Genomic DNA, 230686 nt, shown 5'->3' on the forward strand with positions numbered 1-230686 from the left:
CACGGCTGGCCTGGCCGCGGCGGCGCCGGCTTCCGCCCGGCTTCATTACTCGATCCCCGATGTCTTCTTCCTCGCTGATCCTGATCGCGCTGGCCGTGATCCTGCTGCTGACCCTGCTGACGCTCGTCGTGCTGCTGATGCGCGGGCGCGACGGCAGCGCCGGGCAGCTGCATGCCGAACTGCTGCAGCGCCTGGCCGACTGGCGCGAACGCGGCGAGCGCGACAGCGAAAGGCTCGAACGCAGCCTGCGCGGCGAGGTCGCCGAGGCCGCGCGCCTGGGGCGCGACGAAACCAGCGAGCAGATGATGCGCTTCCAGCAGACGCTGTCGGCGCAGATGACGCATATCGCCACGCTGCAGAACAACCAGATCGACATGTTCGCGCAGCAGCTGGCCAAGCTGACCGAATCGAACGAGCGGCGCCTGGGCGAGGTGCGCACCACGCTGGAGCAGAAGCTCAAGGACATCGAGGCCAACAACGCCGCCAAGCTCGACGAGATGCGCCGCACCGTCGACGAGAAGCTGCACGCGACGCTGGAGCAGCGGCTGGGCGAATCGTTCCGCATGGTGTCGGACCGGCTCGAGCAGGTGCATCGCGGCCTCGGCGAGATGCAGATGCTGGCGCAGGGCGTCGGTGACCTGAAGCGAGTGCTGACCAATGTGAAGACGCGCGGCACCTGGGGCGAGGTCCAGCTGGAGATGCTGCTGCAGCAGATCCTGACGCCCGAGCAGTACGCGCGCAACGTCGAGACCGTGCCGAACTCGGGCGCGCGCGTCGAATTTGCGATCCGCCTGCCGGGCAAGGAAGTGGGTGTCGGCAACGGCGGAGGGACCGGCACCGGCAACGGCACGGTCTGGCTGCCGATCGACGCCAAGTTCCCCAAGGAGCAGTACGAACGGCTGACCGACGCGCAGGAACGCGGCGATGTCGATGGCGTGGCCGCCGCCGGGCGCGAGCTCGAAGTCGCCATCAAGCGCGAGGCCCAGACCATCGCCGAGAAATACCTGTCGCCCCCGGCCACGACCGACTTCGCCATCCTGTTCCTGCCGACCGAGGGACTCTATGCCGAGGTGCTGCGCCGGCCCGGATTGACCGACCTGCTGCAGCGCAATCACCGCGTCACGGTGGCGGGTCCGACCACGCTGACTGCCGTGCTGAACAGCCTGCAGATGGGCTTTCGCACGCTGGCGCTGGAAAAGCGCTCGAGCGAGGTGTGGGAGGTGCTGGGCGCGGTCAAGACCGAGTTCGGCAAGTTCGGCGACGTGCTGGCGCGCACGCGCGACACGCTCGAGCGCGCGGCCCGCAATATCGAACAGGCGGAGGTGCGCAGCCGCCAGATGGCGCGCAAGCTGCGCAAGGTCGAGGCGCTGCCGTCGGAAGCCGCCGAGCAGCTGCTGGGCCTGCCGGAGGAGGACGACGGCGAGGCCGGGCCGAAGGATGCCGGCCCGGCGGCCTGAGCGGCGCCGGCAGGGATTCGGGCCCGCCGGCCTGGGGGCTGCCGGCAGCAGCGTCCGAGCAATAAAAAAGCGCATCCGTCGGGATGCGCTTTTTTGTCGGGGGGAGGGCCCGGCTGCCGGAGCTTATTGCCCCTCGTGCGGCAGATTGCGGATCGTCACCTCGATGCCGCCGAAGCGGGCCGCCACCCAGTTGTAGGCCTTGCAGGCCAGCCACAGCAGGCCGAAACCGACCAGCGCGTTCAGGATCAGCGCGGTGAACACCGTGATGCCGGGTAGATCGCCGTAGCGGACAAAGGCCACGAACAACCCCATCGACACGATCGGCACCGAGAAGCACAGGTAGACCAGAACGAGCGCGCGTGCGGTCTTGACGGGGTGGAGGTAAGCGATCTCCTGATTCATGACAGCGTGGCAGTGGGACAGAGTTGGGGTGCGGCAAGTGTAGCGAATGGGTGGCGTGGCGCATAGCCTCGCCCCGCCGGGGCGGCCAAAAGCGGCCGCCGGCACGGTTTCGGTAAGCAAAAAAACGACAGTGGCGAGGGGCAAAACCGCCCGACCCGCAGGTGGATGCGCGATGGGTGAACGACGGGTCGAGCCAGGGCCCAACGACGGGTCGACCGATCGGCGGGCGAGGGCAAGCGGCGGGGGCCCCGGGGCCTTACAGCAGGCCCTCGAACAGCATCACCTCGACCGGATCGCCGGCCGCGACGCCGCCTTGCTCGTGCCCCAGCACGATGAAGCAATTGGCCTCGCTCATCGAGCGCAGCACGCCGGAGCCCTGCTGGCCGGTAATGCGCACCTCCCACTGGCCGTCGGCGCCGCGCGCGAGGATGCCGCGCTGGTATTCGGTGCGGCCGGGCTTCTTGCGGATCGCCTGCGCGCTGCGCACGCGCATCAAAGGCGGCGGCGCGATGTCGGCGCCCATCATCCGATGCAGCGCCGCGCGGACGAAATGGTAGAAGGTCACCATCACCGCAACCGGATTGCCCGGCAGGCCGAACAGCAGCGCCTGATGGCCGTTCGACGCGATGCGGCCGAAGGCCATCGGCCGGCCGGGGCGCATCGCGATCTTCCAGAAGGTCACGTCGCCGAGCTCGGCCATGATTTGCTTGGTGTAGTCGGCCTCGCCGACCGACACGCCGCCCGAGGTGATCACCGCGTCCGCGTTCTCGCACGCGCTGCGCAGCGCGGCCTCGAGCGCGGCCGGGTCGTCGCGCACCACGCCCATGTCGATCAGCTCGACATGCAGGCGGCGCAGCATGCCGTGCAGCGTGTAGCGGTTCGAGTCGTAGACGCAGCCGGCGTCGAGCGGCTCGCCGATCGAGCGCAGTTCGTCGCCGGTCGAGAAGAAGGCCACGCGCAGGCGGCGCCGTACCTTGACCTCGGCGATGCCCAGCGAGGCCAGCAGGCCGAGGTCGGCCGGCTGCAGCACGCGCCCCTGGTTCAGCGCGGGTTTGCCGCGGGCCAGGTCCTCGCCGCGCAGGCGGCGGTTGTCGCCGGCCCGGACCGCGTCGGCGGCAAAGCGTACCGCCTCGTCTGCCGCTGCGTCTGCCGCTTCCCCCGGCCGCCCTCGGCACGGGCTGCGTGAATTCCCGCGGGATCACGGTATCGCAGCCGGCCGGCATCACGGCGCCGGTCATGATGCGTACCGCCTCGCCGGCGGCCGGGGTCAGCCCGTGCGCCTCGCCGGCCAGCGCGGTGCCGATGACGCGCAACGTCACCTCGCCGCCGTTCGCCGCCGCCAGCGCGGCGCTGGAGAAGGCATAGCCGTCCATCGCGGAGTTGTCGTGCGCCGGCACGTCGATCGGCGACACCACGTCCTCGGCCAGCACGCGGTCCAGCGCCGAGCGGATCGCGACCTGCTCGATGCCGCTGACCGGTTCGATCACCTCGGCGATGATCCGGTTGGCCTGCTCCACCGGCAGCGCGCTGGGATCGTAGTCGGACAGGCAGGAGATCACGGATTGCAGGGACGGCATGGCAGGGTTCGCGTTGTGGTTCGGTTCGGTTCGGGTTCTGTTCGGGGCTCAGGCTGGCGAGGGGTCGTGCGCCGGTCGGGCAGCAGGGCGGCGAGGGCGGTGGAGCAGCTCAGGGCCGCGCCTCGGCCCCCCGCTCAGCGCGCCTCGAAGGTGCGCAGTTCGTCCAGCGTGTTGATGTTGGCGAAGGGCGCCGCGTCGTCGAACGGCACTTCGGCAAGCCGGTGCTGCGAGGCCCAGGCCTCGATCTTGCGGCCGCCGCCGTTCAGGAAGACCACCAGGCTGTCCAGCGCGGTATGCGGCATCAGCAGGAACACGGGCTGGGTCTGGCGGCGGCCCTGTTCGTCGACGGTGACCGGCATCGCCATCTCGGCGCCTTCGCACTCGATCGCCTGCGCCAGCCGCGCGACCAGGTCGATCGGCAGGAACGGCGAATCGCACGGGGCGGTGACCATCCAGCGGGTCTGGCACTGTTCCAGTCCCGCCAGCATGCCGGCCAGCGGGCCGGCGAAGTCGGGTACCGAGTCGGTGACCACGGGCACGCCGAACGACTCGTAGGCGGCCAGATTGCGGTTGGCGTTGATCAGCAGCGCGCCGGTCTGCGGCGCCAGCCGCATCATCGTGTGCATCGCCATCGGGGCGCCGCGCAGCGACTGCAGGCCCTTGTCGGTGCCGCCCATGCGGCTGCCGCGTCCGCCGGCCAGGATCAGGCCGGTAATGTCTTCGCGTTCGATCATCGCGGGTGTCGGGGGAAAGCGGTGAAGCGTTGAACGGGATCGGGGGGCGAGGCGAACGCCTAGCCGCCGATATAGGACATCTCGATCTTGCGGGCCGCGCGTGCCGCGCGAACCTGCGCGTCGCCGCGCTGCTCCGAGTAGTTGTCGGTGCGCTCGCGCCAGACGCCGGCGATCGCGTTGGCGATCTCGAGGTCGCTGTGCCCGCCGCGCAGCGGCGCGCGCAGGTCGTAGCCCTCGGTGGCGAACAGGCACAGGTAGAGCCGGCCCTCGGTCGACAGCCGGATGCGGCTGCAATCGCCGCAGAAGGCGTGCGTGACGCTGGAAATCACGCCGATCTCGCCGGCGCCGTCGCGGTAGCGCCAGCGCTGCGCGGTCTCGCCGCTGTAGTTGGCCGCGATCGGCTCGAGCGGAAATTCCGCGTCGATGCGCGCGACCACTTCGTCCGACGGCAGCACCTCGTCCATGCGCCAATGGTTGCTGGCGCCGACGTCCATGAATTCGATATAGCGCACGATGATGCCGCTGCCGCGGAAATGCCGCGCCATCGGCACGATCTCGGCGTCGTTGGTGCCGCGCTTGACCACCATATTGACCTTGATCGGCGCCAGCCCGACCGCCTGCGCGGTCTCGATGCCCTTGAGCACGTCCGCCACGGCGAAGTCGACGTCGTTCATGCGGCGGAAGGTGGCGTCGTCGATCGCATCGAGGCTGACCGAGACCCGCGTCAGCCCGGCGTCGCGCAGTGCGCGCGCCTTGCGGGCCAGCAGCGAGGCATTGGTGGTCAGCGTCAGGTCCAGCGGCTTGCCGGCCGGCGTCTCGATGCGCGCCAGCATCTCGACCAGCTTCTCGATGTTCTTGCGCAGCAGCGGCTCGCCGCCGGTCAGCCGGATCTTCTCGACGCCGTGGGCGACGAACAGCCGCGCGACGCGCTCGATCTCCTCGAAGCTGAGCAGCTCCGAATGCGGCAGGAAGGTGTAGTCCTTGTCGAACACCTCCTTCGGCATGCAGTAGACGCAGCGGAAATTGCAGCGGTCGGTGACCGAGATGCGCAGGTCGTGCAGCGGCCGGCCGCGGCGGTCGGCCAACAGCCCGGTCGGCGATTCCAGTTGCGCGGGAATCGCGGGCTGCATCGAGTGATAGCGATGCTCGCGCAGGTCGAAGATGGGGATGACGGATTCGGTCATGTCGTGATAGGTCGCCGCCAGCCCGGCGCCGTTCTGTCGCCATTCTAGCCGAGCTTGCGTTGAGGGATCGCCGAAGCGCCCCCGCGGCACGCGCGGCCATGAAAAGGGGACGGCGGTGCCGTCCCCTTGGGTCGCGTCGTTCCCGCGTGTGCGGGAAGCTGGCGTCCTTGACAGACCCGTCGTCCCCCGCTTGCTGGGGGGACGACGAGGCTGCTGTGGCGCTTACTGCTGCGCGGCGGACTGCTGCGAGTCCATGGTGACCTCGCGGCCGCCGGTTTCGACCAGCACCATCGGGCCCTGCGGCAGCGGCGGCAGCGGCTTGCGCTCGCGCGGCACCCGCGGCGCCGGCACGATGCGGGCAGCGGCTTCCTGCGCGGCACGGTACTTGGCGCTGTCGGTGTGCACCCACTGCAGGCCGGCGGCGTTCAGCATCGGCTCGAGCGCGTCGGCCGACAGCGGTGCGGCTGCTGCGGCGGGGGCTTGGGCCATGGCCGGGGCAGGAGCAGCCTGGGGCTGCAGCGCTGCCGGGGCGCTGACCGCCTCGACGGCCGGCTGGGCGATCGGCTGGGCGATCGGCTTGGCCACCGTTTCCTCGGCCGGTTGCTGCACGGCCTCGGCGGCCGGTGCCGGCGTGGCTTGCTTGGCGACTTCGGCCGTCACTTCGGTCGTCGCTTCGGTGGTCGATTCCGTGGCCGCTTCGGTGACCGCATGCGCGGGCACGGCCTCGGCGGCCGCCGTGGCAGGCGCCTGCGGCGCCGGGGCGGTCGGGGCGACGGCTTCGGCAGGCGACACCTGGGTGGCGGCCGAGCTGCCCGGCGCCAATTCGGCGGCGATCACCGGAGCGGGAGCCGGTTCGGCCGGCACGGCCTGGGTCGGCATCGCGGCGGTCGGTGCGACGCCAGCGGTTTCGGCTTCGGCAGCCGCGACCGCGGCAACCGGGACCGGCGTCACGTCGGCAGGCTCGCTGGCCTCGGCCAAGGTCTGGCCCGTGGCCGGCATGGCGGCCAGGGCGCCTTCGGCCTGGACTTCCGCGCCTTCGGCGTCGGCGGCCTCGGACGTTTCCGTGGTGGCGCCTTCCTCGCGCTCGCGGCGATAGCGGTTGCGGCCACGGCGATTGCGGCGGCGGCGCTCCTCGCCTTCGCCGTTTTCGGCGGTGTCGGCGGCCTCCGGCAGGTCGGCGCGGACCGCACCGGCCTCGTCGGTCAGCGCGGCAACGGGCACCGGCTGGGTCGGCACGCCGGCTTCCAGGTCGGCCAGGTCGGCGTCGGCGGCACGCGCCTCGCTGCGCTCACGTTGCCGGTCGCGCTGGCGCTCGCGGCGTTCCTGGTTGCGTTCGCGACGGTTTTCGCTGCGCTCGGTGCGCTCGCCACGTTCGCCTTGCACGGCGTCCGGCTGGCGGGCTTCGGCCTGCGCCGGCTGTGCGTCGGCCTGGCGCGGCTGGCGCTGCTGACGTTCGGCGCGATCGCCACGCTCGGCGCGCTCGCCGCGTTCGGCGCGGTCACCGCGCTCGGCACGTTCGCCGCGCTCGGCGCCACGCTCGCCGCGTTCCGCGCGCTGGCCACGGGCTGCCTGGCGCTCGCCGCGTTCGGCACGATCACCACGTTCGGCGCGCTCGGTGCGATCGCCACGCTCGCCGCGTTCACCGCGCTGGCCACGTTCGCCACGCTGGCCGCGCTCGCGACGGCCGCCTTCGCCATTGCCGCCGGTCCGGGCTTCCGCCGCGGCGGGCTTGGCCGGCTGCACGGGTGCGGGTGCCGGACGGGCGCCGAACAGGCCCTTGAGCCAGGCGATGAAGCCGCCGCTGCCGATCGGCTGCGTTGCCGCGGCCGGAGCGGCCGGCTTGGCCGCCGGGGCTTCCTGGCGCGGAGCGCGCTCGGGGCGCGGCACCGAAACCGGCGCCGGCTGCTCGGGGGTGATGCCCTTGACCGCGGCTTCCTGGCGCGGCTTGGCGTCTTCCTTCTTGCGGCTGCTGTAGCTGGTGTCCGCCTCCAGTTCCTTGGCGGCGGCCTCGGCCATGCGGTAGCTGGCCGTGCTCTCTTCCAGGCGCGGATCGTCGTGGCGCAGGCGCTCGAGCTTGTAGTGCGGCGTTTCCAGATGCTTGTTCGGGATCAGCAGCACGTTGACCTTGAAGCGCAGCTCGATCAGGTTGATGTCCTGGCGCTTTTCGTTCAGCAGGAAGGCGGCGACCTCGACCGGCACCTGGCAGTGGATCGCGGCGGTGTTTTCCTTCATCGCCTCTTCCTGGATGATGCGCAGCACCTGCAGGGCGGACGATTCGGTATCGCGGATATGGCCGGTGCCGTTGCAGCGCGGGCAGGTGATATGCGAGCCCTCGGACAGCGACGGACGCAGGCGCTGGCGCGACAGCTCCATCAGGCCGAAGCGGCTGATCTTGCCCATCTGCACGCGCGCGCGGTCATGGCGCAGCGCATCTTTCAGGCGCGTCTCGACGTCCTTCTGCGCCTTGTTCGACTCCATGTCGATGAAGTCGATGACGATCAGGCCGCCCAGGTCGCGCAGGCGCAGCTGGCGGGCGATCTCGTCGGCCGCTTCCAGGTTGGTGCGCAGCGCGGTTTCCTCGATGTCGGCGCCCTTGGTGGCGCGCGCCGAGTTGACGTCGACCGAGACCAGTGCCTCGGTGTGGTCGATCACGATGGCGCCGCCGGAGGGCAGCATCACCATGCGGGAATACGCGGATTCGATCTGGTGTTCGATCTGGAAACGCGAGAAGAGGGGCACGTCGTCCCGGTACTTCTTCACGCGGTTCATGTTGTCGGGCATCACCACGCTCATGAAGGCGCGGGCCTGCTCGTAGATGTCGTCGGTGTCGATCAGGATCTCGCCGATGTCGGGCTGGAAGTAATCGCGGATCGCGCGGATCACCAGGCTCGATTCGAGATAGATCAGCAGCGGCGCCTTGTTGTCCAGCGCGGCGCCGTCGATGGCCTTCCACAGCTGCAGCAGGTAGTTCAGGTCCCACTGCAGTTCCTCGGCCGAGCGGCCGATGCCGGCGGTGCGGGCGATGATGCTCATGCCGTCGGGGACGGTCAGCTGGCCCATCGTCTCGCGCAGTTCCTGGCGGTCCTCGCCCTCGATGCGGCGCGACACGCCGCCGCCGCGCGGGTTGTTCGGCATCAGCACCAGATAGCGGCCGGCCAGCGAGATGAAGGTGGTCAGCGCCGCGCCCTTGTTGCCGCGCTCTTCCTTCTCGACCTGGACGATCAGTTCCTGGCCTTCGTGCAGCGCGTCCTGGATGCGCGCGTTGCGCACGTCGACGCCTTCCTTGAAGTAGGCCCGGGCCACTTCCTTGAACGGCAGGAAGCCGTGGCGCTCTTCGCCGTAGTTGACGAAACACGCTTCGAGCGACGGCTCGATGCGGGTGATCACGCCCTTGTAGATATTGCCCTTGCGCTGCTCGCGCCCGGCGGTCTCGATGTCGATGTCGATCAGTTTCTGACCGTCGACGATGGCGACGCGCAATTCCTCCTGCTGCGTCGCATTGAACAGCATGCGTTTCATCGCAAACCCTCGTTCCAATGCCGCGGCCGGCACGGTAGTGCCGCGCGGCGTTTCGAAAGCACGCGAGGAAGCGAGAGGTGGCGTGAGAATTGCCGAAGGTGCCGGGGCGAATGCAAGCCGCCGGCTGGGCACGGGTGAAAGAGAGAGACGTCGGCGCGCTGCGCGGGGTTCGGACCGCCATGCCCGCCATGCGCGAGCTGCGCGCAGGGTCAGGCGGCGATATCGGACGGAGGCCGGGGTGCGGGGGAGGGCAGCGACGACAGGATGCCGCTTGCGCTTCGGCTCGCACCGGGGCCGGCCACGAACGGCCAGGACGCGTCAAAGAGCAAGGTTGTCGGACGCGGCGGCATGCCACCACGACCTGAGCGACCGACAAGGCAGGCGCACCTGCTGCTTGTTGGAGTTCTGCGACCGGGCGCCGCTATTGTCACCATGTCGTCGATCAGGCGAGGGGCCAGGCAACCGGCCGGCACCGATTTCCGGTGCGGCGGGACTTTCTCTCACCGAAGCGAATGCCGTATCGGCATCCGCCTTCAAATTCTGTTCTACCTGAACACTCTGCTCCCACGTGACCGCGTCCGCGCCGAACCCGCCTTTGGGCGGTTTTCCTGCGCACAGCCGGTACCGTGCGTGCTGCTTGTTACTTTATTTACTGCTGTAGGCTGCCAGCGGAGCTGTCGGCCTGTACCGCCATTTGCCCGTCCGGCGCCTGCGGATTACGCGATGGCGGGGGACCGGGCCGGGCCAGCGGTGACCCGAAGTGTAAAATGCGACAATTCGCTTACACCGCTTGCGCTGCCGGCTATGGCCGGGGTAGCGCGGAAATTATATTTGAAAATGAATGAGTTACGCCATCGAATTGAAAAAGAGGTGCGATCCGGCACGGATGCGCCCCAGGTGGCGTATGTGACCATCGGGGAAGACGCCGACGGTCAGCGCATCGACAACTACCTGCTGCGGGTCGCCAAGGGCGTGCCCAAGAGCCATGTCTACCGGATCCTGCGCTCCGGCGAAGTCCGCGTTAACAAAGGCCGCGTCGATGCGACCTACCGCCTGCAGCTTGGCGATATTGTGCGCATTCCGCCGCTTCGCGTGGCGGCGACGGCGGCTGCCGATACCTACGTGCCGGCGGCCTCGTTCCCGGTGCTGTTCGAGGACGCCCATCTGCTGGTGATCGACAAGCCGGCCGGGGTGGCCGTGCATGGCGGATCCGGCGTGGCCTTCGGCGTGATCGAACAGCTGCGTCAGGCGCGCCCCGAGGCCCGCTTCCTGGAACTGGTGCACCGGCTCGACCGCGAAACCTCCGGCATCCTGCTGCTGGCCAAGAAGCGCGCCGCGCTGGTGCACCTGCACCAGCAGATCCGCGACAACGCGATGGACAAGCGCTATTTCGCCTGCGTCGCCGGCGAATTCGGCCACAACCGCCAGCACGCCCGCTTTCCGCTGTTCAAGTACACCACGCCGGACGGCGAGCGCCGCGTGCGCGTGCAGGCCGATGGCCAGCCGTCGCATACGGTGTTCAACCGTGTCGCGTCCTTCCCCGGCTACACGCTGCTGGAGGCCGAGCTCAAGACCGGCCGCACCCATCAGATTCGCGTGCATCTGGCGCAATTGGGCTTCCCCATCGTCGGCGACGACAAGTACGGCGACTTCGCGCTCAACAAGGCACTGGCCCGCGCCGGCGCCAAGCCGGGCCTGAAGCGGATGTTCCTGCACGCGCACCGGTTGACCTTCGTGCATCCGGGCACCGGCCAGCCATTGACGCTGAGCGCGCCGCTGCCGGACGAGTGCGAGACCTTCCTGCGCCAACTGAAGCAGATCGGGCAGGCCGGCCACGCGTCCGCCTCCCACGCCCCGTAGCCGGATAACGTCATCGTCACATCGGCAGCCCAATTTTTTGATCGAGATCCCCATGGCCCGGCAACGCTTCGACCTGATCGTCTTCGACTGGGATGGAACCCTGATGGATTCCACCCCGACCATCGCCAAATGCATCCAGCTGGCCAGCCGCGACCTGGGCCTGCCCGTGCCCGACGAGGACGCCGCCCGCCACGTGATCGGACTCGGGCTGAAAGACGCGCTCCAATATGCGATTCCGACGCTGGACCCGGTCGACTATCCGAAGCTGGCCGAGCGCTACCGGTATCACTTTCTGACCCGCGACGCCGAGCTGGTGCTGTTCGACGGCGTGCTGGAGATGCTGCAGGCGCTGCGGGCCCAGCACTATTTCCTCGGCGTGGCCACCGGCAAGACCCGCGTCGGACTGCAGCGGGCACTGGCCGCCACCGGCCTGACGGCGCTGTTCGATGCCACGCGCTGCGCCGACGAGACGTTCTCCAAGCCGCATCCGGCGATGCTGCACGAGTTGACGCGCGAACTGGGCCAGGAGATGGGGCGCACCGTGATGATCGGCGACACCACGCACGACCTGCAGATGGCGGTCAACGCCGGCGCCCACGGCATCGGCGTCTGCTATGGCGCCCACCCGGCCGATTCGCTGCGGGCGATGACGCCGCTGCACTGCGCCAGCTCGATCGCCGACCTGCACGACTGGCTGCATACCCATGGCTGATGCCGGTTCCGGACCCGATCGACCCGGCTCGGCGGCGGGCACGCCGGCTGTGCCCGGCGACGCGCGCCGCCTGTGCGCGGCGGACGAGCTGGCCGAAGGCGGCGTCGGCGTGCGCTTCACGGTCGCGATCGGCGGCCGCGAGATCGGCGCCTTCGCGGTGCGCTACGAGGGCGCGGTGCATGGCTATCTGAACCAGTGCGCCCATGTGCCGATGGAGCTCGACTGGCAGGAAGGCCACTTTTTCGAATCGTCAGGCCTATACTTGATGTGCGCCACACATGGCGCGATCTATGCGCCCGACAGCGGGCTGTGCGTCGGCGGACCGTGCCGTGGCGCCTCGCTCGCCAAGCTGCGGGTCGAGGAGCGCGACGGCGCTGTCTACTGGATACCGGAGTCGCCGTACGACGATCCGCCCGCGCCGTCGTCATCGCCTTCGCCACCGCCGGTGCCGTAAGCGGAGAACGCCGCGGCGGCGCATCGGAACCCTGAGAAGCGCAATTTGACCGGGAAACCCTCGGGGCCGCCCGCGCAACGTTGTTTGCCCGGCGGCGCCCGTTCGAGAGTATTTGCATGACAGACCAGAACAAACCGCCGGTGAACCCGAACGAGCCGGATGCCGGGCCGGGCCGAGACGACGATGGCCAGCGCCGGTCCGAGGACAGGCACGAGGGCCGGCGCGAGGGTGGAAGGGAGCCCGCCGAGCGGCTCGAAACCGCGCGCCACGCCGACTATCCGCTGGAGGCCGAGGTCCGCGACGCCGAGGCCGCCGCGCGCCGCGAGTCGGTCGAGCGCAAGGCGCGGCTCAAGGGCGAGTCGGCCGGGCCGGTCAAGACCGGTGCCGGCTGGGAGCGCGACGTGCTCGAACGCGTGCTGATGGCGACCCTGCGCGAGCAGCGGGCGGCGCGCCGCTGGAAGATCTTCTTCCGCCTCGCCGGCTTTGCGCTGATCGCGCTGGTGTTGTTCTCGCTGTTCGACTTCAAGACGGACGGCGCCATTACCAGCGGCCGGCATACCGCGATGGTCACGCTGGAGGGCGAGATCGCCGCCGGCACGCCGGCCAGCGCCGAATCGATCAATGCCTCGCTGCAGGCGGCCTTCGCCGACGCCAACGCCGCCGGCGTGATCCTGAAGATCAACTCGCCCGGCGGCTCGCCGGTGCAGGCCGGCATCATCAACGACGAGATCCAGCGGCTGCGTTCGCTGCATCCGTCCAAGCCGCTCTATGTGGTGGTCGAGGAGATCTGCGCCTCGGGCGGCTACTACGTGGCGGCCGCTGCCGACAAGATCTACGTCGACAAGGCCAGCATCGTCGGCTCGATCGGCGTGCTGATGGACGGCTTCGGCTTCACCGGGCTGATGGACAAGCTGGGCGTCGAGCGCCGGCTGTACACCTCGGGCGCCAACAAGGGCATGCTCGACCCGTTCTCGCCGGAATCGCCGCAGCAGAAGGCCTTTGCCGAGCAGATGCTGCGCCAGATCCACGAGCAATTCATCGCGGTGGTCAAGGAAGGGCGCGGCAATCGGCTGAAGGACGATCCGACGCTGTTCTCCGGCCTGTTCTGGTCGGGCGAGCGCAGCATCGAGCTGGGCCTGGCCGACGGCCTGGGCAGCGCCGAATCGGTGGCGCGCGACGTGCTGAAGGCCGAGGACATCGTCGACTACACGGTCAAGGAGAACATCGCCGAGCGCGTGGCCAAGCGCTTCGGCGCCGCGGTCGGCACCGCGGCGGCCAAGACGCTGATGTGGAGCTCGCGGGTGCAGTCGCTGTATTGATTCGATCGCCGGGGCCGCTCGCGTACCGCGCGCGGCGCGGCTTGCTCGCCGGCTCCCTCGTGGGCCTGCGTGCCTCTGGGCCTGCTCGGCTGGGCCCCGGCCGCCCGCTCCTCGGCTCCTCGGCTCCTCGGCTCCTCGGCCCGCCCGGCCCGGCCCCAAGGGCCTGCCGGCCGGCCCGGCCAGCCGCTCAAGCCGCCAGGATTGAAAAGATCGCCGGCCGCTTGTGCAGTTCAAGCCGGCCCGGCTGCCAGGCCGACAGCGGCTGCGTGACGATGGTCTCGCTCGGCAGCGTCAGGTCCACCGCGATCGACAGCAGCGTCGTGCCGGCGCAGCCGGCCTTCAGCGCCGCCAGCAGCGCATCGTTGCGATATGGCGTCTCGATCCAGACCTGGGTTTGCCGGTGCTTGCGCGACCATTGCTCCAGTTCGCGCAGGCGCTGCATGCGCTCGGCCGGATCGACCGGCAGATAGCCGTTGAACGCAAAGCTCTGGCCATTCAGCCCCGAGCCCATCACCGCCAGCAGGATCGAACTCGGCCCGACCAGCGGCCGTACGCGCACCCCGCGCGCATGGGCCAGCCGCACCAGGTTGGCGCCGGGGTCGGCCACCGCCGGCACGCCGGCCTCGGACAGCAGGCCGGCGTCGCGGCCCGCCAGCACCGGCGCCAGCAGTTCCGCCAGGGCCGCCTCGGGCGTATTGACGTTCAGCTCGCGGATCTCGATCTGCTGGATCGGCCGCGCCAGCGGGCAGGTCTGCCCGAGCTTCTTCAGGTAGGCGCGCGCGGTCTTGGCGTTTTCGGCCACCAGGTAGTCCAGGCTAGCGGCGATCTGCTGCACGTCGGCCGGGATCACGGCCGTCAGCGGATCGGCTTCGTCGCGTTTGCCCAGCGTGTTGGGAATCAGGTATAGCGTGCCGCTCATGGGCGGATGTCCTCGACAGCGAAGAGGGAAGGCCCGCGGAATCAGGCCGTGAAGAAGGGATAGCCCGCGTGGCGCAGCATGCTGGTCAGCGCGATCAGCGGCAGGCCGACGAGCGCGGTCGGATCGTCGGACTCGACGCGCGACAGCAGCGCAATGCCGAGTCCCTCCGATTTGGCGCTGCCGGCCACGTCATAGGGCCGCTCCAGCCGCAGATAGGCCTCCAGTTCGCTGTCGTCCAGCTCGCGGAAGGTCGCCTCGGTGCGCACGTCCTCCAGCTGGACCTCGCCGCTGCGGCCGTCCAGCAGGCACAGGGCCGAATGGAACGTCACGGTGCGACCGCGCATCCAGCGCAATTGCGCGAGGGCCTGTTCGTGCGAGCCGGGTTTGCCGACCTGCCTGCCGTCGAGCGTGGCGACCTGGTCGGAGCCGATCACCAGCGCACCGGGGTGGCGGGCCGCGATCGCCTCGGCCTTGCGGCGCGACAGGCGCAGCGCGGTCGCCTCGGGTGCCTCGCCCGGCAGCGGCGTCTCGTCGATGTCGGGCACGTCGATCTCGAACGGAATGCGCAGGCGCTCCAGCAGTTCGCGGCGATAGCGCGAGCTGGAGCCGAGAATCAGCCTGGGAGCCGCGGCGGGCGCCGCATGGGGGAGCCACTTCGGGGGGCCGCACCGGGCGCCGCATCGGGTGTCACAGCGGAAGACATATAAGTGTTTGAAGCGAAAGAGGAATGCGCAACGGGCAAAGCGCGTTCGGTTTTGACCGTGGCGGAGATTTCGACGTATAATCACGCGTTTTACCGCGCAGGCATCCGCCGCGTGGTGTCCTGCAGGTGCCAAAGTCCTCTCGATTTGGACTTTGTGCGGCGGCCTCGTCACTCGACGGTTGCGGCGGCGACAGGACCAGCGTTCAGCAGCATTGCCAGCGCCAGCTCGGTACAAGGTAGAGAGGCGCACTCAGCGACATGACTCAGCCCATCGACTTGCAAGCGTTCGATCTCTTCGAGTTCTGCCGGTCCTCGGGCTCGGCGGCCGGCGAGATCGCGGCGCGTGAATTGCCGCGCATCATAGCCGAGACCTCCGCCGAAGCGCCAGCCTCGGCCCCGGACGACCTGTTCCGCTACACCATGAGCGGTTCGGCTCAGGACGAAGCCGCCGAGCCCGGCAAGCCGGCGCGCCGGCGCCTGTTCCTCGATCTGGCGGTGCAGGGCGGCATGTGGCTGAACTGCCAGCGTTGCCTGGCGGTCTACGCCGAGCCGATCTCGACCGCGACGCGGTTCGAGGTGGTGGCCAGCGAAGCCGAGGCCGACGCCGCGCCGATGGACGACGACGAGATCGATGTCATCGCGGGCTCGCGCCGGTTCGATCTGCTGGCGCTGATCGAGGACGAGATCCTGCTGTCGCTGCCGGTGGCGCCGAAGCACGAGGTCTGTCCGGCGGTGCACGAGAGCCTGGTGACCGGAACCGACGGCAGCGTCGAGCCGGAACCCGAGGACGAACAGGAAGAAAAGCGGCCATCGCCCTTCGCGGCGCTGGCCAGTCTGAAGACGAAGCACTGACGCCCGGACATGGTCCTGGCGGCGCGCTTCGGCAGTAAAAACGTCGTACCCGTAATCAGCATCCGGCCGGGCCCGGCTACGCCTCGTGCGGGATGCGTGTGTTAATATCCGCAAATTCTCCAAGGAGTCATCATGGCTGTTCAACAGAACAAGAAGTCGCCGTCCAAGCGCGGCATGCATCGTTCGCACGATCACCTGTCCGTCGCGCCGCTGGCAGTCGAGCCGACCACGGGTGAGACGCACCTGCGCCACCACGTGAGCCCGAACGGCTACTACCGTGGCCGCAAGGTCGTCAAGACCAAGAACGACTGAAGCATTCGCTCGGCGTGACGCTGCGTCCCGCACGCGCTTGCAGGTAGAAGACATACAAAGAAGCGGCAAACTCCTTGCCGCTTTTTTGTTGGGCGCGGCAAGCGTGGACGCTGGCGCCGCTTTCCCTGCGAGGCCACCGCAGCGCGGATTCGGCGCCTCGCGCATCAGCAAACAATGACGATCAAACTCGCTATCGACTGCATGGGCGGCGATCACGGCGTGTCCGTGACGGTGCCGGCGGCGATCAGTTTTCTTGCCGCCCACGAGGATGCCGAGATGGTGCTCGTGGGGCGGCCGGATGCCATCGAGCCGCAGCTCAGGAAGCTGCACGCGCAGAACCATCCGCGCGTGACCGTGGTGGCCGCCACCGAAGTGATCACGATGGACGACCCGGTCGAGGTCGCGCTGCGCAAGAAGAAGGATTCGTCGATGCGCGTCGCGGTGACCCAGGTCAAGGAAGGCCGCGCCGACGCCTGCATCTCCGCGGGCAATACCGGCGCGCTGATGGCGGTCTCGCGCTATGTGCTCAAGACCCTCGAAGGCATCGAGCGCCCGGCCATCGCGACCACGATCCCCAACGAGCAGGGCTGGGGCACCACGGTGCTGGACCTCGGCGCCAATGCCGACTGCGAACCCGAACATCTGCTGCAATTCGCCCGCATGGCCGAGGCCATGGTGGCAGTGGTCGACCACAAGGAGCACCCGACGGTCGGCCTGCTGAACATCGGCGAGGAAGTGATCAAGGGCAACGAGGTGGTCAAGCGCGCCGGCGAACTGCTGCGCGCCTCGGAGCTTAACTTCTACGGCAACGTCGAGGGCAACGACATCTTCAAGGGCACCACCGACATCGTGGTGTGCGACGGCTTCGTCGGCAACGTGGCGCTCAAGAGCACCGAAGGCCTGGCCAAGATGATCGGCAGCATGATCAAGGAGGAATTCACCCGCTCCTGGTTCACCAAGCTGCTGGCCGGCATCGCGATGCCGGTGCTGACACGGCTGGCGCGGCGGCTCGATCCCGCCCGCTACAACGGCGCCTCGCTGCTCGGCCTGCGCGGCCTGGTGATCAAGAGCCACGGTTCCGCCGATGCCCACTCTTTTGAGTGGGCTATCAAACGCGGGTATGATGCGGCCAGGAATGGCGTCATCGCCCGTATTTCGCAGGCGTTCGCCAACAAGACGAGCACCGCGGGCACCGCATCCGCGGGCCAGGAGACGGACCCGCCGGACGCGGGTCGCAGCGCACACGCCGCATGATCCTGCCCTGCATCACCCAGGCAGCGGCGACGCCGGTGCCCCTGGTCCCACGCCCCGCGCGCCAGCACCGGCCAGGCCGGCATGCCGCCGCGCCGGGGTCGCGCTGAGTCCGGCAATACGATCCGACACCACATGACAAGCTACGCAAAAATCATCGGCACGGGGAGCTACCTGCCTCCGCGGCGCGTCACCAATCACGAGCTCGCGGCGCAGCTGGCCGAGAAGGGCATCGAGACCAGCGACGAGTGGATCGTCTCGCGCAGCGGTATCTCGGCGCGCCACTGGGCCGAGCCCGATGTCACCAGCAGCGACCTGGCGGTCAAGGCCGCCGAGCGCGCGCTGGAAGCGGCCGGCATCGATCGCCAGTCGATCGACCTGATCATCGTCGCCACCTCGACGCCGGACTACGTGTTCCCGAGCACCGCCTGCCTGGTGCAGCAGAAGCTCGGCATCACCAATCATTGCGCGGCGTTCGACCTGCAGGCGGTGTGCTCGGGCTTCGCCTATGCGCTCGCCACCGCCGACAAGTTCATCCGCAGCGGCTCGCATCGCAACGTGCTGCTGATCGGCGCGGAAGTGTTCTCGCGCATTCTCGACTTCAACGATCGCACCACCTGCGTGCTGTTCGGCGATGGCGCCGGCGCGGTGGTGCTGACGGCGTCGGACGAGCCCGGCGTGTTGTCCTCGGCGATGCACGCCGACGGCAGCCATGTCGACATCCTGTGCGTGCCGGGCAATGTGGCGGCCGGCAATATCACCGGCAATGCCTTCCTGCACATGGATGGCCAGGCGGTGTTCAAGCTCGCCGTCAGCGTGCTCGACAAGGTCGCGCGCGAAACGCTGGCCGCGGCCGATTTCCCGGCCGAGAAGCTGGACTGGCTGATTCCCCACCAGGCCAATATTCGCATCATGCAGGGCACCGCGAAGAAGCTCGGCCTGCCGCTCGAGCGCATGATCGCGACCGTGCACGAGCACGGCAACACCTCGGCCGCGTCGATTCCGCTGGCGCTGGACGTCGCGGTGCGCGACGGGCGCATCCGCCCCGGCCACCACGTGCTGATGGAAGGCGTGGGCGGCGGTTTCACCTGGGGCGCGGTGCTGCTGCGCATGTAATTCGCAGGCCGGTGCCAGGCATCGGCGCGCGGCGCGAGCCGCGCGACCGGATGCGTGATGGCGCACCGGCGATTCCATTTTCAAACCGATCGGAAACCGATGAAATTCTCATTCGTCTTCCCCCGGCCAAGGCTCGCAGTCGGTCGGAATGCTCAATGCCTTCGCCGACAACCCGGTGGTGCGCGCGACGCTGCAGGAAGCGTCCGACGCGCTCGGCCAGGACCTGGCGCGCCTGATCGCCGAAGGCCCGGCCGAAGAGCTGAACCTGACCACCAACACCCAGCCGGTGATGCTGACCGCCGCGGTGGCGATCTACCGCGCCTGGCGCGAGGCCGGCGGCCCGGCCCCGGCGCTGGTGGCCGGCCATAGCCTGGGCGAGTATTCGGCGCTGGTCGCCGCCGGCGTGATTCCGTTCGCCGACGCCGTGCCGCTGGTGCGCTTCCGCGCCCAGGCGATGCAGGAAGCGGTGCCGGTGGGCGAGGGCGGCATGGCCGCGATCCTCGGCCTGTCCGACGACGACGTGCGCGCCGCCTGCGCCGAGGCCTCGGCCGCCGGCGTGGTCGAAGCCGTCAACTTCAACGCCCCGGCGCAGGTGGTGATCGCCGGCGCCAAGGCGGGGGTCGAGAAGGCCTGCGAAATCGCCAAGGCCAAGGGCGCCAAGCGCGCGCTGCCGCTGCCCGTTTCGGCGCCGTTCCATTCCTCGCTGCTCAAGCCCGCTTCGGACCGCCTGCGCGAACGCATGGCCGGCCTGACGTTCTCGGCGCCGTCCATTCCGCTGATCAACAATGTCGACGTGGCGATCGTCAGCGATCCCGAGGCGATCAAGGACGCGCTGGTGCGCCAGGCCGCGGCGCCGGTGCGCTGGGTCGAGTCGGTGCAGAAGATGGCCGCCGATGGCATCACGCACGTGATCGAATGCGGTCCGGGCAAGGTGCTGGCCGGCCTGACCAAGCGCATCGACGGCAATCTGGTCGGCGGCGCGATCGTCGATCCGGCCTCGCTGCAGGACACGCTGGCGCTGGTGCGCGGCTGATTCCGGCGCACCGCAAACGGATACGGCAAGGCCAAGCGAACAAGGAGAAACAACGGGATGAGCAAGACCCTCGACAATCAGGTCGCGCTGGTGACGGGCGCCTCGCGCGGCATCGGCCGCGCGATCGCGCTGGAACTGGCCCGGCAGGGCGCGCTGGTGATCGGCACGGCCACCAGCGAGAAGGGTGCCGCCGCGATCGGCGAATACCTGGCCGCCGAGCAGCTCAAGGGCGCCGGCGCGGTGCTGGACGTCAACGACGCGGCGCGCTGCGAGGCGCTGATCGACGAGATCGTCAAGAATCACGGCGGCATCCATATCCTCGTCAACAATGCCGGCATCACGCAGGACCAGCTGGCGATGCGGATGAAGGACGACGACTGGAGCGCGGTGATCGACACCAACCTGACGGCGGTATTCCGCCTGTCGCGCGGTGTGCTGCGGCCGATGATGAAGGCCCGCGGCGGACGCATCATCAACATCACCTCGGTGGTCGGCTCGACCGGCAACCCGGGCCAGATGAACTATGCTGCGGCCAAGGCGGGCGTGGAAGGCATGACGCGGGCGCTGGCCCGCGAGATCGGCAGCCGCAACATCACCGTCAATTGCGTCGCACCGGGGTTTATCGATACCGATATGACCAAGGTGCTGTCGGAAGAGCAGCATGCCGCGCTCAAGACCCAGATTCCGCTCGGCAGGCTCGGTCAGCCGGAGGACATCGCCAACGCGGTGGCTTTCCTGGCCGGTCCGCAGGCGGCTTATGTGACCGGCACCACGCTGCATGTCAACGGTGGCATGTATATGAACTGAGGGGGGCGCGACGCCTTGGCGTCACCCCTTTTTTTAGAAGAACGGGCGCATTTCTTGCGAAAGACTGCGGACGGCATTTTCACGGGCCAAACCTGCTAAAATGCGCCCACTTTTTTGTCGAACTTCCCTGGAGGGCTAAATGGACAATATCGAACAACGCGTCAAGAAGATCGTGGCAGAGCAACTCGGCGTCGCCGAAGCCGACATCAAGAACGAATCCTCGTTCGTGAACGACCTCGGCGCCGACTCGCTGGACACGGTTGAACTCGTGATGGCGTTGGAAGATGAATTCGGCATGGAAATTCCCGATGAGGAAGCCGAAAAGATCACGACCGTGCAGCAGGCAATCGACTACGCCCCGGCGCACGTCAAGGCGTAAGCCTGTCGTATCCGGATTCCGGGCCACAGAAAACGGGCGAAGGGGTCGTCAGATCCCGTTGTGCCGTTTTCTGTGGCTTTCGTTTGTTCGAGCAAGCGGAGTTGCGGTGGAGCTGAACCTGGCTCCATCATCGGCCATCGCGCCGCCGAGCTGCCGGCCCGAGGTTGGGGCCGCCGGTCTGGCCGGCGGGTTGGCCGATGCGCCGGTCTGCCGGCGCGGCGGAATCGCCATGGCGCCCTCGCGGTGCCGCGGGCTGCCGCCCGTTCCGCCTTGCCTCATCCACCCGTAGGAAATCATAGTGAGCCGTCGTCGCGTCGTCGTCACCGGGCTCGGCCTTGTGTCTCCGGTCGGAAACACGGTTGCCGAAGGCTGGGCCAATCTGGTTGCCGGCAAGTCCGGCATTGCCACCATCACCAAATTCGATCACTCCGCGCTGGCCGTGCATTTCGCCGGCGAGGTGAAGGGCTTCAATGTCGAGGACTACATCCCGGCCAAGGAAGCCCGCCATATGGATACCTTCATCCACTATGGCATCGCGGCCGGCACCCAGGCCCTGCGCGACAGCGGCCTGGAAGTGACAGAGGCCAACGCCGATCGCATCGGCGTGCTGGTCGGCTCGGGCATCGGCGGCCTCCCCATGATCGAGGATACGCACGCGGAACTGACCAATCGCGGTCCGCGCCGGATTTCGCCCTTCTTCGTGCCGGGCTCGATCATCAACATGATCTCCGGCCACCTGTCGATCAACCATAACCTCAAGGGCCCGAACCTGGCCGCCGTGACCGCCTGCACCACCGGGCTGCACAGCATCGGCCTGGCCGCGCGCCTGATCGAGGCGGGCGACGCCGACGCGATGCTTGCCGGCGGTGCGGAATCGACCGTGTCGCCGCTGGGTATCGGCGGTTTCGCCGCGGCGCGGGCGCTATCGACCCGCAACGACGATCCGGCAGCCGCCTCGCGGCCGTGGGATGTCGACCGCGACGGCTTCGTGCTCGGCGAAGGCGCCGGCGTGATGATGCTCGAGGAATACGAGTCGGCCAAGGCGCGCGGCGCGAAGATCTACGCCGAGCTATCCGGCTTCGGCATGAGCGGCGACGCGTTCCACATGACGGCGCCGAGCACCGACGGTCCGCGCCGCTGCATGGTCAACGCGCTGAAGAACGCGGGCGTCAACCCGGACGAAGTGCACTACCTGAACGCGCACGGCACCTCGACGCCGCTGGGCGACAAGAACGAGTCCGACGCGATCAAGCTGGCCTTCGGCGAGCACGCCTACAAGATCGCGGTGAACTCGACCAAGTCGATGACCGGCCATCTGTTGGGCGGCGCCGGCGGCCTGGAGTCGGTCTTCACGGTGCTGGCCCTGCATCACCAGGTCGCGCCGCCGACGATCAACATCTTCAATCAGGACCCCGAGTGCGATCTCGATTACGTGCCGAACACCGCGCGTGAGATGAAGATCGACGTGGCCGTCAAGAACAACTTCGGCTTCGGCGGTACCAACGGCACGCTCGTCTTCCGTCGTGCCTGAAGCCGGCGCCCGCCGGCCGCTCCCCTTGCTTCCTGTCCCCGGGACGTCATCCGCAGCGTTGGCTGCTGGCGGCGTTCCTGGGCTGCGAGCTTGCCGCGCTGCTGTGGTTGCTGTGGCGGGCGGGGCAGGGTTGGGCCGTGGGCGAGACGGCGCCATTGTGGTGGGCGGTGCTGGCGGTGGCGGCCGTGCTGTCGGGCGGCCGCGTCTGGCGCGGAGCATGGCGGGCGGCGGCATGCCGCTTTGCCGGCATCGCGCCGGGCGGCTCGGCGGTGCAGATCGTCGTCGCACTGCCCGAAGGCGGCCAGGTGAAGGCCCATGTGGTGGCGTGCTGGCAGTTGGGCGGTGCCGCCGCCGCGCTTCGGCTGGCGCCTGTGCAGTCCGGTCAGGCTGCCGTGCCGCGCGTGCTGCTGATCGGAAGCCTGATGGGCAGCCTGGTTGGCAGCCCGATGGGCAGCGGGGGGCGTTCCGGAGGACCGGGACAGCGCCGCGGGTGCCCCGCGGCGAGCGATGCTGCGTGCGTTGCATGCGTCCTCGGGGCCGCTTTGACAACGATCGGCGGCCCAAGCGGTGCCGCTTAATGCATACTGACGCCCGGTGGCATTCGCCCCGGCTGTCAATACGCTTTTCGCTCCGCAGCGGTTTCGCGGGGTGCGGCGTAGGTAAAATACAACGTTTGTTTTGACAGCGATACCAAGAGATACACTGCAGGTGAACTATTCGTGAGCGAACGCGAAGCCGACCAGCTCCTTGTTGAACGCGTCCAGCAGGGCGACAAGCGGGCCTTTGAACTGCTGGTGGCCAAATACCACCGCAAGATCATCCGGTTGATCTCGCGTCTGGTCAGGGACCCCGCTGAAGTGGAGGATGTGGCGCAGGATGCCTTTATCAAGGCATATCGCGCCTTGCCCCAATTCCGCGGGGAATCGGCGTTCTACACCTGGCTGTATCGGATCGCTGTCAACACGGCGAAAAACTACCTGGCCACGCAGGGCAGGCGGCCCGAGGCGTCCAGCGACATCGATGCCGAAGAGGCTGAAACTTTTGCGGATGGTGAGCAACTAAGGGATATCAATACGCCGGAGTCGATGCTCCATACGCGCCAGGTGGCAGACACCGTCAACCGCGCGATGGAGGCCCTGCCGGAGGAATTGCGAACCGCCATCACGCTGCGCGAGATCGAAGGCCTCAGCTACGAGGAAATCGCCGAAGCGATGGGGTGTCCGATCGGTACGGTCAGATCGCGCATTTTCCGGGCACGCGAAGCGATTGCGGAAAAATTACGCCCGCTGCTGGGAACGGCAGAAGGCAAGCGGTGGTAGAAGTCAAAGACATGTCGTGCGGCCAGCGTTGCAGCCTGCTCCTGCATCGAGAAGCGACAGTATTGTGACGGGATTGTTCGGTGTTCGATGGTTATCGAGGGGTTGGAAATGGGTCAGGCTCACAGGCAATCGGTTCATGCGCCCGAGGCAGCGGAGCAGATTTCCGCATTGATCGACGGCGAACTGGCGCCGCATGAATTCGAGGCCGTACTGGCGCTCGCGAAAAGCGAGCCGGGCCAGGAGCAATGGTCGGTGTTCCAGTTGATCGGCGACACGCTGCGTTCCGAGGAACTGGCCCATGCCGGCTCGACCGCGGCCTTCGTGTCCCGCTTCGCCAGCCGTCTCGAGGACGAGCCGCATCTGCTGGCGCCGGCCGCGCTGGCCGATGCGCCGGTACGCCGCCACCGTCTGCTGCTGCGCCCGTCGTGGGTGCGCCGCGTGATGCCGGGCACCGCGATCGCGGCCGCCGTCGCGGCCGTCAGCTGGGTCGTGGTGCCGCAAATGCGCGATGCCGATCCGGCCGCGCCCGGCGCCATCGTCGCCAGCACCAGTGAAGGCGTCCCCGCGGCGCCCAAGGCCACCGGCGTGCTGACCGTCGCCGCCGATGCCGGCCAGATGATTCGCGATCCGCGCCTGGACGAGTACCTGCGGGCTCACCGGGTGTCCGTGACGACCAACGCCATGGTGCCGACCATGCGCAACGTCGCCAATAGTGCAAGCTTCTCTCAGGACAACACGCAGGAATAATGCCGGACATGCAAAAAGGATGGGCGCCCGCCCATGCAGCGGGCGCACAAGGAATAAGGGCCCTGAGGAGGTCCTTTTTTCTCGCCTTGTGCCTGACGGCCGCGGTGGCGACGGCGCAAACGCCCGAACCCACGCTGGCGCGCCGCGATGCCGCGGCCTGGCTTGGCAAGATCCACCGCGCCGCGCAGCGCGAAAACTACGTCGGTACTCTGATCTACCAGCGTGGCAGCGTCATGCATGCCTCGCGCATCCAGCATTTCAGCGACCTGGTGCACAACGAGTACGAGCGGCTCGAGACGCTCGACGGCAAGCCGCGCGAGGTCCTGCGCCAGAACGACATCGTCCATAGCCTGATCCCGGAAGCCAAGCTCGTGGTGGTCGAGCGCCAGGACGCCAAGGACCGTTTCCCGGCACTGCTGGCCACCAACAAGAGCGATGTGCTGGATCTCTACGAGATGCGCAGGCTGTCGCCCGAACGCGTGGCCGGCATGGAGTGCGAAGTCTTCTCGCTGGTGCCGCACGACGGCGCCCGCTATGCGGTCCGCCTCTGGGCCGAGAAGCATTCCGGCCTGCTGATGCGTGCGCAGACGATCGGCGAGGGCGGCAAGGTGCTCGAGCAGGTCGCGTTCTCGCAGATCGAGATCGGCGTGCCGTCCGAAAAGCAGAAGATCCTCGGCGCGATCAAGAGCGCCGGCAACTGGCAGCGCTACGAGATCAACTATCAGCCGGCCAATATCGCCGAAGAGGGCTGGCTGATCACGGTGCCGGTCAAGGGCTTCCAGAAGATCCGCGAGGTGCGTCGCCCGCTGGGCGATCTGCGCAGCGCGCAAGGCAGCGGCCGCGAACAGGTGTTCGAGGTGCTGCAGGTCGTCTACAGCGATGGCCTGACCGGGCTGTCGGTATTCATCGAGCCGGTATCGGATCAGCGGGTGCGCCGCGAGGGCGTTGCCTCGCTGGGCGCGACCCAGGTGGTGGTGCGCAAGGTCGCCGATTTCTGGATCACCGTCGTCGGCGAGGTGCCGGCGGCCACGGTCAAGCAGTTCGCGGCCGCGGTGGAATACCGCGCGCCCAAGCCACGCTGAGCCGGGATGCGGCGCGCGCCGGCGCGCCCGCCTGCACACGCCGGGCATTCTCCGGATGTTTTCCGGACGGTTCCGTGGACACCCTCCGGGCTGGCCCTGACTGGACCGGACGCCCCGGCTTGCTTACCCTGTTACGCTGAACTCGCGGGAGTCGACCATGTCGTCAAACTATTACGCCGTGGCCAGGACCATGGCATTGGCCGCCGTGCTGGCGGCGGGTCCCATACTGGCCACGCCGGTCCATGCGCAGGCCACCGCCTCAAACTACAGCCTGCCCGACTTCACGGATCTGGTGGAGCGCGTCAGTCCCGCCGTGGTCAACATCCGCACCACCGAGCGCGTGCGTTCGCGCGGCATGACGCCCGAGGACGAGGAGATGGCCGAGTTCTTCCGGCGCTTCTTCGGCATCCCGATGCCGGGCGCGCCCACGCCGCCGGGGACGCCGCGGCGCGGCCAGCCGCCGCAGGGCGAGGAGCAGAGCCGCGGAGTCGGCTCGGGCTTCATCATCAGCGCGGACGGCTACGTGATGACCAACGCCCACGTGGTCGCCGATGCCGAAACCATCTACGTCACGCTGCCCGACAAGCGCGAGTTCAAGGCCAGGCTGATCGGCACCGACCGGCGCACCGACGTCGCGCTGCTGAAGGTCGATGCCAACGGCCTGCCGCGCCTGCAGATGGGCGATTCGAACAAGATCCGCGTCGGCGAATGGGTGCTGGCGATCGGCTCGCCGTTCGGCCTGGACAACAGCGTGACCGCCGGCATCGTCTCGGCCAAGGGCCGCGACACCGGCGACTATCTGCCCTTCATCCAGACCGACGTGGCGGTCAACCCCGGCAACTCGGGCGGACCGCTGATCAATCTGCGCGGCGAGGTGATCGGCATCAATTCGCAGATCTACAGCCGCAGCGGCGGCTACATGGGCATCTCGTTCGCGATTCCGATCGACGAGGCGCTGCGCGTCAGCGAGCAGCTGAAGTCGACCGGCAAGGTCACGCGGGGCCGTATCGCGGTGGCGATCGGCGATGTCACCAAGGAAGTCGCCGATTCGCTGGGCCTGGGCCGCGCGCGCGGTGCGCTGGTCGGCAGCGTCGAGCCGGGCGGGCCGGCGGAGAAGGCCGGCATCGAGGCGGGCGACATCATCCTGAAGTTCAACGGCCGCGATATCGAACGCGCCTCCGACCTGCCGCGGCTGGTCGGCGAGACCAAGCCGGGCACGCGCGTACCGATGCAGCTGTGGCGCAAGGGCGGGACCCGCGAGGTCACCATCACGGTGGCGGAGCTGGAGCCGGATGCCAAGCCGCGCCCGCGCGCCGGCACCACGCCGGGCGATGACGGCGCGGCGGGCGCCAAGCCCAATGCGCTGGGCCTGGTGGTCGGCGATCTGTCCGAGGCCCGGTTGCGCGAACTGAAGATCAAGTCGGGCGTCGAGGTGCAGGCGGCCGAAGGGGTCGCGGCGCGCGCCGGCATTCGTCCGGGCGACGTGATCCTGCGCCTGGGCGACACCGATGTGACCAGCGCCCGCCAGTTCAACGAACTGGTGCGCGGCCTGGACAAGAGCCGGATGGCGGCGGTCTTCGTGCGCCGCGGCGACGCCACCCAGGTGCTGACGTTGCGCCCGAACGGCGGCGCACGCTGAGGCAGGCCGAGTCGGGTTGAAGGGAGCCGGGTCGGACCGAGGCCGACTGGCGCGAAAAAACGCCCCAGATATGCGCTCCGGCCGTCCCCGCGAAAGCGGGGCGCCGGCGCCTTTCCGGGCGGACTTCGCGGTCGGTCCAGGGCGCTTTTCTGCGCCCGGACGACCGCGATATCGATGTCGCCGTCGTCGCAACGGCATTTTCCCGCTTCGCTCCGCGATTGAGCACCGGGACCCCCTTGAAAATCCGGTAAAATCGCCGTCTGGCGCGAAAGCCGCCGACCCTGTGAAACGGTCGGACCCAAGCGCGCCACCAACCTGCGGCCGGGCCCAGGCGCGCCCGGCGGGCCGCCCGTCCCTCCGCCCATGACATGCTGTGCCGCGGCCGGATGCGCGTACGTCGCCATCGCCCGTTGCCAATGCGCTGCCGCGGCGCTCCCCTGACCAACCGATGGACCATATCCGTAACTTTTCGATCATTGCCCATATCGACCACGGGAAATCGACCCTGGCCGATCGCATCATCCAGCTGTGCGGAGGCCTTTCCGACCGCGAAATGGAGGCCCAGGTCCTGGATTCGATGGATATCGAAAAGGAGCGGGGCATCACGATCAAGGCCCAGACCGCGGCGCTGAGCTACAAGGCGCGCGACGGCAAGGTCTACAACCTGAACCTGATCGACACGCCGGGACACGTCGACTTCAGCTACGAAGTCAGCCGCTCGCTGTCCGCCTGCGAAGGCGCGCTGCTGGTGGTCGACGCCTCGCAGGGCGTCGAGGCCCAGACCGTGGCCAACTGCTATACCGCGATCGAGCTCGGCGTCGAGGTCGTCCCGGTGCTCAACAAGATCGATCTGCCGCAGGCCGATCCCGACAACGCGATCCAGGAAATCGAGGACGTGATCGGCATCGACGCGCACGACGCGACCCCGTGCTCGGCCAAGACCGGCCAGGGCGTCGAGGACGTGATCGAGGCGCTGATCGCCAAGGTGCCGCCGCCCAAGGGCGACCCCGACGCGCCGCTGCAGGCGCTGATCATCGATTCGTGGTTCGACAACTACGTCGGCGTGGTGATGCTGGTGCGCGTGGTCAACGGCACGCTACGTCCCAAGGACAAGGTGCTGCTGATGGCCAACGGCTCGCAGCATCTGGTCGAGCAGGTCGGCATCTTCTCGCCCAAGTCGATTCCGCGCGAGGCGCTGTCGGCCGGGCAGGTGGGCTTCGTGATCGCCGGCATCAAGGAACTGAAGGCGGCCAAGGTCGGCGACACCATTACCACGGTGACGCGCAAGGCCGAGGCGCCGCTGCCGGGCTTCAAGGAAGTCAAGCCGCAGGTGTTCGCCGGCCTCTATCCGGTCGAGGCCAACCAGTACGAGGCGCTGCGCGAATCGCTGGAAAAGCTGCGCCTGAACGATGCCTCGCTGCAGTTCGAGCCCGAGGTCTCGCAGGCGCTGGGCTTCGGCTTCCGCTGCGGTTTCCTCGGCCTGCTGCATATGGAGATCGTGCAGGAACGGCTCGAGCGCGAGTTCGACATGGACTTGATCACCACCGCGCCGACGGTGGTCTACCAGGTGCAGATGCGCGACGGCACCATGGCGCAGGTCGAGAACCCGGCCAAGATGCCCGACCCCAGCAAGATCGACGCGATCCTCGAGCCGATCGTCACGGTCAACCTGTACATGCCGCAGGATTACGTCGGCTCGGTGATCACGCTGTGCACGCAGAAGCGGGGCACGCAGGTCAACATGAGCTACCACGGCAAGCAGGTGCAGCTGACCTACGAGATTCCGATGGCCGAGATCGTGCTCGATTTCTTCGACCGGCTCAAATCGGTATCGCGCGGCTATGCGTCGATGGATTACGAGTTCAAGGAGTACCGCGTTTCCGATGTGGTCAAGGTCGATATCCTGATCAACGGCGACAAGGTCGATGCGCTCTCGATCATCGTGCACCGCTCCAATTCGCAATACCGGGGCCGCGAAGTTGCCGCGAAGATGCGCGAAATCATTCCGCGCCAGATGTACGACGTCGCCATCCAGGCGGCGATCGGCTCGAACATCATCGCGCGGGAAAACGTCAAGGCGCTGCGCAAGAACGTGCTGGCCAAATGCTATGGGGGGCGATATCTCGCGCAAGAAGAAACTGCTGGAAAAGCAGAAGGCCGGCAAGAAGCGCATGAAGCAGGTCGGCACGGTGGAAATTCCGCAGGAAGCGTTCCTGGCCATCCTGCAGGTGGAAGAGAAATGACGCGCCGGACGGCAAGCGTGGCGAATCGGCGCAGCGCCGGTCCAGCCCACACGCCCTCCGGTTCGTACCAATAAGATTTCGCCAACGATCTAGCCGTCATGAATTTTGCACTGATCCTTTTTTGTGCTGGTGGTCATCACCGGTATTGCCTGGGTAGCCGACAAGCTGGTGTTTCAGAAGCAGCGCCGCGTGTCTGCGCAGGCCGCGCTGGCCGAGTTCGATGCGCGCCGCGCCGCGATGCCGGGCCATGGCTCGGGCACCGACTTCGAATCGTCGCGCAGCCGGCTGGCCGAGGAAAAGCTGCGCCAGCCCTGGTGGCTCGAATATTCGGCCAGCTTCTTCCCGGTGATCCTGGCCGTCTTCGTGCTGCGCTCGTTCGTGGTCGAGCCGTTCAAGATCCCGTCCGGCTCGATGATCCCGACGCTGCTGATCGGCGACTTCATCCTGGTCAACAAGTACGAATACGGCCTGCGCCTGCCGGTGATCAACAAGAAGATCGTCGCGCTGGGCGAGCCGCAGCGCGGCGACGTGATGGTGTTCCGCTATCCGAAGGATCCGTCGCTCGATTACATCAAGCGCGTGGTCGGCGTGCCCGGCGATGTGGTCACCTATGAAAACAAGCGGCTGACCGTCAATGGCAAGCCGGCGCAATACGACGCGCTGCCCGATTATCTGGACGAGGAGCGGCTGTCGTATTCCAAGCATTACAAGGAAACCCTGCCGGGCGGCGCGCCCCATGGCATCCTGAACGACGCCGACCGGCCGGCCTTCGTGGCCGGGGCCGATCCCGATTTTCCCTTCCGCGAAAACTGCACTTACAATCAGCGGGGTGTGACCTGCAAGGTACCGTCGGGTCACTATTTCGTCATGGGGGATAACCGGGACAACAGCCTGGATTCGCGCTATTGGGGCTTCGTGCCGGACGAGAATATCGTCGGCAAGGCATTCCTGATCTGGATGAATCTCGGCAACCTGGGCCGGGTGGGGTCGTTCCAATAAACGGCGGCCGCCGGCCGGAGCGCGCCATTCGATTACCTCTTCGGGAACGCAGTACTGACATGAACCTCGACGCCTTGCAGCAACGACTCGGCTACCGTTTCAGCAAGCCCGAATTGCTGCAGCAGGCGCTGACGCACCGCAGCCATAGCGCGCACCACAACGAGCGGCTGGAATTCCTCGGCGACTCGGTGCTGAACTGCGCCGTCGCGGACATGCTGTACGGCATGTTCGGCAAGCTCGACGAGGGCGACCTGTCGCGGGTGCGAGCCAATCTGGTCAAGCAGCAGGCGCTGTACGAGATCGCGCAGATGCTGCAGCTGTCCGAGTCGCTGCGGCTGGGCGAGGGCGAGCTGAAAAGTGGCGGTTTCCGCCGCCCCTCGATCCTCGCGGACGCCCTCGAAGCCATCGTCGGCGCGGTCTTTCTCGACGCCGGTTTCGAGGCCGCCCGCAGCCTGATTCGCAAGCTCTATATCCCGATCCTCGAGCAGGTCGATCCCCCGCACGCTCGGCAAGGACGCCAAGACGCTGCTGCAGGAATACCTGCAGGGCCACAAGATCGCGCTGCCCCAGTACAACGTGATCGCGACCCACGGCGCCGCCCATAACCAGCAGTTTGAAGTCGAATGCATCGTGCCTAAACTGGAGGTGCAGGTATTCGGCACCGGGGCCTCGCGCCGCGCCGCCGAACAGGCGGCCGCCAAGCTGGCGCTGGAAGAGGTGCAGCGGCTGGTGCCCCAGCTGCTCAAGCGCAGCCGCGCCGAACGCACCGGCAAGACCCGCAAGCAGCCCGTTCCCCCGGATCCGCAGTTGTCTCTCAGGTTGAAGGAATGACCGAATCGAATCGCCCGCAGCCGGAGTCCACGGACTCCGCGGCGGCAAACCCGCCCGCGGCATTCCGCTGCGGCACCGTGGCCATCGTCGGACGGCCCAACGTCGGCAAGTCGACCCTGGTCAATGCGCTGGTCGGCCAGAAGATCAGCATCACGTCCCGCAAGGCGCAGACCACGCGCCATCGGCTGGTCGGCATCCAGACCACCGACGACACGCAATACGTGTTCGTCGACACGCCGGGCTTCCAGACCCGGCATGCCAGCGCCCTGAATCGCTCGCTCAATCGCGCCGTGACCTCGACGCTGTCGTCGGTCGACCTGGTGCTGTTCGTGGTCGAGGCCGGCCAGTACGGGCCCGACGACGAGAAGGTGCTGACGCTGCTGCCGCGCAATACGCCGGTGCTGCTGGTGGTCAACAAGATCGACCGGCTGCCCGGCGACCGGCGTTCGGAGATCATGTTCCCCTTCCTCGAGAAGATGGGACACCAGTTTCCGTTCCGCGAGGTGGTGCCGATGTCGGCCAAGACGCGCGACCATATCGAGCGCCTGCTCGGCATCATCCGGCCCTATCTGCCGGAAGGCGAGCCGATGTACGACACCGACGCGCTGACCGACCGCAGCGAGCGCTTCCTCGCCTCGGAGATCATCCGCGAAAAGGTGTTCCGCTGGACCGGCGACGAGCTGCCGTACACCAGCACCGTCGTGATCGACAAGTTCGAGACCGAGGGCCGGCTGCGGCGCGTGTTCGCCACCATCCTGGTCGAGCGCGATGCGCACAAGGCGATGGTGATCGGCAGCAAGGGCGCCAAGCTCAAGCAGATCTCCACCGAGGCGCGCCTGGACATGGAGAAGCTGTTCGACGGCAAGGTCTACCTGGAGCTGTGGATCAAGGTCAAGAGCGGCTGGGCCGACAACGAAGCCGGATTGCGTGCCTACGGATATGAGTGACCGCCCGGCGGTCCCGGCGCCTGCGCGGCGCGGGACCGCCTCCGCGCGGCGCGCGGACCCGGTGGCAGAGGAAGCCGCCGAAGTGCTCGACAGCGTCGGCGCCGAGCTGGCCGGCGCACGCGCGATGATGGATCGCGCGATGCGGATCGTACCGGCGCGCACCGAGCTGCGCGTGGTCAATCAGCCGGGCTTCGTGCTGCATGCCTGGCCGTATCGCGAAACCAGCCTGATCGTCGATGTCTTCACGCGCGACCATGGCCGCATGGCGCTGGTCGCCAAGGGCGCCAAGCGCCCGCATTCTGCGCTGCGCGCGGTGCTGCAGCATTTCCTGCCGATCTCGCTGTCGTGGAGCGGGCGCGGCGAGGTCAAGACACTGACCAAGGCGGAATGGATCGGCGGCATGCCGCCGCTGGCCGGCGAGGCGCTGCTGTCCGGCTTCTATCTGAACGAACTGCTGCTGCGCTTCTGCCCGCGCGAGGACGCGCACGAAGCGCTGTTTCGCCACTACATGGCGACGCTGACGCGGCTGGGGCAGGGCGAGCCGGCCGGACTGGTGCTGCGCGGGTTCGAGCGCGTGCTGCTGCAGGAGACCGGCTTCGCGGTCGCCTTCGACCGCTGTGCCTCGACCGGCGAGGCGGTGCAGCCCGGGCTCGACTACGTCTACCAGCCGGAGCGCGGCGTGCGGCGCGCGCATGCCAGCGATCCGTCGTCGTGGCCGGTGGTATCGGGGCAGACGCTGCTCGACATGTCGCGCGACGACTACGGCCGGCCGCAGACCGTCACGCAGAGCCGCGCGCTGATGCGCTTTCTTCTGCATTATCATCTGCAAGGCGTGCCACTGAAGACGCGCCAGATCCTGATCGACCTGCAAGCCCTGTGATCCCCCCTATGATTTTCCACGCTCATCCCGGCGTCATTGCGCTCGGCGTCAACATCGACCACGTGGCGACGCTGCGCAACGCGCGCGGCACCGTCTATCCGGATCCGATCCAGGCCGCGCTGCAGGCCGAGGAAGCCGGCGCGGACCTGATCACGCTGCATCTGCGCGAGGATCGCCGCCATATCCGCGATGCCGATGTGCGCGCGCTGCGGCCGCAGCTGGCCACGCGGATGAACCTCGAATGTGCGTTGACCCAGGAGATGCTGGACATCGCCTGCGAGATCCGGCCGCAGGACGTCTGCCTGGTGCCCGAGCGCCGCGAGGAAGTGACCACCGAAGGCGGACTCGACGTGGCCGGCCGTTTCGAGCAGGTCAAGGCGGCGTGCCGCCAGCTGGCCGACGCGGGCATCCGCGTGTCGCTGTTCATCGATGCGCAGGCCGAGCAGATCGAGGCCGCCGCCGCCAGCGGCGCGCCCGTGATCGAGCTGCATACCGGCCGCTATGCCGATGCCGAGACGCCCGACGCGCAGGCGCTGGAATTCCGCCGCATCGCCGACGGCGTCGAGACCGGCCTGAATCATGGCCTGGTGGTCAACGCCGGCCACGGCCTGCACTACACCAATGTGCAGCCGATCGCCGCGCTGCCGGGCATCGCCGAACTCAATATCGGCCACGCCATCGTCGCCCACGCGGTGTTCGCCGGCTGGCAGAACGCGGTGCGCGAGATGAAGGCGATCATGGTCGCCGCCCGGCTCGGCACGCGCTATCCCGCGCCGAAGGCTCCGGCGTGATCTACGGCGTCGGCACCGACATCATCCAGATCGAGCGCGTGCGCAGCGTGATGGCCCGCACCGGCGGCCGCTTCGCCGAGAAGGTGCTGGGGCCGCAGGAGCTTGCCGTCTATCATCGGCGCCGGGCGCGCGTCGAAAAGCGCGGGCTGGCCTTCCTGGCCACGCGTTTCGCCGCCAAGGAAGCCTTCTCCAAGGCGATCGGCCTGGGCATGCACTGGCCGATGACCTGGCGCGCGATGGAACTGCTGAACATGCCGTCCGGCGAGCCCTATGCGCGCTGCCACGGCGAGCTGGCGCAATGGCTGGACGAACGCGGCCTGACGGTGCGCGTCAGCGTCAGCGACGAACACGACTATGCGGTCGCCTTCGCGATCGCGGAACGGACCGGGCCGGCCGAGACCTCGGGCGTGTCCCTACCCAGATAACTCCCTCTCTTTCACCGATGACCAAGAAGAACGCAGGCAAGCGACCGGGCCCGGTCGTGCTGGATGTCAAGGGCAAGCAGCTGGATGCCGACGATGCGCGCCGCATCTCGCATCCGCTGACCGGCGGCGTGATCCTGTTCGCGCGCAACTTCGAGTCGCGCGCGCAACTGGTGTCGCTGACGCGCGAGATTCGCGCGCTGCGCGACGACGTGCTGATCTGCATCGACCATGAAGGCGGCCGCGTGCAGCGTTGCAAGACGGACGGCTTCACCCATCTGCCGGCGATGGCCAGGCTCGGCGAGCTGTGGGATCGCGACGTGCTGGCCGCGACCCGCGCCGCGGTGGCGTGCGGCTATGTGCTGGCGGCCGAGCTGCGTGCCTGCGATATCGACCTGTCGTTCACGCCGGTGCTCGATCTGGACTATGGCCGCAGCGGCGTGATCGGCGATCGCGCCTTCCACGCGGATCCGCGCGTGGTGGCGATGCTGGCCAACCATCTGACCCATGGCCTGCTGCTGGCCGGCATGGCCAACTGCGGCAAGCATTTTCCGGGACACGGCCACGTCGAGGCCGATTCGCACGTCGCGGTGCCGGTCGACGAACGGACGCTGGACGAGATCCTCGAGCAGGACGTGCGGCCGTATCAGTGGATGGGCATGACGCTGGCCTCGGTGATGCCGGCCCACGTGATCTACCCGAAGGTCGACGCCAATCCCGCCGGCTTCTCGCGCTACTGGCTGCAGGACATCCTGCGCGGCCAGCTCGGCTTCGAGGGCGTGATCTTCAGCGACGACCTCAGCATGGAAGGCGCCAGCGTCGCCGGCACCGTCACGCAGGGCGCGCGCGCCGCGCTGGATGCCGGCTGCGACATGGTGCTGATCTGCAATCATCCCGAGCGCGCCGACCAGCTGCTGGCCGAGCTCGACGTGTCGATCGACAAGGCCTCGCAACGGCGCGTGCGCCGGCTGTTTGCGCGCGGCAAGGCGATGGACTGGAACAAGCTGGAGCAGGACGCGGGCTATCGCAGCGCGCTGCGGCAACTGCGCGACGAGGCGCTGATCGGCTGAGGCCGCAGCGCTCGCGGCAATCATCGCGACGCAATGAAAAAGGGCAGCCGGTCGGGCTGCCCTTTTTTCGTCTCGGCACGGACCGCGAGGGCCCGTCCGGCATCGCCGGAATCCGTCCGCCTCGCCTTAGTTGGCGCGGCTGCGGTATTCGCCGGTGCGGGTGTCGATTTCGATCTTGTCGCCGATATTGCAGAACAGCGGCACCTGCAGTTCGAAGCCGGTATTGATCTTGGCGTTCTTCAGCACCTTGCCCGACGAGGTATCGCCCTTGACGGCGGGTTCGGTGTAGACGATCTCGCGCACCAGCGTGGTCGGCATTTCGACCGAGATGGCCTTGTCGTTGTAGAACACCACTTCGACGTTCATGCCGTCTTCGAGGTAGTGCAGGGCATCGCCCATGTTGTCGCTTTCGACTTCGTACTGGTTGTAGTCGGCGTCCATGAACACGTACATCGGGTCGGCGAAGTACGAGTAGGTGCATTCCTTGCGATCCAGCACGACCACTTCGAACTTGTCGTCGGCCTTGAACACGGCCTCGCCCGGTGCGTCGGTCAGCAGGTTCTTGTACTTCATCTTGACGACCGCGGCGTTGCGGCCCGACTTGTTGTACTCGGCCTTCTGCACGACCATCGGATCGGCACCGATCATGAACACGTTACCGACGCGGAGTTCCTGTGCGGTTTTCATCTGAACTAATCTTCCTGAATTAAAAATGTCTGGGAGTTCGGCGTGGCGAGGGCGCGCCGGGGCGGCGCGTTCGCGATCCGTGCTCAGTTCCGCGCGGGGCCCGCAGGCTCGGACGCCGCCAGGCGCCGTGCGGGCAACCCAGGATTTCCAGCCCGGTCGCCATCAAATCAACCCGCTATTTTACCCGACTTTCGCAAAACGCTACGAGGTTCGCTGCGAGATCGCCCAGCGCGGCCAGGCTGTGCTGCCAGCGCTGCGCCGTGCGGGCTAGTCCGGGCAACGCGTCGCGCAGGCCGTCCCATGCGGCCGCCACGTCCTCGGGCGCCGCGGCGCCGTTCCAGACATGCCAGAAGCGCGTCATCGCCTCGGCGTGGGCTGGCTCGCCGATCTGCTGGCGATACAGCGCCAGGAAGGCATCCAGCTTGACGCGATGGGCGTCGTCGGCCTGCGGATAGATGTGCCAGACAAAGGGGCGCGCCGCCCATTGGGCGCGCACGAACGAGTCCTCGCCGCGAACGAAGTTGACATCGCAGGCCCACAGCAATTCGTCGAACTGCTCCTGGGGCAGGAAGGGCACCTGCTGCAGATGCAGCCGGCCCAAGGTGCAGGCCGCCCCGGGCGACGCTGCCGCGGTGGCATCCGTGCCCGCCCCGGCGAACGCCTGCTGCGCCGCCGGGCCGGACGGCATCAGGCACTGCACCGGCTCGTCGCCGTCGCGCCAGTGGGCCAGCAGCGCCGGCAGCGCCGGGTTTGGATAAGCGAACAGGCTGACCCGGCGCGCGCCCTCGATCGGCCTGACGCCGAGCCGATGCCACAGCCGCGCCTGTGCCGCCGGCGAGTCCGTGAAGCTGCGCCGCTGCATGGCGAGCAGCGATTCGCGCAGCACGCCGCCGGTGCCCGGCTCGAAGCCGGGGGAAGAAGAAGTACTTGACCAGCGGCAGGCGCGGATGCGGCGACGCCATGCCGTGATGCTCGCGCACCCAGGGCTCGGCGCTCAGGTATTCGAGATTGACCCACACCGGCTTGCGCTGCGCCTGGGCCATGCGGGCGACGAAGGCCGGCGGCAGCTCGCAGGCAAAGGCCTCGATCACGGCGTCGTGCGGCGCGATGTGCGCCATCGGGTCAGCCGCTGACGCGCGTGCTGACTTGCCTCCCGATTCGCCTGCCGATCCGCCTGCCGATCCGCCTGCCGATTTGCCCGCTGACTCGCCTGCCGACTCGGCCCTGGGCTCACCCGCCGGCCCGCCCAGCCCCTCGTCGCTGCCCGCGACCCAGCGGCGCACCTCGACGCCGGCCAGGCGCTGGCGGTCGGCAGCGGGATCGATGGCCGGCGCCAGGCGCGCAAAGCTCGCCAGATCGTCGACCCACAACCGCACGGCGTGGCCATGCTCCTGCGCGAGTTGGCGGGCCAGCCGCCAGCAGACACCGATGTCGCCGAAGTTGTCGATCACGGTGCAGAAGATGTCCCAGGAGCGGATGGTCATAGGGAAGTCGGCCGTTTCCGGCACGGGCCGGGCCCGGTGAGGCGAAGGCGGGGCCGCCGGTTTGGCAGGAGGCGGGCGGAATTGCTCTAAACTTGCGATTTTAGAGCCCCGCGAGCCTTCGCGCGTGCAGCGCGTCACGTTTGCGGCGGCCCCTCGCATGTCCCTGCCGCCTTCCCCCGATGTCACGTCCGGATCCGCAACCCACTGGCACGCCCGCCGAGGTCGAGCCGCGCACCGACACGCCTGCCGAGGCCGAGCCGCACCTCGACACGCCCGAGCCGGCGCTGCCCGAAGCCGGGCCGGCGCCCGCCGACGCGTCGGCTGCGCCCGCCGAGGCCGGCGCACCGCAGCAGGAGCAGGAGCAGGAGCGGGAGCAGGAGGAAAGCACCTTCGACCCTCGCCCCGTGATCGCCGCGCTGCCGGGCCTGCCCGGCGTCTACCGCTATTACGACGCGGCCGGCGGCGTGCTCTATGTCGGCAAGGCGCGCGACCTGAAGAAGCGCGTCTCGAGCTATTTCAACAAGACCCAGCTGTCGCCGCGCATCGCGATGATGGTGTCGCGCATCGCCCGCATCGACACCACGGTGGTCCGCAGCGAGGCCGAGGCGCTGCTGCTCGAGAACAACCTGATCAAGGCGCTGACGCCGCGCTACAACATCCTGTTCCGCGACGACAAGTCGTACCCGCTGCTGAAGCTGTCGGCGCATCGCTATCCGCGCATGGCGTACTACCGCGGCGCGACCGATCGCCGCCACCAGTATTTCGGCCCGTTCCCGAGCGCGCATGCGGTGCGCGAGAGCATGCAGATCCTGCAGAAGGTGTTCCAGCTGCGGACCTGCGAGGACACCGTCTTCAACAACCGCACGCGGCCCTGCCTGCTGCACCAGATCCACCGCTGCACGGCGCCCTGCGTCGGCGCGATCAGCGAGGACGATTACGCGCGCGACGTGGGCAACGCCGCGCGCTTCCTGCAGGGACGGCAGAAGGAGGTGCTCGAGGGCCTGCAGCAGAAGATGGAGCAGCACGCCGAGCGGCTCGAGTTCGAGCAGGCCGCCGCCGTGCGCGACCAGATCGGCGCACTGTCGACGGTGCTCAAGCGCCAGGCCGTCGAGGAAGTGGGGCAGAGCAGCGATATCGATATCCTCGCCGTCGCGGTGCAGGGCGGCCGTGCCTGCGTCAACCTGGCGATGGTGCGCGGCGGCCGCCATCTGGGCGACAAGGCGTACTTCCCCCGCGCATGTCGAGGAGGCCGCGATGATCGTCGACGAGGAGGCCGAGGACGTCGTTGCGACGGCCGAGGGCGGCGCACCGGCCGGTGCGACTGACCCGGCTGACCCGGCTGACCCGGCTGACCCGGCTGACCCGGCTGACCCGGCTGACCCGGCTGACCCGGCTGACCCGGCCGCACGGGCCGAGGTGGCCGCGCCCGCGGACTCCGGCGCGGCGGCGACGGCCGAACGCATCGCCGCCAACGTGCTGGCCGCCTTCATGGCGCAGCACTACCTCGATCAGCCGGTGCCGCCGATCCTGGTGGTCAGCCACGCGCCGGCCGACGGCGCGCTGATGGAAGCGCTGACGATGCAGGCCGGCCGCCGCATCACGCTGGTGCGCCAGCCGCAGGGCCAGCGGCGCGCGTGGCTGGAGATGGCGCAGCAGGGCGCGGCGCTGGCGCTGGCCCGGCGTCTGGCCGAGCAGGGCAGCCAGGAGGCCCGCACGCGGGCGTTGGCGGAGACCATCGGCATCGAACTCGACGATTTGGGCGCGCTGCGGGTCGAATGCTTCGACATCAGCCATACCGCCGGCGAGGCGACGCAGGCCTCATGCGTGGTGTTCCATCACCATGCGATGCAGAACAGCGAATACCGCCGCTACAACATCGACGGCATCACGCCGGGCGACGACTATGCGGCGATGCGCCAGGTGCTGACGCGCCGCTATCAGAAGCTGGTCGAGCGCAGCCAGGAGGACAGCGCCGCGATGCCGCATATCGTGCTGATCGACGGCGGCAAGGGCCAGGTCGAGGTCGCACGCCAGGTCTTCGAGGAGCTCGGCCTCGATATCGGGCTGCTGGTCGGCGTCGCCAAGGGCGAAGGCCGCAAGGTCGGCCTCGAGACGCTGGTGTTCGCCGACGGCCGGCCCGCGCTGGAGCTGGGGCAGGGCAGCGCGGCGCTGATGCTGGTGGCGCAGATCCGCGACGAGGCGCACCGTTTCGCCATCACCGGCATGGCGCGCGCCGCGCGAAGACGCGCACCACCTCGCGGCTGGAGGAGATCGAAGGGATCGGCGCGCGCCGGCGCCAGAAGTTGCTGACCCGCTTCGGCGGTATCCGCGGCGTGATGGCGGCCAGCGTCGACGAGCTCGCCAGCGTCGATGGCATTTCCCGCGCGCTGGCCGAGGAAATCTACCGGCAGCTGCACTGACGCGGCGCCCGGTTGCGGCGTCCGGTTGCGGTGACCGGTCGCGGCATCCGGTTGTGAGACCCGGTGGCCGCACTCCGGTCGTGGCCCCCGGTCGCAGGTCCGCCATGGGTTCGGCCGCCGATATCGGCCACCGCCGGCGCGGAACGTGATCGGTCGTCCCCGCTTCGAGAAATGCTCAATTGATGTCGGAATCGGCGACAATCGCGTGATTGTCCCGTCTTCGACCCTGCCGATCCGCCTATGCCGCTGAATATTCCGATCCTGCTGACCTGGCTGCGCGTGGCCATGATCCCGCTCGTGGTCGGCGTCTTCTATCTGCCCGATGCCTGGCTGTCGATGCCCGCCAAGAACCTGACGGCGGCCGTGTTCTTCATCGTGGCGGCGGCCACGGACTGGCTCGACGGATTCCTGGCGCGGCGCTGGAACCAGACCTCGTCGTTCGGCGCCTTCCTCGACCCGGTCGCCGACAAGCTGATGGTCGCGGCCGCGCTGCTGTCGCTGCTGGCGCTGGACCGGGTCAGCGATCTGATCGCGCTGGTGATCATCGGGCGCGAGATCACCATTTCCGCGCTGCGGGAGTGGATGGCGCAGATCGGTGCCTCCAAGAGCGTCGCCGTCAATTTCCTGGGCAAGCTCAAGACCACGTTCCAGATGATCGCGATTCCGCTGCTGCTGTTCGATGCGCCGCTGTTCGGCATCGACGCCGGCATGCTGGGCGGCTGGCTGATCTATGTGGCGGCGGTGCTCACCCTTTGGTCGATGTTCTATTACATGAAGCTCGCCTGGCCGCAGATCCGGGAACGCAGCGCCGCGGCCGCGCGGGCCGCGGCGCAAAAGTGAGGATCAGTGCAAAAATATGCTTGACTTCATTGTCGGATGTTTGCATAATTTCGTTCTCGCTTCTGACGAAACAAAACGAACGAAGCGAGATGCAGCAAGAAGCGGTCTATATGCAGTGATTTAGCACCGTGTTGTTGCAAGTGCAGTACGCAGGACACTGCGGGAGTAGCTCAGTTGGTAGAGCGCAACCTTGCCAAGGTTGAGGTCGCGAGTTCGAGACTCGTCTCCCGCTCCAGAATTTTCTGGTCGATCCGGTAGCGATTTCCGGGTTTGCCGCAGCAGGTGTCATGCGGGAGTAGCTCAGTTGGTAGAGCGCAACCTTGCCAAGGTTGAGGTCGCGAGTTCGAGACTCGTCTCCCGCTCCAGTCCGAAAGGGAAGCAGCGCTTCCCTTTTTGTTTGCGATGCTGCCGCATCGGCCTCCGGCGCCCGGAAGCCACAGCGGCTACAATCCAGCATCCAGGTCACCCGGCGGGGTGGCAGAGTGGTTATGCAGCGGCCTGCAAAGCCGTGTACGCCGGTTCGATTCCGACCCCCCGCCTCCATCGATCTTCCCCAGCTGTCCGGCTCGATCCGCGGTTTTCGCCGCCGATCTTGTACCCATCCCGGCATTCCCTGCGTCTTCCACGGCTTTTCACGGTCTATCGCCGCCTTTTTTGCGCCCTGTTCGCGGCTTTGTCGCGTGGCGCGCGTGATACATTACGTCTATCGCACCAGTTGTCGCCGTTGCTGGACCATGCCGGCACGGTGCCCAGGCCTCGCGCCCCGGGCGCCGCTGCCGGTGGCGACGACTCCCATTCGGTTTCATTTCCGCAGACTGTCCGCCCGGGCGGCGCCGGCACCAGGCCCCGTCGATGGCGGCGTGTCCGCGTCGATCGGAGCCGGATCGCCGTTCGACTTCCCGGCGCCACGCCGGCCATCAGAAGGAAACCACCACGCATGCATCACGCTACTCCGCTCATCAGCACCATCGTCGGCGGCATTGTCCTGGCCTTTGTCCTCGGTGCGTTGGCGGGGCGTTTACGGTTGCCGCCGTTGATCGGCTACCTGTGCGCGGGCGTGGTGGTCGGACCGCATACGCCGGGCTACACCGCCGACCAGGCGCTGGCACCGGAGTTGGCCGAGCTGGGCGTGATCCTGCTGATGTTCGGCGTAGGCCTGCATTTCTCGATCCGCGATCTGATGGCGGTGCGCAAGATCGCGATCCCCGGCGCGGTGGCGCAGATTGGCATCGCGACGCTGCTCGGCATGGGTGTCGCCTGGGGCTTCGGCTGGAGCTGGGGCCAGGGTCTGGTCTACGGGCTGGCCTTGTCGGTCGCCAGTACCGTGGTGCTGCTGAAGGCGTTGCAGGATCGCGATCTGGTCGACAGCGAGCAGGGCCGCATCGCGGTCGGCTGGCTGGTGGTCGAGGATCTGGCGATGGTGCTGGCGCTGGTGCTGCTGCCGGCGCTGTCGGGCCTGCTGGTGCCGGCCGGCGCCGGCGCCGGCGGGGATGCGCCGGCGGCGAGCGTCACCGACATCCTGCTGACGGTATCGCTGACGCTCGGCAAGGTCGCGGCCTTCGTCGCCGTGATGCTGGTGATCGGCCGCCGCTTCATTCCCTGGATGCTCGAGCGCATCGTCTGGACCGGCAGCCGCGAGCTGTTCCGCCTGGGCGTGCTGGCGACCGCGTTGGGCGTGGCCTTCGGCGCCTATTCGCTGTTCGGCGTGTCGTTCGCGCTGGGTGCGTTCTTTGCCGGCATGGTGCTGGCCGAGTCCGAATTCAGCCATCGCGCGGCCGAGGAATCGCTGCCGCTGCGCGACGCCTTCGCGGTGCTGTTCTTCGTTTCGGTCGGCATGCTGTTCGACCCGATGGTGCTGGTGCGCGATCCGTGGGGCGTGCTGGCGACCGTATCGATCATCGTGGTCGGCAAGTCGGTGGCGGCGCTCGGCATCGTGCGGATGTTCGGCTATTCGAACCGGACCGGCATGACGATCGCCGCCAGCCTGGCGCAGATCGGCGAGTTCTCCTTCATTCTGGCCAGCCTCGGCGTGTTCCTGCAGATCCTGCCGGAGCGCGCGCAAAGCCTGATCCTGGCGGGCGCCCTGCTGTCGATCGTGCTCAATCCGCTGCTGTTCCGCTGGCTGGACCGCTATGTGGCGCGCCAGAGCGAGGCGGGCGAGGCGCAGGCGGCCTGACGATCCGGCGGGGGGCCGCGTCCGGACCTCCTGATGGCCCCCGATTGGCCCCCCGAATGGCCTGCCGCTTGGCACGCCGATCGGTTCGCCGCGTGGATCGCCGAGCGGCTCGCCGCGTGGTTTGCCGATCGGCTCGCTCATCCTTCCCGCTTTTCCAGTTCTTCCAGTTCCAGTTGCGGCGCGGTCCGGCGCAGGTATTCGGTAAAGGCCAGCAGGCCCTGGGTCGGATACTTGTCCTGATGGACGACCAGATGCCAGGGCCGCACCAGCCGCGGCAGGCCGCGGCGCAGCGCCACCAGCGTGCCGCGCTCCAGCTCGTCGCGCACCACATGCAGCGACAGGCAGCTGACGCCGAACCCGCTCATCACCGCGCGCTTGATCGCTTCGGCATTGCCGAGTTCGAGCGCGAAGCGCAGCGGCCCGAGCAACGGGGCGAGCCGCTGCTCGACGATCTCGCGCGTCCCCGAGCCGCGCTCCCGCACCAGCCAGTCCGCCTCGCGCAGCGCGCGCAGGTCGCCATCGGCCCGCGCCAGCGGATGCCCGGCGCCGACGACCACCACCATCTCGTCGTCGCACCAATGCACGCTGGTCAGCTCGCGCTCGTGGCAGGTGCCCTCGATCAGGCCGATATCGGCTTCCAGCCGCAACAGCTCCTGCAGTACGTCATGGGTGTTGCCGATGCGCAGGTCCAGCGCGCAGGGCTGTTGCTGGGCCTGACGGAAGCCGGTCAGCAGGGCGGGCAGCAGATAGCTGCCGATGGTGTTGCTGGCGGCGATGCGCAACTGCACGCCGGCGTCGGCGGCGAAGCGTTCCAGCTCGTGCGCCTGGTCCAGCAGCGACAGCGCGCGGGGGAAGAACTGGCGTCCGGTCTCGTTGATGGTCAGGCGTTTGGCGACGCGGTCGAACAGGCGCCGGTCCAGCGCGCGTTCCAGATCGGCCAGCGCGGCGCTGACGGCGGACTGCGACATCGCCACCGCATCGGCGGCGGCGGTCGTGCTGCCGTGCTGGACCACGGCGACGAAAACGGCAAGCTGACGCAGCGTCAGCCGCAAGGGGCGATGTTGCATATCTATAAACCTGGTAAGAAATAACGATATTACCTGTTTTACAGATGAAAGGTCGGTTGTTACGCTGGCGTCATTCCTACACGCCCGTGTCGTCCCTGCGCCATGCCGACCACCTCGATTCCTGCCGCTGCCCCCGCCGCCTCCCCGGCCCCATCCGTTCCGTGGCGCTATCGCCTGCTGACGCTTGCCCCGCTGGGCGCAATTGCGTGGCTCGCGCTGATCCTGTCCGGGCTGCCTGCGCTGTCGCAATTGGGCGTCAGCCCGCTGATGCTCGCCATGTGCGCCGGCATGGTCGCCTGCAATACCTTGCCGCGCCACTGGCTGGCGCCGCTGGCGCCCGGCATGCAGCTGGCCCGGCAGACGCTGCTGCGGCTGGGCGTGGCGCTGTACGGCCTGCGGCTGACCTTCGGCTCGATCGAGGCGCTCGGTGTCGGCGGCGTGGTGGCGCCGTTGCTGATGCTGGCGGCGACGCTGTGCGTCGGGGTCTGGGTCGGCACCCGCTGGCTGGGCCTGACCCGCCGGGAGGCGGTGGTGGTCAGCGCGGGCAGTGCGGTGTGCGGCGCGGCTGCCGCGATCGCGGTGGCCTCGATCGCGCGCACCGACGACCGGCAGACCGCGGTCGCGGTCGCCACCGTGGTGCTGTTCGGCACCGTCGGCATGCTGCTGTATCCCTATCTGTATGAACTGGTGACCAACGTCTTGCACTGGCAGGTCGGCGAACGCGCCTTCGGCATCTATACCGGCGCCACGCTGCACGAGGTCGCGCAGGTGATCGTCGCCGGCAAGGCGGTCGGCGAGTCGGCGGGCGATGCCGCCGTGCTGGCCAAGATGGTCCGTGTGCTGGCGCTCGGCCCGCTGCTGCTGGTGCTGGCACTGTGGCCGCGTGCCGAAGACCGGGCGCAGGGTGCAACGGCCGGCGGTCGTGGCATCGACTGGGCGCGGATCCGCGCCGCGATCCCCTGGTTCGCGCTCGGTTTCGTCGCCGTGCTGGCGATCAATTCCTTCGGCCTGGTGCCGGCCGAATGGAAGCCGGGCCTGGTTGCCTTCGATAACTGGCTGCTGGCCTGCGCGATGCTGGCGATCGGTCTGCACACGCGAATCGGCGACCTGCTGCGCGCGGGCCGCAAGCCGATGCTGCTGGCGGCGCTGCTGTTCGTGTTCCTGGTCGGCGCCGGCGCGCTGCTGTGCGCGGTGCTTCTCTGACCCCGATCGAATCAGTCGGCGGCAGGGATTGAGGATTGAGGGATTGAGGGATTGAAGGTCGGCGGGCGGGGCTGCAATGGCCCCGCATCGGCTTGGTGCCGCCGGGGCGCACGGTAAGGTAGTGCTGCCGGGGTGTGAGGCAAGGCGCTACCGGAGCGCGACGTAAGGTGCTGCCGGGTGCGAGGAAGGTGCTACCGGCGGTGCAAGGCAAGGTGGTACCGGCGGCGCAAGGCAAGGTGCCGCTGGGCGCAGGGTACGGTGCCACCTTGGCGCGGGTCGTACCGTATAAGTACGGGCGGGGGGCTTGCGGCGTGGTTGGTGCGGCCGACGGGACTCGAACCCGTAAGCCCGGAAAGGCGGCAGATTTTAAGTCTGCTGAGTCTACCAATTTCTCCACGGCCGCACGGCAAGCCCGGTATTGTGGGCGGTCGCCGCCCGGGACGCAAGCGCCGCATGATTGCTCCGATACCCTTGCCCGCAAGGATGTTACTGGCGGTAACAATGTAGAACTCGCCGTTGCACCTGTGATTGGGCGTAGGCCTAGAATACGGGTATCAAGATCAACCTTGCGAGGAGCAAGATCATGAAACGTTGGTTGCTCGCAGGGCTTGGCGTGCTGGCTGCGATGGCCTCAGGCGCCGCGATGGCCCGTGTCGACGTCGGCGTGGTGATCGGCGTGCCGGGCGTCGTGGTCGGCGGTCCTGCCTACTATCCCCCGCCGGCCTATGTCGCGCCCCCGCCCGTGGTGGTGGCGCCGGCGCCGGTCTACTACGGTCCCCCGCCGGTGGTGGTGCGGCCGCCGGGTTACGGCTACTACGGTCCTCCGCACTATGGCCCGCCGCGCTACTACGGGCCGCCGCGCTATTACGGTCATCCTGGCCGGCACTATCACGGCGGACGGCACGGTCACTGGCATGGCGGCCACGGCCATCGCCACTACCGCGATTGATCCGGCGAAGCGAACGATCTGAAGCAAAGGGCCCCTGCGGGGCCCTTTGCTTTTTTGGCATGGCTGTTTTGCCCGACAAAGGTGCCCGGCGTCGTGGTCACCGAAGTGGTGCCGGCGCTATACTGCCGGCTCATTGTTTATCGATTCAGGAGAGTGGTATGCAGCAAAAGTCCGTGCTGACTGCGGAAGACGTGAAGAAGGTGATGGCCGCAGCCGAAGCCGAGGCCAAGGCCCATCACTGGGCCGTCTCGATCGCCATCGTCGATGACGGCGGCCATCTGCTGGCCCTGCAGCGGCTCGACGGCGCGGCGCCGATCTCCGCCTATATCGCGACCGAAAAGCCCGCACCTCGGCGCTGGGCCGCCGCGAATCGAAGATCTACGAAGACATGATCAACAACGGCCGCAATTCGTTCATGACCGCGCCGGTGCTGCAAGGCATGCTGGAAGGCGGTGTGCCCATCATCGCGGGCGACCAGGTGGTCGGCGCGGTGGGCGTGTCGGGCGTCAAGTCGAGCGAGGATGCGCAAATCGGCCGTGCCGGCATTGCCGCGCTGGGCGTCTGATCGGGCCGCAGCGGCCTGATCGTTCCTCATCGGCCGCCGGCGGTTGCGGCGGCCGGGCCCGCTCCGTCCTGGAGCGGGTTGCCCGATGCCGGGATGCCGCGCAATGCGGCATGCCACGGCGGGCGGCTTACTTCGTCAGAATCAGTTTTCCGTAGCGCGTCTTGCGCAGCGTGTAGACCTCGCCGTTATGCAGGATCGGCAGCGTGGTCGCGCCCCGCATCAGCGCTTCCAGCGGCACCGCCTCGGCGGTCTGCGCGGGGACCGCATGGGCAGCCGCATTGGCGCTGCGGTTGTCGCGCACCAGCGCTTCGAGGCGGGCCACCGCCGACTTGACCGTCGCCATCGCCGACGGCGCCGCAGTCTCGCGGCGCGCGTTCGGCGCCGGATTCTCGTTCACCACCACGCGGCGCAGCGACAGGCGGCGGCGGGTGACTTCGCGCGGTTGCGTCAGCGGCAAGGCTAGGGTGCTCATCGATGGGGCTCCTGTTCGGGGATGGTCGGTGTCACGGCGCCGGGAATGGAAAAGGTGGCTGCCGTCGTTCCGTTCATATTAAATGAGAATCGTTATCATTACAACGACTCTGTGCATGATATCGGGCAGGCGAGGGCGGCGCTGCCAAAAAACGCATTTGGTTTCATTCGAAACACAAAGAAAAAGCCCCACCGCAGGGTGGGGCTTGGGGAAAGCGGCGCGGCACTGCGCGCCGCTGGGGGTCTTACTGCTTCGGCTCCGTGATGAAGCCGATCTTGCCGAGACCGCCGTGCTGCGCGGCGGCCATCACCTCGGCCACGCGCTCGTAGCGCACGTCGCGGTCGGCACGCAGATGCAGCTCGGGCTGCGGCTGTTGCTGGGCCGCCTGCGCGATATTGTTCTGCAGCGTCGCGTCGTCGATCTCCTGCTGGTTCCAGAACACCTTGCCGGCCGAGTCGATCGACAGGTTGATGCTCTGCGGCTTGGGATCGTTGGGCTGATTGGTCGCACGCGGCAGGTCGATCTTGACCGCGTGATTGATCACCGGGATGGTGATGATGAAGATGATCAGCAGCACGAGCATGACGTCGACCAGCGGCGTCATGTTGATCTCGCTCATGACTGCGTCATCGTCATCGTCGAGAGTACCGAATGCCATGATGACTTCCTTTCGAGCGGAGAGCGGTCCGCGTCAGTTCAATTCTTGACCGCGAGGCGCACCGCGTTGTCGTCGGCGGCGCGGGTGCCGGTCGGGCGCACGCGGGCGCCGGTGACGAAGTACGCGTGCAGGTCGTGGGCGAAGCGGTTCAGCTTCGAGATCACGGCCTTGTTGCCGCGCGTCAGCGCGTTGTAGCCGAGCACCGCCGGGATCGCCACGGCCAGGCCGAAGGCGGTCATGATCAGCGCTTCGCCGACCGGGCCGGCGACCTTGTCGATGGTCGGCACGCCCGAGGCCCCGATACCGATCAGCGCGTGGTAGATGCCCCAGACCGTGCCGAACAGGCCGACGAACGGCGCGGTCGAGCCCACCGAGGCCAGGATCGCCAGGCCCGACTGCATGCGCGAGACGGCATCGTCGATCGCGCTCTTGAGCGAGCGGGTCAGCCAGTCGGAGATATCCATCACGTCATGCAGCTGCGGCTGGCTGGCGCGATGGTGCTGGGCCGCTTCCTTGCCGGTCAGCGCCAGCGTGCGGAAGGGGTTCGATTCGCTGCTGCCGAGCGTTTCGAGCGCATGGTCGAAATCGTCCGAATGCCAGAAGCGCTTTTCCGCGCCTTGCGCCATTTTCTTCAGGCGGACCAGATCCCACGCCTTGGTGAGAATCACGATCCATGACGCCAGCGACATGACGAGCAGAATGATGGCGGTCGCACGCATGACGAAATCGCCTTGCGCCCACAGATGGCTGAGTCCGAGGTCCTGCATGATGGTTCCTGGTAAGTCGTAAATCGTATGGAGGGTTCAGTTCAAATCAGTTCAGCTCGAAAGCGATCGGCTGCTGCGCGGTGACCGCGATCGCACGACCGTTCTCAACATAAGGCTTGCAGCGCATCCGCTGGACCGCGTCGATCGCGGCCTGGTCCAGGCGCGACGAGCCGCTGGAGCTGACCACGGCGGTCTTGACGACCTTGCCGGTATCGTCGGTGGTCAGCCGCACCACGGTCTTGCCGGTCTCGCCCATGCGCCGGGATTGCGACGGGTAGGTCGGCTGCGGCGGCGTGCACTGGATCTCGCCGATCCCGACTGCGCGCGGACCGGTGGCGACCGGTGCCGGCTCGGGCGGCGGCGGAGGCGCGGGCGGTGCCGGCGGTGCGGGCGGGGCCTCCACCGCGGTCGGGGTTGGCGGCAGCGCCGGCGTCGGCTCGATGCGCGGCTCCGGCTTCGGTTGCGGCTTGGGTTGCGGCGTCGGCTTGGTGACCTTGACCTGCTTGGGCGGGGTCTCCGGCTTCGGCGTCGGCTTGGGCGGCTCCGGTGCCGGCTGCTGCGGCGGTTCCAGCGGAATGATACGGGCGATGATTTCGGGCGCGATCACCGCTTCGGTCATCTTGCGCGCGAGCCCACTCTGGATCAGATACAGCAGGCCGGCGTGGAAAAGCAGAACGGCAAGCGTGATCTTCAGGAAACGTTGATCGAACATGTGAGACAACAAATTTCGGCTAACCGGCGTTGCAGGCGCGGCCTCCCGCCCGAAGGCGGCGATGGTGTGTCGGGCGCGAGCGGCGCGGCGATTCGGCTGGTCTGCAGCCGTTCCAGCAATCTATTTACGGCGAAACAGCACCAGCGAAATACCGCAACCAACCAGCAGGCTAATCAGCAGTTCCATGATAAACGCTCCTTCAAAGTCAAAGCCCGGGGGAGCGCCACTCTCTGGCAGCGTGTCAGCGCGTGAGTATAAACGATAATGATTCCTATTTGTCGGCCTTCTCGCCACATAACCCTGTTGGTGGGCGGGTCTGCCCGGCGGCGCCCGTGCGGGGTCGCCCCGACTAACTGCGCCCGGCAAAGCGAGCTAGCATACGAAAAAGGGGCCGGTGAACCGGCAGGCGGCCCGCACGACAAAGGGTAAAAGCAGGCGGAACAGCAGGCGATCGAGGTCGGTAAAAGAGCACGCGGCAGGAACAGCGGCAAAGCAGGCCGAGAACCAAGCGAAAAAAACGGCGAAGGAAGCGGCGGCGACGGTCCTCCGTCGCTCGTCCGGGACGAGGAGCCTTGCCCATGGATTTCACCCGCAGCATCGACGAGGACCGGCCGGCGCTGTTGCGCGCGGCCCCGGGGGCGGGCGCCACCACGGCGCTCGACTGGATGTGCGCCCAGTTCGCGCTGCGCGTGGTTTGCGCGCTCGGGCCGCGTTTCAATCTGCGCAGCAATATCAACGACGTGCTGACGGTCAGCGCGCAGGAACTGGTCTGGCCCTATGGCGTCGTGATGCGCGTGCAGCGGTTCCTCGCCGCGCGCTGCGCCGACATGCCGGCCTGGCGCGGCGCGGGCCGGCTGACTCCCGAGGAATTTCTCGAGCGGCACGGCCAGTGGAACAGCGCCTTCGACGAGGGGGGCGCTGTTCTATTACCTGGACGAGTACGTCAAGCACCATGCCAAGGACATGTTCACCGTGTTCGAGGTATCGGCGGCCGCGCTGGCGGCGCGGCTCGACGGCGAGCGCGTGCTGCTGGTCCGCAATATCGACATGCTCAGCCATGTGCTGGACCTGCCCGACCACGAGCGCAAGCTGCTGCTGTTCGCCGCGCTGGCCAAGTACAAGCGCGACCTGCGCGCGGTGATGGTCGACTGCAAGGTCGCGCACAGCCAGGAAGCCTTCCAGATCCTGGCCGGGCTGACCGGTGCCGCGCCGGCCCAGGTGGCGGCGTCGCTGCGGCCGGGCTCGCGGCTCGAGACGCTGAACCTGATCGAGCAGCCGCTCCCCGAGAACAGCGTGACCGACCTGGGCGACCTGATGCGGCTGTCGGACCGGCTGCTGCACGTGCTGCTCGGCAACTACGCCGACGAGGCCGAGATGATGGCGGTGTTCACGCGGCCGGCCGCGCCACCGACGCTGTCGAGCACGGACTATCCCCATGTCGAGAGCGACGCCCGCTATCTGACCGCGCTGCTGGCCAACGCCACGCGCCAGCATGCCGAGGGCGTCAACGTGCTGATCTACGGGCCGCCGGGCACCGGCAAGACCGAGTTTGCGCGGCTGCTGGCGCGCGAGGCTGGCTGCGAACTCTACGAGGTCGACTGCCTGGACCGCGACGGCAACAGCCTATCGGGCAAGGACCGCTATCGCTCGCTGCAGGTCTCGCAGGCCTTCCTGCGTGGTCGCGCCAATACCGCGCTGCTGTTCGACGAGGTCGAGGACGTGTTCCCCGGCTCGGCGCGCGAGCTGATGAGCCTGTTCGGGCAGGAGGACACGCGCGCCTCGGTCAACGGCAAGGCCTGGGTCAACCAGACGCTGGAGCGCAATCCGGTGCCGGTGATCTGGATCTCCAACTCGATCCGGCAGATCGATCCCGCCTATCTGCGCCGCTTCCAGTTCCATCTGGAGCTGCGCATTCCGCCGCCGCAGGTGCGCGAGAACATCATCCGCAAGCACCTTGGCGGACTGGCGGTCGACGATGCCTTTATCGCGTCGCTGGCGGCGCGCCGCACGCTGACGCCGGCACAGGTGCAATCGGCCGCGCGCTTCGTGCAGCTGGCCCAGCCCGGCATCGGCGAACCGGTCGAGACGCTGATCCTGCGCCAGCTCGAACACGCCGACCGCGCGATGGGCCTGCGGCCCGAAGCGGAGACGCGGCCCGTGGTCACGCATTACCGGCTCGATCGGCTCAACCTGGAAACGCGCTACCGGGTAGAGCGCATCATCGAGGCGCTGCAGGCGCGGCGCCGCGGCACGCTCTGTTTCTACGGCCCCCGGGTACCGGCAAGACCGCGCTGGCCGAACATATCGCCGCAGCGCTGGAGCTGCCGCTGATGATCCGGCGCGCCTCGGACCTGATGAGCAAGTACGTCGGCGAGACCGAGCAGCAGATCGCGGCGATGTTCGCGCGCGCCGAGGAAGACGGCGCGGTGCTGCTGCTCGACGAGGCCGACAGCTTCATGCAGAGGCCGCCAGCAGGCGGTGCGCAATTACGAGGTGTCCGAGGTCAACGAGATGCTGCAGGGGATGGAGCGGTTCAACGGCATCTTCGTCTGCACCACCAATCTGTTCGACCGGCTCGACGAGGCCGCCTTGCGCCGCTTCTCGTTCAAGATCCGCTTCATGCCGCTGCTGCCGGCGCAGCGCGAATCGATGTTCGTCGACGAGGCGCTCGACGGCGATGCCTCCGCGCTGGACGATGCGATGCGGCGCGAACTGGCCGCGCTCGACGGCCTGACGCCGGGCGACTTCGCCACCGTCAAGCGGCAATGCGCGTTGCTGGGCGAAGCGCTGACGCCCGACGAATTCCTCGCGCAGTTGCGCCAGGAGCATGCGGTCAAGCCGGAGGTGCGGGAGCGTCGTCCGCTGGGCTTCGTACGTTGATGTTGGGCAGGGGGGCGGGCAACGAGGCCCGCAACATGGCTGGCAACGAAGCAGGCAATGAAGCTGGCAACGAGGCTCGCAAAGAAGCAGCAGCGAGGCTCGCAACGAAGCAGGCACCAGCAGGGCAAGCAGCGCCCCGCCGTACCATCACAGCGAGATCGGCGCCGGTTCGATAACTACGGTTTCGGCCGCGGCATCGACATGCAGCAGCGCGCGCGCCATCCGGCGCAGATGCTCGGCGTCGCTGGTGGTGCAATAACGCGCCACCGCGATCGGATTTGCGCCACGTTCGACGCCTGTTTTCACGCCCGTATTCACACTCATTTCCGCGTCCGCCGCGAGGCCATGCTCGGCCAACTTGCGCTGCAATTGCCGCGCGACCGCGACGCCGGTATCGATCAGCGTCATCCGCTCGCCGATCAGCTCGCGCACGGTCTCGCTCAGGAAGGGATAGTGCGTGCAGCCGAGCACCAGCGTATCGGCACCGGCCTCGAGCATCGGCGCCAGGCAGGTCTGCAGCCGTTCGCGCACCTGCGGCCCGTCGACATCGCCTCGCTCGATGCGTGCCACCAGCCCGCCGCCGGGCTGGCAGACGAAGCGGCACTGGTCCTCGAGCGAATGCAGCAGCCGCGCGAACTTGTCGCTGGCCAGCGTATTGGCGGTGGCCAGCACGCCGACCACCTTGCTGCGGCTGGCCGCGACCGCCGGCTTCAATCCGGGCTCGACACCGACGATGGGCAAGGGCAGTCGCTCGCGCAGCGCCTGGATGCCGTGCGCGGTGGCCGTATTGCAGGCCACCACCAGCGCCTTGCAACCCTGCGCCGCCAGCCATTCGCAGGCCTGCAGCGTGCGCGCCTGCACGAAGGCCTGCGGCTTGTCGCCATAGGGCGCATAGCGCGAGTCGGCTAGATAGAGCAGGGTTTCGTGCGGCAGCAGCGCGCGGACCTCGCGCAGCACGGACAGGCCGCCGAGGCCGGAATCGAAGATGCCGATGGGGGGACGGGGACACGGGAGGGCGGTGTGTGCTCCCTCTCCCGTGCGGGAGAGGGCTGGGGGAGAGGGCTGGGAGGAGAACAGGCGGTGAATCGTACCGGGCGACCGCGTTCCGCTATCGCCCGGCAGCCACCGGCCTTAGACCGCCGCGACCGGAATCTTGCCGATCTTGGCCTGCCATTCCGCGGGGCCGGTCTTGTGCACCGAGGTGCCGCTGCTGTCGACCGCCACCGTGACCGGCATGTCCTTGACGTCGAACTCGTAGATCGCTTCCATGCCGAGGTCTTCGAAGGCCAGCACCTTGGCGCCGCGGATCGCCTTCGAGACCAGGTAGGCTGCGCCGCCGACCGCCATCAGGTACGCCGACTTGTGCTTCTGGATCGATTCGATCGCCACCGGGCCGCGCTCGGCCTTGCCGATCATTGCGATCAGGCCCGTCTGCGACAGCATGGTCTCGGTGAACTTGTCCATCCGCGTGGCGGTGGTGGGGCCGGCCGGGCCGACCACTTCGTCGCGCACCGGATCGACCGGGCCGACGTAGTAGATCACCCGGTTGGTGAAGTCGATCGGCAGCTTCTCGCCCTTGGCCAGCATGTCGGCGATGCGCTTGTGCGCGGCGTCGCGGCCGGTCAGCATCTTGCCGTTCAGCAGCAGCGTCTGGCCCGGCTTCCACGAGGCGACTTCCTCGGGCGTCAGCGTGTTCAGGTCGACGCGCTTGGACGTCTCGGTGTTCGGCGCCCACTCGACCTGCGGCCACTGCGACAGGTCCGGCGCTTCCAGCTTGGCCGGGCCGCTGCCGTCCAGCGTGAAATGCACGTGGCGGGTCGCCGCGCAGTTCGGGATCATCGCCACCGGCTTGGACGCGGCGTGCGTCGGCGCGGCCATGATCTTGACGTCCAGCACCGTGGCCAGGCCGCCCAGGCCCTGCGCCCCGATACCCAGCGCATTGACCTTCTCGTACAGCTCGACGCGCAGTTCCTCGATCCAGTCCTTCGGACCGCGGGCGATGATGTCCTGGATGTCGATCGATTCCATCAACGATTCCTTGGCCATCACCATCGCCTTCTCGGCGGTGCCGCCGATGCCGATGCCCAGCATGCCGGGCGGGCACCAGCCCGCGCCCATGGTCGGCACGGTCTTCAGCACCCAGTCGACGATCGAGTCGGACGGGTTCAGCATCACGAACTTGGACTTGTTCTCCGAGCCGCCGCCCTTGGCCGCGACCTGGATGTCGACCTTGTCGCCCGGCACGATCTCGTAGTGGATCACCGCGGGCGTGTTGTCCTTGGTGTTCTTGCGGCCGCCTTCGGGCGGATTGACGATCGAGGCGCGCAGCACGTTGTCGGGGTGGGTGTAGCCCCGGCGCACGCCTTCATTGATCATGTCGGTCAGGCTCATGGTGGCGCCGTCCCAGCGCACGTCCATGCCGACCTTGACGAAGACGGTCACGATGCCGGTGTCCTGGCAGATCGGGCGCTTGCCTTCGGCGCACATGCGGCTGTTGGTCAGAATCTGCGCGATCGCATCCTTGGCCGCGGGACTTTGCTCCAGCTCGTAGGCGCGGCCCAGGCTGGTGATGTAGTCCATCGGGTGGTAGTAGCTGATGTACTGCAGGGAGTCGGCGACGCTCTGGATCAGGTCTTCTTGCTTGATGACGGTCATGTCTTGTGGGGGAGGGCAGTCGGACAAAAGCTGACGAAAATTCCGCCCGGAATCATACACCCCCCTCGCAGGACCCGTCCCGGAGCCCGGCCGTCCGTCTGGCCTGGAATGTGGCGTAAATTCCATATCATGCGCGAATATCGGCCAAGAGCCGCGACATGCTGCGACATGCCCCGACATGGCGGCGCATAAAAAAACCGCGGCCGGAGCCGCGGTTTCAGGGCTGAAGCGATGCCGGCGTTGCCGACGGGCATGGGGCCGTCGGAGCCGCGGCACCGCCGGGGCGGGTCAGAGCCCCCGATCCTGCAGCGCCGGATGCGAGTGCGTGATCATCTTGTCGACCCACGCCATCGCGATCGCCGAGAACAGGAAGGCGACGTGGATCACCACCTGCCACATGATCGTATGGGTGTCGCGCTGCCCCGCGTCGATGAAGGTCTTGAGCAGGTGGATCGACGAGATGCCGATCAGCGCCATCGACAGCTTGACCTTCAGCACGCCGGCATTGACGTGGTCCAGCCATTCCGGCTCGTCCGGATGGTTGTCGATGCCCAGCCGCGACACGAAGGTCTCGTAGCCGCCGACGATCACCATGATCAGCAGGTTCGAGATCATCACCACGTCGATCAGGCCCAGCACCACCAGCATGATCTTGTTCTCGTCGTACTCGGTGACGTGGGCAAGCAGATGCCAGACCTCCATCAGGAAGTGATAGACGTAGACGCCTTGCGCGACGATCAGGCCCAGGTACAGCGGCAGCTGCAGCCAGCGCGAGGCGAAGATCAGACGGGGAATCGGCCGCATCCGTTGCGGCTCCGGCGATAAGTTCGATGCCATGGTGCTTGCGTAAGGGGGTTGCCTGGGGGTGTCCAGGGGTTGCGTAAGAGGTTACGAAAGAGCTTGCGCAACAGGTTCGTAAGAGCCTGCGCAGGAACGTTGCGCTGCCCGGTATGGCCGCACGACGTGCCGGCCGGCGCCCGATCGGACGACGCGGGGCGACGCCGGGCGACGCAAAGGCGGCGCGCCGGTCAGCGGCCGCGGGATTGTACCGTGGCGCCGTGTCCGGACTCGATGCCGGCGGCCTTGTCGCTGCTCTCGCCGCTGTCCCTGCTGTCGCCGCGTTGTGCGGCCGCCGCCCGCGCCAGCCTGCCCGGCCAGCTCGCCAGCGCGATGCCCGCCAGCACGCAGACCAGTGCGACGCCGTGTGCCCAGCCCGGCGTCTCGCCGAGGAACACGATGCCGTAGAGCGCCGCCGCGATCGGCAGCACCGAGGTGAACACGCCGGCCAGCTGCGCCGGCACATGGCGGATGCCCTTCATCCACAGCCAGAACGAGAACACGCTCGCCGACAGCGCGTACCACAGCACCATGGCCCACACATGCAACGGCACGGTCGTCGCATGGAAGTCGAGCAGCGGCACCAGCCCGAGCGGCAGCATCAGCAGGCCGCCGATCAGGTGCGTATAGGCGCAGATCTCGATCGCGGCCAGCGTCTGCGCCAGCCGCTTGGACAGGATCACGTAGATCGATTCGCAGACCACCGCGCCCATCACCATCAGGTTGCCGAGCAGCGCATCGTTGCCGCCGCCCCCTTGGTGGGCGCCCCGCGCGATATTGAGCACCGCGATGCCCGCCACCGCCAGCAGCACCGACAGCACGGTGCGGCGCGACAGCCGTTCGCGCAGCACCAGCCAGGACAGGATCGCCACGGTCGCGGGAATGGTGCTGGTGATGACGCCGGCGGACATCGCGCTGGTCAGCCGCACGCCGCCCAGCATCAGCAGCGTGAACAGGAAGGTCCCGAAGAAGGCCTGCAGGAACAGGTAGAACCACTCGCTTCGGGACACGCGGCGCATGCGCGCGGGGCGATACCACGGGGACAGGCAGACGATGGCGGCCACGAAGCGCAGCAGCGCGAACAGCAGGATCGGCACATGGGCCACGATCGCCTTGCCGAGGCCGACATTGCTGCCGACCAGCGCCATCGAGGCGGCCAGCAGCATGGCATTCAAAGGAATGGAAGGGGGCACGGTCGGATGGTCGGTGACACTTCGCGCGGTCGACGGCAGAAGGGCGGCAGAAGGGCGGCAGAAGGACGTCAGCGCGCGCCGCCGCACGCGCCGGGCGATTATAGCTGTGCTAGCCTTAAGGCTTAGGCTTCACATGCGGACGCCATGCGCGCAACGCCAAGCCGGCACCCATTGCTGCATCGCAATGCGCCTTCGGCCTGCACGACCGGAAAGGACGGGAACGGACGGCAAGGGAACAGCGTCAGGTTGCAGTAAGCCGCGCAGCGTAGCGTTGCGGCAAAAGTATCGAAGCCATTCCGGCCTTTCAGGAGACGAGCTATGTCCGCCATCGAATCGGTGATGCAAGAGCATCGCGTATTCCCCCCACCCGAATCGTTCGCCAAGAGCGCAGCCATTTCCGGCATGGACGCCTACCGCGCGCTGTGCGAAGAGGCCGAGCGCGACTACGAAGGCTTCTGGGCGCGCCATGCCCGCGAGCAGCTGGTCTGGGCCAAGCCCTTCACCAAGGTGCTGGACGAGAGCAACGCGCCGTTCTACAAGTGGTTCGAGGACGGCCAGCTGAACGCCTCGTACAACTGCCTGGAGCGCAATCTCGAGAACGGCAACGCCGACAAGGTCGCGATCGTGTTCGAGGCCGACGACGGCACGGTCACCCGGGTTACCTATCGCGAGCTGCATGCGCGCGTGTGCCAGCTGGCCAATGGCCTGAAGGCGCTGGGCATCGGCAAGGGCGACCGCGTCGTGATCTACATGCCGATGTCGATCGAGGGCGTCTGCGCGATGCAGGCCTGCGCCCGCATCGGCGCCACCCATTCGGTCGTGTTCGGCGGCTTCTCCGCCAAGTCGCTGCAGGAGCGGCTGGTCGACGTCGGCGCGGTCGCGCTGCTGACCGCCGACGAGCAGATGCGCGGCGGCAAGGCGCTGCCGCTGAAGGCGATCGCCGACGAGGCGCTGGCGCTCGGCGGCTGCGAGGCGGTCAGGCACGTGGTGGTCTATCGCCGCACCGGCGGCAAGGTCAACTGGGTCGAGGGCCGCGACCGCTGGCTCGACGAAGTCTGCGCGGGCCAGCCCGAGACCTGCGAGGCCGAGCCGGTCGATGCCGAGCATCCGCTGTTCGTGCTCTACACCTCGGGCTCGACCGGCAAGCCGAAGGGCGTGCAGCACAGCACCGGCGGCTATCTGCTGTGGGCCTTGATGACGATGAATTGGACCTTCGACATCAAGCCCGACGACCTGTACTGGTGTACCGCCGACATCGGCTGGGTCACCGGCCACACCTATATCGCCTACGGCCCGCTCGCCGCGGGGGGCGACCCAGCTGATGTTCGAGGGCATCCCGACCTATCCGAACGCCGGCCGCTTCTGGGACATGATCGCGCGCCACAAGGTCAGCGTGTTCTACACCGCGCCGACGGCGATCCGTTCGCTGATCAAGGCCGCCGAGGCCGACCAGGCCGTGCATCCGAAGCAGTACGACCTGTCGAGCCTGCGCCTGCTGGGCACCGTCGGCGAGCCGATCAATCCCGAAGCGTGGATGTGGTACCACGAGAATATCGGCCGCGGCCGCTGCCCGATCGTCGATACCTTCTGGCAGACCGAGACCGGCGGCCACATGATCACGCCGCTGCCGGGCGCGACGCCGCTGGTGCCGGGCTCGTGCACGCTGCCGCTGCCGGGCATCATGGCCGCGGTGGTCGACGAGACCGGCCAGGACGTGCCCAACGGCAGCGGCGGCATCCTGGTCGTCAAGCGTCCGTGGCCGGCGATGATCCGCACCATCTGGGGCGATCCCGAACGCTTCAAGAAGAGCTACTTCCCGCCCGAGCTCGGCGGCAAACTTTATCTCGCCGGCGACGGCGCGGTGCGCGACAAGGAGACCGGCTACTTCACCATCATGGGCCGCATCGACGACGTGCTGAACGTGTCGGGCCACCGCATGGGCACGATGGAGATCGAGTCGGCGCTGGTGGCCAACCCGATCGTCGCCGAGGCCGCCGTGGTGGGCCGTCCCGATGACACCACCGGCGAGGCCATCTGCGCCTTCGTGGTGCTCAAGCGCGCGCGTCCGAACGACGAGGAGGCCGTGCAGATCGCCAACGAACTGCGCAACTGGGTCGCCAAGGAGATCGGGCCGATCGCCAAGCCGAAGGACATCCGCTTCGGCGACAACCTGCCGAAGACGCGCTCGGGCAAGATCATGCGCCGCCTGCTGCGGTCGCTGGCCAAGAACGAGGAGATCACGCAGGACACCTCCACGCTGGAGAACCCGGCCATCCTCGAACAGCTGCGGCAGGCCAAGTAAGACCCGCCGCGCGAAGCGGGCGCCGTTGCCGCGGCGCCCGCTTCGCGTTTGATCGCCGCCTTCCTCGCTCCCGATTCCGCTCCCGCCCATGGCCCAAGCCCAGTCGCGCTTTCGCCGCCGGCTGCTGCTGTACTACGGCCTGTTCACGCTCGGACTGTTCGGCTTCATCGGCATGATGGGGCTGCTCGAGCAGTCCAACGCCGACGCGCTCTGGCTCGGCTACGTCTTCCTCTTCATCACCATCGCGATCTATGCCTGCATCGGGCTGATCTGCCGCACCGCCGACCTGCACGAATACTATGTCGCGGGCCGGCGCGTGCCCGCGATGTTCAACGGCATGGCGATCGCCGCCGACTGGATGAGCGCCGCGTCCTTCATCGGCCTGGCCGGCATCCTGTTCGCCTCGGGCTATGAGGGGCTGGCCTATGTGATGGGGTGGACCGGCGGCTACTGCCTGGTGGCCTTCCTGCTTGCGCCGTATCTGCGCAAGTACGGCGGCTACACGATTCCCGATTTCCTCGCCGCGCGCTACGGCAACGGCAAGCCGGGCGGCAACCTGCCGGTGCGCGGCATCGCGGTGCTGGCGGCCTCGCTGTGTTCCTTCGTCTATCTGGTCGCGCAGATCCAGGGCGTCGGGCTGGTGGTCACGCGCTTCATCGGCGTCGACTTCGCCGTCGGCGTGTTCTTCGGCCTCGCCGGCATCCTGGTCTGTTCGTTTCTCGGCGGCATGCGCGCGGTGACCTGGACGCAGGTCGCGCAGTACATCGTGATGATCGTCGCCTTCCTGACCACGGTGTCGATGATCGCCTGGAAGCATCATGGCGAGGCGGTGCCGCAGCTGGGCTACGGCACGGTGCTGACCGATGTCGCGCAGCGCGAGCGCGAGCTGCTGCGCGATCCGGGCGAGCTCGCCGTGCGCGAACACTACCGGCAGCAGGCGATCGAGCTGCAGGAGCGCATCGCGCGGCTGCCGCAGTCCTTCGACGAGGTGCGCGACGGGCTCAATGCGCGGCTGCTGGAGCTGCGCGCCCGCAATGCGCCGCTGCGCGAGATCAAGGCGGTCGAGCGCGAGCGCGCCGACTATCCGGCGGACCCGGCGGCGGCCCTGCAGCAATGGACGCAGCAGCGCGAAGACGCGCTGGCGCGCAGCCAGCCGCCGGTGCCCGCCACCGAGCCCTATCCGTCGCCATCCGAGGCGGAGCGCAAGACCGAGCGGCTGAACTTCGTGCTGCTGACCTTCTGCCTGATGCTCGGTACCGCGAGCCTGCCGCATATCCTGACGCGGCTCTACACCACGCCGTCGGTCAAGGAAAGCCGAAATTCGGTGGCCTGGGCGGTGTTCTTCATCGCGCTGCTGTACGTCAGCGCGCCCACGCTGGCGGCGCTGGTCAAGTACCAGTTCCTGCATCATCTGGTGGGCACGCCCTATGCCGATCTGCCGGCGTGGGTCATGCAATGGCGGCGCATCGACCCGCCGGTGTTCGGCATCCGCGATGTCAATGGCGACGGCATCGTGCAGTGGGCCGAGGTGATGATCCAGCCCGACATGATCGTGCTGGCCGCGCCGGAAATCGCCGGACTGCCTTACGTGATTTCCGGGCTGGTCGCCGCCGGCGCGCTGGCCGCGGCGCTGTCGACCGCCGACGGGCTGCTGCTGACGATCGCCAACGCGCTGTCGCACGACGTCTTCTATCACATGGTCGATCGCGGCGCGAGCCAGCAGCGGCGCGTGACCACCGCCAAGATCCTGCTGCTGGGCGTGGCCCTGTTCGCGGCCTACGTGACCTCGCTGCGGCCCGGCAACATCCTGTTCCTGGTCGGCGCGGCGTTCTCGCTGGCGGCGTCCAGCTTCTTCCCGGTGCTGGTGCTGGCGATCTTCTGGAAGCGCACCACCGCGGCCGGCGCCTTCGCCGGCATGCTGGCGGGGCTGTCGGTGTCGATCTACTACATCTTCGTCAACTACCCGTTCTTCACGCGGATGACCGGCATCTTCGGCGACCGCTGGTTCGGCGTCGATCCGATCGCCTCGGGCGCCTTCGGCGTGCCGGCCGGGTTTGCGGTCGCCATCGTGGTCAGCCTGCTGACGCGGCGCAATGCGCCGGTGATCGACCGGCTGGTGACCTATCTGCGCAAGGGCTAGCGCTCGCGCAGCGCCTCCGCGGCGCGGTTCAGCGGTTTGACCAGGTAGTCCATCACGGTGCGGCGGCCGGTGCGGATCTCCGCGGTCGCCACCATGCCCGGCAGGATCGGATGGCGCTTGCCGTCCTTGGTCTCCAGGAACGCATGCTGGGTCAGCACGTAGACGCGGTAGTAGTAGATGCGCCGGTCGACCTGGTCCTCGATGGTGTCGGGCGAGATGCGGTCCACCCTGGCCGGCAGCGTGCCGTAGATCGACGGCTCGAACGCGGTGATCTTGACCGTGGCCTCCTGGTTCGGATGGATGAAGGCGATGTCGCGCGGCGACAGCCGCGCCTCGATCAGCAGCTGGTCGCCCAGCGGCACGATCTCCATCAGCACACCGCCCGGCGTGATCACGCCGCCGATGGTCGAGACGCGGATGTCCTTGACGATGCCGCGCGCCGGCGAGGTGATCGCCGTGCGACGCAGCTGGTCGGCGCGTCCCTCGCGCACCTTCAGCAGCGGGCCCAGGTCCGCCATCGTCTTGGCGTAGTCGGCTTTCAGCGCGACGTAGTACTCGCTCTGCGTCGAGTCCAGCTTGGTGGCGAACTCGGCCACCTTCTGCCGCAGCCGCAGGATCTCCACCTCGTTGGTGGCGCCGGTGCGCAGCAGCGGCAGCGCGATCTGCAGCTCCTGCTCGGCCAGGCGCAGCTGCTGGCGCAGGTTGGCGAGGTTCTCGCGGAAGGCGCGGCGGTTGGCGACGAACAGCTGCCGCTCGCGCTCGACCACGGCGGTATCGCGCGCCAGCTCGGCGGGGAAGGCCACGGCGTCGGCGTCGTTCATTTCCGCATGCAGCCGCGCGGCCCGCGCCTGCAGCGCGGCGATGCGCTCCAGCGTCTCCTCCATCGACGAGCGCGCCTGCACCGGGTCCAGCGTGGCCAGCTGCTGGCCGGCCTCGACCACGTCGCCTTCGCGCACCGCCAGTTCGGCCAGGATGCCGCCCTCCAGGCTCTGGATGATCTGGCCCTTGGAGGCGGGGGTGACCTTGCCTTCGCCGACCGCCACTTCGTCCAGGCTGGCGAAGGCCGACCACAGCAGGAAGGCGGCGATCGCGCCGATGCCCAGCCACAGCAGCAGGCGCGCGCCGCCGGCGCCGTCTTCGAATCGTGCACGCATCGAGATCTTGTCCATGGGGCTACTCCGCGGCCGGGGCCGCCTGGGCGGGGGCCGGTGACGATGGTTGCGCGGATGCTTGCGTCGAGGGTTGCGCGGAGGGTTGCATCGGCGGTTGTGCCGAAGCCTGTGCGGACGCTTGTGCGGACGGTTGTGCCGGTGCCGGCGACGCCGCCGGCCGTGGCGACGCCGTGCGCTTGAGCGCGGCCAGCACCTCGTCCTTCGGCCCGTCGCGCACGATGCGCCCGCGGTCGACCACGATGATGCGGTCGACCAGCGACAGCACCGGATAGCGATGCGTCGCCACGATCAGCGTGCGCCGGCCCATCCATTGCCGCATCCGCTCGATCACCGCGAGCTCGGTGCCCTCGTCGAGCGACGCGGTGGGTTCATCCAGCAGCAGCACCTGCGGGTCGCGCAGGAAGGTGCGGGCGAGGACCAGCACCTGCTTCTGGCCGCCGGACAGGCCAAGCCCGTTCTCCCGGATGCGCAGGTCCAGCCCATGCGGCTGGTTCAGCAGCAGCTGGTCGGCGCAGGCGATCCGCAGCGCGCGCAGCAGCTGCTCGTCGGTGGCGAGCGGATTGGCGATCAAGAGGTTGTCGCGCAGCGTGCCGTAGAAGGGGCTCGATTCCTGCAGCACGCTGCCGATGTCGCGGCGGATGTCGGCGACATCGATCAGCTCCATCGGCGTGTCGTCGAGCACGATGCGGCCCTGCGTCGGCGAGGCCAGCCCGCCCGCGAGCCGCAGCAGCGTCGACTTGCCGGCGCCGACGCGCCCCAGGATCGCGATGCGCTCGCCCGGCGCGATGCGCAGCTGCGGAATCGTCAGCACCGGCCTTTCCTGCGGGTCGAAGCTGAAGGCCACGTTCTCGAAGCGATAGCCGCCACGCAGCACGGGCTTGTGATAGGCGTCCTTGTCCGGATCGTGGTCCACTGGCAGCCGCAGCAGCTCGTCCAGCGCCTTCTTGCCGACGCGCGCATTCTGGATGCGGCCCAGTACCGCCGGAATCTGCGCCAGCGGCGCGATGGTCCGGCTGGTCAGGATCGAGCAGGCCAGCACCGCGCCAAAGGAAAGCGTGCCGTCGAGGATGCCGTAGACGCCGGCGATCACCACGCCGACATAGGCGACCTGCTGCACCGTCTGCGACACGTTGACCAGCAGCCCGGCGATCCAGCGCTGCTTCAGGCCGATCTCGCCGTTGACGTGGTTGGCCTGGTCCCACAGTCCCCGAAAACGCGGCTCGGCCTGCAGCGACTTGATGTCCTCGGCGCGGTAGATCGATTCCATCAGGATCGCATTGCGCAGCGCGGCCTCGGCCATCCCTTCGCGCGACAGCCGGGCCAGCGGTATCTGCGCCAGCAGCCCCGGCAGGATCAGCAGCGGAATCGCGGCCAGCGGAATCACCACCAGCCAGCCGCCCAGCACCCAGATGATGAACAGGAAGGCGGCGACGAAGGGCAGGTCGATCAGCACCCCCAGCGTGCTTGAGGTCAGCAGCTCGCGCAGCTGTTCCAGGTCGCGCAGCTGCGCGATCAGCGTGCCGGGCGAGCGCGGCCGCGCATCGTTGCGGATATCGAGCACGCGGGCGAAGAACATCGCCGACAGCTTCATGTCGACGCGCTTGCCGAAATGGTCGGTGATGGAGACGCGCGCGGTGCGGATCAGCAGCTCCAGCGCCAGCGCGAGCGCCACGCCCGAGGCCAGCACCCATAGCGTATGCAGCGAGCGCGCCGGCACCACGCGGTCCCACACCTGCATCGCGAACAGCGAGGTGCCGACCGCCAGCAGGTTGCCGAACAGCGACCCCAGGCCGAGGTCGAGCATGGTGCGCCAGTGCGCGGTGAAGATGCCGGTCAGCCACGAGTCCGGCGCCGCGCGCAGATAGGCATCGAGCCGGTCGCCGCGGCGGGCGGCGCGCGCCTGCACCAGCAGCAGCTGACCGCTCGCCTCGCGCGCCAGCGCGTCCAGCGTCAGGCTGCGCTCGACCGGCTTGCCGTCGAGCGGCAGCAGCAGCGTGGCCACGCCGTTGACCACGGCGATCACCATGCCGACCTGCCGGCCCAGCGGCACCAGCACCGGCAGCATCACCGGCGACAGCGAGGCGGGCGGCACCTCGACGAATTGCGCGGACAGGCCGGCCGAGGCGGCCAGCTCGACGATGGCGGTCTCGCGCTGCGCCTCGCCGCTCCCGCTCCACGCCGCGGCATTGCGCAGCTGCTCGGGCGAGGCCTGCACGTTGAGCCGCCGCGCGGCCAGCAGCATCGCATCGATCCATGGCTGCAGCGTGGCATCGGCCCCTGGCGCGGCATGCTGCGAAGGCGCTGGCGGTGGCGTCTGCGGTGGCGCTGGAGGCGGCGTCTGCGGGGACTGCCCGGCGGCCTGCGCCAGCGCGCTCACTGGAGTGGGGTCATTCATCGCGTGCGCCTTCCTGCTGCCGCAGCAGCTCCACGAACTTGCCGACCGCGGCATACGCCTTGATGCGGGCGCGGATGCCGTCGGCCATGGCGTTGATCCATTCTTCCTCGGCGAGGAAGATCTCGCGGTCGCGCGTGATCACCTCGGTCAGCGAGCGCTTGTTCAGCATGTATTCCTGCCAGTACAGATTGCGCGACGAGCGCGACAGCTCGATCACGTTGCGGTAGCTGGCGAGCCGCGCGGCCGCGCCTTCCGCTTCGGTCTGCGCCGCGTACAGCGCGGTGCGCGTGCGCAGCCGCTGGTTCTCCAGCGCATCGGCGGCGGCGCGCCCCTGCGCCTGCGCGGCGGCGATGCGGTGCTGGGCCAGCCGGCCCAGCGAGAAGTCGCCGCGGATCGACAGGCCGACCCAGGTGTCGTCGTTGGCATTGGCGCGTCCGGTCGACAGCGAGCGGCTGACGCCGACGCTGACCGAGGGATAGCGCTCGGCCTTGGCCAGGTCGACATTGGCCGCGGCGGCATCGACGGCGGCGCGCGCCGCCAGCACCGACGGCGTGTCGTCGATCTGGTCGTCCCGTCCGCCGCCGCCGTCGCGCGTGATCCGCTCGATCACGCCGCCGGTGTTGGCCAGGTCCGCCACCTGCTGCGGACGCGCGCCGATCAGCTCGGCCAGCTTGGTGGCGGCGACATCGAAGCGGTTGCGGGCCTTCAGCACCTCGGCGCTGGCGCGTAGCGTGGCCACCTCCGCGAGGTCCCGGTCGGACGACACCGACAGTCCCGCCCGCACGCGCTCGCCGATGCGGGCGCGCGTCTCGTTCATCGATTCCACCTGCCGTTGCGCGGCGGCGATCACCGCCTGGCTGGCGGCCAGTTCGACGAAGGTGTCGGCGGTATTGGCCGCCACCGTCTCGACGGTATCGGCCAGCTGATGCTGGCTCTTGCCGAGATTGGCGTCGGCCGCCGAGACCTTGCTGCGGGTGCGGCCGAAGTCGTAGAGCAGCTGGCTGGCGCCGACCGAGGCGCGCGAGCCGAGATCGTTGCCGCCGCTGCCGAAGCTGCCGCCATAGCCGGGCTGCACGCCGTATTCGATCTTCGGATACCAGGCGGCCTTGGCGACCGAGATCTCGGAGAGGTTCTGCGTGACCACCGCGTTGGCGCGGCTGATGTCGGGATGGCGCGCTATCGCGATGCCGACCGCGTTGCGCAGCGTCAGGCCGTCGAGGGCGATGCGTTGCGGCGTCGAGGGGACTGGCATGCGGTCAGCGCTCGCCAGGGGCGTGGCAGTCGAAGCGGTATAGGGCGCGGCCGATGCCGGCCCGGAGCAGGGCAGGACCACCAGCATGGCGAGCGCGGCAACAACGGACAGCGTCGCCGATGGAGGCGGGGTTCGCAGCGTGTCCCCGACGGAAGGCCGGGAAAGGAGCGGGCGCTGCCGGGTCCGCGCTCCGTGGAAAAAAGGGCCACGATGGATCTCAACAATGTCGGTTTCACGAAATCACCACGGTCCGCGGTGAAGGCTTTGACATGTGGCCACGCATCGGTCGCGAGGCAGCGTCGCGGCCGACGGGGTGTTGCGGGGTGGTTCGATGCGGTGGGGCGGGTCTCCCGGTTGTGCTCAAGAGGTGGTGAGAGCGTGGTCAGAGCGTGTTCGGAACGCGGTGAGAACGCGGTGAGAAAGCGTCTGGCGAAGCGGGCGGCGGAACGGGGGAACCGCCGCCCGCTTCGCTCAGACGAGAACCTGGCGATTGGCCAGCAGCGTCTCCAGATCGGTGTTGACGTTGGTCAGCGTGACCAGCGTCTCCGAGCCGAAGGCCGCGCCGGTACCGTCGCGGTCGATGTGGATGACCGTATTGGTGCCGTCGTTGGTGACGCTGAGGTAGTCGCCGATGTTGTCGCCGTCGTCGATCGTGGCCACGCCGTCGACGTAGTGCGCCGGGCCATCGCCGTCGCCGGTGTAGCCGACCAGCAGGCTCGACAGGTCGATCACGTCGGATCCCGCCTGCCCCGGTGCGGTCCCCACCGTGAAGTCGGTGATGACGTCGCTGCCGTTGCCACCGGTACCGTCGTTGGCGGTGACCTCGTACAGGAACACGTCGCCGCCCGCGCCGCCGCTCATCGTGTCGTTGCCGGCGCCGCCGATCAGCAGGTCGTTGCCGTTGCCGCCATTGAGCGTGTCGTTGCCCGCGCCGCCGCGCAGCAGGTCGTTGCCGTCGCCGCCGTTCAGCGTGTCGTCGCCGGCGTAGCCGTACAGGCGATCGCTGTTGCCGGTGCCATCGACCGTGTCGGCGGACGAGGTGCCTTCGACGATCGCGGTGGACTGGCTCGAGCCGAGCAGGCCGGCGAGTACCTCGGCGCTGGCGAGCTGGGTGGCGTTGGCGGTATCGGTCAAGCCGGTGGTGTCGGTCGCGGTGATCGTGAAGTTCGACAGCAGGTCCAGGCTGACGCCCAGCAGCCCGCCTTCGATCGTCACCGAGCCGAGCAGCTCGTTGAGCCGCAGCGTATCGATCGGCCCGCCGTCGACCGACGTGATCGTCAGCGTCGACACTGCCGCGATCACGCCCAGGATGCCCGGGTCGTGCAGCGGAACCACGTTGATGCCCAGCTCCGCGGCAAGCTCGGCGTTGTATCCCAGCCGCTGCAGCGGCAAGCCGATCAGGCCGCCGTAGCGCAGCACCACTTGCTGGATGTTGTTGTTGTAGTCGCTTGCGCCGAACACCTGCTGCGAGCTCAGGTCGATCAGGCCCAGCACATTGGCGTCGACGATGCCCAGCAGGCCGCCCGATTCCTGCGCCGACACCTCCGGTGCGACGTTGGTCGAGATCGTGAACGTCTGCGTGTCGCCGCTGGCGCCGATATTGCCGGCGGCATCGATCAGCCGCACCGTCACCGAGTGGTTGCCGTCGGCGAACTGGTGGTTCGCCGCCGACCACGACCAGCTGGTGCCGTTGACGGTGGCCTGCGTCCAGGTGGTGCCGCCGTCGTAGCTGACCTCGACCCGGTCGCCGTCGGCCAGCGGAGCGCTGAGCGTGCCGGAGAAGGTCGGCGCGGTATCGCCGGTGGTCCAGTCGCCCGCGGTACCCGTGTCGTCGGTCATGCCGGTGATGGACAGCGTCGCCGCCGGTGCCGCGGTATCGATGATCAGATCGAACGCCGTGCTGCTGCCGCTGGCATTGCCCGCCGCGTCGGTGGCGACCGCCGTCAGCGAATAGCTGCCGTCGGCCAGCGCCGTGGTCGGCGTGAAGGACCAGTTGCCGGTGCCATCGGCGGTCGCCGTGCCGACCAGCGTGGTGCCGTTGAAGATGCGCACGGTGCTGTTGGCCTCGGCCGTGCCGGCGATCGTCGGCGTGCCGTCGTTGGTGCTGTCCCCCGAGGTCAAGGCGCCGCTGGCCGGGTCGACATCGTCGGTCACGCTGACGATGACCGGCACGGCCGGCACCACGGCGTCGACCGTCGCGCTGCCCGGGGCGCTGGTGTTGCCGGCGGCGTCGGTGGCGGTGGCGTTGACGACGGTGCCGTCGGCCAGCGGGGTGGTGGGCGTATAGGTCCAGTTGCCGCTGCCGTCGGCGGTGACGGTGGCGTCGGGCGTGCCGTCGCCATTGGTGTCGATCGCGATCGTGCTGTTGGCCTCGGCGGTGCCTTCGATCACCGTGCCGTTGGTCGGCGCGATGACCGGCGCGGCCGGCGGCACGGCATCCACGGTCGTGGTGGCCGGCGCGCTGGTGTTGCCGACGGCATCGCGTGCCGTGACGCTGACGACGGTGCCGTCGGGCAGCGGGGTCGGCGGCGTATAGGTCCAGTTGCCGCCGCCGTCGGCCGTGACCGTGGCCTCGGGCGTGCCGTCGCCATTGGTGTCGATGTCGACGGTGCTGTTCGCTTCGGCGGTGCCCTCGAGCAGCGTGCCATCGGTCGGTGCGATGGTCGGCACGCCCGGCGGCAGCGCATCGACCGTGGTGGTCGCCGGGGCGCTGACGTTGCCGGCGGCATCGCTGGCCGTGACGTTGACCACGGTGCCGTCGGCCAGCGGAGTGGTGGGCGTGTAGGTCCAGTTGCCGCTGCCGTCGGCCGTCACCGTGGCGTCGGCGGTGCCGTCGCCGTCGGTGTCGATATTGACGGTGCTGTTCGCATCCGCCGTGCCCTGCAGCAGCGTGCCGTCGGTCGGCTGGATCGTCGGCGTGCCCGGCGCCACCGCATCGACGGTGGCGCTGGCCGGCGCGCTGGTGTTGCCGGCGGCGTCGGTGGCCGTCGCGCTGACGACGGTGCCGTCGGCCAGCGGGGTGGTGGGCGTGTAGGTCCAGTTGCCGCTGCCATCGGCGGTGACCGTGGCGTCGGGCGTGCCGTCGCCATTGGTGTCGATCGCGATCGTGCTGTTGGCCTCGGCGGTGCCTTCGATCACCGTGCCGTTGGTCGGCGCGATGACCGGCGCGGCCGGTGCGACCGAATCGATGGCGATGGTGGCCGGTGCGCTGGCGTTGCCGGCGGCATCGGTCGCCGTCACGCTGATGGTCGTGCCATCGGCGATCGGCGTCGTCGGCGCATAGCTCCAGTTGCCGCTGCCATCGGCCGTCACGGTGGCATCCGGCGTGCCGTCGCCATCGGTGTCGATGGCGATGCTGCTATTGGCTTCGGCGGTGCCGGCGATCGTGCCGCCATTGGCCGTGGTGATGACCGGGGCGGCCGGCGCAGCGGTGTCGACCGTGAAGTCGAACGCGGCGCTGGCCGGGCTGATGTTGCCCGCCGCGTCGGTGGCGACTGCCGTCAGCGAGTAGCTGCCGTCGGCCAGCGGCGTGGTCGGCGAGAAGGTCCAGTTGCCGGTGCCGTCGGCGGTCGCCGTGCCGATCAGCGTGGTGCCGTTGAAGACCTGGATCGTGCTGTTGGCTTCCGCGGTGCCGGAGATCGTCGGCGTGGCGTCGTTGGTGCTGTCGCCGGAGGTCAGCGGCGCCGAGACCGGATCGACATCGTCGACGACCGTGGTGATGGCCGGCGCGGCGGGGGCCGCGGCATCGACCGTTGCGGTGGCCGGGGCGCTGGTGTTGCCGGCCGCGTCGGTGGCCGTGACCGCGACGACGGTGCCATCGGGCAGCGGCGTGGTCGGCGTGTAGGTCCAGTTGCCGGCGCCGTCGGCGGTGACCGTGGCGTCGGGCGTGCCGTCGCCATTGGTGTCGATGTTGACGGTGCTGTTGGCCTCCGCGGTGCCTTCGATCACCGAGCCGTTGGTCGGCTCGATCGTCGGCACGGCCGGGGCGGCGGCATCGACGGTGGCAGTGGCCGGTGCGCTGGTATTGCCCGCGGCATCGGTCGCCGTGACGCTGACGACGGTGCCGTCGGCCAGCGGCGTGGTCGGCGTGTAGGTCCAGTTGCCGGCGCCGTCGGCGGTGACCGTGGCGTCGGGCGTGCCGTCGCCATTGGTATCGATACGGACGGTGCTGTTGGCCTCGGCGGTGCCCTCGAGCAGCGTGCCGTTGGTCGGCGCGATGGTCGGCACGCCCGGGGGCAGGGCATCGACCGTCGCGGTGGCAGGAGTGCTTGCGTTGCCGGCGGCATCGGTGGCGGTCACGCTGACCGTCGTGCCGTCGGCAAGCGGCAGGCCCGGCGAGAAGCTCCAGTTGCCGCTGCCATCGGCGGTCACGGTGCCGTCCGGCGTGCCGTCGCCATTGGTGTCGATCGCGATGCTGCTGAAGGGGTCGGCCGTGCCCGTGATGGTGTCGGCGCTGGCCAGCAGGATCACCGGAGCGGCGGGCGCGGCGGTATCGACGGTGAAGTCGAAGGCGGCGCTGGCCGGGCCGGTGTTGCCCGCCGCGTCGGTGGCGACTGCCGTCAGCGAGTAGCTGCCGTCGGCCAGCGGCGTGGTCGGCGAGAAGGTCCAGTTGCCGGTGCCGTCGGCGGTCGCCGTGCCGATCAGCGTGGTGCCGTTGAAGATCTGCACGGTGCTGTTCGCTTCCGCGGTACCGGCGATCGTCGGCGTGGCGTCGTTGGTGCTGTCGCCGGAGGTCAGCGGCGCGGAGACCGGATCGACATCGTCGACGACCGTGGCGATGGCCGGCGCGGCCGGCGCGGCCGCGTCGACGGTGGCGCTGGCCGGCGCGCTGGTGTTGCCGGCGGCATCGGTCGCGGTGACCTCGACGACGGTGCCATCGGCCAGCGGCGCGGTCGGCGTATAGGTCCAGTTGCCGGCGCCGTCGGCGGTGACGGTGGCGTCGGGCGTGCCGTCGCCATTGGTGTCGATGTTGACGGTGCTGTTGGCCTCGGCGGTGCCTTCGAGCAGCGTGCCGTTGGTCGGCGCGATCGTCGGCAGGCCCGGCGGCACGGCGTCGATGGTGGCGGTGGCCGGTGCGCTGGCGTTGCCTGCCGGATCGGTGGCGGTGACGCTGACCGTCGCGCCATCGGCCAGTGGCGTGGTCGGCGTGTAGGTCCAGTTGCCTGCACCGTCGGCGGTGACGGTGGCGTCGGCCGTGCCGTCGCCGTTGGTGTCGATCGCGATGGTGCTGTTCGCGTCCGCGGTGCCGGCGATCGTGTTGCCATTGGCCTGGACGATGACCGGCGTGGCCGGGGCGGCGGTATCCACCGTGAAGTCGAACGCCGTGCTGGCCGGGCTGGTGTTGCCGGCCGCATCGGTCGCGGTGGCCGTCAGCGAGTAGCTGCCGTCGGCCAGCGGCGTGGCCGGCGTGAACGTCCAGTTGCCGGTGCCATCGGCGACGACGGTGCCCAGCAGCGTGGTGCCGTTGAAGATCTGGACCGTGCTGTTCGCTTCCGCGGTACCGGCGATCGTCGGCGTGGCGTCGTTGGTGCTGCCGCCCGAGGTCAGCGGGCCGCTGACCGGATCGGCGTCGTCGGTGACGCTGGCGATGGCCGGCGCAGTCGGCGCGACGGAGTCGATGGTTGCGGTGACGGGCCCGCTGCTGTTGCCGGCGGCATCGACGGCCGTCACGCTGACGACGGTGCCTTCGGGCAGCGGCGTGCCCGGTGTGTAGCTCCAGTTGCCGCCGCCGTCGGCGGTGACGGTGGCATCGGGCGTGCCGTCGCCATCCAGGTCGATCGCGATCGTGCTGCCGGCTTCGGCCGTGCCGGCCAGCGTGGTGCCGTTGGCCTGGGAGATGGCCGGCGCGGCCGGCGGCGCCGTATCGACCGTGACGACGAAGGCGGTGCCGGGACCGCTGACATTGCCGACCGCATCGGTGGCCGTGGCGGTCAGCGAATAGTTGCCGTCGGCCAGCGGCGTGGTCGGCGTGAAGGTCCAGTTGCCGCTGCCGTCCGCGACGACGGTGCCAAGCAGCGTGGTGCCGTTGAAGATCTGCACGGTGCTGTTCGCTTCCGCGGTACCGGCGATCGTCGGCGTGGTGTCGTTGGTGCTGCCACCCGAGGTCAACGGGCCGCTGACCGGATCGGTGTCGTCGCTGACGCTGGAAATCGCCGGTGCGGCGGGGGCGGCGGCATCGACGGTCGTGGTTGCCGGGCCGCTGGTATTGCCGGCCGGGTCGGTCGCGACCACCGTCACCGTGGTGCCGTCCGGCAGCGGCGAGGTCGGCGTGTAGGTCCAGTTGCCGCCGCCGTCGGTGACGACGGTCGCATCGGTCGTGCCGTCGCCGTTCAGGTCGATGCCGACCGTGCTGCCGGCCTCGGCGGTACCGCTCAGCGTGGTGCCGTTGGTCGGATTGACGGTGGGGGTGCCCGGCGGCTGGGCGTCGACCGTCGTGGTGGCCGGCTCGCTGGTATTGCCGGCCGGGTCGGTCGCGACCACCGTCACGGTGGTGCCGTCGGGCAGCGGCGAGGTCGGCGTGTAGGTCCAGTTGCCGTTGCCGTCGGCGACGACCGTCGCGTCGGGCGTGCCGTCGCCGTTCAGGTCGATGCCGACCGTGCTGCCGGCCTCGGCGGTGCCGCTCAGCGTCGTGCCATTGGAGGGATTGAGCGTCGGCGTGGCCGGCGCCGTGGTGTCCACCGCCACGTCGATCACCGTGGGCTCGCTGGTCTTGCCATCGGCGCCGGTCTGCGTGACGACGATCTGATGCTGGCCGGCGGGCAGCGCCGGCGGCGTGTAGCTCCAGTTGCCGTTGGCGTCGGCATTGACGGTCACCGGCGGCTGGCCGTCGATCGAGATATGGATGCGGCCGTTGGGTACGGCACCGGTGCCCTGCAGCGTGGGCGTGGCGTCGTTGGTTGCGCTGCCGTTGGCGATCGTTCCGGTACCGGGGGCCTGGTCGTCCAGCAGGCTGACCGTCGGACGACCGGGCGCCGGCCGGCTGTCATCGCCGCCGCCACCGCCACCACCGCCCGCGGCCGCCGCGATCACGCCGGCGCCGGCCGCGAGACCCAGGATGCCCAGCAGCGCCGCGCTGCCGTCCGCGATCGGCTCGTAGACCACCGCCGATTCGAGGACGTTGTCGCCGCCCGCCATCAGCGCCTGGTCGAACGTGGCCAGCCAGCGCGCATCGTCCTGGACGAACACCAGGTTGTTGAAGTTCACGCCATTGGCGAAGAAGCCCTGGATGCGCAGCGTCTGTCCATCCTTGAACTCGATCAGCAGGTCGTTGCCTTCGCGCGCATAGTTGGCGACGTTGTCCTTGTTGCCGGCGACCAGGAAATTGGCGGCACCCTCCGGCGCCGCGATGGTCTTGGTCCCCACGGGCACCGCGACATCGATGTGGTTTTGCAGAACTGCTGACGAAGCCATGCCTATCTCCTTGGGTCGATCGAGATTACTGCTCGCTATTGGAGATGCAGCGTATAAGTGATTCGCAAGTGGCGATATGGCTCTGTCTGTTCGGTAAGCGATATAGTGCGTGCGATTGATATGGCTTGCGTTTTTTTGATAATGAATCGCCTGGCAGTCATTAATACCGGAGGGTGGTTTTAAAGAAAAAATACCCCCTACGCCGGTAGGCGCAGGGGTATTAATCCTCGATTCTATCAATTCTGATTTAAACCGTATTTATGTCGCTGGCGACAATTAACCTCGACAATTGCCGTCAATCGCCGCGGCGGGTCTCGGAAGGCGTTTCGCCAAAGGCCATGCGGTAGTCCCTGGCGAACTGGCCGAGATGGCTGAAGCCCCAGCGCCGCGCGATGTCGGCGATCGACTGCTCCGCGCCGGCGGTACGCAGGTCGGCGTGGGCACCCTCCAGGCGCACCCGTTTCACATACCCCATCGGCGTGAAGCCCTTGAACTTGGCAAAGCCGGCCTGCAGCGTGCGGATGCTGACGCGGGCGGCGGTCGCGATGTCGGCCAGCCCGAGCGCCGCGGTGGCGTTGGCGTGGATGTATTCGATCGCCCGGCGCACATGCCGCGGCGAAGGGCCGCTATGCCGGCGCGCCATGTAGACCGAGTAGTTGTGCGGCATCTCCTTGAGCATGGCGAAGATCACGGCGTCCTGCACGCTGTGCACGATGTCCGGGGCGATGGCGTGCGGGCCGCCATCCGCGTTGAAATAGCGTCGCGCCGCCCGCACCAGCTCGCCGGCGAAGCGCACGCCGGAAGGCACGCCGCCGCCCGGCGGCGAGAATTTCACGCGGTGCGTCACCGGGCGTTCGATCGACTGCGACAGCCGGCCGTGCAGGCGTGCCGCATCGATCAGGATGGTTTCGTAGCGACCAGGACCGAAGCCCCAGGCGGTGACGCGCCTGGCGTCGGCGACGGTGGTGCCGGCCGGCAAGGGCTGCAGCCCGTCCTGCTCGGTCGCCAGCGAGAGCTGGCCTTCGGCGTGGGTGAACAGCAGATAGCCGTCGTGCTGGCAAGGCAGCCGCAGGCAGAGCGTGGTGTCGGTGGCCAGCGTATGCACGGCCATGCCGTCGAGATAGTCGATCTGGATTTCCAGCCTGGGCCGGCTGCCATCGGCCTCGATCGTGATGCCGGGGTAGTGGCGGGCGAGCCAGTCCTGCGCCTGCGCGCAGCTGGACGCGACGATTGCGTCCGTTCCAATGCGGGTTTGAGCCATACGCCAGTTCTGTCCTGCCAAAAAACGAGCGCACGCCGGGGCGGCGAACGCTACAGGCGATCCCACAAAGGGCCACGGCAAAACCGCGGCAAAACGGGTTGGCTGAATCAGGCGATGGCGACAGACCGCGACAATGACCCGGGATACTCCATGGCAATGGAATATCCATCAATTGGCATGGGCTGCGCCCGGATGCCCCCCGGAATTCTTCGGTCAAAGACTGGCGCTGGAATTCTTCTTGCCCGCTGCAATGAAATGACCGCGCGGTTTCGCCGAATTTCCGTTTGCCAGTTGTATGACTTTAGTATTGTTTATATCGATATTTAGTAATGTCTTAATCGATTGTTATTAGATTACTGCAGTTTTTACAAATTGTGGCCGCTTCGACGGCACTTTTTAAAGCGCTTACATTTGTTTGCACTTGGTAGGGTGGCGGTAGGGTGTGCGGGTCGGGTGCCCGTAGGCAGGCGATAGGTAGGTAGACGATAGGTACCCGATAGGTAGCCGGCAGGTAGCCGGCAGGTTGCCTGCGCGCAAGGAGGGAGGGACCGCGGAAGCGTCCGCGGCGCGCCAAGGCGCCGCGCGATTCAATGCGTGACCGACTTCGACCACAGATTGATGACGAGCACGCCGGCCATGATCAGCGCGATGCCGAGCAGTGCCGGCAGATCGAGCCGCTGGCCGAACAGCAGCCACGCTGCCACCGACACCAGCACGATGCCGACGCCGGACCAGATCGCGTAGGCGATGCCGATCGGCACGCTGCGCAGCGTCAGCGACAGGCAGAAGAAGGCAATCGCATAGCCCGTGACGACGACCAGCGAGGGCAGGGGACGGGTAAAGCCGGCGGCGGCCTTGAGCGCCGTGGTGGCGATGACTTCGGCGACGATGGCGATGGCCAGGTAGATCCAGTGCATGGGATGACGCGGTGTCGTGTGTCGACGGAGCGCCAAGAATAGCAGCCATGCCCAATGCGTCCTGCCGCGCGTCCCGCCGCGCGGCGTGGCGCGCGGCAGGCGATACGCCACTGCGCGGTGCGGCTCAGCGCTGCTCGAGGCCGTGCCGCCGATGCCATTGCACCAGCGTTTCCTCGGGCCACTGTGCGCAATGCACATACCCCTTGCCGGCTGGCACTTCGACCCACGACGCCGCGGAGTCGAGCTCCGCCTCGACGATCTCCGGCGGACGCGGCAGCGGCGTATCGATGGCCGAGGCATGCGGATAGACGCGCTCGGGCTCGTCCGGGTTGCGTACCCACAATGCGGTGCCGCACTTCGTGCAGAAGTGCCGCTCCATCGGCGATCGCCTGGCGCGTTTGCCGGGCTCACGCATCACGGCGTGATAGATGCCGATATGCTGCCGCCCGCGTACGCGCAAGGTGTCGTTCAGGGCGCCGATATTGGTGGCGTAGCCGCCCGCGCCCGCGGTCTTGCGGCAGATCGAGCAGTAGCAATGCAGATAGGGGGTAGGGCCAGGGCGATTCCACGCTGAAGCGGACCGCGCCGCAGTGACAGGAGCCTTCGAGATGCATGCGACCTCCCATGGGGTTGGGCGAGCATCGCCGATGCGTTGCCCGCCGTTGCTGCCATCGGATTTTGCATGACATGGGGGCGGCGGTGGGAGGGCCCGGCATCGCAGCGTCGCGCCTCTGCGGGCGTTGCTTCCGGGCGTTGCTTCCGGACGTTGCTTGGGGCTCGTTCGGGCGCCTGTTCGAGTCCTAGTTCGCCGCCCTATTCGAATCGCCCAGGATCGTAGGGCCGCGGATCGACGTAGGGCGTCTCGCCGTCGATCAGTTCCGCAAGCAGCCGCGCGGTCGCGGGGCCGAGCGTGAAGCCCTGATGCGCATGACCGAAATGGAACCACAGGCCGCGATGGCGCGGGGCGCGGCCGACCACGGGCCGCATGTCCGCCACGCAGGGTCGCGCGCCCATCCAGGGTTGCGCTTCCACCGGCGCGCCGAGATCGACGAGGTCGCTTGCGTAGCGCTCGGCCGCCGCCAATTGCACCGGCGTCGGCGGCGCGTCGTGGTGCGCGAACTCCGCACCCGTGGTCAGGCGAAGACCGCGCCGCATCGGCGCCAGCACGAAGCCGCGCTCCGCGTCGAGCAGCGGCAGCGACGGCATGCGCGCGCTGGCGTAGTGCCGGTGGTAACCGCGCTTGATGAACAGCGGCAGCCGATACCCGAGCGGCCGCGTCAGCGCTGACGCCCACGGCCCCAGCGCGATGACGGCCTGGGCGGCAGACAGCGGACCGGCGTCGGTCATCACGCGCCAGCCGCTGCCGTCGGCCTGCAGCGTCGTGGCATCGCCTCGGCGCACGATGCCGCCTTGGCGCGCGAACAGCGCGGCGTAGCGCTGCACCAGTTCGCCGGGATCGCTGACGGTCCACGGGTCGCGCCAATGGATCGCGCCGGCGAGTCCGCCACGCAGCGCGGGCTCAGCGGTCCGCAGCGCGGCACCGTCGAGCACGGCGCAATCGAGCCCATGCTCGCGCGCCACGATCGTCGCGCTGCGCACCGTGTCGTCGAACGCGCGTTGGCTGCGGTATGCCTCCAGCCATCCCGCCTTGCTGACGAGATCGTCCGCGCCGGCGGCGGCGATCCACTTTTCGTGTTCGCTGACGCAGTGCCTGACCAATGCCGCATAGGCGGCGATCGTGCCGGCGTAGCGGTCCGGTGCCGATTCGCGCCAGTACCGGGCCAGCACGGGCAACAGGCGCAGCATCGCACCGGGGTGGTAGTGCACGTCGTTGCCCCGGCGGGCGATCACACGCAGGATCGTCTTCCAGTCGCGCGGGAACGCATACGGCTGCACCGCCTCGCGCTGGATGAAGCCCGCATTGCCGTAGGAGGTCTCGGTGCCCGGCGCGGCGCGATCGACGAGGACGACATGATGCCCGCGATGGCGCAGGGCCAGGGCGGTGCTGACACCGACCATGCCGGCGCCGAGAACGAGGATTTCCTGTGACATGAGGGCAGCGACTCGCGGGAAAGATGGATCGGGAGGATGAGCTGGGTCAGATGGTTCGGGTGGATCAGGTGGATCAGATGGATCAGATTCGGACCTGGATTTTCGCCGCACCGCGCCTGCGTGAAGGCATGCGACACGCGCAATATTCAGAATGCTCGATTGCGGTTTCGGCAATCACGTATGCGGCAACTCGATCAGGCCCTGCCGCAGATGGTCGACGAAGGCGCGTGCGGCCGGCGGCAGCTTGCGGTTGGCCAGCGTCTGCACCTCGATCTGCCGCTCGTTCATCTCGCGATCGCGCAGCGGCACCGCGGCGATGGTGCCGGCCTTGAGCCTGCCGCGGATCGATACCTCGCCGTAGAAACAGATCGCGCCGCCGCCGGCCGCCGCGAAGCTGACCAGCGAATCGAGCTGGTTGCTGGAGAACACCGTCTGGTAGCGCAGGCCCTGCCGGCTGCAGCCGGCATCGAGCAATTGCCGCACGGAACTGTCCTTCGGCGGCAGCGCCAGCGGATAGGTGGCGACCTGCGCGAGCGACAGTTGCCGGTGCCGCGCCAGCGGATGGTCCGGCGCCATCACGGCCAGCACCGGAGCGGGGTGCCGCAGCTCCACATGGATTTCCGGCTCGGGCAACCACGCCAGCGTGATGCCGATATCCGCTTCGCCGTCGCGGATGCGCCGCGCGATATCGCCCTGCGGACAGACCTCGAGCTCGAAATGAATGCCCGCATGGGTCTCGCGAAAACTGGCGGCCAGATTCGGCAGGAACTCGTGCGCGATGCCCTCGACGGCCGCGAGCCGCACGCGCCCGACGCGCAGGCCGCGCAGCGCCTGGATATCGCCGGCCACGCGTTCGATGTCCTGCTGCGAACGCTTGGCAAACGCGGCCAGCAGCTCGCCCGCGGCATTGGGCACGAGGCCGCGCGCACGCCGGTCGAACAGCAGCGTGTCGAGCTCGCTTTCGAGCTTGGCGATCTGCCGGCTGACGGCCGATGGCGCGACGTTCAGCTTGATCGCCGCATCCTTGACCGAGCCGGTGCGAACCACTTCGAGGAAGTAGCGCACCGCGGTCTCCTGCAGGGCTCGATAGGACATGAATATCGCGGTGAAAAAGGGGAAAAGGGCGCGCGGGCGTCCTCGGGAAAACCCGCTCCGGGTTTGCGCCGACGATTGCCGTTTCGGCAATCGACTGTTCGAAACATTGCGACGATTCTATGCGAAGTTTGACATTAGGATGACATCGAGCCGACGCGCTTTTGCCGGCGTTGCCCTGGATTCCTACGAGAGAGCATCCCATGCGTTCTTCCGCCTCACCCGTCCGTTTGCTGTTTGCCGCCACCGGCCTGGCGCTCGTTGCGATGGCGCCGTCGGCCGCGTCGGCGCAGGACAGCTTCCCCGTCAAGCCGATCCAGCTGGTGTTGCCGTTCCCGCCCGGCGGCGCCACCGACGTCGTGGGGCGCGTCGTCGCGCAGAAGCTTGGCGAACGGCTGGGCAAGACCATCGTGGTGGAAAACCGGCCGGGCGCCGGTACCGTGGTCGGCGCCAGCTACGTCGCCAAGGCCGCACCGGACGGCTACACGCTGCTGGCCAGTTCCGGCACGACGTTCACGGTCAATCCCGCGGTCTATCCGAAGCTGCCGTACGACCCGCAGAAGAACTTCGAGCCGATCGGCTTGATCGGCGTTACCGGCCTGATCCTGCTGGCCAACCGCGATGTACCGGTGAACAACCTGAAGGAGTTCGTGGCCGCGGCAAAGAACGAGCCGGGCAAGTACTCGTACGGATCGTTCGGCGCCGGTACCACCGCGCATTTTGCCGGCGAGCAGTTGCTCAATCTGACGGGCGCCAAGATGCTGCACGTGCCGTACAAGGGCAGCGCGCCTGCGATGACCGATCTGATCGGCGGCCAGATTCCGTTCAGCATCGACACCGTCGCCGCGGCGATCCCGCAGGTGCGCGCGGGCAAGGTCAAGGCCATCGCGGTGACGACGGCCAGGCGCTCGTCGCTGCTGCCGAATGTGCCGACCGTCGCCGAGGGCGGCTATCCCGGCATGGACGCCAGCACGTGGATCGCGCTGATGGCGCCCCGCGGGCTGCCGGCCGAGGTGCACGCAAAGCTGGAGAAGGCGCTGGCCGATACGATCGCCGACCCCGGCACGCGCAAGAAGCTGGCCGACAACGGCATCGAGCCGTCGTTCGCAACGGGCAAGCAGGTCAGCGCGATGATCGAGAAGGAAATTCCGCAGATGCGAGCCATCGCGCAGCGCGCCAACATCAAGCTGGACTGACCCGCCATGTCCGACCAGAACCAACTGACTTCGCTGTCCGCCGTCGAGCTGCGTCGCCTGATCGGCGCGCGCCAGATTTCGCCGGTGGAACTGCTGGAAGCCTGCATCGCGCGGATCGAGCGCTACAACCCGCTGATCAACGCGATCACCGCCACCTGCTACGAGCGCGCACGCGAGGAGGCGAGGGCGGCGGAACAGGCGGTGATGCGCGGCGATACGCTCGGCCTGCTGCATGGCCTGCCGCTGGGCGTCAAGGATCTCGAGGCGACGGCCGGCCTGCTGACGACCTACGGCTCGCCGCTGTACCGCGGCAATGTGCCCGCGCAGGACAACACGCTGGTGGCGCGGCTGCGGCAGGCCGGCGCGGTGGTCGTCGGCAAGACCAATATTCCCGAGATGGGCGCGGGCGCGAATTCGCGCAATGCCGTGTGGGGCGCCACCGGCAATCCGTTCAATCCGAACCTGAACGCGGGCGGCTCGTCGGGCGGTTCGGCGGCCGCGCTGGCGGCGGACTTTCTGCCGGTCTGCACGGGTTCCGATACCGGCGGCTCCTTGCGTATCCCTGCTGCGAAATGCGGGGTCGTGGGCTTTCGTCCGTCGCCGGGGCTGGTGCCGAACTCGCGCAAGCTGCTGGGATGGACGCCGATTTCCGTGGTCGGCCCGATGGGGCGCACGGTCGCCGATGCCTGTTTGCAGCTGGCCGCGTCGGCTGGGGAATCGGCGGGCGATCCGCTGAGCCATGCAGTCGATCCGCTGGCGTTCCTGACGCCGGCACGCGTTGATCTGTCCGGGCTGCGCGTGGGCTGGACCGAGGACTTCGGCAGCTGCGCCGTCGATGCCGATATCCGCCGCGTGTTCCGCGCGCGGATCGCCGCGATGCGGCACCTGTTCAAGTCGTGCGACGAGGTCGCGTTCGACCTGGGCGACGTGCATCGCTGCTTCGATGTGCTGCGCGCGGAGAGCTTCGTCGCGTCGCTGCGCGACACCTACGAGCGCGACCCCGACAGCCTCGGCCCCAATACGCGCGCCAACTACGAGATCGGCGCGCGCATGTCGCTGGTCGACAGCGCGTGGGCGCAGGCCGAACAGACCCGCATCTTCCAGCGCTTCCAGCAGGCGTTCCGCGACTACGACGTGATCCTGTCGCCGACCACGCCGGTGTCGCCGTTCCCCCTGGACCACGCTCTACGCGGACGTCGTCGAGGGGGCGAAACAGGAGAACTACTACCGCTGGCTGGCGCTGACCTATGTGGTGACGCTGACCACCCATCCCTGCATCGCCTTGCCCTGCGGCACCGACGAGGCAGGCATGCCCTTCGGCCTGCAGATCACCGGCCCGTTCCGCGGCGATGCACTGACGCTCGGCGTGGCGCAGGCGATGGAATCGGCGTTTGCATCGATGCCCGCCTTGTCGCGCCCGAAGCCGGATCTCGACAGGCTGACGCCGGCCGAGCCGGCATTGCGGTCGATTGTTACGGCGCCGCCGGAGGGGGGTGGCGGCAGAGGGTGCAGCTGGGGGAGGTGTCCGCGGTGTAGGGCAACACCGCGCGAAAAAGAAAACGGACCGCCACGCGGTCCGTTTTTCGGTATCGGGTAAGCCGAGTGGAACAATCGTCCAACGCACCGATGGCTCAGCGCTCTCGACTCAAAAAGCTGTTTGGCGGAGAGAGGGGGATTCGAACCCCCGATGGGCTATTAACCCATACACGCTTTCCAGGCGTGCGACTTAAACCACTCATCCATCTCTCCGGAAGCCCGCGATTATATCAGAGTCCCCTTCGGACGCCACAGTTTCGTGAGGTGGAGGAAGCGGAAATGGCGGGCTCAACCTGTCGCCGTCCCCGCTCGATCACCACGTGATCACCACCGCCTCCGCCGACCGCTGGTGCGGCCCGTGGTACACCGCCTCGACGTTGTTCCCGTCCGGATCCAGCAGGAAGGCCGCGTAGTAGCCGGGGTGATAGTCGCGCTCGCCGGGGCCGCCGTTGTCGCGGCCGTCGGCGGCGAGGCCGGCCTTGTAGAAGGCGTCGACCGTTTCGCGGTCCTTGGCCTGAAAGGCGAAGTGGGCGTGGGTGATCTGGCCCGGTGTGCCTTCGTCGACCCACAGCTCGTCGGCGTAGAAGTAGCCGTCGCCGTCGGTGATGTCGATGCCGAGCACGCCGAGTACGGCGCCATAGAAGCGGCGCGACGCGTCGAGGTCGCGGACCTTCAGGTGGAGATGGTCGATCAGGCGGCCGCGTTGGATCTGCATGGGTGTCTCCTGGGTAAGGATTCGATGTTGGCAATCGAGGCCGGTAAGGCATCGGAGTGCCTTTGCCGGCGCACCAAGCCTAGGTGGCCGGTATCGAAGCATTATGGTCGCCCGCGCCGAGAACGAAAGCGCTCGAAAAAACTCCTTGACTATCTACCTAGTAGTAGATAAAGTAAGGCTCATGGATGCGGCGCCGCAGCGAAGAAGAAGTGAAGCGGCGCCAGTCCAACGCAACAACCCCGGGAATCCGGGATTTTTTTGAGTCGGGTTATCTATCTATTAGTAGATTCGACAACCGGATTCCAACCCAATCGATTCGAGCCGCCCAGTGCGGACCCTGTAAGGAGCAGATCATGACCGACCGTACCTTCGCCAAGACCCTGTTGACCGCCGCCGCCCTCGCCGCCGCCTTCGTGGCTGGCACCGCGCAGGCTGCCACCGTTCCCGCCGACAAGTACGGCTACGAGTTCCGCGCCGGCGAGCGCAGCACCTATGTCGACGGTGCCCGCAGCGGCGAACGCAACACCTTCGTTGATGGCGCCCGCAGCGGCAAGGCGGACCCGTACACCGACGGCGCTCGCACCGGCAAGGCCGATCCGTACACCGACGGCGCCCGCATCGTCGCCGGCCTGGATCGCTCCGGCGTGTCGGCCAGCCCGGCTCGCAGCGTGAACCAGTTCACCGACGGCGCCCGTGGCGGCAAGTTCGACCCGTACACCGACGGCGCACGCATCGTCGCCGGCCTGGATCGCACCGGCGTGTCGGCCAGCCCGGCTCGCAGCGTGAATCAGTTCACCGACGGCGCCCGTGGCGGCAAGTTTGACCCCTACACGGACGGCGCTCGCATCGTCGCCGGCCTGGATCGCACCGGCGTGTCGGCCGAGCCGTCGCGCAGCCCGTACACGGACGGCGCGCGCCAGGGTCGCTTCGATGTCTTTACCGAAGGCGCTCGCCAAGGCCAGCTTGACGTGTTCACCGAAGGCGCGCTCGTCGCCGGCCTCGATCGCACCGGCGTGTCGGCCGAGCCGTCGCGCAGCCCGTACACCGACGGCGCCCGCCAGGGCCGCTTCGATGTCTTCACCGAAGGCGCTCGCCAGGGCCGGTTCGACGTGTTCACCGAAGGTGCCAACGCTTGAAGGGCAATACCGCAACGGCCGCTCGTGGTAGCGGGGGGAGGGCATGTCATGAAAGACGCTTCGACTTCCCGCTCCGCCGGCCGGGGTCACCCCTCCGGCGCGAGCTCGACGGTCCGTGACAGGCTGCTCGAACACACGCTCGACCTGATCCGCAAGCGGGGCTTCAACGGCTTCAGCTACCGCGATCTGGCCGAGCGGGTCGGCGTCAAGACCTCGAGCATCCATTACTACTTCCCGACCAAGGAAGACCTGGCACTGGAAGCGGTGAACGCCTACAGCGAACGCTCGGCGCGTTACCTGGAGGGCATCGATCCGGCGCTGCCGCCGCTGGAGCAGGCCAAGCGTTATCTGGCGTCGTGGCGGCGCGAATGCAGCGGGCAGCAGGTCTGTCTCGCCGGCATGCTGTCGACGGAGGCGCTGTGCCTGCCGCCGGCGGTGCATCACGCGCTGCAGGAATTCCATCGGATCAACGAAAGCTGGCTGACGGCGCTGCTGGAGCGCGCACGCGCGCAGAACGGCGGCGATGCGCAGCCGGCGATCGGTTCGGCGGCGCTGGCGCAGGTATTGTTCGCGGCCCTGCAGAACAGCCTGGTGTCCGTGCGGCTGTTCAACCAGGCCGAGCGGCTCGAGCCGGCGGCGAATCTGCTGCTGGCCGCGGTGGCGGGACCCGATGCGCCGGCAGGGTTGTCGTCGGCTTCGACCTCGGCCGCGGGCAACGCAATGAACGAGCCAAAGGCCGAGCCGCAGGCGCTCAACGCGGCGACGGCTTGAGCGCCGGCGCCTCGACGGCGTCGTGGCGCTCCGCCTCGCCGCCTTCCCCATAGCCCAGCCATCCCGCCAGCCGCGGCCACCGCGCCGCGGCGGCGCGGGCCGCCTGGGCTTCCTGCTCGTCGACATAGCGATGCGCGGCGAAGCCCGGCACCTTCATCGCCAGCGCCTCGATATCGTTATTGGGCCGCGGCGCGTGCCGCGTCCGCGGGCCGCGCCGCAGTCCGGCGCGTTTGCGCTCGCCGTCGCTCATTTGCCATCCACCCATACGCCGTCGGGCGTGCGCACCACGTAGCCGGTGCCGCGCTTCATCATCACGGTCGCCTCGTTCTCGCCGACCATGCGGGTTTGCGGCAGGTCCGCCGCGTACTGCGACGGCGCGGGCGCGCCTTGCCGGAACGGACTGTCGGCGACCAGGTTCGACAACAGCTGCGACAGCGCCAGATAGCTGCTCGGGGCGTGGATCGTCACCGGCCCTCCGCCGCCATTGCCGTTGCCCTGCGCATGGCCTGCGGCATTTCCTGCCGCATTGCCTCCCGCGTTGCCGCCGGCACTACCGCCGCCCGCGATACCACCGGCATTGCCGCCAGCCTCACCACCCGCATTGCCACCCTGCAGCCCGATCAGCTTGACCCCCACCGGCACATGCACGATCCGCGGCGTCGGAATCTCGCGCATGCCGGCGATCTGGTTGGCGTCGCCACGCAGCGCCGCGCCGTGCTCGGGCACGAACACCACCACCGCCTTGCGGCCCGACTGCGCGATCAGCGCGATCAGCTTGTCGATATCGTCCAGCAGCCGCGTCAGCCGCAGCGGATACGACTGGATGCTGGTCAGCTTCGAATCGGGCAAGCGGTTGCCGTCGTGCAGCGTGACCGTGTTGTAGTACAGCGCCAGCGGTCCGCTGTTCTGCGCGAGTCGCGACTTGTACCACTTCTCCAGCACCGCGTAGTCGCCCAGGATCGGCGAATTGTCGAAGGCCCGCATCGCCGGCGGCACGCCGTCGACCGGCACGTGCGTGACGTTCGGAATGCCGATCTCCTTGTCGACGAAGCCGCGGAAATTGTCGAAGCGGCCGTCGTGGTTCATCAGCACGCGCGTATCGAAGCCGGCCTGCGCCAGTGCTTCGAACAGATGGCATTGCGCCTGCGCCGGCGAGTACAGCGCCTGGTGCGGCTGCTGCCCGCAGGTCGCACGCAGCAGCCGGATCGCCGCCGGACCGCTGTAGCTGGCCGCCGAGCTGAACTCGGTGAACAGATAGTCGAAGCGCGACAGCAGCGGATGGTTGCGCGCCTTGGCGACGTCGAGATCGTCCCAGGACAGCGAGCAGACATGCAACACGATGATGTCGAACTGGCTGTCCGGCGAGGCGCTCAACGGCGTGAACGCGACCTGGCGCGAGGCTTCCTGCGTGCGGAAGGCGTTCAGCTGCGCCTCGTTGTCGCCCACTTCGGCCGCGCTGTCGATCCGCATCGTCGGGGCCGGGCGCTGCGCGGCGCGCGTGGCCGCGGCGCCGGTCGCCGCCGTACCCGTCGAAGCCGTGCCGGCCCCTTGCCACAGCGGCACCACGACCAGCGCGAGCAGCACGAAGGTGGTGACGCGTACCCAGCGGTTGATCACCAGATAGGCCAGCGTGACCACGATCGCGCCCAGCACCATCTGCGGACTGACGAAGCGCTGCAGCAGCTCCAGCAGATAGGCCGGCGTGAACGCGCTCAGGTTCGAGAACTGCGACGCCACGCGCGCGAACGGCGGCAGGTTCGATTCGTGGTACAGCAGCGCCACGCCGACGACCACGGCCAGCACCTGGCGCAGCACGCGCAGGCCGCGGTGTTCCACCGGCAGCACCAGCCACAGCGCGAACAGCAGGTTCAGCAGCCAGCGCGGCTGCACCTGTCCGATCGCGAACAGGTAGAGCTTGGCGGCGAAGTAGAGGTTCCAGATTCCCATGGGGTTGGCGGTTCGGGATTGCGGTTCGGGCCGACGGTGGGTTGATGGGTGCGTTGATGAATGCGATGACGGGTGCGATGGCGTTTGCGTCAGCGATGCGCGTGCCTGGGACTCACGTCTGTCGCGTTCGCCGCCGGGCCAGCGCGGCCTCCAGCATGTCGATCGCCGCGTCGTACAGGCGCAGGAAACCTTGATAGCCCATCTCGATGACCTCCTTGAGCCCGCGCAGCGGCGCGTCGCGCGGCTGGTCGTCGAGCCAGTCGATCCACGCGTCGGCACGGCCGAAGGTGCACTGGATCAGCTGCGTCTCGGCTTCCGGGCTCAGGTCCTGCATCCGCACGCCCAGGTGGCGGTTGACGTTGCGCGCCACCGTGGCGGCGAAATGGTATTCGCGCGCGCCGCGCGACAGGCAGACGCCGACGCGTTCGCCCTCGCCGAGCGCCACGTCGATCGGCAGCAGCAGCCCCAGGCCGCCGAGCGAATAGTTCTCGGTCTTGCACGCCAGCGTGGTGCCGTCCGGCAGCAGCAGCGTGGCCGGCACACGCATCGGAATCCGGTGCGACACGCGCACCTGGCGCGCTTCCTTGGCGACGCCGATGGCCGCGCCCAGCATCAGCAGGTTGACGCTGGCCCAGACCATGTTCATCACCACCGTGCCGGGTTCCGTGGTGGTGCCCATCAGCAGCCGCCCCACGCCCATGCCCAGGCCCGCCACGTTCAGGGCGAGCAGCAGCAGGTAGGGCTTGGAGATCGTCCAGTCCAGGTAGTCGTCCTCGATGCGGCCGCCCTTGGCCGTCACGTTGAACTTGCCCAGCCGCGGATTGATGAACGCCATCGTGGTCGGCAGCACGATGTACCACGCCAGCACCGATTCGTAGACCTCGGCCCAGAACGAATGCCGGTACTTGCCCTGGATGCGCGAGTTGGTGATGTTGGCGATCACCAGATAGGGCAGCACGTAGGCCGCGATCATCGCCGCCGAGGTGTTGATCACGTGCATGCCGAACACCAGATAGGCGAGCGGCATCGTCAGGAAGATCAGCCGCGGGATGCCGTAGAAGAAATGCAGCATCGCGTTCGAGTAGCACAGCCGCTGGAACAGCTTGAGCCCCTTGCCGAGCAGCGGGTTGTCGATGCGGAAGATCTGCGCCATGCCGCGCGCCCAGCGAATGCGCTGGCCGATATGGCTGGACAGGCTTTCTGTGGCCAGGCCCGCCGCCTGCACGGTGCGCAGGTACGCGGTGTTGTAGCCGCGCCGGTGCAGCTTCAGCGCGGTGTGCGCGTCCTCGGTCACGGTCTCGACCGCGATGCCGCCGATCTCGGCCAGCGGAGCGCGCTTGATCACCGCGCACGAGCCGCAGAAGAAGGCCGCGTTCCACAGGTCGTTGCCGTCCTGGATCAGCCCGTAGAACAGGCTGCCTTCGTTCGGCACGCGGCGGAAGGTATCGAAGTTGCGCTCGAACGGATCGGGCGAGAAGAAGTGGTGGGGCGTCTGCACCATCGCGCAGCGCGGGTCGGCGATGAACTCGCCCATCGTCATCTGCAGGAAGGAGCGCGTCGGAATGTGGTCGCAATCGAAGATCGCGATGTAGTCGCCCTGCGTGACCGACAGCGCATGGTTGATGTTGCCGGCCTTGGCGTGGCGATTGTCGCTGCGCGTCAGGTAGTGCACGCCCGCCTGCTCGGCGAAGGCCTGCATCTGCGGCCGGCGGCCGTCGTCGAGCAGGTAGATGTTCAGCTTGCCGCTGGGCCAGTCGAGGCTGCGCGCGGCGTAGACGGTCGGCTGCACCACCGACAGCGGCTCGTTGTAGGTCGGGATGTAGACGTCGACGGTCGGCCATTGCGCAGGATCGGCCGGCATCGGCTTGGGCCGGCGCGACAGCGGCCAGGCGGTCTGCACATAGCCGAGGATCAGCACCAGCCAGGTGTAGGCCTCGGCGGCGAACAGCAGATAGCCGATGGTGACTTCCATCGGCGTGGCCAGGTCCAGCGTCTCGGTGGCGCGCCACCAGATATAGCGCAGCGTCATCAGCAGCGACAGCGCCATCATCGTCAGCGTGGGAAAGCGCCCCGGGATCTTGCGCAGCACCATCACCGCGATCCAGACCAGCGCGAACACGGTCAGCTGTCCGCCCAGCGGCAGCGGCGTCGTGCACAGCACCAGCCCGGTCAGCGCGGCCAGCACCAGCAGCGTGGGCGCGAGGCCGCGCACGCGATGCACCAGCGCCGCCACGTGGGCCAGGCCGCTGCCGGCGCGCATCCAGTCGACGCGCGGCAGCCGCGCCGCCAGCCGCCGCCGCTTGCGCGCGACGTAGCGGTAGGCCGGCTCGAGCCGTTGATCGAGCCAGCGGCGCAGCGGCGATTGCGGCGGCGCCTGTTCCGGCACGCTGCGCCGACGCGTCGGCGCGGCCAGCCGCCGGCGCGGCCGAGGCGGACGCACGAACAATCGCCAAACGCGACGCGGCAGGCTGTGCCGCGGATCGATGCCAAGACGCTCGGCGCCGCGGCGCGACAGCCAGGCGGCGAACTCGGCCGGCCAGTCTCGCTGGCCCGGCCGCGCAGGGCGGAAGAACAGGCGCACCAGCCAGTCGCCGCGCGCCGGCTGCTCGGCAAGATCGAGGCCTTGCGCCAGCGCGGCACGCAGCCGCAGGGCCAGGTCGAGCAGCACGCCAAGGATCATCGGCGCGCCTCCGCATCAGCTGCGGCCGTGGCCGAGCCGAGCGATGCCGCGACCCACTGCGACAGCCAGGCCGCAATGCCCTGCAGATCGTGCGCGGCCTGCGAATGCGGCATCGCGCGGCAGAAGTTCTCGCCGCGCGCCAGCGCTTCGGGCAGACCGTGATCCAGATGCACCTGATAGGGCAGCAGCCGCTCGCGCAGCCGGGTGCGCAGCAGCGCCAGCACATCGCCATGCAGCTGGCGCGCGGGCTGGACCCGCGTTGCCACCACGCGATAGGGCAGGCCGATCCGTTCCAGCGCATGTTGCATGCGCGGCAGCGTGGCGCAGACCTCCGGCTCGGGCGGCGCCAGCACCAGCGCCAGATCCGCGGCGGCGAGCGCCTGCGTGGCATGCAGGGCCGGCCAGGCCGGCGTATCGATCAGGACGATGCCGTCGTCGGGCAGGTCAACCTGCGCCAGCAGCGCGCGCAGCCAGTGCGGCTGCTCGATCAGGCAGCGCGTGGCGACGGCCTCGGCGTCATCATCGGTGCCGCCGCGTTCGCCGTCGCCGTCGCCGTCGCCGTCGCCGTCGCCGTCGCCGTGGCTGTGGCTGTGGCCGTGGCTGTCGCCCCCACCGTTGTCGCGAGGCAATCCATCCACCCGACCCCACGGCACCAGCAGCACGTCGTCGTCGCTGCGCAGGGCCGCGGTGGCCCAGTCGCTCGCCGACGGCCGCAGCGCCGCCTCGACCAGCCCGCGTTCGACCGGCTCGCGCAGGCCGAAATGCAGGCCGAGCAGATTGCGCGGATCGCATTCCAGCGCCAGCACCGCATGCCCGCGCCCGGCCAGCAGCGAGGCCAGCGCGGCGGTCATCGTGCTGCGGCCGGCGCCGCCCACCGGCGCGACGATGGCGATCGTCTTCATCGCGTGCCGTCCTTCGGCGCCTGCCAGCGCTTGCCACGGATCACGATGCCTTCGAGCTGGGGCGGCAGTCGCACCGCGCGGCGCTGGCGCGGCTGGAACCAGCGCGGCATCACGCGCATCAGGTCCAGCTTCCAGATCAGCCAGGCGACGGGGGCGGCCAGTATCAGGCCCCAGATGAAATATCCGATAAAGACGCGCATGGCGAGGCTATTCCCTGGCTTTGAGCGGCACCGCGGCCGGCTGCGGCGCGGTGCGGGGTTTGGGATGCGAGCCGGCGTGGGCCGCTGCGGCGGGCCGCAGTGCGTCGAGCGGGGACAGCAGCGGCAGCGCGGGGCGGGCGCGATGTTCGGCGTGATCCTCGGCGCGATTCCGCGCGCGATTTTCAGCGCGAATGTCGGCACGATGTTCGCCGCGGTCCTCGGGCAAGGCACCGGCTCCGGCCTGTGGACTTGCCTCGGCCGGCATGGCGGGCACGGTAGCGCCTTCCGCCACCGTAGCGCCTTCCGCCACCGTAGCGCCTTCCGCCACCGCCGCCGCGCTGGCTTCCTCCCGCGCCTGCAGCCAGCCGCTGTAGTCGGGCAGCGTCCGCTCCGCGGCCTGCTGCGCGAACGCGTTCAGCGCGGCCTCGATGGTCGGCGCATCGCCGCAGCGCAGCTCGCCAGAGAACAGCGCCTCCAGCGGCCGCTGGAACACGCGCCGGCAGACCGCGTCGGCGTCGTCGAGCCGGCAGGCGAAGAAGAACACATAGACGCTGTCGGCATCGGCGCTGCAGATATCGCCGGTACGGTTCATGCGGCAGGCGCGCAGCGCATCGATATGCGCGACCTCCGGCAGCAGCGTGAGGCGCAGCAGCACGTGCGGCAGCCGGATGGTCCGGCCCTGTTCGACCGCGCCGCGCACCGTGTCGATGAATTCGGCCGGCGGCACGTAGCCGATCGCCGAGCCGGTCAGCACCGCCGACAGCGCGGTGCGGTAGTCCGCCGGCAGCGGACGCGAGAACACCTGTCCCTGCACGCCTTCGAGCATCGCCTGCACGCGCGCGAACGGCGTGCGCCGCGCGATCACCAGATTGGCGCCGAGATTGAGCAGCAGCAGCTCGTAGTGCTGCCGCATCGCTTCCTGGTCCTCGCGCACGACGATCTTCAGCGCGCTGCCGCGTGTGCGCCGCAGCCGGTGCACCTGTTCGGCCAGCGTCTCGAAGGCACGGTTGCCGTGGTAGTGCAGCAGCACGGTCGCCGCCACCGCACCGCCGGCGCTCGCCACCGCGGCCTCGTTGCTGTCGACCAGCTGCCAGGACTCGGGTACCCAACGCTCGTGCGCGACGGCGTCGCGGCAGACGATCACGCGATGTTCATCCGGCGCGAGCAGGCCGGCCGCCGCCGCCTCGCCTTCGCCGTCCGCGCCGGCGCCGCTGACCATCAGCCGGTGCTCGTCCGCGGCGAAGCGCAGCGGCAGCGAGCGGCTGGCGAGCACCGCTTCGCGATCGCGCCAGAACGCCACCTCCCAGGTGTATTGGCCCTGCACCTGGGACAGATGCGCGGCACCGGCAAAGCGCGCATGCAGGCTGCCGAGATCGGCGGGGCGCCGAAGGTCGTCGAGGTCGTCCACCGGCGGCGCCAGCACCAGCAGCAGCGACAGCCGCTCGCGCGCGCACCACGCGGCGAGCCGCGCGCCTTCGCGCGACAGGCGCGCGCCGTCGTCCCAGGAGAAGCAGGCCTCCGCGCCTTCGACCATCACCACGCTGTGGCGGGCCGCGCATTGGTCCGCCAGCGCCTGCAGCGCATCGGTCAGCGTGTCGATGTCGGCGGCGCGGCTTCCATTGCCATTGCTGCTGCCATGAGCGCGGGCGACTCGCAGCCCGCACAGATTGGCGCGATGATGCAGCGCGCCGCCGACGTCGATATCGAGGCCGTGCTCGCGCAGCGCCTGCGCGATGCCGTCGGCCGGACGGGCGGACAGCACCGTGGCCGGTCCGCGCAGCGCGTTGGCGGCGGTCTGCCAGAACAGCGCATCGCGCGCCGGCGACGGGTCGGCATAGACGATATGCACGTGTCCCGGCGCCAGCGTCGCCAGTTCGCCCGGCAGGCCGTCGATCGCGAGCGAGGGCCGCGCCTGCAGCCGCGCGAACAGTGCCGAGCGCGGCGGGGCAGGCGTCGCTGCCGCCGCGGCGGAGGACGGTGTCAGGGAAGTGGTGGCGGGCCTCGTCGATGGGTTCATGATTCGCGTCGATCCGATCTAGTACGAGGAATACGGCCGCACCGGCTCGGGCGGGAAGGGCACCGGCCCGCGCTGCGGTTCGAAGTGATAGCGCAGATAGGCGATCGCGCGATTGGGCGCATAGTCGCGCGAGCGGTCGATCTGCAGCGCCATGCCGGCGACCCACTTCGGCGCGAAGCGGTATTCGACCGCGGCCAGCGCGGTATAGCTGAAGCCGCCGCCGTTGCCGCCGCCGAACGTCCGATCGCCCGCCATGCGCTGCAGGTCCGGCCGGGTCGGATAGTAGGGCATGTCCTTCTCGTAGGTATCCGACCAGCCGGCCGAGCCGCCCAGCCGCCACGACCACGCGCCGCGCCGTCCGGTCCATTCCAGCGGCACCGCCAGCGACAGATAGCGCTGCGGGCTGTAGTAGCCGCCGTGGCCGAAGGTGTAGTAGCGCAGGTTTTCCTGGTAGCGCCAGTAGTTGACCACCAGGCCGCTGGTCACGCGCTGGTTGCGTGCCTGCAGCAGCGGCCAGTCGAAGCCGGCGCGCACCGTGAACTCGCGATTGGTGCGGACGTTGTGCCCGGTCAGCACGCCGGCGCCGACGGTGGCGAACACGCTGCCGCGGCCGACATCGTGCGAGTACCCGAGCGTGATGCCATTGCGCACCACGCCGCCCCAGCGTTCGCCGCTGGCCGGATCGATCGCGCCCGCGTAGGAAATCAGGCTGCTGGTGACCGCGCGGCGCGACACGTCGACGGTGGCCGCGGCGCGGTTCAGTTCGGCGCGATAGCGCAGGCCACCGACCACGGTCTGCTGCAGGAAGCCGAGCGGGGTCGTGCCGAGGTCGGCGCGCCAGCTGTCGTAGGCGCCGTTGTACGCATAGCCCGCGGCCAGCGCCACGCCCTTGTCGGATTGCCCGCGCGGCGCGATGCCGGCACCGCCGCGCGCGGCGATCTGGCCGAATTCGTTGGCGCCGCCGGCGCCGTTGCCGACGTCGGTGCGCAGCGTGCCGGCATCGAGCAGCACGGTATCGGCGTGGAAGAACACATGGCCGGTATAGCCATGCGGAATCCGCACGTAGAGCGGGATTTCGGTGGCGCTGAGCTCGGAGATGCCGCTGTCGCCGGACTTGCGCGAGAACAGCGTCGCGGTGGCGACCTGCCCGTCGCGACGCGCATCGAGATCCTGCAGGGCACGCTGCGCGGCGGTGCCGCCGGCCACCGGCGCGTCCGCTTCCGCCTGCTCGAGCGTGCGGGCCTGCCGGTACAGCGAGGCCGCCTCGTCGAACTGGCCGCGCGACTGCGCGATGCGCCCCTGCTGCACGGCGATATCCGCGCGCTGCGGATAGCGCTGGCGCAGGGCGTCGACCACCGCGGCCGCTTCGCCGTCGCGGCGCAGCGCGGTCAGGCGCCGCGCCGCCGACAGCCGCGTATCGATATCGTCCTCCGCCGTGCCGGCCAGCACGTCGCGCACGATACGCAGCGCCTCCTTGTTGCGCCCGGCGCGCTCGGCGAGCCGCGCCAGCGTCAGGCGCGCCTCGGCATCGTCCGGGCTGCGTGCGAGCACGGTGCGCGCCGCAGCGGCGGCGCCGTCGAGATCGCCTTGGCGCTCGCGCACGTCGGCCAGCGCCAGCGACCAGCGGCGGTCCTGTTGCTGCCCGGCCGGCACCGCGGCCAGCACGCGCAGCGCGCCGGCGGGATCGTCGGCGTCGAGATGGCGGTCGGTGTCGCGCAGCGCGAGCCGCAGCGCCTGGTCGTCCAGCGCGGCGCGCTGCCCTGGTTCGAACGCGCCCCGTTGTCCACGGGTCTGCGCATCGCGGGCACGCAGGTCCTCCAGCCACGCGCGCAGCGCATCGTCGCGGCCCGCGGCGGCCAGCAGCTCGCCGTAACGCAGCCGCACGCCGATCGCAGGATCGTCGGGATGGGCGGCCAGCCACTGTTGCACCAGCCCGAGCCCATAGTCGGTATCGCCGAGCGCGATCGCTTCGCGGCCGACGGTGGCCAGCATCTGCGGGTCCGCCTGCGTCGCGTCGGCGGCCTGCCGCAGCAGCGCGCGGGCCTCGTCGGGCCGGCCCGCGGCGAGCGCCAGCCGGCCCTGGCGCAGCCACTGCTGCGCACGCAGATTGCCGCCGAGTTCGCGCATGCCCTCGGTGCGCTCGGCTTCAGGGATCTGCGCCAGCAGCGTGGCCGCGGCATCGGGGTCGTCGACGGAATTCAGGAACAGCGCGCTCGCATAGCGCATGTCGGCGTTCGGCGCGAGGCGCAGGCCTTCCTCCATGGTCTCGCGGCCCAGCGCCGGCAGACCGAGATCCCGATAGGCCCGCGCCAGCGTGTAGCGCGTCCAGGGCGCGTCGGGCGTCAGCCGCAGCGCCTCCTCCAGCCGGGCGATGGCCGGGCTTGCGCGGCGCTCCGCCAGCAGCTGGTCGGCCTGGCGCGTCAGCAGCTCGGCGCGCAACTGGCGCAGCGTCTGCGCATTGGCCGGCGATTTCTGCAGGCGCGCTTCGGTCGCGGCCAGCAGCGGCCCGACTTCGGCGTGGCGGCCGCTGTTCTGCAGCAGCGCCACCAGCCGGCGCAGCGCGCCGGGATCGGGCGTGCGGCCGGCCAGCTGCTGGCGCAGCAGCGTCTCGGCTTCGGCATCGCGTTGCTGCGCGACCAGCGCGTCGGCGAGGATGGCCAGCGCATCGGCGTTGTCAGGCTGGCGCGCCAGCGCCTGCCGGGCGAGCGTCTCCGCTTCGCCGGGCTTGCCCTGCGTGCCGGCCAGCCGCGCGCGGGCGATCGTGCCCCAGAAGGTGGCGGTATCCAGCAGGCTGCGCCACTTGTTGCGCTGCTCGGGTTCGAGCTGCAGCGCGCGGGAAAACAGCGCGCGCGCCTCGTCGTGGCGGCCCTCGCGCAGCCGCACGAGCCCCAGGCCGCCGACCACCTCGGCATCGTTGCCGCGCGTGCGCATGGCCTGCTCGAAGGCGGCCTGCGCTTCGGCAAGGTTGCCGCGCTCGAGCTGTCGCAGGCCGCGCTGGCGCGCCTGCCAGGCGGGGTCCGCCAGCATGCGCCGATGCGCCTCGCGCCTGGCGTCGAGCTCGGCCAGCGTTTGCCGCGCGATGTCGTCGTCGGGCACTTCCTTCAGATAGCGCTCGAACCAGACCGCGTAGGCGGGGTCGTCATTGACGCGATACAGCGTGCGGCGCCAGATATCGAGCGCGGTCTTGCGGTCGGCGTCGGTGCGCTGGCTCAGCCGATACAGCAGGTCGAGGCCTTCGGCGCGCGTGGCGGGGCGGTCGGTCAGCAGGTCGCCCAGCACCAGCGCGAGGCGCGCATCGTCGGGCCGCTGCGCCAGTTGCCTGCGCAGTTCGGCGATCGCGCGCGGACGGCCGGCGTCCGTGCCCGCCAGGATGCGGTAGTAGTCGATCGCCAGTTCGCCCTGCGGCGGCCCGTCGGGAAACAGCCGCTGCAGCCGTTCGAGCGCTTCCTTCTCGTTGCCGCCGCGCGCCAGCATGCGCACCGTCGCCATCTCGCGCTTGTCCTGCGTGGCGATGCGGTAGGTGTCCTCGAGCTCGCGGGTGGCGGGGTGCTTCGGATGATGCTGGCGCAGGCGCTGCAGGATGCGTTGCGCCTCCGCCGGACGGTTCGAACGCAGCTCGATCTGCGCCAGCAACAGCAGCGCATCGGGCTGCTGGGGCTCGATCGTCAGGATCTTGTCAAGCGCGCTGCGCGCCAGGTCGGCGCGGTTCTTGGCTTCCCACATGCGCGCCGACGACAGCAGGCGGGCGAGCTCGGCATTGGCTGAGGACGTGGCCGGCGCGGCGGGCGCAGCTGGGGTCTGCGCTGCCGCGGGCATCGCAGGAACAAACAGCACCGCGGCGGCGGGGATCAGCGGCGAGCGGGGCATGTCGCGGTCCAGGCCGGCGTCAGCGCGCCGTCGGCTTCGAAACGGTACAGGCCATCGAGATGACCGAGGGCGAACAGCGCCAGCACCTGGCTGTAATAGCCCAGCGGCTGTTCCGCGGCCAGCTTGCGCATCCGCTCGACCTGGCGCTGCGCGGCGCCCGTTTCGCCGAGCGCGGCCAGGTACGGCGCCACCGCGGCGGAAAAGCCTCCGTTGCCCGAATTCGGCCCGACGGTGCCGGAGCGCGTATCGACCCGCTCGGGGGGGATGGCCGTGCGCGATGGTGTAGTCCGCCATCGGGCGATAGGTCTTCAGCAGCGGTGCGCGCAGCGGGTCCTGTGGCGCCAGCATGCCGGCCCACAGATAGACGCGGATCGCGTTGTACGCGCCTTCGGCCTGCGTCTGCTGGTCGGGACGGAAGCCCGGTTTCGCACCCGCGTGATATTCGACCCAGTCGGGCGAGAAGCCGCGCGGCGCGGTATCGAGCAGCAGACGGGCCGAACTGGACAGCAGCTGCGTCCATTCCGGCTGCTGCGGCCACAGCGCGGCGAACCGGCGCATTAGCTGCGGCGGCACATAGCTCGGGTTGAGCCGCCACATCGTCGGCGAAGGATGAAAGCCCATCGGCCCGGGCAGCAGCGTGCGGCCCAGCCCCGGCAGCAGCGCGGTCTCCTGGCGCACCACCTGGCGTGCGATCACGGTGCCAAGCGCGGTGTAGCGGCGCTCCTGCCAGAGCCGGCCGGCCTCCAGCAGCGCGTAGGCGATCCACAGATCGGCGTCGGAGGCGGGATTGCTGTCGAGCACGCCCCAGCTCTCGGGCTTGCCGTCGGCCGCCTCGCGCTTGCCCCAGATCCACGCGGGCAGGCGCGAAGCGAGGTCGCCTTCGGCGAGGTTGTTTTCGGTCCAGGCGAGCAGCCGCTCGAAAGTCGGCCGGTCGTTGGCGACCAGCGCGAAGAACAGCGCATAGGCCTGGCCCTCGGAGACCGTGGTCTGCTGCGGCGTGCTGGCGTCGATCACGCGGCCGTCGGCGCTGATGGTGTCGCGCTTGAAGGTATCCCAGGCGGGCCAGGGGCAAGACGCCGCGGCGCAGCCGAGCGACGCGGTCAGCAGCGCGGCGCCGAGCAGCGCGCGCGACGCGGCCGCGAGCCGGCGGACGTTGCCGCGCAGGCACGCAGTCATCGCGGCCCCCGCCATCGCGAACCCCGCCATCTCAGCCTCCGTTGCGCCGCGCCGCCAGCCGGGACAGCGCCCAGAACGCGCTCAGCGCTACTGCAAGGCCGGCCAGGATGCCGGCGATGCCGAGGAATACCGGGTGCGAGGACACCCGCACCCAGACCCGCGCATACCAGGGGAAATCGCCGACGAAATAGCGCTCGCCGAGCCGCAGGCCTTCCACCTCCTTGGCGCGCACCACGGTCAGGTCGCCGCGGATCTGCGCGACCTTGGTCGGATCGTCGAGGGCATCGAGCACGTCGCCGAGCCGGTCGGCCTCGGTCGCGGTCACCGCGACCACGCTGTGCCGTTCGCGGTAGGGCGATTCGAAGCCGACCAGCGCGGCCAGCGGGCCGTCGGCCGACAGGATCGCGCGGCCCGCCGGCGTCATCGTCTCCGGCTCGCTGTCGCTGAGCCAGTTCGACCACGCGCTGGCGCGCTGGTCGCGCAGCGCCATCTCGGTCTTGCCGCGCGCGATCATCAGCGGCAGCGACTTGCCCCAGCGCGCCAGCAGTTCGCCGGCGCTGCCGTTGCCGACGATCAGCAGGTTGCGCTGGCCGACCGAGTCGACCTCCCTGGCCGGCACCACCGTGACGCGCAGCGCCGGCAGTCCGGTCCAGCGGCCCATATGGCCGAGCAGCGTCAGCAGGGCCTCCTGGTCGATCGCACGCGGCGCGTCGGGCAGCACCACCGCGGTATCGGCCAGGTCGGCCAGGCGCGTGAACGGGTAGCCGCTGTTGGCGAAGAAGGCCAGGTTCGGCATCGCGGCGTAGTGCGCAAAGCCGCTGAAGTCGATGCTCGAGTCCGGATCGATCGCCGCGCGCGCGACCTTGGCCGGCGTCGACGCGCACAGGCCCGTCTTCTGCGAATCCAGATGGAAGCGGAACTGCATCTGGTTGTCGCTGCCGACGCGGAAGGCCGGCACGCGGATCTCGTTGGAGACCACCGCGTCGCTGCCCGACAGCAGCGGCACGCTGACCAGGTTCTCGTCGTCGCTGCCCGACAGCGGACGCAGCCGGTACGAGCGCACCAGCTGCTCGTTGATATCGACGTTCAGCACCGAGTCGTTGTAGGTCGACGGTGCCGTGTAGCGGTATTTGAGGTTCAGCGGCACGCTGCGCTGGTTCCAGCCGTACAGGTCGGCCGGCACGCGCAGATTGACGCGGATCGCCTGCGGGTCGTTGCCCGAGACCTGCAGCTGCTGCGGATCGGTGACCAGCTCGCGGAACAGCACCGGACGATGGACCGGCGCCCAGTTCGGCGCGTCATACGGCGCGCGCGGCGGTCCCAGGTCGACGGTCTGGATCGATGCCTGGCGTCCCGCCATCGCGGCCTTGCCGAGCACCAGCGCATTGGCCGCGGTCTGCAGCTCGTCGGCATTGCGGCCGGCGATCACCAGCAGCTTGTGGTCGGGGCTGTTCGGATTGGGCATCACCGTGACGGACGGCCCGGCAATTTCACGCAGGCCGAGCGCGGCCGCCGCGGGACCGGGCAGGGTCAGCATGATCGCGTGCTGGCCGGCCGGCGCGCTGCGGGCCACGGGGAAGCGCGCGCCGCGGTAGTCGGCCAGCGCGCCCAGCCACGACGCCACCACGCCCGCCGCGCGCAGCGTCGCCATGTCGGCGTTCTCGGCGAGCACGAACGGCACGGTGACGCGGCGATTGTCGCGGCGATCGAAGAAGGGCAGCGGCAGCAGCGCCAGGTTGTCCGGCAGCCGCAGCGCGGCGGTGGTCAGCGTCAGCGTGCTGTTGGCGCTGATATCGGTCCACAGCGCCGAATGCGCGGCGTCCTCGCAGTGGTCCACGGTGTAGTGGCCGATGAATTCGATCGCGAGCCGATTGAAATCGGAAAACAGCCGCGGCTCCAGCGCGATCTCGCGCGTGACCTGCTGGCCCGCGCGATTCGCTTCGAGCGGCAGCGTGGCGACGACCTCGTCGTTCAGCTTGACCTTCAGATGCGACAGCGGATAGATCAGCGAGGGCGAGTAGGTGTAGTGCAGCCGCAGCGTGGCGCTGGTGACGACCTCGTCCGCACGGATGCCGACATTGAGCACGCGTTCGGGGTCCAGTCCGCGCAGCGCGATCGGGCCATATGCGCCCATCTCGGCGACCGTCAGCGTCTGGCGGCGCGCCGGCGTGCCGGCCGGCGCTGCTGATGCTGCCGGGGCGCTGGCGGCGGACGTGGCGTTGCCTCCGTTGCTGCTCGGGCCTTCGATTGCCGTAGCGGAGGAAGCGGGTTGGGAGTGCGCCGGCGGCAATGCCATCGCGGCCAGAAGGCATGCCGTGGTCAGCATGGCGCCACGTCGGCGCGGCGTGGCGGCGGTCAGATCGATCCTCGTCATCAATGCCAAATAAACGATGAACGCCCGTGTAGCGTCCGTCTGGCCATGTTCCCCTCGATAGCAGCGGCGGGGGCGGCGCTCTGCGGCAATACGATGCGCCTTGTTCGGCGGAGTCTACACCAATGTCTTTGCACGACCGCCGCGGCGGCCGGGCGGGGCGCAATAAAAACGTCCGCCTTGCGGGCGGACGTTGGATCGTTGCCACATGGGGCATGGCGGACGGCGACACCGTTGCGGAGGCCGCCGGCCATGCGCCGGGATCAGTGCGCGAACAGCCAGATCAGGACCAGCACGAAGGCCGGTACACCCAGCAACCAGGCGAGGATATAAGGCATGGTTTCGCTCCTTGTCGTGAACTCCATGGCTTCACTATAGGGAGCAGGGGCGGGGCCTACTGTCGGGACCCCTCCGCTAGGTTTGTAGGACTGGGCCGACCGGGTATCCGACTGGCTGCGCCCATGCCCATGCCGAATCGATGCGGTGCATCAATGCCAGGGCATGGGGTGATCGCCGGCCCTTCATGCCTGTTTGCGGCCTGGTTTTGGCCTGTTTCCGGCCTGTTTCCGGCTCAATCCTCGTCATCCTCGCTGTCGAGGAAGTCGCGCCGGATCATCCAGTTGCGGATGGCCTCGTCGCAGACCTTCTTCAGCTTCTGGCGATCCGGCAGCTTGTCGAACAGCTCGAAATTGACCAGCGCCATGCCGGCATCGGTGATGTAGAACAGGCGTGCGGGATCGTCGTAGTGGACGATGCGGCCGTCGATGCCGGACTCGTCGCTCTCGGTGGGCATGTCCTCGAGCTCGACCACACGGCAGGTGAAGCGCGGGCTGCGGGTATGCGTCAGATACTCGAATTCGTCGTGCATCACTTCGCCCCCCTTGCCGGTGGCGATGGCGAAGCCCCAGATGAAGCGGGGCATCGGCAGATCGGACAGATCGTCTATCTCGTCCATGGTGTTCTCCCTGATTCGATGAGCCGCATTATCGCTCGGACACCATGGCCACGCCCACCCTCCGCGCGTCTGGCGCGGCCGGCTTATCGCTGCGCCTGGCAATTCGCGTAGACGGGAGGCGCGTTTTCGCCCTGCATGATGTCCTGCAGCATGGCCTCGTCACCCTTGGTCCACCAGACATGCTGGCCATGCGCATAGCGCGCGCCGGATGCGCTCAGCACGGTGACGAACAGCAGCGGCTTGCCGTCGAGCCGCAGGATCGCGATCTGGTTGTCGGCGCTGTTGAAATAGCGTGCGGTCAGCTGTTTGCCGCCGTCGCAGCGGTAGCGCACGGTGACCGGCGGGTCGAAGCGTACGCCGTCGATGCCGGGGCGGGCCTGTGCCGGCTCGGTGAAGGAGACCGCCGCAATCAGCGCGGCACACGGCATCAGCGCGGCGCGGCGAAGGGAATAGGACGGACGGGGGGAAGGACATGGCCATATCGGTTGGTTCCTGCAGCGAAGCGGTAAGAGGCAATCGATGAAGGGGCGCCGACACATGAAGCGCAACGTCCCGCTCAACGCCCCGCGCCGCCATCGAGCCGATAGCTTGCCGCGAGGCTGCGCAGGCTGTCGATCTCGGCCTGCTGCCAGGCGGCATCGTGGCCCAACTCTTCCGCGAGGATCGCGGCCACGCGGGGGGCCGCGGCCTCGGCGGCGCGGGCATCGAGGAACAGCAGCCGGTTGCGGCGCGCCACCACGTCCTCGACCTTGCGCGCCAGTTCGTAGCGCGCGGCGAAGCGGACATGCGCTTCGGTCAGGCCCGATTCCGGCGCGATCACGTTGTCCGCGCCGGGCAGGCTGCGCAGCAGACCGAGGTCGCCGCCATAGTAGCGGTCCGGCGCGTTCAGGTTGGCCTGCTGACCGGCCCACGCGCCCGCGCCATGCAGCGGCAGGTCGGCGGTCACGCAGGGCGCGGCGCGCAGCATCTGGCGGCGAATCGCGGTATCGACCACGTCCTCGGCCATCTTGCGATAGGTGGTCCATTTGCCGCCGGTCACCGTGATCAGGCCCGCCTTCGATACCACGATGGTGTGTTCGCGCGACAGCGAGGCGGTCGAGCTTTCGCCGGTCGCCTTGACCAGCGGGCGCAGTCCGGCCCAGACGCTGGTGACATCGGCGCGGGTCGGATCGCGCGACAGATAGCGCGCCGCGGTCTCGAGGATGAAGTCGACATCGTCCTCCTCGGCGCGCGGCTCCAGCGGCAGGTCGCGGCGTGGCGTGTCGGTGGTGCCGACGATCGTGTGGCCGTTCCAGGGCACCAGGAACAGCACGCGGCCGTCGTCGGTCTTGGGCACCAGGATCGCGCGGTCGCCCGGCAGGAAGCTGCGCGGCAGCGTCAGGTGCACGCCCTGGCTGGGCGCGACCATCATCTGCGCGCGCTCGTCCTCCATGCGCCGCACCGCGTCGACCCAGACGCCGGTGGCATTGATCACGCATTCGGCATGCAGCGTCAGTTCGGCGTCGCCAAGCTCGTCGCGTACGGTAACGCCGCCGATCACGCCGGCCTGCATCACGAGGCCGCTCACGCGGGCATAGTTCAGCGCGATGCCGCCCAGATCGAACAGCGTGCGCATCAGCGCGATCGCCAGGCGCGCGTCGTCGAACTGCCCGTCGAAATACAGGTTTGCGCCCCGTAGCGGGCGGCCGCCGACATGCTCGGCCAGCGTCGGCGCCGCGGCCAGCGCCTCCTGGTGGTTCAGCCAGCGGCTGTCCATCAGGTTGCGGCTGCCGGCCAGCATGTCGTAGACCTTCAGGCCGATGCCGTAGAAGGGCTGGTCGAACAGCTGATAGGCCGGCACCACGAAGCCGAGCGGCCAGACCAGATGGGGCGCGTTGCGCGCCAGCATGCCGCGCTCGTGCAGGGCCTCGCGCACCAGCCCGATATTGCCCTGGGCCAGGTAGCGCACGCCGCCGTGCACCAGCTTGGTGGCCTTGCTCGAGGTGCCCTTGGCGAAGTCGGCCGCCTCCAGCAGCAGCGTGCGGTAGCCGCGCGAGGCGGCATCGACGGCGGTGCCGAGGCCGGTCGCGCCGCCGCCGATCACGATCACGTCCCAGCGGCGCTCGCGCTCCAGCGTGGCGAGCAGCGCCGCGCGATCGGGGGGCAGGGTAGGGTTGGTTGTCTGCATGGCAAGGAAGAGCGGTGCGAATCGGATCGGTGGTGGCGGTTCTTCGGCCCGTCGGCGGATCGTCGGCGGGTCGTCGGAGAGGGTCGGTTACCGGTGGTTATTGGTGGTGATTGGCGGGCAACACGTTCAGCCGGCCGGCGAGGCACTGGCCGATGCCGCATCGTCCCGCGCCCAGTCCCGCGCCCGCTCCACCGCGCGATGCCAGCGCGCGAGCTGGCTCTCGCGCGCATCGGCCGACAGCCGCGGCTCGAAACGCTGTTCGATCTGCCACTGGCTGGCCAGTTCCTGCTGATCGCGCCAGAAGCCGCAGGCGAGCCCCGCCAGATAGGCCGCGCCCAGCGCGGTGGTCTCGGTGACGCGCGGACGCACGACCGCGGTGCCAAGCAGATCCGCCTGCATCTGCATCAGCAGGTCGCTGCGCGAGGCGCCGCCGTCGACGCGCAGCTCGGCCAGCGCAATGCCGGCGTCCTTCTGCATGGCGTCCAGCACGTCGACGCTTTGCAGCGCGATCGCCTCGAGCGCGGCGCGCGCGATCTGCGGACGACCCGTGCCGCGCGTGATGCCGATCAGCGTGCCGCGCGCAAACGCGTCCCAGTGCGGCGCGCCGAGGCCGGCGAAGGCGGGGACCAGCACCACGCCGCCGGTGTCGTCGCATTGCCGCGCCAGCGGCTCGACCTCGGGCGCGCTCTGGATGATCTGCAGGCCGTCGCGCAGCCACTGGATCGTCGCGCCGCCCATGAAGACGCCGCCTTCGAGGCAGTATTGGGTGCTGGCTTGCGCCGAGCCTTGCGCCGGACCTTGCCCCGGGCCGCCGGAGCCCGTGCCGAGCTGCCAGCCGATCGTCGTCAGCAGCCGGTTCTGCGACACCACCGGCGCCGAGCCGGTATTCATCAGCAGGAAGCAGCCGGTGCCATAGGTGTTCTTCGCCATGCCCGGCGACAGGCAGGCCTGGCCGAACGTGGCCGCCTGCTGGTCGCCCGCGATGCCGGCGATCGGCAGTTCGGCGCCGAACACGCGTTGCGCGGTGCGCGCGACCTCGCCGCTGGACGGCACCACGTCGGGCAGCAGGCTGCGCGGAATGTCGAGCAGCGCCAGCAGTTCGTCGTCCCAGCGGAATTCGTGGATGTTGAACAGCATCGTGCGCGACGCGTTGGAGACGTCGGTGACGTGGCGCGCGCCATCGGTCAGCTGCCAGATCAGCCAGCTGTCGACGGTGCCGAAGGCCAGCTCGCCGCGCGCCGCGCGTTCGCGCGCGCCGTCGTAGTGGTCGAGCATCCAGCGCAGCTTGGTGCCGGAGAAATAGGCGTCGATGACCAGCCCGGTCTTGGCGCGGAAGCGCTCGCCATGGCCGTCGCGCTGCAGCGCCTCGCACATCGGCGCGGTGCGGCGGTCCTGCCAGACCAGCGCGCGGCCGACCGGCTCGCCGGTGCGGCGGTCCCACAGCACCGCGGTTTCGCGCTGGTTGGTGATGCCGATCGCGCGGATCTGCGCGGCCGACACGCCGGCGCCGTTCAGCACCTCGTGGGCGACCGCCAGCTGCGATTGCCAGATCTCGTAGGGGTCGTGCTCGACATGGCCGGGCTGCGGGTAATATTGCCGGAACTCGCGCTGGGCGATCCGCACCACATTGCCGGCATGATCGAACAGGATTGCCCGCGAACTGCTGGTGCCCTGGTCGAGCGCCAGGATGTATTCGCCGCGCGCTGGCGTCGTGCTGTCGGTCATGGCTGCCATCCTGCTGATTTCCATTTCAATGATTCCGTGGTTCCGTACCGGGACCCGTACGAAGAACGCCCTTGCCGGGCGCCAAGATGCCGATGTCCAATCCCCCCGACCTTGCCCGACGCATTGCCGCCGACCTCGCCGCCAACCTCGGCGCGCGCTCGCGCTTCGATCCCGCGCGGCATCTGCGGCTGACCGTGGAGGGCGAGCAGGTCGGCTGGCTGCCGCGCCGGCATGCGCGGAGCGCTGCGCGAGCTCGAAGGGGCGGAGGGCATCGATTTCACCGTGCTGGGCGCCGAGAGCGGGGACGCGGTCGCGCTGTTGCCGGACGTGCAGGGCTTCGAGGCGCGCAGCGCGGCACTGGCCAGGCTGGCCCGCCGACTCGCCGCGCATAACCTGCTGCGCGGCTGGCGCGACGAGCCGTTCGCGGTCACGCCGGCGCTGGCGCACCCGGCCTTCGCCACGATCGAACGCGCCGCCGCGCGCTATTTCGGGCTGCTGACCTTCGCCTCGCACATGAACGGCATCGTGGCCGGGCAGCGCGCGCTGTGGATCGCCCGGCGAAGCGAGAGCAAGGCGGTCGATCCCGGCATGTGGGACAATCTGGTCGCCGGCGGCATGCCGCACGGCAGCGATCCGCTGGCGACGCTGGTGCGCGAATGCGACGAGGAATCGGGCATTCCGCCGTGGCTCGCGGCCCAGGCGCAGGCCCATGGCGAGGTGCAGGTGCTGCGCGAAATCGACGAGGGCGTGCAGTGGGAAACGGTCTATCAGTACGACCTGGAACTGCCCGCCGACTTCGTGCCGCACAACCGCGACGGCGAGGTCGCCGAGCATCGGCTGGTGGGGGCCGGACGCCGCCCTTGCTATCATGGCGGATGGCGCGATGACGCTCGATGCCACGCTGGTGACGCTCTGTGCGCTGCGCCGGCGCGGCTGGGCGCCGCCGGTACCGGGCTTCGCCGCCTAGCGCGATTTCGCCGTACCGGGCCCCGTACGAGGCCCTGCAAGGCGGCCGGCCCGCCGGACGCGCCCCCCTCCAGAGAACACCAACGATGAGCAATCCAGGCTTTATTCTGACCATTTCGTGCCCCGATCAGCCGGGCATCGTGCACGCCGTTTCGGGACTGCTGTTCCAGCACGGCTGCAATATCGTCGATTCGGACCAGTACGGTGACGAGTACACCGGCCGCTTCTTCATGCGCGTGCATTTCACCGCGGCCCCGGGCGGTCCGGAGCTCGGCACGCTCAAGAGCGCGTTCGCGCCGGTCGGCGAGCAGTTCTCGATGCAGTGGGAGCTGTTCGATGCCGCGATCAAGCCGCGCGTGATGATCATGGTGTCGCGCATCGGCCATTGCCTGAACGACCTGCTGTTCCGCGCCAAGAGCGGGCAGTTGCCGGTCGAGATCGCCGCGATCGTGTCGAACCACCGCGATTTCTACCAGTTGGCCGCGTCCTACGACATTCCGTTCTTCCATCTGCCGCTGATGAATGCATCGGCCGAACAGAAGGCCGCGCAGGAGGCCAAGGTGTTCGAGGTGGTGCAGGACCAGAAGATCGACCTGGTCGTGCTGGCGCGCTACATGCAGGTGCTGTCGAACGACCTGTGCCGCAAGCTCGAAGGCCGCGCGATCAATATCCACCATTCCTTCCTGCCCAGCTTCAAGGGCGCCAAGCCCTACTACCAGGCGCACGATCGCGGGGTCAAGCTGATCGGCGCGACGGCCCACTACGTGACCGCCGACCTCGACGAGGGCCCGATCATCGAGCAGGAGATCGAGCGCGTGGACCACAGCATGGACCCGGACCAGCTGACCGCGGTCGGCCGCGACGTCGAATGCGTCGCGCTGGCCCGCGCGGTCAAGTGGCATGCGGAACATCGCATCCTGCTGAACGGGCACAAGACGGTCGTCTTCAAGTAAGCACGACCAAGCCCCTCTGCCGCATGCGGGAGAGGGGCAGGGCGCAGGCCGGGCTCCGGCCTTATTCCCCCGCCACCACACACTTCACCCCGCTGTCCGCAACGATCTGCTCGAACGGCGCCCGCAAGGGCTCGTCGGTGAAGAGCCGGTCGATCTGCGACAGGTGCGCCAGCTCGACCATCGCCTGCCGGTTGAATTTGGTCGCATCCGCGGCCAGCCAGACCTCGCGCGAATGCTCGATGATCGTGCGCGCGACCTTGACCTCGCGGAAATCGAAATCGCGCAGCGTGCCGTCGGCCTCGATCCCCGAGATGCCGATCAGCCCGATATCGACCTTGAACTGGCCGATGAACTCGACGGTGGCCTCGCCGACGATGCCGCGGTCGCGCGAGCGCAGCACGCCACCGGCGACGATGACCTCGCAGTCCTGGTTGTCGGCCAGGATGTTGGCGACGTGCAGGTTGTTGGTGATCACGCGCAGGCCGCGGTGATGCACCAGCGCGCGGGCGATCTCCTCGACCGTGGTGCCGATGTTCAGGATCAGCGAACAGCCCTCGGGCACCGCGGCGGCCACCGCGCGCGCAATGCGCGCCTTGCCTTCAGCATTGAGCAACTGGCGCTGGCGATAGGCGATGTTCTCGGTGGTCGAGCCATCCATCCGCACGCCGCCGTGAAAGCGCGCCAGCATGCCGTTCTCCGCCAGCAGATTGACGTCGCGCCGGACCGTTTGCAGGGTCACGCCGAACTTGCGTGCTAGCTCTTCGATGGAGGCGAAACCCTGGCTGCGGACTTCTTCCAGAAGAGCGGTCTGGCGGGGATTGAGCGTCATGCCGGGATTCTAGTTCAAACAAAAACGAAAACAAATGACGCATTGCACTATTGTTTTTTGTTCGCTTCTTTACTAAAACGAGCAAGCAAGCAATCGATGCGCGCCGGTGTTCCCTTTTGCGTCCCGTTCTGTGTCCGCTGATCCCGCGACCTTCCTTCGGGCCGAACCATGCCGCGCGCCGGGCAGCAGAACCCTGACGGAGACCGGATGCAGCTCAGACTGGAAGGCATCGCGCAGCAGGCAGGTTCGCAAGTCCATCTCTATCCGATGTCGCTGGCGCCGGTCCCGGGTGCGGTGACGATCCTGCTCGGGGCGACGCAGGCGGGCAAGACGTCGCTGATGCGGGTGATGGCGGGGCTCGACCGCCCCAGCGCCGGCCGCGTGCTGGTCGACGATGCCGACGTGACCGGCATGCCGGTACGCCAGCGCAATGTGTCGATGGTCTACCAGCAGTTCATCAACTACCCGTCGCTGACCGTGTTCGACAACATCGCCTCGCCGCTGCGGCTGCGCGGCGCGGCGGAGATCGACCGGCAGGTGCGCGCGCTGGCCCGCGCGGCTGCATATCGACCATCTGCTCGAGCGCTATCCCGCCGAGCTGTCCGGCGGCCAGCAGCAGCGCGTTGCGCTGGCGCGGGCGCTGGCCAAGGGCGCGCCGCTGATGCTGCTGGACGAGCCGCTGGTCAACCTCGACTACAAGCTGCGCGAGGAACTGCGGGAGGAACTGGCCCAGCTGTTCGCGCAGGGCGACGCCACCGTGATCTACGCGACCACCGAGCCGGCCGAGGCGCTGCTGCTCGGCGGCCATACCGCGGTGCTCGATGCCGGCGAGTTGCTGCAATACGGGCCGACCGCCGAGGTCTTCCACTATCCCGACTCGCTGCGCGTGGCGCGCGCCTTCAGCGATCCGCCGATGAACCTGATCGCGGGCGAATGGCGCGACGGCGCCGTGCGTCTGCCGGACGGCATCGTTGTGGCGCTGCGGCCCGATGACAGCGCCATCAGCAGCGCCATTAGCGGCACCGGCGCCGTCGGCGGCCCCGCCGATCGTGCCGGCGATGCCCTGCAAGGCTATGCCGGCCCGGTGACCGTCGGCGTGCGCGCCGGCACGCTGTGGCTCGATGGCGTCTCCGACCGGCACGACGAACTCGCCGTCGGCGTGCCGCGGGCGCGCGAGGGCGTGCCGCTACCGGGGCGCGTCGCGCTGGCCGAACTGTCCGGCTCCGATACCTTCGTGCACGTCGACACCGCGGTCGGCAATCTGGTGGCACAGGTGCCCGGCGTGCTGGAACTGGCGCTGGGCGAGACGGTGACGCTGCGGCTCGATCCGTCCCAGCTCTATCTGTTCGATGCGCAGGGCCGCTGCGTTCGCGCACCGCGCCGCCAGCATCTGCGGCGCGCCAACGGGCAGGGGGAACTGAGGCCATGGCCCGCATCGATCTGGATCTGGCCCACGCCTACGGGCCCAATCCGCGCAGCGACGAGGACTATGCGCTGCTGCCGCTGCGCTTTACCTTCGACGACGGCGGCGCCTATGCGCTGCTCGGGCCCTCGGGCTGCGGCAAGACCACGCTGCTGAACTGCATCTCGGGACTGCTGCGGCCTTCGCAGGGCACCGTGTCGTTCGACGGGCGCGATGTCACCGGCGACTCGCCGCAGGCGCGCAATATCGCGCAGGTGTTCCAGTTCCCGGTGATCTACGACACCATGACCGTCGGCCAGAACCTGGCCTTTCCGCTGCGCAACCGCGGCGTGCCGGCCGCGCAGGTGCGCGAGCGGGTCGGGCAGGTGGCCGAGATGCTGGACCTGTCGGCCGTGCTCGATCGCCAGGCCAGCGGGCTGTCGGCCGACGCCAAGCAGAAGATCTCGCTGGGGCGCGGGCTGGTGCGCCACGATGTCGCCGCGATCCTGTTCGACGAGCCGTTGACGGTGATCGACCCGCACCTGAAATGGCAACTGCGGCGCAAGCTCAAGGAGATCCACCGCGAGTTCCATCTGACGCTGATCTATGTCACGCACGACCAGACCGAGGCGCTGACCTTCGCCGACCAGGTGGTGGTGATGTCGCGCGGCAAGGCGGTGCAGGTCGGCACCGCCGACGCGCTGTTCGAGCGGCCCGCGCATACGTTCGTTGGGCATTTCATCGGCTCGCCCGGCATGAACTTCCTGCCGGCGCGCTGGCGCGACGGCTGGATCGAACTGGCCGGACGACGCTATGCGCCGCCGGCGGACGAGGCCATCGCGCGGCGGCTGCAGGCGGCCGGCGCGTTCAAGATCGGCGTGCGGCCCGAATACCTGCGCCTGGCCCGGCCCGACGACGAACAGGCGGTGCCCGCGGTGATCGAGCGCGCGCAGGACATCGGCACCTACTGGATCGCGGCCGCGCGGCTGCAGGACCACGCTGGCGGCGCAGGCGTCGAGGGAACCGATGGCACCAAGGGCATCGTCGGCGCCGATGGTTCGCCGCTGCTGCGCGCGCGGCTCGGCGACGAGGCCGCTGCGCTGCGGCCCGGCGAGGCCGCGTGGTTCTCGGTCTTCCACCGCCATACCTGCTATTACGTCGACGAGGAGCTGGTCCGATGAAGCCGATCAACCAGAAGGCGTGGCTGCTGGTGCTGCCGGTGGTCGTCTGCGTCGCGTTCTCGGCGATCCTGCCCCTGATGACCATCGTCAACTACTCGGTGCAGGACATCATCTCGCCGGAGCGGCGCGTGTTCGTCGGCACCGAGTGGTTCCGCGCGGTGCTGCGCGACGGCGAGCTGCACGACGCGCTGCTGCGACAGCTGGGCTTCTCGCTGGCGGTGCTGCTGGTCGAGATTCCGCTGGGCATCCTGCTGGCGCTGTCGATGCCGGCGCGCGGCTGGAAGGCGTCGGCCGTGCTGGTGATCGTGGCGCTGTCGCTGCTGATTCCGTGGAACGTGGTCGGCACCATCTGGCAGATCTTCGGCCGCACCGACATCGGGCTGCTCGGCGCCGCACTGGCGGGGCTGGGCTTCGACTACAACTACACCGGCAACGCGCTGGACGCGTGGCTGACGGTGCTGGTGATGGACGTCTGGCACTGGACGCCGCTGGTCGGCCTGCTGTGCTACGCCGGCCTGCGCGCGATTCCCGACGCCTACTACCAGGCCGCGCAGATCGACGGCGCCTCGCGCTGGGCGGTGTTCCGCCATATCCAGCTGCCCAAGCTGCGCGGCGTGCTGATGATCGCGGTGCTGCTGCGCTTCATGGACAGCTTCATGATCTACACCGAGCCCTTCGTGCTGACCGGCGGCGGCCCCGGCAACGCCACCACCTTCCTGTCGCAATACCTGACGCAGAAGGCGGTGGGGCAGTTCGACCTCGGCCCGGCCGCGGCGTTCTCGATCGTCTATTTCCTGATCATCCTGCTGCTGTGTTTCGTGCTCTACAACTGGATGCAGCGCGCGGGCACGGTCGCCGAGGAGGTTCCCCATGCATGACCCGGCCTCGCGCGGCGGCTGGTGGCGCGCCGCCTTCCTGCTGGTCTATCTGGTCTTTGCGATCCTGCCGATCTACTGGATGCTCAACATGTCGTTCAAGACCAACGACGAGATCCTGTCGACGCTGTCGCTGTGGCCGGCGCAGTTCACGCTGGAGCACTACCGCACCATCTTCACCGATTCGTCCTGGTACTCCGGTTATATCAACTCGCTGATCTATGTCGCGCTGAACACCGTGATTTCGGTCACCGTTGCGCTGCCGGCGGCGTATGCGTTCTCGCGCTACCAGTTCATCGGCGACAAGCACGTGTTCTTCTGGCTGCTGACCAACCGGATGACGCCGCCGGCGGTGTTCCTGCTGCCGTTCTTTCAGCTCTATACCAGCGTCGGGCTGATGGACACGCACCTGGGCGTCGCGCTCGCGCACCTGGTGTTCAACGTGCCGCTGGCGGTGTGGATCCTGGAGGGCTTCATGTCCGGCGTGCCGCGCGAGATCGACGAGACGGCCTATGTCGACGGCTATTCGTTCCCGCGCTTCTTCCTGACGATCTTCCTGCCGCTGATCAAGGCCGGTGTCGGCGTCGCGGCGTTCTTCTGCTTCATGTTCAGCTGGGTCGAGCTGCTGCTGGCGCGCACGCTGACCTCGGTCGACGCCAAGCCCATCGTGGCGACGATGACGCGCACGGTGTCCGCCTCCGGCATGGACTGGGGCGTGCTGGCCGCGGCGGGCGTGCTGACGATCGTGCCCGGCGGCATCGTGATCTGGTTCGTGCGGCACTACATCGCGAAGGGCTTCGCGATGGGCCGCGTCTGAGCGGGGGTGGCGATGGAAACGACGGCCATGTTCGGCTGGATGGTGTGGACCACGCCGGTCGCGGTGTTCTTCGTCTGCGTGGTGCTGATGCTGATCGGCATGACGATCTGGGAGCTGCGCTCGCCGACGCGCCTGCGCAAGGGCTGGCTGCCGATCGCCACCACGCGCGGTGATCGGCTGTTCATCGGGCTGATGTGCGCGGCGTGGATCAACCTGGCGTGGGTGGGCCTCGGCGAGGCGATGATGAACTGGTTCTCGCTGCCGGAGGAGCCGTCGGTGTGGATCAGCTTCGTCGTGTCGATGGCGGTGCTGGCGCTGGTGATGCGCAAGGGGTAAGTTCCGGGCCGACGTCCGGGCCGACGTCCGGGCTGTTCTGCCGCGGCTCGGAGGTGTGTGGCTTGCATTTGGTGCATTGGTTGCATGGATTGGTTTGCTTGGTATTCGCAGGTAGCGCGGCTCAATCCTTCCCCGGCCGCGACCCGCAACGCTATCGGGAAGGACCATTCGAGGAGACATCGATGACAGCGCTGAAGCAACGGGCAAGGCTTGCGGTGAAGCTGGTGGCGGTGGCCGCCGCGCTCGCCTGCGGCCACGCCGCCTGGGCGGGTGAAGCCGAGGCGAAGAAGTGGATCGACAACGAGTTCCAGCCGTCGTCGCTGGCGAAGGACAAGCAGCTGGCCGAGATGAAGTGGTTCATCGACGCGGCCGCCAAGCTCAAGGCCAAGGGCGTGACGCAGGTCAACGTGGTGTCCGAAACCATCACCACGCACGAATACGAGGCCAAGACGCTGGCGCGCGCCTTCGAGGAGATCACCGGCATCAAGGTCAATCACGACCTGATCCAGGAAGGCGACGTGGTCGAGAAGCTGCAGACGTCGATGCAGTCGGGCAAGTCGATCTACGACGGCTGGATCTCCGATTCGGACCTGATCGGCACGCACTATCGCTATGGCGCGATCCTGCCGCTGACCGACTACATGAACGGCGCCGGCAAGGAGTTCACCAATCCGGACCTCGACATCAAGGACTTCATCGGCACCAAGTTCACCACCGCGCCGGACGGCAAGCTGTACCAGCTGCCGGATCAGCAGTTCGCCAACCTCTACTGGTTCCGCGCCGACTGGTTCGCGCGCAAGGACCTGCAGGAGAAATTCAAGGCCAAGTACGGCTATGACCTGGGCGTGCCGACCAACTGGTCCGCCTACGAGGACATCGCCAACTTCTTCACCAACGACGTCAAGGAGATCGACGGCAAGAAGGTCTACGGCCATATGGACTATGGCAAGAAGGACCCGTCGCTCGGCTGGCGCTTCACCGATGCGTGGCTGTCGATGGCCGGCACCGCCGACAAGGGGCTGCCCAACGGCATGCCGGTCGACGAGTGGGGCATCCGCGTGGCCGCGGACAAGTGCACGCCGGTCGGCGCCTCGGTCGCTCGCGGCGGCGCCACCAACAGCCCGGCCGCGGTCTACGCGCTGACCAAGTACGTCGACTGGATGAAGAAGTACGCGCCGCCGCAGGCGATGGGCATGACGTTCTCCGAGGCCGGCCCGGTGCCGGCGCAGGGACAGGTCGCGCAGCAGATCTTCTGGTACACCGCCTTCACCGCGGACATGACCAAGAAGGGGCTGCCGGTGGTCAACGCGGACGGCTCGCCGAAGTGGCGCATGGCGCCGTCGCCGTACGGCCCGTACTGGAAGCAGGGCATGCAGAACGGCTACCAGGACGTGGGCTCGTGGACCTTCTTCAAGAAGACCGATCCGAACCGCCTGGCCGGCGCGTGGCTCTATGCGCAGTTCGTGACGTCGAAGACCGTGTCGCTGAAGAAGTCGCTGACGGGGCTGACGTTCATCCGCGACAGCGACATCAACCACGAGTACCTGACCAAGAACGCGGCCAAGTACGGCGGGCTGATCGAGTTCTATCGCAGCCCGGCGCGCGTGGCGTGGACGCCGACCGGCACCAACGTCCCCGACTATCCGAAGCTCGCGCAGCTGTGGTGGAAGAACGTTGCCACGGCGGTGACCGGCGAGAAGACCCCGCAGGCCGCGATGGACAGCCTCGCCGAAGAGATGGACCAGGTGATGGCGCGGCTGCAGCGCGCGGGCATGGCGACCTGCGCGCCGAAGCTCAACCCCAAGGGCGATGCGACCAAGTGGCTGTCGGACGAGCACGCGCCGTGGAAGAAGCTGGCCAACGAGAAGCCGAAGGGCGAGACGATCGCCTACGAGAAGCTGCTGCAGGCCTGGAAGGAGGGCAAGGTGCGGTGAGATGGCGCCGGACGGGCCGCTCGGCTCGTCTGGCGGGGCTGTCTCGTCGGATTCGTATGGCTGCCCTGGGTGGCGGACCAGGCTAGGTGGTTTGGGCAGGGGCTTGTCCTGGGTGGGCTGGGCCTGACCTGGTTGGCCTGGCCGATTCGGCCCTATCTTGCCGTTGTCGTTCTCCCCCCTCTCCCGCCCGCGGGAGCGGGGCGGGGGAGAGGGCAGCGTCGCACGCGTGGCGACGCACCTCCCCCCGTTACGTCCCGAAACGTTGATCCCCCAGCCTCTGGTGCATACTACGGCCTTCGCAAAACTCAGCCCCGCGGCGAAGGCCCGTTCCTGCACCCATGAAGCGCATCCTGGTTATCAAGATCACCTCCCTCGGCGATATGGCGCACACGCTGCCGCTGATCTGGGATCTGCGGCACGCCTACCCCGGAGCCAAGATCGACTGGGTCGCCGACGCTTCCTGCGCCGATATCCCCCGCTGGACGGTCGGCGTCGACCGCGTGATTTCGCCCCCGCTGCGCGGCTACAAGAAGTCGAAGCAATGGAAGGACCTGCGCGCGATCCTCGCTTCGGTGCGCGAACTGCGCCGTGAAAAGTACGACGTGGTGCTGGACGTGCACGGCGTCTACAAGAGCGCCATCGTCGGCTGGCTGGCCCGCACGCGCCGGCGCTTCGGCTACGCCGCCAAACACCTGGGCGAAGCCCGCGCCGAGATGTTCTACACCGACATCTTCGCGCCGCATGGCGACGCCACCGCCCGCCACAAGATGCGCCTGGTCGCCGCCAAGGCGCTTGGCTACGAACTCGACCCGAAGGAACACTACGAACTGCGCATCCCGGCTCCGGCCGCGCCGCTCAATACCGACGGCGTACCGCGCGCGATGCTGTTCCACGCGACCTCGCTGGAGATCAAGAAATGGCCGCCCGAACGCTGGATCGCGGTCGGCCGCGAACTGACCGCGCGCGGCTATCGCGTGCAACTGCCCTGGGGCTCGCCGGCGGAAAAGGAGCAGTCGGAGGTCCTTGCGCGCGGCATCCCGGACGCCGAGGTACTGCCCAAGATGACGATCACGGAATGCGCGCAGCGCGTTGCCGCCGCGGACTTGGTGATCGGCACCGACACCGGCTTCGTCCATCTCGCCCATGCACTGGGCAAGCCGTCGGTGATGCTGTTCACCGCGACGTCGCGCGAGCACTTCGGAATTTCCGAGCCTGGCCGAGCGGTGTCGATCGGCAATGAAGGCGTGGTGCCGGACGTGCCGGAGGTGATCGGGGCCATCGATCAGGTGACGGGCAGGGTAGCGGTAGGCGCGCCGGCGGCCGCTAGGGCGTAGTGCAAGCCCGCCGCGGGCGCGGCCCCGGCTGAGGGCCCGCTTTCCGCGTGACGGCCCGTTTCGTGCAACGGCCCGTTTCGCGCAACGGCCTTCTACTCCGCCGTCGCGCCGGACTGCCGGATGACGGCGGCCCACTTCGTGACTTCCTGCTCGACATGCTTGCGCATGGCTTCCGGCGTGCCGCCCTCCGGACTGGCACCGAGCGTGGCCAGCTGGTCGCGCATCGACCGGTCCTGCAAGGCGGCATTGACCTGCTGATTCAGCGCCTGCACGACGGCCGGCGGCGTGTCGGCAGGCGCGAACAGGCCATACCACGATTTCACTTCGAAGCCGGGCAGCCCGGCGCCCGCGATCGTCGGCAACTGCGGCGCGAACGGCTGCGGCTGCGCGCTCGTCACCGCGAGAGCGCGCAGTTTGCCGCTGCGAATGAACGGCAGTACCGACGGCGCATTGTCGAACATCACCTGCACCTGCCCCGCCATCAGGTCGGTCAGCGCCGGAGCGCTGCCCTTGTACTGGATGTGCTCCATCTTGATGCCCGCCATCGACTTGAACAGTTCCGCCGACAGGTGCGTGGACGAGCCGATTCCGGACGACGCGAAGTTGACCGTGCCCGGATGTGCCTTGGCATAGGCGATGAACTCGCCCACGGTCTTCACCGGCAGCGCAGGATTGACCACCATCACGTTGGGAAAGCTGGTAACCAGCGCGACGGAGGCAAAGTCCTTGCGGATGTCGAACGGCAGCTTCCTGTACAGCGTCGCGTTGATGGCATTGGCATTCGAGCCGAGGAACAGCGTGTAGCCATCCGGGGCCGAGCGCGCCACGCCGCTCGCCGCAATGCTGCTTGCGGCGCCGGGGCGATTCTCCACGACGAACGGTTGTCGCATCCGGACCGAAAGCTGGTTCGCCAGCAGCCGCGCAGCGGCATCGGCGGAACCGCCCGGCGCATAGCCGACCACGATCTTGACGGGTTTGGAGGGATAGGCGGGCTCGGCGGTGGCGACCAGCGGGGCAGTCAGCGCCAGCGCGGTCAGGACGATACGGGCAGTGGACTTCATACGTCGACCTTCGGAAGAGAGAGAGTGGGAGAGAGCGGGGCCGCCAGATAGCGCTGAACCAGCCGGGCCCAGAATGCCGCGCCAATCGGCAGCGTCGCGTCATTGAAGTCATAGCGCGGGTTATGCACCATGCAGCCGCCTTCGCCAATGCCAATGCCATCGCCGACGCCGTTGCCGAGCCGCAGGAAACACCCCGGCCGTTGCTGCAACAGGAAGGCAAAGTCCTCGCTCGCCATGACCGGTTCGAAGTGGGGATCCACGTTATCGCTGCCGACCAGTTCACGGGCCACCTCGATGGCGAAGGCGGTCTCGCGCTCGGTGTTGACGACCACCGGATAGCCGAGGACGTAGTCGATTTCGGCGGTGGCGCCATAGCTCTGCGCCTGCGCCTGGACCAGCGCTTCGATGCGCGCCCGCAGCCGTTCCCGCACCTTGGAGTCGAATGCACGGACGCTGAGCTCGAGCGTCGCCGACGCGGGAATCACGTTGTTCGCGGTGCCCGCCTGCAGCACGCCGACCGTGACCACCGCTGCCGCAGCAGGATCGACGTTGCGGGACACGATCGTCTGCAAGGCCATGACGATGCTCGACGCCACCACGATGGGATCCACGCTCAGGTGTGGCCGCGCCGCATGACTGCCCTTGCCGATGACGGTGACGGTGACTTTGTCGCCCGAAGCCATGAACGGCCCGCTGCGGAACAGGAACCTGCCGGCCGGCTGGCCGGGATGGTTGTGCAGGCCGAATACCGCATCGCAGGGAAACCGTTCGAACAGGCCTTCGGCGATCATCCGTTGCGCACCGCTGTCGACCCCGGCTTCTTCGGCGGGCTGGAAGTAGAGGCGGACCGTGCCGTCGAAGCCACGGTGCTGGGCCAGGTACTGGGCCGCACCGAGCAGGATCGCCGTGTGGCCATCGTGTCCGCACGCGTGCATGACGCCGGCAGTCCGGCTTGCGTAGGGCAGGCCCGTGGCCTCCTGGATCGGCAGCGCATCCATGTCGGCGCGGATGCCGATGCTCCGGTCGCTGGTGCCGGCCTTCAGGCTGGCGACCACCCCCGTACCGGCAATGCCGGTCGCCACTTCATAGCCCCATTCGGTCAGCAATTGCGCGACCAGCGAAGCGGTTGCGTGTTCGGCGTAGGCCAGTTCGGGGTGCTGGTGAATGCGTCGCCGGATATCGGCCAACGCCCCGGCCTGTGCCGTCAGGTGTTCCACCTGGCAGAGGTCCGCTGTCGACATGGTTGGTTGCTCCTGTTCTGAGTTGCCCGATCAGGAGTGCAATACTGGCCGCCGACATTTGTTCGATCAATGTATGATTTCGGCGAATATCGTTGCCTTCAGGTCAACGATGGAGGGAATCGGGAGATCGGCATGGGCAAGTTGGGCGACAAGCTGGGCGACAAGCGGCTGGGATACTTCTACGAGGCGGCGACCTGCGGGTCGGTGCGCGGCGCGGCGGACCGGCTCAACGTCGAACCGTCCGTGGTGAGCCGGCAGATCCAGCAACTGGAGCAGGAGCTCGGCGTGGCCTTGTTCGAGCGCAAGGGCAGGGGCATCGTGCCGACCGATGCCGCGGCCCTGGTGCTTGAGCACTGCCGCAACCGGCTCGCCAGCGAAGAGGCCCTGCGCGAGCGCATCGACGAACTGGCGGGCTTGCGGCGCGGCACGCTGCGGCTGCTGGTGGGCGAGGGATATGTGGACCTGCTGATGAATGGCGTGATCGACGTCTTCTGCAGGCAATACCCCGGGGTGCAGGTCGCCGTCGAACTGGCCAGTGCGGCCGACGCCGTGGCCAGGATCGCCACGGACGAGGCGCATATCGGCGTGGTGATGAACGCGCCCGCACAGGCAGACATCGAAGTCGTTGGCGAATGCAGCCAGCCGGTCTGTATCGTGACCTGGCCCGGCCATCCGCTGACGAAACACGACGGCACGCCCACGCTGCGCGAGGCCGCTGATTATCCGGTTGCCATCATGGCGCCTGGATTCGGACTGCATCAGTTGATTCGCCTGGGCGAGTTCGCCGAGGGCATTGCGCTGGATCCGGCATTCACTTCCGGCTCGATTGCCTTGCTCAAGCGTTTCGTGATGAAACGACTCGGCGTGACCTTCCTGTCCAGCAGCGCCGTGGCCGAGGAACTCGCGCGCGGAGAGCTGGTAGCTATCCGGAGCGGCAATACGGTGCTCGAGGCGGCGAAGACGCGCGTCATCGTCAGGAAGGGGCGCGTGCTGACCGAAGCGGCGCGCCGCATGCTGGGATTGCTGGAAGGCGCCTTTCGTCAGCAGCAGACCCGCTAAGCCCGCTTGGGATACAACCGTGGCCGCGCACGCCAACGCGAGGCGCCATGCCGCCTGGGGCGCGGCGGCATGGCTGGTGCGCGTGCCTCTATCCGTTAGCGCGTACCCACAAACAGCACGCCCGCCGACCGGTCCGCAGTCGTGCCGGCAGCGATCAGGCCGCGGTCTTCCGCGCTGTAGTAGGCGACGCCGCTCATCTTCTGCCCCGGACGGGCGCAGGGCGACGGGCCGAACGTCACGGTGATGTCGTAGGCGTTGCCACGCGCGCGCGGCTTGGCCACGCCGTCGACGCGGCAGCCGGACGCGCCCGCGCCGCTGATCGTGCCCGAAGCGGCCACCGTGATGGTCGCCGACTCGCCGCCCTCCGGAATCACCGAGGTACCGTTGTAGGTGCCGGCCAGCGTCGCCAGCGACGGCGTCAGCTCGTAGTTCTTGTCGTAGGTGCTGGTGAAGGTCGCCGTCTGACCGGTGGCCGGATAGCGGACGGTGCCGTTCAAGTTGCCCTTGGTCGCGTAGGTGCCGTTGACCGCCACGTCGAAGATGCCGCGCGACGACACGCTGAAGTCCTTGCCGTCGTTCGACGTGAAGCTGCCATTGGCGGCATTCAGCTTGCCCTGGATCACGCCGAGCGAGACCGGCGCCAACGAGGTGTAGATCATGTAGTAGGTGCCATCGTCCAGCACGAGGCCGGCGATGTCCTGGTTCGCCGAGGTCTTGCCCGTGTACAGGCCTTCGGCAGGGGAGGTGGCCGGTTGCGGAGCCGGGCCGTCATCGTCTCCGCCGCCACCGCCGCATGCGGCGAGCGCCAGTGCCAGGGAGGCAATCAGCAGGGTCTTGTTCATGGATTTCTCGAAGGGTTGTCTTTGTTTTTTATTGGGATGGTGCCCCGGCATGGCACCGGGGCGCGGCAATCTTAGAGGCTGGCCGCGGTGTCCGCCATTCCCGATTGGTGGGGGGCGCTGGAGATTCGAGCGGGGGCCGGCGGCCTAGCGCAGGCCCTCGAACAACAGGATTTCCGTCCGCTCGGCGTTGATGGCGGCAGCGAACAAGGTGCGATCTTCGGCTCGGTAGTACGCGTTGCCACGCAGGTGGTGGCCGGGGCGGGCACAGGGCGACGGCCCGTAGGTCACCGTGATGTCGTACACGTTGCCGCGGCTGCGGGGCCGGACGACGCCGGTGAACCTGCAGGCCGAGGCTCCCATGCCGTGGATCACGCCCGTCGCCGAGATCGACATCGCGATGGATTCGACCGCGCCGCGCGCCACGGCCTCGCCCTCATAGGTGCCGGCCACCGCGGCAAGCGTCGGCGTGCGTTCGTAGTCCCTGTCATACGTGCTGGTGAAGGTCGCGCTCTGGCCGGAGGCCGGATAGCGGATCGTGCCGTTCAGATGCGCCCTGGTTGCGTAGTCGCCATGGAGAGAGACATCGAACATATCGCGGAACGACACGCTGAAGTCCTTGCCATCGGAGGAAGTGAAACTGCCGTGGTCCGCGTGCATCGTGCCTTGCAGCACGCCGCGCGAAAATGGCGGCCCGTCGTAGGCGACGTAATAGGTGCCATCGTCGAGCACCAGCGCGGTGATGTCCTGATTGGCCGACGTCTTGCCTCGATACAGGCCCTCGGCGGGAAAGAGGTTCGGATGGGGGGTGCGGTGGATCGTCTCCGTCGCCGCCGCATGCGGCAAGTGCGAGCGCCATGGAGGCGATAATCAGAGTCTTGTTCATGATTTGCCTGGATGCGTTATTCCAGCGTTATGCCGGCGGTAATTCCGGCGTCTGTGCCGGCGTCTGTGCCGGCGTTTATGCCAGCGGCTATCCCAGCGGTTATCCCGGCAGTTGGCCGAGCGACTGGGTCCAATGGATGCCTCGGCGTGATACGCGAAGCGGGCCAATGCTAGGCGTGAATCGCAGGGCTGCCATTCCGTAATGGCGGCGGGATATCGCTTTTAGGCAGCAGGCGGGGTTGTTGACGGCGGGGGTTTGACCTAGGATCGGGCCGGTTCAGTGCCGGACCGCTTGTCGTGCTCGGAGGGAAGACGATGGTAAACAAATCACCCGCGAAAGCGGTGAAGACCGGGGTGAAAACCGGGGTGAAAACCGAGGTGAAGACCACGGCGAAGGCCGCGGCGAAGCCGGCCGGAAAACCCGCAGCAAAGGCGGCCGGGAAACCAGCAGCAATATCCCCGTCCGACGGAAAGCCGGTCCTGCTGTCGGGCGGCAACCCCCAAATCCCGAAGGGCGACGGCGATGCCCCGGTGCAGGCCTACATCGCCGCCATGCCCGGCTGGAAGCGCGACCTCGGGCGACGACTCGACGCGCTGATCGTGCGCACCGTGCCGGACGTCCGCAAGGCAGTGAAATGGAATTCGCCGTTCTATGGTGTGGAAGGGCAGGGCTGGTTTCTCAGCTTCCATTGCTTCACGCGATACGTGAAGGTGGCCTTTTTCAAGGGATCGTCGCTGCGCCCGCTGCCGCCCGGCGAATCGAAGGACCCGAATACCCGATATCTCGACATTTACGAGGCCGACGAGATCGACGAGAAGCAGGTAGGCGACTGGATACGGCAGGCGGCGGAATTGCCGGGGTGGGTGCCGTAATGCGCGGGAGGGATGGACAAAAGCGCGGTGGCGAAGGACTGCGCCATCAGCGCCAGCAATGAGGAAGGAAAAGAAAAAGGCCCTCGACTTTCGTCCGAGGGCCTTTTCCATGCGGTTTCCCGCGAATCTGGTGGGTGGTACAGGGATTGAACCTGTGACCCCTGCCGTGTGAAGGCAGTGCTCTACCGCTGAGCTAACCACCCCTGCCGCTGCGCTTGAACTGCCGTGCAGCAGAGAAAGCGAGATTATGTCAGGGTCGTTGTATCTTGTAAAGCCCTTCGGCGAATTTTTTGTCTCGCGACGCTGCCCCCGGCCCTGCCTGCGACCCGCGGCCAGGCGTCATGCCGCCTCTTCCAACGGCGGCGCCTCCTGCCATACCGTCTTGCCGCCGCTGGCCTTGTCGAGGTCCTTGAGCACCGCGGCGTGGGCCGCCAGTTCGTCCTCGCTGGGCTCCAGCACCGGCAGGCGCAGCGCCGACAGGTCGGCGGTGGCGACCGCGGCCGGGCCGGCGCCCGCGCTGGCGTCCATCATGTCGATCACCAGCGAGTTCTGGCCGCGCGTCATCGCCAGATAGACCTCGGCCAGCAGCTCCGCGTCCAGCAGTGCGCCGTGCAGCGTGCGGTGCGCGTTGCTGACGCCCAGGCGTTCGCACAGGGCATCGAGCGAGTTGCGCTTGCCGGGGAACATCTGGCGCGCTTCGAGCAGCGTATCGATCACGCTGCCGACATGTTTGCGGAACGGCGGCAGGCCGAGCCGCTGGAATTCCATGTCGAGGAAGCCCAGGTCGAACGCGGCGTTGTGGATGATCAGCTCGGCGTCCTGGACGTATTCGCGGATCTCGTGGACGACCTCGGCGAACTTGGGTTTGTCCGCCAGGAATTCGACCGTCAGGCCGTGCACCGCGATCGCGCCGGCGTCGATGTCGCGCTCCGGGTTGATATAGAAATGCAGGTTGCGTCCGGTCAGCCGCCGGTTGACCAGCTCGACGCAGCCGATTTCGATCAGCCGGTCGCCGGTGGCGGCGTTCAGGCCCGTGGTTTCGGTGTCCAGTACGATTTGTCGCATGGCGGGCATTCTACTCAACCTGGGCGCCGGTGAGGGAGGCGACACCGCGATTGGCCAGCGCATCGGCGCGTTCGTTGCCCGGGTGGCCGTTGTGGCCGCGCACCCAGTGCCAGGTGACGTCGTGCTCGGCGGCAGCGGCGTCGAGCGCCTGCCACAGGTCGGCGTTCTTGACGGGTTTCTTCTCGGCGGTTTTCCAGCCGCGCGCCTTCCAGCCGCGGATCCATTCGGAGATGCCTTTCTGCACGTATTGCGAATCGGTCCAGACCTGCACCTTGCATGGCCGCTTGAGCGCGCGCAGCGCCTCGATGACGGCGGTCAGCTCCATCCGGTTGTTTGTGGTATTGGCCTCGCCGCCGAACAGCTCCTTGACGTGGCCATTGGCGACCAGCACGGCGCCCCAGCCGCCGGGGCCGGGATTGCCTTTGCAGGCGCCATCGGAATAGATCGTGACTTCTTGCATCGATGAAGGGTGGAAACCGGTGCGGCGGGATGGCGCCGCGGCCGGGCGTCCGCCGGGGCGGACACGGTTGGAATCGGTGCCGGGCCGGCATCGGCTCGGCAACAGGCGGGGCGGGGCCGCGGCGCTGGCCCCGACTTTCGTTACTTCTCTTCGCCGGGCGCCTTGCCGTGCGTGCCGTTGGGTGTGGCGACCGGGGCCGCCACCGGCGCCAGCGCGGCCTTGGGCGTCTTCCAGGCCGGCCCGACCAGGCGGATGTTGCGCACGCGCTTGACCGCCGACAGCATATAGACCGCGCCGAAGATTGGCCACCAGCGATCGCCGGCCTTCTCCATGAACGCGGCGCGCTGCAGCCAGCGGTCGGTGCGGTAGGGCGGACAATAGCAGCCGAAGCGGCCGCGGATGATATCGAAGCCGAGCAGCTTGAGCCAGTCCTTGATGCGAACGAAGCCGATCGACTGGGCGTCGGTCGGCAGGAAGGGATCGGCGCCGAGCCGGTTCAGGCCCTGGCGCGCGCCCCACAGGCTCATCGGATTGAAGCAGGACACCACCACGCGCCCCTCGGGCATCAGCACGCGCGAGACCTCGCGCAACACCTCGTGCGGGTCCTCGGAGAATTCGAGCACGTGGGGAAGCGTGACCAGGTCGATGCTCTGCGTATCGAAGGGCAGCTCGTCGAAGCGGCACAGCAGCTGCGGGCCGGGGGCGCTGCCCGTTTCCGCGGCGCGCGGACCGTGCGGGCCGCTGCGGGCGTCGAGCGCCAGCCCGCCGAAGGGCATGCGGTTCTCGCGCAGCGTGTCGAGCACGGGCATGCCGAGCTGGATCGCGTGATAGCCGAAGATGTCGGCCACGGTGCGGTCGTACTGGCCTTCCTCCCAGCGCAGCATGTACTGGCCGGGCGGGGAGGCCAGCCAGTTTTCCCAATCTATAATCGGACGCTTGGACATAGGAGCACGCATGTTGAGGGTGGAGCCGATCCCCGCTTTCCAGGATAACTATATCTGGGCGATCGACGACGGTCATGCCGCCGCCGTGGTCGATCCCGGCGAGGCCGCGCCGGTGCTGGCCTATCTGGCGCGGGCGGGGCTGGTCCTGGGCGCCATTGTAATCACCCACCACCACGGCGATCACCAGGGCGGGGTGGCGGAGCTGCTGGCGGCCTGGCCGACCGGCCCCGACGGCGAGCCGGTGCCGGTGATCGGGCCGGCCGCCGAGCGCATCGGCCATCGTACCCGCGCGGTGCGCGAGGGCGACGAGGTCGAGCTGAAGGCGCCGGCGCTGCGGCTGCGGGTGCTCGAGGTACCTGGCCATACCGCGGGACATATCGCCTACACCGGCGAGCTGCCCGGCATCGGCCCGGTGGTGTTCTGCGGGGACACGATGTTCGCCAGCGGCTGCGGGCGGCTGTTCGAGGGGACGCCGGCGCAGATGCTGGCGTCGCTGGACAAGCTGGCCGCGCTGCCCGACGCGACCCGCGTCTATTGCGCTCACGAGTATGACGCGCAGCAATGTCCGCTTCGCCCGCGCGGTCGAGCCGGACAACGCCGCGCTGGCCGCCTGGGACGCGCGCGTCGAGGCGCTGCGCGCCGCCGGCGAGCCGACCGTGCCGACCACCGTCGGCCACGAGCGCGCGGTCAATCCCTTCCTGCGGTCGCGCGAGCCATCCGTGCGCCGGGCGCTGGCCGGGCAGGGCGCGCAGGCTGGCGACGATGCCGCGGCGTTCGGCGCGCTGCGGGCGTGGAAGGACGGCTTTCGCTGACCGGCACCGCGCCGATCCGTCCGCGCGGCCGCTGACCGCCCCACCGAAAGCGGAAAATCCGATTGACGCACGAGCCGCTTTGTCTTTAGCATCAGCCAATTTTTAGCGTCACGATCCGAGAAATTGATGAGAATTGGTCGATACCTGGCGGCCGTAGCCTGTGCGGCGCTGCTGGCGGCATGTGCCAGCACGCCCGTCCCGCCTGATGAAGCCGGCACGGCCGGCTCGCCGACCGCCCTGGCCTCCGCCACCAAGCCCAAATCCGGCCTTCCCCCCACCGATCCGCTCAATTCGATCCACCTGCCGCCGACCATCGCGCGCGACACCGCGCCGATCAACGTCGACGAGGACAGGATCGACTGGACGCTGGGCCAGTCGCAGGACATCTGGGTGCGCATCCGTCGCGGCTTTTCGATGCCGGACCTGGAAGGCACGCTGGTCGAGGACCGCACGCAGTGGTATGCGGCGCGGCCCGACTATATGGAGCGGATGATCGCGCGGTCGAGCAAATACCTGTACCACATCGTCGCCGAGCTCGAACGCCGCAACATGCCGACCGAGCTGGCGCTGCTGCCCTTCGTCGAGAGCGCGTTCAACCCGGAGGCGGTGTCGAGCGCGAAGGCGGCCGGCATGTGGCAGTTCATTCCGAGCACCGGCAAGAGCTACAACCTGAAGCAGAACATGTTCCGCGACGAGCGCCGCGACGTGCTGGCCTCGACCGAAGCGGCGCTGGACTACCTGAGCCGGCTGCACGACATGTTCGGCGACTGGCATCTGGCGCTGGCGGCGTACAACTGGGGCGAGGGCGCGGTGTCGCGGGCGATCGCGCGCAACGAGGCGCGCGGGCTGCCGACCGACTACGCCAGCCTGACGATGCCCAACGAGACGCGCTACTACGTGCCGAAGCTGCAGGCGGTCAAGAACATCGTCAGCAATCCGGCCTCGTATGGCGTCACGCTGCCGCCGATTCCGGACCATCCGTACTTCGTCACGGTGACCACCTCGCGCGACATCGACGTGACGCTGGCCGCCAAGCTGGCCAACATGCCGCTGGAGGAATTCCGCGCGCTCAATCCATCGTTCAACAAGCCGGTGATCCTGGGTGCGTCGAACCCGCAGATCCTGCTGCCGTTCGAGAACGCCGAGCGCTTCCAGTACAACCTGAACACCTATCGCGGCGGGCTGTCGAGCTGGACCGCGGTGACGGTGGACGGCCGCGAGCGGGTCGAATCGCTGGCGGCGCGGCTGAACGTCGATCCGGACACGCTGCGCGAGATCAACCGGATTCCGAAGGGGATGCGGCTCAAGCCCGGCTCGACCGTGATGATCCCCCGCTCCGGACGCCATACCCAGGACATCAGTGCCACGCTGGCGGAGAACGCCATCCTGGCGATGGAGCCGGACCTGCCCGAAGCGCGCCGGCTGGTGGTGCGCGCCGGCAAGCGCGACACGGTGGCCTCGGTGGCGCGCCGCTATGGCGTGTCGGTCAACCAGGTGCGCGCCTGGAACAAGCTGTCCGGCTCCAAGCTGGTGGCCGGACAGAGCCTGGTGCTGAACGTGCCGGTCAAGCGCGCGCGGGCCATCGCCGAGCGCGACGACGAGGTGCGGGTGATCCGCGTGTCGGGCAAGGGCAGCCGCGCCAGCGCCCGCCAGCGGGTGGTGGTCGAACCGCACGGCAAGGCGGTGCGGGCCTCGTCCAGGGCGTCCGCCAAGGCCAGCGCCAAGGCGTCCGGTGGCCGCGCCAGCGCCAAGGCCAGCGCCGCGCCGAAGGCCAAGGCGAAGGGCAAGGCGCGCTGAGGCGCGGCACCGCAGCAGGCAACGGCGCAGTCGACAGAGGCGCCGTGGACACGGAAAAGGGCATGCCGAGGGGCGTGCCCTTTTTCTTTGGTGGGCCGGATCAGCCGAACCAGCCGAACCAGCCGAACCAGCCGAACCAGCCGAACCAGACGAACCAGCCGGCCCCGGAGGTGACCTTGTGGACATTGCGGATGGCGAAGCTGGTGCCGGTGGTGGCAAACTGGCGGTCCAACGATAACCGCCGCCCCAGCGGAGGAGACAGCAATGACCACCACCCGCGCCGTGCACGCGCGCTCCCTCGTCGATCCCGACGCCTTCTGGGCCGAACAGGCCCGCCGCATCGACTGGCAGACCCCCTGCGAGCAGGTACTCGACTACAGCCGGCCGCCGTTTGCGCGCTGGTTCGTCGGCGGGCGCACCAACCTCTGCCATAACGCGGTCGACCGGCACCTGGCCAAGCGCGCCGAGCAGCCGGCACTGGTCCATGTCTCCACCGAAACCGACCAGCGCCGCAGCTACAGCTATCACGAGCTGCACGCCGAGGTCAACCGCATGGCCGCGGTGCTGCTGGCGCTGGGGGTGCGCCAGGGCGACCGCGTGCTGATCTATATGCCGATGATCCCCGAGGCGGTGTTCGCGATGCTGGCCTGCACGCGCATCGGCGCGGTGCACTCGGTGGTGTTCGGCGGTTTTGCCTCGGTCAGCCTCGCCGCCCGCATCGACGACGCGCGGCCGCGCGTGGTGGTCAGCGCCGACGCCGGCTCGCGCGGCGGCAAGGTCGTGCCCTACAAGCCGCTGCTCGACGAGGCGCTGCGCTTGGCGCAGAACCCGCCCGAGAAGGTGCTGCTGGTCGACCGCGGGCTCGCGCCGATGGAGCGCACGCCCGGCCGCGACGAGGACTACCTGGCCTGGCGCGGACGCGTCGGCGCGACGCAGGTGCCGTGCGAATGGCTGGAGTCCAGCGCGCCGTCGTACATCCTCTACACGTCGGGTACCACCGGCAAGCCCAAGGGCGTGCAGCGCGACACCGGCGGCTACGCCGTCGCGCTGGCCACGTCGATGGAATACATCTTCTGCGGCAAGCCCGGCGACACGATGTTCTGCACCTCGGACATCGGCTGGGTCGTCGGCCACAGCTATATCGTCTACGGCCCGCTGCTGGCCGGCATGACGACGGTGCTGTACGAGGGCACGCCGGTGCGGCCGGACGCCGGCATCCTGTGGCAGCTGGTCGAACAGTATCGCGTCAACGTGATGTTCAGCGCGCCGACCGCGATCCGCGTGCTGAAGAAGCAGGACCCGGCCTGGCTGAGCCGCTACGACCTGTCGAGCCTGCGCATGCTGTTCCTGGCGGGCGAGCCGCTGGACGAGCCGACCGCCAGCTGGATCCAGTCGGCCATCGGCAAGCCGGTGGTCGACAACTACTGGCAGACCGAGACCGGCTGGCCGATCATCGCCCTGCAGCACGGCATCGAGGCGCTGCCCGCCAAGCTCGGCTCGCCGGGGCTGCCGGTGTACGGCTACGACGTGCGCATCGTCGACGAGCAGACCGGCGCCGAATGCGCGCCGGGGCAGAAGGGCGTGGTGGCGATCGAGGGGCCGCTGCCGCCCGGCTGCATGAGCACGGTCTGGGGCGACGACGAGCGCTTCGTCAAGACCTACTGGTCCGGCTTTCCCGACCGGCAGCGCTACTCGACCTTCGACTGGGGCGTGCGCGACGAGGACGGCTATCTGTTCATCCTCGGGCGCACCGACGACGTGCTCAACGTGGCCGGCCACCGGCTCGGCACGCGCGAGATCGAGGAAAGCATCGCCTCGCATCCCGCGGTGGCCGAGGTCGCGGTGGTGGGCGTCGCCGATCCGCTGAAGGGACAGGTCGCGCTGGCGGTCTGCATCCTGCGCGATGCGGGACGCGCCGCCACGCCGCAGGACCGCATGGCGCTCGAAGGCGAGATCATGCAGACCGTGGACCGGCAACTCGGCGCGGTCGCGCGGCCGGCCCGCGTGGTGTTCGTCGGCGCCTTGCCGAAGACGCGCTCCGGCAAGCTGCTGCGCCGCGCGATCCAGGCGGTGGCGGAAGGGCGCGACCCCGGCGACCTGACGACCATCGAGGATCCTTCTGCGCTGGCGCAGTTCCGGGAGGCGCTGCAGGGCTGAAGGCGGAACGGGCGCGGTGGCTAGCCGACTGCCGCCTGCATACTGCGGGCCGACGGCGCCGCATCGCTATCGCGAAGACCGGTGAATAGCGCCCTGACGATGAACGAGGGCGTCAGCAGCAGGCGGGGCGCAAGCTCGTATAGCGCCCCCCGCAGGGATCGGGCCGCTTGGGTGGGAAGGGACGCTGCGTCGGGGTCGCATCGCGCCGACGCCGCAACAGGGCGCAGCACCTCATAGCGAGCCCGCAAGGGCATCTTCTCCAAGGCTCGCCAGTACAGCCCGATAATGCGTCCATGCCCGGCCCGCGCAGCTGCCGCGAGGCCGCAGTCGCCTTCGCTCGAATAGGCCATCAGCAATTGCGTGCGCAACTGGACCGGCATGTCGTTCATCACGTACACCATCTCCTCAAGCGCGTCATGCTGGCCCGTCTCGCAAATCTCGTAGAGGGCGCTGCCGCCCTTGCCGTTGGCCGCCCGCATCAGCGGGTAATGCCAGTGGTCGGGCAGGGTCTTCACCAGTTCCCAGTAGGGTCGGAAGAGTGCCGACCTTCCAAGGGCAAGTGCCGCGTACAGGCCGGTTCTACCGTCGGGATGGCGTGCCAGCAGCAACTCCGCGCGCGTGTCGTCGTCCAGGCCTTCGAGCAACGCGCCATACTCGGTCAAAGTCTGCGGAAGACCGCCCTGCATCGCGTAATACAGTGCCGGGGCCTTGTCATGGTCGCCGAGGCACCGAATTCGCTGCGCATCGGGCAGCGCCGACAGGGCGGGGGCAATGCGCCGCATTCCTTCGATGCAATTGGAACCGATCAGAAAGCCCAACACAGCAGGCGACGGATCGGGAAGCGGCCCTGACAGCGGCCGTGGGGATAGGCGGGGTAGCGTGGAGGCGCTTCGCAGCGACAGCATGTCGACCACGCCGACGCTCAGCATCAGCGCGGCATTGCCACGGTCCCGGCTGTACCACGACAGCGCGGCCGGTGCCAGGAAACGGTTCGCGACGATTGATTCGACATCGGACAGCTCGTCGTACTTGATGCGGCGGTGCGTCGCGGTTTCATTGGGATCGTAGAAGTCGATGCCGTACGTCACCCGGTCTTCCCCGGCCGCTTGCTTGCGCTTCAGTCCGACCGCGCAGACGTGGGTGTGCAGGACCAGGCTGATGCCCCTGACGACTTCACCGTGGCGCGCCATCTTTCTGAACTGCCTGGCAAATTCCTTGCCCCAATCGTCCGGCTCGACGATCCGGATCTTGCAGAACGCGTCGGCCGCCATATGCACCGCACGCGCCACTGTTCCCACGTTGGTCCGGATAGCGTCGGGGCAGCGCAGCGTCTCGTAGTCGGGCTTGAATTCGGGCGGCGACAGAAAGGACGCCAGCCAGTGACCCGCCAGGGGTCCGCAAGTGATAAGCGCTTCGTCGATCGACGAACGTGCCGCGCCATTGAGCCTCACATAGGCATTGCCGTGGAAACAATAGTGGCAAACCTCCTTGCGGACGTCGCGTCGCAGGCGGCGCAACGTCTTTTCTACGGCCGCCTGCTGCGGATCGAGATACGGGGACGATGAGGCGACCGTGAGCTTGCCGTATTGCCGTGTAATCCGGTGGTGCCGATCGCCGAGTACGAGCACGCCTCCACCGGTTCTGGCCCACTCTCTGACATGGCGGTTGCGCAGCTCCTTCAGGTCCTGACACTGAACCGGGGGGCGAAACGAGGGGCAGTTCGATGTGCTGTGGCATGGACGCATCCTCCAGGGTTGGGAACCGGGGGAAAGGGTATCGGTCCGCCTGGTCATGCGGGCCGTGCGTTTGCCTTTGTGGGCCGGACAATTTGCAGAAAGCAAAAGCTTTGTATGCGTACGGTAAGTAGTATGGACAGCTCAACGACGCGTCTCCCGTCACTGCGCGATACCGCGACGGGGGATGCCCCATCCGCCTACTTCTCCTGTTGTTTGCCATGACTTTCTTCACCCCGGGAAGGCTGTCCGGCCTTGCGCCCGCGTATTTCGATGCGGTCTTGAATGCTGAGCTGGGACTTGCCCACGGCCGGAATATCCAGCCAGTGCTGCACGATCTCCACCGTCGCTACATCGTCAACGGCGAGAAGCTGACCATCAACCATGTCCTTCAATCGTTCGGCGATATTGCCGCCGATGCATCCCTTACGCCCGAGCAGAAGGGACACCGGGTTCTGGAGCGCATCGCTGCCGAATTGACGCGCACGCTGGGGTGTCATGCCGATGAGCACGCCGCGGCGATCTGCGCGCGCGACGTGGCGGCGCTGCTGGGTGATCGCGCGTTCCAGGAACTGGAGACAACGGCCCTGGCACAGGCCACCGGCAATGACCGGATGGATGGCGACACGACGGGCCTGTCACGGCGCCACGGAACAAATATCACGCTCGATGGCGGCAGGGTTTCAATTCACAAGACAACCGACTGGATGCATCGCGACGAGCGCACGCAACGGGCGGTTCTGACTTCCGATATCGTCGTGTCCCTGCAGTTGGAGCGGACCGACAACGTTGTGGCGCAAGCGGCCGGCGCCATTCGCAAGCGGCTCGGCAATCAGGACGTCAAGAAGCAATACCAGTTGACTGCAGAGGTCACCGAATGCTCTCTTTCCAGCAACGACAGCCTGGTCCAGAAGACACTGGATTCCGTCCAGGCCAGTTTCTGGGACAGGGTCAAAAGTCTGCTGGAGAACCTCCTTGGCGTCGCCGGCATCTGTTTCCATCCGATCAAGCCCGGGCGAAAGCTGGAACTGCTGGAAACCCGTCCCCGGGAACTCAATGAAGCGGACCACCCGCATGGCGCAGCCGGCGAGCAATCACCGGCCGCCCTGCAGATTGGCCGACAGGCGCTCAAGGGCATCTGGCTGCGGTCCCATCGCACGGACGGATGGGGCCAAACGAAGCCCAATGCGACCGTGAGGCTGGACGTCACCCGCGACACAGTGACAAGGCAAGACGGCGAGCACGGTGTGGACGCGGCACTTCATGCCCTTCAACGGGAATGGGCCACCGAGGCGCGTCAGCGCGAGGCGAACGGCGGGGCCAGGGCCGAAGCGCAAGCCGACGTTCGCGCTGGCGCGCAAGCTGACGCAGGGGTATCCGAGGAACCGCGGGCGCCGCATATTGGTCCCGATGACTTGCCGATTCCCGACCGACGCACCGCGCCTCCTGTCGCTCAGTTGTCCGACGATGAGGCTGCCGCCTGGACGCAGAATGCGTACTTCACTCACCTCGCGGCGCTCCATGGCAACGAGGCCGCCGTGGCGGCCCTCGAAGGTCGGCCATTGAATCCGGGCCAACCGCTGACGCCCGCCGAGATCGAACGGATGGACCGTGTTGCCCAGAACTTCAGCGGCATGGGTAGCGCCAAGCGGCTGGCCCACGTCGTGGTGGTCGATATATGGCCGGAGAACGTCCGCAAAGGCAATTACGGGCACGCGGCGGCGACGATTCGTGGTCCCAAGGTGATTGCCGACGGGCCATCCGGTGCACAGGCATGGCCCAAGAGCCATCACAGCCTTTGGCCCGAGAAGGTACCTCTAACGCCTCTCAGTTCGGTGAGTTCGTACACTTCGCGGTCCTACCGTGCAGACAAGTACAACATGGTTTCAGATCGCGCCGCCGACGGCCTGATCAGCGGCGCCTTTGAGTTGCGGTCGAAGCAGAAGCTCTACACCGTGGGGGAGGAGAAACGCGCTGCGCTCAGCGCCCACAAGATCTATCTGCCGCTGTTCGGCCAGAATGCGTTCGACGATCACACTGCGCAGGCACGTCCCTGCTTGTTCGGCCTGAGTGCGAGCCGCATGCGGAATAGATGGCAGTCCACGTCCCAACACGATTTCCGGCTATGGAGCATGAAGAACAACTGTGCCGGGTCCGTTCTCGCCATGCTGCAGGCCGGCGGCGCGGAACTCTTCGTGAAAAAACGGACGAACTACCGCGGTGGCATGTTGCCGACGGACGCGCGAAAGTACGCCGCACTGGTCGCATCCAAGATCGATGCCTTGAATCAGAGGACGGACCGACTGATCGAAATCTATGAGAAGCAACATCGCCGTGACCCCGGAATATCGCTCAAGGATGCCTGGGAACATTATGTCGCCCGCCATGACGTCAAATTGCCGCCTGTCCTCCCGCAGGAGGTAGTCGAATCCGACGATCCATTGGTGTTGATGGACGCCGCGCGCCGGCTGCTTCAGGAACGTGAGCTTGAAAGCCGTCCCGACGTTCTAGGCCTTCTTTGCGGACTGCGAAACCGTCTGTGCGAGCTCAGCCAGGCAGACCGCGGTGCGCCTGCCATCGCTACGCATGCTCCCCCGGCCCTGGGGGACTTTTCCAGGCTGGCGTAGGCCATCGAGCTCGGTTTTGCTGTCATGGCTGACGCTGGTCGGCCATGACACCGTACTTGCACCTCGCCCGGATTCGCTCTAATATTTTAGGCATAAAATATTTTGGCTTGCAGTAATGTGGCGCTTCAGCGGCACACCTGGGCGAGGAGACACAGATGCGCGTGCTATGCATTGGCGGCGGACCGGCCGGCCTGTATTTTGGCCTGCTGATGAAGCGGCAGGATCCGCGCCACGAGGTGGTGGTGGTCGAGCGCAACCGTCCCTACGACACCTTCGGCTGGGGCGTGGTGTTCTCGGACGCCACCATGGACAACCTGCGCGAGGCCGATCCGGAGAGCGCGCGCGAGATCGACGCGGCCTTCAATCACTGGGACGACATCGACATCCACTTCCGCGGCCGCACGATGCGCTCCAGCGGGCACGGCTTCATCGGCATCGGCCGCAAGCGCCTGCTGAACATCCTGCAGGCGCGCTGCGAGGCGCTGGGCGTGGAACTGGTGTTCGAGACCGACGTGCAGGACGACCAGGCGCTGGCCGAGACATACCGCGCCGACCTGGTGATCGCCTCGGACGGCGTCAACAGCCGCGTGCGCACCCGCTACGCCGAGACCTTCGCGCCGGACATCGATACGCGCCAGTGCCGCTTCGTCTGGCTCGGCACCAAAAAGCGCTTCGACGCCTTTACCTTCGCCTTCGAACAGACCGAGCACGGCTGGTTCCAGGCGCACGCCTACCGCTTCGACGACGACACCTCGACCTTTATCGTCGAGACGCCGGAATCGGTCTGGCGCGCCGCCGGCATCGAGCAGATGGACCAGCAGCAGGGCATCGCCTACTGCGAGCGGCTGTTCGCAAAATATCTCGATGGCCAGCCCTTGATCAGCAACGCCACCCATCTGCGCGGCTCGGCCAACTGGATCCGCTTCAACCGCGTGATCTGCAACACCTGGGTCCACTGGAACACGCTGGCCGGCGGCCGCCGCGTGCCGGTGGTGCTGATGGGCGATGCCGCCCACACCGCGCATTTCTCGATCGGCTCGGGCACCAAGCTGGCGCTGGAGGATGCGATCGACTTGGCCAGCAACCTGCGCGGCATGGCGCAACCCGGCCCGGACGACCTCGACGAGGCGCTGCGCCGCTACGAGGCGACCCGCAGCGTCGAGGTGCTGAAGATCCAGAACGCCGCGCGCAATTCCACCGAATGGTTCGAGAACGTCGAGCGCTATGCGGGTCTGGCGCCCGAGCAGTTCGCCTATTCGCTGCTGACGCGCTCGCAGCGCATTTCGCACGAGAATCTGCGGCTGCGCGATCGCACCTATGTCGAGGACTACGAGCGCTGGCTGGCGCGGCAGGCCGGCGTGCCCGAGGAAAGCCTGCGCGCGCATGACGGTGCGCTGCCGCCGATGTTCACGCCTTTACCGCGTGCGCGGCCTGACGCTGAAGAACCGCGTGGTGGTGTCGCCGATGGCGATGTATTGCTGCGTCGATGGCGTGCCCGGGGACTTCCACCTGGTGCATCTGGGCGCGCGCGCCCAGGGCGGCGCCGGCCTGGTGATGGCCGAGATGACCTGCGTCTCGCCCGACGCGCGCATCACGCCGGGATGTCCGGGTTTGTGGAACGACGCGCAGCGCGATGCCTGGCGGCGCATCGTCGACTTCGTGCATGCCGGCACGGGCCTGGCCGGCGGCGCGCGCATCGGCATGCAGCTCGGCCATGCCGGCCGCAAGGGCTCGACGCAGCTCGGCTGGCAGGCGATGGACCATCCGCTGCCCGAGGGCAACTGGCCGCTGATCTCGGCCTCGCCGCTGCCGTATCTGCCCGGCATCTCGCAGGTGCCGCGCGCGATGACGCGCGAGGACATGGACCGCGTGCGCGACGATTTCGTCGCGGCGGCGCGGCGCGCGGCCGAGGCCGGCTTCGACTGGCTGGAGCTGCATTGCGCGCACGGCTACCTGCTGTCGTCGTTCATCTCGCCGCTGACCAACCGGCGTGACGACGAGTACGGCGGATCGCTCGCCAACCGGCTGCGCTATCCGCTCGAGGTGTTCGCCGCGGTGCGCGAAGTATGGCCGTCGCAGCGGCCGATGTCGGTCCGCATTTCCGCGCACGACTGGGTCGAGGGCGGCATCACGCCGGACGACGCGGTCGAGATCGCGCGCGCCTTCAAGGCCGCCGGCGCGGACCTGATCGACTGCTCCTCCGGGCAGGTCAGCCCCGAGCAGGCGCCGGTCTATGGCCGCATGTACCAGACGCCGTTCGCCGACCGCATCCGCAACGAGGCGGGCATTCCGACCATCGCAGTCGGCGCGATCTCCGAGGCCGATCACGTCGACAGCATCATCGCCGCCGGCCGCGCCGACCTGTGCGCGATCGCGCGGCCGCATCTGGCCGATCCCGCCTGGACGCTGCACCAGGCCGCGCAACTGGGCTATCGCCCGGTCGACTGGCCGGTGCAATACCAGGCCGGCAAGCGGCAGCTGGAGACCAACCTCGAACGCGCCGCGGCGCTGGCGGGGGCGCGGTGAGCGCCGATCGTTTGTCCTTGCCGCTGCACGGGCGGCACGCGCTGGTCACCGGCGGCGCGCGCGGCATCGGAGCGGCGATTGCCGGTCGGCTGCTGGCCGACGGCGCCAGCGTGACGCTGCTGGGCCGCGACGGCGACGCGCTGGCGCGCGCGGTGGAGCGCCTTGGGCAGGACCATCCCGGTGCGCGGCTGTATCCAGTCCAGGCCGACGTCAGCGATGCCGACAGCGTGGCCCGCGGGTTCGACGCGGCCGCCCGGGCGCTGGGCCCGATCGGCGTGCTGGTCAACAACGCCGGTCAGGCGCACAGCGCGCCATTCCTGAAGACCGACCTGGCGCTGTGGCGCCGCATGCTGGACGTGAACCTGACCGGCACCTTCCTGTGCACGCAGGCCGCGCTGCCGGCGATGCGGGACGCAGGCTGGGGGCCGCGTGGTCAATGTCGCGAGCACGGCCGCGCTGACCGGCTATGCCTATGTGGCGGCCTACTGCGCCGCCAAGCACGGTGTGCTGGGGCTGACGCGCGCGCTGGCGCTCGAGCTGGCGCGCAGCGGCGTCACGGTCAATGCGGTCTGTCCCGGCTATACCGATACCGACATCGTGCGCGAGGCGGTGGCCAATATCGTGAACAAGACCGGCCGCACGGAAGAGCAGGCGCGCGCCGAACTGGCCGGCCGCAATCCGCAGCGCCGGCTGGTGGATCCCGATGAAGTGGCCGACGCGGTGGCGTGGCTGTGCCGGCCGTCCGCGAGCGCGATCACGGGCCAGGCCATCGCGGTGGCGGGCGGCGAGGTAATGGCGGGCTGAACCGGCTTTCCGCGGCGGCGAACGACGAACCCAAGCACCGGGACCTCGGCAGCGATACATCGACACACACCGGCACACCGACGCACCGACGCACCGACGCACCGACACACCGACACACCGACACACCGGCACACCGACGCACCGGCGCACCGACGCACCGACGCACCGACGCACCGGCACACCGACACACCGACACACCGACACATCGACACATCGACGAGAGAACGCAGATGAACGAGATCGCACTGGACATGCGCCACCACAAGCGCGGCTTCGCGGACTTCGCGCCGCGCCACTTCCTGTGGTCGGTATCCGATGACGGCAAGGTCGGCACCGTGACGCTGAACCGCCCCGAGCGCAAGAACCCGCTGACCTTCGACGCCTACGCCGAACTGCGCGATCTGTTCCGAGCGCTGGTCTATGCGAACGACATCAAGGCGGTGGTGGTGCAGGGCGCCGGCGGCAACTTCTGCTCGGGCGGCGACGTGCACGAGATCATCGGCCCGCTGACGAAGATGGCGATGCCGGAGCTGCTCGACTTCACGCGCATGACAGGCGACCTCGTCAAGGCGATGCGGGCGTGTCCGCAGCCGATCATCGCGGCGGTCGACGGCGTCTGCGCCGGCGCGGGCGCGATGATCGCGCTGGCCTCGGACATGCGTCTGGCGACCGAATCGGCGCGCACCGCCTTCCTGTTCGTGCGGGTCGGCCTGGCCGGTGCCGACATGGGCGCCTGCACGCTGCTGCCGCGCATGATCGGCCAGGGACGCGCCAGCGAGCTGCTGTACACGGGCCGCGCGATGAGCGCGCAGGAAGGGCTGCAGTGGGGATTCTTCAATGCGCTGCACGCGCCGGAGCGGCTGCGCGACGAGGCCACCGCGCTGGCCGCGCAACTGGCCGCGGGCCCGACCTTCGCGCATGGCGTCACCAAGAAGCTGCTGCACCAGGAATGGAATATGGGGCTGGACGAGGCCATCGAGGCCGAGGCGCAGGCCCAGGCGATCTGCATGCAGACCGGCGACTTCCGCCGCGCCTACGAGGCCTTCGTCGCCAAGGCGAAGCCCGTGTTCGAAGGCAACTGAGTGAAGGTGACGCAGTGAAGGCAACCGAGGGGAACTGACATGACCGGCTGGCAAGACGATCTGGCGCTGCCATTCTTCGACGACGCGCACCGCACGCTGGCGCGCGAGCTGGACGCCTGGTGCGCGCGCTCGCTGTCGGCGCAGCCGCATGCGCCTGGCGCCGATGTCGACGCGGACTGCCGCGCGCTGGTGCGGCAGCTTGGCGAGGCCGGCTGGCTGCGCTACTGCGTGCCGCGCGCCTACGGCGGTGCGCTCGACCAGCTGGACTCGCGCGCGCTGTGCCTGCTGCGCGAGACGCTGGCGCGCCATGACGGGCTGGCCGACTTCGCCTTCGCGATGCAGGGACTGGGCTCGGGCGCGATCACGCTGGCGGGCGACGAGACGCTGCGCCAGCGCTATCTGCCGCGCGTGGCGCGCGGCGAGGCGATCGCGGCCTTCGCGCTGTCCGAACCGGAGGCCGGCTCCGACGTCGCCGCGATGCAGTGCAGCGCGACGCTGGACGGCGACCACTACGTGCTCGACGGCACCAAGACGTGGATCTCGAACGGCGGCATCGCCGACTTCTACTGCGTGTTCGCGCGCACCGGCGAGGCGCCCGGCGCGCGCGGCATCACGGCCTTCGTCGTCGATGCCGATACGCCGGGCCTGCAGATCGCCGAGCGCATCGACGTGATGGCGCCGCATCCGCTGGCCACGCTGCGCTTCGACGGCTGCCGCGTGCCGGTCGCTCAGCGGCTCGGCGAGGCGGGGCAGGGCTTCAAGCTGGCGATGATGACGCTGGACATTTTCCGCGCCTCGGTCGCGGCCGCGGCGCTGGGCTTCGGCCGCGCGGCGCTGGACGAAGCGATCGCACGGGCCACTGCGCGCCCGATGTTCGGCGGCAAGCTGGCCGACCTGCAGCTGACGCAGGCCGCGCTCGGGGAGATGGCCACCGCGCTCGATGCGGCCGCGCTGCTGACCTGGCGCGCGGCGTGGCTGCGCGACACCGGCGCGGGCCGCGGTCAGGGCGGCGCCCAAGGCGGCACCCAAGGCGGCACTCCAGTCCGCACGACCCGCGAGGCCGCCATGGCCAAGATGACCGCGACCGAGAACGCCCAGATGGTGATCGATCGCGCGGTGCAGCTGTTCGGCGGCCTCGGCGTGCGCATCGGCAGCCGGGTCGAGAGCCTGTACCGGGAGATCCGCTCCCTGCGCATCTACGAAGGCGCCACCGAAGTGCAGAAGCTGATCGTCGCGCGCGAAACGCTGGCCGCGCGGCAACCGCGGTCCTGACCGCGCGCTCCCCAGAACGAGCGCCGCCCATCAAGGAGACAGCCATGGCGAGCACAGCCCATACCGATACCTTCGCCCAGGACCGCCTGCCGCCGCGCGAGGCCTGGCCGCAGTTCCTGTTCAACGAGGACACGCGCTATCCCGAGCGGCTCAACGCGGCGGTGGAACTGGTCGATCGCCACGTGCGCGAGGGCCGCGGCGAACGGATCGCGATCCGCTATCCCGAGGCCGGCAGCGCCGGCGGCTTCGCCACCGTCAGCTATGCCGAACTGGCCGCGCTGACCAACCGCATCGCGCGCGTGCTGACCGAGGACATGGGGCTGGTGCCCGGCAACCGCATCCTGCTGCGCGGCCCCAACAACCTGATGATGGCCGCGAGCCTGCTGGCGACGCTGAAGGCCGGCCTGATTGCGGTGCCGACGATGCCGCTGCTACGGGCGCGCGAACTGAAGCAGGTGATCGATCGCGCCGAGGTCGGTGCCGCGCTGTGCGATGCGCGGCTGCGCGACGAGCTGGACGCGAACATGCGCGAGGGCGGCGAGTTCCACTGTCCGACGATGCGGCAGGCGCTGTGCTTCAACGGCAGCGGGCCGGGCTCGCTCGAAGCGGCGCTGGAAGGCAAGCCCGACGATTTCGCCGCCTGCGATACCGCCAGCGACGACATCTGCCTGATTGCCTTTACCAGCGGCACCACCGGCCAGCCCAAGGGCACCGTGCATTTCCATCGCGACGTGCTGGCGATGTGCGACCTGTTCCCGCGCCATGTGCTGCGGCCCACGGCCGACGACGTGTTCTGCGGCACGCCGCCGCTGGCCTTCACCTTCGGCCTGGGCGGGCTGCTGTGCTTCCCGCTGCGGGCCGGCGCCTCGACCGTGCTGGCCGAGAAGCTGACGCCGGAGACGCTGCTGGCGCTGATCCAGGACGCGCGGGCCACCATCGTCTTCACCGCGCCGACCTTCTATCGCCAGATGGCCGCGGCGGCGGGGCGCTACGACCTGTCGAGCCTGAAGAAAAGCGTGTCGGCCGGCGAGGCGCTGCCCGACGCCACGCGCCAGAGCTGGAAGGCCGCAACCGGCATCGAGATGATCGACGGCATCGGCGGCACCGAGATGATGCACATCTTCATCTCCAGCGCCGGCGACGAGGTGCGGCCCGGCGCGATCGGCAAGGTGGTGCCCGGCTATGTCGCGCGCATCGTGGACGAGAACATGCAGACGCTGCCGCCCGGCGTGCCCGGCAAGCTGGCGGTGCAGGGGCCGACCGGCTGCCGTTATCTGGACGATCCGCGCCAGGCCAACTACGTACGCGACGGCTGGAACCTGCCCGGCGATACCTTCGTGATGGACGCCGACGGCTACTACTTCTATCAGGCCCGCTCGGATGACATGATCGTCTCGGCCGGCTACAACATCGCCGGTCCCGAGGTCGAGGCCGCGCTGATGCAGCACGAAGCGGTGGCCGAGTGCGGCGTGGTCGGCGCGCCGGACGACGGCCGCGGGCAGGTGGTGGCCGCCTATGTGGTGCTGCGCCCGGGCTTTCAGGGCGACGACGCGATGCGCGTGACGCTGCAGGAGCACGTCAAGCGGCAGATCGCACCGTACAAGTATCCGCGCCGCATCCACTTCGTCGACGCGCTGCCGCGCACCGAGACCGGCAAGCTGCAGCGTTTCCGGCTGCGGCAGATGGCCGAGCAGAACGGGATGCCGGCGTCATGACGGCAGCCGCGAGCTTTCGCAACACGGTGCGGGTGCGCTTCAAGGACTGCGACGCCGCCGGCATCGTGTTCTTTCCGCGCTATTTCGAGATGCTGAACGATCTGGTCGAAGACTGGTTTCGCGAGGCGCTCGACTGGCCGTTCGAGCGCATGCACGGCGCCGATCGCGCCGGCGTGCCGACAGCGGACCTGCAGTGCCGCTTCGTCGCGCCGAGCCGGATGGGCGAGGTGCTGACGCGCGAGCTGGCGGTGACGCGGCTGGGCAGTTCCAGCTGCACGCTGCGGGTGCGCTTTCTCGGCGCGGAGCACGACGGGCGGGCGGAACTGCGCGTCGAATTCAGCCAGCGCCTCGTCTGCGTCGATACGGCCCGGATCGCGCCGCGACTCTTTCCCGCGCCGGTGCGCGAGGCGATGGCCCGCTTCGTCGACGAGGCGGCCGAAGCCGCATCGGCCGCAGCGACGGCAACGGGCAGCTCGGCCACATCGGCCACATCGGCCGCTTCGACCACAGCGCGCAGTTCGGCCGCAGAGGGCACTTCTGCCGCCTCGGCCATCTCGGCCTCTACTTCATCGAATTCCTGACGAGTCCCAGCTATGAACGATATCGTGGCGCCTGCCGCCAAATCCTCGACCAGTGCGAACACCGCGAAGACCGCCACCGCCGCCGAGCGGGGCCAGCCGATGGCCGTGCTGCAGCCCCCGGGCTGGGCCGCGCCGCGCGGCTATGCCAACGGCATCCTGACCGAATTCCAGGCCGGCAGCCGGCTGATCTTCGTCGGCGGCCAGATCGGCTGGAACGGCCAGTGCGAATTCGAAAGCGACGACTTCGCCGAGCAGACGGCCCAGGCGCTGCGCAATGTGGTCGCGATCCTGGAGCAGGGCGGCGCGCGGCCCGAACATATCGCGCGGATGACCTGGTATGTGAAGGACAAGGCGGAATATGTCGCCGCCTATCCCGCCATCGGCAAGCACTATCGCGAGATCATCGGGCGCCACTTTCCGGCGATGACCGCGGTCGAGGTCGCGGACCTGATCGAACCGCGCGCCCGCGTCGAGATCGAAGTCACCGCGGTGGTGCCCCCGGCCGTATCCGCGACAGCGTGACACCGCGGCAGGTGCCCCGTAACCGGGGGGAGGGAAATCCCCTCGCCCGGCATACGCAAGTCCTTGAAAACTTGAGAAATTGGCCGGCGTGAGGTAGAATCCGAAAGTTTCGCTTTCAGAACCCTTCACCCTAGCGCCAACCGCATTCCACCTTCCGCCGCCCTGACCGCTGCCCTGCGGATTCGCCCCGGAGCGCCGTGCCGATCGCCGTCGACACCTTTGCCGCACCCACGCCGAATCCCGCGCAGCCCGGCCCGACAGCCCCGGCTTGCCGCCGGTGCGCTCGCCGTCAGATTCGGGGCACGAGGCGTCGAGAGAGGTCGGTCACGGGGTGAATCCAGCAGGAGCCTACCCGTGTTACCGTCTTTTCCGCCCGCCATCCTTGCGCTAGCAGACGGCACGGTCTTTCGTGGCTATTCCATCGGCGCCTCCGGCCATACCATCGGCGAAGTGGTGTTCAACACCGCGCTGACCGGTTACCAGGAAATCCTCACCGACCCGAGCTATTCGCGGCAGATCGTCACGCTGACGTATCCGCATATCGGCAATGTCGGCGTCAATACCGAGGATGTCGAAGCCACCAAAGTCCATGCCGCCGGCCTGATCATCAAGGATCTGCCGCTGCTTGCCTCGAACTTCCGCAAGCAGCACACGCTGCCGCACTACCTGAAGCAGGAGAAGGTGCCCGCCATTGCCGGCATCGACACCCGCAAGCTGACCCGAATCCTGCGCGAGAAGGGCGCGCAGAACGGCTGCATCCTGGCCGGCGAGGACAACGCGCAGAAGGCCATCGACCTGGCGCGCTCGTTCCCGGGCCTGGCCGGCATGGACCTGGCCAAGGTCGTGTCGGTCAAGGAGCCGTACGAGTGGAACCAGACCGAGTGGGCGCTGGAACGCGGCTACGGCAAGCTGGAGAACCCGCGCTTCCACGTGGTCGCGTTCGACTACGGCGTCAAGTTCAACATCCTGCGGATGCTGGCCCAGCGCGGCTGCCGCATCACGGTGCTGCCGGCCCAGTCGACGGCCGCCGATGCGCTCGCCTACAAGCCGGACGGCATCTTCCTAGCCAACGGCCCGGGCGATCCCGAGCCGTGCGACTACGCGATCCGCGCCACGCAGGAATTCCTGCAGCGCGGCATCCCGACCTTCGGCATCTGCCTGGGCCACCAGATCATGGGCCTGGCCGTCGGTGCGAAGACCGTCAAGATGCCGACCGGCCACCACGGCGCCAACCATCCGGTCAAGGACCTGGACGACGGCCGCGTGGTGATCACCTCGCAGAACCACGGCTTTGCGGTCGACGCCGCGACGCTGCCGGCCAATGCGCGCGTGACGCACGTCTCGCTGTTCGACGGCACGCTGCAGGGCTTCGCGCTGAACGACAAGCCGGCCTTCTGCTTCCAGGGACACCCGGAAGCGTCGCCCGGCCCGCACGACGTGGCCTATCTGTTCGACCGCTTCACGAAGCTGATGGAGGAGGCCCGCCAGTAAGGCGGACCTCGACATCGAGACCGGACGAGACGCGGACGAGACGCTGACAAGAAGCGGACGAGACGACGACAGGATCGCGACCATGAACGCCCTGATGCACGCCACCTTCGGCATTACCGATTTCTGGACCTACCTGCTGGGCACGATCTTCATCGTGCTGCTGCCGGGGCCGAATTCGATGTACGTGCTGTCGGTCGCCGCGCAGCGGGGCGTGCGCGCCGGCTATCGCGGCGCCTGCGGCGTGTTCCTCGGCGACGCCATCCTGATGGTGCTGTCGGCCGCCGGCGTGGCCTCGCTGCTCAAGGCCAGCCCCGGGCTGTTCTACGTGATCAAGTACATCGGCGCCGCCTATCTGGCGTGGATCGGCTTCCAGATGCTGCGCGGCGCGCTGCGCAGCTGGACCGGCCACGGCAAGGGCGCGCAAGCCGCGGCGGCGGAGCAGGGCGAGGGCGCGCGACAGGCCCAGGGGCAGGTACAGGCGCAGGTCACCGACCCGACCAACCCGTTCCGCAAGGCGCTGCTGATCAGCTTGCTGAACCCCAAGGCGATCCTGTTCTTCGTCTCGTTCTTCATCCAGTTCGTCGATCCGCAGTTCGCCTATCCGGCGCTGTCGTTCGCCGCGCTGGGGCTGGTCTGCCAGGCCTGCAGCTTCGCCTACCTGACCGCCATCATCTTCGTCGGCGCGAAGCTGGCCGAGGCCTTCCGCCGCCGGCGCAGGCTGTCGGCCGGCATGGCGAGCGGCGTGGGCGCGATGTTTATCGGCTTCGGCGCCAAGCTGGCGACGGCCACCCTGAACTGAATTTTGATATCCGGCGCGGTGCGCCTGCTCCCAAGCGAGCGCGGACCGGCCGACAAAGAGAGCGTGCAATGCCAAAACGCACAGACATCCAGAGCATCCTGATCATCGGCGCGGGCCCCATCATCATCGGCCAGGCCTGCGAGTTCGACTATTCCGGCGCGCAGGCGTGCAAGGCGCTGCGCGAGGAAGGCTTCAAGGTCATCCTGGTCAATTCGAACCCGGCGACCATCATGACCGACCCGAACACCGCCGATGTGACCTACATCGAGCCCATCACCTGGGAAGTGGTCGAGCGCATCATCGCCAAGGAGCGTCCCGATGCGATCCTGCCGACCATGGGCGGCCAGACCGCGCTGAACTGCGCGCTGGACCTGCACCGCCACGGCGTGCTCGACAAGTACAAGGTCGAGCTGATCGGCGCGTCGCCCGAGGCGATCGACAAGGCCGAGGACCGCCAGAAGTTCAAGGACGCGATGACCAAGATCGGTCTCGGTTCGGCCAAGTCCGGCATCGCCCATTCGATGGAAGAGGCGCTGGCCGTGCAGTCGCAGATCGCGCGCGAGACCAACACCAGCGGCTATCCGATCGTGATCCGCCCCTCGTTCACGCTGGGCGGCACCGGCGGCGGCATCGCCTACAACCGCGAGGAATTCGAGGAGATCTGCAAGCGCGGCCTGGACCTGTCGCCGACGCGCGAGCTGCTGATCGAGGAATCGCTGCTGGGCTGGAAAGAGTATGAGATGGAAGTGGTCCGCGACAAGAAGGACAACTGCATCATCGTCTGCTCGATCGAGAACCTGGACCCGATGGGCATCCACACCGGCGACTCGATCACCGTCGCGCCGGCCCAGACCCTGACCGACAAGGAATACCAGCTGCTGCGCAATGCCTCGCTGGCGGTGCTGCGCGAGATCGGCGTCGATACCGGCGGCTCGAACGTGCAGTTCTCGATCAATCCGAAGGATGGCCGGATGATCGTGATCGAGATGAACCCGCGCGTGTCGCGTTCGTCCGCGCTGGCCTCGAAGGCGACCGGCTTCCCGATCGCCAAGGTCGCCGCCAAGCTGGCCGTCGGCTACACGCTGGACGAGCTGAAGAACGAGATCACCGGCGGCCAGACGCCGGCGTCGTTCGAGCCGTCGATCGACTACGTGGTCACCAAGGTGCCGCGCTTTGCCTTCGAGAAGTTCCCGCAGGCCGACAGCCACCTGACCACGCAGATGAAGTCGGTGGGCGAGGTGATGGCGATGGGCCGTACCTTCCAGGAATCGTTCCAGAAGGCGCTGCGCGGCCTCGAGGTCGGCGTCGACGGGCTGGACGAGAAGTCGACCGACCGCGACGAGATCGTCGAGGAGATCGGCGAGGCGGGCCCGGACCGGATCTGGTACGTCGGCGATGCGTTCCGCCTGGGCATGTCGCTCGAGGAGGTGTACGCCGAGACCGATATCGACCCGTGGTTCCTGGCCCAGATCGAGGACATCGTCAAGACCGAGGCCCAGGTCAAGGCCCGCACGCTGGACAGCCTGTCGGCCGCCGAGCTGCGCTACCTGAAGCAGAAGGGCTTCTCCGACCGGCGCCTGGCCAAGCTGATGAAGACCGACGCCAAGGCCGTGCGCCAGGCGCGCCTGGCCAGCAACGTGCGGCCGGTCTACAAGCGCGTCGATACCTGCGCGGCCGAATTCGCCACCAACACCGCCTACATGTACTCGACCTACGAGGCCGAGCATGGCGAGTGCGAGGCCAACCCGACCGACAAGCGCAAGATCATGGTGCTGGGCGGCGGCCCGAACCGGATCGGCCAGGGCATCGAGTTCGACTACTGCTGCGTGCACGCGGCGCTCGCGCTGCGCGAAGATGGCTACGAGACCATCATGGTCAACTGCAATCCGGAGACCGTGTCGACCGACTACGACACCTCCGACCGCCTGTACTTCGAGCCGCTGACGCTCGAGGACGTGCTCGAGATCGTCGACAAGGAAAAGCCGGTCGGCGTGATCGTGCAGTACGGCGGCCAGACCCCGCTGAAGCTGGCGCTGGATCTGGAAGCCAACGGCGTGCCCATCATCGGCACCAGCCCCGACATGATCGATGCGGCCGAGGATCGCGAGCGCTTCCAGAAGCTGCTGCAGGAGCTCGGCCTGCGCCAGCCGCCGAACCGCACCGCGCGCGCGGAAGACGAGGCGCTGAAGCTGGCCGAGGAGATCGGCTATCCGCTGGTGGTGCGCCCGTCGTACGTGCTGGGCGGCCGCGCGATGGAGATCGTGCATGAGCCGCGCGACCTCGAGCGCTACATGCGCGAGGCGGTCAAGGTGTCGAACGACTCGCCGGTGCTGCTCGACCGCTTCCTCAACGATGCGATCGAGTGCGACGTCGATGCGCTGTGCGATGGCAAGCGCGTCTTCATCGGCGGCGTGATGGAGCATATCGAGCAGGCGGGCGTCCACTCGGGCGATTCGGCGTGCTCGCTGCCGCCGTACTCGCTGTCGCAGGCGACCGTCGACGAACTGAAGCGCCAGACCGCCGCGATGGCCAAGGCGCTGAACGTGGTCGGCCTGATGAACGTTCAGTTCGCGATCCAGCAGAAGGACGGCCAGGACATCGTCTACGTGCTCGAAGTGAACCCGCGCGCCTCGCGCACGGTGCCGTACGTGTCGAAGGCCACCGGCCTGTCGCTGGCCAAGATCGCCGCGCGCTGCATGGCCGGCCAGTCGCTGGACGAGCAGGGCATCGGCGACGAGGTGGTGCCGCCGTACTACAGCGTCAAGGAAGCGGTGTTCCCGTTCAACAAGTTCCCTGGCGTCGATCCGGTGCTCGGGCCCGAGATGCGTTCGACCGGCGAGGTGATGGGCGTGGGCAAGACCTTCGGCGAGGCCCTGTTCAAGAGCCAGCTGGCGGCCGGTTCGCGCCTGCCGGAACGCGGCACCGTGCTGCTGACCGTCAAGGACAGCGACAAGCCGCACGCGGTCAGCGTCGCCCGCATGCTGCACGACATGGGCTATCCGCTGGTGGCGACCCGCGGCACCGCGTCGGCGATCGAGGCGGCCGGCATCCCGGTGCGCGTGGTCAACAAGGTCAAGGACGGCCGTCCGCATATCGTCGACATGCTGAAGAACGGCGAGCTGGCACTGGTGTTTACCACGGTCGACGAGACCCGCACCGCGATCGCCGATTCACGCTCGATCCGGATCTCGGCGCTGGCCAACCGCGTGCCGTACTACACGACCATCGCCGGCGCCCGCGCCGCGGTCGAGGGCCTGAAGCAGATGCAGAACCTGGAGGTCTACGACCTGCAGGGCCTGCACGCCTCGCTGGCCTGATCCCGGTCCGAGCCCGAGCCCGGGTTCGGCCATCGGGTCCCGATGCGCCGGACCCCCGCGTCCGCCGGTGTTGATGCCGGCGGACGTCTTGTCCTAAACTAACGGGAATTTCGGCGGCCTGCCGGCCGAAAAAGAAGCGATACGAAGCAATACGAAGCAATATCCGGTATTGCAACGGTATCGCAACGCATTACCGAATATTCCCTGGTAGTCACCAACGAACCTAAAAGCCGCGGTTGAGCGGAGGTGTGCCGGCAAGACCGCTGCGCACATCGCCCGCTGCGCTGCGGCTCATTTTTTTGCCTGACGAAGACATGAGCACCATTCCGATTACCAAGCGCGGCGCAGAACTCCTGAAAGCGGAGCTGCAACGCCTGAAGGCCGTCGAACGTCCCGCGGTGATCAATGCCATCGCCGAGGCGCGCGCGCAGGGCGATCTGTCGGAAAACGCGGAATACGACGCAGCCAAGGAAAAGCAGGCCTTTATCGAGGGCCGCATCCAGGAAGTCGAGGCCAAGCTGTCGGCCGCGCAGATCATCGATCCGACCCAGCTCGATACCGATGGCCGCATCGTGTTCGGCGCCACCGTCGACCTGGAAGACCTGGAATCGGGCAAGTCGGTCCGCTATCAGATCGTGGGCGAGGACGAAGCCGATCTCGACAGCGGCAAGATCTCGGTCAGCTCGCCGATCGCGCGGGCGCTGATCGGCAAGTTCGAGGGCGATGTGGCGACCGTGCTGGCCCCCGGGGGCGAGCGCGAGTACGAAGTCATCACCGTCCGCTACATCTGAGGCGGCGCGCGCCGTGGTCTCGCCGTCCTCTCCGCTGCCGGGCCCGGCGTCCGCCGGCCAGCCGCTGCTGCCCCACCGGCTGTTCCTGCTGCTGACGGTGATCTGGGCCGGCAGCCTCTGGACGATCGGCTACCTGGTCGCCCCCACGCTGTTTGCGGTGCTGCCGAGCCGCGAAATGGCCGGCATGCTGGCCGGACAGCTGTTCCGCACCGAGGCCGTGCTCGGCGTGGTGATCGGCGTGCTCCAACTGGTGCTGTGCAACGTGATGATCCGGCGTGGCGCCACGCGCTACCGGGCGCTGCGCTGGCTGGTGCTGGGCATGCTGTGCTGCGTGCTGATCGGTTATTTCGGGCTGCAGCCCTTCATGGAGAGCCTGCGGCACAAGGCGCAGGCGATGGGGCTCGGCGTGTCCGAGTCGCCGTTCCGCGCGCGCTTCGGCATGCTGCACGGCATCTCGAGCGCCTTCTATCTGCTGCAAAGCGTGATGGCGCTGGTGCTGGTCTGGCGTCTCGCCGGCCGGCGCACCGTGGCGGAGGACTGAAGGGGCTTCCCCGCTGGGCGGTTTTTTGCCCCTCTCCGCTTGCGGGAGAGGGGGAGCACGGCACGGATCAGCCCAGCGACTTCTTCTTCTGGCTGGCCTGGCGGCTGCGGGCGCGCTTGACGTTGCCGCCGGCGGTCACGCGCTCGTTGCCGAGCACACGGACCTCGTTGCGGGTCGGGCGGCCGCCCGGCTTGGCGGCGGGCTTGCGCACCGTGACGGTGCGCGGTGCCGCGCCGCGGCGAGCCGTGGTCATGCGGCCAAGGTCTTGCGGCTGGTTTTCCTTCAGCCGCGCCGGGCCGGGACGCCAGACCACCAGCAGCTTGCCGATGTGCTGGATCGGGGCGGCGCCAAGTTCATCGCAAATCGCTTCGTAGATGGCGATGCGGGTGTCGCGCTCGTCGCCGAACACGCGGATCTTGATCAGTTCGTGGGCCGCGAGGCTGCGGTCGATCTCGGCCAGGACGGCACGGGTCAGCCCCTCGGCGCCGATCATCACGACCGGGTTCAGGCCGTGGGCACGGGAGCGGAGTTCGGAGCGCTGGGCGGGATTCAATTGAAGGGCAGGCATAGTCAGGCAGGAATAGGGGCGACGCCGGTAAAGGCGGCTGCGAAGTCGGCTGGAAATTCGGCCGGTAAGGCCTCTTACGTCGCAAGGGCGTCGCAACGGCGCGTATTATCCGTCAAACCGTCACGGTCTGGCGGCGAAATCACGAGAAATGGCCAAGAACAAGTTCAGGCAGTCGTGGCTGCACGACCATATCAACGATCCCTACGTCAAGCTGGCGCAGCGCGAGGGCTATCGCGCGCGCGCGGCCTACAAGCTCAAGGAGATCGACGAGCAGGACAAGCTGATTCAGCCGGGGCAGGTCATCGTCGACCTGGGCGCGGCGCCGGGCAGCTGGAGCCAGTATGTGCGCAACAAGCTGGCGGCCTCGCCCCGGGCGCGGGAAGGGCATATCGACGGGGCGGTGGTCGCGATCGACCTGCTGCCGATGGAGCCGGTCGCCGACGTGACCTTCATCCAGGGCGACTTTCGCGAGGAGGCGGTGTTCCGCCAGCTCGAGCAGATCGTGCTGGAGGCCTCCGGCGGCAACAAGATCGACCTTGTTTTGTCCGATATGGCCCCCAATTTGTCCGGTGTAGCCTCGGCCGATGCGGCGCGCATCGAATATCTGTGCGACCTGGCGCTCGAATTCGCCCAGGCCCATCTGAAACCCGATGGCGCGTTGCTGGTAAAGTGCTTCCACGGCAGCGGCTACAGCCAGATCGTCGAAAAGTTCAAGCGCCAGTTCAAGGTGGTCGCCAAGCGCAAGCCGAAGGCCTCGCGGGACAAGTCCTCCGAAACCTTCATTCTGGGGCGGCACCTGAAGTCGCCGGGCTGAAGTTGCCCGGCTGCGTGGCGAAAGCCGCCGGACCGCCCGGCACGGGGCCCGGGCACTGCCCATGGGCCGAAGCCGGGCACCATTTGAGCCGTTGCCGGTCTGATTGTCGTCCCGCATTGGCCTACGGGCTATCGGCCGCTAGCGCTATCGCTATCGGTCCGATAGGGATGCTTTTCGCCCCCGGGGCGGCGCTGCATTACAATGCAATGCAGCTATCGTTGGCAAGGCATTCGCAAAGGAGTTCGGCCTTGAATAACAACCTGTTTCAAAAGGCGGCAATCTGGCTCGTGATCGCGCTGGTGTTGTTTTACCGTCTTCAAGCAGTTCGACAAGCCCCGTGCGCAGGAAAGCGTCACCTATTCGCAGTTCATGGATGACGCCAAGAACGGCAAGGTGAGCCGCGTCGACGTACAGGGCCGAAACCTCGTGGTGACGCCCAAGGAAGGGCAGAAATACACCATCATCTCGCCTGGCGACATCTGGATGGTCGGCGACCTGATGAAATACGGTGTCCAGGTGACTGGCAAGGCCGATGACGAGCCGAATGTGCTGGTCCAGGCCCTGTACTACCTCGGACCGACCCTGCTGATCATCGTGTTCTGGTTCTACATGATGCGGCAGATGCAGGGTGGCGGGAAAGGCGGCGCCTTCTCGTTCGGCAAGTCGCGTGCGCGCCTGATCGACGAGAACCAGAACGCGGTCACCTTCCAGGACGTCGCCGGCTGCGACGAGGCCAAGGGAAGAAGTGGTCGAGCTGGTCGACTTCCTGAAGGACCCGCAGAAGTTCCAGAAGCTGGGCGGGCGCATTCCGCGCGGCGTGCTGCTGGTCGGCCCTCCGGGCACCGGCAAGACGTTGCTGGCGCGTGCCATCGCCGGCGAGGCCAAGGTCCCGTTCTTCAGCATCTCGGGCTCGGACTTCGTCGAAATGTTCGTCGGCGTGGGCGCGGCCCGCGTGCGCGACATGTTCGAGAACGCCAAGAAGCAGGCTCCCTGCATCGTGTTCATCGATGAAATCGACGCGGTCGGCCGCCATCGCGGCGCCGGCATGGGCGGCGGCAACGACGAGCGCGAGCAGACGCTGAACCAGATGCTGGTCGAGATGGACGGCTTCGAGGCGAATTCGGGCGTGATCGTGATTGCCGCGACCAACCGTGCCGACGTGCTGGACAAGGCCCTGCTGCGTCCGGGCCGCTTCGACCGCCAGGTCTTCGTCGGCCTGCCGGACATCCGCGGCCGCGAGCAGATCCTGAAGGTCCATATGCGCAAGGTGCCGATCGGCAACGATGTCGACGCGTCGGTGATCGCGCGCGGCACGCCGGGCTTCTCCGGTGCCGACCTGGCCAACCTGGTCAACGAGGCCGCGCTGTTCGCCGCCCGCCGCAACAAGCGTGTGGTCGACATGCAGGACTTCGAGGACGCGAAGGACAAGATCTACATGGGTCCGGAGCGCAAGTCGACGGTGATGCGCGAAGAGGAACGCAAGGCGACCGCCTACCACGAGTCGGGCCATGCGGTGGTGGCCAAGCTGCTGCCCAAGGCCGACCCGGTGCACAAGGTCACGATCATGCCGCGCGGCTGGGCACTGGGCGTGACCTGGCAGCTGCCGGAGCATGACAAGTACTCGAAGTACAAGGACAACATGCTCGACGAGATCGCCATTCTGTTCGGCGGTCGCGCCGCGGAAGAGGTGTTCCTCAACGCGATGAGCACCGGGGCGTCCAACGACTTCGAGCGCGCCACCAAGATCGCGCGCGACATGGTGACCCGCTTCGGCATGAGCGACACGCTGGGCACGATGGTCTATGTCGACACGGAGCAGGAAGGCCTGTTCGGCAAGATGTCGTCCAAGTCGGTGTCGGAAGTCACGCAGCAGAAGGTCGACGGCGAGATCCGCCGCATCCTCGACGAGCAGTATGCGCTGGCCAAGCGCCTGCTCGAAGAGAATCGCGACAAGGTCGAGGCCATGACCGCCGCGCTGATGGAATGGGAAACCATCGATGCCGACCAGGTCAACGACATCATGGCTGGCAAGCCACCGCGTCCGCCGCGCGGCATGCCGGGTGCCAGCGGTGGCGGCACGCCGCCGTCGGGCGGTTCGCCGGTAACGCCGTCGAACGCGCCGGCCGCGGCCTGATCCGAGACCGTCCGAGACTGTCCAGTCAAAGGATGATGGCAGCGCTGCGCGTCACGCGCTGAGCCTCGCAAAGCCGGTGCCCCAGGGCACCGGCTTTTTTCGTCCCGGCTTTCGTCCCGGCTTTCGTCCCGGCTTTTGTCCCGACTTCCCGCTACCACCTCGTCTGACTTCCCCGCTTATTCAGGACCGCAACTTGTCGACCTCGTATTTCCAGTGCGGGCGCTATCGCTTTGCACGCGACCGCCGCCCGCTGGTCATGGGCATTCTCAACGTGACGCCCGACTCGTTCTCCGACGGCGGCCAGCATGCGAGCCGCGACGCGGCGCTGCGGCATGCCGAGCAGATGATCGCCCAGGGCGTGGACATCATCGATATCGGGGGCGAATCGAGCCGGCCCGGCTCGGCGTCGCTGCCGCTGGAGCAGGAACTGGCGCGGGTGCTGCCCGTCGTCGAGGCGCTGCGCGACTGCGGCAAGCCGCTGTCGATCGATACCTACAAGCCCGAGACCATGCGCGCCGCGCTGGCGGCCGGCGCCGACCTGATCAACGACATCTGGGGCCTGCGCATGCCGGGCGCGCTCGAGGCGGTCGCGGCAGCCGAGGCGGGCAATGCGGGCCTGTGCGTGATGCACATGCAGCGCGACCCGCAGACGATGCAGGAGGCCCCGCACTACGACGACGTGGTCGGCGAGGTCCGCGATTTTCTGCGCGAGCGGGTCGATGCGCTGCGCGCGGCCGGCATCGACGACAGCCGCATCGTGCTCGACCCGGGCTTTGGCTTCGGCAAGACCGCGGATCATAATCTGCGCCTGCTCGGCGAGCTGCCGCAGCTGGCCGTCGATGGCCTGCCGCTGCTGGCAGGGCTGTCGCGCAAATCGACGCTCGGCGCGATCCTTGGCGGACGGCCGCCGCAGGAGCGCGTCGCGGCCAGCATCGCCGCCGCTGTGTGCGCGGCCGAACGCGGCGCCTATATCGTGCGCGTGCACGATGTGCAGGCGTCGGTCGATGCGATCAAGACATGGTGGGCCGTGCGCCAGCAGCGCCTGGATGCCGCGGGCTGACGCCGGCACCGCCACCCCTCACATCAGCAAACACCTGGAACCCGAATCAGAACAGGGAGAACGATCGGATGACACGTAAATATTTCGGCACTGATGGCGTGCGCGGCAGGGTCGGCGAGGCGCCGATCACGCCGGACTTCGTGATGCGGCTAGGCTATGCGGCCGGGCGCGTGCTGGCGCTGGGCCAGCCAAGCGTGCAGGGCAAGCCCACGGTGCTGATCGGCAAGGACACGCGGATCTCCGGCTATATGCTGGAAGCCGCGCTGGAGGCGGGCTTTACCGCGGCCGGCGTCCATGTGCTGCTGACCGGTCCGCTGCCGACGCCGGGCATCGCCTATCTGACCCGCGCGCTGCGCCTGGCGGCCGGCGTGGTGATCTCGGCCAGCCACAATCCGTATCACGACAACGGCATCAAGTTCTTCTCGGCCACCGGCGACAAGCTGCCCGACGACGTCGAACTGGCGATCGAGGCGGAGCTCGAGGCGCCGATGCATTGCGTGCCGTCCGACCAGCTGGGCCGTGCCCGCCGGATCGACGATGCGGCAGGGCGCTACATCGAATTCTGCAAGAGCACCTTCCCGTACGACCGCGACCTGCACGGCCTGAAGCTGGTGGTCGACTGCGCGCATGGCGCCGCGTACCACATCGCGCCGCATGTGTTCCACGAGCTGGGCGCCGAAGTCGTGTCGATCGGCAACCAGCCCAATGGCCGCAACATCAACGACGGCTACGGCGCCACCGCGCCGGCCAAGCTGGTCGAGGCGGTCAAGGCCAACGGCGCGGACCTCGGCCTGGCCTTCGACGGCGACGCCGACCGGCTGCAGGTGGTCGACGCCGACGGCCGGCTCTACAACGGCGACGAGCTGCTGTACGCGATCGTGCAGGACCGCATCGCCTGCGGGCAAAGCGTCCCCGGCGTGGTCGGCACGCTGATGACCAATATGGCGGTCGAACTGGCCCTGCAACGCCAAGGCGTCGAGTTCGTGCGGGCCAAGGTCGGCGACCGCTACGTACTGGAAGAGCTGGGCAAGCGCGGCTGGACGCTGGGCGGGGAGGGCTCCGGCCATCTGTTGTGCCTGGATCGTCACTCGACGGGCGACGGCATCGTGTCGGGCCTGCAGGTGCTGGCGGCGCTGCGCCGCAGCGGCAAGACGCTGGCGCAGCTGCTCGACGGCGTGTCGCTGTTCCCGCAGACGCTGATCAATGTGCGCGTGCAAAAGGGCTTCGACTGGCAGAGCCATGCCGGCCTGCAGGCCGCGCGCGCCGAGATCGAGCCGGCGTTGGCCGGCAAGGGCCGGGTGCTGATCCGCGCTTCCGGCACGGAGCCGGTGGTGCGGGTGATGGTCGAGGCCGAGCAGGCCGAGACTGCCGAGCAGGCGGCCCGCAAGCTGGCCGACGCGCTGGCGACCTGACACCGCGCAAGGCAGCAGCCTACCCTGGAACGCCCGGCCCCGGCCGGGCGTTTTTCGTTGTCCCGCAGCCGGCCGAGGCCGCCGGCAGCCCCCGGCCCCCCCAGCCCCCCTCAGCCCCCAGCCCCCAGCCCCCAGCCCCCCAGCCCCCCAGCCCCCCAGCCCCCCAGCCCCCCAGCCCCCAGCCCCCCAGCCCCCAGTCCCCAGTCCCCAGTCCCCCCAGCCCCCGGCCCCCGGCCCCCGGCCCGCCGCCCGCCGCCCGCCGAGGGCCGATCGCTACCTCCGATGCCCGTCCGAATACGTGCCCAAATGTCCGCTTAAATGTCTCTTCAGAGAAATTTTCGCGATGTCATGGAACTGTCATAGAGCCCGCATACAGTTCGGGATGTCAAAAAACTGACATTCCCAACCATGTTCTCTGGAGGACATATGAAGCTGGTCAAGACTGCCGTTGCGGGCATCGTTTCGATGGTGGTAGCAGGCTCCGCATTCGCGGCAGAAATTACCGGTGCAGGCGCTTCCTTCCCGGCGCCCGTCTATTCCAAGTGGGCCGACGCATACCAAAAAGCTACGGGTAACAAGGTCAACTATCAATCGATCGGCTCGTCCGGCGGCATCAAGCAGATCAACGCCAAGACGGTCGATTTCGGTGCTTCCGACGCCCCGCTGAAGGACGAGGAACTGGCCAAGCAAGGCCTGGTGCAGTTCCCGACGGTGATCGGCGGCGTGGTTCCGGTGATCAACCTGCAAGGCATCAAGCCGGGCGACCTGACCATCACCGGCGAAGTGCTCGCCAACATCTACCTGGGCAAGATCAAGAAGTGGGACGATCCCGCGATCAAGGCGCTGAACCCGGACGCCAAGCTGCCGAGCCAGGACATCCTGCCGGTGCGCCGCGCCGACGGTTCGGGCACCACCTTCATCTTCACCAACTACCTGTCGAAGGTCAGCCCCGACTGGAAGAGCTCGGTGGGTGAGGGCACCACGGTCAACTGGCCGGGTGGCGGCACGGGCGGCAAGGGCAACGAGGGCGTGGCCGCCTTCGTGCAGCGCCTGAATGGCGCGATCGGCTACGTCGAGTACGCCTACGCGAAGCAGAACAAGATGACGCACGTGAAGATGAAGAACGCCGCGGGTGCGGTGGTCTCGCCGAGCGACGACGCGTTCAAGGCTGCTGCGGCCGGCGCCGACTGGAGCAAGTCGTACTACCAGATCCTGACCAACCAGCAGGGCAAGGAAGCCTGGCCGATCGCCGGCGCGACCTTCATCCTGGTGCACAAGAACCAGGAAAAGCCGGCGCAGGGCGCGGAAGTGCTGAAGTTCTTCGACTGGGCGTACAAGAGCGGCGCCAACATGGCGAGCGAACTGGACTACGTGCCGATGCCGGAGTCGGTCGTCAACCAGATCCGCGCGACCTGGAAGAACAGCATCAAGGACGCGTCGGGCAAGGGCCTGTACTGATCGTCTGTCGATGTGACGGGAGGGCGTAGTCGGCCCTCTCCCCAAGCCCCTCTCCCGCATGCGAGGGAGGGGCGCAACCCGGAACACTCCCTACCATGGCGACCACGTCCGATCTTCCCGCCGTACGCGCACCCGGCCGCACCGGTGACATCCTGTTCGGTGGCCTGACCCGCGGCGCCGCCATCGTCACGCTGATGCTGCTGGGCGGCATCATCGTCTCGCTCGCCATCAGTGCCTGGCCCTCGATCCAGGCCTTCGGCCTCAAATTCCTGTGGACCGCGCAGTGGGATCCCCCCGCCGACGTCTACGGCGCGCTGGTGCCGATCTACGGCACGGTGGTGACCTCGCTGATCGCGCTGATCATCGCGGTGCCGGTCAGCTTCGGCATCGCGCTGTTCCTGACCGAACTGTCGCCGCCGTGGCTGCGCCGCCCGCTGGGCACGGCGATCGAGCTGCTGGCCGCGGTGCCGTCGATCGTCTACGGCATGTGGGGCCTGCTGGTGTTCGCGCCGCTGTTCGGCGAATACTTCCAGAAGCCGCTGGCCGCCACGGTCGGCCAGCTGCCGCTGATCGGCCCGCTGTTCCAGGGCGCGCCGCTGGGCATCGGCCTGCTGTGCGCGGGCGTGATCCTGGCCATCATGATCATTCCGTACATCGCCTCGGTGATGCGCGACGTGTTCGAGGTCACCCCGGTGCTGCTCAAGGAATCCGCCTACGGCGTGGGCTGCACCACCTGGGAGGTGATGTGGAACGTCGTGCTGCCCTATACCCGCGCCGGCGTGATCGGCGGCGTGATGCTGGGCCTGGGCCGCGCGCTGGGCGAGACCATGGCGGTCACCTTCGTGATCGGCAACACCAACCTGCTGGACAACGCCTCGCTGTTCTCGCCGGGCAACAGCATCACGTCCGCGCTGGCGAACGAGTTCGCCGAGGCCGGTCCCGGCCTGCATACCGCCGCGCTGATGGAGCTCGGCCTGATCCTGTTCTTCATCACCTTCGTGGTGCTGGCGCTGTCCAAACTGCTGCTGCTGCGCCTGTCGCGCAATGAGGGCAAGAAATGAATTCGACCAGCCAAGCGACCATGTCGACGTCGTCGATTCCGGCTGTCCACGCCGATGCCAACGAGGTGCGCGAGCGCCTGCAGGCGCGGCGCAAGCGCATGAATGTCTACGCGCTGGCGGCCTCGCTGGCGGCGATGACCTTCGGCCTGTTCTGGCTCGCGTGGATCCTGTGGACCACGATCTCGCTGGGCATCGGCGGCCTGTCGATCGATCTGTTCACGCAGATGACGCCGGCCCCGAACACCGCCGGCGGCGGCTTGGCCAACGCCATCTTCGGCAGCTTCGTGATGGTCGGCCTGGCCACCGTGCTGGGCACGCCGCTGGGCATCCTGGCCGGCATCTATCTGGCCGAGTACGGCCAGAAGTCGGCGCTGGCCAGCTTCATTCGCTTCATCAACGACATCCTGCTGTCGGCGCCGTCGATCGTGATCGGCCTGTTCGTCTACGCGCTGGTGGTGGCCCGGATGGGGCATTTCTCGGCCTGGGCCGGCATCTGCTCGCTGGCGCTGCTGCAGATCCCGATCGTCGTGCGCACCACCGAGAACATGCTGAACCTGGTGCCCAACGCACTGCGCGAGGCCGCCTTCGCGCTCGGCACGCCGAAATGGAAGATGGTGCTGTCGATCACGGTCAAGGCCTCGTACGCGGGCATCATCACCGGCGTGCTGCTGGCGGTGGCCCGGATCGCCGGCGAAACAGCGCCGCTGCTGTTCACCGCGCTGTCGAACCAGTTCTGGAGCACGGACCTGAACAAGCCGATGGCCAACCTGCCGGTGACGATCTTCCGCTTCGCGATGAGCCCGTTCACCGAATGGCAGCAGCTGGCCTGGGCCGGCGTGTTCCTGATCACGATCGGCGTCCTGGCGCTGAACATCCTGGCGCGCGTGCTGTTCAAGAAGAGCCAGTGAGCACGACCAGCTCCATCAGCCCAGCGCTCGGACAGCAAAGCAAACCGCAAGCAGCACGCGAAACCACGAATCTACCTGCGAGACCCAGCATGACTTCGACCGTCATCGACATCCCCGACAGCGTCCGCGCCAAGATCGACGTGCGCAACCTGAACTTCTACTACGGACAGTTCCACGCGCTGAAGAACATCAACATGTCGATCCCGGACCGCAAGGTCACGGCCTTCATCGGCCCGTCGGGCTGTGGCAAATCGACCCTGCTGCGCACGCTGAACAAGATGTACGCGCTCTATCCGGAGCAGCGCGCCGAGGGCGAGATCAACATGGACGGCGAGAACCTGCTGACCAGCCGCAAGGACATCGCGCTGCTGCGCGCCAAGGTCGGCATGGTGTTCCAAAAGCCGACGCCGTTCCCGATGTCGATCTACGACAATATCGCCTTCGGCGTGCGGCTGTTCGAGAAGCTGTCGCGCTCGGAGATGGACGACCGCGTCGAGTGGGCGCTGTCGAAGGCCGCGCTGTGGAACGAGGCCAAGGACAAGCTGCACCAGTCGGGCTACAGCCTGTCCGGCGGCCAGCAGCAGCGGCTGTGCATCGCGCGCGGCATCGCGATCCGCCCCGAGGTGCTGCTGCTCGACGAGCCGTGCTCGGCGCTGGACCCGATCTCCACCGGCCGCATCGAGGAACTGATCGCCGAGCTCAAGGACGAGTACACGGTGGTGATCGTGACCCATAATATGCAGCAGGCCGCGCGTTGCTCGGACTTCACCGCCTATATGTACCTGGGCGAGCTGATCGAGTTCGGCGAGACGGAGAAGATCTTCATCAAGCCGCACCGCAAGGAAACCGAGGACTACATTACCGGCCGTTTCGGCTGAGCACCAAGGCAGCCCGTCCAAGCAACGCCCGCCGTGCCGCGCGACGCGCCAGCATCCGCGGCCAGGAGAACATGATGACCGACAAGCACCTGTCGACCCAATTCGACGCCGACCTCAACGCGATCAATACCAAGCTGCTGCAGATGGGCGGCCTGGTCGAGGCGCAGATCGATACCGCGATGAAGGCGCTGGCCGACTTCGACGCCACGCTGGCCGAGCAGGTCATCGAGCGCGAGAACCAGATCAACGCGCTGGAAATCGAGATCGACGCCGACTGCGGCAATATCATCGCGCGCCGCCAGCCGACCGCGCGCGACCTGCGCCTGGTGATGGCCATCTCGAAAACCATCACCAACCTGGAGCGCGCCGGCGACGAGGCCGAGAAGATCGCCAAGCGCACCAAGCACATCATGGAAGAAACCGGCGCGCAGGGCATCAACTACGCCGAGGTCAAGCTGGCCGGCGATCTGGCGATCGCGCTGCTGCGCAAGTCGCTCGATGCCTTCGCCCGCCTCGACACGGTCGCGGCCGCGCGCATCGTCAAGGAAGACAAGGCGATCGACGACGAATTCCGTGCCTTCGTGCGCAAGCTGATCACCTACATGATGGAAGACCCGCGCACGATCTCGGTCGCGCTGGACTTCCTGTTCATCGCCAAGGCCGTCGAGCGCATCGGCGACCATGCCAAGAACATCGCCGAGTTCATCATCTATATCGTCAAGGGCACCGACGTTCGCCATACCTCGCGCGAGGACATGGAGAAGGAAGCCCTGAGCTGATCCGGCGGCTTGACCGTCGAACGACGCCGCAATGCCTGCCCGTTGTTCGGCTGCCCGGTCTGCACCTGGCCGTTGCCAAGCGCTTGCCGTACATCGCCCACTGTGCTTCGTTCGCTGTATATCGCTATTTCGCTGTTCCATCTGCCAATACCTGAACCTGCCAGAGAGCGGAGAACTCATTCATGCCTAGCAGTATTCTGGTCGTCGAAGACGAACCGGCCATCGCCGAACTGATCGCCGTCAACCTGCAGCACGCCGGGCACTATCCGATCCGTGCCTACAACGCCGAGCAGGCGCTGTCGCTGATGAGCGATGTATTGCCCGACCTGGTCCTGCTCGACTGGATGCTGCCGGGCAAGTCGGGCGCGGTGTTCGCCAAGGAGCTGCGCAACAACGAACGCACCAAGCAGATCCCGATCATCATGCTGACCGCGCGCAGCGAGGAGCAGGACAAGGTCATGGGGCTGGAGGCCGGCGCCGACGACTACGTGACCAAGCCGTTCTCGCCGAAGGAACTGCTGGCGCGCATCAAGGCGGTGCTGCGCCGGCGCGCGCCGCAGCTGACCGACGACGTGGTGGCGATCAACGGCCTGCGGCTGGATCCCGCCACGCATCGCGTCACCGGCGAAGACGAATCCGGCCCGATCAAGCTCGAGCTTGGCCCGACCGAATTCCGCCTGCTGCATTTCCTGATGACCCACCCGGAGCGCGTGCACAGCCGCTCGCAGCTGCTCGACCAGGTCTGGGGCGACCACGTCTTCGTCGAGGAGCGCACCGTTGACGTGCACATCAAGCGCCTGCGCGCGGCGCTCGCCCCCGGTGGCTACAGCGCGATGATCGAGACGGTACGCGGAAGCGGCTACCGCCTGGCCCGCTCGCCGGGGCAGTGAGCGGCCGGCCTCGCCTCGTTTGCCGTGCGGTTGGCGGCCGGGGCGAGGCGGCGCCGCTGTCGCCGCGCGGTTGCCTCGCTGTAGCGTCGCCGTTGCCTCGCCGTTGCATTTTTCGTGGCACACTGCGGCCCATCCCGCCTGCCGCGGCCGGACCTGATCTTCACCGACGCGGTTCCCCGCCAGGCTGCCATCGCACGATCTCATGAATGTCATCTGGGCCCGATCCGCGGCCGTCCTGATCCTGCTGGCCATCGCCGCCGCGCTGCTGGCCGTCTTCGTCGGCGTGACCGCCGCGCTGGCGCTGACCACCGGCGCGTTGCTGGCGCTGCTGCTGTTCTACCTGTATCAGATCAACCGGCTGTGGAAGGTGCTAGACGCACCGGCCTACGGCGAGATTCCGAGCGCGGTCGGGCTGTGGGGCGAGGTCTATTACCGGCTGCACCGGCTGGTCAAACGCTGGCGCATGCAGGTGCTGCAGGTCGAGCAGCAGCACACCCGCTTCATCCAGGCCATCCAGGCCTCGCCCAACGGCGTGCTGATGCTGGACGACGCCGACCAGATCGAGTGGTGCAACGCCGTGGCCGAGCTGCATTTCGGCCTCAGCGCACGGCGCGACGCGCGCCAGCGCATCACGCACCTGATCCGGCGGCCGGAGTTCGTGCAGTACCTGATGTTGCAACGTTTCGACGAACCCTTGCAGATGCGCGACATGGGCGAACACAAGCAGAGCGTGCTGGCGGTGCAGGTGCTGCCCTATGGCGACAATCGCAAGCTGGTGCTGACGCAGGACATCACCAAGCTCGAGAACACCGAGTCGATGCGGCGCGATTTCGTCGCCAACGTCTCGCATGAACTGAAGACGCCGCTGACGGTGCTGACGGGCTTTCTCGAGACCGTGCGCGACCTGCCGGTCTCGGACGAGGATCGCCGGCGCTATGTCGACATGATGATGACGCAGGCCATGCGCATGCAGCATATCGTCGAGGACCTGCTGGCGCTGGCCAAGCTCGAGAGCGATATGCAGCCGCCCAGCCAGGATCCCGTCGACATCGGCGCGCTGGTCCACCACCTGGTGCACGACGCGCAGGGGCTGTCGCAGGGCCGGCACGAGATCACCGCCGACATCGACGGGGCGGTCGGCATCCGCGGCAATGAAACGGAGCTGCTGTCGGCGCTGGGCAATCTGGTGTCGAACGCGGTGCGCTACACGCCCGACGGCGGCCGCATCGGCATCGGCCTGTGCTATCGCGACGGCCATGCGGTGTTCTCGGTCAGCGATACGGGCCTGGGCATCGCCGCCGAACACATTCCGCGGCTGACCGAGCGCTTCTATCGCGTCGACCGCAGCCGCTCGCGCGATACCGGCGGCACCGGCCTGGGCCTGGCGATCGTCAAGCACGTGCTGTCGCGCCACCATGCCGAGCTGCGCATCAGCAGCGAGGTGGGGAAGGGCAGCGTGTTCCGCGTGGTGTTTCCGGTCGACCGCAGCATCCATCAGCCGGGCGCGCGGCACGCGGCGTAGAGGCGGATCGCCGGGCGATTCGCGCACGAGGTACCGCCTTTCTTCTTCACGCCTTCCCTTCTGCAGGAAAGGCGGTGCCGCACTCAGGCGAACATCCCCAGCAACTCCATCTGGCTGACCCGCCGTTCCTTCCCCTTGCCCGTCTGCTGGACATAGCTGCCGTCGGGCTGCATGACCCAGGCCGAGCCGTTGTCGCGCAGATGGACCAGCAGCCCTTCCTGGATCACGCGCGTCTTCAACGTCTTGTCGAGGATCGGGAAGGCGACCTCGACGCGGCGGAACAGGTTGCGGTCCATCCAGTCGGCGCTCGACAGATACAGCAGCTCGGTGCCGCCGGCCAGGAAGTAGTTGACGCGATGGTGCTCGAGAAAGCGGCCAACGATGGATCGCACCGTGATGTTCTCGGACAGCCCCGGCACGCCCGGCCGCAGCGCGCAGACGCCGCGCACGATCAGGTCGATCTGCACGCCGGCGCGCGAGGCCTTGTACAGCTCCTCGATCACCGACGGCTCCAGCAGCGCATTCATCTTGGCGATGATGCGCGCCGGCTTGCCGGCCCGCGCGTTGCGCGCCTCGGCCCGGATATGCTCGACCAGATTGCTCTGCATCGTGAACGGCGACTGCCACAGATGCTTGAGCTTGATCGAGCCGGCGGTGCCGGTCAGCAGCTGGAACACGTGATGCACGTCCTCGCACACCTCCTCGTTGGCGGTCAGCAGACCGAAGTCGGTGTACAGCCTCGCGGTGCGCGGATGATAGTTGCCGGTGCCCAGATGCACGTAGCGGCGCAGCTTGGTCTGCTTGCTCTTCGGGCCGGCGGGCTCGCGCCGCACGATCAGCAGCATCTTGGCGTGGCACTTGTGGCCGACCACGCCGTAGATCACGTGCGCGCCGGCCGACTCCAGGCGCTCGGCCCAGTTGATATTGGTTTCCTCGTCGAAGCGCGCCAGCAGCTCCAGCACCACGGTCACGTCCTTGCCGTTGCGCACCGCGGTCATCAGCGCTTCCATCACCAGCGAATCGTTGCCGGTGCGGTAGACGGTCTGCTTGATCGCCACCACGTCAGGATCGTTGGCCGCCAGCTGCAGCAGGTCCAGCACCGAGCTGAAGCTCTCGTACGGATGGTGCAGCAGCACGTCGCGCTGGCGGATCACGTCGAACATCGGCGTGCCGCCGCTGAACGCCTTCACCGCGGCCGGTACATGCGGCGGATATTTGAGGGCGGGGCGGTCGACCATATCGGGGATCGACATCAGCCGCACCAGATTGACCGGGCCGCTGACGCGATACAGGTCCTGCTCGCCGAGCGCGAACTCGGTCAGCAGCCGCCGCGTCAGCGCCGGCGGCGTTTCGGCCGCGACCTCCAGCCGCACCGCGTCGCCGTAGTGGCGCGTCGGCAGTTCGCCCTGCAGTGCCTCGCGCAGATCGGTGATCTCGTCTTCGGAGACGAACAGGTCCGAATTGCGCGTGACGCGGAACTGATAGCAGCCGTCGACCTCGATCGCCGGGAACAGCTCGTGCACGAAGCCCTGCATGAACGAGGACAGCAGCACGAAGCCGTACGGATAGCCCGACAGCGACTGCGGCATCCGCACCACGCGCGGCAGCGCGCGCGGGGCCTGCACGATCGCCAGGTCGGCCTCGCGGCCGAACGCGTCCTTGCCGGACAGCTCGACGACGAAGTTCAGGCTCTTGTTGGAAACACGCGGGAAGGGATGGGCCGGATCGAGCGCGATCGGCGTCAGCACCGGGCCGATCTCGCGCACGAAGAAGTCGCGCGCCCAGTCGCGCTGCGCGTCGTTCCACACCGTGGTCATATGGAAGAACACGCCCTCGCGCTCCAGCAGGGGGAAGATCACGTCCTGCAGCATGGCATACTGCGCTGCAACGAGGCGCTGTGTCCGCTCGGTGATCGACTGGTAGGTCTGCTGGAACGACAGGCCGTCCGGGGTCAGGCCGGACGGGTTGTCGCGCATCTGCTCCTTGAGCCCGGCCATCCGGATCTCGAAGAACTCGTCGAGATTGCTCGACACGATGCAGATGAACTTGAGGCGCTCGAGCAGCGGCACCGCCGGGTCCGCTGCCTGGGCCAACACACGGGAGTTGAATTCCAGGATGCCGAGTTCGCGATTGAGCAGCGTACCGGGCGGGGTCGTCGACATGGGCATGACCTTCTTTGGGCGATGCGGCGACTTTTCCATAGAATCGTGTCAACTTGATGACAACGTGATTTTGTCATGACACCGACACGGCCAGGACATATTCTTCCTGCCTCGCGCGGCCGGCGATGAACGGAATGCCGCCGGTCCGTGTTTCCAGACTGCTATGACGATGAACAATACTCCACGCCTGCTCGCCGCCGTCGATATGGGCTCCAACAGCTTCCGGCTGATGATCGGCCGGGTGGACGAGACCCAGACCGCGACCGGTCCGGTCAGCCAGATCTTCCAGGTCGATGCGCTGCGCGAGCCGGTGCGCCTGGCCGCGGGCCTGACCGCCGACAAGTACCTGGACCAGCCGGCGCGGCGCCGCGGGGTGGAGGCGCTGCGGCGCTTCGGCGACCGCCTGCGCGAATTCTCGCCGGACCAGGTGCGCGCCGTCGCCACCAATACGCTGCGCGTGGCCAAGAACGCGTCCGAGTTCCTGATCGAGGCGGAGAACGCGCTGGGCTTTCCGATCGAGGTGATCGCCGGCCGCGAGGAGGCCCGGCTGATCTATCTGGGCGCGTCGCACGATGCGCCTGCCTGCGCCGGCAATCGGCTGGTGGTCGATATCGGCGGGGGCTCGACCGAATTCATCATCGGCCATGGGTACTCGGCCAAGCTGATGGAGTCGCTCTATATCGGCTGCGTCTCGCACAGCCGGCAGTTCTTTCCCAGCGGCAATGTCGACGAATACGCGATGAAGCAGGCCGAGCTGGCCGCGCGCCGCGAAATCCAGGTGCTGGTGCGCCAGTACCGCAGCGCGGGCTGGCAGCAGGCGGTGGGGTCGTCGGGCACGGCGCGCGCGCTGGCCGAGCTGATCGAGCTGAACGGCATGAACGACAACGCGCAGGAGCATGGCATCACGCGCGAAGGGCTGGAGCGGCTCAAGCGCGCGCTGATCAAGGCGGAGAACACCAATCGGGTGCGGCTGGTCGGGTTGAAGCCCGACCGCATCCCGGTGCTGCCCGGCGGGCTGTCGATCATGCTGGGCGTGTTTGCCGAACTCGATATCGACCGCATGGACGTGACCGACGGCGCGCTGCGGCTCGGCGTGCTGTACGACCTGCTCGGCCGCAGCCATCACGAGGACATGCGCACCGTCACGGTCGATCAGTTCATGCGCCGCTACGGCGTCGACCGTGCCCAGGCCGCGCGCGTGCGCCAGGCCGCGCAACGGCTGCTGGCGCAGTTTCCCGATCCGGCCAACGAACGGCGCGAGGACAATCTGGCGCTGCTGGGCTGGGCCGCCAGCCTGCATGAGATCGGCATGTCGATCGCGCACAGCAGCTACCACAAGCATTCGGCCTATATCGCCACGCATGCGGACATGCCGGGCTTTTCCAAGACCGACCAGGCGCGGCTCGCCACGCTGCTGCTCGGCCATGCCGGCAAGCTCGGCAAGCTGTCGGGGCGCGGCCGCTTTCTCGACTGGCGCATGCTGTTCAGCCTGCGGCTGGCCTTCGTGCTGTGCCGGCGGCGGGCCGACGTCGAACTGCCCGAGATCAGGGTCAGCCAGCGCGCCGACGCGTTGGAAGAGGGCTTCGAGGTGCGGCTGCCGAAGGCGTGGGTCGAGGCCAATCCGCTGGTCGAATACAGCCTCGGCAAGGAAGCCGACGAATGGGAGCGGATCGGGATCCGCTACAAGGTGGTGTACGTCTGAAGGGCGGAAAAACCGCCACCGGCAGACGCGTAGAGATTGCGCCGGCGTTCTACGTCTTCCGCTTGCGGGAGAGGGCTCCGGACAGTGCCCTGTTTGCCCCCCGCTTGCGGGGAGGCGGCGAGAGGAGACAGCGCGCGGCTGGCGCGCTGCCTCAAGCCCTCAACCTCTTAGCGCTGCAGCCCGAGGAAGTGCCGCGCGTAACGCGGATTCATATCCCCCCACGCGCAGCAGCGTCAGGAAGTCCGCCACGTTGAAGTCCGGATCCCAGGCCGGCATGCCGCAGATGCGTGCGCCCAGGCGCAGATAGCCCTTGATCAGCGCCGGCGGCTCGACTTCCAGATCCTGGTTCAGCTCGTGCACCGGCAGCGGCAGCCGGGGAAACGCGTGGTATTCGATCGGCGCCAGATAGTCGCGCGCGAACACGCGGCTCAGGCTCGCGGCGATATGGCCGCCGTCGTTGATCGGCACGCTCGCGCAGCCGAGCATCGACTCGATGCCCCAGCGCTGCAGGTACTCGCCCAGCCCGCCCCACAGCGCCATGATCACGCTGCCGGTGCGGTAGTCGCGGTGCACGCACGAGCGGCCCAGTTCGACCATCTTCGGCTTCAGGTGGGCCAGCCGGACCAGGTCGAATTCCGATTCGGCGTACAGGCAGCCGATGCGCTTGGCCTGGTGCGGCGGCAGCACGCGGTAGGTGCCCACGACCTTCAGCGTGGCGAGGTCGCGCACGATCAGGTGGTCGCAGTAGGCATCGAACATGTCGATGTCGAGCTCGGGCGACGAGGTCGACAGGCGCGCGCCCATCTCCTCGGCAAATACCTTGTAGCGCAGGCGCTGCGCCTCGACTACTTCGTCCTGGTGGCGCGCCCACGCCACGCTGAGAGCAGGCGCTGCATCTTGCTGCGCAACGGATTGGCGATGAAGACGCCTCCGGCCCGGATGGCCCGCCAGGCCATTGGGCAAGGAATCGAAGAGCGGCTGGGTAGGCGTCGGGAGGTCTCGCATCAGATGTCCTTTCGATGACAACATGGCTGCGAAACAATGTAGAGGGGGCCGGTGACAGAGCCGTGAACCGGCGATGACGGTTGCGTGACCGCGGTGCCGTGGCGGATGAGGGCGTGGCGGCACGAATATGTCGCGACAGAAGACGTCGCGGCATGAGGGCGTCGCGACATGAAGACGTGGCGACGATCACCGCGCCACGCAGCACCGCCGGACGAAGGTCACAGGAACTCGGGATTGATCACCGCGCGCAGCACGACCTGGTCCTCGTGCTCGCGCGTGCGGGCCGTCAGCCACCAGATGCCGCTCTTGCGGATGCTCCAGCTGATCTCCGTACCCGCCAAAAGCAAGGCCGCCAGCCGGCCGATCCAGGGCTGATGACCGACCACGACCGTGGTACCGGCCGCATGCGGCCAGTCGATCGCGGCCAGCACGTCGGTGACATCGCTGTCCGGCGCCAGCGCGGGCAGCACCAGCGCGTCGGTGCGCAGCGCCGCGGCGGTTTCGCGGCTGCGCTGCGCGGGGCTGCACAACAGGCGCGCATCGGGCGGCAGATGCGCCCGCAGCCAGGCGGCCGAGGCTTCGGCCTGCTTGCGGCCGCGGCGGGTCAGGGCACGTTGCAGGTCCGCGGCGCGGCCCATGCCGGCAACATCGGGGAGCGCTTCCGCTTCGGCGTGGCGCCACAGGATCAGGTTCATTGCTGGAGATCGGCACGGCGCGAATGCCGTGCGGTGGTCTTTCGTGTTGGCACTCCGGAGACCGGTAGCGGCTCCGTCTGGATCGATTCGACCGGTGTGTCGGTCTTGCGTTCGGCGCGGCGTCAGGCCCGTGCTGCCGGCGCCGTCTTCCGTCCGGCGCGTGGCCGGCGTGCCGATGCCGCGGCCAGTATGGCGCAGCGGCATGGCCGGGGCAATGCGCCGCCTTGCCGGTGACAGAATCGTGTCACCGGGCGACGCGGGAGTATCGGCGGCGTCGATGACAACGCGATGACGGTCGCGCGACGGTCACGATCCCGCGCGGCAACGGGGGCGGGCGGTAGGGGGAGCGGACTGCAACGGGGCTAGCGGCAAACCGACGAGCCGAAAACGACGAGCCGTAGGCGACCAGCCGGAAACGGCGAGCGGCAAGCGAAGAGCCGAAAAGCGACAGGCCGCAACGCCCCAAGTCGACAAGCGACGAGCGCAGGCGGGCCAGCGAGGGCCGGGTCGGACTTCAGGGGAGGGCGGCGCGGTCGATGCCAGTACACCGCCACATCAAAGGGGTGCCGTGAGCATCTTCCCGCCAAACGCGCGAACGCCACCATCGCGGTCATTCGCATCGGATGACCGCGTGCAAGCTGCGCTGGGGTGGGAGGCACGACGCCGCCAGGCGACGCGCAGGGTCGCGTCGTCGCAGCGACGCCGAACAGGAGCGAAACCGTTGGACCGGGCGGTCCGGTATCAGCTCTTGTGACGGAAATTGATACGACCCTTGGTCAGGTCGTAGGGCGACATTTCCAGCGTCACGCGGTCGCCGGCCAGAATACGGATCCGGTGCTTCTGCATCTTGCCCGATGCGTAGGCCCAGATTTCCACGCCGTTTTCCAGCAGCACGCGATAGCGGTTGTCGGGCAGCGCTTCCGAAACGACGCCGCCGAATTCAATGAGTTCTTCCTTAGCCAAGCTTCCTTCCTTTGTGGCTCCATGATGGGCAGCCGGACGGCCGCCTTTGCGGATGCGCGATTATAGCACGAACGCACCTGCAGCATTTTGGGTTCCCGGCGCCGGCCTTTAGTTCCCGTACGCGGGTTGGAGGGGGGCGAAACGTGGTGTCGGCGCGGCAGGCTTTGTGAATCGGCGGCGATCAAAGCAGAGGGGAAATCGGCGCGGAATGGTCTCCGCCCGCGAGTGCCTTTGCCGGCACCAAAGAGTGTGGCCCGCCCTGCACGATTCGAACGTGCGACCGCTCGCTTAGAAGGCGAGTGCTCTATCCAACTGAGCTAAGGGCGGTCGGAAGAGAAAAAGGGTTAGCCGGCCGTGGCCTGCTAACCCTTGTCGTTCTGGTCGGGGCGACATGATTCGAACATGCGACCCTCTGATCCCAAATCAGATGCGCTACCAGGCTGCGCTACGCCCCGAAGCCGCGCATTGTATCCGTCGGCACTGCGGCGGTCAAACGCGATCGGCGGGCGGACAGGCAGCCCGGTTATCCGCCCTTGTTGGCCCCTGTTCGACCTTATTCGCCTTCCGGCAGGCTGGCGCCCACAATATTGAAGCCGGCGTCCACGTACGTGATCTCGCCGGTCACGCCGCTCGACAGGTCCGACAACAGGAAGGCCGCGACGTTGCCGACTTCCTCGATGGTGACATTGCGGCGCAGCGGGGCGGCTTCCTCGAAGTGGCCGAGCAGCTTGCCGAACCCCTTGATGCCGGAGGCGGCCAGCGTCTTGATCGGACCGGCCGAGATGCCGTTGGCGCGGATGCCGCGCGGGCCGACCGAGGCGGCCAGGTAGCGCACGCTGGCTTCCAGCGACGCCTTGGCCAGGCCCATCGTGTTGTAGTTGGGCACCACGCGTTCGCTGCCCAGATAGGTCAGCGTCAGCAGCGAGGCCTTGTCCGACAGCAGGGGCAGCGCGGCCTTGGCGAGCGCCGGGAAGCTGTAGGCCGAGATGTCGTGGGCGACGCGGAACGCTTCGCGCGACAGGCCGTCGAGGAAGTCGCCGGCGATCGCCTCGCGCGGGGCGAAGCCGATCGAATGGACCAGGCCGTCGAGCTTGTCCCAGCGCTGGCCGAGCGCGGCGAAGGTGGCGGCGATCTGCTCGTCGCTCGACACATCGCATTCGAATACCAGATCGCTGCCGAATTCCTTGGCAAAGTCCTGGATACGGTCCTTGAAGCGCTCGCCGACATAGGTGAAGGCCAGTTCCGCGCCTTCGCGCTTGCAGGCCGACGCGATGCCGTAGGCGATCGAGCGGTTCGACAGCAAGCCGGTGATCAGGATCCGCTTACCTGCCAGAAATCCCATAAGTTCTCCATGGTGGTCTTGTGATGCGCGTTCGCGGCGCGCCGGGGTGGGGCACGCTGCCGGGCACGGTTCGTGCTGAGCCTCGCCGGGCCGCGGGAGCGGCGGGCGGGCCGGATGACCGTCCCGCTTGCCGTACCGGATCGCCGATGGCGAGCGGGCAGGCCCGTTGCGGCCGCGGCCACGCCGCGTACTGGAATGTCCGGATGGCTGGAACGCCGCCGAACGAAGGTAAAATTGTCGCACAACTTGGCCCGGGCACCGACCGCGGCCGTACTTGGCAAGCGAAGTTCTGGGGGGAGGGCATCGACCGGATGCAAAGGCAAGCAGCAGGGCCGTTTTCGGCATGGCATCGTATCCGGGCGCGGACCCGCACCGGTCTGGTCCAGATGCTGGCACGGTCCGCCGCAGCCGCCCTGGTGGCCGCGCTGTTGCCAATGACGCCGACCTCGGCATGGGCCGCGCACGGCTTCGCGCTGCACGGCGACCTGAAGTACCCGCCCGACTTCCACCATTTCGACTACGTCAATCCCGATGCCCCCCGCGGCGGCACGCTGACGCTGGCCAATCCGGACCGGCGCACCAGCTTCGACAAGTTCAACCCGTTCACGCTGAAGGGCGTCGCCGCGCCGGGCCTGACCTCGCTGATGTTCGAGTCGCTGCTGATCGGCAGCGCCGACGAGACCGCCAGCGCCTACGGCCTGCTGGCCGAGGACGTCACGGTGGCGCCCGACGAGCTGTCGGTGACGTTCCGCATCCATCCGCAGGCGCGCTTTCACAACGGCGATCCGGTGCTCGCCAGCGACGTCAAGTATTCCTTCGACATGCTGATGAGCAAGGCCTCGAGCCCCGGCTATCGCAGCATGTGCGCCGACGTGAAGTCGCTGACCGTGATCGACGACCGCACCGTGCGCTACGACTTCAAGCAGCGCAACGGCGAGCTGCCGCTGATCGTCGGCTCGCTGCCGGTGTTCTCGCGCAAATGGACGGCCAAGGTGCCGTTCGAGAAGCTGACCTTCGAGACGCCGGTCACCAGCGGTCCCTATGTGATCGAGCGCTACGACGCGGGCCGCGGCATCATCTACAAGCGCAATCCGAACTACTGGGGCAAGGACCTGGCGGTGCGGCGCGGCACCTTCAACTTCGACCGCGTGGTGTACCGCCTCTACAAGGACGAGACCGCGCGGCTGGAGGCCTTCAAGGCGGGCGAATTCGACGCCATCGTCGAGTACCGCTCCAAGAGCTGGGCCAAGAGCTATGTCGGCAAGCGCTTCGCCAACGGCGAGCTGATGAAGACCGAATTCCCCCCACCGCAATGGCGCGGGCATGCAGGGCTTCGTGATGAACATGCGCAAGCCGCTGTTCCAGGACGTGCGCGTGCGCCAGGCGCTGATCCTCGCGCTCGATTTCGAATGGCTGAACCGGCAGCTGTTCTACGGCGCCTACAAGCGCCTCGACAGCTGGTTCTCCAACAGCGAGCTGGCCGCCAGCGCGACCTTCGACGGCCGTCCCGGCCCCGGCGAGCTGGCCCTGCTCGAGCCGCTGCGCGACCAGCTGGCGCCCGAGGTATTCGGTCCCATCGTCACGCAGCCGACCACCGAGCCGCCGCGCTCGTTGCGCGACAACCTGCGCGAAGCGCGCCGGGCTGCTGGCGCAGGCGGGCTGGACCTATAGCGACGGGGCGCTGCGCAACGCCAGGGGCGAGCCCTTCGTGTTCGAGTTCCTCGACGACGGCGGCGCGATGAGCCGCGTCATCACGACCTATGTACGCAACCTGGAGAAGCTGGGCATCCAGGTCCATCAGCGCACCACCGACTTCGCGCTGTACCAGAAGCGGCTGGAAGACTTCGACTTCGACGTGGTGTCGATCCGCTTCCCCCGATTCGCAGAGCCCGGGCAACGAACTGCGCGATCGCTTCACCAGCGAGGCGGCCTCGATGCCGGGCTCGGACAATCTGTTCGGGCTGAAATCGCCGGCGGTCGACAAGCTGGTCGACCAGGTGCTGCGCGCGCATACGCGCAAGGATCTGATCAATGCGTCGCGCGCGCTGGACCGCGTGCTGATGCACGGCTACTACGTGGTACCGAACTGGTACAGCGCCTCGCATCGCGTGGCCTACCGGCGCGAGCTGGTCTATCCGCAGCGGCTGCCGTACTACTACACGGCCGAGGGCTGGGTGCTCAGCAGCTGGTGGCGCAGCGATGTGCCCGGCGCGCAGGCCAAGGCAGCCCAGGCCAAGGCGGCGCGCTGAGCGCGGCGATGGCCGCGACGGGCGCCAAAGGAAAACAGGAAACGGCATGCTGGCCTATCTGCTCAAACGCGTTCTGCTGATGATCCCGACGCTGATCGGCGTCATCACGCTGACCTTCGTCGTGATCCAGTTCGTGCCCGGCGGTCCCGTCGAGCAGATGATGATGGAGCTCAAGGGCCGCGGGGGCGGCGGCGAGGCCAGCGGCGGCGGCGCCGAATACCGCGGCCGGCGCGGCGTCGACGCCGAGAAGATCAAGGAGATCCAGGCGTTGTACGGCTTCGACAAGCCGCCGCTGGAGCGCTACTGGATGATGCTCAAGCGCTTCGCGCAGTTCGATCTCGGCCAGAGCTACTTCCAGCACCGCAGCGTGTGGGAGCTGGTCAAGTCCAAGCTGCCGGTATCGGTCAGCCTGGGTCTGTGGACCTTTTTCCTGACCTATCTGATATCGGTGCCGCTCGGCATCGCCAAGGCGATCCGGGCGGGCAGCCGCTTCGACGTGGTGACCAGCATGATCGTGCTGGTCGGCTACGCGATCCCGGGCTTCGTGCTGGGCGTGCTGCTGCTGGTGCTGTTCGGCGGCGGCACCTTCGTGCAGTGGTTCCCGCTGCGCGGCCTGACCTCGGACAACTGGGAGCAGCTGTCGCTGATGGGCAAGGTGATGGACTACCTGTGGCACCTGGTGCTGCCGATCACCGCGTCCGTGGTCGGCAGCTTCGCCGTGGTGACGATGCTGACCAAGAACGCCTTCCTGGAGGAGGTGCGCAAGCAGTATGTGCTGACCGCCCGCGCCAAGGGCCTGTCGGAGCGGCGCGTGCTGTGGAAGCATATCTTCCGCAATGCGCTGATCCCGCTGGTCACCGGTTTCCCGGCGGCCTTCATCGGCGCCTTCTTCACCGGCTCGCTGCTGATCGAGACGCTGTTCTCGCTCGACGGCCTGGGCCTGCTGTCCTACGAGGCGGTGCTGCGCCGCGACTATCCGGTCGTGCTCGGCACGCTGTACCTGTTCACGCTGATCGGCCTGGTGACCCGGCTGATCTCCGATGTCTGCTACGTGCTGGTCGACCCCCGCATCCATTTCGAGGCCATGCCGCGATGACCCCGCGTTGGCAATCCCCTTTCCGCTCGACCCCGCGGCCGCCCCGCCTGGACCGGCTGCCGTCCTCGCTGTCGCCGCGCCAGCGTGCCTGGCAGCGCTTCCGCCGCAACCGGCTCGGCTACTGGAGCCTGATCGCCTTCGTCGTGCTGTTCGTGCTCAGCATGGTCGCCGAGGTGCTGTCGAGCGACCGGCCGCTGGTGGTCAAGTACCGCGGCGAGTGGTATTTCCCGATCGTGCAGACCTATGCCGAGACCACCTTCGACGGCGACTTCCCGACCCCGACCGACTATCTCGATCCCTTCATCCGCCAGCGCATCACCAGCAACGGCAACTGGGCCATCTATCCGCCCAACCGCTATTCGTACGACACGCTGAACTACTTCGCCAAGGAGCCGAATCCAGCGCCGCCGTCGTCGGAGAACTGGCTCGGCACCGATGACCGCGGCCGCGACGTGCTGGCGCGGCTGATCTACGGCTTCCGCGTGTCGGTGCTGTTCGGCCTGGCGCTGACCGTGATCGGCGTGGTGATCGGCACCATCACCGGCGCGCTGATGGGCTTCTTCGGCGGGCGCTTCGACCTGGTCTCGCAGCGCGCCATCGAGATCTGGAGCTCGATGCCGGAGCTCTATCTGCTGATCATCTTCGCGTCGATCTTCGAGCCGAGCCTGGCGCTGCTGATCATCCTGCTGTCGCTGTTCGGCTGGATGGGTTTGTCCGACTACGTGCGCGCCGAGTTCTACCGCAACCGCTCGCTCGACTACGTCAAGGCGGCGCGCGCGCTGGGCCTGTCCAATGTGCAGATCATGTGGCGCCATATCCTGCCCAACAGCCTGACCCCGGTGATCACCTTCCTGCCGTTCCGCATGAGCGCCGCGATCCTGGCGCTGACAAGCCTGGACTTCCTCGGCCTGGGCGTGCCGCCGACCACGCCGAGCCTGGGCGAGCTGCTGGCGCAGGGCAAGGCCAATCTGGACGCATGGTGGATCTCGCTGTCGACCTTCGGCGTGCTGGTGGTCACGCTGTTGCTGCTGACCTTCATGGGCGATGCGCTGCGCGATGCCTTCGATACGCGGCTGGGCCTGGCGGCGCTGCGCGGCCGGGTCGAGCCCAAGCTGCCCGATCCGTCGGCGGGATCGGCCAGCGGACCGGCGGCGGACGCCGCAGCGGCGGGCCAATCCGCCGCGGGAGCCAAGCCATGAGCGAGCTGCCGATCACGATGCCGCCGCAGCCGGTGGCCGCGCCGCACGACGCCGCCGACCCGGCCCTGATCCGCGTCGATCGCCTGTCGGTGACCTTCGGCGACGGCCCGGAGGCGACGCGCGCCGTGCGCGATGTCAGCTTCTCGCTGCGCCCGGGCGAACGCTTTGCGCTGGTCGGCGAGTCCGGCTCGGGCAAGACCGTGACCGCGCTGTCGATGCTGCGGCTGGTCGAGGACGCGCGCTACCAGGGCGCGATCCATTTCGAGGGGCGCGACCTGCTGCGCGTGCCCGACCGGGAGATCCGCGCGATCCGCGGCAGCGACATCGCGATGATCTTCCAGGAGCCGATGACCGCGCTGAACCCGCTCTATACCGTCGGCAACCAGATCGTCGAGACGCTGGAGCTGCACGAGGGGCTGGACAAGCGCGCCGCGCGCGACCGCGCGATCGCGCTGCTCGAGCGCACCGGCATCGAGGAGGCGGCGCACCGCTTCGACAGCTTCCCGCACCAGCTCTCCGGCGGCCAGCGCCAGCGCGCGATGATCGCGATGGCGCTGGCCTGCCGGCCCAAGCTGCTGCTGGCCGACGAGCCGACCACCGCGCTCGACGTCACCATCCGCGTGCAGATCCTCGAGCTGCTGCGCGACCTGCAGGCCGAGTTCGGCATGGCGGTGATGCTGATCACCCACGACCTGAACATGGTGCGCGCGTTCGCCCAGCGCATCGGCGTGATGGAGCAGGGCGTGCTGGTCGAGATCGGCGACACCGCCGAGGTCTTCGCCAACCCGCGCCATCCGTATACGCAGCGGCTGATCGACAGCCGCCCCCGGCGCGACGTGGTGCCGGTGCTGCCGCTCGCGCCGACCCTGCTGAGCGCGCGCGGCCTGGACGTCAACTACACGCGCAAGCGCCGCGGGCTGGCGGGATGGTTCGGCCGCGACGTGGTGCGCGCCGTCAAGGAGGTCGACTTCGACCTGCGCGAGGGCGAGACGCTGGGCATCGTCGGCGAGTCCGGCTCGGGCAAGACCACGCTGGCGCATGCGGTGCTGGCGCTGCAGCGCAAGAGCGGCGGCCAGATCCAGTTCCTCGGTCGCAGCCTGGACCAGGTCAGGGGGGCCGAGCGCACGTCGCTTCGGTCACGGCTGCAGGTGGTGTTCCAGGATCCGTTCGGCTCGCTGTCGCCGCGCATGACGATCGAGCAGATCGTCGGCGAGGGCCTGGCGCTGCACCAGCCGGGGCTGTCGCGCCAGGCGATGCGCGAGCGCGTGATCGAGGCGCTGCGCGAGGTCGGACTGGACCGGACCGCGCTCGGGCGCTATCCGCACGAGTTCTCCGGCGGCCAGCGCCAGCGCATCGCCATCGCCCGGGTGCTGATCCTCAAGCCGCAGGTGGTGGTGCTCGACGAACCGACCTCGGCGCTCGACGTATCGATCCAGCAGCAGGTGCTGGCGCTGCTGTCGCAGCTGCAGCGCAAGTACAACCTCAGCTACCTGTTCATCAGCCACGATCTGGCCGTGATCCGCGCCATGGCGCACCGGGTCATCGTGATGAAGGGCGGGGAGGTGGTCGAGGCGGGCGAGACCGAGGCGGTGCTGGGCGCGCCGCAGCACGCCTACACGCGCAAGCTGATGCGGGCCGCCCAGCTCGGCATGGAACCTGGCCAGGAACTGGGCCAGGCACTGGGCCAGGAACGCCGTCCGGGAGACGTCGGCGGCTGGCCCGGCTGATGTCCGCTACTGTCTGGGTTCGCGTGCGCGCTCCCGCCTGCGCTCATGTCTGATCTGGCGGTCAATCGGAAGAATTAGCGTGCAAGTCCCACGCTATTCCTTTGATTACATGGCGATTTCGGCCGATTTTGTAACGAACTTTGACATCGCTGGCGTGACCTTATACCATCCCGCGAGAACTTGATGTGTGGGTGGTTTGCACGCCGCACGTCTCCTGGCGGATGCTTGCAGGCCGTGCCCCGACGCCGTTGTCGGGATGATACGGTGCCGACATCCGCCCTCAGCAGTTTTTCCACATAGTCATCTCCGGTCCACACGACGATGGATTGCCGCGTCGCGTGAGGGATCGTGTGATTTGAACCATCCGAACCGGAACCAACGGGAGAACCCATGCAGCGAACGGTGCTTCATTCCCTGGCGCGTGCCGCCATCGGACTGACCCTGGCATGCGGCGCGGCCTTGTCGAATGGAGCCCTGGCTGACACGGTGTTCAAGGAACCCGGCGCGGAGCTGAGCGTCGAGGCCCCGCAGCAGTCCGAGCCGAGGAAGGGCCTGCTGTCGTCGATGATGAATTCGACCAGCCATGTCGCCAACAAGGCCGGCGACCTGGTGATGAACGCGCTGGGCCTGATCGGTGTCCGTTACCGCTTCGGCGGCAACACGCCGGAATCGGGCCTGGACTGCAGCGGCTTCGTCCGCTACGTCTTCAACGACACCTTCGGCTTCATGCTGCCGCGGCGCTCGGTCGAGATCAGCCGCGTCGGCACCAACGTTGCCGCGCACGAGCTGCGCCCGGGCGATCTGGTGTTCTTCAATACGATGCGCCACGCGTTCTCGCACGTGGGCATCTATATCGGCGACAACAAGTTCGTGCACGCGCCGTCGACCGGCAGCAAGATCCGCGTCGACGACATGCGCTCGGCCTACTGGGTCACGCGCTACAACGGCGCGCGCCGCATCGACGATATGCCCGAGCGCGACAACGGCGCGGCGGGCGGCATCGGCGGCATGGTCGAGACGCTCAAGCGCTTCGATCCAAACGCCAGCGGACGTACGTTCTACGGCGGCTGAGCGGCGAGGGCGCCGGATGGCGTCGATCGGTGCCCCTCGGCGCCCATCGGTGCCAGTTGGTGCCAATCGGCGCCGAACGCCGTGCAATAAAAAAGGACTGCCTCGGCAGTCCTTTTTTATTGGTGCGCTCATTCCTTGCGCTCGCCTTGCCTACTTCCCCGCCGCCTGCTTCCCCCGCAATCGGAGCGACCGGCTGCAGGCGCGCCTGCGCCAGCTTCTCGCGCAGCGCGGGCAGGGCAGCGACAGCGGCCTTCTCGCCGGCCAGGATCGCGCGGTTGCGCGCGCCGAAGTCGCTGCCGCTCATGTCGGGCAGGTCGGGGCGGATCACCACGTCGGCGCGGGCCAGCGCCAGCCGGTTGATCGATTGCCCCATGATCGCCGTGGTCTGCAGCAGCACGCCGCTCTGGCCGGCATTGTTCTGGCTGGCCGGATCGGCCGAGATGTTGACGGCGATGACGAAGTCCGCGCCCATGCTGCGCGCCGAATCGACCGGCACCGGCTCGACCAGGCCGCCGTCGACATAGTCGTGCCCCTGAATCGATACCGGCTGGAACACGCCGGGCACGCTGCTGGAGGCGCGTACCGCCTGTCCGGTGTTGCCGCGCCGGAACAGGATCGCGCGGCCCGTCTTCAGGTCCGTGGCGACGATGCCCAGCGGGATCTTCATCGCCTCGATTGGCCGGTTGTCCACCAGCCGGTTCACATAGTTCTGCAGCGCCTCGCCCTTGAGCCAGCCGCCGAAGCGCGTGCCGAACGGCAGCGCCCAGTCCGCGATGGTGGCCTCGTCCATCTTCAGCGCGTGCTTGTTCAGCTCGAAGCCGTCCATGCCGGAGGCGTACAGCGCGGCGACCACCGCGCCGGCGCTGGTGCCGGTGACCAGGTCGGGGCGGATGCCGTGCGCTTCCAGCGTCTTGATCACGCCGATATGGGCGAAGCCGCGCGCGGCGCCGCCGCCCAGCGCCAGGCCGATGCGGATGGGCCGCGGCGGCGGCGTCACCGCGGACGGTTCGGCGGGAGTGTCAGGCTTGGGGCCCAGGCTGCAGGCCGCCAGCAGGGACGCCGCGGTGGCGCCCGCCGCCGCGCTCAGGAACGTACGTCGTTGCATGCGGGAAATGAAAGGGTCGGGCGGGAGGTCGAGATGCCGGGGACGCCGGTTCGCCGGCGAGTTCGCTGCGCCGTCCGGGGAAGATCCCCGCGGGGCAGCGGTTCGGACCGGGCGATAGCATAAACGATTCCGCCGCCCGGCCTGCGGAACAGCCAGGGGCGGCAGACATGCCTGCCGGAGGTGACGGGGGCCTTTGCTACAATAACCCGCTCCGAATCGTCGGCCCCGCCTGTTGCTGCGCGGGCCTTTTTGTTTGCCGAGTTTCCGCGGTATTCCCCCTGTTCCCCGTCTATGACCACACGCGTCCGCACCCGCTTCGCCCCGAGCCCGACCGGCTTCATCCACCTGGGCAATATCCGCTCCGCGCTGTATCCGTGGGCCTTCGCCCGCCGCATGAAGGGCGATTTCATCCTGCGCATCGAGGACACCGACGTCGAGCGCTCGTCGCAGGAAGCGGTCGACGTGATTCTCGAAAGCATGCAGTGGCTGGGCCTGGACATCGACGAGGGCCCGTTCTACCAGATGCAGCGGATGGACCGCTACCGCGAGGTGGTCCGGCAGATGCTCGACGCCGGCCTGGCCTACCACTGCTATATGAGTACCGAAGAACTGGACGCGCTGCGGGAGGGAGCAACGCGCGCGCGGCGAGAAGCCGCGCTACAACGGCTTCTGGCGGCCCGAGCCGGGCAAGGTCCTGCCGACGCCGCCGGCCGGCGTCGATCCGGTGGTTCGCTTCAGGAATCCGATCGGCGGCAGCGTGGTCTGGGACGACGCGGTCAAGGGCCGCATCGAGATCTCGAACGACGAGCTCGACGACCTGGTGATCGCGCGGCCGGACGGCACGCCGACCTACAACTTCTGCGTGGTGATCGACGACCTCGACATGAAGATCACCCATGTGATCCGCGGCGACGACCACGTCAACAACACGCCCCGCCAGATCAATATCATCCGCGCGCTGGGCGGCACGCCGCCGGTCTACGCGCACCTGCCGACCGTGCTGAACGAGCACGGCGAGAAGATGAGCAAGCGCCATGGCGCGATGGCGGTGACCGCCTATCGCGACGAGGGCTATCTGCCCGAGGCGGTGCTGAACTATCTGGCGCGGCTGGGCTGGGCGCATGGCGACGCCGAGATCTTCTCCCGCGAGCAGTTCGTGGAATGGTTCGACCTCGAACACCTCGGCAAGTCGCCGGCGCAATACAACCCCGAGAAGCTGGCCTGGCTGAACAACCACTACATCAAGGTCGGCGACAACGCGCGCCTGGCGGAGCTCACGCGGCCCTTCATCGAGCAGCTGGGCGGCAAGGTGCAGGGCGCCGACCTGGTCGGCGTGGTGGCGCTGGTCAAGGATCGCGCCAATACGCTGAAGGAGGTCGCGCAGACCGCGCTGCTGTTCTATCGCGGCGAGCCGCAGCCCGATCCGGCGCTGAAGGCGGAGCATCTGACCGCCGAGATCGTGCCGGCCGTGCGCGCGCTGGCCGAGCGTCTGGCGGGTCTGGCCGAATGGCGCCGCGAGGCGATCTCGGCGGAGCTCAAGGCGGTGCTGGCCGAGTTCGGCCTGAAGATGCCGAAGCTGGCGATGCCGGTGCGGCTGCTGGTGGTCGGCCAGCTGCAGACGCCGAGCATCGACGCGGTGCTGGAGCTGATCGGCCGCGATACGGTGCTGCGCCGGCTGCAGGCCGGTGTGGGTGCCTGATCCAGCAAAAAAAGTTGCGGCGGGGGCTTGCGCTTTCGCCGCGACTTGCGCATAATCTCTTTCTCCCTGCAGCGCGGTTCAACACCAAGCGGGCATCACGGCAGTACCGCAGCGGTAACGGCGGCGAATATCCGAAGCGATATCGACGACAAACCGAAGCAGTAAAAAAGTGAAATAGGGGCTTGCAAAAAAGCAAGGCTGTTATATAATCTTGGCTTCGCTGGAAACGACAAGATAATCGCTTCGATAACGAACGATAATCTGGAAACAAAAAGCGAAACGCCGGTGACAATAACGGCGACAGCAGTACATATGGGGCTATAGCTCAGCTGGGAGAGCGCTTGCATGGCATGCAAGAGGTCAGCGGTTCGATCCCGCTTAGCTCCACCAAAATTCCAGCGATAACATCAGCAGTAGGGTGTTATCCGTTTCCGCAAAGCGGCTCGCCGCGATGCGCGAAACAAGACGGAACGTGTTGAAAAACAGGTTTCTGTCCCCTTCGTCTAGAGGCCTAGGACATCACCCTTTCACGGTGAGTACAGGGGTTCGAATCCCCTAGGGGACGCCAGATAATGGGCGTAATCAAACGTCCAGATTATCGGTAAAGCCTGCACCTCGGTGCGGCAATATCGATAAGCCGACTAAGGAGTGGTAGTTCAGTCGGTTAGAATACCGGCCTGTCACGCCGGGGGTCGCGGGTTCGAGTCCCGTCCACTCCGCCAAAACTGAACCCGCATGGTTAACGCCATGCGGGTTTTTCTTTTGGGTTTTTCTTTTTTTGGTGCGCGGGAATTTTGCCGCCCGATTCGTCCGGGCGGAAGGGCGGAGCCCCGCGAGTGCCGTGGGGTTCGACCTCTGGCCTCGATCCCCTCAGCTGCGCTCCTCGCTGATCCGAATGAAATAGAACACCAGCAGCGCCCCGGCGATCGCCAGGCTCAGGCTGTTGGCCAGCCAGAAACCGGCCGCGCCGTGCGTGAACGCCGGCATCCCGTCGATCAGCCCGAAACCCAGCACATAGCCGCCGCCCAGGCCGATTCCCCACAGCGACACCGCATAGATCACGGTCGGCACCAGCGCGATCTTGTAGGCGCGCAGCACGAAGGCCGTGGTCACCTGCACGGCGTCGAAGGCCTGATAGAGCGCGACGAAGGTCACCAGCGGCAGCGCGGCCTGGACCACCGCCGCATCGCTGGCATAGGCCCGCAGCACCGGCGCGCGCAGCAGCCATAGCGTTGCCCCTACCGCCAGCGCCAGCGCGGCCGCCAGCCGGATTCCGCGCCAGCCGACGCGCCGCGCACCCGCACGATCGCGCGCGCCGACCGCCTGCGCCACCAGCGTCGAGGTGGCGATGCCCAGCGACAGCGGCAGCATGTAGGCCACCGCGCCGAGGTTGGCGATGATCTGGTGCCCGGCCAGCGTCACCGTGCCCAGCCGCGTGATGAACACCGACATCAGCGTGAACGAGGTGATCTCGATCAGATAGGTCAGTCCCATCGGCACGCCCAGTCGCAGCAGCGCCCACAGATGCGAACGCATCGGCCAGCTCCACGCCGCGAAGATGCCCAGCGGGCGATAGGCGCCACCATGGCGCAGGATCAGCGCGCCGGACAGGCACCACATCCAGCTGATCAGCGTCGACGCCAGCGCGCAGCCCGGCCCGCCCATCGGCGCCAGGCCCAGCCCGCCATGGATGAACCACGCGTTGAGCGGCACCTTGACCGCCAGCCCCAGCAATTGCAGCAGCGTCACCATGATCGGGCGCGACAGCGCATTGTTCAGCGCCGAATAGATGCGAAAGCCCAGCGCCGCGGGCAGGCCGAATGCCTGCAGATGCAGGTAGGCGGTGGCCTTGTCGACCAGTTCGGGCGGCGCCTTGGCGAAGGCCAGCAGCGGACCGGGGGAAACTGAGCAGCAGCATGCCCGGCACGGCCAGCGCCAGGCCCAGCCACGCGGCCTGCCGCACCTCGACGCCGATCTCGGCGTGGCGCCCGGCGCCATACAGCTGCCCGGCGATCGGCGCCAGCGCCTGCAGCACGCCCATCAGGCTGATGTAGACCGTCACGTAGATCGATCCGCCCAGACCGACCGCGGCCAGGTCGGTGGCCGAGGCGCGGCCCGCCATGATGGTGTCGATCACGCTGAAGGCGATCACGGCCAGCTGGCCCACCAGCACGGGGCCGGCCAGCGCGGCAATGCGGCGAAGGTCCTGGATCAGGGTCATGGTCGTTCGAGGGCGCGGGCCGGGCGATGGCGGGACTGCTGCGCGATGGCGCCGGCGGGGGCGGAGCAAGGGCAGGCACGGCAGGCGGGGCGGGCAGGCCGGCAAGCGCCGGCCCGGTCCCAACCGCGGCCGCCGATCAAGGCTGCCGCGGCAGCCGGCGCGTGCTCTTGCGCGGCGGCGGCGCGGGCGGCTTTTCGATCAGCTGGTACATGCGGAAGCGTTCGTCGCGGTCCGAGGGGCGGCGGCCTTCCCAGATCAGCCGCCATTCGAAGCGCGAGATGCTCGACGGCTCGCCGTAGTCGACCGGGTCGTGCCGCAGCAGCACGTCGCAGCCGTCCTCGGGGCCGCCGAAGCGGAAATGCCCGAAGAACGCAAACGAGGCCAACTGCGCGTCGCCCATGCGGATCGGCTGCACGCACTCGTAGGTGGTCGGCAGCGCCATCGAGGCGGCCTCGGCGACGTCGCGGTAAGTCTTGCCGTAGTTGATCGACGGCAGCCACAGCGTCATCGCCATCACCCACATCAGCGTGGTGCCGGCGGCCGAGATCACCACCGGGCGCCAGATCTGCTTGGGTGCGCGCGACAGCCGCCAGCGCACCACCAGCACCCAGGCCGCGGTCGCCGCGAGCGCGAACAGCACCGCGCTCGCCGAGAACACATGCAGATAGCCGGGCAACTGCTTGAAGATGTTGTTGGCGATCCGCGGCGGCCAGCCGGTCGTCTTGGCCAGCCACATGAACCAGACAGTGCCGCCGAAGATCGTGAAGAACAGCAGCGCGAACCAGTCGATCGCGTTGATGGTCGCGCGCGTCAGCGTCGGCAGGCCGAAGGCCGCCAGCACCGCCATCGGCGGCAGCAGCAGGATGAACTGCACGTCGCCGGGCTGGCGCAGCATCAGCAGCAGCACGAACAGCGGCAGCAGCAGCGCCAGCGGCAACGCGACATGGGGCCCGCGCCGCATGCCGGCCCAGCTCAGCCAGGACCAGATCGCGATCGGCCACACCGGCCACGAGAACAGGAAGAAGTTGCGGGCGACGAAGCCGATCGCGAAGCCGTTCGGCCAGCTGTAGGTGCGCCGGTCGTAGCGCGACCATTCGCGGATGAAGGCGACCGCCTCGTCGCGATGCGCGGCGCCGAAGTAGGTCGCCGCCATCCACGCCGCGACCATCGCCAGCGCGATCGGCAGGGCGATCGTCAGCACGCGCCGCAATGGCAGCGGCTTGCAGACCACAGCGCCGATCAGGATCGCGGCGAACAGCACCAGCGGCAGGATCGGCCCGCTGGCGAGCGTCAGCGCGCCCAGGCCGGCGCCCAGCCACAGCGCGCCCTGGGTCGGCATGTCGAGGCTGCGCACCAGGCCATAGAGGCTCATCGCGACGAAGCAGACCTGGCCGACCTGCGGCGTGGTCTCGTGCCCGCGCATCGCCAGGCCGACGCAGGCCAGGAAGATCAGCAGCGCGCCATCGGCCAGCGTGCGGCCGTAGTCGCGCGCATTGGGCTGGCCGCCGAAGGCGAAGGCGAAGGGCTGCACCTCGGCGCGGCGTCCCAGCAGATAGGTCGCGTACCAGATGAAGGCGCAGGTGGCGAAATAGAACAGGGCGGTGGCGAGCCGCGCGGCATCGGGCGCGCCTAGCCAGCCGCCGGCCAGCCGGATCATCGCCGCGCCGACCCAGAACACCAGCGGGCCGTCCTGCCCGTAGGGCCGGCCGGCGATATTGGGCATCAGCCAGTCGTGCAGCCCGCCGATGGCCAGCTGCCACATCACGCCGAAGCCGGCGGCGTCCTCGTTTTTCCACGGGTCGCGGCCGAACAGGCCGACGGCGCCGTAGATGATGCAGATCGCCAGCAGCAGGGCGCGGGGCAGGGCCCCGGTGGCGGCGGCGGTCAGGTGGACGCGGGAGGCTTTGACGGGACTCATCGATCGGTCAGCGGACTGGGCGGCGTAGTTTGGCGCCGGCTTGCGCACCGGCTTGGGTGTCGGCTGCGGCGCCGGGCTTTGCACCGGACTGGGCGGGCGCGGTCGACAGCCTGCATCGGAAAGACGGCCGCGCCGCGCCAGACGCGTTGCAAAAGCAAAGAGGCAGCCTGGGCTGCCTCTTTTAACACAATGTGCACCGGTTCCTGCAGGAAGGCGCGCATCGGACGGCGGCAGAAGGCATGCGGGATGCGCTGCCGGCGCCGTCTCTGGTCCAGCCGGATTACTTCGCGGCCTTGCCCAGCTTGCTGCCGAACTTCTGGCGGAACTTCTCGACGCGGCCGGCCGTGTCCATGATCTTCTGGGTGCCGGTGTAGAACGGGTGCGATTCCGACGACACTTCGATCTTGGCCAGCGGATATTCCTTGCCATCCTTCCAGGTGATCGTTTCCTTGGTCTGGATGGTCGAGCGGGTCACGAAGCTGAAGTCGCACGACACGTCGACGAACACGACTTCGCGGTAATTCGGGTGAATGCCTTCTTTCATGGTGTTTCCTTGCAGGTTGGGTAGCCAGTCCGCGACCGCCGATGCTGTTGCGCTTGTTGCTGCGCGGATCAGCGGCGAGCGAACCACTTGCCGGTGACGGACAAACGCGGATTATGGCAGAGAAACAAGGACTTGGGCAAGGTGCAACAAGCAGCGCGTCGTGGCGACGTAGCACTCCTTTGTGCCTCCTGTATCACATCGACGCCGGATCCTGCCGGTAGAACGTCCTCAGCAGCCCGTACAGCACCGGCCAATGCCGCGACAGCCCCGCCGGCTCGACGAAGAAAGCCTCCGAGGCGACCGCGAAAAACTCGCCCGGCGTCTCGGCGCCATAGGGATCGATCACGCGCATCGGCGCCGGCAGGCGGTCCGGTTCGTCCCAGGCGGCGTCGGGCACCGCGTCGCAGGCGTCGGCGAAGCGCTGGTATTCGGCGTCGAAGGTCTGCGCCCACTGGCTTCGCTGCACGCCGGCATGCAGCGCGCGCGAGAAGGGCGGCACGCCGTCGGCCTCGCCGTCCAGCATGTCGAGCTTGTGGGCGAACTCGTGGATCACCACGTTGTAGGTGTCGTCGGGCTGGTCCGCGGCGGCGTCCAGTCCCGCACCCGGCAGGCTGGCGTCGGGCCAGGACAGGATCACCGGTCCATGCTCCCATGCCTCGCCGCTGGCCTTCTCGACCACGCCATGCACCAGGCCGATCTCGTCCTCGACGGTCCGCCGGATGATGAATTCGCCGGGATACAGCACGATGCCGTGCCAGCCGCGATACCACTCCGGGCCCAGCCGCAGGATCGGCACGCAGGCCTGCGCGGCGACGCTGACCACCATCTCGTCGGTCAGCACCAGCTCGTGCGCGGTCGAATATTCCTTGTCGGCGATGAACAGCGTGGCCAGTTCCCGCAGCGCCGCCAGATCGTCGGTGCCGTAGCGCTGCAGGAAGGGCAGCGCGTCGACAGTCTGCTGCCACAGCGCGTCGTCGATCGCGTAGCGGCGCAGCTTGCGCTGGCGCGAGCGGGCATGCAGCAGTCTGGCGAGGCGGGCGAGCATGGCGGCAATCGGTTCAGTCGGTGAAGACGTGCTGCGTGTCGGAACACGGCAGCGTGGCGGGCAACGCAGCGCGGACGGAAAAAGGCGCGCCGTGGCGCGCCTTCACATCAAGCGATCCGAGCGATGCGCTCGGCGGGGCGGCCTCAGCCGCCGCGGCGCATCATGTCGAAGAATTCGGCGTTGTTCTTGGTCGCCTTCATCTTGTCGAGGATGAATTCCATCGCCTGCACTTCGTCCATGTCCGAGATGAACTTGCGCAGCACCCAGATCTTTTGCAGGATCTCGGGCTTGATCAGCAGTTCCTCGCGGCGCGTGCCGGACTTGTTCAGGTTGATCGAGGGTAGACGCGCTTCTCGGCCAGCCGGCGTTCGAGGTGCACTTCCATGTTGCCGGTGCCCTTGAACTCTTCGTAGATCACGTCGTCCATGCGGCTGCCGGTTTCGATCAGCGCGGTGGCGATGATGGTCAGCGAACCGCCTTCCTCGAGATTGCGCGCGGCACCGAAGAAACGCTTCGGACGCTGCAGCGCGTTGGCGTCGACACCGCCGGTCAGCACCTTGCCCGAGGCCGGCACCACCGTGTTGTAGGCGCGCGCCAGGCGCGTGATCGAGTCCAGCAGGATCACCACGTCGCGCTTCAGTTCGACGAGGCGCTTGGCCTTCTCGATCACCATCTCGGCAACCTGCACGTGGCGGATCGCCGGTTCATCGAAGGTCGACGCCACCACCTCGCCGCGCACCGAGCGCTGCATCTCGGTCACTTCCTCGGGACGCTCGTCGATCAGCAGCACGAACAGGTCGGCTTCGGGATGGTTGTTGGCGATCGCGTGGGCAACGTGCTGCAGCATCACGGTCTTGCCGGACTTCGGCGAGGCCACCAGCAGCGCGCGCTGGCCGCGGCCGATCGGCGCGATCATGTCGATGATGCGGCCGGTGATGTTCTCCTCGGCCTTGATATCGCGTTCGAGCGTCAGAGGCCGGTTCGGATGCAGCGGCGTCAGGTTCTCGAACATGATGCGGTTCTTGACCGCTTCGGGCGGCTGCCCGTTGACCTTGTCGACCTTGACCAGCGCGAAATAGCGCTCGCCATCCTTGGGCGTCCGCACCTCGCCCTCGATCGAATCGCCGGTATGCAAATTGAAACGGCGGATTTGCGAGGGGGAAATATAGATATCGTCCGTGCTGGCCAGATACGACGTTTCGGGCGAGCGCAGGAAGCCGAAGCCGTCAGGCAACACTTCCAGCGTGCCGTCTCCGTAGATGGTTTCGCCCATCTTGGCGCGCTTCTTCAGGATCGCAAACATCAGTTCCTGTTTGCGCATCCGCTGTGCGTTGTCGATCTCGAGGGTCGCGGCCATTTCGAGAAGGGCAGACACGTGAAGCGATTTGAGTTCTGTCAGGTGCATAGACGAGGGGTACAGATGGGGCCCGGACGGGCGGAAGCAAAGGAAGGGGAAAGAAATGAGCGAACGCTCGGGGGAAGTTGTAGGGGGCATCTTAGCACAATCCGACCGGCGCACCAGAGCCGGGGCGCCAGCCGGATCGTGGCCGCCCGGGAGGGCGGCGATGCCTGTCGCGGCGCGCGTTGCGCGGCGCCGCGCGGGGCAATTACAGGTTGCCGTCGAGGAAGGCGGTCAGCTGCGACTTCGACAGCGCGCCGACCTTCTGCGCCGCGACCTGGCCATTCTTGAACAGGATCAGCGTGGGGATGCCGCGGATGCCGAATTTCGCCGGCACCTGCTGGTTCTCGTCGACGTTGATCTTGGCCACCTGCAGCTTGTCGCCGTAGTCCTTGGCGACTTCGTCCAGGATCGGCGCGATCATCTTGCAGGGGCCGCACCATTCGGCCCAGAAGTCGAGCAGCACGGGCTTGTCGGATTGGAGGACGTCGGCGTCGAAGGAGGCGTCGCTCACATACTTGATTTGTTCGCTCATGGCGGAAAACCTCAGGGTTCGCTCGGGGATTTCAAAAGGCTGGATTATGCCGAACCGCTACATTACACGACTTTTTCGCGGCTCGTCGGGGCCGGCCATATTGCGCCGGTTGGGGCTGTCCGGTTTGGCTGCCCGGATTGCCCCCGGGATTGCCGCCCGGATTCGCAATGCGGAAGATGGCGGCGACGGCCTCGAATTCAACCGTCCCCGCCTTCGCCCGCATGCCTGGGAACCGTGCGGCCCCGGCGCCGTCGGCATGGCCTCGTACCAGGGATGGCGCCATTTTGCCGCGCTCGGCGCCGCGAAGCCAATGATGCCTTTCAATCGGCGTCAGAGATTTTGTCAATATCGCCCGCTTGTGCATCGGGCGCTGATGCATCGGGTTTTCCCGGTGCGCGGCGGCGGCCGCGCTCGCCCTCGCGCGCTCTCTCGCGCTCGGCCTTGCGTTCGCCCTCGAGTGAGCCCTTCGATGAGCCCTTCAATGAGCCCCTCAGTGAGCCCCTCGGTGAGCCCCTCGGTAAGCCCCTCAGTAAGCCCTTGACTGAGCCGCGCTTGCCGTGGGCCGGCACGGCGCGCGTAGAATGAACACGTGCCGGACAAGGCCCGGCGCAGCCCCTCCCAATCGATCAGGCCACGACCATGACGCCCGAAGACGATCCGACCCGCGATCCGACCCGCGACCCGATGCGCGATCCCGTGCGCGATCCCAGGCAGCTGCCCGAGGCGAGTGCCGACACGGATGCCGACGCGCCGACCGATCCCGCCGGCGCCGAGCATCTGGGCGACGCGCTGGCCCATCTGAGTACCGCCGTCGAGGAGAACAGCATTGCGGTGGGCGCGGCCAAGGGCCTCGTCTACAGCATCATCGAGACGCTCGGTACGCTGGTCGGCGATCCGGACCTGCCCGAGCATGCGCGCTCCGGCTACGAAGGCCTGCTCGAAACCGCGCGCGAGATCCGCGCCCGCATCGAAGGCGAGCGCTCCTGAATCCGGCCGCGCTCGCGTGACGCCGGCGCAGGACCGCGCGGCGCCGATGCGGCGCGTCCGCATGGTCCGCACCGGGCGCTTGCCGATGTCCTCACGACTGCCATTGCTTCCGCCAGCCTCGCCCCTGCCATTCCTCCCCGCTACATGACGACGCTGCGTTTCCGCCCCGGCCGCGACTTTCTCGACAATGCCGCGGCCGCGGCCTGGTATTTCCTCGACCGCTGCGAGGAGCACGGCCAGAGCGCGTCCGCCGCGCATCTGGTGGTGCCGACCGCGGCACAGATCCCGGGAGTGCGCCTGGCGCTGGACCGCGCCGCGCGCGCATCCGGCACGCCGCGCCTGCTGCCGCGCATCCTGACGCTGGGTCATTGGCTGCTCGACTTCCCGCCGGCGATGCTGCATGGCGACAAGGTGCGCAGCCATGCTGCCCGGCTGCTCGCGGTGCAACAGGCGATCCGCGGCCAGGACTGGCTGCGGCGGGCCTTCGGCGCGCAGACCGAACCGGCGGCGTGGGGACTGGCGCAGACCGTGCTGACCGTCTGTGACGAGCTGTCGGCGCGATGGCTCGAGGACGCCGCCATCCGCGACGACGACGCGGTGCTCGCCGAGGATCGTGCCAGCCTGCTGCAGGAGGCGCTGCAACGCACTTACTCCCATCTGTCCGAGCGCTTCCTCGGCGAGGAGGCGCGCATCGTGCTGGCGTTCTGGCAGGCGCTGTCCGGGCCAGACGATCCGCTGCCGGCGCGCCGACGCGCGTTGCAGGCGCTCGCCCAGCAACTGACCGGCCCGGTGGTCTGGCTCGGCCCGACCCCGCCGACGCCGATCGAGGCGGCCTTCCTGCGCGCCGCGGGGGAGATGGTGCCGGTGCTGGAAATCGGCTACGACTGGAGCGGCGAGGCGGCCGAGGGCGAGACGAACGAGGAGGATCCGGAGAGCGGCGAGGACGAACACCACGGCGCCGCTGCGGATCCGGCGATCGACCTTGCGCTCGATCCGGCCAACGATCGCACCAACGGTCACGCCAACGATCGCACCAACGGTCACACCAACGATCGCACCAACGATCACGCCAATGGTCACGCCCACGATGGCGCGGGCGATCCGGTCGACGGACGCGGCAGCTGGTATCGCACCTTGCTCGCGCTCTGGCCCGAATGCCGTCTGCCCGCCGATACGGCCGCGGTGCCGTCGCTGCCGGCGCCGCGCCTGCCCGCCGACCGCCCGCGCGTGCGGCTGATCGGCAGCGCGCGCTTCGAGGACGAGGCGGCGGCCGCGGCGGACCAGCTGGTGCGCTGGCTCAACGAGGGCCGCAAGCAGCTGGCACTGGTCGCGCATGACCGCGTGGTCGCGCGTCGCGCGCGCGCGCTGCTGGCGCGCGCCGGTGCGCCGGTACGCGACGAAACGGGCTGGAAGCTGTCGACCACGCGTGCCGCGGCCGCGCTGATGCGCTGGTTCGACCTGGTGGTCGGCGACGGCGATACCGCGGCGCTGCTGGATCTGCTCAAGAGCCCGTTCTGCCTGCCGCAGCTGCCGCAACGCGGCGCCGCGATCGCGCTGCTCGAGCGGCAGGTGCGCCGCCACGGCATCACAGGCGGATGGCGCCGGCTGTTGCAGCGCTTTCCGGCGGCGCCGCAGCCGCAGTGGACGGCCGACACCGGCCCGCAGGACGACGAAGAAGCGGCCGAGCTGGCCGCCGCCCAGGCCGCCACTGCCGCGCTGCTGCGCCAGATGGCCGGCGAGGCACAGGCCTGGCCGCGCGGCAACGATGCGCGTCCGGTCGGCTTCTGGCTGCAGCGCCTGCAGGCCACGCTCGACGCGCTCGACATGCGCCCGGCGCTGGCCGCCGACGATGCCGGCGCGCAGCTGCTCGACGCGCTGGCGCGGCTCGACGAGCTGCCCGACGACGAGGCGGGCGCCACCGCCACGCTGACGCTGGCCGAATTCCGCGCGATGCTGGCCGCGCTGCTCGAAGCGGTGGCCTACAAGGAGCCGAGCGAGCCCGCCGCGGCGCGCATCACGATCCTGCCGCTGAACGGCGCGCGCATGCGACGCTTCGACGGCGTCGTGATCGTCGGCTGCGACGACGCGCAACTGCCGTCGACCGCCGCCGAGCTGATGTTCTTCTCCAACCAGATGCGGCGCGAGCTCGGCCTCGAGGACCGCGAGGCGCGCTTCGCGCAGCAGGCGCGCGACCTGGCCGAGGTGCTGCTGAACAACGACGACGTCGTGATGACCTGGCAGCGTTTCGGCGGCCGCGGCGAGCCGAAGCATGTGTCCGGCTGGCTCGAACGATTGGCGGTGCACTGCGAAGCGGCGGGTGCACCTATCGGGGCGAGCGTCGTCCCTTCACTGCACGAGGCCCGGGCCGAGGTCCGCAATATGCCCGCGCCCTCGGCGCCGGAGCTGGCCCCCGCGCGCTGGACCGCGCAGTCGTACAACATGCTGCGCCGCTGCCCGTACCAGTTCTTCGCCGGCCGCATGCTGGGCCTGGCCGGCCTGGAAACGGTCAGCGACGACCTCGAGAAGCGCGATATCGGCGAGCTGCTGCACCAGATCCTGCTGCGCTATCACCGCGACGTGCAGGCCCAGGACGTGCGCGACGACGCGGCCCGCATCGCGCATCTGCAGGCGGTCTCGCGCGAGGTCTTCGACGGCGTGATGGCCGAGGACGGCAATGCGATCGGCTACTACCGCCGCTGGCTCGCGGTGCTGCCTTCGTATGTCGCGTGGCAGGCCGCGCGCGAGCGCGAAGGCTGGTACTGGCATGCGGGCGAGCTCGACGCCGGCGCCGACCTGCCGATGCGCGACGGCCAGCCGATTCGGCTGCATGGCCGCATCGACCGGCTCGACCGCCATCGCGACGGACGCCATGCGGTGCTCGACTACAAGACGCAAAGCGCCGCGCGCCTGAGGCGCAAGGCGCGCGACGCGCAGGAAGATTGCCAGTTGCCGTTCTACGGCCTGCTGCGCGCCGATGCGCGCGCGGGCAGCTGGATCGCGCTGGAGGACGGCCGCAACGAACCGCGCAGCGCGTCGCCGGCCAGCCGCCGCGAGGTCTCGCTGCCGGACTTCGACGACGCGGTGGCGTGGCTGCACGAGCAGCTGACGCACGACGCGCTGCGCCTGCGCGAGGGCGCGCCGCTGCCGGCCTTCGGCGACGCCGCTGCGTGCACCTGGTGCAATGCGCGCGGGCTGTGCCGCAAGGGGTATTGGCAGTCGACGGCGCTGCCGGAGGCGGTCGCCGCCGCGCCCAGATACACGCACGAGCGCGCGCCCGCACAGCAGTCCGGCTCGCCGGAAGGGCGAACGGCCGACGAGCCGCCGGGGCGGCAAGGGCACGAGCAGATGAGCGAACAGGCGGACGAACAGGCGAACGAACCAACGAGCCAACAAGCGACCGAACCAACGACCGAACCAACGACCGCTCCATCGAGCGACAAGCAAGGAGGACCGCTGGCATGACCGTGCACGCCTATCTGCGCGACGGCCAGGACGTCAGCGAAGCCGAATTCACGCGGGCCGCCTGCGATCCCGCGCGCTCCGTGGTGGTCGAGGCCTGCGCCGGCAGCGGCAAGACCTGGCTGCTGGTGGCCCGGCTGCTGCGCCTGCTGCTGGCCGGCGCCGAGCCGAGCCAGATTCTCGCCATCACCTTCACCCGCAAGGCCGCCGAGGAAATGCGCGAGCGCCTGCTGGACGTGCTGGCGCAACTGGCCCGCGGCACCGACGCGCAGGTGCTGGCCGCGCTGGAGCAGCGCGGCCTGTCGCCCGAGGCCGCGCGCGCCGCGCTGCCGCGTGCCAGGACCCTGCATGCGCGCGTGCTGGCCAGCCCGGGCCGCATTGCCATCGACACCTTCCACGGCTGGTTCGGCACCTTGCTGCGCGGCGCGCCGCTGGCCTCCGGCATCGTGCCGGGCGCGGCGCTGCGCGAGGACGCGCTGCGCATGAAGCGCGAGGCGTGGGCGCCGTTCTGGCGCGGCCTGACGGCGCCAGAGGCGGCGCCGTACCGCGAAGCCTACGAGCGGCTGGTCGATGCGATCGGCGAGTTCTCGGCGCGCGCGCTGCTCGATGCGATGTTCCACGCGCGCAGCGAATGGTGGGCGATGCGCGAGGCCGCGCCCGATGAAGATCCCGCCGAGCGCCTTGCGGACGATCTGGGCGACGACGCGCGCATCGACGTGCTGGCACAGGCGATGGCCGACGCGGCGCTGCGCGCCGACTGCGAGGCGCTGGCGGCTTCGCTGTCCCAGGCCGGCAAGACGGAGCAGGGCCATGCCGATCGCATCGGCGCCGCGCTGGCGGCAATGCGGACCTGGACCGAGGCCGGCGCGCACAGCGGGCAGCCGGCGCAGGACGCGTTCGGCTGCTGCTGGGAGGCCTTCTTCACCGGCAAGGGCGAACCGCGCGCGCTGCGGCGCACCGCGGCGCTGGTCAAGGCCGCCGGCGGCGAGGCCGAGGCCGACGCGCTGCTGGCCCGGCATGCCGAGTTGTGCGAAGCCTTGCGGCAGGTCGCCGCGCGCCGCTGCGAGGCCGCGGTACTGGCGCTCAATCGCGATCTCTATCTGCTGGGCGACGCGCTGCTGACGCGCTATCAGGAGCACAAGGGCCAGCAGCGCGCGATGGACTTCGCCGACCTTGAATGGCTGGCGGCCCGGCTGATGCGCGACGAGCAGACCGCGACGTATCTGCAGGTGCGGCTCGACGCGCGCTATCGCCATCTGCTGCTCGACGAATTCCAGGACACCAACCCGCTGCAATGGCGCATCCTGCAGGGCTGGCTGGCCGGCTATCAGGATCTGGCGGAGCGGCCGACGGTATTCCTGGTCGGCGATCCGAAGCAGTCGATCTATCGCTTCCGCCGTGCCGACGCGCGGCTGTTCGACGTCGCGCGGCAGATGCTGCAGCACGAGTTCGGCGCGACGGTGCTGCGCACCAACCGGACCCGCCGCAACAGTGGCAGCGTGCTGCGCTGGGTCAATGCGGTGTTCGACCAGGCGCGCGCGGAAGGGCGCTATCCGCTGTACGAAACGCAGACCACGGCGCTGGACCAGCAGGGCGGGCCGGTGTGGCTGCTGCCGCTGGTGCCGGCGAACGGCAACGGCGGCAATGGGAACAACGGCAGCGAAGGAAGCAGTGGAAGCCATGGCAAGGACGGCGATGCCAATGGCAACGGCAACGGCAACGGCAACGGCAACGGCGACGCCAACATCGCCCCCGATTCGCGTGACACGCTGACGCAGCCGCGCACGCCGCTGGGCGATTCGCCGCGCTTCGAGGAGGGCCGCCGCGTCGCCGCGTGGCTGCGCCATCTGCGCGCCACCGTGCCGGTCGAAGAGGGCGACGGGCAGCGTTCGGCCTGCTGGCGCGACATCACGCTGCTGGTCCGGCGCAAGAGCTATCTGGCCGACTACGAGCGCGCCTTCCGCGAGGCCGGCATTCCCTGCCTGAGCCCGCGCCGCGGCGGCCTGCTGGCCACGCTGGAGGCGCTGGACCTGTCGGCGCTGCTGGCCTTCCTGATGACGCCCGAGTCCGACCTCGATCTGGCGCACGTGCTGAAGAGCCCGCTGGTGGGCGCCTGCGACGAAGACCTGATCGCGATCGCGCAGCTGGCAGGCAATCGCCGCTGGTGGCCGACGCTGTCGGCCGGCGAGGTTCCGCAGCACGCGTCTGCGGCCTTGCGCGAAGGACTGGCGCGCCTGCGCGGCTGGCTCGAGATCGCGCCGCATCGGCCGGTGCACGACCTGATCGACCATATCTATCACACCGGCGAGGTGCGCCGCCGCTATGCGCAGGCCGCGCCCGCGGAAATCCGCGAGCAGGTGCTGGCCAATCTCGACGCATTCCTGAAGCTGTCGCTGGACCTCGATGGCGGCCGCTATCCGAGCCTGCCGAAGTTCATCGACGAGCTGCAGGCGATCCGCCGCGGCGACGAGGACGAAAGCCCCGACGAAGGCGGCATGGGCGATGCGGCGGAAGCCGAGGCGGACGAGCCCGAGGGCGCGGACGACAGCAACGGTACGCTCGACGCGGTGCGCATCCTGACCGTGCACGCGGCCAAGGGGCTGGAGGCGCCGTTCGTGGTGCTGCTCGACGCCAATCACAGCGAGCCGGCCGCCGATCGCGCCGGCATCCTGATCGACTGGCCGCCGTTGGCCGCGGCGCCGGTGCATTTCTCCGCGTATGGCAAGCGGTCCGAGCGTGGACTGGCGCGCGCGGCGCGCTTCGACGAGCAGGCCGCGCTGGCCGAACGCGAGAACTGGAACCTGCTCTATGTCGCGATGACGCGCGCCCGCCAGGGGCTGATCGTCAGCGGCGTCCAGCGCAACGGCAAGGGCGCGGGCGACGGCGAACCGGGCAGCGAGATCGCCGGCAGCTGGTATGTGCGCCTGCAGGTCGCGGATGTCGGCGAGCCGGTGCCGCCGCTGCCGGACGATGACGTCGGCGTGCGTGGTGTCGCGTCGGGCGGCGTGGAAGGGCCGATCCGCTTCACCGACTTCCGCGCGCGCTATCGCGATGCGCTGCCCGTGGCGCCGCGCGAAGCCATCGGTGCCGAGGGTGAGGAAGAGGACGAAGAGCGCGACGACGAGATCGTCTTCGATGCCGCCGCCGCCCGCCATGGCGAACTGGTGCATGCGCTGCTCGAACGGATCACGCGCTACCCCGGCGCCTACGACGGCGTGCCCGATGCCGAGGCGGTGATGCGCTGGTTTCCGCTGGCCGGAGCCGGCAGCCCGCAGGCGCGCACCGCGTGGCGCGAGCAGGCCGAGGCCGCCGTGCAGGCGGTACGCACGATGCTGAACGCGCCGGCGCTGCGCTCGCTGCTGTTGGCCGAGGGCGCGCTGGGCGCGCGCAACGAGGTCGAACTGTTTGGCGCGCAGGGGCGCCTGCTGCGGATCGACCGGCTGGTCGAATACGCCGATCGCGTGGTGGTGGTCGACTACAAGCTGCGCCTGCTGCCGCAGGAGCACGCCAGCTACGCGGCGCAGTTGCGTCGCTACGAGGCCGCGCTGCGGCCGATGTTCCCGGGCCGGCGCATCGAGTCGGGCATCGCCACCGCGGACGGCGAATGGATCGCGCTGGGGCAGCTGTCGGCGCCGCCACCGCCGCGGCAGGCGTCGCTGTTCTGACGGCAGCAGGGCAGCGGCAAATGGCGATAAGATGGCGCGTGAGCTATGGGCGAGGGGATAGGCGAACTACGGGCGAGCGCGGCCCCTCGGCAAGTCGTCGCAACGAAGCGTAGGAACCCGGTGGGAATCGTGGCGTCGCGGCATGCCGCCGTGGCCCGCAGGGAAAACGAAGGGGGAAGGGAAAGACCGGAAGGAAGGGGGACGAGCCTGACCCTCGGCACTGGCGGAAAACGGCTGTGGCTGCTTCGTTCCCGACCTGACCAGGTTGACCGCGCCGCCATGCGAGGAGGCCCGTCCGACCGGCATTGTAACCCAGAGTGCGTGCCTCGCGCGAAAAGCCGTCGCCGGCATCGCCAGATGACATGGCGGGACGGCATCGCGGGGCGGCATCGAGCCCGGCATCCGCATGCCGGATGCAGCCGCGGCGCAAGGTGCGAATCCAGTGGCGCCAACAGAGGCGAGAGGTGAGCTGACCGATGAATGCCAACGATCAGATGATGCAGGCTGTGCTGCCGCCGCAGGAAATCTCGGTCGAGGTGCTGCGCGAGAAGTACGCCAAGGGCGAGGAGCGCACCGCTGCCGATGTGCGCGCCCGCGTGGCGCGCGCGCTGGCCGAGGCCGAGCCGCAGGCGCAGCGCGAACGCTGGGCCCGGCGCTTCCTCGCCGCGCTCGAAGGCGGCTTCGTGCCGGCCGGGCGCATCCATTCCGCGGCGGGTACCCGCATCGAGGCCACGCTGATCAACTGCTTCGTGCAGCCGGTCGGCGATGCGGTGTCCGAGACCGTGGACGGCAAGCCCGGCATCTACGCCGCGGTCGCGCAGGCCGCCGAGACCATGCGCCGCGGCGGCGGGGTCGGCTACGACTTCTCGGCGATCCGTCCCTCGGGCGCGCTGGTGCGCGGCACCCATTCGCGCGCCTCGGGCCCGGTCTCGTTCATGAAGGTGTTCGACGCCTCGTGCGCCACCGTCGAATCGGCCGGCGCGCGGCGCGGCGCGCAGATGGGCGTGCTGCGCGCCGACCATCCCGATATCGAGGCCTTCATCCACGCCAAGGACCGCGGCGAGCTGACCAACTTCAATTTGTCGATCGGCGTCGACGATGCCTTCATGCAGGCGGTCGAGGCCGATGGCGAGATCGACCTCGTCCACGTCGCCGAGCCAGCGCCCGAGACCATCGCCGCCGGCGCCTGGCGCCGCGACGACGGCATGTGGGTGTACCGGCGCGTGCCGGCGCGGCAGCTGTGGGATCAGGTCATGCAGGCCACCTACGATCACGCCGAGCCGGGCATCCTGTTCCTGTCGCACATCAACGACGACAACAACCTGTACTACTGCGAGCGCATCGAAGCCACCAATCCGTGCGCCGAGCAGCCGCTGCCGGCCTACGGCTGCTGCGATCTGGGCTCGATCGATCTGACGCGCTTCGTGCGAGGTCCGTTCAGCGACGCCGCGTCCTTCGACTTCGACGGCTTTCGCGCGCTGGTCGCCGTGGCGGTGCGGATGCTGGACAACGTGCTCGACGTCACCTACTGGCCCCTGCCGGAACAGCGCGCCGAGGCGATGGCCAAGCGCCGCATCGGCCTCGGTTTTCTTGGCCTGGGCAGCGCGCTGGTGATGCTGGGCGTGCGCTACGACAGCGAGGCGGGCCGCGCGCTGGCAGCGCGCATCGCGCAGACGCTGCGCGATGCCGCCTATCTGGCCTCGACCGAACTGGCGCGCGAGAAGGGTGCCTTCCCGCTGTTCGATGCCGACGCCTATCTGCAGAGCGGGTTCGCCAGCCGGCTGCCCGAGGCGGTGCGGGCGGCGATCCGCACGCATGGCATCCGCAATTCGCATCTGCTGTCGATCGCGCCGACCGGCACCATCACGCTGGCCTTCGCCGACAACGCCTCCAACGGCATCGAGCCGGCGTTCTCCTGGACCTACCAGCGGCGCAAGCGGATGGGCGACGACAGCTACAAGGTCTACGAGGTGGCCGACCATGCCTGGCGCCTGTACCGCCATCTGGGCGGCGACGTCGAGCAGTTGCCGGACAGCTTCGTCACCGCGCTGCAGATGTCCGCGCTCGACCATATGAAGATGCTGGAGGCGGTGCAGCCCTATATCGACACCAGCATCAGCAAGACCGTCAACGTGCCGGAGGACTATCCGTACGAGGCCTTCCGCAACCTGTATCTGGAGGCGTGGAAGGCCGGGCTGAAGGGCCTGGCCACCTATCGGCCCAATCGCGTGCTGGGCGCGGTGCTGTCGGTCGCGGAGGCGGGGCAGGGCGTGGCCGCTTCGGCGACCGCGGCGGCCGCCAATGGCGACGATCCGCTGCGCAAGCCGTTCGAGAGCCGGCCGGTGGGCGACCTGGAGGGCGTGACGTCCAAGGTCGAGTATTTGACCTACGAGGGCCACAAGACCGTCTACCTGACCGTCAACTTCATGCGCGTCAACGGCGTGGTCGACGGCAGGCCCGTGACGATCGAGCGGCCGGTCGAGTTCTTCATGCCGGCCGGTCAGCGCAGCGAAGGCCAGCAATGGATTACCTCGACGATGCGGCTGCTGTCGATGGTGGCGCGCTCGGGCGGCTCGATCGCCAAGGCGCTGGCCGACATGCGCAACGTGGTGTGGGACAAGGGCACGGTGCGCTACGGCACGCTGACGCGTCAGGACGGCACCGAGGTGCCGCGCTTCCACGATTCCGAAGTGGCGGCGCTCGGCTACGCGCTGCAGCGCATCCTGATCAAGCGCGGCTTTCTCGATGCGGAGGGGCAACAGGTGCCGGTCGCCGCGCTGGCCGAGCGGCTGGCGCAGCGCGAGGCCGGGCTCGCGCAGGACGCGATGCCGCTGCCGGGTGCCGCGGCGCCCGGCGCCGGCCTGCCCGTCGGCGCGCCGGGCGTCGGCACCGGCAAGCCCTGCCCGGAATGCGGCGCGCATGCGCTGCACAAGGTCGACGGCTGCGCCAAATGCGCCAATTGCGGCTACGTCGGCGAGTGCGGGTGATTGCCCGCTGGATGTCCGCTGAATGCCCGCTCGAATGCCGGCCCGAATGCGCAGCTGATGTCAGGCCGGATGCCTGCCCGAATGCCCGGTTGCACGGCGGGCGGAATGCCGGCCTGAATCCCCGATCGATCCCGCGCCCGATCGCCTTGCCCGGCCCCGCGACAGGCGGCCGGCCGGCGGGGCGCCATTTGCTACAATCGCCGCCATGAGTTACCAAGTTCTAGCGCGCAAATGGCGCCCCAGGGATTTCACCACGCTGGTCGGCCAGGAGCACGTGGTGCGCGCGCTCACGCATGCGCTGGAACAGCAGAGGCTGCATCACGCCTACCTGTTTTACCGGTACGCGCGGCGTCGGCAAGACCACGCTGTCGCGCATCCTGGCCAAGGCCCTGAACTGCACGGGGGCTGACGGCAACGGCGGCATCACCGCGCAGCCCTGCGGGGTCTGCAAGGCCTGCACCGAGATCGATTCGGGCCGCTTCGTCGATTACATCGAGATGGACGCCGCGTCCAACCGCGGCGTCGACGAGATGGCCCAGCTGCTCGACAAGGCGGTCTACGCGCCGACGGTCGGACGCTTCAAGGTCTACATGATCGACGAAGTGCATATGCTGACCAACCACGCCTTCAACGCGATGTTGAAGACGCTGGAAGAGCCGCCCGGCCACGTCAAGTTCATCCTCGCCACCACCGACCCGCAGAAGATCCCGGTCACGGTGCTGTCGCGCTGCCTGCAGTTCAACCTGAAGCAGATGCCGCCCGGCCATATCGTCAGCCACCTCGACCGCATCCTGGCCGAGGAGGGTATCGCGCACGATGGCAATGCGCTGCGGCTGCTGGCTCAGGCCGCGCACGGCTCGATGCGCGACGCGCTGTCGCTGACCGACCAGGCCATCGCCTACAGCGCGGGCGAGGTGTCCGAGGCGTCGGTGCGCGGCATGCTCGGTGCGATCGACCAGAGCTACCTGGTGCAGCTGCTTGACGCGCTGGCGGCCGAGGACGGCGCCGCGATGCTGGCGGTGGCCGACAGCATGGCCGACCGCAGCCTGTCGTTCGCCGGCGCGCTGCAGGACCTCGGTTCGCTGCTGCACAAGATCGCGCTGGCGCAGGCGGTACCGGCGTCGGTACAGGAGGAATGGCCCGAGGCCGGGGAAGTGCGCCGCCTGGCGGCCGCCTTCGATCCACAGGAAGTGCAGCTGTTCTACCAGATCGCCAATCTCGGCCGCAGCGAGCTCGCGCTCGCGCCGGACGAGTACGCCGGCTTCACGATGACGCTGCTGCGGATGCTGGCGTTCCGGCCCTCGGCGATGCCGTCGGCGCCGACGCCGGCAGGCCCGGCGACGGCCGGTGCGCGCAGGATGTCCGGCTCCGCGATGGCCGGTGTGGCCGGCGCCGCGGCGGCATCGGCATCGGCAGCATCGACGGCATCGGCATCGGCTTCGGCAGCATCGGCTTCGCCGGTTCCGCACGGTTCGCCGGTTTCTCCGTCCGGCGCGGGTCCTGCCAGGTCCGCCGCCGGCACCGCACCGAATACCGCTGTCACCGCCGCTGCCGCCCCGGCTGCCGCGCCCGGCGCCACGCCCGCTGCCGCCGCCGCAAGCGCTGCGGCCAGGCCCGTTGCCGCGCCCGCCGCTCACGTAGCGCCGGTAGCGCCGGTAGCGCCCGTCGCGACGCCGGGTCCGCGCCCGGCCGCGTCAAGCCCGACGGCTTCGGGCGCCGCGGCGCCCGTATCGGCGCCTGCCGCGGCACCCGTCTCAGCGCCGTCCGCGGCGGCCCCCGCGGCGCCCGACGCTGCGCCGGCGCCTGCCGCCAGGCCCGCCAACGACGGCAAGCCGCTGTCGCCCGCTCGGGCGGCGCTGGCGGCGGCGCGCCAGGCGTCGGCAGGGCGGGGCGGCGGTGCCGCGCGACCCGTTGCGCCGGCGCCTGCGCCCGCGCCGGCGCCTGCCGCGGCTCCCGCGCCGACGCAATCGCTGCGCCCTGCCGCGCCGCAACGCCGGCCCGAGCCGCCGCGTCCGTCGGCTGCACCGCAGGCTCCGGCTCAATCTCAAGCCCGGTCGCAAGGTCCAGCCCAAGCCCCGGCCCAGGCGGCACCGTCCGCGAGCGCGTCCGCCGAGCCCCCGCCATGGGAACTGGCCGGCGGCAGCGACGTACCGCCGTGGGAAGAGCTGCCGCCCGACCTGCCGCTGATCGGCCCGTACGACAGCGAACCCGAGCCGCAACGCGCCGCGCCGCTGCGCCGCCCCGAGCCGCCGCGCACGGCCATGCCCGTGTCCTCCGTGCCGGCCGCGGCCGATGCGGCCGCATCGGACGAAGCCTTCGCCGCGAGCCCGGGCAAGACCCCGCCGCCCGCCCGCGCCGCTGCCGCCGGACGACGGCACGCCCGCGATCTTCAGCGGCGACTGGCCCGCGCTGGCCGCGAGCCTGCCGCTGAAGGGCCTGGCCCAGCAGCTCGCGTATCAGAGCGAACTGGCGCGCGTGCAGGGCCGCACCTTCGTGCTGCGCGCGCCCGTCGCCGCGATCGCCGAAGGCAATGCGGTCGAGCGCCTGGCGCAGGCGCTGTCTGACCATTTCGGCGAAGCGGTGCGCGTGCACTGCGAGGTCGGCGCGGTCAGCGAGACCGCCGCGGCGGCCGATGCGCAGGCGCGCGCCGAGCGCCAGCGCGCGGCCGAGGCCGCGATCGAGAACGATCCCCTTCGTGCAGGGCCTGTTGCGCGAGTTCGGCGGCCAGATCGTGCCGGGCTCGATCCAGCCGCGCGCGCTCTGACGACGGCACGCTGCCCATACGCACGATCCAAGCCGAGCGGCGTACCGACCCAAGGAATCCCCCGGATCCACCGAATCCATCGATATCAGGAGAAGCATCATGATGAAGGGCCAACTCGCAGGGCTGATGAAGCAAGCCCAGCAGATGCAGGAAAACATGAAGAAGATGCAGGAGCAGCTCGCCCTGATCGAGGTCGAGGGCCAGTCGGGCGCCGGCCTGGTCAAGGTGGTGATGACCTGCAAGAACGACGTCAAGCGCGTGACCATCGATCCTAGCCTGCTCGCCGAGGGCGAGGACAAGGAACTGCTGGAAGACCTGGTCGCCGCGGCCTTCAACGACGCGGTGCGCAAGGCCGAAGCCACCACGCAGGAGAAGATGGGCTCGATGACCTCGGGCCTGCCGCTGCCCCCCGGCTTCAAGCTGCCGTTCTGAGCGCCGGCTTGCCGAACGCAGACTCACGATGAAGGCATCCACTCCCACCTCGCTGCAGGCGCTGGTCGAGGCACTGAAGGTGCTGCCCGGCGTCGGCCCGAAGTCGGCGCAGCGGATCGCCTATCACCTGCTGCAGCATGACCGCGAGGGCGCGCGCCGGCTCGGCGACCGCGCTGCGCGGCGCAGCGGATGGCGTGCGCCACTGCGCGCGCTGCAACACCTTCACCGAGGCCGAGGTCTGCGAGACCTGCCTGGATCCGCGCCGCGACGCCTCGCTGCTGTGCGTGGTCGAGACGCCGGCCGACCAGGTGATGATCGAGCAGACGCTGACCTATCGCGGCCAGTATTTCGTGCTGATGGGCCGGCTGTCGCCGCTGGACGGTGTCGGTCCGCGCGAGATCCATCTGGACCGGCTGCTGGCGCGCGCCACCGATCCCGCGCTGGGCGGCCCGGTAGCCGAGGTCATCGTCGCCACCAATTTCACCAGCGAGGGCGAGGCCACCGCGCACTACATCGGCGAGATGCTGAAGGCGCGCGGGCTCAAGGTCTCGCGGCTGGCGCGCGGCGTGCCGGTCGGCGGCGAGCTCGAATACGTCGACGCCGGCACCATCGCGCGCGCGGTAATGGACCGCCGCACGCTGTGACGCGCGGCGCCGTATCGCTTCGCATCGACCGGCATGGTCTGATCGCCCGATGAACCTGGCCCGCTTCGATCTGGTCACGCTGGGACTGTTCGTCGCCGTCGCGCGGCAGGGCAGCATCTCGGCCGGCGCGCGCCAGTCGCATCTGGCCGTCGCCGCGGCCAGCAAACGGATCTCCGATCTCGAGGCCGCCGTCGGTGCGCCGCTGTTCTTCCGCCATGCGGCGGGCGTGCAGCTGACCGAGGCGGGGCAGGCGTGCTTTCATCACGCGCTGACCGTGCTGCAGGACGTCGAGCGCATGGCGGGCGTGATGTCCGACTATGCGTCGGGCGTGCGCGGGCAGGTGCGCGTCTGCGCCAACACCTCGGCGATCACGCAGTTCCTGCCGGACGACCTGGCCGGCTTCATGCGGCTGCATCCGACCATCCGCATCGAACTGGAAGAGCAGAACAGCGGCGATATCGTCGCGGCGCTGGTCGAGAACCGCGCCGACGTCGGCATCTTCGCCGACCGCACGCCCAGCGCGGGCCTGGTCACCGTCGAATACCGCCAGGACGAACTGGTGCTGGTCACGCCGCCGGGGCATCCGCTGTCGCAGCGCGGCCCGGTGCGCTACGCCGATACCCTCGAATACGACTTCGTCAGCCTGCCGCAGGTGACCTCGCTGGCCGCGCGCCTGCTCGAGGAGAGCAGCCGGCTGGAGCGGCCGTTCCGGCTGCGCATCCAGGTGCGCAGCTTCGATGCGATGTGCCGCATGGTGATGGCCGGCCTCGGCGTCGGCGTGCTGCCGCGCATCGCCGCCGAGCCGCACGTCAAGTCGATGGGCCTGTCGCTGGTCAAGCTGCAGGACGCCTGGGCGCAGCGCTCGCTGCTGATCGGCATGCGCGACCCGGCCGCGCTGACGGTGTCGGCCCGGCTCCTGATCACCCATCTTTGCGGCGATCGCGCGCCGTTCTGAAGCCCGGCCTTCGGCCGACCGTCTCCGCTTCATCTCTCGCGATATCTCCCGCGTTATCTCCCGCGTTATCTCCCGCGTTATCTCCCGCGTTATCTCCCGCGTTATCTCCCGCGTCATCTCCCGCGTCATTTCCCTCCGGCTTTCGCGTTCGGTGAAAGCCCGCTTCACCGATTGACGCCTTCCGCGCCCGCCGGGGCTGCGGCACACTGCGGCCAAATTCGATCGCACGGTCCGGCGTCCGCCGCAAGGGAGCGCCACCGACCGACCGCCAGACAGCGATCGCCACACACCGATCCCCGGAGACAATCCGCATGCCGCGACAGATTCTGGATGGCATCCGCGTGCTCGAACTCGGGCAGCTGATCGCCGGCCCCTTCGCCGCCAAGACGCTGGCCGATTTCGGCGCCCACGTGATCAAGGTCGAACCGCCCGGACAGGGCGATCCGCTGCGCAAATGGCGCATGCTGTATCAGGACACCTCGGTCTGGTGGGAGGCGCAGTCGCGCAACAAGGAATCGGTCTGCATCGACCTGCGCAGCCCCGACGGGCAGGCGCTGGTGCGCAAGCTGGCCGCCGAGGCCGACGTGCTCATCGAGAACTTCCGCCCCGGCACGATGGAAAAGTGGGGCCTGGGCTGGGACGAGCTGCACGCCGCCAATCCGAAGCTGATCATGCTGCGGGTATCGGGCTACGGCCAGACCGGGCCGAAGCGCGACGAGCCCGGGTTTGCCGCGGTCGCCGAGGCGATGAGCGGGTTGCGCCATCTGACCGGTGAGCCGGGCCGCCCGCCGGTGCGCGCGGGGCTGTCGCTGGGCGACACCATCGCCGGCCTGCATGGCGCGCTGGGCGTGCTGCTGGCGCTGTACGAGCGCGATGCGCGCGGCGGCACCGGCCAGGTCATCGACGTGGCGCTGTACGAGGCGCTGTTCAACCTGAGCGAGAGCCTGCTGCCCGAGTATTCGGCCTTCGGCGCGGTGCGCCAGCCGGCCGGCGGCGCGCTGCCCGGCATTGCGCCGTCCAACGCCTATCCGTGCGCCAGCGGCGAATACGTGCTGGTGGCCGCCAACGGCGATGCCATCTTCAAGCGGCTGATGCAGGCGATCGGCCGCGCCGACCTCGCCGACGATCCGGCGCTGGCGCGCAACGACGGCCGCGTGGCCCGGGTGGAAGAACTCGACGCCGCGATCGCCGCGTGGACCCGCACGCAGGACATCGACAGCGCGCTGGCCGTGCTGCGCGAGGCGCAGGTGCCGTCGGGTCGCATCTACACGGTCAAGGACATCGCGGAGGACCCGCATTACCGCGCCCGCGGCGTGATCGAGCAGGTCACCGCGGCCAGCGGCCTGACCGTCGAGGTGCCGGGCATCGTGCCGAAGCTGTCGGGCAGTCCGGGCGCGATCCGCGATCGCGCGCCGACGCTGGGCGAGCATACCGACGCGGTGCTGGCGCAGGCCGGCTTCGATGCCGCGACCATCGCCGACCTGCGCGCACGCGGGGTGGTGGCATGAACACGACCGCATCGAACGTGCATTCGACGACAAAGTTCCCGCTGCGCGGCCCGGCCCGCATCCAGATCAACGAGGTCGCGCCGCGCGACGGCCTGCAGATCGAACCGGTGGTGGTGCCGACCGATGCCAAGGTCGCGCTGCTGGAGGCGCTGTCGGCCTGCGGCTTCGCCCGCATCGAGGCGACCTCGTTCACCTCCGCCAAGGCGATCCCCGCGCTGGCCGACGCCGAGGCGGTGATGCACCGCATGCGCCGTGCCGAGGGCGTGCGCTACACGGTGCTGGTGCCGAACCTGCGCGGGCTCGAGCGCGCGCTGTCGTGCGCACCCGACGAGGTCAATCTGGTGATGTCGGCCAGCGAGACGCACAACCGCGCCAATCTGCGCATGACGCGCGCGCAATCGCAGGCGCAGCTGCTGGCGATGATCGAGGTCGCGCGCGCGGCCGGCGTGCCGGTCAATGTCTCGCTGTCGACGGTATTCGGCTGCCCGTTCGAGGGCGAGGTCGCGATCGACGCGGTGATGGCGCTGGCGCGCGGCTTCGCCGAGGCCGGCGCGGATGGCATCACGCTGTGCGATACCACCGGCATGGCCTATCCGAACCAGGTGCGCGCGGTGTGCGAGACGTTCCGGCGCGAACTGCCGGCGACCGGCCTGACCATCCATCTGCACAACACGCGCGGCATGGGCCTGGCCAATGCGCTGGCCGCCTGGGAGACCGGCGTGTCGCGCTTCGACGCGGCGGCCGGCGGGCTGGGCGGCTGCCCCTATGCGCCCGGTGCCAGCGGCAACGTCGCCACCGAGGAGCTCGTGCACATGTTCGCGTCGATGGGCGTGGACACCGGTGTCGACCTGCAGCGCCTGCTCGGCATCATCGGCGAGCTGCCCACGGTGGTCGAGCGCGAGGTCTGCAGCCAGCTGCTGCGCGCCGGTCCGCGGCTGCGCACGCATCGGCCGCCGGCCTGGCTGGCCGAGCATTTCGCGGAGCCTTCCGCCGGGCAATCCGCCGGGCATTCCGCTGGCCAGTAAGGCCCGACAACCGGCAAGCCACAAGAACGACATCATCAGCAAGCCCGCGGACCTCGTCCGCGCCTACGACTTACAACCCACAACCCGAACAACAACATCGATTCCTGGAGGAGACAGCATGTCGATCCGTACGTCCCAATCGCTTCATTCCGTCGATGCGGCCATGCCCGGCCGCCGTCGCCTGCTCGCCGCGGCCGTTTGCGCCGCCGCGGCGTGCCTGGCCACCGGCGCGCAAGCGCAGGACGGCGCCTATCCGAACCGCCCGGTCACGCTGATCGTGTCCGCGGCGCCGGGCGGCACCACCGACCTGGCCGCGCGCATGATTTCCGAGCCGCTGGCCAAGGCGCTCGGCCAGCCGGTGGTGGTCGAGAACCGCCCCGGCGGCGCCGGCGGCATCGCCGCGCAGCTGGTGGCGCGCGCCAAGCCCGACGGCTACACGCTGCTGGTGCAGTACTCGGGCTTCCACGTGATCACGCCGCTGCTGATGAAGGGCCTGTCGTGGGATCCGGTCAAGGACTTCGCGCCGGTCGCCAACCTGCTGTCGGCGCCGCAGGTGCTGGTGGTGCGCCCGAGCCTGCCGGTCAAGTCGCTGTCCGAGCTGGTGGCCTACGCCAAGGCCAATCCGAACAAGCTGAACTACGCCTCGTCGGGCAACGGCTCGCTGCAGCACGTGTCCACCGAGCTGCTGAACCAGATGGCCGGCATCCGCATCACGCACGTGCCGTACAAGGGCACCGGTCCGGCGATGACCGACCTGCTGGGCGGCTCGGTCGACCTGACGATCACCACGCCGCCGCCGCTGATTCCGCATATCCAGGCCGGCAAGCTGCGCCCGCTGGTGGTCACCAGCAAGAATCGCCTGCCCAGCCTGAAGGACGTGCCGTCCGCGCCCGAGGCGGGCTACGCCGATCTCGACGTGTCGTCGTGGTTCGCGATGTACGCGCCCGCCGGCACGCCCAAGCCCGTGGTCGACAAGCTGACCGGCGAGATCGACAAGATCATGAAGACCGAGGCCTTCCGCAAGAAGGCCGAGGAGCTGGGCGCCGAGGCGAAGTACATGAACCCGACGCAGCTCGGACAGTACCAGCGCGCCGAGCTGACGCGCTGGGGCAAGGTCATCCAGTCGGCCAATATCCAGGCGGAATGATGCGCTGGTCCTCCCCGCGCTAGGTAGTGTTCCCGATTGGGGCGACCCGCCGGCCTCGGATAGCATCGCACGGAGCCGCGCGGCGGCCCCGGCATGCCGTCAGGCCGTCCGGCGGGTCGCTTCGGCGTCGTGCGTGGCGTCATCACACCGCGCGGGAACACAATAAGCAGGAGACACAGATGTACAACCGCAAATTCTGGAAACAGGTGCTGATCGCGCTGGTGCTGTTCCTGGCCGGCTGGTTCACCTTCGGCGGCTTCGCGCATGCGCAGGGCAAGCCGGAGAAGGCCAAGGTCACGATCGCGGTCGGCGGCAAGAACCTGTTCTACTACCTGCCGCTGACGATCGCCGAGCGCCAGGGCTACTTCAAGGACGAAGGGCTCGACGTCGAGATCGTCGACTTCGCCGGCGGCGCCAAGGCGCTGCAGGCCGTGGTCGGCGGCAGCGCCGACGTGGTCTCGGGCGCCTACGAACACACCATCAACCTGCAGGCCAAGGGCCAGAACTACCGCGAGTTCGTGCTGCAGGGCCGTGCGCCGCAGATCGTGCTGGTGACTTCCAACAAGACGATGCCGGACTTCAAATCGGTCGCCGACCTGAAGGGCAAGAAGATCGGCGTCACCGCGCCCGGTTCGTCGACCAACATGATGGCCAACTTCGTGCTGGCCAAGGCCGGGCTGAAGCCGTCGGACGTGTCCTTCATCGGCGTGGGCGCCAGCAATGGCGCGGTCGCGGCGATGCGCTCGGGCCAGATCGACGCGATGGCGAACCTGGACCCGGTGATCTCGATGCTGACGCAGAAGAACGAGGTGCGCGTGGTGGCCGATACCCGCACGCTGAAGGACACGCAGGCGGTGTTCGGCGGCAACATGCCGTCGGGCTGCCTCTATGCCTCGGCCTCGTTCATCGAGCAGAACCCCAACACCACGCAGGCGCTGACCAATGCGATGGTGCGTGCGCTGAAGTGGCTGCAGAAGGCGGGCCCGTCGGACATCGTCAAGACGGTGCCGGAGAGCTATCTGCTGGGCGACCGCGCGCTGTATCTGTCCGCGTGGGAAAAGGTCAAGGAAGCGATCTCGCCGGACGGCATGATGCCGGCCGACGGCCCGCGCACGGCGCTGGCGACGCTGCAGCAGTTCGATCCGGCGCTCAAGGGCAAGGCCATCAAGCTGGACCAGACCTTCACCAACAGTTTCGTGCAGAAGGCCAACGCCAAGTACAAGTAAGCCGTACCGCGGCGCGCATCGGCGGCCGCGGCAAGCCTGGCCCGCTGCATGCAGCGGGCCTTTGCTTTCGCGGGGCCGGCTTTGTATCAGACAAAGGGCGCAAGATCGGCGCAGCGCCGCGGCGTCATCGAGGCTTCGTCATCGACCCTTCGTCACCGACGCCTGGACATCGACGCCAGGGCATCGGCGATCCGTCACCGAACACCACGCCGCCACCGGCCCGGCCGATGCGCGGCGCAAGCACAGCGAAAACGCATGAGCATTCCGGCCCTTTCCCTCGACAACGTCACCTGTACCTTCATCTCGCGCGAGGACCGCAACCAGCGCTACACCGCCGTCAAGGACGTCTCGCTGGCGATCGCGCCCGGCGAATTCGTCTCGGTGGTCGGGCCGACCGGTTGCGGCAAGTCGACCTTGCTCAATGTCGGCGCGGGCCTGCTGGCGCCGTCGTCAGGCGAGGTGCGCGTGTTCGGCGAGCCGCTGACGGGCATCAACGCGCGCGCCGGCTACATGTTCCAGACCGAGGCGCTGATGCCCTGGCGCAGCGCGCTCGACAACGTGATCGCGGGCCTCGAATTTCGCGGCGTGCCGCGCGCGCAGGCGGTGGCCGAAGGGGGAGGAATGGCTGCGCCGCGTCGGCCTGGGCGGCTTCGGCGACCGCTATCCGCATCAGCTGTCGGGCGGCATGCGCAAGCGCGTCGCGCTGGCGCAGACGCTGGTGCTCGACCCCGACATCATCCTGATGGACGAACCGTTCTCGGCGCTCGATGTGCAGACGCGCCAGCTGATGGAGAACGAGGTGCTCGACCTGTGGGCGGCCAAGCGCAAGGCGGTGCTGTTCATCACGCACGACCTGGACGAGGCGATCGCGATGAGCGATCGCGTGGTGGTGCTGTCGGCCGGACCCGCCACGCATCCGATCGGCGAATTCGACATCGATCTGCCGCGGCCGCGCGACGTGGCCGAGATCCGCAACCATCTTCGCTTCGTCGAGTTGCATGCGGCGATCTGGGACGTGTTGCGCGAAGAGGTGCTCAAGGGCTATGCGCAGCAGCGCAAGGTCGCCTGAGGCGGCCTGCGCCCAGCCTGCACGCCGCCCGCACGCAGTCCGCACTCTGCCTGCACTGATACCGACGATCCCGGAACTCACAAGCAAAAACATCCATGGCATTCCGTACCGATTCCCGCAGCATGCTCCGCGTCTGGCAACTGCTCGTCCTCGTGGTCATTCTCGGCGGCTGGCACCTGGCCACGCGCTCGCAACAGGTGGCGTTCTTCTTCGGCGAGCCGTGGCTGGTCGCGCAGCGCGTCTGGAGCTGGTTCTTCGTCGAGCGCGATATCTACCTGCACCTGGGCGTGACGCTGCTCGAGACGGTGCTGGCGTTCGGCATCGGCACCGTCGCCGGCCTGGGCGTGGGCCTGTGGCTGGCGCTGAGCCCGATGGCCTCTGCCATTCTTGATCCGTATATCAAGGCGATGAACTCGATGCCGCGCGTGATTCTGGCGCCGATCTTCGCGGTGTGGTTCGGGCTCGGGATCTGGTCCAAGGTCGCGCTGGCGGTGACGCTGGTGTTCTTCATCGTCTTCTTCAACGTCTACCAGGGCGTCAAGGAAGTCAGTCCCGTGGTGCTCGCCAACGCGCGCATGCTGGGCGCGAACCGGCAGCAGCTGCTGCGCCATGTCTACCTGCCGAGCGCGACCAGCTGGGTCTTCTCGTCGCTGCATACCTCGGTGGGCCTGGCCTTCGTCGGCGCGGTGGTCGGCGAATACCTGGGCTCGGCGCGCGGCGTCGGCTACCTGATCCTGCAGGCGGAGGGGACCTTCGACATCAACACGGTGTTCGCGGGCATCGTGGTGCTGACCGCGTTCGCGCTGGTGCTGGACTGGATGGTGGGGGGTGGTGGAGCGCCGGCTGATGAAGTGGCAGCCGAAAAGCGGGGAGACGGAGAAGCTGTAGGAGGGATTTTCCCTCTCCCGTGCGCGGGAGAGGGATGGTCCTGGGGATTCGGCGGGACCTTAGGGCGTGATCACGATCTTGCCGGTGACCTTGCGCGCTTCCATGTCCTTGAGCGCCTGCGGGGCCTGTTCCAGCGGATAGCGCGCCGAGATGTGCGGGCGGATCTTGCCTTCCTTCATCCAGCCCAGCATCTGCGCCATGTTGGCCTGGTTCGCGCGCGGCTCGCGGCGCGTGAATTCGCCCCAGAACACGCCGACCAGCGAGGCGCCCTTGAGCAGCGCCAGGTTCAGCGGCATCTTCGGAATCTCGCCGTTGGCGAAGCCCACCACCAGATAGCGGCCGCGCCAGCCGATCGAGCGGAATGCGGGTTCCGCATAGATGCCGCCGACCGGGTCATAGATGACGTCCGGACCCTTGCCGTCGGTCAGCGCCTTGATGCGCTCGCGCAGGTCCTCGGTGCTGTAGTTGATCAGCGCGTCGGCGCCATGTTCCTTGCAGACGGCCAGCTTCTCGTCGGTCGACGCGGCCGCGATTACGCGCGCGCCGATCGCCTTGCCGATCTCGATCGCGGCCAGGCCCACGCCGCCGGCCGCGCCGAGCACCAGCATGGTCTCGCCCGCCTTCAGCTCGCCGCGATCGACGACCGCGTGGTGCGAGGTGCCATAGGTCAGCGTAAAGGCGGCGGCGGTCTCGAAATCGATGCCCGGCGGCATCGGCACCACCGCGGCGGCGGGCGCCTTGGCCTGCGTCGCGAAGGCACCGTTGCCCAGATAGGCGATCACCTTGTCGCCGGGCTTGACGTGGCTGACGCGCTCGCCGACCGAATTCACGATGCCGGCCAGTTCCGAGCCGGGCGAGAAGGGCAGCTGCGGCTTGGCCTGGTACTTGTTCTGGATGATCAGCACGTCCGGGAAATTGACGCCGGCGGCCTTGACGTCGATCACCACTTCGCCGGGACCGGCGACCAGGTCGGGCAGGGTTTCGAGCACCAGCGAATCGGGCGGGCCCCAGGCTTTGCACAGTACGGCTTTCATCGTGTCTCCATGAATGTCTTGATGCCTCGATCTGGACCGCGCGGCCACGCGGCCCGGGCTAGTGTAGCGCAGAAATAGTACGGTCGTTCAGTTCGGCGGGGAGGGCGGTGGTGGCCACGGTGTTGCGGCGGAGGTGGTCGTGGTGTTGGCCGGGGTTCGCCCCGGTGTTCGCCCTGGTGTTCGCCCCGCTGTTTGCCCCGGTGTTCGCCCCGCTGTTTGCCCCGGTGTTTGCCCCGGTGTTCGCCGGGACGGTGGCCGTGATCGGCTGCAAATCGCTCGGCGAAGCGGCACCGCGACGCGACGCCATCGCAATCGCCTCGGGTACAATCGCGGCCATGCATATCCTTCTCGCCAACGACGACGGTTACCTCGCGCCGGGACTTGCCATGCTGCATGCCGCGCTGGCGCCGCTGGGCCGTATCACCGTGATCGCCCCCGAGCAGAATCATAGCGGCGCATCGAATTCGCTGACGCTGCAGCGGCCGCTGACGGTGTTCGAGGCGCGCGAGGGCGTGCAGAAGGGATTTCGCTTCGTCAATGGCACGCCGACCGACTGCGTGCATATCGCGCTGACCGGCCTGCTCGACGAAAGGCCGGACCTGGTGGTGTCGGGCATCAACCAGGGCCAGAACATGGGCGAGGACGTGCTGTACTCCGGCACCGTCGCCGCCGCGATCGAGGGCTTTCTGCTCGGCATCCCGTCGATCGCCTTCTCGCAGGTCGACAAGGGCTGGGAACATCTGGACGCCGCGGCCCGCATTGCGCGCGGCATCGTCGAGCGCGCCATCGCGACACCGCCGCGCGAACCGTTCCTGCTCAACGTCAACATCCCCAATCTGCCGTACGAACATATCCGCGGGCTGCGCGCCACGCGGCTGGGCAAGCGCCATCCTTCGCAGCCGGTGATCTCGCAGGTCAATCCGCGCGGCGAGACCAACTACTGGATCGGCCCGGCCGGCGATGCGCTCGATGCCAGCGAAGGCACCGATTTCCACGCGACCGCGGAGGGCTACGTTTCGCTGACGCCGCTGCAGCTGGATCTGACCCACCGCGCCCAGCTCGATTCGCTGCGGCAATGGCTCGCATGAGGCCAGCCGCGTGCCGGCCGCAGGGACCCTGGGCGCGTTGAGGCCATGAGTTCGAGCCCGCGCCGTCCGAAGTTTCCGCTGACGCTCGACTCGGTGGTCGAGCGCAAGCCCGCGCCCGCGCGGACCGCCGGCCTGCCGGCGATCGTCGGCAAGCGCGCGGCCACGCCGGCCCCGGCGCCGACGCCGGCGCGCCGCGTGCCGCCCGCCGCCGCACCGGTGCCCGCGCCGGCGCCGCCGGGCAGTGCGGTGCAGGCCCGCACCATCGCGGCCAGCGTGGGCGGCGGCGGCATGGCCTCGGACCGCGCGCGCGCCGCGCTGACAGCGCGGCTGCGCAGCGGCGGCATTCGCGACGAGCGCGTGCTGCAGGCGATCGCGACCGTGCCGCGCCATCTGTTCCTGGAGCCGGGGCTGGCCTCGCAGGCCTACGAGGACGCGGCGCTGCCGATCGGCCATCAGCAGACCATCTCGAAGCCGTCGGTGGTGGCCCGCATGATCGAACTGCTGCGCCATGGGCTGGCCCCCGCGCAGCCGCTCGAGCGCGTGCTGGAGATCGGCACCGGTTGCGGCTACCAGGCCGCGGTGCTGAGCCTGGTCGCGCGCGACGTGTTTTCGATCGAGCGGATCCGGCCGCTGCACGAACAGGCCAAGGCCAACCTGCGGGCGCTGCGGCTGCCCAATCTGCGCCTGCACTATGGCGACGGCATGCTGGGGCTGCCGCAGGCCGCACCGTTTTCCTCGATCATCCTGGCCGCGGCGGGCATGGAGGTGCCGGAGGCGCTTCTGGAGCAGTTGGAGGTCGGCGGCAGGCTGATCGCGCCGGTCGCGGTCGCGTCCGCCAGCGCGGACGGGCACAAGCAGGGGCAGACCGTGACGCAGCAACTGCTGCTGATCGAGCGCCGGAACCGGCATCGTTTTCACCGCACCGCGCTTGAAGCCGTTTTCTTTGTGCCATTAAAATCGGGCACCACCTGAGTCGAACTATGCACAACACCGTGACTTCGCAACGTCTTATCCGCGCGGGCCAGCTCGCCACCGCCTCGCTGCTGGCAGCCCTGCTGGCCGCCTGCGCTTCCTCGCCGATGCCCGCGCCCGTGATCGACCGCACCGCCGGCGGTACCGGGACCACGATCGCACCGGTCGAGCCCGCGCCCCCCGGCTACTATCGGGTCAAGCGCGGCGATACGCTGTATCGCATCGCCCTCGAGAACGGCCAGTCGTATCGCGATGTCGCGGCCTGGAACAATATCGTCAACGCCAATCAGATCGAGGTCGGCCAACTGCTGCGCATCGTGCCGCCGGGCGCGGACGTCAATGCGGCCACGGGCGTTGCCACGATGCCGGTCGCGCCGGCCGCGGTGCAAGGCCAGCCGCTCGAGCAGGCGGGGCTGCCGCCGGCGACCACGCCGGGCGCGACCTCGCCCTCGGCCGCGTCGGCGCCCGCGGCCGCTGCGCCGATCCCCGGCGCGCCCGCGGACGGCAACATCCAGCTGGCCTGGCCCGCGCGCGGTTCGCTGCTCGGACGCTTCGACGAAAAGGGCAACAAGGGCATCGATATCAGCGGCCAGCGCGGCGATGCGGTGCTCGCCGCGGACGACGGTCGGGTGATTCACGTAGGCCCCTTGCGCGGCTACGGGAATCTTGTCATCATCAAACACAACGAGACTTTTCTTACTGCCTACGGCCACAACGACAAGGTTGTCGTGACCGAACAGGCAACGGTCCGCCGGGGTCAGAAAATTGCAGAGATGGGCAATACCGATGCCGATCGCGTGAAACTGCATTTCGAAGTTCGCAGGAACGGGAAACCGGTCGATCCGATGCGGTATTTGCCGCCACAGTGAGGGTTCATGCCACGCCAGAAAACAGTCTCCTCCGGAACCGCCAGCCGCACCCGTCGTGCCAAGCAACCGGAAGCACGTTCTGGTGTGGCACATCGTGACGGTCAAGCCGATGGCTACGATCACGATCTGGCGGCCGAGCTGATTCCCCTGACCGACGAACCGATCGCGCCCGGCGCGGGTGCAGTGGGTTTGCGCGAGGCCGACCTGATGGCCGACGACGGCGACGCGGGCGGGCGCGACGATGACGAAGGCGAGCGCGAGAGCGACGAGGGAAGAGGGCGCGACCGAAGCGGTCGCCACCGAGCAGGACGAATTCCGCAGCGCCCTGCATACCGAACTCGCCGCCGATACCGTTCAGCACTATCTGAACCGCATCAGCATCAAGCCGCTGCTGTCGGCTCCCGAAGAACTCCATTTCTCGACGTTGGCCAAGGACGGCGATTTCTCCGCGCGTCAGGTCATGATCGAGCGCAACCTGCGCCTGGTGGTCAGCATCGCCAAGGGCTATCTGAATCGCGGCGTGCCGCTGCTCGATCTGATCGAGGAGGGCAACCTCGGCCTGATGCATGCGATCGAGAAATTCGATCCGTCGCGCGGCTTCCGTTTCTCGACCTATGCCACCTGGTGGATCCGCCAGAGCATCGAACGCGCGATCATGAATCAGGCGCGCACGGTTCGCCTGCCGGTGCACGTGATCCGCGAACTGAACCAGGTGCTGCGCGCCAAGCGGCATCTGGAGAAGGGCGGTACCGACGGACGCGACGCCAGCCTCGAGGACATCGCGCATCTGCTCGGCAAGACCCCCGATGAAGTGCAGGACGTCCTCGCACTGAACGAACACACGACCTCGCTCGATACGCCGTTCGATCTCGATCCGGGTTCGAGCCTGCTCGACTTCCTGTCGGACGAGCACAATGCCGCGCCGGATCAGGAGGTCGCGCATCGCGAGCTCGAGAACCTGATGAAGCTGTGGCTGGCGCGGCTGTCCGAGAAGCACCGCTATGTCGTCGAGCGCCGCTTCGGCCTGAACCATATCGAGCCGGCCACGCTGGAAGAGCTGGCCGAGGAGATGGGCCTGACGCGCGAACGCGTGCGCCAGATCCAGCAGGAAGCGCTGGTCAAGCTCAAGCGGCATTTCGCTTCGCAAGGGGTGCGCAAGGACGCGGTTCTATGACGCCTGTGCTGGTATTCGACATCGAGACGGTTCCCGATGTCGCCGGCCTGCGCCGTCTGCACGACCATCCGCTGGGCCTCACCGATGCCGAGGTCGCGGAGCTGGCCTTCGCCGCCCGCCGCGAAAAGACCGGCAGCGATTTTCTCCCCCTGCATCTGCAACGCGTGGTTGCGATCTCCCTGCGTGCTGCGCCGCACGCAGCGCGACGGCACCGCGCTGTTCCATGTCGGCTCGCTCGGCAGCGAGGACGACGGCGAAGCGACGCTGATCCAGCGCTTCTACGAACTGATCGCACGCTACAGTCCGCAACTGGTGTCGTGGAACGGCGGCGGCTTCGATCTGCCGGTGCTGCACTATCGCGGGCTGGTCCACGGCGTCACCGCGCCCCGCTATTGGGAAATGGGCGAGGGCCGCGACGACGACAGCCGCGACTTCAAGTGGAACAACTACATCAGCCGCTACCACATGCGTCATCTGGATCTGATGGATCTGCTGGCGATGTACCAGCCGCGTGCGAGCGCGCCGCTGGACGACCTCGCCAAGCTGTGCGGCTTCCCAGGCAAGATGGGGATGGACGGCAGCAAGGTGTGGGAAGCGTTCCAGCAGGGGCAGATCGGCGCGATCCGCGCCTATTGCGAGACCGACGTCGTCAACACGTATCTGATGTACTGCCGCTTCCAGATGATGCGCGGCGGTCTGACGCCGCGCGAGTTCGATGCCGAGGTCGAACTGGTGCAGGAATCGCTGGCGGAACTGCCCGGGCCGCAATGGATGGAATATCTGCGCGCCTTCCAGCTGCAGCCGTCGAGCCGCGTGGCCGACGACGAAGAGATCGACTGAACGGTCCGAGTCGCCGCCAGTTTCTTGCCCCTCGGTTCGTTTCGTCTCCGCGTTACTCCCGGTTGTCCCTTATTCAATGTCCCGCAGCGACAGGTGCACCGGCTGGTGGTCCGATGCCTGCGTGCTGCCGTCGACCTCGCAACGAACCACACGTTCCAGCAGATCCTCGGTCACCAGCATGAAGTCGCAGGCGAAGGGCGGCTCGTCCCACTGCGCCTTGTCGTACAGCGCGCAGGTCGGCGCGTGCGGCCGGCCCGGATGCAGATGCAGCCAGGCATCGCGCCATGCCGGCGTGCCGTCGTCGAAGGGTGCGGTCAGGCGCAGGTAGGCGGTGTCATCGGGTTTGCTGTTGAAGTCGCCGCACAGGATGGCGCTGGGTGGACGTCCCTCGGGCGTGAACGGGCCGAAGCGCTGTTCCGCCGGTCCCGGCCTTGCCGCATGCCCGCAGGCCTCGGCATGCCAGGCGCGCAACGCTTCGGCCTGTGCGTTGCGTTGCAGGGCCGAGTAATACTCCAGATGCGTGCAGATGATGCGCAGCCGTTGGGTGCCGGCGATCACGGTCGCTTCCAGCGCAACGCGCGGCATCGACGCGACCGTCGGATCGGCGGGCCACGGCAGCGCATGGCGGAATACCTCGCATACCGGCAGGCGCGTCGCGATCAGGTTGCCGAACTGGCGCGGCATGCCGTCCGGCCCGAAGCGGTCGACGCCAGGCGCGAACAGCAGGTGGTAGCCGGGCAGCAGCGCCGCCAGCTCGGCGACCTGGTCCGCGCCCGGGTTGCCCGGCATCTCGCCGAAGCCGCGCGTCACCTCCTGCAGGCACAGCACGTCGAAGTCGGCCAGCGCGCGCAGCGTCGATACGGTGCGGGCGAGGTCGACCTGGCCGTCGCAGCCGCGTCCCCACTGGATGTTCCAATTGATCAGTTCCATCGCTTGCCTCCGCCGGGGCGTTCTCCACGCGACTGCGTCGCCGCCGTTCCGTTGGTGCCCGTGCCGATCGCGGCGACTGGTCTACAATCGCGCTTTCGCAAAACAATACGTCAGGTCCCGCTGGTGTCTCAAGCCGTGTCTCCCCCGCAATCCGCCCCCGAGCCGGTGCAGCAACCGGCAGCCTCGCCCGCTCCCAACCGCAAGCGTGGCGGCGCCGCCGCATCGGCCGCCGGCGCCGAGGCCCAGGTCCATCCGACCGTGAAGATCGACAGCCTCGACATGGAGGCGCGCGGCGTGGGACGGCTGGTCAACGAGGACGGGACGCCGGGCAAGGTGGTCTTCGTCGAGGGCGCGCTGCCGGGCGAAACGGTGGCCTACCAGAGCTATCGCCGCAAGCCGAGCTTCGAGCAGGCGCATTTGGTCGAGGTCAGGGAAGCGTCGGTGATGCGGGTGCAGCCCGGTTGCGTCAATTTCGGCGTCTGCGGCGGCTGTTCGATGCAGCACCTGGACGCGCGCGCCCAGCTCGCGATCAAGCAGCGCGTGCTGGAAGACAACCTGTGGCACCTGGCCAAGGTGCGGCCCGAGATGGTGTTCCGGCCGATCGCCGGACCCGACTGGGGCTATCGCTACCGCGCCCGCCTGACGGTGCGCCACGTGGTCAAGAAAGGCGGGGTGCTGGTCGGGTTTCACGAGCGCAAGAGCAGCTATGTCGCCGACATGACGTCGTGCGAGGTGCTGCCGCCGCATGTGTCGGCGATGCTGGTGCCGCTGCGCGAGCTGGTGGCCGGGCTGTCGATCCGCGACCGCATGCCGCAGATCGAGCTGGCCGTCGGTCAGGATGTCACCGCGCTGGTGCTGCGGATCCTCGAGCCGCTGAATGACGCCGACCGCGACCTGCTGCGCGCCTTCGCCGACCGCCACAACGTGCAGTTCTGGCTGCAGCCCAAGGGCCCGGACACGGTGGTGCCGTTCTATCCGCTCGATCGCGAACTGGCTTATACGCTGCCGGAATTCGGCATCCGCATGCCGTTCAAGCCGACCGATTTCACCCAGGTCAACCATCAGATCAACCGCGTGCTGATCAAGCGCGCGCTGCGGCTGCTCGACGCGCAGCCGGGCGACCGGCTGCTGGACCTGTTCTGCGGCATCGGCAACTTCACGCTGCCGCTGGCGACGCAGGGGCGGGAGGTGATGGGCATCGAAGGCAGCGAGGCGCTGACGGAGCGGGCGCTGGCCAATGCCGAATACAACGGCCTGGCGCACAAGGTCGCCTTTGCCTGCCGCAACCTGTTCGAGGTCAGCGCCGAGGATATCGCCGCGCTGGGGCGCTTCGACCGCTGGCTGGTCGATCCGCCGCGGGAAGGCGCGCTGGCCGTCAGCAAGGCGCTGGCCGAGCTGGCGCAGGCGGGCAGCGACGTGCTGCCTGGCCGTATCGTCTATGTCTCCTGCAATCCGGCCACGCTGGCGCGCGACGCCGGCCTGCTGGTGCACGAGGCCGGCTACCGGCTGCGCGGTGCCGGCGTGGTCAACATGTTCCCGCACACCTCGCACGTGGAGTCGATCGCGGTGTTCGAGCGGGCCTGATCGGGCGATCCTCCGGGGTGGTCGTCCGGGGCGATGGGCGGCGGGATCGGCCGGGACCATCGGCCCGAACCGCCGGCCCGGGGCCAGCGACAGAGCAACCGCGTGGGGCAATAAAAAGGGCCGGCATTGCCGGCCCTTCGTCATGGCGGTGAAGCGGTCGCTTATTCGCGGCTGCCGCCGAAGATGCCCAGCAGCGCCAGCAGGTTGACGAAGACGTTGTAGACGTCCAGGTAGATCGCCAGCGTCGCCGTGATGTAGTTGGTCTCCCCCGCCGTTCACCACGCGCTGCACGTCATACAGCATGTAGGCCGAGAAGATGCCGATCGCGATCACCGAGACGGTGATCATCAGCGAGGGCAGCTGCAGCCAGATGTTGGCCACGCTGGCCAGGATCAGCAGGATCACGCCGACGAACAGGAACTTGCCCAGGCCGGAGAAATCGCGCTTGCTGACCGTGGCGACGGTCGCCATCGTGGCAAAGACCGCCGCGGTGCCGCCGAACGCATACATGATCAGCGCCGGTCCGTTCGAGAACTGCAGCACCGAGCCGATGATCCGCGACAGCATCAGGCCCATGAAGAACGTGAAGGCCAGTAGCAGCACGACCCCCATGGCGCTGTTCTTGGTCTTTTCGATCGCGAAGAAGAAGCCGAAGGCGATCGCGAGGAACAGGATCAGCGACAGGCCGGGGCTGGCGGCCATGAAGCTGAAGCCGGTCGCCACGCCGATCCAGGCGCCGAGCACGGTCGGCACCATCGACAGCGCCAGCAGCCAGTAGGTATTGCGCAGGACCCGATTGCGGACGGTGACGGCTCCCGCCGTCGCGCCGGCATTGCCGAAACCATAGGTATTCAGCTTGTCGTTCATGATGACTCCTCATTCAAAGGGCGGTGCCGGAAGCGCCGGCGGACACCTCGCCAATGTGGCATCGTCCTTGCACGATTGCAAGTGCAGAGTGATTCAAAATGCACTAAAAATCGCGAAACCGTCGAGGAACAGATGAGGCGCTTACGTTGCCTTGGATCGGCAGGGCTGGCCGGTGTTCCCGTCCCTTTGTCCCATATCGCTACGATGGTGCGCCGCGATAATCTATGGGATGCAGCCCCGATCGTTTCGCCGCCGCCGGCTCTCGAAACGATTGGGGTCTCGTGCTAGAATCTTGTGTTTCCCAATTTGGTAACCCCTTCATTTTTCGGAGTTTTTATGGCGATCGAACGCACCCTGTCGATTATCAAGCCGGATGCCGTGGCCAAGAACGTCATCGGTCAGATCTACGCCCGTTTCGAAGGCGCCGGCCTGAAGATCGTGGCCGCCAAGATGGCGCACCTGTCGCGCGGCGAAGCCGAGCAGTTCTACGCCGTGCACAAGGAGCGTCCGTTCTTCAAGGATCTGGTCGACTTCATGATCTCGGGCCCCGTGATGATCCAGGTTCTGGAAGGCGAGAACGCGATCGCCAAGAACCGTGAGCTGATGGGCGCCACCGACCCGAAGAAGGCCGAGAAGGGCACGATCCGCGCCGATTTCGCCGACAGCATCGACGCCAACGCCGTGCACGGCTCCGACGCGCCGGAAACCGCGGCCGCCGAAGTGTCGTTCTTCTTCCCCGGCATGAACGTTTTACTCGCGCTGATTGTCTTGCCTGAACCCGGACACTAGACTGCTACCCGAAGCCCCCGCTGCCGTCATGAACGCTCTCGTCAACCTGCTCGATCTGGATGCGGACGGGCTCGCCACGTATTGCGGCGAGCTCGGCGAGAAGCCGTTTCGCGCGCGGCAGCTGCAGCGCTGGATCCACCAGTTCGGCGCCAGCCAGTTCGACGAGATGTCGGACCTGGCCAAGTCGCTGCGCCAGAAGCTGGCCACGCGCGCCGAGATCCGCGCGCCGTCCGTGATCACCGACCATCTGTCGGCGGACGGCACGCGCAAGTGGCTGCTCGACGTGGGCAACGGCAATGCGGTCGAAACGGTCTACATCCCCGAGGAAACGCGCGGCACGCTGTGCGTTTCCTCGCAGGCCGGCTGCGCGGTCAATTGCCGCTTCTGTTCGACCGGCAAGCAGGGTTTCTCCCGCAATCTGACCACCGGCGAGATCATCGGCCAGCTGTGGATGGCCGAATTCGCGATGCGCACCCAGCTGGGGCGCGGTCCGAAGGACGATCGCGTGATCTCCAACGTGGTGATGATGGGCATGGGCGAGCCGTTGCTGAACTACGACCAGGTCGTGCCGGCGATGCGGCTGATGCTCGACGACAACGCTTACGGGCTGTCGCGCCGCCGTGTCACGCTGTCCACGTCCGGCGTGGTGCCGATGATGGACCGCCTGGCCAAGGACCTGCCGGTCGCGCTGGCGGTGTCGCTGCACGCATCCAACGATGCGCTGCGCGACGGGCTGGTGCCGCTGAACCGCAAGTACCCGCTGGCCGAGCTGATGGCGGCCTGCCGCCGCTATCTGGAGTTCGCCCCGCGCGACTTCATCACCTTCGAATACTGCATGCTGGACGGCGTCAACGACGGCGTCCAGCATGCGCGGGAACTGTTGAAGCTGGTGGCCGACGTGCCATGCAAGTTCAACCTGATTCCGTTCAATCCCTTCCCCCGAATCGGGGCTCAAGCGCTCGAACAACGAGCAGATCCGGCGTTTCGCCCAGGTGCTGATGGACGCCGGCATCGTGACCACGATCCGCAAGACCCGCGGCGACGATATCGACGCCGCCTGCGGCCAGCTCGCCGCCGAGGGCCGCGTGCAGGATCGCACCCGGCTTGCCGAGCGCGGCCGCTTCGGCAAGATCCCGCCGGTCGTGGCGGCGCCGGGCGGGGAGGCGCGATCTGCATGAGGCGTCTGCCTGCCGGTCTGCCCGCCGTGGTTCTGGCCGGGCTGGCACTGCTGACGGCGTGCCAGTCGACGGGCACACCCGGCACCGCAGGCACGCCGGGACAGCAGGCGCCGCAGGCGCGGGATGCGAGCCCCGCACCGGCCGATGCGCGCGAGCGTGCCGCGCTGCGGCTGCAGCTGGCCTCGCGCTATCTGCAGGCCGGCCAGAGCGCGATCGCGCTCGATGAGGCCCGGCAGGCGATCGCGCTCGATCCGTCCCTGACCGATGCGTACCACGTCCAGGCGCTGGCGCAGATGGCGCTGCGGCGGCCCGCCGAGGCCGAGCAGAGCTTCCGCGCCGCTCTGTCGCGCCGCGAGGACGACGGCGATTTGCTGAACAACTATGGCTGGCTGCTGTGCGAGCAGGGGCGTTACGCCGAAGGGCTGGCCCAGCTGCAGCGCGCGGTGACGGCCGCCGCGACGGCCTCTTCGTCCGGCGGCGCCGCCAGGACGCTGACCAGCCTGGGCGCCTGCCAGCTGCGCCAGGGCGATCTGGAGGCGGCCCACCGCAGCCTGACCGCGGCGCTGGCCCAGCCGGGCACGGCGGCGCCCGCGGATGCCGCGGACGCCGTGACCCACGCCGCCGCGCATACCCAGCTCGGGCTGCTGTATTGGAAACAGGGCGATCTGCCGCGGGCTCGCGCCGAAGTGGCGCAGGTCAACGCAGGACGCTACGCCAGCCCGGCGTCGCTGTGGCTGGGCGCGCGCATCGCGCACCGCGAGGGAGACGCGGCCGCACAGCTGGCATTGCTGGCGCAATTACATAAGCGCTTCCCGGACTCGCGGGAGTCGAGCGCATACCAACAAGGAGTACGGGATGAATGAGCACGAGCGCGCCGAGGGCCAGGCCGTCTCGACCAATGCGAGCGGCAGCGCCAACGCGGTCGCACAGGAGATCGGTGCGAGCCTGGCGAAGGCACGCGCGGCCCAGGGGCTGTCGATACACGACGTCGGTGCGCGGCTGAAGGTGCCGGCGCAGAAGGTCGATGCGATCGAGTCCGGCAATGTCGACGCCTTGCCCGATCTGACGTTTGCAAAGGGTCTGATGCGCGCGTACGCGCGCCTGCTGCAGGTCGACATCGACGCCTTGCTGGCCCGTTTCCATGCGCAGGCCGCGCCGCCGGCGCCCGAGGTGGCGATCCGCCGCCAGGGCAGCCTGAACGCGAGCTTCGACGACCGCCGGCGCTTTCGCAGCAGCGGCACGTCGGGTACCGGCGGGCGCTGGGTCTGGCTGGCGCTGGTCGCGGCCGTGGTCTGTGCCGGTGCGCTGTTCGGCGTCGACCATGTCAAGCAATGGCTTGACGCGCGCGAGCAGCAGTTGACGGAATCCGGCGCGGAAACCGCGGTTGAAGCCGAAGCGGGCACCTCGGGCACCTCGGGCACCGTGACCGCGGTGCTGCCGCATGTGATGGGCGGCGCCGCCAGCGAGGCGCCCGGAGCGATGACGGGCACGGACGGCGCCGCCACCGGCACCGCCAATGCGTCCGCCACGCTGGCGACCCCGCTGGCTCCGGTGACCGCCGGTACGCCGGCCGCGCCCAATGAAGCGGCCGCCACGACGGCGTCGGCAGCGCCCGCCACCGCCGCGGCAGCATCGGCCTCGGGCGAACTGCAGCTGCGTTTCAGCGCCCCGACCTGGTATGAGGTTCGCGACGCCAGCGGCAAGGTTGTGCTGGGCGGCACCGCCAAGGCGGGCGACGAGGTCGCCGGCGGCGGTGCGGCGCCGTACAAGGTCGTGATCGGCAACGTCAAGGGCGTCGCGGCGATGACCCGCAACGGCGAGCCGGTCGACCTGCAGGCGGCCAACCGCAACAACGTGGCGCGCCTGACGCTGCCCTGATTTATCCGTCGGTCCCCGATCGTTCCGTTCGTCGACCGCACGCCAATGCAACGAGGTAACCCATGAACGCACAGGCCTGTCTGCCCGTACTGCCCGGATCGCTGCCGCGCCGCCGCACCCGGCAGGCGCGCGTGGTCTGGGGCGACAACGTGGTGACGATCGGCGGCGATGCGCCCGTGCGCGTGCAGTCGATGACCAATACCGACACCGTCGATGCGGTCGGCACCGCGATCCAGATCAAGGAGCTGGCGCGCGCCGGCTCGGAGATCGTCCGCATCACCGTCAATACGCCGGAAGCCGCCGCCGCGGTACCCGCGATCCGCGACCAGCTCGATCGCATGGGCATCGATGTGCCGCTCGTCGGCGACTTCCACTACAACGGCCACAAGCTGCTGCAGGACCATCCGGCCTGCGCGCAGGCGCTGTCGAAGTACCGCATCAACCCGGGCAACGTCGGCCAGGGCGCCAAGCGCGACACGCAGTTCGCGCAGATGATCGAGATGGCATGCCGGCACGGCAAGCCGGTGCGCATCGGCGTCAACTGGGGCAGCCTGGACCAGGATCTGCTGGCGCGCATCATGGACGAGAACGGCCAGCGCGCCGAACCGTGGCCGGCGCAGAGCGTGATGATCGAGGCGCTGATCACGTCGGCGATCGACTCCGCGCGCCGTGCCGAGGAAATCGGCCTGCCGGGCGACCAGATCATCCTGTCGTGCAAGGTATCGCAGGTGCAGGAGCTGATCGCGGTCTACCGCGAACTGGCGCGCCGCTGCGACTATCCGCTGCACCTCGGGCTGACCGAGGCGGGCATGGGCAGCAAGGGCATCGTCGCCTCGACGGCCGCGCTGTCGGTGCTGCTGCAGGAGGGCATCGGCGACACCATCCGCATCTCGCTGACGCCGGAGCCGGGCGCGTCGCGCGACAAGGAAGTGCATGTCGCGCAGGGAGATCCTGCAGACCATGGGCCTGCGCAATTTCACGCCGATGGTGATCGCGTGCCCGGGCTGCGGCCGCACCACCAGCACGGTGTTCCAGGAACTGGCCGCCAGCATCCAGTCGTACCTGCGCGCGCAGATGCCGGTATGGAAGACCGAGTATCCCGGCGTCGAGGAAATGGATGTGGCCGTGATGGGCTGCATCGTCAACGGTCCGGGCGAGAGCAAGCACGCCAATATCGGCATTTCGCTGCCGGGCTCCGGCGAGTCGCCGGCGGCGCCGGTGTTCGTCGACGGCGTCAAGGTGAAGACGCTGCGCGGCGAGCGCATCGCCGAGGAATTCCAGGCGATGGTCGACGAATACGTGCGCACGCACTACGGCAAGGGCAGCGCGGCGGCCAATATGGGCCAGTGATCGGCAAGTGATCGGTCACTGAGCAGCCGCGCCGACCAGCAACAGAATGACAACCATGAACGCATCCGAGAATCCGGCGCCCGCCAACGGCGGCGCCCAGAACCAAGGCAAGGCCCGCGCGCTGCAGGGTGTCAAGGGCATGAACGACATGCTGCCCGCCGACGCCCCGCTGTGGGAGCAGTTCGACCAGGCGGCCCGCGCGATGCTGCGCGCCTACGGCTACCAGCAGATCCGCACGCCGATCGTCGAGCCGACCCAGCTGTTCGTGCGCGGCATCGGCGAGGTCACCGACATCGTCGAGAAGGAGATGTATTCCTTCACCGATTCGCTGAACGGCGAGCAACTGACGCTGCGTCCCGAGGGCACGGCGGCGGTGGTGCGCGCGACCATCGAGCACAACCTGCTGTACGACGGCCCCAAGCGCCTGTGGTACACCGGCCCGATGTTCCGCCACGAGCGCCCGCAACGCGGCCGCTATCGCCAGTTCCATCAGCTCGGCGCCGAGGCGCTCGGCTTTGCCGGTCCCGATGTCGACGCCGAGATCATTTTGATGTGCCAGCGCCTGTGGGACGACCTGGGCCTGGTCGGCGTGCGCCTGGAGATCAATTCGCTGGGCCAGGCCGACGAGCGCGCGGCCCATCGCCAGGAACTGATCAAGTATCTGGAAGGCTTCCAGGACATCCTGGACGAGGACGGCAAGCGGCGCCTCTACACCAACCCGCTGCGCGTGCTCGACACCAAGAATCCCGCGCTGCAGGAGATGGCGGCGAACGCGCCGAAGCTGATCGACTTCCTCGGCGACGCCTCGCTGGCCCACTTCGAGGGCGTGCAGCGCCTGCTGAAGGCCAACAATATTCCGTTCACGATCAATCCGCGCCTGGTGCGCGGGCTGGACTACTACAACCTCACGGTGTTCGAGTGGATCACCGACAAGCTCGGTGCGCAGGGCACCATCGCCGGCGGCGGCCGCTACGATCCGCTGATCGCGCAGATGGGCGGCAAGTCGGCGCCGGCCTGCGGCTGGGCGATGGGGATCGAGCGGATCATCGAACTGATGCGCGAGGAAGGGCTGGCACGCCAGGCCGACGCGTGCGACGTCTATGTCGTGCACCAGGGCGAGGCCGCGGCGCAGCAGGCGATGATCGCCGCGGAGCGCATGCGCGATGCCGGTTTCGATGTGGTCGTGCACGCCACCGCGGACGGCAAGAGCGGCAGCTTCAAATCGCAGATGAAGCGGGCCGACGCGAGCGGGGCTTCCCATGCCGTTATCATTGGCGAGGATGAGCTGGCCGCCGGCGTGGTGCAGGTCAAGGCCCTGCGGGCCGCTGACGGACAAACCGAGAGCAACGGGCAGCAAGCCACGGTGCCCGCCGAGGACCTGGTCGACTATCTGGTCGAATCGATGGTCGCCGGCATGGGTGGCGAGTCCGGCGAAGACCTTCAATGATGACGCAGGCGCGCTGCACGATGCGCGCTTGCCTGACGACAAACCAACGCGGTTGAAACCACGAGATGGCTTACGATCTGGAAGAGCAGGAACAGCTTGAAAACATCAAGGCATGGTGGCGCCAGTACGGCAACTTCCTGACCTGGCTGCTGATTGCCTGCCTGCTGGCCTTCGCGGCCTGGAATGGCTGGAACTGGTGGCAGCGCAAGCAGGCCGGCGAGGCCGCGGTGCTGTACGAGCAGGTGCTGAAGGCCGCCGAGGCGCGCGATGTCGAGCGCACCAAGCGCGCGGCCGGCGACCTCGAGGACAAGTACGGCAAGACGGCCTATGGCCAGATGACGGCTCTGGTCGCCGCCAAGGTGTTGTACGAGGCCGGCGACCTGGCCGGCGCCAAGAGCCAGCTGCAATGGGCGGTCGACCACGGCGACGGTGAGTATCAGCACCTCGCGCGTGTCCGGCTGGCTGGCGTGCTGCTGGACGAGAAGGCCTACGACCAGGGCCTGGCGCTGCTCAAGAGCGAGCCGCCGAGCCCGTTCGTCGCGCTGTATGCGGATCGCCGCGGCGATCTGCTGGCCGCGCAGGACAAGCGCGACGAGGCGCGCGCGGCCTACCGCCAGGCGCTCGACAAGCTCGGGGCCGACGAGGCCGGCATGCGCCAGATCATCCAGTTCAAGCTGGACGCCCTGGGCACCGCATAAGCGAGGATGCTGCAGTCGATGCGCCGGCCCGGTCGGTGCATCAAATGCAAGCGAATTTGCCCCGACCCGCCCCCACTTCGCTTCCCACCTTTTTTCAGGAACGCAACCAGATGATGTCGATGCCTAACGGCGCTGCCCGGATCTTTCGCCCTGTTCGCTTGACCCAGGCGCTCGTCGTTGCCTGTGCCACCGCCCTGGCTGGCTGCTCGCTGTTCGGCAAGGCCGACAAGAATCCGCCGGCCCAGCTGCAGCCGGTCACGCAGACGCTGACGGTCAAGGAAGCCTGGCGCGCCAGCGTCGGCAAGAGCGGCCCGTATTCGCTGCAGCCGGTCGCGGTCGGCGACAAGGTCTATGTGTCGTCGCATGGCGGCGACGTGACGGCGCTGGACGGCACCACCGGCCGCACGCTGTGGAAGGTCGACACCGACGTCGACCTGACCACCGGCCCCGGCAGCGACGGCAACGTGACCGCGGTCGCCGGCGAGAAGGGCGTGGTGTTCGCCTTCGATGCCAGCGGCAAGCAGCTGTGGAAGAAGCAGATCAATGGCGAGATCCTGTCCTCGCCGCTGGTCGGTCATGACCTCGTGGTGGTGCGCACCACCGACACGCGCGTGCTCGGCCTCGATGCGCAGACCGGCGAGCGCCGCTGGATCTACCAGCGCGCGCAGACGCCGCTGAACCTGCGCGCCGCGATGGGCATGGTCTTCGCCGGCGACGGTATCGTGATGGGCTTCCCCCGGCGGCAAGCTCGGCGTGCTGGCACCGTCCAACGGCGTGCTGCGGTGGGAGAGCACGATCTCGTATCCGAAGGGCGTGTCCGAGATCGAGCGGCTCAACGACGTGACCGGCCTGCCGATGATCAACGGCCGGCAGGTCTGCGCGACCACCTTCCAGGGCCGTATCGCCTGCCTGGAGCTGGCCAATGGCCAGCCGCAGTGGGGCAAGGACTTCTCGTCGCCGGTCGGCCCGACCCAGGACGACGTATCGCTGTTCGCCGCCAACGAGCATTCGGTGGTGTATGCCTTCGACCGCCAGAACGGCAACGAGCGCTGGCGCAACGAGCAGTTGCGCAACCGTCCGCTGGGCATGCCGCTGGCGCTGGGCCGCTCGGTGGTGATCGGCGACTTCGAGGGCTACCTGCATTTCCTGTCGCGCGAGGACGGCAAGTTCGTCGCCCGCGTGCGGGCCGGCAGCAGCCCCATCACCGCCGCACCGGTGGTGGCCGGCCAGACCCTGGTGGTGCAGACCCGAGGGGGCGACGTCTACGGCTATATTCCGGATTGAAGCGCTGACCAAAGCAGGGACGGCCGCCATGGCGGGCGTTCCACCGGCGAGCGCGCGCTCACCTGTCGGTGCGCGCGATCGCCGGGACCCGACAGCATGGCCGGCCCGCCGCGATGGCGGTGCCGGCCGCATGCGTCATGCGGGCCAGTGGCCCGCGGCTTGATTTCACCCGACAGGATTGCCGGCCCGGCGCGTTGCGCCAGGCTGTCGGACCAACCTGATTCTTCGGAGGCATGCCTGGCGCACCGCGCCGGGCGTGGCCCTCCACGATTTGCATGAAACCAGTGATCGCACTCGTCGGCCGCCCCAATGTGGGCAAGTCGACGTTATTCAACCGCCTGACCCGCTCACGCGACGCGCTCGTCGCGGACCTGCCTGGCCTGACCCGCGACCGCCACTACGGCGAGGGGCGCGGCGCCGACCGTCCGTACATCGTCATCGATACCGGTGGCTTCGAACCGGTGGCCAAGGAAGGCATCGTCGCCGAGATGGCCAAGCAGACCCGGCAGGCCGTGGTCGAGGCCGACGTCGTCATCTTCATCGTCGACGGCCGCCTCGGCCTGGCGCCGCAGGACCTGGTCATCGCCGACTATCTGCGCAAGACCGGCCGGCGCGTGATGCTGGCGGTCAACAAGGCCGAGGGCATGAAGTACACCGCGGTCGCGGCCGACTTCTACGAGCTCGGCATGGGCGACCCCTATGCGATCTCGGCCACCCACGGCGACGGCGTGCGCGAGCTGGTCGACGAGGCGCTGGAGGCGGCGGTCGAGCAGCGTCCCGAACTGGCCGAGCCCGAGGACCAGAACACGCGCGGCATCAAGATCGCGATCGTGGGCCGTCCCAACGTGGGCAAGTCCACGCTGGTCAATACGCTGATCGGCGAGGAGCGCGTGATCGCCTTCGACATGCCCGGCACCACGCGCGATGCGATCTATGTCGAGTTCGAGCGGGGCGGCAAGCCCTATACGCTGATCGATACCGCGGGCCTGCGCAAGCGGGGCAAGGTGTTCGAGGCGATCGAGAAGTTCTCGGTCGTCAAGACGCTGCAGTCGATCGCCGATGCGAACGTGGTGGTGCTGCTGCTCGATGCCCAGCAGGACGTCTCCGAACAGGACGCGCATATCGCCGGCTTCATCGTCGAGTCGGGGCGTGCGCTGGTGGTCGGCGTCAATAAATGGGACGGGCTGGACGGCCATACCCGCGACCGGATCAAGCACGATCTGCAGCGCAAGCTGCAGTTCCTCGATTTCGCCAACTTCCATTTCATCTCCGCCCGCGAACGCAGCGGCATTGGCCCGCTGCTGCGCTCGGTCGACGACGCGTACGCCGCGGCGATGATCAAGATGCCGACGCCCAAGCTCACGCGCGTGCTGCACGACGCGGTGGAATTCCAGCAGCCGCGCCGCGTCGGTGCAACGCGCCCCAAGATGCGCTACGCGCACCAGGGCGGTTCCAATCCGCCGATCATCGTCGTGCACGGCAATTCGCTGAACGCGGTGCCCGAAACCTATCGGCGTTTTCTGGAAGGGGCGTTTCCGCGCCGCCTTCAATCTGAAGGGCACACCGCTTCGAATCGAATTTCGTACGAACAAAAACCCGTACAAGGACTCGAAGGATTGAGTCGGAAAAGGCGGCCAGATGGGGGCGCCGCAGCCCCGTCTGTGGCGCCGAAGTTTCGTTTGCGTTCGTTTGGAACTGCGGCTAAATTCACACTAGCGGGAGCCCCCGCTGGTTGATGCCGGCCTGGTACCGTTTTGATTTTTTTTGACGCGATCTTGCGTCGTCCGACTTGAAACCGGGGATATCGATCCCCATCATTGATCACTAAATCTATAAATTTGGAGTGTGCCATGAGCAACAAAGGGCAATTGCTACAAGACCCGTTCCTGAACGCGCTGCGCAAGGAGCACGTGCCGGTTTCCATCTACCTCGTCAATGGCATCAAGCTGCAAGGTAATATCGAATCCTTCGACCAATACGTCGTCCTGCTGCGTAACACGGTGACGCAGATGGTCTACAAGCATGCGATTTCCACTGTCGTTCCCGCGCGCGCGGTCAATTTCCGCGTCGACGACTCCGCGGAAGGCTGATTCCGACGCCGCTCGCATTTCCGGCCGCGCGCATGCGCGGCAATCACGCTCCGACGCCGCGCCAGCGCCATCCGGTGCTGGCGCGGCATCGTTCTTTGTATCGTCGCGTTTTGCGGAGCGCGCCTTCCTGTTTCTGATCCCGGTTTTTTCCGCGCCGCTGTGCGCCCCGAGCTTGCAACCTAGAGCCACTTCCCCCCTCCGAACCCACCCGCGCCATTCTCGTCGGCGTCGATTTCGGCAAGCACGATTTCGAAGAGAGCCTGAGCGAACTGGCGTTGCTGACGTCCACCGCCGGCTCCACGCCGGTGCATACCCTGACCGGCAAGCGTTCGCGTCCAGACCCGGCGCTGTTCATCGGCTCGGGCAAGGCCGAGGAACTGAAGGAAGCGGCCGACGCGCTCGATGCCGACGTGGTGGTGTTCAACCACGCGTTGAGCCCCGCGCAGCAGCGCAATCTCGAACGCTTTCTGAACCGGCACGTGATCGACCGCACGGGCCTGATCCTGGATATCTTCGGCCAGCGCGCGCAGAGCCATGTCGGCAAGGTGCAGGTCGAACTCGCGCAGGTGCAATACCGCGCCTCGCGGCTGGTTCGCGCCTGGAGCCACCTGGAGCGGCAGAAGGGCGGTATCGGCATGCGCGGCGGCCCCGGCGAGCGCCAGCTCGAACTGGACCGCCGCATGCTGGACGACCGCGCCAAGCGGCTCAAGACGGATCTGTCGCGGCTGCAGCGCCAGCACAGCACGCAGCGCCGTGCCCGCGCGCGCAACGAAACGCTGAGCATTTCGCTGGTCGGCTATACCAACGCGGGCAAGTCGACGCTGTTCAACGCGCTGACCAAGGCGCGCGCCTATGCGGCCGACCAGTTGTTCGCGACGCTCGATACGACCTCGCGCCGGCTTTATCTGGACGGCCTGGGCAATGTGGTGCTGTCCGACACGGTCGGCTTCATCCGCGACCTGCCCACCCAGCTGGTGGCGGCGTTCCGCGCCACGCTGGAGGAAACCGTGCATGCCGATCTGCTGCTGCATGTGGTCGATGCCGCCAGCCCCGTGCGCCATGAGCA

The 230686-nt window shown here is 68.2% G+C and carries 145 protein-coding genes, 11 tRNA genes, 1 other RNA gene and 39 pseudogenes (1 of these 196 only partly in view); 122 read left to right on the top strand and 74 right to left on the bottom strand.

Features of this window, described 5'->3' with window-relative positions; translation table 11 throughout:
- Window positions 1–59: 59 nt before the first annotated feature.
- Window positions 60–1457 (top strand): DNA recombination protein RmuC, encoded by a 1398-nt coding sequence (locus OJJOAM_RS14455; protein ID WP_422648354.1) that lies wholly within the window; start codon window positions 60–62, stop codon window positions 1455–1457.
- A 123-nt stretch (window positions 1458–1580) separates the two neighbouring features.
- On the opposite strand, the gene OJJOAM_RS14460 is transcribed toward OJJOAM_RS14455, so the two are convergent.
- From OJJOAM_RS14460 to OJJOAM_RS14480, 5 genes and pseudogenes are all read right to left on the bottom strand, one after another.
- Entirely contained in the window at window positions 1581–1859 is a 279-nt protein-coding gene (locus tag OJJOAM_RS14460) for a hypothetical protein (protein ID WP_174107506.1), read from the bottom strand.
- Between the two features lie 256 nt (window positions 1860–2115).
- Window positions 2116–3436: pseudogene (gene glp, locus OJJOAM_RS14465) on the bottom strand (gephyrin-like molybdotransferase Glp).
- A 134-nt stretch (window positions 3437–3570) separates the two neighbouring features.
- Window positions 3571–4170, bottom strand: coding sequence for a molybdenum cofactor guanylyltransferase MobA (gene mobA / locus OJJOAM_RS14470; RefSeq protein WP_422648355.1), 600 nt, complete (start codon window positions 4168–4170; stop codon window positions 3571–3573).
- 59 nt (window positions 4171–4229) lie between these two features.
- Window positions 4230–5354: a GTP 3',8-cyclase MoaA gene (moaA, locus tag OJJOAM_RS14475; protein ID WP_422648356.1), complete on the bottom strand. Its 1125-nt coding sequence runs from the start codon at window positions 5352–5354 to the stop codon at window positions 4230–4232.
- Between the two features lie 222 nt (window positions 5355–5576).
- Window positions 5577–8873 (bottom strand): Rne/Rng family ribonuclease, encoded by a 3297-nt coding sequence (locus OJJOAM_RS14480; protein ID WP_422648357.1) that lies wholly within the window; start codon window positions 8871–8873, stop codon window positions 5577–5579.
- A gap of 837 nt (window positions 8874–9710) precedes the next feature.
- Here OJJOAM_RS14480 and OJJOAM_RS14485 point away from each other — a divergent pair.
- The 4 genes from OJJOAM_RS14485 (at window position 9711) to OJJOAM_RS14500 (ending at window position 13218) form a co-directional block, all read left to right on the top strand.
- Entirely contained in the window at window positions 9711–10733 is a 1023-nt protein-coding gene (locus tag OJJOAM_RS14485) for an RluA family pseudouridine synthase (RefSeq protein ID WP_422649604.1), read from the top strand.
- Between the two features lie 52 nt (window positions 10734–10785).
- Entirely contained in the window at window positions 10786–11445 is a 660-nt protein-coding gene (locus tag OJJOAM_RS14490) for an HAD-IA family hydrolase (protein WP_422648358.1), read from the top strand.
- The gene (locus OJJOAM_RS14495) at window positions 11438–11899 is read left to right on the top strand and encodes a Rieske (2Fe-2S) protein (protein ID WP_422648359.1); all 462 of its coding nucleotides are present in this window, start codon (window positions 11438–11440) and stop codon (window positions 11897–11899) included. Before OJJOAM_RS14490 ends, OJJOAM_RS14495 begins: the two co-directional genes overlap by 8 nt.
- Window positions 11900–12015: 116 nt before the next feature.
- Entirely contained in the window at window positions 12016–13218 is a 1203-nt protein-coding gene (locus OJJOAM_RS14500; protein ID WP_422648360.1) for a S49 family peptidase, read from the top strand.
- A 187-nt stretch (window positions 13219–13405) separates the two neighbouring features.
- Here OJJOAM_RS14500 and OJJOAM_RS14505 read toward each other — a convergent pair whose 3' ends face one another.
- Complete coding sequence (locus tag OJJOAM_RS14505) at window positions 13406–14137, bottom strand: SAM-dependent methyltransferase (RefSeq protein ID WP_422648361.1); 732 nt, start codon at window positions 14135–14137, stop codon at window positions 13406–13408.
- Between the two features lie 41 nt (window positions 14138–14178).
- A complete protein-coding gene (locus OJJOAM_RS14510) occupies window positions 14179–14754 on the bottom strand; it encodes a Maf-like protein (RefSeq protein ID WP_422649605.1) in 576 nt (191 codons plus the stop codon).
- A 344-nt stretch (window positions 14755–15098) separates the two neighbouring features.
- Between OJJOAM_RS14510 and OJJOAM_RS14515 the strand changes: the two genes are divergently transcribed.
- From OJJOAM_RS14515 to nagZ, 21 genes and pseudogenes are all read left to right on the top strand, one after another.
- A complete protein-coding gene (locus tag OJJOAM_RS14515; RefSeq protein WP_422648362.1) occupies window positions 15099–15692 on the top strand; it encodes a DUF177 domain-containing protein in 594 nt (197 codons plus the stop codon).
- Window positions 15693–15824: 132 nt separating this feature from the next.
- A complete protein-coding gene (gene rpmF / locus OJJOAM_RS14520) occupies window positions 15825–16004 on the top strand; it encodes a 50S ribosomal protein L32 (RefSeq protein ID WP_006577657.1) in 180 nt (59 codons plus the stop codon).
- Between the two features lie 174 nt (window positions 16005–16178).
- Window positions 16179–17258 carry a phosphate acyltransferase PlsX gene (gene plsX, locus OJJOAM_RS14525; protein WP_149317030.1) on the top strand — a complete coding sequence of 360 codons (1080 nt, stop codon included), beginning with the start codon at window positions 16179–16181 and terminating at the stop codon, window positions 17256–17258.
- Window positions 17259–17390: 132 nt separating this feature from the next.
- Complete coding sequence (locus OJJOAM_RS14530; protein ID WP_149317031.1) at window positions 17391–18371, top strand: beta-ketoacyl-ACP synthase III; 981 nt, start codon at window positions 17391–17393, stop codon at window positions 18369–18371.
- Window positions 18372–18470: 99 nt separating this feature from the next.
- Window positions 18471–19404: pseudogene (gene fabD, locus OJJOAM_RS14535) on the top strand (ACP S-malonyltransferase).
- A gap of 57 nt (window positions 19405–19461) precedes the next feature.
- Entirely contained in the window at window positions 19462–20211 is a 750-nt protein-coding gene (gene fabG / locus OJJOAM_RS14540; protein WP_422648363.1) for a 3-oxoacyl-ACP reductase FabG, read from the top strand.
- A gap of 139 nt (window positions 20212–20350) precedes the next feature.
- Window positions 20351–20590 carry an acyl carrier protein gene (gene acpP / locus OJJOAM_RS14545; RefSeq protein ID WP_422648364.1) on the top strand — a complete coding sequence of 80 codons (240 nt, stop codon included), beginning with the start codon at window positions 20351–20353 and terminating at the stop codon, window positions 20588–20590.
- Window positions 20591–20888: 298 nt separating this feature from the next.
- Window positions 20889–22121, top strand: coding sequence for a beta-ketoacyl-ACP synthase II (gene fabF / locus OJJOAM_RS14550; protein WP_226107543.1), 1233 nt, complete (start codon window positions 20889–20891; stop codon window positions 22119–22121).
- A gap of 137 nt (window positions 22122–22258) precedes the next feature.
- A complete protein-coding gene (locus OJJOAM_RS14555) occupies window positions 22259–22699 on the top strand; it encodes a hypothetical protein (protein ID WP_422648365.1) in 441 nt (146 codons plus the stop codon).
- A 141-nt stretch (window positions 22700–22840) separates the two neighbouring features.
- A complete protein-coding gene (gene rpoE, locus OJJOAM_RS14560; protein ID WP_006578764.1) occupies window positions 22841–23440 on the top strand; it encodes an RNA polymerase sigma factor RpoE in 600 nt (199 codons plus the stop codon).
- A gap of 108 nt (window positions 23441–23548) precedes the next feature.
- Complete coding sequence (locus tag OJJOAM_RS14565; RefSeq protein ID WP_226107547.1) at window positions 23549–24187, top strand: sigma-E factor negative regulatory protein; 639 nt, start codon at window positions 23549–23551, stop codon at window positions 24185–24187.
- Between the two features lie 8 nt (window positions 24188–24195).
- Window positions 24196–25269 (top strand): MucB/RseB C-terminal domain-containing protein, encoded by a 1074-nt coding sequence (locus OJJOAM_RS14570; protein ID WP_422648366.1) that lies wholly within the window; start codon window positions 24196–24198, stop codon window positions 25267–25269.
- 157 nt (window positions 25270–25426) lie between these two features.
- Window positions 25427–26908 (top strand): DegQ family serine endoprotease, encoded by a 1482-nt coding sequence (locus tag OJJOAM_RS14575; RefSeq protein WP_422648367.1) that lies wholly within the window; start codon window positions 25427–25429, stop codon window positions 26906–26908.
- 448 nt (window positions 26909–27356) lie between these two features.
- Window positions 27357–29151, top strand: a pseudogene (gene lepA / locus OJJOAM_RS14580) (translation elongation factor 4).
- A 98-nt stretch (window positions 29152–29249) separates the two neighbouring features.
- Window positions 29250–30150: pseudogene (gene lepB, locus OJJOAM_RS14585) on the top strand (signal peptidase I).
- A gap of 59 nt (window positions 30151–30209) precedes the next feature.
- Window positions 30210–30981: pseudogene (gene rnc, locus OJJOAM_RS14590) on the top strand (ribonuclease III).
- Window positions 30978–31928 (top strand): GTPase Era, encoded by a 951-nt coding sequence (era, locus tag OJJOAM_RS14595; protein ID WP_150082689.1) that lies wholly within the window; start codon window positions 30978–30980, stop codon window positions 31926–31928. The pseudogene rnc and the gene era overlap by 4 nt, the downstream one beginning before the upstream one ends.
- On the top strand, window positions 31921–32808 hold the full coding sequence (gene recO / locus OJJOAM_RS14600) for a DNA repair protein RecO (RefSeq protein ID WP_422648368.1): 888 nt from the start codon (window positions 31921–31923) through the stop codon (window positions 32806–32808). The genes era and recO overlap by 8 nt, the downstream gene beginning before the upstream one ends.
- Window positions 32809–32816: 8 nt before the next feature.
- On the top strand, window positions 32817–33599 hold the full coding sequence (gene pdxJ, locus OJJOAM_RS14605) for a pyridoxine 5'-phosphate synthase (protein WP_422648369.1): 783 nt from the start codon (window positions 32817–32819) through the stop codon (window positions 33597–33599).
- Window positions 33596–34024, top strand: coding sequence for a holo-ACP synthase (gene acpS, locus OJJOAM_RS14610; RefSeq protein WP_422648370.1), 429 nt, complete (start codon window positions 33596–33598; stop codon window positions 34022–34024). The genes pdxJ and acpS overlap by 4 nt, the downstream gene beginning before the upstream one ends.
- A 17-nt stretch (window positions 34025–34041) precedes the next feature.
- Window positions 34042–35091: a beta-N-acetylhexosaminidase gene (nagZ, locus tag OJJOAM_RS14615; protein WP_422648371.1), complete on the top strand. Its 1050-nt coding sequence runs from the start codon at window positions 34042–34044 to the stop codon at window positions 35089–35091.
- Between the two features lie 126 nt (window positions 35092–35217).
- Here nagZ and efp read toward each other — a convergent pair whose 3' ends face one another.
- Both efp and earP read right to left on the bottom strand, forming a co-directional pair.
- On the bottom strand, window positions 35218–35778 hold the full coding sequence (gene efp, locus OJJOAM_RS14620; RefSeq protein ID WP_006578548.1) for an elongation factor P: 561 nt from the start codon (window positions 35776–35778) through the stop codon (window positions 35218–35220).
- 175 nt (window positions 35779–35953) lie between these two features.
- Window positions 35954–37262, bottom strand: a pseudogene (earP, locus tag OJJOAM_RS14625) (elongation factor P maturation arginine rhamnosyltransferase EarP).
- Window positions 37263–37666: 404 nt separating this feature from the next.
- On the opposite strand from earP, the pseudogene uvrC reads away from it, so the two are divergent.
- The 6 genes and pseudogenes from uvrC to ybaL all read left to right on the top strand — a co-directional run bounded on the left by uvrC (window position 37667) and on the right by ybaL (window position 42698).
- Window positions 37667–39682, top strand: a pseudogene (uvrC, locus tag OJJOAM_RS14630) (excinuclease ABC subunit UvrC).
- 240 nt (window positions 39683–39922) lie between these two features.
- Entirely contained in the window at window positions 39923–40522 is a 600-nt protein-coding gene (gene pgsA, locus OJJOAM_RS14635) for a CDP-diacylglycerol--glycerol-3-phosphate 3-phosphatidyltransferase (RefSeq protein ID WP_150082683.1), read from the top strand.
- A 159-nt stretch (window positions 40523–40681) separates the two neighbouring features.
- Window positions 40682–40757 (top strand) — tRNA-Gly (locus tag OJJOAM_RS14640).
- Between the two features lie 54 nt (window positions 40758–40811).
- Window positions 40812–40887, top strand: a tRNA-Gly gene (locus OJJOAM_RS14645).
- A 103-nt stretch (window positions 40888–40990) separates the two neighbouring features.
- Window positions 40991–41065, top strand: a tRNA-Cys gene (locus OJJOAM_RS14650).
- A 394-nt stretch (window positions 41066–41459) separates the two neighbouring features.
- Window positions 41460–42698: a YbaL family putative K(+) efflux transporter gene (ybaL, locus tag OJJOAM_RS14655; protein ID WP_422648372.1), complete on the top strand. Its 1239-nt coding sequence runs from the start codon at window positions 41460–41462 to the stop codon at window positions 42696–42698.
- A gap of 137 nt (window positions 42699–42835) precedes the next feature.
- Here ybaL and OJJOAM_RS14660 read toward each other — a convergent pair whose 3' ends face one another.
- Window positions 42836–43765: a LysR family transcriptional regulator gene (locus OJJOAM_RS14660; RefSeq protein ID WP_422648373.1), complete on the bottom strand. Its 930-nt coding sequence runs from the start codon at window positions 43763–43765 to the stop codon at window positions 42836–42838.
- Between the two features lie 102 nt (window positions 43766–43867).
- Between OJJOAM_RS14660 and OJJOAM_RS14665 the strand changes: the two genes are divergently transcribed.
- The gene (locus OJJOAM_RS14665; RefSeq protein ID WP_422648374.1) at window positions 43868–44968 is read left to right on the top strand and encodes a YeiH family protein; all 1101 of its coding nucleotides are present in this window, start codon (window positions 43868–43870) and stop codon (window positions 44966–44968) included.
- Between the two features lie 316 nt (window positions 44969–45284).
- On the opposite strand, the gene OJJOAM_RS14670 is transcribed toward OJJOAM_RS14665, so the two are convergent.
- A tRNA-Leu gene (locus tag OJJOAM_RS14670) sits at window positions 45285–45371 on the bottom strand.
- 180 nt (window positions 45372–45551) lie between these two features.
- On the opposite strand from OJJOAM_RS14670, the gene OJJOAM_RS14675 reads away from it, so the two are divergent.
- Both OJJOAM_RS14675 and OJJOAM_RS14680 read left to right on the top strand, forming a co-directional pair.
- Window positions 45552–45917 carry a hypothetical protein gene (locus OJJOAM_RS14675; RefSeq protein WP_265632651.1) on the top strand — a complete coding sequence of 122 codons (366 nt, stop codon included), beginning with the start codon at window positions 45552–45554 and terminating at the stop codon, window positions 45915–45917.
- A 158-nt stretch (window positions 45918–46075) separates the two neighbouring features.
- Window positions 46076–46482 (top strand): annotated as a pseudogene (locus OJJOAM_RS14680) (heme-binding protein).
- A 127-nt stretch (window positions 46483–46609) separates the two neighbouring features.
- On the opposite strand, the gene OJJOAM_RS14685 reads toward OJJOAM_RS14680, so the two are convergent.
- From OJJOAM_RS14685 to OJJOAM_RS14700, 4 genes are all read right to left on the bottom strand, one after another.
- Window positions 46610–46954, bottom strand: coding sequence for a hemin uptake protein HemP (locus tag OJJOAM_RS14685; RefSeq protein ID WP_422648375.1), 345 nt, complete (start codon window positions 46952–46954; stop codon window positions 46610–46612).
- A gap of 244 nt (window positions 46955–47198) precedes the next feature.
- Window positions 47199–47612 (bottom strand): ExbD/TolR family protein, encoded by a 414-nt coding sequence (locus OJJOAM_RS14690; protein WP_422648376.1) that lies wholly within the window; start codon window positions 47610–47612, stop codon window positions 47199–47201.
- A 38-nt stretch (window positions 47613–47650) separates the two neighbouring features.
- Window positions 47651–48379: a MotA/TolQ/ExbB proton channel family protein gene (locus OJJOAM_RS14695; RefSeq protein WP_149317055.1), complete on the bottom strand. Its 729-nt coding sequence runs from the start codon at window positions 48377–48379 to the stop codon at window positions 47651–47653.
- 46 nt (window positions 48380–48425) lie between these two features.
- A complete protein-coding gene (locus OJJOAM_RS14700) occupies window positions 48426–49091 on the bottom strand; it encodes an energy transducer TonB (RefSeq protein ID WP_149317056.1) in 666 nt (221 codons plus the stop codon).
- Here OJJOAM_RS14700 and OJJOAM_RS14705 point away from each other — a divergent pair.
- Window positions 49041–49343, top strand: coding sequence for a hypothetical protein (locus OJJOAM_RS14705; RefSeq protein ID WP_422649643.1), 303 nt, complete (start codon window positions 49041–49043; stop codon window positions 49341–49343). The two genes, OJJOAM_RS14700 and OJJOAM_RS14705, sit on opposite strands and share 51 nt — an antisense overlap.
- Window positions 49344–49669: 326 nt before the next feature.
- Window positions 49670–51971: pseudogene (locus OJJOAM_RS14710) on the top strand (AAA family ATPase).
- A 147-nt stretch (window positions 51972–52118) separates the two neighbouring features.
- Here OJJOAM_RS14710 and murI read toward each other — a convergent pair.
- From murI to OJJOAM_RS14730, 4 genes are all read right to left on the bottom strand, one after another.
- Complete coding sequence (gene murI, locus OJJOAM_RS14715; RefSeq protein ID WP_422648377.1) at window positions 52119–52928, bottom strand: glutamate racemase; 810 nt, start codon at window positions 52926–52928, stop codon at window positions 52119–52121.
- Window positions 52929–53102: 174 nt separating this feature from the next.
- Window positions 53103–54626: a fumarate hydratase gene (locus OJJOAM_RS14720; RefSeq protein ID WP_422648378.1), complete on the bottom strand. Its 1524-nt coding sequence runs from the start codon at window positions 54624–54626 to the stop codon at window positions 53103–53105.
- 288 nt (window positions 54627–54914) lie between these two features.
- Complete coding sequence (locus OJJOAM_RS14725) at window positions 54915–55463, bottom strand: TIGR00645 family protein (RefSeq protein ID WP_149317060.1); 549 nt, start codon at window positions 55461–55463, stop codon at window positions 54915–54917.
- Between the two features lie 191 nt (window positions 55464–55654).
- Window positions 55655–56629, bottom strand: a complete 975-nt coding sequence (locus OJJOAM_RS14730; protein WP_422648379.1) for a DMT family transporter — start codon at window positions 56627–56629, stop codon at window positions 55655–55657.
- A 345-nt stretch (window positions 56630–56974) separates the two neighbouring features.
- Here OJJOAM_RS14730 and acs point away from each other — a divergent pair.
- Window positions 56975–58958 (top strand): annotated as a pseudogene (gene acs, locus OJJOAM_RS14735) (acetate--CoA ligase).
- Between the two features lie 88 nt (window positions 58959–59046).
- Complete coding sequence (locus OJJOAM_RS14740) at window positions 59047–61098, top strand: sodium:solute symporter family protein (protein WP_422648380.1); 2052 nt, start codon at window positions 59047–59049, stop codon at window positions 61096–61098.
- On the opposite strand, the gene OJJOAM_RS14745 is transcribed toward OJJOAM_RS14740, so the two are convergent.
- The 9 genes and pseudogenes from OJJOAM_RS14745 to OJJOAM_RS14785 form a co-directional block, all read right to left on the bottom strand.
- Window positions 61095–62267 (bottom strand): HlyD family efflux transporter periplasmic adaptor subunit, encoded by a 1173-nt coding sequence (locus OJJOAM_RS14745; RefSeq protein WP_422648381.1) that lies wholly within the window; start codon window positions 62265–62267, stop codon window positions 61095–61097. The genes OJJOAM_RS14740 and OJJOAM_RS14745 overlap by 4 nt on opposite strands.
- 4 nt (window positions 62268–62271) lie before the next feature.
- Complete coding sequence (locus OJJOAM_RS14750; RefSeq protein ID WP_422649606.1) at window positions 62272–64512, bottom strand: type I secretion system permease/ATPase; 2241 nt, start codon at window positions 64510–64512, stop codon at window positions 62272–62274.
- Window positions 64513–64657: 145 nt separating this feature from the next.
- The gene (locus OJJOAM_RS14755) at window positions 64658–66055 is read right to left on the bottom strand and encodes a TolC family protein (protein WP_422649607.1); all 1398 of its coding nucleotides are present in this window, start codon (window positions 66053–66055) and stop codon (window positions 64658–64660) included.
- Between the two features lie 333 nt (window positions 66056–66388).
- Window positions 66389–73327 carry an Ig-like domain-containing protein gene (locus tag OJJOAM_RS14760; RefSeq protein WP_422648382.1) on the bottom strand — a complete coding sequence of 2313 codons (6939 nt, stop codon included), beginning with the start codon at window positions 73325–73327 and terminating at the stop codon, window positions 66389–66391.
- Between the two features lie 295 nt (window positions 73328–73622).
- Window positions 73623–74588, bottom strand: coding sequence for a helix-turn-helix transcriptional regulator (locus OJJOAM_RS14765; RefSeq protein WP_422648383.1), 966 nt, complete (start codon window positions 74586–74588; stop codon window positions 73623–73625).
- Window positions 74589–75175: 587 nt separating this feature from the next.
- The gene (locus tag OJJOAM_RS14770) at window positions 75176–75505 is read right to left on the bottom strand and encodes a DMT family transporter (protein WP_006576412.1); all 330 of its coding nucleotides are present in this window, start codon (window positions 75503–75505) and stop codon (window positions 75176–75178) included.
- A 124-nt stretch (window positions 75506–75629) separates the two neighbouring features.
- A pseudogene (locus OJJOAM_RS14775) lies at window positions 75630–76119 on the bottom strand (GFA family protein).
- Window positions 76120–76318: 199 nt separating this feature from the next.
- On the bottom strand, window positions 76319–77557 hold the full coding sequence (locus tag OJJOAM_RS14780; protein ID WP_422648384.1) for an NAD(P)/FAD-dependent oxidoreductase: 1239 nt from the start codon (window positions 77555–77557) through the stop codon (window positions 76319–76321).
- A gap of 174 nt (window positions 77558–77731) precedes the next feature.
- Window positions 77732–78652, bottom strand: a complete 921-nt coding sequence (locus tag OJJOAM_RS14785) for a LysR family transcriptional regulator (RefSeq protein WP_422648385.1) — start codon at window positions 78650–78652, stop codon at window positions 77732–77734.
- 263 nt (window positions 78653–78915) lie between these two features.
- On the opposite strand from OJJOAM_RS14785, the gene OJJOAM_RS14790 reads away from it, so the two are divergent.
- Both OJJOAM_RS14790 and OJJOAM_RS14795 read left to right on the top strand, forming a co-directional pair.
- Window positions 78916–79845, top strand: coding sequence for a Bug family tripartite tricarboxylate transporter substrate binding protein (locus tag OJJOAM_RS14790; protein ID WP_422649608.1), 930 nt, complete (start codon window positions 78916–78918; stop codon window positions 79843–79845).
- A 6-nt stretch (window positions 79846–79851) separates the two neighbouring features.
- A pseudogene (locus OJJOAM_RS14795) lies at window positions 79852–81442 on the top strand (amidase).
- Between the two features lie 61 nt (window positions 81443–81503).
- Here the strand turns inward: OJJOAM_RS14795 and OJJOAM_RS14800 are convergent.
- Window positions 81504–81594: transfer RNA gene (locus OJJOAM_RS14800), tRNA-Ser, on the bottom strand.
- A gap of 100 nt (window positions 81595–81694) precedes the next feature.
- Window positions 81695–82096 carry a VOC family protein gene (locus OJJOAM_RS14805; RefSeq protein ID WP_422648386.1) on the bottom strand — a complete coding sequence of 134 codons (402 nt, stop codon included), beginning with the start codon at window positions 82094–82096 and terminating at the stop codon, window positions 81695–81697.
- A 353-nt stretch (window positions 82097–82449) separates the two neighbouring features.
- Here OJJOAM_RS14805 and OJJOAM_RS14810 point away from each other — a divergent pair.
- Both OJJOAM_RS14810 and OJJOAM_RS14815 read left to right on the top strand, forming a co-directional pair.
- Window positions 82450–83046, top strand: a pseudogene (locus OJJOAM_RS14810) (copper resistance protein CopQ); the annotation flags it as partial.
- 234 nt (window positions 83047–83280) lie between these two features.
- On the top strand, window positions 83281–84003 hold the full coding sequence (locus OJJOAM_RS14815; protein WP_422648387.1) for a TetR/AcrR family transcriptional regulator: 723 nt from the start codon (window positions 83281–83283) through the stop codon (window positions 84001–84003).
- Here OJJOAM_RS14815 and OJJOAM_RS14820 read toward each other — a convergent pair.
- The 13 genes and pseudogenes from OJJOAM_RS14820 to glpK all read right to left on the bottom strand — a co-directional run bounded on the left by OJJOAM_RS14820 (window position 83984) and on the right by glpK (window position 104010).
- Window positions 83984–84253: a hypothetical protein gene (locus OJJOAM_RS14820; RefSeq protein WP_422648388.1), complete on the bottom strand. Its 270-nt coding sequence runs from the start codon at window positions 84251–84253 to the stop codon at window positions 83984–83986. The genes OJJOAM_RS14815 and OJJOAM_RS14820 overlap by 20 nt on opposite strands.
- A complete protein-coding gene (gene bcsG / locus OJJOAM_RS14825) occupies window positions 84250–85950 on the bottom strand; it encodes a cellulose biosynthesis protein BcsG (protein ID WP_422648389.1) in 1701 nt (566 codons plus the stop codon). Before bcsG ends, OJJOAM_RS14820 begins: the two co-directional genes overlap by 4 nt.
- Window positions 85951–86062: 112 nt before the next feature.
- Window positions 86063–88630 (bottom strand): UDP-forming cellulose synthase catalytic subunit, encoded by a 2568-nt coding sequence (gene bcsA, locus OJJOAM_RS14830; RefSeq protein ID WP_422648390.1) that lies wholly within the window; start codon window positions 88628–88630, stop codon window positions 86063–86065.
- On the bottom strand, window positions 88627–89532 hold the full coding sequence (locus tag OJJOAM_RS14835) for a cellulose synthase operon protein YhjQ/BcsQ (RefSeq protein WP_422648391.1): 906 nt from the start codon (window positions 89530–89532) through the stop codon (window positions 88627–88629). Before OJJOAM_RS14835 ends, bcsA begins: the two co-directional genes overlap by 4 nt.
- On the bottom strand, window positions 89529–89732 hold the full coding sequence (locus tag OJJOAM_RS14840; protein WP_149319785.1) for a hypothetical protein: 204 nt from the start codon (window positions 89730–89732) through the stop codon (window positions 89529–89531). Before OJJOAM_RS14840 ends, OJJOAM_RS14835 begins: the two co-directional genes overlap by 4 nt.
- Before the next feature lie 7 nt (window positions 89733–89739).
- Window positions 89740–91749, bottom strand: coding sequence for a cellulose biosynthesis protein BcsE (bcsE, locus tag OJJOAM_RS14845; protein ID WP_422648392.1), 2010 nt, complete (start codon window positions 91747–91749; stop codon window positions 89740–89742).
- An 18-nt stretch (window positions 91750–91767) separates the two neighbouring features.
- On the bottom strand, window positions 91768–95616 hold the full coding sequence (locus tag OJJOAM_RS14850) for a cellulose synthase subunit BcsC-related outer membrane protein (protein ID WP_422648393.1): 3849 nt from the start codon (window positions 95614–95616) through the stop codon (window positions 91768–91770).
- Window positions 95598–96807: pseudogene (gene bcsZ, locus OJJOAM_RS14855) on the bottom strand (cellulose synthase complex periplasmic endoglucanase BcsZ). Before bcsZ ends, OJJOAM_RS14850 begins: the two are co-directional and overlap by 19 nt.
- 16 nt (window positions 96808–96823) lie before the next feature.
- The gene (bcsB, locus tag OJJOAM_RS14860) at window positions 96824–99166 is read right to left on the bottom strand and encodes a cellulose biosynthesis cyclic di-GMP-binding regulatory protein BcsB (RefSeq protein WP_422648394.1); all 2343 of its coding nucleotides are present in this window, start codon (window positions 99164–99166) and stop codon (window positions 96824–96826) included.
- 568 nt (window positions 99167–99734) lie between these two features.
- Complete coding sequence (locus tag OJJOAM_RS14865; RefSeq protein ID WP_053822121.1) at window positions 99735–100118, bottom strand: hypothetical protein; 384 nt, start codon at window positions 100116–100118, stop codon at window positions 99735–99737.
- Window positions 100119–100201: 83 nt separating this feature from the next.
- Entirely contained in the window at window positions 100202–100546 is a 345-nt protein-coding gene (locus tag OJJOAM_RS14870; RefSeq protein ID WP_422648395.1) for an MliC family protein, read from the bottom strand.
- 128 nt (window positions 100547–100674) lie between these two features.
- Entirely contained in the window at window positions 100675–102285 is a 1611-nt protein-coding gene (locus tag OJJOAM_RS14875) for a glycerol-3-phosphate dehydrogenase/oxidase (RefSeq protein WP_422648396.1), read from the bottom strand.
- Between the two features lie 126 nt (window positions 102286–102411).
- A complete protein-coding gene (gene glpK, locus OJJOAM_RS14880) occupies window positions 102412–104010 on the bottom strand; it encodes a glycerol kinase GlpK (protein ID WP_422648397.1) in 1599 nt (532 codons plus the stop codon).
- A gap of 92 nt (window positions 104011–104102) precedes the next feature.
- Here glpK and OJJOAM_RS14885 point away from each other — a divergent pair.
- Both OJJOAM_RS14885 and purU read left to right on the top strand, forming a co-directional pair.
- Window positions 104103–104977: pseudogene (locus tag OJJOAM_RS14885) on the top strand (DUF4743 domain-containing protein).
- Window positions 104978–105062: 85 nt separating this feature from the next.
- Window positions 105063–105929: a formyltetrahydrofolate deformylase gene (gene purU, locus OJJOAM_RS14890; RefSeq protein WP_149319792.1), complete on the top strand. Its 867-nt coding sequence runs from the start codon at window positions 105063–105065 to the stop codon at window positions 105927–105929.
- 61 nt (window positions 105930–105990) lie between these two features.
- On the opposite strand, the gene OJJOAM_RS14895 is transcribed toward purU, so the two are convergent.
- Complete coding sequence (locus OJJOAM_RS14895; protein ID WP_149319793.1) at window positions 105991–106758, bottom strand: DeoR/GlpR family DNA-binding transcription regulator; 768 nt, start codon at window positions 106756–106758, stop codon at window positions 105991–105993.
- A 207-nt stretch (window positions 106759–106965) separates the two neighbouring features.
- On the opposite strand from OJJOAM_RS14895, the pseudogene OJJOAM_RS14900 reads away from it, so the two are divergent.
- The 7 genes and pseudogenes from OJJOAM_RS14900 to waaC form a co-directional block, all read left to right on the top strand.
- Window positions 106966–108145 (top strand): annotated as a pseudogene (locus OJJOAM_RS14900) (ABC transporter ATP-binding protein); the annotation flags it as partial.
- Between the two features lie 38 nt (window positions 108146–108183).
- Complete coding sequence (locus OJJOAM_RS14905) at window positions 108184–109341, top strand: ABC transporter ATP-binding protein (RefSeq protein WP_422648398.1); 1158 nt, start codon at window positions 108184–108186, stop codon at window positions 109339–109341.
- Window positions 109338–110219 (top strand): carbohydrate ABC transporter permease, encoded by an 882-nt coding sequence (locus OJJOAM_RS14910; RefSeq protein WP_023265145.1) that lies wholly within the window; start codon window positions 109338–109340, stop codon window positions 110217–110219. Before OJJOAM_RS14905 ends, OJJOAM_RS14910 begins: the two co-directional genes overlap by 4 nt.
- Window positions 110212–111033 (top strand): carbohydrate ABC transporter permease, encoded by an 822-nt coding sequence (locus OJJOAM_RS14915; RefSeq protein WP_006576490.1) that lies wholly within the window; start codon window positions 110212–110214, stop codon window positions 111031–111033. Before OJJOAM_RS14910 ends, OJJOAM_RS14915 begins: the two co-directional genes overlap by 8 nt.
- Before the next feature lie 27 nt (window positions 111034–111060).
- Window positions 111061–111369 carry a DUF2160 domain-containing protein gene (locus tag OJJOAM_RS14920; protein WP_006576489.1) on the top strand — a complete coding sequence of 103 codons (309 nt, stop codon included), beginning with the start codon at window positions 111061–111063 and terminating at the stop codon, window positions 111367–111369.
- Window positions 111370–111551: 182 nt separating this feature from the next.
- Window positions 111552–113303, top strand: coding sequence for an ABC transporter substrate-binding protein (locus OJJOAM_RS14925; protein ID WP_422648399.1), 1752 nt, complete (start codon window positions 111552–111554; stop codon window positions 113301–113303).
- Between the two features lie 338 nt (window positions 113304–113641).
- Complete coding sequence (gene waaC, locus OJJOAM_RS14930; protein WP_422648400.1) at window positions 113642–114637, top strand: lipopolysaccharide heptosyltransferase I; 996 nt, start codon at window positions 113642–113644, stop codon at window positions 114635–114637.
- A 92-nt stretch (window positions 114638–114729) separates the two neighbouring features.
- Here waaC and OJJOAM_RS14935 read toward each other — a convergent pair whose 3' ends face one another.
- Window positions 114730–115599 (bottom strand): tripartite tricarboxylate transporter substrate binding protein, encoded by an 870-nt coding sequence (locus OJJOAM_RS14935; RefSeq protein ID WP_422648401.1) that lies wholly within the window; start codon window positions 115597–115599, stop codon window positions 114730–114732.
- A 95-nt stretch (window positions 115600–115694) separates the two neighbouring features.
- Window positions 115695–116939: a M20 aminoacylase family protein gene (locus OJJOAM_RS14940; RefSeq protein ID WP_422648402.1), complete on the bottom strand. Its 1245-nt coding sequence runs from the start codon at window positions 116937–116939 to the stop codon at window positions 115695–115697.
- 132 nt (window positions 116940–117071) lie between these two features.
- On the opposite strand from OJJOAM_RS14940, the gene OJJOAM_RS14945 reads away from it, so the two are divergent.
- Complete coding sequence (locus tag OJJOAM_RS14945) at window positions 117072–117998, top strand: LysR family transcriptional regulator (protein WP_422648403.1); 927 nt, start codon at window positions 117072–117074, stop codon at window positions 117996–117998.
- A 95-nt stretch (window positions 117999–118093) separates the two neighbouring features.
- On the opposite strand, the gene OJJOAM_RS14950 is transcribed toward OJJOAM_RS14945, so the two are convergent.
- Together OJJOAM_RS14950 and OJJOAM_RS14955 are read right to left on the bottom strand one after the other, a co-directional pair.
- On the bottom strand, window positions 118094–118840 hold the full coding sequence (locus OJJOAM_RS14950) for a hypothetical protein (RefSeq protein WP_422648404.1): 747 nt from the start codon (window positions 118838–118840) through the stop codon (window positions 118094–118096).
- Window positions 118841–118984: 144 nt separating this feature from the next.
- Complete coding sequence (locus OJJOAM_RS14955) at window positions 118985–119683, bottom strand: hypothetical protein (RefSeq protein WP_422648405.1); 699 nt, start codon at window positions 119681–119683, stop codon at window positions 118985–118987.
- Between the two features lie 354 nt (window positions 119684–120037).
- Between OJJOAM_RS14955 and OJJOAM_RS14960 the strand changes: the two genes are divergently transcribed.
- Entirely contained in the window at window positions 120038–120595 is a 558-nt protein-coding gene (locus OJJOAM_RS14960; protein WP_422648406.1) for a DUF1801 domain-containing protein, read from the top strand.
- 128 nt (window positions 120596–120723) lie between these two features.
- On the opposite strand, the gene OJJOAM_RS14965 is transcribed toward OJJOAM_RS14960, so the two are convergent.
- The 4 genes from OJJOAM_RS14965 to OJJOAM_RS14980 all read right to left on the bottom strand — a co-directional run bounded on the left by OJJOAM_RS14965 (window position 120724) and on the right by OJJOAM_RS14980 (window position 123064).
- Window positions 120724–120798, bottom strand: a tRNA-Val gene (locus tag OJJOAM_RS14965).
- Window positions 120799–120934: 136 nt separating this feature from the next.
- Entirely contained in the window at window positions 120935–121660 is a 726-nt protein-coding gene (dnaQ, locus tag OJJOAM_RS14970) for a DNA polymerase III subunit epsilon (RefSeq protein ID WP_422648407.1), read from the bottom strand.
- Window positions 121661–121670: 10 nt separating this feature from the next.
- Window positions 121671–122120 carry a ribonuclease HI gene (rnhA, locus tag OJJOAM_RS14975; protein ID WP_149319818.1) on the bottom strand — a complete coding sequence of 150 codons (450 nt, stop codon included), beginning with the start codon at window positions 122118–122120 and terminating at the stop codon, window positions 121671–121673.
- A 140-nt stretch (window positions 122121–122260) separates the two neighbouring features.
- A complete protein-coding gene (locus tag OJJOAM_RS14980; protein WP_422648408.1) occupies window positions 122261–123064 on the bottom strand; it encodes a class I SAM-dependent methyltransferase in 804 nt (267 codons plus the stop codon).
- A gap of 10 nt (window positions 123065–123074) precedes the next feature.
- Between OJJOAM_RS14980 and gloB the strand changes: the two are divergent.
- Both gloB and OJJOAM_RS14990 read left to right on the top strand, forming a co-directional pair.
- Window positions 123075–123876 (top strand): annotated as a pseudogene (gene gloB, locus OJJOAM_RS14985) (hydroxyacylglutathione hydrolase).
- Between the two features lie 126 nt (window positions 123877–124002).
- Entirely contained in the window at window positions 124003–125673 is a 1671-nt protein-coding gene (locus OJJOAM_RS14990) for a transglycosylase SLT domain-containing protein (RefSeq protein ID WP_422648409.1), read from the top strand.
- A 100-nt stretch (window positions 125674–125773) separates the two neighbouring features.
- On the opposite strand, the gene OJJOAM_RS14995 is transcribed toward OJJOAM_RS14990, so the two are convergent.
- Entirely contained in the window at window positions 125774–125905 is a 132-nt protein-coding gene (locus OJJOAM_RS14995) for a hypothetical protein (RefSeq protein WP_422648410.1), read from the bottom strand.
- 32 nt (window positions 125906–125937) lie between these two features.
- Here OJJOAM_RS14995 and OJJOAM_RS15000 point away from each other — a divergent pair, with 32 nt between their 5' ends.
- Entirely contained in the window at window positions 125938–127830 is a 1893-nt protein-coding gene (locus tag OJJOAM_RS15000) for a propionate--CoA ligase (RefSeq protein ID WP_422648411.1), read from the top strand.
- Between the two features lie 20 nt (window positions 127831–127850).
- Here the strand turns inward: OJJOAM_RS15000 and OJJOAM_RS15005 are convergent, their stop codons facing one another.
- Window positions 127851–129458 (bottom strand): ShET2/EspL2 family type III secretion system effector toxin, encoded by a 1608-nt coding sequence (locus tag OJJOAM_RS15005; protein WP_422648412.1) that lies wholly within the window; start codon window positions 129456–129458, stop codon window positions 127851–127853.
- Between the two features lie 326 nt (window positions 129459–129784).
- On the opposite strand from OJJOAM_RS15005, the gene OJJOAM_RS15010 reads away from it, so the two are divergent.
- The 13 genes and pseudogenes from OJJOAM_RS15010 to OJJOAM_RS15070 all read left to right on the top strand — a co-directional run bounded on the left by OJJOAM_RS15010 (window position 129785) and on the right by OJJOAM_RS15070 (window position 147631).
- Window positions 129785–132190 carry a hypothetical protein gene (locus OJJOAM_RS15010; protein ID WP_422648413.1) on the top strand — a complete coding sequence of 802 codons (2406 nt, stop codon included), beginning with the start codon at window positions 129785–129787 and terminating at the stop codon, window positions 132188–132190.
- Between the two features lie 155 nt (window positions 132191–132345).
- A pseudogene (locus OJJOAM_RS15015) lies at window positions 132346–134716 on the top strand (bifunctional salicylyl-CoA 5-hydroxylase/oxidoreductase).
- Window positions 134717–134739: 23 nt separating this feature from the next.
- Window positions 134740–135520: pseudogene (locus tag OJJOAM_RS15020) on the top strand (SDR family NAD(P)-dependent oxidoreductase).
- A gap of 230 nt (window positions 135521–135750) precedes the next feature.
- Entirely contained in the window at window positions 135751–136602 is an 852-nt protein-coding gene (locus tag OJJOAM_RS15025) for an enoyl-CoA hydratase family protein (protein ID WP_422648414.1), read from the top strand.
- A 39-nt stretch (window positions 136603–136641) separates the two neighbouring features.
- On the top strand, window positions 136642–137874 hold the full coding sequence (locus OJJOAM_RS15030) for an acyl-CoA dehydrogenase family protein (RefSeq protein ID WP_422648415.1): 1233 nt from the start codon (window positions 136642–136644) through the stop codon (window positions 137872–137874).
- 44 nt (window positions 137875–137918) lie between these two features.
- Window positions 137919–139589: an AMP-binding protein gene (locus tag OJJOAM_RS15035; protein ID WP_422648416.1), complete on the top strand. Its 1671-nt coding sequence runs from the start codon at window positions 137919–137921 to the stop codon at window positions 139587–139589.
- A pseudogene (locus tag OJJOAM_RS15040) lies at window positions 139586–140026 on the top strand (acyl-CoA thioesterase); the annotation flags it as partial. The gene OJJOAM_RS15035 and the pseudogene OJJOAM_RS15040, both read left to right, overlap by 4 nt.
- A gap of 243 nt (window positions 140027–140269) precedes the next feature.
- The gene (locus OJJOAM_RS15045; protein WP_422649609.1) at window positions 140270–140692 is read left to right on the top strand and encodes a RidA family protein; all 423 of its coding nucleotides are present in this window, start codon (window positions 140270–140272) and stop codon (window positions 140690–140692) included.
- 354 nt (window positions 140693–141046) lie between these two features.
- Window positions 141047–142183, top strand: coding sequence for a glutamine-hydrolyzing carbamoyl-phosphate synthase small subunit (gene carA, locus OJJOAM_RS15050; RefSeq protein WP_422648417.1), 1137 nt, complete (start codon window positions 141047–141049; stop codon window positions 142181–142183).
- Window positions 142184–142265: 82 nt separating this feature from the next.
- Window positions 142266–142982 (top strand): leucine efflux protein LeuE, encoded by a 717-nt coding sequence (gene leuE, locus OJJOAM_RS15055; protein ID WP_422648418.1) that lies wholly within the window; start codon window positions 142266–142268, stop codon window positions 142980–142982.
- Between the two features lie 68 nt (window positions 142983–143050).
- Window positions 143051–146299 carry a carbamoyl-phosphate synthase large subunit gene (carB, locus tag OJJOAM_RS15060; RefSeq protein ID WP_422648419.1) on the top strand — a complete coding sequence of 1083 codons (3249 nt, stop codon included), beginning with the start codon at window positions 143051–143053 and terminating at the stop codon, window positions 146297–146299.
- Window positions 146300–146613: 314 nt separating this feature from the next.
- Entirely contained in the window at window positions 146614–147090 is a 477-nt protein-coding gene (gene greA, locus OJJOAM_RS15065; protein WP_149319831.1) for a transcription elongation factor GreA, read from the top strand.
- A gap of 67 nt (window positions 147091–147157) precedes the next feature.
- Entirely contained in the window at window positions 147158–147631 is a 474-nt protein-coding gene (locus tag OJJOAM_RS15070) for a DUF4149 domain-containing protein (protein WP_422649610.1), read from the top strand.
- A 67-nt stretch (window positions 147632–147698) separates the two neighbouring features.
- Here the strand turns inward: OJJOAM_RS15070 and OJJOAM_RS15075 are convergent, their stop codons facing one another.
- Window positions 147699–148199, bottom strand: a complete 501-nt coding sequence (locus OJJOAM_RS15075) for a YhbY family RNA-binding protein (protein WP_422648420.1) — start codon at window positions 148197–148199, stop codon at window positions 147699–147701.
- A 148-nt stretch (window positions 148200–148347) separates the two neighbouring features.
- Between OJJOAM_RS15075 and OJJOAM_RS15080 the strand changes: the two genes are divergently transcribed.
- From OJJOAM_RS15080 to phoR, 11 genes and pseudogenes are all read left to right on the top strand, one after another.
- Window positions 148348–149013 carry an RlmE family RNA methyltransferase gene (locus OJJOAM_RS15080; RefSeq protein ID WP_149319833.1) on the top strand — a complete coding sequence of 222 codons (666 nt, stop codon included), beginning with the start codon at window positions 148348–148350 and terminating at the stop codon, window positions 149011–149013.
- A gap of 248 nt (window positions 149014–149261) precedes the next feature.
- Window positions 149262–151147 (top strand): annotated as a pseudogene (gene ftsH / locus OJJOAM_RS15085) (ATP-dependent zinc metalloprotease FtsH).
- Window positions 151148–151340: 193 nt separating this feature from the next.
- Window positions 151341–152207: a dihydropteroate synthase gene (gene folP / locus OJJOAM_RS15090; RefSeq protein ID WP_422648421.1), complete on the top strand. Its 867-nt coding sequence runs from the start codon at window positions 151341–151343 to the stop codon at window positions 152205–152207.
- A gap of 68 nt (window positions 152208–152275) precedes the next feature.
- Window positions 152276–153619 (top strand): phosphoglucosamine mutase, encoded by a 1344-nt coding sequence (gene glmM, locus OJJOAM_RS15095; protein WP_422648422.1) that lies wholly within the window; start codon window positions 152276–152278, stop codon window positions 153617–153619.
- Window positions 153620–154045: 426 nt separating this feature from the next.
- Window positions 154046–155077, top strand: coding sequence for a phosphate ABC transporter substrate-binding protein PstS (gene pstS / locus OJJOAM_RS15100; protein WP_422648423.1), 1032 nt, complete (start codon window positions 154046–154048; stop codon window positions 155075–155077).
- Between the two features lie 95 nt (window positions 155078–155172).
- A complete protein-coding gene (gene pstC, locus OJJOAM_RS15105) occupies window positions 155173–156138 on the top strand; it encodes a phosphate ABC transporter permease PstC (RefSeq protein ID WP_422648424.1) in 966 nt (321 codons plus the stop codon).
- Entirely contained in the window at window positions 156135–157046 is a 912-nt protein-coding gene (pstA, locus tag OJJOAM_RS15110; RefSeq protein WP_149319838.1) for a phosphate ABC transporter permease PstA, read from the top strand. The genes pstC and pstA overlap by 4 nt, the downstream gene beginning before the upstream one ends.
- Window positions 157047–157135: 89 nt before the next feature.
- Complete coding sequence (gene pstB / locus OJJOAM_RS15115; RefSeq protein ID WP_006576607.1) at window positions 157136–157924, top strand: phosphate ABC transporter ATP-binding protein PstB; 789 nt, start codon at window positions 157136–157138, stop codon at window positions 157922–157924.
- Window positions 157925–157998: 74 nt separating this feature from the next.
- Window positions 157999–158703, top strand: coding sequence for a phosphate signaling complex protein PhoU (gene phoU, locus OJJOAM_RS15120; protein ID WP_006576606.1), 705 nt, complete (start codon window positions 157999–158001; stop codon window positions 158701–158703).
- A 182-nt stretch (window positions 158704–158885) separates the two neighbouring features.
- Complete coding sequence (gene phoB, locus OJJOAM_RS15125) at window positions 158886–159593, top strand: phosphate regulon transcriptional regulator PhoB (RefSeq protein ID WP_149319839.1); 708 nt, start codon at window positions 158886–158888, stop codon at window positions 159591–159593.
- A gap of 202 nt (window positions 159594–159795) precedes the next feature.
- Entirely contained in the window at window positions 159796–161115 is a 1320-nt protein-coding gene (gene phoR, locus OJJOAM_RS15130; RefSeq protein ID WP_422648425.1) for a phosphate regulon sensor histidine kinase PhoR, read from the top strand.
- Window positions 161116–161198: 83 nt separating this feature from the next.
- Here the strand turns inward: phoR and ppk1 are convergent, their stop codons facing one another.
- Window positions 161199–163277 carry a polyphosphate kinase 1 gene (gene ppk1, locus OJJOAM_RS15135; RefSeq protein ID WP_422648426.1) on the bottom strand — a complete coding sequence of 693 codons (2079 nt, stop codon included), beginning with the start codon at window positions 163275–163277 and terminating at the stop codon, window positions 161199–161201.
- 169 nt (window positions 163278–163446) lie between these two features.
- Here ppk1 and ppx point away from each other — a divergent pair, with 169 nt between their 5' ends.
- A complete protein-coding gene (gene ppx / locus OJJOAM_RS15140) occupies window positions 163447–164979 on the top strand; it encodes an exopolyphosphatase (protein ID WP_422648427.1) in 1533 nt (510 codons plus the stop codon).
- 167 nt (window positions 164980–165146) lie between these two features.
- Here the strand turns inward: ppx and OJJOAM_RS15145 are convergent.
- From OJJOAM_RS15145 to fabI, 6 genes and pseudogenes are all read right to left on the bottom strand, one after another.
- Window positions 165147–165984, bottom strand: a pseudogene (locus OJJOAM_RS15145) (GNAT family N-acetyltransferase).
- A 218-nt stretch (window positions 165985–166202) separates the two neighbouring features.
- A complete protein-coding gene (locus OJJOAM_RS15150; RefSeq protein WP_422648428.1) occupies window positions 166203–166679 on the bottom strand; it encodes a SixA phosphatase family protein in 477 nt (158 codons plus the stop codon).
- Window positions 166680–167420: 741 nt separating this feature from the next.
- On the bottom strand, window positions 167421–167642 hold the full coding sequence (gene infA, locus OJJOAM_RS15155; RefSeq protein WP_006578938.1) for a translation initiation factor IF-1: 222 nt from the start codon (window positions 167640–167642) through the stop codon (window positions 167421–167423).
- A 250-nt stretch (window positions 167643–167892) separates the two neighbouring features.
- Window positions 167893–167969: transfer RNA gene (locus tag OJJOAM_RS15160), tRNA-Arg, on the bottom strand.
- A gap of 51 nt (window positions 167970–168020) precedes the next feature.
- Window positions 168021–168097, bottom strand: a tRNA-Pro gene (locus tag OJJOAM_RS15165).
- 98 nt (window positions 168098–168195) lie between these two features.
- Window positions 168196–168984, bottom strand: a complete 789-nt coding sequence (gene fabI / locus OJJOAM_RS15170) for an enoyl-ACP reductase FabI (protein WP_006578939.1) — start codon at window positions 168982–168984, stop codon at window positions 168196–168198.
- A 434-nt stretch (window positions 168985–169418) separates the two neighbouring features.
- Between fabI and OJJOAM_RS15175 the strand changes: the two are divergent.
- The 5 genes and pseudogenes from OJJOAM_RS15175 (at window position 169419) to OJJOAM_RS15195 (ending at window position 176326) form a co-directional block, all read left to right on the top strand.
- A pseudogene (locus tag OJJOAM_RS15175) lies at window positions 169419–171233 on the top strand (extracellular solute-binding protein).
- A gap of 46 nt (window positions 171234–171279) precedes the next feature.
- A complete protein-coding gene (locus OJJOAM_RS15180) occupies window positions 171280–172329 on the top strand; it encodes a microcin C ABC transporter permease YejB (RefSeq protein WP_006578940.1) in 1050 nt (349 codons plus the stop codon).
- Window positions 172326–173528: an ABC transporter permease gene (locus tag OJJOAM_RS15185; protein WP_422648429.1), complete on the top strand. Its 1203-nt coding sequence runs from the start codon at window positions 172326–172328 to the stop codon at window positions 173526–173528. Before OJJOAM_RS15180 ends, OJJOAM_RS15185 begins: the two co-directional genes overlap by 4 nt.
- A gap of 17 nt (window positions 173529–173545) precedes the next feature.
- Complete coding sequence (locus OJJOAM_RS15190; RefSeq protein WP_422649611.1) at window positions 173546–175255, top strand: ABC transporter ATP-binding protein; 1710 nt, start codon at window positions 173546–173548, stop codon at window positions 175253–175255.
- A gap of 390 nt (window positions 175256–175645) precedes the next feature.
- Window positions 175646–176326 carry a C40 family peptidase gene (locus OJJOAM_RS15195; RefSeq protein ID WP_149319848.1) on the top strand — a complete coding sequence of 227 codons (681 nt, stop codon included), beginning with the start codon at window positions 175646–175648 and terminating at the stop codon, window positions 176324–176326.
- A 178-nt stretch (window positions 176327–176504) separates the two neighbouring features.
- Here OJJOAM_RS15195 and OJJOAM_RS15200 read toward each other — a convergent pair.
- Window positions 176505–177431 (bottom strand): annotated as a pseudogene (locus OJJOAM_RS15200) (patatin-like phospholipase family protein); the annotation flags it as partial.
- Between the two features lie 291 nt (window positions 177432–177722).
- Here OJJOAM_RS15200 and gltX point away from each other — a divergent pair.
- Window positions 177723–179130, top strand: a pseudogene (gene gltX / locus OJJOAM_RS15205) (glutamate--tRNA ligase).
- A gap of 95 nt (window positions 179131–179225) precedes the next feature.
- On the opposite strand, the gene OJJOAM_RS15210 reads toward gltX, so the two are convergent.
- On the bottom strand, window positions 179226–179477 hold the full coding sequence (locus OJJOAM_RS15210; protein ID WP_422648430.1) for a hypothetical protein: 252 nt from the start codon (window positions 179475–179477) through the stop codon (window positions 179226–179228).
- Between OJJOAM_RS15210 and OJJOAM_RS15215 the strand changes: the two genes are divergently transcribed.
- The 3 genes from OJJOAM_RS15215 (at window position 179445) to OJJOAM_RS15225 (ending at window position 179852) form a co-directional block, all read left to right on the top strand.
- Window positions 179445–179520, top strand: a tRNA-Ala gene (locus OJJOAM_RS15215). The two genes, OJJOAM_RS15210 and OJJOAM_RS15215, sit on opposite strands and share 33 nt — an antisense overlap.
- Window positions 179521–179622: 102 nt before the next feature.
- Window positions 179623–179698: transfer RNA gene (locus OJJOAM_RS15220), tRNA-Glu, on the top strand.
- A 77-nt stretch (window positions 179699–179775) separates the two neighbouring features.
- Window positions 179776–179852: transfer RNA gene (locus OJJOAM_RS15225), tRNA-Asp, on the top strand.
- A gap of 148 nt (window positions 179853–180000) precedes the next feature.
- Here OJJOAM_RS15225 and OJJOAM_RS15230 read toward each other — a convergent pair.
- The 6 genes and pseudogenes from OJJOAM_RS15230 to trxA form a co-directional block, all read right to left on the bottom strand.
- A pseudogene (locus tag OJJOAM_RS15230) lies at window positions 180001–181351 on the bottom strand (MATE family efflux transporter).
- Between the two features lie 136 nt (window positions 181352–181487).
- Window positions 181488–183269: an ArnT family glycosyltransferase gene (locus OJJOAM_RS15235; protein ID WP_422648431.1), complete on the bottom strand. Its 1782-nt coding sequence runs from the start codon at window positions 183267–183269 to the stop codon at window positions 181488–181490.
- Window positions 183270–183549: 280 nt separating this feature from the next.
- The gene (locus OJJOAM_RS15240) at window positions 183550–183813 is read right to left on the bottom strand and encodes a type B 50S ribosomal protein L31 (protein ID WP_422648432.1); all 264 of its coding nucleotides are present in this window, start codon (window positions 183811–183813) and stop codon (window positions 183550–183552) included.
- A gap of 193 nt (window positions 183814–184006) precedes the next feature.
- The gene (locus OJJOAM_RS15245) at window positions 184007–184858 is read right to left on the bottom strand and encodes a M90 family metallopeptidase (protein WP_422648433.1); all 852 of its coding nucleotides are present in this window, start codon (window positions 184856–184858) and stop codon (window positions 184007–184009) included.
- A gap of 143 nt (window positions 184859–185001) precedes the next feature.
- Window positions 185002–186263 (bottom strand): annotated as a pseudogene (rho, locus tag OJJOAM_RS15250) (transcription termination factor Rho).
- 202 nt (window positions 186264–186465) lie between these two features.
- Window positions 186466–186792 carry a thioredoxin TrxA gene (gene trxA, locus OJJOAM_RS15255; RefSeq protein WP_422648434.1) on the bottom strand — a complete coding sequence of 109 codons (327 nt, stop codon included), beginning with the start codon at window positions 186790–186792 and terminating at the stop codon, window positions 186466–186468.
- A 684-nt stretch (window positions 186793–187476) separates the two neighbouring features.
- Between trxA and OJJOAM_RS15260 the strand changes: the two genes are divergently transcribed.
- The 3 genes from OJJOAM_RS15260 to OJJOAM_RS15270 all read left to right on the top strand — a co-directional run bounded on the left by OJJOAM_RS15260 (window position 187477) and on the right by OJJOAM_RS15270 (window position 194903).
- Window positions 187477–187779, top strand: a complete 303-nt coding sequence (locus OJJOAM_RS15260; protein WP_422649612.1) for a hypothetical protein — start codon at window positions 187477–187479, stop codon at window positions 187777–187779.
- A gap of 144 nt (window positions 187780–187923) precedes the next feature.
- Entirely contained in the window at window positions 187924–191241 is a 3318-nt protein-coding gene (locus tag OJJOAM_RS15265) for a PD-(D/E)XK nuclease family protein (protein ID WP_422648435.1), read from the top strand.
- The gene (locus OJJOAM_RS15270; RefSeq protein WP_422648436.1) at window positions 191238–194903 is read left to right on the top strand and encodes a UvrD-helicase domain-containing protein; all 3666 of its coding nucleotides are present in this window, start codon (window positions 191238–191240) and stop codon (window positions 194901–194903) included. The genes OJJOAM_RS15265 and OJJOAM_RS15270 overlap by 4 nt, the downstream gene beginning before the upstream one ends.
- Before the next feature lie 197 nt (window positions 194904–195100).
- On the opposite strand, the gene ffs is transcribed toward OJJOAM_RS15270, so the two are convergent.
- Window positions 195101–195199, bottom strand: an RNA gene (ffs, locus tag OJJOAM_RS15275) — signal recognition particle sRNA small type.
- A gap of 180 nt (window positions 195200–195379) precedes the next feature.
- Here ffs and OJJOAM_RS15280 point away from each other — a divergent pair.
- The 11 genes and pseudogenes from OJJOAM_RS15280 (at window position 195380) to OJJOAM_RS15330 (ending at window position 209548) form a co-directional block, all read left to right on the top strand.
- Window positions 195380–197890, top strand: coding sequence for an adenosylcobalamin-dependent ribonucleoside-diphosphate reductase (locus OJJOAM_RS15280; protein ID WP_422648437.1), 2511 nt, complete (start codon window positions 195380–195382; stop codon window positions 197888–197890).
- 205 nt (window positions 197891–198095) lie between these two features.
- A pseudogene (gene dnaX / locus OJJOAM_RS15285) lies at window positions 198096–199192 on the top strand (DNA polymerase III subunit gamma/tau); the annotation flags it as partial.
- A 1561-nt stretch (window positions 199193–200753) separates the two neighbouring features.
- On the top strand, window positions 200754–201086 hold the full coding sequence (locus OJJOAM_RS15290) for a YbaB/EbfC family nucleoid-associated protein (RefSeq protein WP_023263605.1): 333 nt from the start codon (window positions 200754–200756) through the stop codon (window positions 201084–201086).
- Window positions 201087–201114: 28 nt separating this feature from the next.
- Window positions 201115–201730: pseudogene (gene recR / locus OJJOAM_RS15295) on the top strand (recombination mediator RecR).
- A 49-nt stretch (window positions 201731–201779) separates the two neighbouring features.
- Window positions 201780–202685 (top strand): LysR family transcriptional regulator, encoded by a 906-nt coding sequence (locus OJJOAM_RS15300; protein WP_053822073.1) that lies wholly within the window; start codon window positions 201780–201782, stop codon window positions 202683–202685.
- 311 nt (window positions 202686–202996) lie between these two features.
- Window positions 202997–204193, top strand: a complete 1197-nt coding sequence (locus OJJOAM_RS15305; protein WP_422648438.1) for a CaiB/BaiF CoA transferase family protein — start codon at window positions 202997–202999, stop codon at window positions 204191–204193.
- Window positions 204190–205218 carry a hydroxymethylglutaryl-CoA lyase gene (locus tag OJJOAM_RS15310; protein WP_422648439.1) on the top strand — a complete coding sequence of 343 codons (1029 nt, stop codon included), beginning with the start codon at window positions 204190–204192 and terminating at the stop codon, window positions 205216–205218. Before OJJOAM_RS15305 ends, OJJOAM_RS15310 begins: the two co-directional genes overlap by 4 nt.
- Window positions 205219–205381: 163 nt before the next feature.
- Entirely contained in the window at window positions 205382–206365 is a 984-nt protein-coding gene (locus OJJOAM_RS15315; RefSeq protein WP_422649613.1) for a Bug family tripartite tricarboxylate transporter substrate binding protein, read from the top strand.
- Window positions 206366–206544: 179 nt separating this feature from the next.
- Entirely contained in the window at window positions 206545–207591 is a 1047-nt protein-coding gene (locus OJJOAM_RS15320; RefSeq protein WP_149319862.1) for an ABC transporter substrate-binding protein, read from the top strand.
- A 255-nt stretch (window positions 207592–207846) separates the two neighbouring features.
- A pseudogene (locus OJJOAM_RS15325) lies at window positions 207847–208660 on the top strand (ABC transporter ATP-binding protein).
- 95 nt (window positions 208661–208755) lie between these two features.
- Window positions 208756–209548: pseudogene (locus OJJOAM_RS15330) on the top strand (ABC transporter permease).
- A gap of 59 nt (window positions 209549–209607) precedes the next feature.
- Here the strand turns inward: OJJOAM_RS15330 and OJJOAM_RS15335 are convergent.
- Complete coding sequence (locus OJJOAM_RS15335; protein ID WP_422648440.1) at window positions 209608–210582, bottom strand: NADPH:quinone oxidoreductase family protein; 975 nt, start codon at window positions 210580–210582, stop codon at window positions 209608–209610.
- Between the two features lie 335 nt (window positions 210583–210917).
- On the opposite strand from OJJOAM_RS15335, the gene surE reads away from it, so the two are divergent.
- From surE to OJJOAM_RS15360, 5 genes and pseudogenes are all read left to right on the top strand, one after another.
- Window positions 210918–211670: a 5'/3'-nucleotidase SurE gene (gene surE, locus OJJOAM_RS15340; RefSeq protein WP_422649614.1), complete on the top strand. Its 753-nt coding sequence runs from the start codon at window positions 210918–210920 to the stop codon at window positions 211668–211670.
- A 45-nt stretch (window positions 211671–211715) separates the two neighbouring features.
- Window positions 211716–212642: a protein-L-isoaspartate(D-aspartate) O-methyltransferase gene (locus tag OJJOAM_RS15345; protein WP_422648441.1), complete on the top strand. Its 927-nt coding sequence runs from the start codon at window positions 211716–211718 to the stop codon at window positions 212640–212642.
- An 8-nt stretch (window positions 212643–212650) separates the two neighbouring features.
- Entirely contained in the window at window positions 212651–213511 is an 861-nt protein-coding gene (locus tag OJJOAM_RS15350; protein WP_422648442.1) for a peptidoglycan DD-metalloendopeptidase family protein, read from the top strand.
- Between the two features lie 6 nt (window positions 213512–213517).
- Window positions 213518–214685: pseudogene (gene rpoS / locus OJJOAM_RS15355) on the top strand (RNA polymerase sigma factor RpoS).
- Window positions 214682–215525 (top strand): annotated as a pseudogene (locus tag OJJOAM_RS15360) (3'-5' exonuclease). Before rpoS ends, OJJOAM_RS15360 begins: the two co-directional pseudogenes overlap by 4 nt.
- Window positions 215526–215594: 69 nt before the next feature.
- On the opposite strand, the gene OJJOAM_RS15365 reads toward OJJOAM_RS15360, so the two are convergent.
- Window positions 215595–216455 (bottom strand): endonuclease/exonuclease/phosphatase family protein, encoded by an 861-nt coding sequence (locus tag OJJOAM_RS15365; RefSeq protein WP_422648443.1) that lies wholly within the window; start codon window positions 216453–216455, stop codon window positions 215595–215597.
- 66 nt (window positions 216456–216521) lie between these two features.
- Here OJJOAM_RS15365 and rlmD point away from each other — a divergent pair, with 66 nt between their 5' ends.
- Window positions 216522–218039, top strand: coding sequence for a 23S rRNA (uracil(1939)-C(5))-methyltransferase RlmD (gene rlmD / locus OJJOAM_RS15370; RefSeq protein WP_422649615.1), 1518 nt, complete (start codon window positions 216522–216524; stop codon window positions 218037–218039).
- Between the two features lie 161 nt (window positions 218040–218200).
- Here rlmD and OJJOAM_RS15375 read toward each other — a convergent pair.
- A pseudogene (locus OJJOAM_RS15375) lies at window positions 218201–218906 on the bottom strand (Bax inhibitor-1/YccA family protein).
- 336 nt (window positions 218907–219242) lie between these two features.
- Between OJJOAM_RS15375 and ndk the strand changes: the two are divergent.
- From ndk to hflX, 11 genes and pseudogenes are all read left to right on the top strand, one after another.
- The gene (gene ndk, locus OJJOAM_RS15380; RefSeq protein WP_422648444.1) at window positions 219243–219695 is read left to right on the top strand and encodes a nucleoside-diphosphate kinase; all 453 of its coding nucleotides are present in this window, start codon (window positions 219243–219245) and stop codon (window positions 219693–219695) included.
- Between the two features lie 28 nt (window positions 219696–219723).
- Window positions 219724–220873 (top strand): annotated as a pseudogene (rlmN, locus tag OJJOAM_RS15385) (23S rRNA (adenine(2503)-C(2))-methyltransferase RlmN).
- 293 nt (window positions 220874–221166) lie between these two features.
- A complete protein-coding gene (locus tag OJJOAM_RS15390) occupies window positions 221167–221736 on the top strand; it encodes a tetratricopeptide repeat protein (protein ID WP_422649616.1) in 570 nt (189 codons plus the stop codon).
- Window positions 221729–222751, top strand: a complete 1023-nt coding sequence (locus OJJOAM_RS15395; RefSeq protein ID WP_422648445.1) for a RodZ domain-containing protein — start codon at window positions 221729–221731, stop codon at window positions 222749–222751. Before OJJOAM_RS15390 ends, OJJOAM_RS15395 begins: the two co-directional genes overlap by 8 nt.
- Window positions 222752–222813: 62 nt before the next feature.
- A pseudogene (ispG, locus tag OJJOAM_RS15400) lies at window positions 222814–224101 on the top strand (flavodoxin-dependent (E)-4-hydroxy-3-methylbut-2-enyl-diphosphate synthase).
- A 55-nt stretch (window positions 224102–224156) separates the two neighbouring features.
- A complete protein-coding gene (gene hisS / locus OJJOAM_RS15405) occupies window positions 224157–225548 on the top strand; it encodes a histidine--tRNA ligase (protein ID WP_422648446.1) in 1392 nt (463 codons plus the stop codon).
- A 65-nt stretch (window positions 225549–225613) separates the two neighbouring features.
- Window positions 225614–226246 (top strand): YfgM family protein, encoded by a 633-nt coding sequence (locus OJJOAM_RS15410; protein ID WP_422648447.1) that lies wholly within the window; start codon window positions 225614–225616, stop codon window positions 226244–226246.
- Window positions 226247–226359: 113 nt separating this feature from the next.
- Window positions 226360–227530 (top strand): annotated as a pseudogene (gene bamB, locus OJJOAM_RS15415) (outer membrane protein assembly factor BamB).
- A gap of 275 nt (window positions 227531–227805) precedes the next feature.
- Window positions 227806–229150 (top strand): annotated as a pseudogene (gene der, locus OJJOAM_RS15420) (ribosome biogenesis GTPase Der).
- A gap of 230 nt (window positions 229151–229380) precedes the next feature.
- On the top strand, window positions 229381–229620 hold the full coding sequence (hfq, locus tag OJJOAM_RS15425; RefSeq protein ID WP_006577126.1) for an RNA chaperone Hfq: 240 nt from the start codon (window positions 229381–229383) through the stop codon (window positions 229618–229620).
- A 172-nt stretch (window positions 229621–229792) separates the two neighbouring features.
- Window positions 229793–230686 (top strand): annotated as a pseudogene (gene hflX, locus OJJOAM_RS15430) (GTPase HflX) (its annotated part continues 340 nt past the right edge of the window); the annotation flags it as partial.

The sequence above is a fragment of the Cupriavidus sp. H18C1 genome (genome assembly GCF_049311595.1).
Taxonomy (GTDB): Bacteria; Pseudomonadota; Gammaproteobacteria; order Burkholderiales; family Burkholderiaceae; genus Cupriavidus; species Cupriavidus cauae.

Excerpts from the sequence above, each read along its gene's own strand:
- OJJOAM_RS14455 (WP_422648354.1), top strand. The coding sequence starts at position 60 with ATGTCTTCTTCCTCGCTGATCCTGATCGCGCTGGCCGTGATCCTGCTG.
- OJJOAM_RS14460 (WP_174107506.1), bottom strand. The coding sequence starts at position 1,859 with ATGAATCAGGAGATCGCTTACCTCCACCCCGTCAAGACCGCACGCGCG.
- mobA (WP_422648355.1), bottom strand. The coding sequence starts at position 4,170 with ATGATCGAACGCGAAGACATTACCGGCCTGATCCTGGCCGGCGGACGC.
- moaA (WP_422648356.1), bottom strand. The coding sequence starts at position 5,354 with ATGACCGAATCCGTCATCCCCATCTTCGACCTGCGCGAGCATCGCTAT.
- OJJOAM_RS14480 (WP_422648357.1), bottom strand. The coding sequence starts at position 8,873 with ATGAAACGCATGCTGTTCAATGCGACGCAGCAGGAGGAATTGCGCGTC.
- OJJOAM_RS14485 (WP_422649604.1), top strand. The coding sequence starts at position 9,711 with ATGAATGAGTTACGCCATCGAATTGAAAAAGAGGTGCGATCCGGCACG.
- OJJOAM_RS14490 (WP_422648358.1), top strand. The coding sequence starts at position 10,786 with ATGGCCCGGCAACGCTTCGACCTGATCGTCTTCGACTGGGATGGAACC.
- OJJOAM_RS14495 (WP_422648359.1), top strand. The coding sequence starts at position 11,438 with ATGGCTGATGCCGGTTCCGGACCCGATCGACCCGGCTCGGCGGCGGGC.
- OJJOAM_RS14500 (WP_422648360.1), top strand. The coding sequence starts at position 12,016 with ATGACAGACCAGAACAAACCGCCGGTGAACCCGAACGAGCCGGATGCC.
- OJJOAM_RS14505 (WP_422648361.1), bottom strand. The coding sequence starts at position 14,137 with ATGAGCGGCACGCTATACCTGATTCCCAACACGCTGGGCAAACGCGAC.
- OJJOAM_RS14515 (WP_422648362.1), top strand. The coding sequence starts at position 15,099 with ATGACTCAGCCCATCGACTTGCAAGCGTTCGATCTCTTCGAGTTCTGC.
- rpmF (WP_006577657.1), top strand. The coding sequence starts at position 15,825 with ATGGCTGTTCAACAGAACAAGAAGTCGCCGTCCAAGCGCGGCATGCAT.
- plsX (WP_149317030.1), top strand. The coding sequence starts at position 16,179 with ATGACGATCAAACTCGCTATCGACTGCATGGGCGGCGATCACGGCGTG.
- OJJOAM_RS14530 (WP_149317031.1), top strand. The coding sequence starts at position 17,391 with ATGACAAGCTACGCAAAAATCATCGGCACGGGGAGCTACCTGCCTCCG.
- fabG (WP_422648363.1), top strand. The coding sequence starts at position 19,462 with ATGAGCAAGACCCTCGACAATCAGGTCGCGCTGGTGACGGGCGCCTCG.
- acpP (WP_422648364.1), top strand. The coding sequence starts at position 20,351 with ATGGACAATATCGAACAACGCGTCAAGAAGATCGTGGCAGAGCAACTC.
- OJJOAM_RS14565 (WP_226107547.1), top strand. The coding sequence starts at position 23,549 with ATGGGTCAGGCTCACAGGCAATCGGTTCATGCGCCCGAGGCAGCGGAG.
- OJJOAM_RS14570 (WP_422648366.1), top strand. The coding sequence starts at position 24,196 with ATGCAAAAAGGATGGGCGCCCGCCCATGCAGCGGGCGCACAAGGAATA.
- OJJOAM_RS14575 (WP_422648367.1), top strand. The coding sequence starts at position 25,427 with ATGTCGTCAAACTATTACGCCGTGGCCAGGACCATGGCATTGGCCGCC.
- era (WP_150082689.1), top strand. The coding sequence starts at position 30,978 with ATGACCGAATCGAATCGCCCGCAGCCGGAGTCCACGGACTCCGCGGCG.
- recO (WP_422648368.1), top strand. The coding sequence starts at position 31,921 with ATGAGTGACCGCCCGGCGGTCCCGGCGCCTGCGCGGCGCGGGACCGCC.
- pdxJ (WP_422648369.1), top strand. The coding sequence starts at position 32,817 with ATGATTTTCCACGCTCATCCCGGCGTCATTGCGCTCGGCGTCAACATC.
- nagZ (WP_422648371.1), top strand. The coding sequence starts at position 34,042 with ATGACCAAGAAGAACGCAGGCAAGCGACCGGGCCCGGTCGTGCTGGAT.
- efp (WP_006578548.1), bottom strand. The coding sequence starts at position 35,778 with ATGAAAACCGCACAGGAACTCCGCGTCGGTAACGTGTTCATGATCGGT.
- pgsA (WP_150082683.1), top strand. The coding sequence starts at position 39,923 with ATGCCGCTGAATATTCCGATCCTGCTGACCTGGCTGCGCGTGGCCATG.
- ybaL (WP_422648372.1), top strand. The coding sequence starts at position 41,460 with ATGCATCACGCTACTCCGCTCATCAGCACCATCGTCGGCGGCATTGTC.
- OJJOAM_RS14660 (WP_422648373.1), bottom strand. The coding sequence starts at position 43,765 with ATGCAACATCGCCCCTTGCGGCTGACGCTGCGTCAGCTTGCCGTTTTC.
- OJJOAM_RS14665 (WP_422648374.1), top strand. The coding sequence starts at position 43,868 with ATGCCGACCACCTCGATTCCTGCCGCTGCCCCCGCCGCCTCCCCGGCC.
- OJJOAM_RS14675 (WP_265632651.1), top strand. The coding sequence starts at position 45,552 with ATGAAACGTTGGTTGCTCGCAGGGCTTGGCGTGCTGGCTGCGATGGCC.
- OJJOAM_RS14685 (WP_422648375.1), bottom strand. The coding sequence starts at position 46,954 with ATGAGCACCCTAGCCTTGCCGCTGACGCAACCGCGCGAAGTCACCCGC.
- OJJOAM_RS14690 (WP_422648376.1), bottom strand. The coding sequence starts at position 47,612 with ATGGCATTCGGTACTCTCGACGATGACGATGACGCAGTCATGAGCGAG.
- OJJOAM_RS14695 (WP_149317055.1), bottom strand. The coding sequence starts at position 48,379 with ATGCAGGACCTCGGACTCAGCCATCTGTGGGCGCAAGGCGATTTCGTC.
- OJJOAM_RS14700 (WP_149317056.1), bottom strand. The coding sequence starts at position 49,091 with ATGTTCGATCAACGTTTCCTGAAGATCACGCTTGCCGTTCTGCTTTTC.
- OJJOAM_RS14720 (WP_422648378.1), bottom strand. The coding sequence starts at position 54,626 with ATGACCGTCATCAAGCAAGAAGACCTGATCCAGAGCGTCGCCGACTCC.
- OJJOAM_RS14725 (WP_149317060.1), bottom strand. The coding sequence starts at position 55,463 with ATGGCATCGAACTTATCGCCGGAGCCGCAACGGATGCGGCCGATTCCC.
- OJJOAM_RS14730 (WP_422648379.1), bottom strand. The coding sequence starts at position 56,629 with ATGCTGCTGGCCGCCTCGATGGCGCTGGTCGGCAGCAATGTCGGCCTC.
- OJJOAM_RS14740 (WP_422648380.1), top strand. The coding sequence starts at position 59,047 with ATGGCCCAAGCCCAGTCGCGCTTTCGCCGCCGGCTGCTGCTGTACTAC.
- OJJOAM_RS14745 (WP_422648381.1), bottom strand. The coding sequence starts at position 62,267 with ATGGACAAGATCTCGATGCGTGCACGATTCGAAGACGGCGCCGGCGGC.
- OJJOAM_RS14750 (WP_422649606.1), bottom strand. The coding sequence starts at position 64,512 with ATGCTGCTGGCCGCGCGGCGGCTCAACGTGCAGGCCTCGCCCGAGCAG.
- OJJOAM_RS14760 (WP_422648382.1), bottom strand. The coding sequence starts at position 73,327 with ATGGCTTCGTCAGCAGTTCTGCAAAACCACATCGATGTCGCGGTGCCC.
- OJJOAM_RS14765 (WP_422648383.1), bottom strand. The coding sequence starts at position 74,588 with ATGGCTCAAACCCGCATTGGAACGGACGCAATCGTCGCGTCCAGCTGC.
- OJJOAM_RS14770 (WP_006576412.1), bottom strand. The coding sequence starts at position 75,505 with ATGCACTGGATCTACCTGGCCATCGCCATCGTCGCCGAAGTCATCGCC.
- OJJOAM_RS14780 (WP_422648384.1), bottom strand. The coding sequence starts at position 77,557 with ATGTCACAGGAAATCCTCGTTCTCGGCGCCGGCATGGTCGGTGTCAGC.
- OJJOAM_RS14785 (WP_422648385.1), bottom strand. The coding sequence starts at position 78,652 with ATGTCCTATCGAGCCCTGCAGGAGACCGCGGTGCGCTACTTCCTCGAA.
- OJJOAM_RS14790 (WP_422649608.1), top strand. The coding sequence starts at position 78,916 with ATGGCGCCGTCGGCCGCGTCGGCGCAGGACAGCTTCCCCGTCAAGCCG.
- OJJOAM_RS14805 (WP_422648386.1), bottom strand. The coding sequence starts at position 82,096 with ATGCAGATCCAACGCGGCCGCCTGATCGACCATCTCCACCTGAAGGTC.
- OJJOAM_RS14815 (WP_422648387.1), top strand. The coding sequence starts at position 83,281 with ATGAAAGACGCTTCGACTTCCCGCTCCGCCGGCCGGGGTCACCCCTCC.
- OJJOAM_RS14820 (WP_422648388.1), bottom strand. The coding sequence starts at position 84,253 with ATGAGCGACGGCGAGCGCAAACGCGCCGGACTGCGGCGCGGCCCGCGG.
- bcsG (WP_422648389.1), bottom strand. The coding sequence starts at position 85,950 with ATGGGAATCTGGAACCTCTACTTCGCCGCCAAGCTCTACCTGTTCGCG.
- bcsA (WP_422648390.1), bottom strand. The coding sequence starts at position 88,630 with ATGATCCTTGGCGTGCTGCTCGACCTGGCCCTGCGGCTGCGTGCCGCG.
- OJJOAM_RS14835 (WP_422648391.1), bottom strand. The coding sequence starts at position 89,532 with ATGAAGACGATCGCCATCGTCGCGCCGGTGGGCGGCGCCGGCCGCAGC.
- OJJOAM_RS14840 (WP_149319785.1), bottom strand. The coding sequence starts at position 89,732 with ATGCGCGTCTTTATCGGATATTTCATCTGGGGCCTGATACTGGCCGCC.
- bcsE (WP_422648392.1), bottom strand. The coding sequence starts at position 91,749 with ATGAACCCATCGACGAGGCCCGCCACCACTTCCCTGACACCGTCCTCC.
- OJJOAM_RS14850 (WP_422648393.1), bottom strand. The coding sequence starts at position 95,616 with ATGCCCCGCTCGCCGCTGATCCCCGCCGCCGCGGTGCTGTTTGTTCCT.
- bcsB (WP_422648394.1), bottom strand. The coding sequence starts at position 99,166 with ATGACGAGGATCGATCTGACCGCCGCCACGCCGCGCCGACGTGGCGCC.
- OJJOAM_RS14865 (WP_053822121.1), bottom strand. The coding sequence starts at position 100,118 with ATGGACGAGATAGACGATCTGTCCGATCTGCCGATGCCCCGCTTCATC.
- OJJOAM_RS14870 (WP_422648395.1), bottom strand. The coding sequence starts at position 100,546 with ATGCCGTGTGCCGCGCTGATTGCGGCGGTCTCCTTCACCGAGCCGGCA.
- OJJOAM_RS14875 (WP_422648396.1), bottom strand. The coding sequence starts at position 102,285 with ATGCAGACAACCAACCCTACCCTGCCCCCCGATCGCGCGGCGCTGCTC.
- glpK (WP_422648397.1), bottom strand. The coding sequence starts at position 104,010 with ATGACCGACAGCACGACGCCAGCGCGCGGCGAATACATCCTGGCGCTC.
- purU (WP_149319792.1), top strand. The coding sequence starts at position 105,063 with ATGAGCAATCCAGGCTTTATTCTGACCATTTCGTGCCCCGATCAGCCG.
- OJJOAM_RS14895 (WP_149319793.1), bottom strand. The coding sequence starts at position 106,758 with ATGACGCTCAATCCCCGCCAGACCGCTCTTCTGGAAGAAGTCCGCAGC.
- OJJOAM_RS14905 (WP_422648398.1), top strand. The coding sequence starts at position 108,184 with ATGGCCCGCATCGATCTGGATCTGGCCCACGCCTACGGGCCCAATCCG.
- OJJOAM_RS14910 (WP_023265145.1), top strand. The coding sequence starts at position 109,338 with ATGAAGCCGATCAACCAGAAGGCGTGGCTGCTGGTGCTGCCGGTGGTC.
- OJJOAM_RS14915 (WP_006576490.1), top strand. The coding sequence starts at position 110,212 with ATGCATGACCCGGCCTCGCGCGGCGGCTGGTGGCGCGCCGCCTTCCTG.
- OJJOAM_RS14920 (WP_006576489.1), top strand. The coding sequence starts at position 111,061 with ATGTTCGGCTGGATGGTGTGGACCACGCCGGTCGCGGTGTTCTTCGTC.
- OJJOAM_RS14925 (WP_422648399.1), top strand. The coding sequence starts at position 111,552 with ATGACAGCGCTGAAGCAACGGGCAAGGCTTGCGGTGAAGCTGGTGGCG.
- waaC (WP_422648400.1), top strand. The coding sequence starts at position 113,642 with ATGAAGCGCATCCTGGTTATCAAGATCACCTCCCTCGGCGATATGGCG.
- OJJOAM_RS14940 (WP_422648402.1), bottom strand. The coding sequence starts at position 116,939 with ATGTCGACAGCGGACCTCTGCCAGGTGGAACACCTGACGGCACAGGCC.
- OJJOAM_RS14945 (WP_422648403.1), top strand. The coding sequence starts at position 117,072 with ATGGGCAAGTTGGGCGACAAGCTGGGCGACAAGCGGCTGGGATACTTC.
- OJJOAM_RS14950 (WP_422648404.1), bottom strand. The coding sequence starts at position 118,840 with ATGAACAAGACCCTGCTGATTGCCTCCCTGGCACTGGCGCTCGCCGCA.
- OJJOAM_RS14960 (WP_422648406.1), top strand. The coding sequence starts at position 120,038 with ATGGTAAACAAATCACCCGCGAAAGCGGTGAAGACCGGGGTGAAAACC.
- dnaQ (WP_422648407.1), bottom strand. The coding sequence starts at position 121,660 with ATGCGACAAATCGTACTGGACACCGAAACCACGGGCCTGAACGCCGCC.
- rnhA (WP_149319818.1), bottom strand. The coding sequence starts at position 122,120 with ATGCAAGAAGTCACGATCTATTCCGATGGCGCCTGCAAAGGCAATCCC.
- OJJOAM_RS14980 (WP_422648408.1), bottom strand. The coding sequence starts at position 123,064 with ATGTCCAAGCGTCCGATTATAGATTGGGAAAACTGGCTGGCCTCCCCG.
- OJJOAM_RS14990 (WP_422648409.1), top strand. The coding sequence starts at position 124,003 with ATGAGAATTGGTCGATACCTGGCGGCCGTAGCCTGTGCGGCGCTGCTG.
- OJJOAM_RS15000 (WP_422648411.1), top strand. The coding sequence starts at position 125,938 with ATGACCACCACCCGCGCCGTGCACGCGCGCTCCCTCGTCGATCCCGAC.
- OJJOAM_RS15010 (WP_422648413.1), top strand. The coding sequence starts at position 129,785 with ATGACTTTCTTCACCCCGGGAAGGCTGTCCGGCCTTGCGCCCGCGTAT.
- OJJOAM_RS15025 (WP_422648414.1), top strand. The coding sequence starts at position 135,751 with ATGAACGAGATCGCACTGGACATGCGCCACCACAAGCGCGGCTTCGCG.
- OJJOAM_RS15030 (WP_422648415.1), top strand. The coding sequence starts at position 136,642 with ATGACCGGCTGGCAAGACGATCTGGCGCTGCCATTCTTCGACGACGCG.
- OJJOAM_RS15035 (WP_422648416.1), top strand. The coding sequence starts at position 137,919 with ATGGCGAGCACAGCCCATACCGATACCTTCGCCCAGGACCGCCTGCCG.
- OJJOAM_RS15045 (WP_422649609.1), top strand. The coding sequence starts at position 140,270 with ATGGCCGTGCTGCAGCCCCCGGGCTGGGCCGCGCCGCGCGGCTATGCC.
- leuE (WP_422648418.1), top strand. The coding sequence starts at position 142,266 with ATGAACGCCCTGATGCACGCCACCTTCGGCATTACCGATTTCTGGACC.
- carB (WP_422648419.1), top strand. The coding sequence starts at position 143,051 with ATGCCAAAACGCACAGACATCCAGAGCATCCTGATCATCGGCGCGGGC.
- greA (WP_149319831.1), top strand. The coding sequence starts at position 146,614 with ATGAGCACCATTCCGATTACCAAGCGCGGCGCAGAACTCCTGAAAGCG.
- OJJOAM_RS15075 (WP_422648420.1), bottom strand. The coding sequence starts at position 148,199 with ATGCCTGCCCTTCAATTGAATCCCGCCCAGCGCTCCGAACTCCGCTCC.
- OJJOAM_RS15080 (WP_149319833.1), top strand. The coding sequence starts at position 148,348 with ATGGCCAAGAACAAGTTCAGGCAGTCGTGGCTGCACGACCATATCAAC.
- glmM (WP_422648422.1), top strand. The coding sequence starts at position 152,276 with ATGACACGTAAATATTTCGGCACTGATGGCGTGCGCGGCAGGGTCGGC.
- pstS (WP_422648423.1), top strand. The coding sequence starts at position 154,046 with ATGAAGCTGGTCAAGACTGCCGTTGCGGGCATCGTTTCGATGGTGGTA.
- pstC (WP_422648424.1), top strand. The coding sequence starts at position 155,173 with ATGGCGACCACGTCCGATCTTCCCGCCGTACGCGCACCCGGCCGCACC.
- pstA (WP_149319838.1), top strand. The coding sequence starts at position 156,135 with ATGAATTCGACCAGCCAAGCGACCATGTCGACGTCGTCGATTCCGGCT.
- pstB (WP_006576607.1), top strand. The coding sequence starts at position 157,136 with ATGACTTCGACCGTCATCGACATCCCCGACAGCGTCCGCGCCAAGATC.
- phoU (WP_006576606.1), top strand. The coding sequence starts at position 157,999 with ATGACCGACAAGCACCTGTCGACCCAATTCGACGCCGACCTCAACGCG.
- phoB (WP_149319839.1), top strand. The coding sequence starts at position 158,886 with ATGCCTAGCAGTATTCTGGTCGTCGAAGACGAACCGGCCATCGCCGAA.
- phoR (WP_422648425.1), top strand. The coding sequence starts at position 159,796 with ATGAATGTCATCTGGGCCCGATCCGCGGCCGTCCTGATCCTGCTGGCC.
- ppk1 (WP_422648426.1), bottom strand. The coding sequence starts at position 163,277 with ATGTCGACGACCCCGCCCGGTACGCTGCTCAATCGCGAACTCGGCATC.
- ppx (WP_422648427.1), top strand. The coding sequence starts at position 163,447 with ATGAACAATACTCCACGCCTGCTCGCCGCCGTCGATATGGGCTCCAAC.
- OJJOAM_RS15150 (WP_422648428.1), bottom strand. The coding sequence starts at position 166,679 with ATGAACCTGATCCTGTGGCGCCACGCCGAAGCGGAAGCGCTCCCCGAT.
- fabI (WP_006578939.1), bottom strand. The coding sequence starts at position 168,984 with ATGGGATTTCTGGCAGGTAAGCGGATCCTGATCACCGGCTTGCTGTCG.
- OJJOAM_RS15180 (WP_006578940.1), top strand. The coding sequence starts at position 171,280 with ATGCTGGCCTATCTGCTCAAACGCGTTCTGCTGATGATCCCGACGCTG.
- OJJOAM_RS15185 (WP_422648429.1), top strand. The coding sequence starts at position 172,326 with ATGACCCCGCGTTGGCAATCCCCTTTCCGCTCGACCCCGCGGCCGCCC.
- OJJOAM_RS15190 (WP_422649611.1), top strand. The coding sequence starts at position 173,546 with ATGCCGCCGCAGCCGGTGGCCGCGCCGCACGACGCCGCCGACCCGGCC.
- OJJOAM_RS15195 (WP_149319848.1), top strand. The coding sequence starts at position 175,646 with ATGCAGCGAACGGTGCTTCATTCCCTGGCGCGTGCCGCCATCGGACTG.
- OJJOAM_RS15210 (WP_422648430.1), bottom strand. The coding sequence starts at position 179,477 with ATGCAAGCGCTCTCCCAGCTGAGCTATAGCCCCATATGTACTGCTGTC.
- OJJOAM_RS15235 (WP_422648431.1), bottom strand. The coding sequence starts at position 183,269 with ATGAGTCCCGTCAAAGCCTCCCGCGTCCACCTGACCGCCGCCGCCACC.
- OJJOAM_RS15240 (WP_422648432.1), bottom strand. The coding sequence starts at position 183,813 with ATGAAAGAAGGCATTCACCCGAATTACCGCGAAGTCGTGTTCGTCGAC.
- OJJOAM_RS15245 (WP_422648433.1), bottom strand. The coding sequence starts at position 184,858 with ATGCTCGCCCGCCTCGCCAGACTGCTGCATGCCCGCTCGCGCCAGCGC.
- trxA (WP_422648434.1), bottom strand. The coding sequence starts at position 186,792 with ATGAGCGAACAAATCAAGTATGTGAGCGACGCCTCCTTCGACGCCGAC.
- OJJOAM_RS15260 (WP_422649612.1), top strand. The coding sequence starts at position 187,477 with ATGCGCGATCCCGTGCGCGATCCCAGGCAGCTGCCCGAGGCGAGTGCC.
- OJJOAM_RS15265 (WP_422648435.1), top strand. The coding sequence starts at position 187,924 with ATGACGACGCTGCGTTTCCGCCCCGGCCGCGACTTTCTCGACAATGCC.
- OJJOAM_RS15270 (WP_422648436.1), top strand. The coding sequence starts at position 191,238 with ATGACCGTGCACGCCTATCTGCGCGACGGCCAGGACGTCAGCGAAGCC.
- OJJOAM_RS15280 (WP_422648437.1), top strand. The coding sequence starts at position 195,380 with ATGAATGCCAACGATCAGATGATGCAGGCTGTGCTGCCGCCGCAGGAA.
- OJJOAM_RS15290 (WP_023263605.1), top strand. The coding sequence starts at position 200,754 with ATGATGAAGGGCCAACTCGCAGGGCTGATGAAGCAAGCCCAGCAGATG.
- OJJOAM_RS15300 (WP_053822073.1), top strand. The coding sequence starts at position 201,780 with ATGAACCTGGCCCGCTTCGATCTGGTCACGCTGGGACTGTTCGTCGCC.
- OJJOAM_RS15305 (WP_422648438.1), top strand. The coding sequence starts at position 202,997 with ATGCCGCGACAGATTCTGGATGGCATCCGCGTGCTCGAACTCGGGCAG.
- OJJOAM_RS15310 (WP_422648439.1), top strand. The coding sequence starts at position 204,190 with ATGAACACGACCGCATCGAACGTGCATTCGACGACAAAGTTCCCGCTG.
- OJJOAM_RS15315 (WP_422649613.1), top strand. The coding sequence starts at position 205,382 with ATGCCCGGCCGCCGTCGCCTGCTCGCCGCGGCCGTTTGCGCCGCCGCG.
- OJJOAM_RS15320 (WP_149319862.1), top strand. The coding sequence starts at position 206,545 with ATGTACAACCGCAAATTCTGGAAACAGGTGCTGATCGCGCTGGTGCTG.
- OJJOAM_RS15335 (WP_422648440.1), bottom strand. The coding sequence starts at position 210,582 with ATGAAAGCCGTACTGTGCAAAGCCTGGGGCCCGCCCGATTCGCTGGTG.
- surE (WP_422649614.1), top strand. The coding sequence starts at position 210,918 with ATGCATATCCTTCTCGCCAACGACGACGGTTACCTCGCGCCGGGACTT.
- OJJOAM_RS15345 (WP_422648441.1), top strand. The coding sequence starts at position 211,716 with ATGAGTTCGAGCCCGCGCCGTCCGAAGTTTCCGCTGACGCTCGACTCG.
- OJJOAM_RS15350 (WP_422648442.1), top strand. The coding sequence starts at position 212,651 with ATGCACAACACCGTGACTTCGCAACGTCTTATCCGCGCGGGCCAGCTC.
- OJJOAM_RS15365 (WP_422648443.1), bottom strand. The coding sequence starts at position 216,455 with ATGGAACTGATCAATTGGAACATCCAGTGGGGACGCGGCTGCGACGGC.
- ndk (WP_422648444.1), top strand. The coding sequence starts at position 219,243 with ATGGCGATCGAACGCACCCTGTCGATTATCAAGCCGGATGCCGTGGCC.
- OJJOAM_RS15390 (WP_422649616.1), top strand. The coding sequence starts at position 221,167 with ATGGCGCTGCGGCGGCCCGCCGAGGCCGAGCAGAGCTTCCGCGCCGCT.
- OJJOAM_RS15395 (WP_422648445.1), top strand. The coding sequence starts at position 221,729 with ATGAATGAGCACGAGCGCGCCGAGGGCCAGGCCGTCTCGACCAATGCG.
- hisS (WP_422648446.1), top strand. The coding sequence starts at position 224,157 with ATGAACGCATCCGAGAATCCGGCGCCCGCCAACGGCGGCGCCCAGAAC.
- OJJOAM_RS15410 (WP_422648447.1), top strand. The coding sequence starts at position 225,614 with ATGGCTTACGATCTGGAAGAGCAGGAACAGCTTGAAAACATCAAGGCA.
- hfq (WP_006577126.1), top strand. The coding sequence starts at position 229,381 with ATGAGCAACAAAGGGCAATTGCTACAAGACCCGTTCCTGAACGCGCTG.